The organism is Fluviicola sp. (assembly GCF_039596355.1).
GTDB lineage: Bacteria > Bacteroidota > Bacteroidia > Flavobacteriales_D > Crocinitomicaceae > Fluviicola.
In genome coordinates this window covers 346,029-576,714 of record NZ_JBCNJW010000002.1, presented here as the reverse complement: position 1 = coordinate 576,714, position 230,686 = coordinate 346,029, and the positions used below count along the sequence as shown (strand labels likewise).

195 protein-coding genes and 2 tRNA genes (2 of these 197 only partly in view) are annotated in these 230,686 nt (G+C 44.5%); 99 read left to right on the top strand and 98 right to left on the bottom strand.

The annotated features are described in order from the left end of the window. A protein-coding gene (locus ABDV94_RS07690; RefSeq protein ID WP_343606182.1) for a T9SS type A sorting domain-containing protein crosses the window boundary here: on the bottom strand, positions 1-1,616 show its 5' portion. 562 nt of this gene lie to the left of the window's left edge; only the first 1,616 of its 2,178 coding nucleotides appear in the window; the start codon lies at positions 1,614-1,616; its stop codon lies off the left edge, out of view. Between the two features lie 344 nt (positions 1,617-1,960). Here ABDV94_RS07690 and ABDV94_RS07685 point away from each other — a divergent pair, with 344 nt between their 5' ends. The 7 genes from ABDV94_RS07685 to ABDV94_RS07655 all read left to right on the top strand — a co-directional run bounded on the left by ABDV94_RS07685 (position 1,961) and on the right by ABDV94_RS07655 (position 7,218). Next, a complete protein-coding gene (locus ABDV94_RS07685) occupies positions 1,961-2,329 on the top strand; it encodes a hypothetical protein (protein WP_343606180.1) in 369 nt (122 codons plus the stop codon). 91 nt (positions 2,330-2,420) lie between these two features. Then, positions 2,421-2,705 (top strand): hypothetical protein, encoded by a 285-nt coding sequence (locus tag ABDV94_RS07680; protein WP_343606178.1) that lies wholly within the window; start codon positions 2,421-2,423, stop codon positions 2,703-2,705. A 742-nt stretch (positions 2,706-3,447) separates the two neighbouring features. Beyond that, positions 3,448-3,987: a hypothetical protein gene (locus ABDV94_RS07675; RefSeq protein WP_343606176.1), complete on the top strand. Its 540-nt coding sequence runs from the start codon at positions 3,448-3,450 to the stop codon at positions 3,985-3,987. 80 nt (positions 3,988-4,067) lie between these two features. Beyond that, positions 4,068-4,634, top strand: coding sequence for a hypothetical protein (locus tag ABDV94_RS07670; protein ID WP_343606175.1), 567 nt, complete (start codon positions 4,068-4,070; stop codon positions 4,632-4,634). After that, a complete protein-coding gene (locus tag ABDV94_RS07665; RefSeq protein WP_343606174.1) occupies positions 4,613-5,434 on the top strand; it encodes a histidine kinase in 822 nt (273 codons plus the stop codon). The genes ABDV94_RS07670 and ABDV94_RS07665 overlap by 22 nt, the downstream gene beginning before the upstream one ends. A gap of 2 nt (positions 5,435-5,436) precedes the next feature. Further along, a complete protein-coding gene (locus tag ABDV94_RS07660; protein WP_343606172.1) occupies positions 5,437-6,108 on the top strand; it encodes a response regulator transcription factor in 672 nt (223 codons plus the stop codon). Positions 6,109-6,810: 702 nt separating this feature from the next. Next, positions 6,811-7,218: a carboxypeptidase-like regulatory domain-containing protein gene (locus ABDV94_RS07655; RefSeq protein WP_343606171.1), complete on the top strand. Its 408-nt coding sequence runs from the start codon at positions 6,811-6,813 to the stop codon at positions 7,216-7,218. A 50-nt stretch (positions 7,219-7,268) separates the two neighbouring features. Here ABDV94_RS07655 and ABDV94_RS07650 read toward each other — a convergent pair whose 3' ends face one another. Next, positions 7,269-9,149 carry a tetratricopeptide repeat protein gene (locus ABDV94_RS07650; protein WP_343606169.1) on the bottom strand — a complete coding sequence of 627 codons (1,881 nt, stop codon included), beginning with the start codon at positions 9,147-9,149 and terminating at the stop codon, positions 7,269-7,271. Positions 9,150-9,201: 52 nt separating this feature from the next. Here ABDV94_RS07650 and ABDV94_RS07645 point away from each other — a divergent pair, with 52 nt between their 5' ends. The 6 genes from ABDV94_RS07645 to ABDV94_RS07620 all read left to right on the top strand — a co-directional run bounded on the left by ABDV94_RS07645 (position 9,202) and on the right by ABDV94_RS07620 (position 15,745). Then, a complete protein-coding gene (locus ABDV94_RS07645; protein ID WP_343606168.1) occupies positions 9,202-9,909 on the top strand; it encodes a response regulator transcription factor in 708 nt (235 codons plus the stop codon). Between the two features lie 114 nt (positions 9,910-10,023). Next, positions 10,024-10,989: a hypothetical protein gene (locus ABDV94_RS07640; RefSeq protein WP_343606166.1), complete on the top strand. Its 966-nt coding sequence runs from the start codon at positions 10,024-10,026 to the stop codon at positions 10,987-10,989. After that, positions 10,970-13,642 (top strand): hypothetical protein, encoded by a 2,673-nt coding sequence (locus ABDV94_RS07635; protein ID WP_343606164.1) that lies wholly within the window; start codon positions 10,970-10,972, stop codon positions 13,640-13,642. The genes ABDV94_RS07640 and ABDV94_RS07635 overlap by 20 nt, the downstream gene beginning before the upstream one ends. 117 nt (positions 13,643-13,759) lie before the next feature. Then, positions 13,760-14,047 carry a DUF3892 domain-containing protein gene (locus ABDV94_RS07630; protein WP_343606162.1) on the top strand — a complete coding sequence of 96 codons (288 nt, stop codon included), beginning with the start codon at positions 13,760-13,762 and terminating at the stop codon, positions 14,045-14,047. A gap of 58 nt (positions 14,048-14,105) precedes the next feature. Next, positions 14,106-14,717, top strand: a complete 612-nt coding sequence (locus tag ABDV94_RS07625; RefSeq protein WP_343606161.1) for a hypothetical protein — start codon at positions 14,106-14,108, stop codon at positions 14,715-14,717. Between the two features lie 5 nt (positions 14,718-14,722). Then, complete coding sequence (locus ABDV94_RS07620) at positions 14,723-15,745, top strand: Kiwa anti-phage protein KwaB-like domain-containing protein (protein WP_343606159.1); 1,023 nt, start codon at positions 14,723-14,725, stop codon at positions 15,743-15,745. Positions 15,746-15,821: 76 nt separating this feature from the next. On the opposite strand, the gene ABDV94_RS07615 is transcribed toward ABDV94_RS07620, so the two are convergent. From ABDV94_RS07615 to ABDV94_RS07600, 4 genes are read right to left on the bottom strand one after another with little or no spacing between them, the layout of a single operon-like run. After that, a complete protein-coding gene (locus tag ABDV94_RS07615; RefSeq protein WP_343606158.1) occupies positions 15,822-16,751 on the bottom strand; it encodes a DNA adenine methylase in 930 nt (309 codons plus the stop codon). A 4-nt stretch (positions 16,752-16,755) separates the two neighbouring features. Then, the gene (locus ABDV94_RS07610) at positions 16,756-18,693 is read right to left on the bottom strand and encodes a DEAD/DEAH box helicase (RefSeq protein WP_343606156.1); all 1,938 of its coding nucleotides are present in this window, start codon (positions 18,691-18,693) and stop codon (positions 16,756-16,758) included. Continuing rightward, complete coding sequence (locus tag ABDV94_RS07605; protein WP_343606154.1) at positions 18,650-20,146, bottom strand: hypothetical protein; 1,497 nt, start codon at positions 20,144-20,146, stop codon at positions 18,650-18,652. The genes ABDV94_RS07610 and ABDV94_RS07605 overlap by 44 nt, the downstream gene beginning before the upstream one ends. Before the next feature lie 26 nt (positions 20,147-20,172). Next, positions 20,173-21,078 (bottom strand): hypothetical protein, encoded by a 906-nt coding sequence (locus tag ABDV94_RS07600; RefSeq protein ID WP_343606152.1) that lies wholly within the window; start codon positions 21,076-21,078, stop codon positions 20,173-20,175. A 245-nt stretch (positions 21,079-21,323) separates the two neighbouring features. Here ABDV94_RS07600 and ABDV94_RS07595 point away from each other — a divergent pair, with 245 nt between their 5' ends. The 3 genes from ABDV94_RS07595 (at position 21,324) to ABDV94_RS07585 (ending at position 24,890) form a co-directional block, all read left to right on the top strand. Next, on the top strand, positions 21,324-22,031 hold the full coding sequence (locus ABDV94_RS07595; protein ID WP_343606150.1) for a hypothetical protein: 708 nt from the start codon (positions 21,324-21,326) through the stop codon (positions 22,029-22,031). A gap of 225 nt (positions 22,032-22,256) precedes the next feature. After that, positions 22,257-23,291, top strand: coding sequence for a DUF4852 domain-containing protein (locus tag ABDV94_RS07590; RefSeq protein WP_343606148.1), 1,035 nt, complete (start codon positions 22,257-22,259; stop codon positions 23,289-23,291). Between the two features lie 192 nt (positions 23,292-23,483). After that, a complete protein-coding gene (locus tag ABDV94_RS07585; RefSeq protein WP_343606146.1) occupies positions 23,484-24,890 on the top strand; it encodes an RtcB family protein in 1,407 nt (468 codons plus the stop codon). A 192-nt stretch (positions 24,891-25,082) separates the two neighbouring features. Here the strand turns inward: ABDV94_RS07585 and ABDV94_RS07580 are convergent, their stop codons facing one another. The 22 genes from ABDV94_RS07580 to ABDV94_RS07475 form a co-directional block, all read right to left on the bottom strand. Continuing rightward, on the bottom strand, positions 25,083-26,378 hold the full coding sequence (locus ABDV94_RS07580) for a hypothetical protein (RefSeq protein ID WP_343606145.1): 1,296 nt from the start codon (positions 26,376-26,378) through the stop codon (positions 25,083-25,085). 5 nt (positions 26,379-26,383) lie between these two features. Beyond that, positions 26,384-27,691, bottom strand: a complete 1,308-nt coding sequence (locus ABDV94_RS07575; protein ID WP_343606143.1) for an ATP-binding protein — start codon at positions 27,689-27,691, stop codon at positions 26,384-26,386. Further along, complete coding sequence (locus tag ABDV94_RS07570) at positions 27,688-28,344, bottom strand: hypothetical protein (RefSeq protein ID WP_343606141.1); 657 nt, start codon at positions 28,342-28,344, stop codon at positions 27,688-27,690. Before ABDV94_RS07570 ends, ABDV94_RS07575 begins: the two co-directional genes overlap by 4 nt. A 14-nt stretch (positions 28,345-28,358) precedes the next feature. Beyond that, complete coding sequence (locus ABDV94_RS07565; protein WP_343606139.1) at positions 28,359-29,450, bottom strand: DUF4157 domain-containing protein; 1,092 nt, start codon at positions 29,448-29,450, stop codon at positions 28,359-28,361. A gap of 11 nt (positions 29,451-29,461) precedes the next feature. Beyond that, positions 29,462-30,988 carry a DUF4157 domain-containing protein gene (locus tag ABDV94_RS07560; RefSeq protein ID WP_343606137.1) on the bottom strand — a complete coding sequence of 509 codons (1,527 nt, stop codon included), beginning with the start codon at positions 30,986-30,988 and terminating at the stop codon, positions 29,462-29,464. 18 nt (positions 30,989-31,006) lie between these two features. Then, positions 31,007-31,549 carry a hypothetical protein gene (locus ABDV94_RS07555; RefSeq protein WP_343606136.1) on the bottom strand — a complete coding sequence of 181 codons (543 nt, stop codon included), beginning with the start codon at positions 31,547-31,549 and terminating at the stop codon, positions 31,007-31,009. A gap of 119 nt (positions 31,550-31,668) precedes the next feature. After that, positions 31,669-34,593, bottom strand: a complete 2,925-nt coding sequence (locus tag ABDV94_RS07550) for a contractile injection system tape measure protein (protein ID WP_343606134.1) — start codon at positions 34,591-34,593, stop codon at positions 31,669-31,671. Continuing rightward, entirely contained in the window at positions 34,590-36,488 is a 1,899-nt protein-coding gene (locus ABDV94_RS07545) for a hypothetical protein (protein WP_343606132.1), read from the bottom strand. Before ABDV94_RS07545 ends, ABDV94_RS07550 begins: the two co-directional genes overlap by 4 nt. A 3-nt stretch (positions 36,489-36,491) precedes the next feature. Next, positions 36,492-37,220 carry a hypothetical protein gene (locus ABDV94_RS07540; protein ID WP_343606131.1) on the bottom strand — a complete coding sequence of 243 codons (729 nt, stop codon included), beginning with the start codon at positions 37,218-37,220 and terminating at the stop codon, positions 36,492-36,494. A gap of 13 nt (positions 37,221-37,233) precedes the next feature. Further along, positions 37,234-40,350 (bottom strand): hypothetical protein, encoded by a 3,117-nt coding sequence (locus ABDV94_RS07535; RefSeq protein ID WP_343606129.1) that lies wholly within the window; start codon positions 40,348-40,350, stop codon positions 37,234-37,236. Between the two features lie 118 nt (positions 40,351-40,468). Continuing rightward, a complete protein-coding gene (locus ABDV94_RS07530; RefSeq protein WP_343606127.1) occupies positions 40,469-40,876 on the bottom strand; it encodes a GPW/gp25 family protein in 408 nt (135 codons plus the stop codon). A gap of 1 nt (position 40,877) precedes the next feature. Then, positions 40,878-41,177, bottom strand: coding sequence for a PAAR domain-containing protein (locus tag ABDV94_RS07525; RefSeq protein ID WP_343606125.1), 300 nt, complete (start codon positions 41,175-41,177; stop codon positions 40,878-40,880). A gap of 8 nt (positions 41,178-41,185) precedes the next feature. Next, the gene (gene vgrG, locus ABDV94_RS07520) at positions 41,186-42,976 is read right to left on the bottom strand and encodes a type VI secretion system tip protein VgrG (protein WP_343606123.1); all 1,791 of its coding nucleotides are present in this window, start codon (positions 42,974-42,976) and stop codon (positions 41,186-41,188) included. Continuing rightward, entirely contained in the window at positions 42,973-43,629 is a 657-nt protein-coding gene (locus ABDV94_RS07515) for a hypothetical protein (RefSeq protein ID WP_343606121.1), read from the bottom strand. The genes vgrG (ABDV94_RS07520) and ABDV94_RS07515 overlap by 4 nt, the downstream gene beginning before the upstream one ends. Next, positions 43,629-43,790, bottom strand: coding sequence for a hypothetical protein (locus ABDV94_RS07510; protein ID WP_343606119.1), 162 nt, complete (start codon positions 43,788-43,790; stop codon positions 43,629-43,631). The genes ABDV94_RS07515 and ABDV94_RS07510 overlap by 1 nt, the downstream gene beginning before the upstream one ends. Before the next feature lie 11 nt (positions 43,791-43,801). After that, positions 43,802-44,245 carry a phage tail protein gene (locus ABDV94_RS07505; protein WP_343606117.1) on the bottom strand — a complete coding sequence of 148 codons (444 nt, stop codon included), beginning with the start codon at positions 44,243-44,245 and terminating at the stop codon, positions 43,802-43,804. 11 nt (positions 44,246-44,256) lie between these two features. Further along, positions 44,257-44,706 (bottom strand): phage tail protein, encoded by a 450-nt coding sequence (locus ABDV94_RS07500; protein WP_343606115.1) that lies wholly within the window; start codon positions 44,704-44,706, stop codon positions 44,257-44,259. A gap of 103 nt (positions 44,707-44,809) precedes the next feature. Next, the gene (locus ABDV94_RS07495) at positions 44,810-46,306 is read right to left on the bottom strand and encodes a phage tail sheath C-terminal domain-containing protein (protein ID WP_343606113.1); all 1,497 of its coding nucleotides are present in this window, start codon (positions 46,304-46,306) and stop codon (positions 44,810-44,812) included. A 17-nt stretch (positions 46,307-46,323) separates the two neighbouring features. Further along, positions 46,324-47,037, bottom strand: a complete 714-nt coding sequence (locus ABDV94_RS07490; protein ID WP_343606111.1) for a hypothetical protein — start codon at positions 47,035-47,037, stop codon at positions 46,324-46,326. Continuing rightward, positions 47,034-47,582 carry a DUF4255 domain-containing protein gene (locus tag ABDV94_RS07485; protein WP_343606109.1) on the bottom strand — a complete coding sequence of 183 codons (549 nt, stop codon included), beginning with the start codon at positions 47,580-47,582 and terminating at the stop codon, positions 47,034-47,036. Before ABDV94_RS07485 ends, ABDV94_RS07490 begins: the two co-directional genes overlap by 4 nt. Positions 47,583-47,645: 63 nt before the next feature. Continuing rightward, positions 47,646-48,035 carry a hypothetical protein gene (locus tag ABDV94_RS07480; RefSeq protein ID WP_343606107.1) on the bottom strand — a complete coding sequence of 130 codons (390 nt, stop codon included), beginning with the start codon at positions 48,033-48,035 and terminating at the stop codon, positions 47,646-47,648. 353 nt (positions 48,036-48,388) lie between these two features. Next, the gene (locus ABDV94_RS07475; RefSeq protein WP_343606105.1) at positions 48,389-49,297 is read right to left on the bottom strand and encodes a DUF72 domain-containing protein; all 909 of its coding nucleotides are present in this window, start codon (positions 49,295-49,297) and stop codon (positions 48,389-48,391) included. A gap of 164 nt (positions 49,298-49,461) precedes the next feature. Here ABDV94_RS07475 and ABDV94_RS07470 point away from each other — a divergent pair, with 164 nt between their 5' ends. From ABDV94_RS07470 to ABDV94_RS07420, 11 genes are all read left to right on the top strand, one after another. Then, complete coding sequence (locus ABDV94_RS07470; RefSeq protein WP_343606103.1) at positions 49,462-50,052, top strand: TetR/AcrR family transcriptional regulator; 591 nt, start codon at positions 49,462-49,464, stop codon at positions 50,050-50,052. Between the two features lie 231 nt (positions 50,053-50,283). Then, on the top strand, positions 50,284-51,465 hold the full coding sequence (locus ABDV94_RS07465; RefSeq protein WP_343606101.1) for an acetyl-CoA C-acyltransferase: 1,182 nt from the start codon (positions 50,284-50,286) through the stop codon (positions 51,463-51,465). A gap of 132 nt (positions 51,466-51,597) precedes the next feature. Next, on the top strand, positions 51,598-52,293 hold the full coding sequence (locus ABDV94_RS07460) for an SDR family NAD(P)-dependent oxidoreductase (RefSeq protein WP_343606100.1): 696 nt from the start codon (positions 51,598-51,600) through the stop codon (positions 52,291-52,293). 11 nt (positions 52,294-52,304) lie between these two features. After that, on the top strand, positions 52,305-52,793 hold the full coding sequence (locus tag ABDV94_RS07455) for a PaaI family thioesterase (RefSeq protein ID WP_343606099.1): 489 nt from the start codon (positions 52,305-52,307) through the stop codon (positions 52,791-52,793). A 132-nt stretch (positions 52,794-52,925) separates the two neighbouring features. Then, a complete protein-coding gene (gene fabF / locus ABDV94_RS07450) occupies positions 52,926-54,164 on the top strand; it encodes a beta-ketoacyl-ACP synthase II (RefSeq protein WP_343606097.1) in 1,239 nt (412 codons plus the stop codon). Positions 54,165-54,275: 111 nt separating this feature from the next. Further along, positions 54,276-55,190 (top strand): AraC family transcriptional regulator, encoded by a 915-nt coding sequence (locus ABDV94_RS07445; RefSeq protein WP_343606095.1) that lies wholly within the window; start codon positions 54,276-54,278, stop codon positions 55,188-55,190. Positions 55,191-55,364: 174 nt separating this feature from the next. Further along, positions 55,365-56,522 carry an efflux RND transporter periplasmic adaptor subunit gene (locus ABDV94_RS07440; protein ID WP_343606094.1) on the top strand — a complete coding sequence of 386 codons (1,158 nt, stop codon included), beginning with the start codon at positions 55,365-55,367 and terminating at the stop codon, positions 56,520-56,522. Between the two features lie 42 nt (positions 56,523-56,564). Further along, a complete protein-coding gene (locus tag ABDV94_RS07435; protein WP_343606093.1) occupies positions 56,565-59,714 on the top strand; it encodes an efflux RND transporter permease subunit in 3,150 nt (1,049 codons plus the stop codon). Positions 59,715-59,953: 239 nt separating this feature from the next. Next, positions 59,954-61,354: a TolC family protein gene (locus ABDV94_RS07430; protein WP_343606092.1), complete on the top strand. Its 1,401-nt coding sequence runs from the start codon at positions 59,954-59,956 to the stop codon at positions 61,352-61,354. Between the two features lie 249 nt (positions 61,355-61,603). Next, positions 61,604-61,978, top strand: a complete 375-nt coding sequence (locus ABDV94_RS07425) for a hypothetical protein (RefSeq protein WP_343606090.1) — start codon at positions 61,604-61,606, stop codon at positions 61,976-61,978. A 105-nt stretch (positions 61,979-62,083) separates the two neighbouring features. Beyond that, the gene (locus tag ABDV94_RS07420) at positions 62,084-62,461 is read left to right on the top strand and encodes a hypothetical protein (protein ID WP_343606089.1); all 378 of its coding nucleotides are present in this window, start codon (positions 62,084-62,086) and stop codon (positions 62,459-62,461) included. 160 nt (positions 62,462-62,621) lie between these two features. Here the strand turns inward: ABDV94_RS07420 and ABDV94_RS07415 are convergent, their stop codons facing one another. Continuing rightward, positions 62,622-63,440, bottom strand: a complete 819-nt coding sequence (locus ABDV94_RS07415; RefSeq protein ID WP_343606088.1) for an HAEPLYID family protein — start codon at positions 63,438-63,440, stop codon at positions 62,622-62,624. Positions 63,441-63,591: 151 nt separating this feature from the next. On the opposite strand from ABDV94_RS07415, the gene ABDV94_RS07410 reads away from it, so the two are divergent. The 5 genes from ABDV94_RS07410 to ABDV94_RS07390 all read left to right on the top strand — a co-directional run bounded on the left by ABDV94_RS07410 (position 63,592) and on the right by ABDV94_RS07390 (position 71,617). Further along, positions 63,592-64,545 carry a nitronate monooxygenase gene (locus ABDV94_RS07410; protein WP_343606086.1) on the top strand — a complete coding sequence of 318 codons (954 nt, stop codon included), beginning with the start codon at positions 63,592-63,594 and terminating at the stop codon, positions 64,543-64,545. Further along, the gene (locus tag ABDV94_RS07405) at positions 64,546-65,787 is read left to right on the top strand and encodes a pitrilysin family protein (protein ID WP_343606084.1); all 1,242 of its coding nucleotides are present in this window, start codon (positions 64,546-64,548) and stop codon (positions 65,785-65,787) included. It abuts the gene before it with no gap. Then, positions 65,784-67,043 (top strand): pitrilysin family protein, encoded by a 1,260-nt coding sequence (locus ABDV94_RS07400; protein WP_343606082.1) that lies wholly within the window; start codon positions 65,784-65,786, stop codon positions 67,041-67,043. Before ABDV94_RS07405 ends, ABDV94_RS07400 begins: the two co-directional genes overlap by 4 nt. Positions 67,044-67,276: 233 nt before the next feature. Next, the gene (locus ABDV94_RS07395) at positions 67,277-70,564 is read left to right on the top strand and encodes a gliding motility-associated C-terminal domain-containing protein (RefSeq protein WP_343606080.1); all 3,288 of its coding nucleotides are present in this window, start codon (positions 67,277-67,279) and stop codon (positions 70,562-70,564) included. Between the two features lie 120 nt (positions 70,565-70,684). Further along, a complete protein-coding gene (locus ABDV94_RS07390; protein WP_343606078.1) occupies positions 70,685-71,617 on the top strand; it encodes an AraC family transcriptional regulator in 933 nt (310 codons plus the stop codon). On the opposite strand, the gene ABDV94_RS07385 is transcribed toward ABDV94_RS07390, so the two are convergent. Together ABDV94_RS07385 and ABDV94_RS07380 are read right to left on the bottom strand one after the other, a co-directional pair. Continuing rightward, on the bottom strand, positions 71,606-71,980 hold the full coding sequence (locus tag ABDV94_RS07385) for a DUF779 domain-containing protein (protein WP_343606077.1): 375 nt from the start codon (positions 71,978-71,980) through the stop codon (positions 71,606-71,608). The genes ABDV94_RS07390 and ABDV94_RS07385 overlap by 12 nt on opposite strands. A gap of 332 nt (positions 71,981-72,312) precedes the next feature. Continuing rightward, a complete protein-coding gene (locus ABDV94_RS07380; protein WP_343606076.1) occupies positions 72,313-73,818 on the bottom strand; it encodes an aldehyde dehydrogenase family protein in 1,506 nt (501 codons plus the stop codon). A 260-nt stretch (positions 73,819-74,078) separates the two neighbouring features. Here ABDV94_RS07380 and ABDV94_RS07375 point away from each other — a divergent pair, with 260 nt between their 5' ends. The 3 genes from ABDV94_RS07375 (at position 74,079) to ABDV94_RS07365 (ending at position 77,884) form a co-directional block, all read left to right on the top strand. Next, the gene (locus ABDV94_RS07375) at positions 74,079-75,863 is read left to right on the top strand and encodes a chloride channel protein (RefSeq protein ID WP_343606075.1); all 1,785 of its coding nucleotides are present in this window, start codon (positions 74,079-74,081) and stop codon (positions 75,861-75,863) included. 41 nt (positions 75,864-75,904) lie between these two features. Continuing rightward, entirely contained in the window at positions 75,905-76,102 is a 198-nt protein-coding gene (locus ABDV94_RS07370) for an RNA-binding protein (protein WP_343606074.1), read from the top strand. 273 nt (positions 76,103-76,375) lie between these two features. After that, positions 76,376-77,884 carry a T9SS type A sorting domain-containing protein gene (locus ABDV94_RS07365; RefSeq protein ID WP_343606073.1) on the top strand — a complete coding sequence of 503 codons (1,509 nt, stop codon included), beginning with the start codon at positions 76,376-76,378 and terminating at the stop codon, positions 77,882-77,884. Between the two features lie 91 nt (positions 77,885-77,975). On the opposite strand, the gene ABDV94_RS07360 is transcribed toward ABDV94_RS07365, so the two are convergent. Continuing rightward, positions 77,976-80,978 (bottom strand): M1 family metallopeptidase, encoded by a 3,003-nt coding sequence (locus ABDV94_RS07360; protein ID WP_343606072.1) that lies wholly within the window; start codon positions 80,976-80,978, stop codon positions 77,976-77,978. 318 nt (positions 80,979-81,296) lie between these two features. Between ABDV94_RS07360 and ABDV94_RS07355 the strand changes: the two genes are divergently transcribed. Continuing rightward, on the top strand, positions 81,297-82,262 hold the full coding sequence (locus tag ABDV94_RS07355) for a glycosyltransferase family 9 protein (protein WP_343606071.1): 966 nt from the start codon (positions 81,297-81,299) through the stop codon (positions 82,260-82,262). A gap of 150 nt (positions 82,263-82,412) precedes the next feature. On the opposite strand, the gene ABDV94_RS07350 is transcribed toward ABDV94_RS07355, so the two are convergent. Beyond that, a complete protein-coding gene (locus ABDV94_RS07350) occupies positions 82,413-83,972 on the bottom strand; it encodes a HAMP domain-containing sensor histidine kinase (protein ID WP_343606070.1) in 1,560 nt (519 codons plus the stop codon). 76 nt (positions 83,973-84,048) lie between these two features. Between ABDV94_RS07350 and ABDV94_RS07345 the strand changes: the two genes are divergently transcribed. After that, the gene (locus tag ABDV94_RS07345) at positions 84,049-84,957 is read left to right on the top strand and encodes a hypothetical protein (RefSeq protein ID WP_343606069.1); all 909 of its coding nucleotides are present in this window, start codon (positions 84,049-84,051) and stop codon (positions 84,955-84,957) included. A 324-nt stretch (positions 84,958-85,281) separates the two neighbouring features. Further along, the gene (locus ABDV94_RS07340; RefSeq protein ID WP_343606067.1) at positions 85,282-86,886 is read left to right on the top strand and encodes a fumarate hydratase; all 1,605 of its coding nucleotides are present in this window, start codon (positions 85,282-85,284) and stop codon (positions 86,884-86,886) included. A gap of 138 nt (positions 86,887-87,024) precedes the next feature. Here the strand turns inward: ABDV94_RS07340 and ABDV94_RS07335 are convergent, their stop codons facing one another. Both ABDV94_RS07335 and ABDV94_RS07330 read right to left on the bottom strand, forming a co-directional pair. Beyond that, entirely contained in the window at positions 87,025-87,543 is a 519-nt protein-coding gene (locus ABDV94_RS07335) for a hypothetical protein (protein ID WP_343606066.1), read from the bottom strand. A 27-nt stretch (positions 87,544-87,570) separates the two neighbouring features. Next, entirely contained in the window at positions 87,571-88,329 is a 759-nt protein-coding gene (locus ABDV94_RS07330) for a tetratricopeptide repeat protein (protein ID WP_343606065.1), read from the bottom strand. A gap of 85 nt (positions 88,330-88,414) precedes the next feature. Between ABDV94_RS07330 and ABDV94_RS07325 the strand changes: the two genes are divergently transcribed. From ABDV94_RS07325 to ABDV94_RS07315, 3 genes are all read left to right on the top strand, one after another. Continuing rightward, the gene (locus tag ABDV94_RS07325) at positions 88,415-89,359 is read left to right on the top strand and encodes a hypothetical protein (RefSeq protein ID WP_343606063.1); all 945 of its coding nucleotides are present in this window, start codon (positions 88,415-88,417) and stop codon (positions 89,357-89,359) included. Positions 89,360-89,369: 10 nt separating this feature from the next. Beyond that, positions 89,370-90,104, top strand: a complete 735-nt coding sequence (locus ABDV94_RS07320; protein WP_343606061.1) for a phytanoyl-CoA dioxygenase family protein — start codon at positions 89,370-89,372, stop codon at positions 90,102-90,104. A gap of 209 nt (positions 90,105-90,313) precedes the next feature. Then, complete coding sequence (locus tag ABDV94_RS07315; RefSeq protein WP_343606059.1) at positions 90,314-90,607, top strand: GIY-YIG nuclease family protein; 294 nt, start codon at positions 90,314-90,316, stop codon at positions 90,605-90,607. Between the two features lie 143 nt (positions 90,608-90,750). On the opposite strand, the gene ABDV94_RS07310 is transcribed toward ABDV94_RS07315, so the two are convergent. The 6 genes from ABDV94_RS07310 to ABDV94_RS07285 all read right to left on the bottom strand — a co-directional run bounded on the left by ABDV94_RS07310 (position 90,751) and on the right by ABDV94_RS07285 (position 95,713). Next, complete coding sequence (locus ABDV94_RS07310; RefSeq protein WP_343606057.1) at positions 90,751-91,683, bottom strand: hypothetical protein; 933 nt, start codon at positions 91,681-91,683, stop codon at positions 90,751-90,753. A 157-nt stretch (positions 91,684-91,840) separates the two neighbouring features. Beyond that, positions 91,841-92,308: a TspO/MBR family protein gene (locus tag ABDV94_RS07305; protein WP_343606055.1), complete on the bottom strand. Its 468-nt coding sequence runs from the start codon at positions 92,306-92,308 to the stop codon at positions 91,841-91,843. Positions 92,309-92,392: 84 nt separating this feature from the next. Continuing rightward, a complete protein-coding gene (locus ABDV94_RS07300; protein WP_343606053.1) occupies positions 92,393-92,809 on the bottom strand; it encodes a hypothetical protein in 417 nt (138 codons plus the stop codon). Between the two features lie 18 nt (positions 92,810-92,827). After that, positions 92,828-93,727 carry an AarF/ABC1/UbiB kinase family protein gene (locus ABDV94_RS07295; protein ID WP_343606051.1) on the bottom strand — a complete coding sequence of 300 codons (900 nt, stop codon included), beginning with the start codon at positions 93,725-93,727 and terminating at the stop codon, positions 92,828-92,830. Beyond that, complete coding sequence (locus tag ABDV94_RS07290) at positions 93,727-94,359, bottom strand: hypothetical protein (RefSeq protein ID WP_343606049.1); 633 nt, start codon at positions 94,357-94,359, stop codon at positions 93,727-93,729. Before ABDV94_RS07290 ends, ABDV94_RS07295 begins: the two co-directional genes overlap by 1 nt. 94 nt (positions 94,360-94,453) lie before the next feature. After that, positions 94,454-95,713 carry a PD-(D/E)XK nuclease family protein gene (locus ABDV94_RS07285; protein WP_343606047.1) on the bottom strand — a complete coding sequence of 420 codons (1,260 nt, stop codon included), beginning with the start codon at positions 95,711-95,713 and terminating at the stop codon, positions 94,454-94,456. Positions 95,714-95,986: 273 nt separating this feature from the next. Between ABDV94_RS07285 and ABDV94_RS07280 the strand changes: the two genes are divergently transcribed. Together ABDV94_RS07280 and ABDV94_RS07275 are read left to right on the top strand one after the other, a co-directional pair. Then, a complete protein-coding gene (locus ABDV94_RS07280) occupies positions 95,987-98,863 on the top strand; it encodes an outer membrane beta-barrel protein (RefSeq protein WP_343606045.1) in 2,877 nt (958 codons plus the stop codon). A 29-nt stretch (positions 98,864-98,892) separates the two neighbouring features. Then, positions 98,893-99,192 (top strand): hypothetical protein, encoded by a 300-nt coding sequence (locus ABDV94_RS07275; protein ID WP_343606043.1) that lies wholly within the window; start codon positions 98,893-98,895, stop codon positions 99,190-99,192. A 62-nt stretch (positions 99,193-99,254) separates the two neighbouring features. Here the strand turns inward: ABDV94_RS07275 and ABDV94_RS07270 are convergent, their stop codons facing one another. From ABDV94_RS07270 to ABDV94_RS07230, 9 genes are all read right to left on the bottom strand, one after another. Continuing rightward, a complete protein-coding gene (locus ABDV94_RS07270) occupies positions 99,255-99,809 on the bottom strand; it encodes a hypothetical protein (RefSeq protein ID WP_343606042.1) in 555 nt (184 codons plus the stop codon). 269 nt (positions 99,810-100,078) lie between these two features. Beyond that, on the bottom strand, positions 100,079-101,467 hold the full coding sequence (fumC, locus tag ABDV94_RS07265; RefSeq protein WP_343606040.1) for a class II fumarate hydratase: 1,389 nt from the start codon (positions 101,465-101,467) through the stop codon (positions 100,079-100,081). Positions 101,468-101,777: 310 nt separating this feature from the next. After that, positions 101,778-103,109 carry a peptide-N-glycosidase F-related protein gene (locus ABDV94_RS07260; protein WP_343606038.1) on the bottom strand — a complete coding sequence of 444 codons (1,332 nt, stop codon included), beginning with the start codon at positions 103,107-103,109 and terminating at the stop codon, positions 101,778-101,780. 232 nt (positions 103,110-103,341) lie between these two features. Further along, entirely contained in the window at positions 103,342-104,703 is a 1,362-nt protein-coding gene (locus ABDV94_RS07255; protein WP_343606036.1) for an SUMF1/EgtB/PvdO family nonheme iron enzyme, read from the bottom strand. Next, complete coding sequence (locus tag ABDV94_RS07250; protein WP_343606034.1) at positions 104,696-105,217, bottom strand: sigma-70 family RNA polymerase sigma factor; 522 nt, start codon at positions 105,215-105,217, stop codon at positions 104,696-104,698. The genes ABDV94_RS07255 and ABDV94_RS07250 overlap by 8 nt, the downstream gene beginning before the upstream one ends. A gap of 160 nt (positions 105,218-105,377) precedes the next feature. Further along, on the bottom strand, positions 105,378-107,294 hold the full coding sequence (locus ABDV94_RS07245; protein WP_343606032.1) for a T9SS type A sorting domain-containing protein: 1,917 nt from the start codon (positions 107,292-107,294) through the stop codon (positions 105,378-105,380). Positions 107,295-107,474: 180 nt separating this feature from the next. Beyond that, positions 107,475-108,140: a MarC family protein gene (locus ABDV94_RS07240; RefSeq protein ID WP_343606030.1), complete on the bottom strand. Its 666-nt coding sequence runs from the start codon at positions 108,138-108,140 to the stop codon at positions 107,475-107,477. Positions 108,141-108,320: 180 nt separating this feature from the next. After that, positions 108,321-110,999, bottom strand: coding sequence for an AsmA-like C-terminal region-containing protein (locus ABDV94_RS07235; protein WP_343606028.1), 2,679 nt, complete (start codon positions 110,997-110,999; stop codon positions 108,321-108,323). 357 nt (positions 111,000-111,356) lie between these two features. Beyond that, entirely contained in the window at positions 111,357-113,219 is a 1,863-nt protein-coding gene (locus ABDV94_RS07230; protein WP_343606026.1) for a VWD domain-containing protein, read from the bottom strand. Between the two features lie 214 nt (positions 113,220-113,433). Between ABDV94_RS07230 and ABDV94_RS07225 the strand changes: the two genes are divergently transcribed. The 5 genes from ABDV94_RS07225 to ABDV94_RS07205 all read left to right on the top strand — a co-directional run bounded on the left by ABDV94_RS07225 (position 113,434) and on the right by ABDV94_RS07205 (position 118,140). Beyond that, positions 113,434-114,363 (top strand): PfkB family carbohydrate kinase, encoded by a 930-nt coding sequence (locus ABDV94_RS07225; protein ID WP_343606024.1) that lies wholly within the window; start codon positions 113,434-113,436, stop codon positions 114,361-114,363. 37 nt (positions 114,364-114,400) lie between these two features. Then, positions 114,401-116,098 carry a DUF349 domain-containing protein gene (locus ABDV94_RS07220; protein WP_343606022.1) on the top strand — a complete coding sequence of 566 codons (1,698 nt, stop codon included), beginning with the start codon at positions 114,401-114,403 and terminating at the stop codon, positions 116,096-116,098. A gap of 4 nt (positions 116,099-116,102) precedes the next feature. Further along, the gene (locus tag ABDV94_RS07215; protein WP_343606021.1) at positions 116,103-116,768 is read left to right on the top strand and encodes a hypothetical protein; all 666 of its coding nucleotides are present in this window, start codon (positions 116,103-116,105) and stop codon (positions 116,766-116,768) included. 114 nt (positions 116,769-116,882) lie between these two features. After that, positions 116,883-117,254, top strand: coding sequence for a hypothetical protein (locus ABDV94_RS07210; protein ID WP_343606020.1), 372 nt, complete (start codon positions 116,883-116,885; stop codon positions 117,252-117,254). Continuing rightward, the gene (locus tag ABDV94_RS07205) at positions 117,247-118,140 is read left to right on the top strand and encodes an EamA family transporter (protein ID WP_343606019.1); all 894 of its coding nucleotides are present in this window, start codon (positions 117,247-117,249) and stop codon (positions 118,138-118,140) included. The genes ABDV94_RS07210 and ABDV94_RS07205 overlap by 8 nt, the downstream gene beginning before the upstream one ends. 45 nt (positions 118,141-118,185) lie before the next feature. Here ABDV94_RS07205 and ABDV94_RS07200 read toward each other — a convergent pair whose 3' ends face one another. Beyond that, complete coding sequence (locus ABDV94_RS07200; RefSeq protein WP_343606017.1) at positions 118,186-120,642, bottom strand: DUF5916 domain-containing protein; 2,457 nt, start codon at positions 120,640-120,642, stop codon at positions 118,186-118,188. 41 nt (positions 120,643-120,683) lie between these two features. Here ABDV94_RS07200 and ABDV94_RS07195 point away from each other — a divergent pair, with 41 nt between their 5' ends. After that, complete coding sequence (locus ABDV94_RS07195; protein WP_343606015.1) at positions 120,684-121,568, top strand: hypothetical protein; 885 nt, start codon at positions 120,684-120,686, stop codon at positions 121,566-121,568. Here the strand turns inward: ABDV94_RS07195 and ABDV94_RS07190 are convergent. After that, the gene (locus tag ABDV94_RS07190) at positions 121,560-123,500 is read right to left on the bottom strand and encodes a ComEC/Rec2 family competence protein (RefSeq protein ID WP_343606013.1); all 1,941 of its coding nucleotides are present in this window, start codon (positions 123,498-123,500) and stop codon (positions 121,560-121,562) included. The two genes, ABDV94_RS07195 and ABDV94_RS07190, sit on opposite strands and share 9 nt — an antisense overlap. A 117-nt stretch (positions 123,501-123,617) precedes the next feature. On the opposite strand from ABDV94_RS07190, the gene ABDV94_RS07185 reads away from it, so the two are divergent. The 7 genes from ABDV94_RS07185 (at position 123,618) to ABDV94_RS07155 (ending at position 130,114) form a co-directional block, all read left to right on the top strand. Then, positions 123,618-124,472 (top strand): hypothetical protein, encoded by an 855-nt coding sequence (locus ABDV94_RS07185; RefSeq protein ID WP_343606011.1) that lies wholly within the window; start codon positions 123,618-123,620, stop codon positions 124,470-124,472. A gap of 5 nt (positions 124,473-124,477) precedes the next feature. After that, entirely contained in the window at positions 124,478-124,981 is a 504-nt protein-coding gene (locus tag ABDV94_RS07180; protein ID WP_343606010.1) for a hypothetical protein, read from the top strand. Positions 124,982-125,040: 59 nt separating this feature from the next. Further along, positions 125,041-126,984 carry a threonine--tRNA ligase gene (gene thrS, locus ABDV94_RS07175; protein WP_343606009.1) on the top strand — a complete coding sequence of 648 codons (1,944 nt, stop codon included), beginning with the start codon at positions 125,041-125,043 and terminating at the stop codon, positions 126,982-126,984. Positions 126,985-126,992: 8 nt separating this feature from the next. After that, positions 126,993-127,538, top strand: a complete 546-nt coding sequence (infC, locus tag ABDV94_RS07170; RefSeq protein WP_343606007.1) for a translation initiation factor IF-3 — start codon at positions 126,993-126,995, stop codon at positions 127,536-127,538. A gap of 149 nt (positions 127,539-127,687) precedes the next feature. Beyond that, positions 127,688-127,885 carry a 50S ribosomal protein L35 gene (rpmI, locus tag ABDV94_RS07165; protein WP_124744687.1) on the top strand — a complete coding sequence of 66 codons (198 nt, stop codon included), beginning with the start codon at positions 127,688-127,690 and terminating at the stop codon, positions 127,883-127,885. 123 nt (positions 127,886-128,008) lie between these two features. Beyond that, positions 128,009-128,356, top strand: a complete 348-nt coding sequence (gene rplT, locus ABDV94_RS07160) for a 50S ribosomal protein L20 (RefSeq protein WP_309280478.1) — start codon at positions 128,009-128,011, stop codon at positions 128,354-128,356. A gap of 111 nt (positions 128,357-128,467) precedes the next feature. Then, positions 128,468-130,114, top strand: coding sequence for a serine hydrolase (locus ABDV94_RS07155; protein WP_343606003.1), 1,647 nt, complete (start codon positions 128,468-128,470; stop codon positions 130,112-130,114). A 3-nt stretch (positions 130,115-130,117) separates the two neighbouring features. Here ABDV94_RS07155 and ABDV94_RS07150 read toward each other — a convergent pair whose 3' ends face one another. The 3 genes from ABDV94_RS07150 to ABDV94_RS07140 all read right to left on the bottom strand — a co-directional run bounded on the left by ABDV94_RS07150 (position 130,118) and on the right by ABDV94_RS07140 (position 131,773). After that, positions 130,118-130,411 carry a hypothetical protein gene (locus ABDV94_RS07150; RefSeq protein ID WP_343606002.1) on the bottom strand — a complete coding sequence of 98 codons (294 nt, stop codon included), beginning with the start codon at positions 130,409-130,411 and terminating at the stop codon, positions 130,118-130,120. A 132-nt stretch (positions 130,412-130,543) separates the two neighbouring features. Beyond that, the gene (locus ABDV94_RS07145; protein ID WP_343606000.1) at positions 130,544-131,344 is read right to left on the bottom strand and encodes an alpha/beta fold hydrolase; all 801 of its coding nucleotides are present in this window, start codon (positions 131,342-131,344) and stop codon (positions 130,544-130,546) included. Between the two features lie 21 nt (positions 131,345-131,365). Further along, entirely contained in the window at positions 131,366-131,773 is a 408-nt protein-coding gene (locus ABDV94_RS07140) for a hypothetical protein (RefSeq protein ID WP_343605998.1), read from the bottom strand. Between the two features lie 419 nt (positions 131,774-132,192). Here ABDV94_RS07140 and dinB point away from each other — a divergent pair, with 419 nt between their 5' ends. From dinB to ABDV94_RS07125, 3 genes are all read left to right on the top strand, one after another. Beyond that, positions 132,193-133,413: a DNA polymerase IV gene (gene dinB, locus ABDV94_RS07135; protein ID WP_343605996.1), complete on the top strand. Its 1,221-nt coding sequence runs from the start codon at positions 132,193-132,195 to the stop codon at positions 133,411-133,413. 473 nt (positions 133,414-133,886) lie between these two features. Further along, positions 133,887-136,832, top strand: coding sequence for a DNA polymerase III subunit alpha (gene dnaE / locus ABDV94_RS07130; RefSeq protein ID WP_343605995.1), 2,946 nt, complete (start codon positions 133,887-133,889; stop codon positions 136,830-136,832). Positions 136,833-136,966: 134 nt separating this feature from the next. After that, entirely contained in the window at positions 136,967-137,497 is a 531-nt protein-coding gene (locus tag ABDV94_RS07125; RefSeq protein WP_343605994.1) for a hypothetical protein, read from the top strand. A 2-nt stretch (positions 137,498-137,499) separates the two neighbouring features. Here the strand turns inward: ABDV94_RS07125 and ABDV94_RS07120 are convergent, their stop codons facing one another. Then, positions 137,500-138,735 (bottom strand): DEAD/DEAH box helicase, encoded by a 1,236-nt coding sequence (locus ABDV94_RS07120; RefSeq protein ID WP_343605993.1) that lies wholly within the window; start codon positions 138,733-138,735, stop codon positions 137,500-137,502. Positions 138,736-139,013: 278 nt separating this feature from the next. On the opposite strand from ABDV94_RS07120, the gene ABDV94_RS07115 reads away from it, so the two are divergent. Next, a complete protein-coding gene (locus ABDV94_RS07115; RefSeq protein ID WP_343605991.1) occupies positions 139,014-140,822 on the top strand; it encodes a gliding motility-associated C-terminal domain-containing protein in 1,809 nt (602 codons plus the stop codon). 36 nt (positions 140,823-140,858) lie between these two features. Here the strand turns inward: ABDV94_RS07115 and ABDV94_RS07110 are convergent, their stop codons facing one another. Then, positions 140,859-141,329 carry a hypothetical protein gene (locus ABDV94_RS07110; protein ID WP_343605989.1) on the bottom strand — a complete coding sequence of 157 codons (471 nt, stop codon included), beginning with the start codon at positions 141,327-141,329 and terminating at the stop codon, positions 140,859-140,861. A gap of 57 nt (positions 141,330-141,386) precedes the next feature. Between ABDV94_RS07110 and ABDV94_RS07105 the strand changes: the two genes are divergently transcribed. From ABDV94_RS07105 to ABDV94_RS07085, 5 genes are all read left to right on the top strand, one after another. Next, positions 141,387-141,989 carry a hypothetical protein gene (locus tag ABDV94_RS07105; RefSeq protein WP_343605987.1) on the top strand — a complete coding sequence of 201 codons (603 nt, stop codon included), beginning with the start codon at positions 141,387-141,389 and terminating at the stop codon, positions 141,987-141,989. 1 nt (position 141,990) lies between these two features. Next, positions 141,991-142,611: a hypothetical protein gene (locus tag ABDV94_RS07100; protein ID WP_343605986.1), complete on the top strand. Its 621-nt coding sequence runs from the start codon at positions 141,991-141,993 to the stop codon at positions 142,609-142,611. A 123-nt stretch (positions 142,612-142,734) separates the two neighbouring features. Beyond that, on the top strand, positions 142,735-143,910 hold the full coding sequence (locus ABDV94_RS07095) for a serine hydrolase domain-containing protein (RefSeq protein ID WP_343605984.1): 1,176 nt from the start codon (positions 142,735-142,737) through the stop codon (positions 143,908-143,910). Then, positions 143,903-144,274, top strand: a complete 372-nt coding sequence (locus ABDV94_RS07090; protein WP_343605983.1) for a YchJ family protein — start codon at positions 143,903-143,905, stop codon at positions 144,272-144,274. The genes ABDV94_RS07095 and ABDV94_RS07090 overlap by 8 nt, the downstream gene beginning before the upstream one ends. A 55-nt stretch (positions 144,275-144,329) precedes the next feature. Further along, the gene (locus tag ABDV94_RS07085; protein WP_343605982.1) at positions 144,330-147,305 is read left to right on the top strand and encodes a VIT domain-containing protein; all 2,976 of its coding nucleotides are present in this window, start codon (positions 144,330-144,332) and stop codon (positions 147,303-147,305) included. 175 nt (positions 147,306-147,480) lie between these two features. Here ABDV94_RS07085 and ABDV94_RS07080 read toward each other — a convergent pair whose 3' ends face one another. Next, positions 147,481-148,437 carry an alkaline phosphatase family protein gene (locus tag ABDV94_RS07080; protein WP_343605981.1) on the bottom strand — a complete coding sequence of 319 codons (957 nt, stop codon included), beginning with the start codon at positions 148,435-148,437 and terminating at the stop codon, positions 147,481-147,483. Between the two features lie 329 nt (positions 148,438-148,766). Between ABDV94_RS07080 and ABDV94_RS07075 the strand changes: the two genes are divergently transcribed. After that, positions 148,767-149,519: a LytTR family DNA-binding domain-containing protein gene (locus tag ABDV94_RS07075; protein WP_343605980.1), complete on the top strand. Its 753-nt coding sequence runs from the start codon at positions 148,767-148,769 to the stop codon at positions 149,517-149,519. Positions 149,520-149,633: 114 nt separating this feature from the next. Here the strand turns inward: ABDV94_RS07075 and ABDV94_RS07070 are convergent, their stop codons facing one another. Next, on the bottom strand, positions 149,634-150,224 hold the full coding sequence (locus ABDV94_RS07070) for a tRNA-(ms[2]io[6]A)-hydroxylase (protein ID WP_343605978.1): 591 nt from the start codon (positions 150,222-150,224) through the stop codon (positions 149,634-149,636). A gap of 72 nt (positions 150,225-150,296) precedes the next feature. Between ABDV94_RS07070 and ABDV94_RS07065 the strand changes: the two genes are divergently transcribed. From ABDV94_RS07065 to ABDV94_RS07040, 6 genes are all read left to right on the top strand, one after another. Next, positions 150,297-151,931 (top strand): alkaline phosphatase family protein, encoded by a 1,635-nt coding sequence (locus tag ABDV94_RS07065; RefSeq protein WP_343605976.1) that lies wholly within the window; start codon positions 150,297-150,299, stop codon positions 151,929-151,931. A 232-nt stretch (positions 151,932-152,163) separates the two neighbouring features. Beyond that, positions 152,164-152,245 (top strand) — tRNA-Leu (locus tag ABDV94_RS07060). Positions 152,246-152,319: 74 nt separating this feature from the next. Then, positions 152,320-153,672 carry a trigger factor gene (tig, locus tag ABDV94_RS07055; protein WP_343605974.1) on the top strand — a complete coding sequence of 451 codons (1,353 nt, stop codon included), beginning with the start codon at positions 152,320-152,322 and terminating at the stop codon, positions 153,670-153,672. 176 nt (positions 153,673-153,848) lie between these two features. Beyond that, entirely contained in the window at positions 153,849-155,384 is a 1,536-nt protein-coding gene (locus tag ABDV94_RS07050) for a sodium:solute symporter (RefSeq protein ID WP_343605972.1), read from the top strand. A gap of 113 nt (positions 155,385-155,497) precedes the next feature. Next, entirely contained in the window at positions 155,498-156,160 is a 663-nt protein-coding gene (locus ABDV94_RS07045; RefSeq protein ID WP_343605970.1) for an HAD family phosphatase, read from the top strand. A 138-nt stretch (positions 156,161-156,298) separates the two neighbouring features. Continuing rightward, a complete protein-coding gene (locus tag ABDV94_RS07040) occupies positions 156,299-157,441 on the top strand; it encodes a putative sugar nucleotidyl transferase (protein ID WP_343605969.1) in 1,143 nt (380 codons plus the stop codon). 106 nt (positions 157,442-157,547) lie between these two features. Here the strand turns inward: ABDV94_RS07040 and ABDV94_RS07035 are convergent, their stop codons facing one another. The 3 genes from ABDV94_RS07035 to ABDV94_RS07025 all read right to left on the bottom strand — a co-directional run bounded on the left by ABDV94_RS07035 (position 157,548) and on the right by ABDV94_RS07025 (position 160,439). Beyond that, positions 157,548-158,525: a DNA/RNA non-specific endonuclease gene (locus ABDV94_RS07035; RefSeq protein WP_343605967.1), complete on the bottom strand. Its 978-nt coding sequence runs from the start codon at positions 158,523-158,525 to the stop codon at positions 157,548-157,550. Between the two features lie 126 nt (positions 158,526-158,651). After that, positions 158,652-159,266, bottom strand: coding sequence for a hypothetical protein (locus ABDV94_RS07030; protein WP_343605966.1), 615 nt, complete (start codon positions 159,264-159,266; stop codon positions 158,652-158,654). Positions 159,267-159,329: 63 nt separating this feature from the next. Then, entirely contained in the window at positions 159,330-160,439 is a 1,110-nt protein-coding gene (locus ABDV94_RS07025) for an acyl-CoA desaturase (RefSeq protein ID WP_343605965.1), read from the bottom strand. Between the two features lie 381 nt (positions 160,440-160,820). Here ABDV94_RS07025 and lon point away from each other — a divergent pair, with 381 nt between their 5' ends. The 3 genes from lon (at position 160,821) to ABDV94_RS07010 (ending at position 165,877) form a co-directional block, all read left to right on the top strand. Next, positions 160,821-163,241 carry an endopeptidase La gene (lon, locus tag ABDV94_RS07020; protein ID WP_343605963.1) on the top strand — a complete coding sequence of 807 codons (2,421 nt, stop codon included), beginning with the start codon at positions 160,821-160,823 and terminating at the stop codon, positions 163,239-163,241. Between the two features lie 65 nt (positions 163,242-163,306). Beyond that, positions 163,307-164,728, top strand: a complete 1,422-nt coding sequence (locus ABDV94_RS07015; protein ID WP_343605962.1) for an MBOAT family O-acyltransferase — start codon at positions 163,307-163,309, stop codon at positions 164,726-164,728. A 30-nt stretch (positions 164,729-164,758) separates the two neighbouring features. Beyond that, the gene (locus tag ABDV94_RS07010) at positions 164,759-165,877 is read left to right on the top strand and encodes a hypothetical protein (RefSeq protein WP_343605961.1); all 1,119 of its coding nucleotides are present in this window, start codon (positions 164,759-164,761) and stop codon (positions 165,875-165,877) included. Positions 165,878-166,059: 182 nt separating this feature from the next. Here the strand turns inward: ABDV94_RS07010 and ABDV94_RS07005 are convergent, their stop codons facing one another. Continuing rightward, positions 166,060-166,845, bottom strand: coding sequence for a hypothetical protein (locus tag ABDV94_RS07005; protein ID WP_343605959.1), 786 nt, complete (start codon positions 166,843-166,845; stop codon positions 166,060-166,062). 260 nt (positions 166,846-167,105) lie between these two features. Between ABDV94_RS07005 and ABDV94_RS07000 the strand changes: the two genes are divergently transcribed. The 15 genes from ABDV94_RS07000 to ABDV94_RS06930 all read left to right on the top strand — a co-directional run bounded on the left by ABDV94_RS07000 (position 167,106) and on the right by ABDV94_RS06930 (position 179,592). Beyond that, entirely contained in the window at positions 167,106-167,531 is a 426-nt protein-coding gene (locus ABDV94_RS07000; RefSeq protein WP_343605957.1) for a hotdog fold thioesterase, read from the top strand. Then, a complete protein-coding gene (locus tag ABDV94_RS06995) occupies positions 167,528-168,499 on the top strand; it encodes a chorismate-binding protein (RefSeq protein WP_343605955.1) in 972 nt (323 codons plus the stop codon). The genes ABDV94_RS07000 and ABDV94_RS06995 overlap by 4 nt, the downstream gene beginning before the upstream one ends. A gap of 135 nt (positions 168,500-168,634) precedes the next feature. Then, a complete protein-coding gene (menD, locus tag ABDV94_RS06990) occupies positions 168,635-170,332 on the top strand; it encodes a 2-succinyl-5-enolpyruvyl-6-hydroxy-3-cyclohexene-1-carboxylic-acid synthase (RefSeq protein WP_343605953.1) in 1,698 nt (565 codons plus the stop codon). Between the two features lie 375 nt (positions 170,333-170,707). Further along, positions 170,708-171,460 carry a TerC family protein gene (locus ABDV94_RS06985; protein WP_343605951.1) on the top strand — a complete coding sequence of 251 codons (753 nt, stop codon included), beginning with the start codon at positions 170,708-170,710 and terminating at the stop codon, positions 171,458-171,460. Continuing rightward, positions 171,460-172,032 (top strand): hypothetical protein, encoded by a 573-nt coding sequence (locus ABDV94_RS06980; RefSeq protein ID WP_343605949.1) that lies wholly within the window; start codon positions 171,460-171,462, stop codon positions 172,030-172,032. The genes ABDV94_RS06985 and ABDV94_RS06980 overlap by 1 nt, the downstream gene beginning before the upstream one ends. A gap of 52 nt (positions 172,033-172,084) precedes the next feature. Next, positions 172,085-172,354 carry a DUF493 family protein gene (locus tag ABDV94_RS06975; RefSeq protein WP_343605948.1) on the top strand — a complete coding sequence of 90 codons (270 nt, stop codon included), beginning with the start codon at positions 172,085-172,087 and terminating at the stop codon, positions 172,352-172,354. 1 nt (position 172,355) lies between these two features. Beyond that, on the top strand, positions 172,356-172,841 hold the full coding sequence (locus ABDV94_RS06970; RefSeq protein ID WP_343605947.1) for a hypothetical protein: 486 nt from the start codon (positions 172,356-172,358) through the stop codon (positions 172,839-172,841). 83 nt (positions 172,842-172,924) lie between these two features. After that, the gene (gene trxA, locus ABDV94_RS06965) at positions 172,925-173,242 is read left to right on the top strand and encodes a thioredoxin (protein WP_343605945.1); all 318 of its coding nucleotides are present in this window, start codon (positions 172,925-172,927) and stop codon (positions 173,240-173,242) included. An 81-nt stretch (positions 173,243-173,323) separates the two neighbouring features. After that, on the top strand, positions 173,324-174,004 hold the full coding sequence (locus ABDV94_RS06960) for a hypothetical protein (RefSeq protein ID WP_343605943.1): 681 nt from the start codon (positions 173,324-173,326) through the stop codon (positions 174,002-174,004). A gap of 92 nt (positions 174,005-174,096) precedes the next feature. Further along, on the top strand, positions 174,097-175,143 hold the full coding sequence (gene lpxD / locus ABDV94_RS06955) for a UDP-3-O-(3-hydroxymyristoyl)glucosamine N-acyltransferase (protein ID WP_343605941.1): 1,047 nt from the start codon (positions 174,097-174,099) through the stop codon (positions 175,141-175,143). Between the two features lies 1 nt (position 175,144). Beyond that, positions 175,145-176,575, top strand: coding sequence for a bifunctional UDP-3-O-[3-hydroxymyristoyl] N-acetylglucosamine deacetylase/3-hydroxyacyl-ACP dehydratase (locus tag ABDV94_RS06950; RefSeq protein ID WP_343605940.1), 1,431 nt, complete (start codon positions 175,145-175,147; stop codon positions 176,573-176,575). After that, a complete protein-coding gene (gene lpxA / locus ABDV94_RS06945; RefSeq protein ID WP_343605938.1) occupies positions 176,572-177,348 on the top strand; it encodes an acyl-ACP--UDP-N-acetylglucosamine O-acyltransferase in 777 nt (258 codons plus the stop codon). The genes ABDV94_RS06950 and lpxA overlap by 4 nt, the downstream gene beginning before the upstream one ends. Before the next feature lie 48 nt (positions 177,349-177,396). Continuing rightward, complete coding sequence (locus tag ABDV94_RS06940) at positions 177,397-177,816, top strand: Rrf2 family transcriptional regulator (RefSeq protein WP_343605936.1); 420 nt, start codon at positions 177,397-177,399, stop codon at positions 177,814-177,816. A 36-nt stretch (positions 177,817-177,852) separates the two neighbouring features. Then, positions 177,853-179,286, top strand: coding sequence for a 23S rRNA (uracil(1939)-C(5))-methyltransferase RlmD (rlmD, locus tag ABDV94_RS06935; RefSeq protein WP_343605934.1), 1,434 nt, complete (start codon positions 177,853-177,855; stop codon positions 179,284-179,286). Further along, positions 179,287-179,592, top strand: a complete 306-nt coding sequence (locus tag ABDV94_RS06930) for a hypothetical protein (RefSeq protein ID WP_343605933.1) — start codon at positions 179,287-179,289, stop codon at positions 179,590-179,592. Positions 179,593-179,639: 47 nt separating this feature from the next. Here ABDV94_RS06930 and ABDV94_RS06925 read toward each other — a convergent pair whose 3' ends face one another. The 5 genes from ABDV94_RS06925 to ABDV94_RS06905 are packed head-to-tail and all read right to left on the bottom strand — an operon-like array spanning position 179,640 to position 184,720. Beyond that, the gene (locus ABDV94_RS06925; RefSeq protein ID WP_343605931.1) at positions 179,640-180,395 is read right to left on the bottom strand and encodes a DUF1295 domain-containing protein; all 756 of its coding nucleotides are present in this window, start codon (positions 180,393-180,395) and stop codon (positions 179,640-179,642) included. Positions 180,396-180,449: 54 nt separating this feature from the next. Then, on the bottom strand, positions 180,450-181,421 hold the full coding sequence (locus ABDV94_RS06920) for an NAD-dependent epimerase/dehydratase family protein (RefSeq protein ID WP_343605929.1): 972 nt from the start codon (positions 181,419-181,421) through the stop codon (positions 180,450-180,452). Continuing rightward, a complete protein-coding gene (locus ABDV94_RS06915; RefSeq protein ID WP_343605927.1) occupies positions 181,421-182,812 on the bottom strand; it encodes a sugar transferase in 1,392 nt (463 codons plus the stop codon). The genes ABDV94_RS06920 and ABDV94_RS06915 overlap by 1 nt, the downstream gene beginning before the upstream one ends. 14 nt (positions 182,813-182,826) lie before the next feature. After that, the gene (locus ABDV94_RS06910; RefSeq protein ID WP_343605926.1) at positions 182,827-183,687 is read right to left on the bottom strand and encodes a hypothetical protein; all 861 of its coding nucleotides are present in this window, start codon (positions 183,685-183,687) and stop codon (positions 182,827-182,829) included. A gap of 34 nt (positions 183,688-183,721) precedes the next feature. Next, positions 183,722-184,720: a Gfo/Idh/MocA family oxidoreductase gene (locus ABDV94_RS06905; RefSeq protein ID WP_343605925.1), complete on the bottom strand. Its 999-nt coding sequence runs from the start codon at positions 184,718-184,720 to the stop codon at positions 183,722-183,724. A 222-nt stretch (positions 184,721-184,942) separates the two neighbouring features. On the opposite strand from ABDV94_RS06905, the gene ABDV94_RS06900 reads away from it, so the two are divergent. Then, positions 184,943-185,018, top strand: a tRNA-His gene (locus ABDV94_RS06900). 64 nt (positions 185,019-185,082) lie between these two features. Here ABDV94_RS06900 and ABDV94_RS06895 read toward each other — a convergent pair. The 20 genes from ABDV94_RS06895 to ABDV94_RS06800 form a co-directional block, all read right to left on the bottom strand. After that, the gene (locus ABDV94_RS06895; RefSeq protein WP_343605924.1) at positions 185,083-185,424 is read right to left on the bottom strand and encodes a hypothetical protein; all 342 of its coding nucleotides are present in this window, start codon (positions 185,422-185,424) and stop codon (positions 185,083-185,085) included. Between the two features lie 26 nt (positions 185,425-185,450). Next, complete coding sequence (locus ABDV94_RS06890) at positions 185,451-185,876, bottom strand: hypothetical protein (protein WP_343605922.1); 426 nt, start codon at positions 185,874-185,876, stop codon at positions 185,451-185,453. A 75-nt stretch (positions 185,877-185,951) separates the two neighbouring features. Next, positions 185,952-186,563, bottom strand: coding sequence for a polymorphic toxin type 47 domain-containing protein (locus ABDV94_RS06885; protein WP_343605920.1), 612 nt, complete (start codon positions 186,561-186,563; stop codon positions 185,952-185,954). Then, positions 186,560-186,790: a hypothetical protein gene (locus ABDV94_RS06880; RefSeq protein WP_343605918.1), complete on the bottom strand. Its 231-nt coding sequence runs from the start codon at positions 186,788-186,790 to the stop codon at positions 186,560-186,562. Before ABDV94_RS06880 ends, ABDV94_RS06885 begins: the two co-directional genes overlap by 4 nt. Positions 186,791-187,036: 246 nt before the next feature. Further along, a complete protein-coding gene (locus ABDV94_RS06875) occupies positions 187,037-187,918 on the bottom strand; it encodes an immunity 49 family protein (protein WP_343605916.1) in 882 nt (293 codons plus the stop codon). 9 nt (positions 187,919-187,927) lie between these two features. Further along, positions 187,928-192,535, bottom strand: coding sequence for a DUF4157 domain-containing protein (locus tag ABDV94_RS06870; protein ID WP_343605914.1), 4,608 nt, complete (start codon positions 192,533-192,535; stop codon positions 187,928-187,930). A gap of 9 nt (positions 192,536-192,544) precedes the next feature. Then, positions 192,545-193,975 carry a contractile injection system tape measure protein gene (locus ABDV94_RS06865; RefSeq protein ID WP_343605912.1) on the bottom strand — a complete coding sequence of 477 codons (1,431 nt, stop codon included), beginning with the start codon at positions 193,973-193,975 and terminating at the stop codon, positions 192,545-192,547. Positions 193,976-193,998: 23 nt separating this feature from the next. Continuing rightward, on the bottom strand, positions 193,999-197,490 hold the full coding sequence (locus ABDV94_RS06860; RefSeq protein ID WP_343605911.1) for a PKD domain-containing protein: 3,492 nt from the start codon (positions 197,488-197,490) through the stop codon (positions 193,999-194,001). A 21-nt stretch (positions 197,491-197,511) separates the two neighbouring features. Then, positions 197,512-200,211: a hypothetical protein gene (locus tag ABDV94_RS06855; RefSeq protein ID WP_343605909.1), complete on the bottom strand. Its 2,700-nt coding sequence runs from the start codon at positions 200,209-200,211 to the stop codon at positions 197,512-197,514. Continuing rightward, positions 200,199-203,417: a baseplate J/gp47 family protein gene (locus tag ABDV94_RS06850; protein WP_343605907.1), complete on the bottom strand. Its 3,219-nt coding sequence runs from the start codon at positions 203,415-203,417 to the stop codon at positions 200,199-200,201. The genes ABDV94_RS06855 and ABDV94_RS06850 overlap by 13 nt, the downstream gene beginning before the upstream one ends. Next, entirely contained in the window at positions 203,414-203,848 is a 435-nt protein-coding gene (locus ABDV94_RS06845; RefSeq protein ID WP_343605905.1) for a GPW/gp25 family protein, read from the bottom strand. The genes ABDV94_RS06850 and ABDV94_RS06845 overlap by 4 nt, the downstream gene beginning before the upstream one ends. Positions 203,849-203,859: 11 nt before the next feature. Continuing rightward, on the bottom strand, positions 203,860-204,150 hold the full coding sequence (locus ABDV94_RS06840) for a PAAR domain-containing protein (protein WP_343605903.1): 291 nt from the start codon (positions 204,148-204,150) through the stop codon (positions 203,860-203,862). Between the two features lie 2 nt (positions 204,151-204,152). Continuing rightward, positions 204,153-205,898 carry a type VI secretion system tip protein VgrG gene (gene vgrG, locus ABDV94_RS06835; RefSeq protein WP_343605902.1) on the bottom strand — a complete coding sequence of 582 codons (1,746 nt, stop codon included), beginning with the start codon at positions 205,896-205,898 and terminating at the stop codon, positions 204,153-204,155. Continuing rightward, positions 205,899-206,636, bottom strand: coding sequence for a LysM peptidoglycan-binding domain-containing protein (locus tag ABDV94_RS06830; RefSeq protein WP_343605901.1), 738 nt, complete (start codon positions 206,634-206,636; stop codon positions 205,899-205,901). It lies immediately after the preceding gene. 5 nt (positions 206,637-206,641) lie between these two features. Then, a complete protein-coding gene (locus ABDV94_RS06825; protein ID WP_343605900.1) occupies positions 206,642-206,794 on the bottom strand; it encodes a DUF5908 family protein in 153 nt (50 codons plus the stop codon). Positions 206,795-206,800: 6 nt separating this feature from the next. Continuing rightward, on the bottom strand, positions 206,801-207,262 hold the full coding sequence (locus ABDV94_RS06820) for a phage tail protein (protein ID WP_343605899.1): 462 nt from the start codon (positions 207,260-207,262) through the stop codon (positions 206,801-206,803). Between the two features lie 2 nt (positions 207,263-207,264). Further along, positions 207,265-207,702, bottom strand: coding sequence for a phage tail protein (locus tag ABDV94_RS06815; RefSeq protein ID WP_343605897.1), 438 nt, complete (start codon positions 207,700-207,702; stop codon positions 207,265-207,267). A 38-nt stretch (positions 207,703-207,740) separates the two neighbouring features. Beyond that, entirely contained in the window at positions 207,741-209,612 is a 1,872-nt protein-coding gene (locus ABDV94_RS06810; RefSeq protein WP_343605895.1) for a phage tail sheath C-terminal domain-containing protein, read from the bottom strand. A gap of 11 nt (positions 209,613-209,623) precedes the next feature. After that, on the bottom strand, positions 209,624-210,556 hold the full coding sequence (locus tag ABDV94_RS06805; protein ID WP_343605893.1) for a hypothetical protein: 933 nt from the start codon (positions 210,554-210,556) through the stop codon (positions 209,624-209,626). 11 nt (positions 210,557-210,567) lie between these two features. Further along, the gene (locus ABDV94_RS06800; protein ID WP_343605891.1) at positions 210,568-211,164 is read right to left on the bottom strand and encodes a DUF4255 domain-containing protein; all 597 of its coding nucleotides are present in this window, start codon (positions 211,162-211,164) and stop codon (positions 210,568-210,570) included. A 1,094-nt stretch (positions 211,165-212,258) separates the two neighbouring features. Here ABDV94_RS06800 and ABDV94_RS06795 point away from each other — a divergent pair. Beyond that, the gene (locus ABDV94_RS06795; RefSeq protein ID WP_343605889.1) at positions 212,259-213,518 is read left to right on the top strand and encodes an ATP-binding protein; all 1,260 of its coding nucleotides are present in this window, start codon (positions 212,259-212,261) and stop codon (positions 213,516-213,518) included. A gap of 178 nt (positions 213,519-213,696) precedes the next feature. Here the strand turns inward: ABDV94_RS06795 and ABDV94_RS06790 are convergent, their stop codons facing one another. The 3 genes from ABDV94_RS06790 to ABDV94_RS06780 are packed head-to-tail and all read right to left on the bottom strand — an operon-like array spanning position 213,697 to position 217,036. Continuing rightward, complete coding sequence (locus ABDV94_RS06790) at positions 213,697-215,769, bottom strand: hypothetical protein (protein WP_343605887.1); 2,073 nt, start codon at positions 215,767-215,769, stop codon at positions 213,697-213,699. Next, positions 215,756-216,583, bottom strand: a complete 828-nt coding sequence (locus ABDV94_RS06785) for a type IX secretion system membrane protein PorP/SprF (RefSeq protein ID WP_343605885.1) — start codon at positions 216,581-216,583, stop codon at positions 215,756-215,758. The genes ABDV94_RS06790 and ABDV94_RS06785 overlap by 14 nt, the downstream gene beginning before the upstream one ends. Positions 216,584-216,586: 3 nt before the next feature. Next, on the bottom strand, positions 216,587-217,036 hold the full coding sequence (locus ABDV94_RS06780; protein ID WP_343605883.1) for a hypothetical protein: 450 nt from the start codon (positions 217,034-217,036) through the stop codon (positions 216,587-216,589). A 62-nt stretch (positions 217,037-217,098) separates the two neighbouring features. Here ABDV94_RS06780 and ABDV94_RS06775 point away from each other — a divergent pair, with 62 nt between their 5' ends. Further along, entirely contained in the window at positions 217,099-218,208 is a 1,110-nt protein-coding gene (locus ABDV94_RS06775) for a PHB depolymerase family esterase (RefSeq protein ID WP_343605882.1), read from the top strand. Positions 218,209-218,262: 54 nt separating this feature from the next. Here the strand turns inward: ABDV94_RS06775 and ABDV94_RS06770 are convergent, their stop codons facing one another. The 4 genes from ABDV94_RS06770 to ABDV94_RS06755 all read right to left on the bottom strand — a co-directional run bounded on the left by ABDV94_RS06770 (position 218,263) and on the right by ABDV94_RS06755 (position 221,643). Continuing rightward, positions 218,263-218,490 (bottom strand): hypothetical protein, encoded by a 228-nt coding sequence (locus ABDV94_RS06770; protein WP_343605880.1) that lies wholly within the window; start codon positions 218,488-218,490, stop codon positions 218,263-218,265. Between the two features lie 172 nt (positions 218,491-218,662). Then, positions 218,663-219,838 carry an OmpA family protein gene (locus tag ABDV94_RS06765; RefSeq protein ID WP_343605879.1) on the bottom strand — a complete coding sequence of 392 codons (1,176 nt, stop codon included), beginning with the start codon at positions 219,836-219,838 and terminating at the stop codon, positions 218,663-218,665. Position 219,839: 1 nt separating this feature from the next. Beyond that, on the bottom strand, positions 219,840-220,877 hold the full coding sequence (gene hemE, locus ABDV94_RS06760) for a uroporphyrinogen decarboxylase (protein WP_343605877.1): 1,038 nt from the start codon (positions 220,875-220,877) through the stop codon (positions 219,840-219,842). Positions 220,878-220,968: 91 nt separating this feature from the next. After that, positions 220,969-221,643 (bottom strand): uracil-DNA glycosylase, encoded by a 675-nt coding sequence (locus tag ABDV94_RS06755; protein WP_343605875.1) that lies wholly within the window; start codon positions 221,641-221,643, stop codon positions 220,969-220,971. A 55-nt stretch (positions 221,644-221,698) separates the two neighbouring features. Here ABDV94_RS06755 and ABDV94_RS06750 point away from each other — a divergent pair, with 55 nt between their 5' ends. Both ABDV94_RS06750 and ABDV94_RS06745 read left to right on the top strand, forming a co-directional pair. Beyond that, a complete protein-coding gene (locus ABDV94_RS06750; RefSeq protein ID WP_343605873.1) occupies positions 221,699-222,595 on the top strand; it encodes a PorP/SprF family type IX secretion system membrane protein in 897 nt (298 codons plus the stop codon). 112 nt (positions 222,596-222,707) lie between these two features. Continuing rightward, positions 222,708-224,312 (top strand): peptide chain release factor 3, encoded by a 1,605-nt coding sequence (locus ABDV94_RS06745; RefSeq protein ID WP_343605871.1) that lies wholly within the window; start codon positions 222,708-222,710, stop codon positions 224,310-224,312. 99 nt (positions 224,313-224,411) lie between these two features. On the opposite strand, the gene ABDV94_RS06740 is transcribed toward ABDV94_RS06745, so the two are convergent. Continuing rightward, positions 224,412-224,849, bottom strand: a complete 438-nt coding sequence (locus tag ABDV94_RS06740; RefSeq protein WP_343605869.1) for a type I restriction enzyme HsdR N-terminal domain-containing protein — start codon at positions 224,847-224,849, stop codon at positions 224,412-224,414. Between the two features lie 141 nt (positions 224,850-224,990). Here ABDV94_RS06740 and holA point away from each other — a divergent pair, with 141 nt between their 5' ends. The 4 genes from holA (at position 224,991) to ABDV94_RS06720 (ending at position 227,780) form a co-directional block, all read left to right on the top strand. Further along, complete coding sequence (gene holA / locus ABDV94_RS06735) at positions 224,991-225,989, top strand: DNA polymerase III subunit delta (RefSeq protein WP_343605867.1); 999 nt, start codon at positions 224,991-224,993, stop codon at positions 225,987-225,989. Next, positions 225,989-226,669, top strand: coding sequence for an RsmE family RNA methyltransferase (locus tag ABDV94_RS06730; RefSeq protein ID WP_343605866.1), 681 nt, complete (start codon positions 225,989-225,991; stop codon positions 226,667-226,669). Before holA ends, ABDV94_RS06730 begins: the two co-directional genes overlap by 1 nt. 4 nt (positions 226,670-226,673) lie before the next feature. Beyond that, complete coding sequence (locus ABDV94_RS06725) at positions 226,674-227,333, top strand: DUF4159 domain-containing protein (RefSeq protein ID WP_343605864.1); 660 nt, start codon at positions 226,674-226,676, stop codon at positions 227,331-227,333. Between the two features lie 198 nt (positions 227,334-227,531). Next, positions 227,532-227,780, top strand: coding sequence for a GlsB/YeaQ/YmgE family stress response membrane protein (locus tag ABDV94_RS06720; RefSeq protein ID WP_343605862.1), 249 nt, complete (start codon positions 227,532-227,534; stop codon positions 227,778-227,780). 55 nt (positions 227,781-227,835) lie between these two features. Here the strand turns inward: ABDV94_RS06720 and argS are convergent, their stop codons facing one another. Further along, complete coding sequence (argS, locus tag ABDV94_RS06715) at positions 227,836-229,731, bottom strand: arginine--tRNA ligase (RefSeq protein ID WP_343605860.1); 1,896 nt, start codon at positions 229,729-229,731, stop codon at positions 227,836-227,838. Between the two features lie 297 nt (positions 229,732-230,028). After that, positions 230,029-230,686 carry the 3' portion of an arginase gene (locus ABDV94_RS06710; protein ID WP_343605858.1) on the bottom strand. Its footprint extends 296 nt past the window's final position, so 658 of the gene's 954 nt are visible here — the last part of the coding sequence; its start codon lies beyond the right edge, outside the window — the gene reads right to left on this strand; its stop codon occupies positions 230,029-230,031.

Genomic DNA, 230,686 nt, shown 5'->3' with positions numbered 1-230,686 from the left:
TAAAATAAGTTTTCTTCGTCTCCACCGAAAGTGCTGGTGCTTCCTTCGTAGTGTCCGTAAAAACGGTTATTCACCGGGTGTGCGATAAAGCTGGACAAATCTGAGAAATCCGTAATCGTCATGATGCTTGTAGACGTGTTGGTCGTGAAATTGAAGTCAACAATGGAGTCGTTTCCGTCTCTGAAGTATGCATGGTAGTCTGTACCGTCAAATCCTGACATTCCCCAGTCAGCCCAGTTTTCAGAGCCGTATACATCCAGGTTGTGCTGCCCCAGCGGAGTCACTTGCCCGTTCAAAATAGAGATGTGGTAAAAGTCGTAGTTTCCGTATGCAGTTCCAACGATCAATTCATTGTATCCGGCAAGAATCACTCCCTGATCCTGGAATCCGAATGAAACCGGTTGAGTCAAAGGAATGATTTCGCTTCCGTATGTTAGATCCTCATTGAGTGCACGCAGGGCATTCATTGTGAACCCGCTTGAGTTGTCATTGTTTGGAGTTGTTGGAGCAACTGTATTGTAGAGTGTGTACAATTTCAATTGTGCCAGGTCGGTGAAAATTCCGTCGCGTTTCGGCAAATCAACCCCATTTTGTAAATCCAGGTCATAACGGGCAGTTGCATCGTCACCCACAATGTACACGTAGTTGGCAGATACGGCAATTCCTCCACGGTCATCACCGCTAACGGCTTCGTGATCGATCATTTGGAAGTTGGAAGTATCAATCGCGTTGATTTCATAAGCGTATTGACTGGATACCTTTGCAGAATAAATGTATGTCGGATTTGAAGTGATCGAAGGCAGCGTTACGTTTGTACCTGTTCCCACGACATTGGATAATCCCAGATCAATAGCATATACGGTTGCGATGTTCCCGCTGTTCATAACTGGAGAAGTATTCTCACAAGTTGTCAAAGAAACATCCGCCGGGTTTTCAAACACGATGTATTGAGTACTATCCTGCGTGTAACACCCGTTTGCTTCAGTAAACGTGTATGTCACGTTATATGTTCCGAAAGGTAAAGAGCTTACATTCAGTACGTTGTTTGATACTCCCGCACCCGAAAGCGTACCTCCTGCCGGAGAACCGGTGAGACTTACAACGCCTTCAGACTGACAGAAAGAATGATCAGCCATTGATATGCTTGCCTGTTGGGATGGCGTTCCTGTTGCGCAATAGTGATACTGGAGTTTTACACGCAGCCTGTTGTCATCACAATAAGGGTAGATTGTTCCCTGCTTCACCAGTTTGTAAACCGCGCTTCCTCCGTAAGCATTGACTGTTGCGAATGGAATTGTAACTGATGCCGAAAAGTATCCGCAGCTGTAAGGATTCGGCGAAGAGATCGATCCTACCAGGACGGCTCCCGGACCATAAATGTTGTAAACGCTACCCGAGTAGAAATAAGCAGAACCGTCAATCGTTAAGGTTGCATCATCATACGCTCCGCCAGGAAGCGAATTGAAGGTGTAGTACATCGTGTCATTGGAATAACTGATGTAATTGTAGTTGTCATTGGAAGGAGTACTTCCGTATCCCGAAAAGGTTTGGGAATAGCTGTTAGATGCAAATAGGAATCCTAAAAGCAAACTAAAAATCGCGTAATTTTTTTTCATTTGAGTCGCTGTAATTTTGGGCAAAACTAGCTCTTTGGCGATATTAAATTCATGGGGTTACAAAAGTCAGGGGGTAACCCTTATAGGTTCGTGTTTTCGGGGAGATAGACGGGTTTATATCTAAGCATCTGATTTTGAGTGTTTAAAGATGTGTTTTTTTTACCCCGTAGTTTTACCTGTTTTTTGAATGGAAGTATTTCTCCTCTGGGGTAAAATGGTGTTTTTCAGGATATTTGTGAATGTAATATTACACATCTACAAAAGGATCCGATAACCGCAACAATCGGGGCGAAAACCGAAAAGCCATACGAGTAGGATAAACCATTATTAAAAAACACTGAGTCATGGGATTTTATGGAAAAGAGCCGGTTAACCCGGCAAAAACAAAAGCAACGTATTTATGGACCGGATTAGATACTCCGGGAATCTTTATCATCGAAGTGGAAGGAGACGCTCCAAACTATTCGTATGGGTTCACCCTGGTGCGCGACACGCATTTCGTAGGAGGTTTGAAAATCGATTCAATGGGGTGGACAGGGCCGCTGGGACCTGGAACAACACCTTATTCTTCAAGAGGTTCATTCCCGGGACAATATGTTTCTAAAGTCGTTATCTCAGGATCAAACGGAGATTTCCTGATCCCTGTTGAAGAAATTCCGCACGATGCGGTAGACAGTTTTGTGAAAGCCAAAGCGGAAGAAGAACTGGCATAATCCAGGGTGTCAAAGCGGAGCCGGAACCGTAAAAAACACCGGGGCAAAAACCGAAAAGCCTGATGAGTAGGAAATCTAAAAAACAAGCATTATGTCAGATAATACATTATCACAAGAACAAGTTTTAGTAGGAGGATGGAGCCCGTATCATCCGCTTACGGCAGAAGAAAAAGCAATTTTCGATGAAGCAATGAAAGGATTGCTGGGAGTGGTTTACACGCCACAGCAGGTTTCAACACAGGTTGTAGCAGGAATGAATTACCGCTACAAATGTCTCGCTCAAATGCCTCCTGCAGAGGTGGTTTGGGAAGCGATTGTAGAGATTTACAAGCCGTTGAAAGGACAGCCGATCGTGACACATATTTCACGCATCTGATCCCCACAACTGATTAAAAGGCATGCTCTCCGAATGAATTTGGAGAGCATGTTTTGTTAGGGATACATTCGAATGGAACGGATTTTTTGGTTGCCGGGTTTTCGATTGGTTCGACCTGTGCGTAAAAGAAGAAAACCCGGTAATTATACCTGTTTTTTCAATTTGGGTATTTCTACCGTGAGATGCATGCCGGCTAACAGGCATCTTTGCATTATAAAAATCGCAGTAGTTTTCATGGGTATCGTTCCCCATATCAATAGAACGGAGGCGGATCCGAAAAGCCAGATGAGTAGGGAAGTCAGACGCATTTGTCTATTTTGACCATTATTTCCTGAAGAAGAAAGGTTGGCGCTTGTGGTAACACCACGATAACTGAAGATAGACAGAGTTGATGACGAAATAGATCAAGGGTTTCGTCGGAAAGAATGACACTCCTGAGTTCACTTCGCAGTGGATTTTCAAAGTTGAAAAGCGCTTCCCTCTAAGAAGCGGGGAGCGCTTTTTTCTTCAGGAATGCGGCAACCGCCGGTTTCTTTGATCAGCAGATAATGTATGAAGTACGGGAGAAGATAAGTGTAGTAAACGGTTAGTTTTATCTGTTTCGATCCCTTTTTATAGGTATTTATACCTGTTTTTCGGAAAAATCCGGTGACGGAAGTGGAAGTTTTGCCTAGATTTGATTGGGATTTCTAAGGTGGAAATTTGCACAACTTAATTTTATTCTGATAAACGCTTTGTAATTATGAAAAAAACAATTTTGATCGGCTCTCTGGTTTTGAATGTAGTATTGGCAATTTTTGTTGTAAGATCTCTTACTTCAAAGGAAGCTGCGCATTTGGAATCTGCTAGTACGGAAACAGGTAAAGGGAATGAAACCCGCCAGGAAATGGTAAAAGAAGGAGCTCGCAGTCTCTATGTAAGTGGAACGGCAAACGAAGTGAAGATTGATGTTGCAATCGACAATCTGAAGCGCTTTTATCTGAAGTATAAAGATTTGAGAGCGTACAAAATTTCTGCTGTTGACATGATGGAGGTGATGGGAATTGATTCCACAGCGGTGACTCCGAAATATAATTTTTGCCGTGCTTACCTCGGGTTGGAAACTTCCGGAAACTTCAAGCTGTATTTAACACCGGTTGTAGCTAATTACGACGTATTTTTCAATGACACGAACCCGGATGCTGGAAAAGCGCAAAAAAACAGTTATGTGTTGGATTTGATTGCTCCTTGCCCGAATACGTGTGATACTTCAAGTCCACTATACACTTTTAATAAACCTTGATTAATACAAAATTCATTTTAGTATTGTTTCACATCCCACTATTTGCCATTTCGTTTTACGTTTTGTGTATTTGGGGGAAATTGAGACAAGAATTAAAAACCCTCTCCTGGTATTTAATTCTGACGGGAGTTTTGCAGATAGCCTCTCTGGTGATGTGGTTTCTGCACGTGAACAACCTGCCGGTACTCCATGTGTTGGTACCGCTGCGTTTTGTTCTATTGGTTTTTATGTATAAAAGCATCCTGAGCGGCTATGTCCGCTCTTGGGTGCTTGATGCATTAATTGTTGGATTTTGTGTTTTTTCTGTGGTAAATACTATCTTTTTTGATCCCTGGAACACCTTTAATTCCAATGCGATGACGCTGGAAAGCATCATTTTGATCATTTTGTCGTTATCAACCTACGTTTTCCTGATGGACAAACGGATGACCGAACACCTGAAGAATTACCTGCGCTCCGTGGAGCTGATGAATTCGGGTGTTTTTATTTATTACACCTCGTCGCTTCTCTTGACGTATTTCGGAAAGTATACCATTCAGGTAATAAATCCTGAATTGAGTAGGTATACTTGGATAATACATGGAATTTTTTCCGTAATTATGTACTACTTCTTCTGGAGAGCGTTATGGAAACGGAACAGCACATAACATTCATTGAAACCCTGGTTCCCTTCGTGGGAGTTGTGTTCCTGATTGCGGCAGGCGTAGTCTTGCTGACCCAGCAGTTTCGTAAAAACCTCATCAGCGAGCAGTTGAAGCAGGAAGCCCTGAAAAATCAGCACCAAATGGAACTGTTACGCTCCGGAATCCTGGTACAGGAACAGGAACGTAAACGCATTGCGCAGGATATGCACGATGACCTTGGAGCCGTTTTGTCGATTGCCCGGATGCACTTGCTGCAGGCCGAACGCAAATACGGTGATTTGAATGAACAATTATTCAGCGATTTGCAGAATGTGCGTCAGCTGACCGAAAGTTCGATTGAAAACATGCGCCGCATCAGCCACGAATTGATGCCTCCCCAACTGGAACTTTTCGGAATCATTCAAACCATGGATGCCGTTTGCGGGCAATTAAACAATACCGGGAAAATCAAGAGTGCCTTTTTTGCGGAAGACGGTATCAACGCTTTTCTGAAAGACGAATTGATTGATCTGACTTTATACCGGGTGTGTATGGAACTGATCAACAATACGATCAAACACGCGGAGGCAACGGAACTGAAACTGACTATTACCGGTTCTGATAAAGAAGTAAAAGTACATTACAGCGATAATGGAAAGGGGCTCTCCGCCGAACACGAAGGAAAAGGAGCCGGTTTGAAGAATATCCGCAACCGACTGATGGTTTTGCGGGGAGATATTCTCCTGGATACGGAAAAAAAAGGATTTCACGCTACGGTGCATCTCCCGCTGCATTCGTCGTTAAGAGCTGAATTGGGAACATAAACATGGAAGAGCACATTACAATCGGATTAGTAGAAGATCAGTTATTGTTCAGAAATGGGATCAAAGCCATTTTGAACAGCTGGGATGAACTGGAAGTCATTTTTGAATCCGGTGAAGGATATTCCGTGATTGATCGTTTGCGAACGATGGATCGTATTCCGGATGTCATGCTGGTCGATTTGTCTCTTCCTCCGGATGGAAACAGGGCTTACTCCGGCGAACAGTTGACGGTTGATCTGGCAGAGCATTTCCCCGATATGAAAGTATTGATCCTTTCCGGTTACCAGGACGAGCACTTCATTGCCCGCCTGATTGAGATCGGTGCGCATGGCTACCTGGTGAAAGACAGCGATCCGCTGGAAGTGTACCAGGCCATCACCACGATTCATCAGAAAGGCGTGTACATCAATCAGCTGGCACTGAAAGCCATTCAGCGAAACTTTGGTAAGCGCACGAAAAGTGTGGTACAACCCAATTCCGACCTCACGCGCCGGGAAATCGAAATTCTCCAGCTCACCTGCGAGCAATACACGGCAGAAGAAATCGGTGAGAAACTCTATATCAGCGTGAAAACCGTTAACGGGCACCGGGCGAATCTGCTGCTGAAAACCGGTTCTCGGAATGCCGCCGGATTGGTGATGTATGCCGTGAAAAATGGTTTGGTAGAGATTTAACGTAGAAAATTACCCGGGTAAGTGGTGGATATCCTTGCACTTATCCCCAGTTCATTTTTTTGGGAATTTCCTTGATTCCGGAAACCTTTTGGTTGGTGGCTGTTTCTTCCTACAAAAAATAAAAGGTCTAAATACCAAATTCTCATTAAGGCATTATCTGCTGCCTGTTCGATCAAAAAATGACTCCTCTCAGATCTGAATCGGATCTTCAGACTATAGTTTTATTATTTCGGAATCGATCGTGAGTTATCGATCCATTGTTAAAAGGCGAAATACGACGTTGTTGTATTTCGCCTTTTTGCTTTAAAAGAATCAATCCTGAAGTGATTTTTGCTGACTTGTATAACCACTTGCTAAAATTTTTCAAAAAAAGTAAAAATTCAATCAAGAGTTAACATGTTGTAAATCAGATTTTTATATAAAAACCGATTTTCGGTTTTATACGCTTCTTTTTTGTCCTTTACCAAGTCTGAGTTTATGAAAATCTTTGCACTGTAGATGAGATGATAAGCTCACCAATTAGCTGATGGTAAGCAGTGCACGTTCAGAAACCGGATCTGAAATCAGCTCATCACAAGACCGACTTTCTCTTTGCTTGAAAGGGAGAAAAGTAAAAGAGTAAAGTCGGTTTTCTCCCTTTTGAAACGAGGTTGTGGCCTTTTTAGCCATAGCCTGAATATCAACTCAATTAAGTAAAAGAAAATGAAAAAGCATAATTTCATGCTTGCCTCTTTACTGATTTTGGTAGGGATGGGAGCAATCACAGTGTCTTGCAAAAAAGAGCAAGTAATAAAGAGCCGTAAAGCTCAGGTAGAAGTCGTAACGCTTAAAGAGGGGGGAGAAGATGACGATGACCCGATTATTCAGGGCAGGGTTAAGAAGAAACATAACTTTGCGCCGATTGATAACGCATATGTGGAAACAATCGCCTACTCGTCAGATAACACTATTAGAACTTCTTATACAGATAGCGATGGAGCTTTCGAACACCAGGTTCCGGCAAGTATTTATTACTTCAGAGTCACAGTTCCGGGAGAGTCCACTCCAATTATTACGGATACTGTTCATGTGAGTAGTAATTCTTCAGTAACTATTTTGATTGGTTTGTAGAATTCGGTTCCAGGAATAAAAAAATCAGGGATGGGAAACTATTCCTGATTTTATAGTTTTATGATGACACTCACTTTACAACCGTTTTCATTTGTGATATCAATTGTACCGTTTATCTTGTGAAGTAGCTTTCTGATCAGCTTTAACCCTTTTGCGTTCGATGAGTTCGGGAAGTCTTCCGGAAGTCCGCTTCCATTATCTTTTACTGTAAGGCGAATTGTTTGAGGATCACTTGTCATTGAAATATGTAGTTCAGGATTTGCATTATCCTCCAGCCCATGTTCAATGGCATTACATACTAATTCATTCAGAACAATGCCTAAACGGATGGCTATATCATAATCCAGGTATACCGTTGACAGATTTTTGAATAATTTGACAGCATGATTGTGAGGTAAGAGATTCAGTAATAGTAAATCCACCAGGTTATTAAAATATGCATCCAGCCGAACTTCTTTATTTTTCCTGGCACTGTCATCCAGGAGGTAATGTTGAATCAATGACATTGCTTCCAGTCTGCGGATGTTTTCTTCCAGGACCTGCAAGGTTTCAGGGTGGCGCACAGATGATTTGTCGGATTTAAGGATTCCGGACAACATCCCGAAATAGTTTTTAGTTCGATGGCTCAATTCTTTATGCAACGCACTGATTTCATCCTTTTGTTCTTTTAATTCTTCATTTTGGATTTCGATGAGTTTTTTTCGTTTCCGTAAGAGATACCAGGCCAAAATGACTGATAATGTTACGGCAATGGTTCCGACTAACCATGTGATCAGTTGTTGATTATATAATTGCTGATTTTCCAGCTGTACCTGGTTGATTTTTGCTTGTTTTCTTTGTATCCGGATTTCTTTTTCTTTCCGTTCTACGTCGTAACGAATCTCCAGTCGAGCAATCTCTTTTCTGTTTTCTTCCGAAACAAGCATCTCATTCACCAAGACCAGTTTTTTGTATTTGTCGATAAGGATCTGATCTTCTTTATGCTTTAAATGGAGCTGTTTGATTTCTGCAGATAATACGTCTTTCAATAACTGATAATCACCGGCCGCTTCCGAAAGCTTTTCAGCCTGTCTGAATGATTCGATTGCTTTTCCAATATCCTTGATGTTTGAATAGTAATTACCCAGATAGAAAAGGCTGGATGCTATTTTTGAATTGCTTCCTGCTTCTATACGCAGGTTGTAAGCGGCATTCAGATATTCAAAGGCCTGTTGGTGTTGATTCAATTCGGAACAGGATCTTCCCAATAATGTGAGTGTTGTCAAAGAATTCCATTCATTGCCCAATTGTTTTTTTAAGTGTAGCGCGTTGATGAGGTATTTCTGAGCTTTTTCCGGTTGATTCAGGTCCAGGTAAACAGCTCCAATATTGTTATACGAGTCCGCAATTCCTTTTGAATAATTGATTCGTTTCCTAAGCTTTAATGCTCGTTCATGGTATTCCAGAGCCTTTTCAATATTCCCGATTTTTCGTTGGATATTTCCGATGCTGTTCCATGCAGAAGACAACTCTTTGGTTCGTTGTTGCTTTTCAAAGATCGCAGCTGCATTTAGGATTGTTTTTGTTGCCCGGTCAAAAGCACCGATATCTTTATAGGCAATCCCGAGATTGAGTAATGATTCGGCAATCAGTGTATCATTTCCCAGTTTTTGATACAATTTGAGAGAAGTGGAGTAATGGTCAATTCCTTTTTTGAATTCTCCTAATTGGATATAACAAACCCCCAGATTGTTGAATAAGATTGCTTTTTCCTGTAAATCGAAATGACTTGAAATCAGCTTTTTTGCTTTTTCCAGATCCGATTTGGCGGCATTTAAATGACCGGACTCCAATTCGGAATATCCTTTTTCGAGCAATGGATCCAAATCAGATTGGGAGTAAACAAACAGATTTAGGAGGCAGACGATTGTGAATAGCGCGTACTGTCCCATAGTGTTTAAATTTCAATTAAATTAGGGCTTTCAAAAGTACGAAACTTTTAGTATGAAAATTCTGGTTGTAGAAGATGATCCTTTTGTTGCTGATGATTTGGTTGATAAGTTAACCGGACTGGAATACCGCGTGACCGCTGTTGCAGAAAGCTACGAGTTGGCCCTGGAAGCTGTTGAACGTGAAAAGCCCGATTTAGCTTTGCTGGATATTGAGCTTAAAGGAAACAAAACGGGAATCGATTTGGGAAAAGAACTTTCCAAAAAAGACATTCCATTTATTTACCTGACCAGTATCCAGGACATGTCTACTTACTTGAAGGCAAAAGATACAGCACCATTACGCAACCTTCCGAAACCGGTAGATACCTTGAATTTGAGAAATGCACTTTTGGAACTGAATTTCACAGAATCGAAGCCAGCAGAATCTCCGGTAGTTACTGATCCCATAATGTTGATCATGACCCGGGATGGAATTAAATTGCAGATTAATCCGGATTGCATTACATATCTCGCCGCCGCTGGTAGTTATTGTGAGATTTATTTTGAAGATGGAATCAAGCATGTTGTCGTTTCTTCCATGAAAGAGGTTTTTGAAAAACTGAACCATCCAAAAATGGTACGCATATCCCGTTCTAATTGTATCAATCTGAAGTACGTTGTTTCGGTTCGTGGAAACGAGGTGGAAATGCCAAATAAGATACAAATCCCAATTACCGAATCATATAAAGCTGATTTCAGCCGCTACCTGAAGCAACTCTGAATTTTTCGGAAAGCATAATCCTTCATTCGGAAATCATTCCGCTTGATTCGAAAAGAAAAAATGAGTGTTCTGTTTCTTTAAGCTCTTTTTGAACAAAATTAATATATGTTCGAAATGGCTGAATATGAAGCAGACAAAGTGATTGCTCTTTTACAGTTTTGTAGTTGGAAGCATCGCGCAGAAATGAACCATACAGGGCTGCAAAAGTTGAGAGGGAAATTGGTTAATTTTCTCGAAGAAGCAGATGAAGTTGGTGGAATCAAAAAAAAAGAAGAACGATTCAAACCACCTAATGATAAGTACCTGATTGATCTTTTAAGCGATTCAAATGTTGCTGTAAAAAAAGATAACCTGATTTATAAGAGTAAGTCTCATATGAATTTTCTGCTGGAATTTGGAGGTTTTGACAGTTGGGAAACATGGGAGGCTTTTTTTTACAATGCAAATGAGTTTATCTCCTCAGAAGGGTTGAACCTATCGTCCTTTTCCGCATTAGAGATCGGAATTTGTTTCCCGTCCCAATTGGAAAAGAAACTGCTTCCTGTACTTTCATTCACGCGGAAAAATAGCATTTACCCACTTCATCTGTTGCCGCTTAGTAATGAGGAGATCGCTGATCAGTTGGCTTATCCGCTCACATTACTCAAGGAGTACCCATTTGTAGTTTGGGCAATTCCTGTTCAATGGAGCAATAAACCGGAAATTTTTGACAATCCGCAATGGAAAGAGTTAATTCAATCAAAGCGGATTTTACCGGTTTGGATTGATGAATCGGATGAATGGGAGCTACAGGTTTCAAGCGTTCCATGGTTGATGAATCATCAAACAATTGGAGGTTTGAGAGGGGTACTCTGTGGTTTGCTCTATATCCACGAAACAATCAAACAGGTCCATTCTCATGGAAAACCTGTTACAGCTCAATCTTCTCCGCAAGAAGGAGGCGCTCCAACACAAATTCAAAATTTTCAGCATAGCCGCGGTGTATTCCTTTTGGGGCATATCCAAAGTACCAATACCGCAATGGGAGATATTACCATTCATAACCATAAAAACACAAAAGATGAACACACAAGTAATTGAAACAATGACTGATTCCGTTGTGGTTAACGGACAAATTCAAACGGAAAACCTTGCAATGGGGGATTTTCATCAGCATCATCATAATGATAAGGTGCGATTAATTCCTGTAAATTTCAGTGCGTCCGATGAAGAATACTTACCGCCAAATTATGTTGCTGCCATACTTGGGAAAATCCGGGAAAAGAAAATCGTTTTCATTGCCGGGAATCAGACGTTCGGGAAAAATGACCTTTCCAGGTATCTTTCTTTACAACTCAAACAGGAAGAAGGATACAAAAATCAAAAAGTTGTGGAACTGTTCCCGGAAAACGAGGATGAGCGAAGTTCTTTATTTGATGCGTTGCACAAAGAAGAATGCAAGCATAAGATTGTATTGATTTCAAATCTTCATCCTGAAAAAATTGATTACAATTTTGATGCTTTAATCGATTACTCCAGGGAAAAATCCTGCCTTTTTATTGTTTCGGTAAATTATAGCCTGGATATTTGGAAAAAGGCAGGAAAACTGGTCTCAGACTATTGGTATGAAATTCCGGAAGGGCGTCAATATTCTGAGATACAACTTCAGAATTACTTCCTGACCCGTTTTAGAAAACATGTACCTTCTTTCTGGGATTTACCGCAGGATGAAACCAGTGAAACCAGTTTTTTGAGTGATAGTTTGACTGTTGAACTGGTCATAAACCATTTTGAGACGATTGATCAGGTGAATCTGTTTTTGAATTATTATTCCGGATTGTCTGAATTCCCGGATGACCGAAAACTGGTGGAACTGATCGGAATTCTGAACCAGGGACCTTCCAAAATGCTTCGTTCGTGGTTTTATCAGTTGGATCATCGAAGTAAGATGATTGTTTTGGGAGCTGCAATGTTCAATGGTCTTTTGGTGGACCAGTTTTTTGAAGCGATGAATGATATCAATCATCAAACATTTTGGGATACAAGTGATCCGTCGTTAAAAGCATTGGATTACTTCCAGTTATCGTTTCTGGATCCTTTTTTTGTTATTCGCAGTCAACATGGGGAACAATACATGTTTTGTAAAACGCTTTTGATCAAGTTCGAATTGCTTGATTTGGGAAGAGTCGAATACCGGCGGCATTTTAAGGCGGCGCTTGATGTATTTTACCGTTTGATGAATAATTCTTATTCCAGAAAAGGAATTAATTGGGAATTATACGGAACCGCATTCAAAAGGGTATTGATTAGAAAATCATTCGGAGATATATTGCACGATGCCGGAGCACTGGAATTCAATCTTGTAGAAAACCATCTTTTAGAGCTGGCGGCCTCCGGGAATCTGTTTTTTCAAAACATCTGTGCCAAATCAATGGCACAATGGCGTCTGTCAGGTCGCGAAGCACAGTTTTTTAAAACCTTAAAAAACTGGCAGGAAGACGATGATATTCGTGACCGGATTAAAGAATTGTTCGAACGAAGTGTCAAGGAAACTTCTACCGACAACAGGGACGCTGTTAACCTCATCAAAACAACAGCTGTTTTGGCTTTAGGACATGCTGCCTATTATGACCAGCCCAACAAACTGCATGAAGAAATTGTTCAGGGAATGATTCATTTTGCAAAAGAATCAGCTCAAACAGCTAATCAGGGGAATAAGACGCAACAAGGTTTGAATAAAAGTATTCATCAGGCTTTACCTAAGCTGATCCATCATCATTCCCTGCAATTGCAGCATGATTTATTCCAGGAACTCATGCCTTTGAAAGCATTGCGGGAGCCAATTGTGGAGGGGTTATTACTGGCGATTGAGAATTATCCCAAGCAAGTTTCAGAAGCATTGAAAAACTGGTTTGATTGGTGTATGAAAGATGCATCCAAAGACAATCGCAGATATGCACCTACCCAAAGAGACAATGTGCTGATCATTATTCTGAAAGTATTGGAACAGGCAAATCTGTTGGACAATGAGCATTTTACAACGGAGAAACTATACACGAACTTCCTGATTCCCTTGATTCAGCAGGAAAAAAGAGAAGAAGTTGTTTTTAGTATATTGGATTTGTTAGTGAAAGTTCAGGTCAGTAATTCAAGACTTGCATTACGGTTTTCCAATCAAACAATTGGCCTTCTGAATAAGAGGTATCGTTTATATACTGTTATTGGATGGGGAAAGGAATATCGAAAACAGCGGTTTGAAACAGCTGGAACAGTTTACCGCCTTGATGAAAAAGACTTTGTTGTTTGGGATAAAAAAGACCAAACCAGACCGCTTACTCTGATAGAACAGATTTCATATGAATGGATGGAAGGAGATTCGGTACAAAGGCGCTTTGCAACTCTTGTTTTTCTTGAACTGACAAAAACATATGATCGTTTTGAAAAAGAATCGTTTGCGTGTCTGGAACGAGAACGGGAATTGATTAACGCGATACTACATGCACAGCCAGTTTCCCCAATACCAGCACTGCAATCGGAAATTGGGTTGCATTTATCGCTCAGGATCAAAATCTTTTTTTATTTCATCTTTTCATCCAGCACCAATAAATTTCTGTTGAAAGATACAATCATCTTGTTCTTTAATGTCAGCCGCTATTCTTCAGATGATATTATGGCTCTGATTCAACGCTGGAAAAACAGTTCTCAACACGGGGTTACAAGCAAACTAGCCAAATGGCTGGCACGTTTCTTTTAACCTTCGGAAACCAAAAAGCCGGATTCAGAAAACTAAACGACCGGTTCAGAGAATAGATTTTCAGGACCACCTAAATCATTTCATTTTTGGAAGAGTTAAATTTTAAAACAAATAAATATGGCAATCAGTCGTGAAATCTCGTGCATTAAAAAGACGAATCGGTCAAGTGCGCATGAACGAATTAGTGAAATCGGTGGAAAGTATTCTGATGGAACCCAATGGAAATTGACGCTGGGACAGGCAATCAGCGGAATTGAAAATGGAACATGGTCTTTTTATGTCAAAAAAAATGGTCATTTGGTTGATGTGATTATCAGTAAAAGTGCTCTTGGTCATAAATATCTCAAGACAAAAAATGACGGAGATCAGCCGGATAACTTACTTAGTCTACCGGAGTGTTTGTAATTCGTTAAACCATGAAAGGGGAGCTGTTGAGCTTCCCTTTTCAAATTGATATAGTCTTATGGAAAAGAAAAGTACCAATAGTCTACATAATGTTACACTCTTTTCATTATTTGTTTCATCTTATTTACCCTTGTTCGTTTTAATTGCGATCAAACAAATTTCAGATAACTATCATTTTATCTATTGGGGAGGTTTCAGTTTGGAGGCAATCCGAACTTTCTTGGAGAAATTCGGATTATCGGCCTTATTAGTAATTGTTTCAATAATTGGTTTTTTAGGATTCAAATTCACATTTAGAAATCTGGAGAGTGTCGCTGAAAATGGACAGCCTGTAGTTGTGAGTAATGTAAGGAACAAAAGTGGGGAAGCCATCGGCTATATTGCTACCTATATCATCCCGTTTCTTTTCAACGAGTATAAAGGATGGTATGAATGCTTTTCTGTACTATTTCTTTTAGCTATTATATGTCCCATATATATTCACTCATCTCTACTTCTTATCAATCCATTGCTAAGTATTTGGTTCTCTATTTATGAGCTTGAGTATTATGAACAAGGAAAGTCTAAATATGGATTTGTGGTTTCAAGGAATAGATCTCTTTATGATAATTCAGAAATCAAAATTTATGAAATAGGGTATAAATTATTTTTTGCTAAAAATATAAACTAACGAGTATGTTGAAAGAACTACAGGAAAAATTAAGCTTGATTGAAGAAAAAAACACCTATTTATATTTCATTACCAGAGTATTAAAGCCGGATGTAAAAAAATCAAGCAGAATGCTTGATAAGTTTTTGTTTAAAGTTTATCAGGTAGATATTAATGATGAAATTAGAGAGCATCTTTATAAATTAACACATAATCAATTAATCTCTTTGTCTAACAAAAAAACTGAGCTTCGTGATTATGATGTGATTACTGATGATACAGAGCAATTGTTTACCTATCAAATGAAAAATAAAATGATGTCTTTTGCAGATGTTGTTTATAATCAGTTGATTTCTCACCCTCCAAAGATTCAGAGTCTTGCGGAGATTATTTCTAATGAAGAGCTTTGGGCATATTGTGTTGGGTTTTATAATACCCCAGGTGACTGGCTTTATACTTTTAGAAAAATACTACCGGGAAAAGTAGCTATTGATGAAAATCAAAAGAATTCTAAAAAGTGGTTTCAAAAAATAATTAGAACCAGATTCAATACAAACAGCCAAAAATTAGAATTGATTTATGGTGATACAATCAACCTGGATAAACAGGTTGACTGCATATATTATAATGATGTGTTCTACATAGCAAAAAAGACTCAGTTTGAGCAAATCGTAGGACTGGAAGAAGAATTTAAAGTACTAGCAAGGGAAGTAGTTGATAAACTTGCAAATACCAAAATGATCATTGGAATTGATTTAATAATGTCCAAAATTGAAAAGCATTCTCCGATCCATAAAAAGTTAGTGAAATTATCCAAAATCGGTAATTATGAGTCCTTGGACGAGGTATCCATTATGAGAATGCAAGAGATCTGTAAACAATTTGGGGATAATCTTAAAGTCAAAAATGGCATGTTATTGATCGAAGATGATAAGGACATTGATCTGACGCTAAAAATGCTTTCAGACTATTATAAAAGAGGTGAAGTCTCGGGAAAAGCTTATGGAACCTTTGCCGGAAGGCAACTAATATCTAAAGAAGTCAATTGATCTGATAGTTTCTTAGACGAGTAAAAGCGACAAGAAAGCCCATTCTGAAATTTACAGAATGGGCTTTTATTGTGACTTATTTCTTTCTCTCAGGATTACATTTCCCTTCGCTTTTTTCCTTTTCGGTAAGCGGACTGGGAAGTTGGTTCTTAGTCAAAGCGTTCATATAATGTTTGTTCATCCAAACGACTTCTGTTCGTTCTTTGAATTTTCCATTTGATCCCTTGGTAGATGTTTGAATTTCTTTTTTACACCACCAGCCATCTTTAAGCATCTCTTCGTAAAGAGGGTGCTCATACGCACTGATAAAAATCATACAATTTGATTGATTGGCTAATGTCAAAAGCGCAGTATGAAATTCGACATCATTTGCATCGTTGTTATATCCGTTCGAGCGATTCCCGAGATATGGGGGGTCTAAGTAGATTAATGTGTTAGGTCTGTTAGCGTACCTTTTGAGAATTTTGAGAGCATCTTTGTTTTCAATCCGAACTTTTTTCAAGCGTTCTACAACTAAAGCCAGTCTTTCAGGTAAGTTGTTCCATCTGCTGACTCTTGCATCCTGACCATTTCTGGAAAAAGAGTCTGAGTAAGAAAAGCCCGAGGCGGCTTTTCCAAATATTCCGTTAATAGACATCATTGATTGTACCAGGAATCGTCGTGCTCTTTCCAATTCACTAAGTCCTTCTACTGGAATCCGGGCATTGATTAGTTCTTGTTCCGAATAAGGAGTTAGATTCGTTAATTGTATGAGTTCAGTAGGGTTTTTCCGTAACTGCTGAAAAAAATTATAAATTTCATTATCAATATCATTAATGATCTCTATTGCTGCAGGTTCTTTTCTTAATGTTAATGCCGCAGAACCGCAAAATGCTTCGACCCAGCAGTTATGTGGTGGTAATTCTCCGCAAAGCTGTAAAGCGATTTTGTTTTTAGAACCGAAATACCCGAAAGGAGTATTAATTTTTTTCGTCTTATTAGACGGAGTAATCAACGCTGTTTCCATTTTATCAGTGTTTAGTGAAAAGTCTTTTATAAGCTGTGATATCATCCTCTTCTTCTTCGTAAAGATTGAGATCATATATACTGTAATCTTGCTCTATGATGTCATACATCTTTTCAGCTTTATTCTCCAGATTATGTTTGATATCCTGATCTATTGAGTTGGCATATTGTAAAAAATAATAATTGGCTTCATTCAATTCGGAACCTCCAACACGATGAATCCGGTCTAATGATTGGAGGTATTGAGCACAGTTATAGGATAAGTCATAATAAATTGCATGAAAGCAGGTCTTGTGTAACGAAATAGACTCCGCACAGGCGGCTGGATTGGCAATTAGAATATCAAGACCACTATTCAGGTCTAGAAACTCATCCCGGATATCTTCTCTTGTTTTTTCCTCTTTGATGACAATACTATCATCTTTTCTAATGGGGGTTTTCCCGTAAATAAGCTCAGTACCATAACCAAGCTCTATCAAATGGGATTTGATTAGTTTAAGGGTGCCGACAAAATTGGACCAAATCAATATTTTTTTGTCTTTTTTTTGAATTGTAGCTACCAGGTCAATCAAAGCCTGAAGTTTTCCAGGGATTTCTATCTTGTTGTAATTGATTATTTTAGAGTTTAAATTGTCATTGTTGATAATCGATTCATCATAATCTTCGATAGAAGAAGAAAGTAATCCGGCATAGGACACAGCTTGTCTTAAACGAATCATTCGCCCTTTCCGAAGATTTGTCAAGGTGTTTTCGTTCTTGAAATAATCCTGTTGGTTTAGATCAATAATTTTTGTCTGAACGTAATCATAAATTATTCGTTCATTTTCGTTCATCTCAACAATTATGGGAGAATGAAATCTGGCCGGAATTAACCCAAGATCTTTTTTTCGTACTCTGTAAAACAGAGGACCTATTTTGTCTTCCAATACTTTTTTTACCTCGGTTACATTTCTTTGTTTTTCCCAGACTTCTATTCGAATTTTATCTTCTTGTGATAAAGAAGCACTTTCTTCCCACAAAAAATCAAATAGATTGAATAAATCCTTGTAGCTTTTTGGAATGGGGGTTCCGGTTAAAATTCCCTTATGTACAGCATGTTGTCCGATCTCGAGTAGCGAATTTGCCCAGGAACCACCTAATTGTTTCATGTAATGAGCTTCATCAATAATCATAAAGGCATTGATTCCATTTTGAGAAAGAAATTTGATGATATCTTTAGTATCATTTAATGCTGTGTGGAAAGTACAGAGGTACAATTCCGAAGCATTTTCTTTTGGTCGTTGATATTCATTTTTTCGAAAGTGTTTGTTCACTCCAGATAGAATTAATGAATCTGGAATTCGCCCAAGAGTTTCTTTAAACTCGTTTTTCCAGGGTTGGAAGCATGATGGTGGGCCAACAATAAATAGGATGTTGCATTTATCTTCTCTACGCAATTTCTCATATACCGATAATACCGTTGATGTTTTCCCACTGCCTGGGACAGAGAAGTTTGCTCCATTTTTTAAAGCGTAGAAATGATAAGCGGATTTTAATTGATGAGGTTTTAATTTTCTTGGTAGAGTTTCAGTAAACTGTTTGAATTCACTAAAGTCATCATCCAGTAATCCTTGCTCTTTTATTACCTTTACTTTGGTAAAAACCTCGTTTAATCTTTCTTTTTTTTTCTGAAAGAGTGAGACACTTGCTGCTACATGGTTGGAAAGTTCATAGTTGATTTTTTCTTCAACCAGGTAATCTGTTATTTTAATAATATCCCGAATTGGAGAATCGGAAGTTTTATAGAGACTGCTTTGGTCTTTTTTGTAGCCATAAAAGTCCAGTTGGGCAAGTTGGTACTTTTTTAATAAATCGATACTTGAAATAACAATGATAGACTCAAGCAAATCTATTTGAATGCTATTTGCTCTTTTTCTCAGATTGTTTGAAGGTATATCTTGCATGATCTATGGTTTTATAGATTTCTTCAGCCTTAATGCTGATCATTTGAGTAAGTTCCATCCCTCTTTCAAAATACTCTGAACCCATATTTTCAATCTTGAGATTATTATGGTTCAATTTTTTCAAAGAATCTTCAAGTAGTTCGAGGGGTTTATCTCTATTCTCTTGATTGTTCAGATGGCGTTGGGCTTGGAATAGATTCCCTAATACCTCTGTCTCATGTATAGCTCCCCATTTGCTATCAATTTCACGTTCAGAGGCTTTATTACCTTGTTTGTCACGTTTTAATGCATCAGGGATGTCATCTGCGATAGTGGCGATTTTTAGTATGTTGACAGTTGCTTCATCATTACTTAAATATTTCGGGAGTTTGCGAATAAATTCATGCAGTTTTCCGACGGGACTATCACCGGATCGACTATTAAGACTTCGTTTTCGAATGATTTTGAAAACGGCGGTTTCGAGTTTTCCGACCTCATTTTCTTTGATCTTTAGTTGGGAAAGTTTGGATTTGTTCGATAAGGTTCCATTATAAAAATTACTATAATCTACAAAGGCCTGCCATCTCCCTTCACGGTCATTGATATTTTCCGTGATAGTGTTATACATTCCTTTTCGATCGAGAGATTCTAAATACCTATCTATACAGGTTAAAGGATTAATAAAGTCCTTCTCAAATTTTTGCACAATTTTTTTTAGTTCAGCTTGTGATAATCGGTGATATTTGGGATCATCTTTTAATTGTGCTTCAAGTGAAAAACCATTTTCAATGTTGCGTTTGTACTTAATTGCGCGATTGAGTCCTTGATATTCTGATTTTCCTTCACTTTGCAATTGATACCGATTCTCAACTTGTTGTATTTCAAGTTCACTAACATCTTCAGGTAGAATAATAACCCGCATATTTTCATATTGGGTATCTTGAGCATTTTCATTATACAATTCCTCAAGGGCCATTTTCCTACGATTACCATTGATGAGAAAACCATCACATGTAATGATTGCCGGTTGTTGTTGCCCCTTTTGAATCAGTAACTCTTTTAACTCATCATTTTTTTCTCTGTCATTATTTGCTAAAAATGTTCTTAATAATTCTTGAGTATCATCGCTTTCTTCATCAAGGCAAATTTTGTTTTCTCGTTCATGACTTTCAACATCCGCTATAATACGTCCGTTGTTTTTTCGGAATTTTAAATACTTCGTGGGGACATATTGTATCTTTCTTGGATATCGATCTTTCAATTCATCCCGGAAATCAATAACATGTGTATTCGGTTCACTGGCCAATCTTTTGACCTTTTCTATGATGCCTTTCATTTTTGGATTGAAAGGTCTTGCACCCTTAATATCTACTTTCTCAGATGTCGTGCTATAGAAGTTATTGACAATTTTTTGAGTTGCCACATTACTGTTCTGGTTATACGAATGCGGCATATTGCTATTCTTTTGTTCCATAAATTCAAGGATTTAAAATTGGAGAACTAACTTGGAGACTCGTTTTTAGAATGATAATTGGTGATTGTTTGAATGGTATTGTTTTGATTTTGTATGTTTCCTTGTGTTATAAATCCACTGCTGTTATCATGAAAATGTTGAATATTTGAGGGGAGTCTCGGAGTATTTACTTCTGATTCATTTGTTTTTTGTAGATTTTGACACAGTTCGCTAATGAGAAGTAATGAGCAAAGTAAACCTGGTATTCCTCCAATTGTTTCTTGTTGTTTTATAAAATCAATAAACGGAGGGTCTGTCTCCCATGTGTTTGCTGCATCAATCCAAACCGGAATCAGATTAGTAGACTTAACAAATTCTTGCCAGTTTGGAGCAGTCATTTGTTTTGCTTTATCTAACCACGAAGTTGGAATAGCCCAGACGATGATGTCATAAGCTTCGAAAATTGTCAGTTCTTTCGGGAGAGCTATGGGTAATTCATCATTATAAACTATCTGATCAAGAGAATAAGACGAAAATTTCTGAATTTGATTCAATAAGGACCGGAGATGTCTCCCTAATGATTCGGGTATCCAAACGGCTATTTTTAATTGATTCAATGGGGATAATGCGGAGGATCTGTTTTGAACATATTCTTTTGAAGTGTATATATTATTTTTCCAATCTTTCCAACTACCATAACCAGCATAGTTCAAAAGTAAATCAACATATGATTTTCGTTTGCTAATAATATTATCGTGTTTTACTGCGGATTTGGCTTCACTCATCAAATCTACCAGGTACTTTTCATTTGGGTATTTTTCTTCGCTTCCAGGTAGTTTGCCAAGCTTGAGTGTTAATTCAGTCAAACCACTATAGTTCATCGTCGTATGTGCTTTCCATGAGCAAAATTGAAGTAGTTGAATGATTTTATCGGCTTCGTATTGTTGTCCCATAACAGTATAATTTTGATTTGGACCAAAGAGAGTTTAGGATTTAGATAAGAGGAAATTTTATTTCTGAATCGGTGAATAAAGTTTCCGAAATCATGAATTCTGTTTCTGAATTTTCTATTAGTTTAATCAGGTATCGATCATCTGTTTGATTTACCCCATTGACTCTTCATATAATGTTAAATATTAAGCCAATATTAAGTCCGAACGCTGCAAAACAATACCTTTAGACAAATTGAAACTGACTTATGCGGGTACTGCTGCTTCTTTTCTTCATTTTTCCATGGACAACCTTTTCACAGGACGTGGATTTGTCCGACTATCAGAATGTGTACCGATACCACAACCAGATTTGGTTGAGAGGGAAAGTCGTAGTGCCGTTGAATAAGAAAACAGAGTTTAGCGGACAGTATATTTCACGTATTTATTTCAACGGTTCTGCACCAGGAAGTTATTTTTACCTGTCCGGAAAACGCCAGTTAAAAAAATGGCTGGTAACCGATTTTACCGGTCGTTTGGTGATGGATCAGGGATATAATCTCTATCGTTTGGAAGTCGGATTGAAGGTTCGGAAAAAACTCTTCAAAGACTTCCAGGTCGCCTACCGCACGGCTGCTTTCCGGGAAGCTAAAACCTATGCATTCAGTCGCGAATTGTCTAAAGCACCTTATTTTTTCTGGCGTAACCGGATTGAGTTATCCTGGAATCCGAAGAAAAAATGGGAATTCGGAACGTCCTTTGAGGTCTGGAATTTATTCAATTACCGGCATACCGGCAAGCTGGATAAGGCGTGTGCCATCATTGATGCAGAGTATAAACTGACTAAACACCATTCTTTTACGGCGGCATATCAAAACCAATTCGATATTCAGCGGGTCAAAAAAGTGGACCTGAACATGTACTGCCTCGGGTACATTTATACTTTTAAAAAGCTGAAAAAGAAAGGACATTCCTGATACTTAAAATGGGGTACTGAATAACAGGAACGTTTTTAAGCTCGTTGAAAAGGTTTAAAGAATTCAATCCTGCTGATGGTTATTTTGAACTTTTTCACGCTTGTTACTTTCGAAGGTGCTTGCTGCTTGTAACAAGATACAAATGGTCTGGATTTCAGAAGAAAGCATAAATCCCTATCTTTGGCACAACTTTTAGTACAATTCCCGAAACGAAACCAATCGATAATGCGCAATTCTTTCCTGTTGATTTTTCTGTTTGTAAGTTCAGCGTATACCTTATCTGCCCAGGAAGCGGAAAAACTGAAGAAATACCAGTCTCCGGTTTCCAAACGTGTTTATACCAAAGGAGATACGATTTGGGTAGGAGAACCGGCTAAAAATGTATTTACAACGGCTAAAAAGTATGCAGACATTTTTGTGAAAGACAAAAAGAACGTGTGCGGATACCGGGAACTGGATTCGGTGATTGCCGGAACTCCCTGCGTCATTAAAACGATCTTATCCTTTAAGGAGCATTGTACGTTTGAGTTTAAAAATGTGGTGGTGCTTGAGCTGCAGGGGCCGAATAACCTGACTTTGTTTATGCCGCTGGACAAAGCTCTGCAGGTGAAAGAAGTGATTGTTTTCCCGAACCCGGTGAAATATGCCGGAACCGAAGCGCTGGATGAACGAACAGTATTTTTGCTGAATCTGGAACAGTCGAAAGGAACTACTGCCGATCATGCTTTGAAATATTGCAAACTGATTAATCCCGAAAAAGGAAAGGCATACGAGCAGAACCTGCCACTTTTTGAGAAAGAGAAAAAGGAATGGATCCAGAAACTGGATGCAGCACGAAAAATAACGCACCTGAAAGATACCTTCATCATTTCCCTTCCGGCTTACCTCGGCAAGTTTTCATTCGATAAGGGCGAGTTCCAGATGGTCGACAACCCGTTGATGTATGGCTCGAAAGCGCTGAAAGTGACTACAGACAGTAAGTTGTTGTTTGACAATTACAAGAGCTTCATCAGTATTCGTTCGGCGAAAGACAATGCGGATTTCTTTCAGAATGTCACCACTCCGGATTATAACGGAAACCGCAAAGCGTATGCACAGATCAAGGCAATTTGTACCTCAATCACCAAAGAACCTGTTTTGGGAGGTGCAACAGCGGAAAATCCCGGGAATAGCATCCTTCATTTTACCATCCTGGAAATCGTGATCCTGGATTCAGATAATGCTGACTACAATTTTGTAGGATCCCGGAAGTTGAAGTAAATTCCTTCGTAGATACGATTCGTTAAGTTTTATCCGAACGTCAGTCTTTCCTTTACAGGAGTGATTTCACCTGTTTTTACACAAAAAACAAAAATAAATTCAATTAAATTGTTACTACGCAAATTGATTGCGTAGCATGTGTGAATCTTTGCCTCAGAAAATCAGAAGAGCGCTCTGAAAACAAAAAAGAAAATGGAAAATTACACACATATTACAGGTGATACATTGATCAGATTGGGATTCCGTCCCGGAAAATGGTTTAAGGAAGCGATTGAATACATCAATGCCAATCAATTGAACGAAGAAGAAATGAGAATTTACCTGGCGCCTTACGAACCGAAACCAATCATTCCCTTGAATACAGAAGGAGTTCCTTTCGCGGTAAATATCCGTGCGGAAGACGAGGTTGAAACGTCGAATATGGAGAGCGTGATCGCGTCTATGAAAGAGATTGTTAAAACTCCGACAGTGGTTGGTGGGGCAATCATGCCGGATGCTTGTCCGACAGGGCCGATCGGAACCATTCCGGTAGGTGGGGTGGTTGTAACGAAAAACGCCATCCATCCCGGGATGCATAGCGCAGATATCTGTTGTTCAGTATTACTGACGGATTTTGGAAAAGCAGATCCGAAAGCTGTTCTGGATGCGGCACATGCGGTAACTCACTTCGGTCCGGGAGGAAGAGACCGGAATACCCAATTCCGTTTCCCGTCTGAATTGCTGGAGGCATTTGAACAAAACGAATACCTGAAAGATCCGCAGATGATTCAGACTGCACGTGCGCATTTGGGAACACAGGGAGATGGAAATCACTTCTTGTTTGTGGGAATTTCGAAACAAACCGGAAATACCATGATGATTACGCATCACGGATCACGCGGAGTAGGAGCCCGTTTGTTTGATAAAGGAATGAAGATCGCCGAAAGATTCAGAAAGGAAATTTCGCCGGATACCCTGAAGCAAAATGCCTGGATTCCATTTGATACAGAAGAAGGTGAAATCTACTGGGATGCCTTGCAGGTACTGCGTTCCTGGACAAAAGCCAATCATGAGGTAATTCATGATGCGGCGGCTGAAAAGTTGGGAATTGCAGTGGAAAATAGATTTTGGAACGAACATAATTTTGTATTCCGGAAAGGAGATTTGTTCTACCACGCAAAAGGAGCAACACCGCTGGATGAAGCATTTATGCCGGATATTACCGGGCCGCGTTTGATCCCGTTGAATATGTCGGAGCCGGTTTTGATTGTGGAAGGTGAAACGACTGCTTCAAACCTGGGATTTGCACCGCACGGAGCAGGAAGAAACCTGAGCAGAACACAGCACCGGAAATCAAAGGGAGAGCAAACCATCGAGTCTGTTTTTGAAGAAGAAACCGAAGGACTGGATGTCCGGTTTTTCTCCAATGAGATTGATATTACGGAACTACCTTCTGCCTACAAAAATGCATCTGCTGTCCGAAACCAGATGGAAGAATTCGGTTTGGGAACAGTCATTGACGAAGTGATGCCATACGGATGTATTATGGCCGGAGACTGGGAGAAAAATGCTCCCTGGAAGGTAAAACGCCGTCAGAAACAAGCCACAAAAATGAAATAACAAATACCTCGGGACAATCCGGTTCCGGGGTTTGGTGTTTTGTGAGAGTTCAGAAAAATGCTTCTGTATGCCCAATAAATACAGAGGGTTCGCTATATGGCGATATGGGAATATTGCGGTTGAAATTGAAGTATTCCCAGACTGGGAGCACAAAAAATGAAGAGCGATCAATTGCTGAAAACAATCCTCCAATTAGGGTAATTTCCGGTTCCGGGTCAATTGCCTGATCAGTGGAAGTACAACCACCATCAGAACCGGCATCAGGAAGAGCAGCGTCGGGTTTTGATCCAGTGAAGTACTTTCATCTTCCGTGCACATATTCTGGAAAACAACACCAGCCAGCATGAAGAATTCAATACTGAAAATAATGGCCGAAGCCAGCACAATTCCCATGTTTTCGTTCAGCAGGTATGAAAACGGAGGGTAGAGAAAATAAAGGGCAATAATGAGCAGGATCAAAACCACCAGTCCGATCAGAAACCAGAGATAAGATTCCCAGTCGTTATCCGGTAAATCACTGAGTGCAATTTTTTGAACCGTGTTCAGGGAGAATTGTTGGATAGTGCCGTCATAATAAGTGGTATCTCCGTTACTGAAACGAGCCAGGTAAAAATGACTGTTGATCCGGGTAAACAGCCCGATATCGTTGATGTCCTTCGGGGTGAACGGATCTGCTTCCACATAATAATCGTCTTCCACATTAGTCGGATTCAACAGAATCACATTGGATTTGATCGACAAACTGTAAAGGAAATCCTCCCCGATAATCGATTCATCCTGTTGTTTGTGTAGGAACACTTTGATTTTCAAACTGGAAATAGAATAGTCTGCTGAGGCATCCAGGACCAATCGGATCGACTTTACAAACTGAGCCATAGCCCGTTTTTTGGTGAAGTCAAAGTCAGGAAAGTATAGGTTGACCGCTTTGATTTTTCCACGCAATTTGGTAATTTCCTGAATCATGTAATAAATTGCTCTGACAACAGCATCCGAATCGGTCAAAAAGCGATTAGTCCGGTTGGTTCCCTTAAAACGGAAAAGTAAATCAGCACTCAAAACAGCGGAGTCTTCCGGGAGGTTGAAACTGTTTCTAGGTGTGAATTGCATGTTTTCCGATAAAGCATAATCCTTGATAAAAATATCCCGTGATAACGCCTTGGGAAAGCGGTGGTTGCCAAAGAAATTAAAGTAGAGTTCTTTTCCCGAAACAGCACTCAGCTGACGTAAAATACTGTCCAGGATTTGCTGGTTTTTCACCAGTTCATTCAGTGTGATTTTGCCCTTGTAATACCTTTTCAGGAATGCATCAGCATCAGAAACGTAGACCGTATCGTGAATATAGATTGTGTCAAAGTACGGTTCAAAAAAATACGGTTCCTCCAATGCCGGAACATCCCAGGGAGCAACATAGGTATTTCCGCGCTGACTTTGTCCGGAAGCGCGGACAGCTAAAATCAACAAAAGCGATAGGAATGTGAGCTGTTTCATCATACTTAATTGACTAATTTTCCTTCTTTTTCCAATTCTTTTTTAATCGTGTTTTTGAGCAGGTCGAGACTCAGTTTAGACGGAGTTTCCGGGTGAAATAATTGCAGGGCACAGGATTGCACCACATTCAGCATACTTCCCCCGGACAGTTTGATCATTGATGCTTCCCGGAGTACTTCTTCCGCCTGTTCATCCAGCCAGTCTTTCGGAACGAGTCGCTGCCACAGTTCGTAGCGCAATTGCTCGTTTGGAACCGGGAAATACAAAATCGATTGAAAGCGCCGGAAAAAAGCCTCGTCGAGGTTGTCCTTGATGTTGGTGGCAAGAATCACCATTCCAGGGAAATCCTCAATTCGCTGGAGCAGGTATGCCACTTCCTGGTTGGCGTGGCGGTCGTTGGAATCAGAGGTCTCCGTGCGTTTTCCGAACAAGGCATCCGCTTCATCGAAAAACAAAATCCAGTTTTGGTGTTCAGCACGGTCGAAAATCTTGGCCAGGTTTTTCTCTGTTTCACCGATGTATTTCGAAACCACCATCGACAGGTCAATGCGGTACACATCCAAACCATGTTGCTTGCCCAGAAGAGACGCAGTAAGCGTTTTTCCCGTTCCGGGAGGACCGTGAAACAGGCATCGGTAACCGCGTTTGAGAAATTTATCGAGGTTCCATTGCGCGCTGATACTCTGACCATGTTCCAGCCATTGCGTAATCTGCGCAATTTCTTCCTTCAGGTTGTAAGGGAGAACCAGGTCTTCCCAGTTCAGACGGGTTTCCATTCTCCGCGCCGGGAAATCACTGCTGTAATCCGGGCGGTATGTTCCGTCGTGGAAGATTTTCGCCAGGAACTCGTCCGAAATACACAGCTTTCCACTTAAAAAGGGCTCTCCGGTTCCCTGTCCGTCGAGTTTCAGAATGTTTTCCTTGTAGAACCAATGTTCCTGGTTGAAGAGATTCACGATTGCCTTTCGTTTTTCGGTCGAATGCAGTGCCAGCAGGAAAACCGCTGTTTCCCCCGTTGGGAGGAAACCGTTGTGCGACGTTCCTTTCCAGCCGCCGAATTCAGTATAGGGACGATCCAGGTTTTTATTCAGGATGAAAAACAAATCCAGGCTTTGCGGACTCACATGCGGCATCAACCCGAGGAGTAAAACGATCTGCTCTTCCCAAGACAATTCCTTTCCGGTTAAATTAGCGAGTTCATCGTCTGCCGGAAGCGGAATTTCCTCCAATGACCGGTAGTCGCTTTCCTGCCCGAAATAGAGCGCAAAAGCCGTGTGAAGGAGTGTTTGGAAGTATGAGATCGTGTTTTTCATTTGATTAAATCTTTGATACAGTCAGTGGTTGTTGCAAGCGATTTACTTCCTACCGTTGCACTAACGTCTACAGGAATCTCCTTGATGTTTGATTTATGGGCAGCATCATTTTTTACTGCGGTTGCCGCAGTACTCTTTGCCAGCAGTGAATTATAATAGGTGTCATCCATATCCGTTGTGTTAATTGCATAAGTCACAGTATCATTTTTCTTCTTGTTTTTGAATTCGCCATCAAAAACATCGTCAATGCTGTTTTTCCATGTAGTGGTCTCAAATTTGTCAGCCCAGGGTCTTGCATTCGTACTGTTTCCCATTCCCCCGGCTCTTCTGGGAATCATGTGTGCAGTCATCGGGCTATCTGTTCCGGCGATGCCCAGTGCGGTCAAAGACGTTTTTGCATTGGAGCCGGCTGCTCCAGCTGCACTTCCTTTTTTAGGAATTCCGAGTTTCTGCCTCATGGTGCCCCAGTCATGGAGATCGTTGTCGTTGATATCTTGTTGAACAGTAAATGTTTGAGAGTAAGCTCTTAATTGAGCTATCGGCTGATTACCGGATGTTTTATACGCCTGAAGAATCGACCCGGTCGGAGCCTGATTACTGCCCGGAGCTTTTTCCGGGGTAGAGTTATTTGGCTGTTTTGCGTGTGTCTTCATAATGCTTTAAATAATTAAGTGAGTTGAATCCACCAAACTCCTCCACCGTCTTGTTCAACTCCGTTATGAAAACTGTCTTCATGCGCTCTCCATATCGGATGAGTTTCTTCCGGGCTGTCGTCCATATTCCGGTGATTTCCCTGATTCAACGCCGGATTCTGAGGGAAAACCCAATCATTACGATCTCCGTAGCCGCCATTTTGTCGACCTAATTTGTGCCCGGCATCCCAAAGCCTTCCGGATTTATAAGCACGATCAGCCTTGGAATTCTTTGCTGCCCACGCCAATGGGTTTTTGACAACAACATTTTTTGCTGTTCCGGTATGTTTTGCAGATGCATAATCAAATTTGATGGTCTTGGGTTTGGGAGTTGAACCCTCATTTACGTAGGTTCGTGTCCCATCGGAGGTTACTGTTCCTTTCCCCAGGTCTGTATGTAGTACGGTATATAATTCACCGCCGCCCCATGACTCTACCGATGGAACTCTCTGAACTACTTGTCCTGATTCATTTACAAGTGGAGGTGTTATTTCTCCTTTCTTAAAGGAATCGGAAAGGTGTTTTCGCGCTTTATCTTCCGGTAGTTCGTTTAGAGATACTTCTTTTAATTGCTCGTTGGTTTCTTCCCGTTGAACGGTAGCCGTTTTGAATTGTATCGCTTTCGCGCCCATCACATCCGCTTCTTTTTCCAATCCAGCATCGTCATTCACAGGAGTTTTTCCCATCAATTGCTTGGTCGGTTTCACACGTCCCTGTTTTTGCTGTACCACGTGCCATGCTTCGTGCGGCAGGTGTTTTTCCTGTCCCGGAGCTACATGAATATCCGATCCCTGAGCGTAAGCATGCGCCTGCAATGCCACCGGTTTGGCAGAATTATAATGCACCTTCACGTCGTCCAGGCTGTGCCCGGAGAGATTTTCCACTCCTGATTTCAGGTTGTCGGGCAACCCGGTTTTATTCTCCTTTTTTTGAAGCGGTTCCTCCTGCGTCTGAAGCTGGGTCGTTCCAGTTTTGTATGCCTGAAGAATCGTTTCCGCCGAAGCTTGCCTGGTAGCTTCGGATTTGCCCGATGTTTGGGAATCGCTGTGTGATGCATGTGTTTTCATAGCCCGAGAGATTACAGATCAGCGTTAATGGTATGATTTTCCTGTTCAGAAGCGTATCGGTTGTTCGGATCGTAGGAAGCATAGTAGTAGGTCACATCGTTGTCGAATGTGGACGGAAATGCGTTAGGAGCAAAATTGTTTGTGAAGGTATTGATTTTACCCATCAACATGTTTTGCTGTTTTTGTTTTTTGGTTTGTGCAAAATTTGTTTCAACCAAAATATTGTTCTGTATGTGCCCCGGAACAGCGTTGTAGTTTGGTGTAACGCTGTATGTCAACCACAAATGTTTGAATCCGTTGTAATTGTTCGTTAAGATATATTTTCCCGTTGTATTTGCGATTTTCATTTTCTTCTTGGAATTTCCACCCGCACCGACCGGATCTGCAACATCTCCGTTAAGGTCAATATAAGCATCCCTTAGATGATTCGGGTTAACAGCAGTTGCATGAGGAAGTACATTGTTTGCCCAATATAAAACCGCTTGCCCGTTAGCATGCTGCAATGATTGTGCATTATTCATTGCTGTTTCGTACCGGTTATTGTTCCGGCTGGCATGATTCGTTACGGCATTAATAACAGGGGTCTCCACCTGGTTCAAATGCGTTGGATTGTTAGACTTTTGAGTTCCCAGGAAAATATTGGCAGCTGTTCGCTGGGTATTTCCGCTATTTTCAAGCCGGTGGTTGATCAGGTGCATTTTAGTTGATGCCTGGTTGAGATTTTTATCCCGTACCAATCCACCACCCCGTGAAAAACCTCCCCGGTAAAGATTCATACCTGTTGGAGTTCCCGGTTTGGAAGCTGCTCCCGGTGCGAGGCGTTCTCCGGCAGTGGTAATTGAATTGTTTGTTCCACATCCCGTTACGTTCATGACACCGCCAGTGTTGAAAGCATGCCCGCCATAATTTCCGTTGTGGTTTCCAGCCTGGTTAAACTGCGGACCATTGAACACCATCTGTTTGACCTCCTTTCCGGGAGTTTTGAATTGCAACTGCGTGTTTTCCGAAAGAGTCTGCATCGCCTTCGCACCCATTACATCCGCTTCCGTTTCCAGGCCCGAATCGTCATTCACAGGAGTTTTTCCCATCAATTGCTTGGTAGGTTTCACACGTCCCTGCTTTTGCTGCACCACATGCCAGGCCTCGTGCGGCAGGTGTTTTTCCTGTCCCGGAGCTACGTGAATATCTGTTCCCTGTGCATAGGCATGCGCCTGCAACGCCGCCGGTTTTGCAGAGTTGAAATGCACTTTTACATCGTCCAGGCTGTGCCCGGAAAGACTTTCAACCCCCGATTTCAGGTGATCGGGTAAACCGGTTTTATTTTCCTTCCGTTGGGCAGGTTCTTCTTCTTTTTCACCCAACTCTTCCAATTGAGCCGTTTCAAACTTTCCCTGCACCGGTTCTTCTTCTTTCATGGTCTGAAGCTGTGCAGTTCCTTTCTTGTATGCCTGAAGAATAGAACCCTGTGGTGCCTGATTCTTTGCTTTCGCTTGTGCTGAAGCGGCATTGTTTTGTTTTAGTTGTGCATGTGTTTTCATAACGAATCCATTTAATTATCAGCTCAATTTGATTTTCCATGTCCCTTTTCCGTAATCATTTACGGCATTGTGAAATACATTCTCGGGCTCCCGCCACTGTTTGTATGTTTTATTTCCATTAAACCTGTTTCCGCGATTAATCTGTGGATTCTGGGGGAAAACCCACTGACTATCATCTCCCAAACCTCCATTCTGACGACCAAGCGAATGCCCGGCATCGTAGCGTTGTCCTACTTTCTGAGGCGGGGGATTGCTGGTATACCCCTTATCTCCATCGATGTAATTATCCCCCACATCATAAATCGAATAACTCCAGTTAATTCCGGTTGGGAATTTTTTCCAGGAATTCACGCTGTCTCTCGTATGTTGCGTGGTATCCGTTCCATTTCCCAAATCACCCCTCGTTACTTCAAATTCATAGGGATCATCCACACTAACGGCATTTACCCGCTGGATCACCTGCTGCTGAACCGCCTGGTTTTTGTATGAATCCAACATCGTCCCGATCGAAGCCTGGTTTTCAGCCTTTGACTGAACAGTACCCGTCGGAGTCTTTTTCATAAGTTGCTGTTTCCCTGCTTCCATAGTCTGTTGCAATTATCAATTTTGCATTCTCCTTTTTAACTTTTCCCTTTTCAATTCTCTCTTCATGCTGAGCGGAGTCGAAGCATCAATTTGATTTACCTCCACTTCACCTGTATCGCCTTCTTCATCCAGCTGAATTTGATCGTCCGGAAATTCCACGGAACATAATCCAGAAGCATGTCAAAAGCCTTCGCTTCCACGGTTAATACATATTGGTTTTCCTGTTCTTCCAAACTGCCTTCCCGCCGGAGAAAACCTTCCTGTAAGCCCGAAACGGTTGTATTGGTCAAACGTCCCCAATTTTGCAATACTCCCTGCAGCATTCCGTCAACGATTTCCCGTTCTTCATCCGTCAGGTTGGGACGTTTCGGAATCGGGATTCCCGTTTTGAAATGGGTGAGCAGTTTATTGAGCTGCATCTCGTGTTCCGGAAATTCTCCGTTCCCGAACACGGCATACTGCATCAGGAAAATGGCTTTGATCTTTGCATCGCGGTTTTTGAAAACCCCGTTTTCCGTTAATTCCAGCATGGAAAACAAACGCGGTAGAAATGGCGAAACAAGTACCAATCCGGCATTGTTGACAAAACGATTTCCTATCTGGGTATCTTCCGGAATTTTCTCCTGCTCCGCTTCGTCTGCTTCCTCCTCCTTCGGAACCAGATTGTCCGGGTCAACGGCCTCCGGGTAGTTATCGGGATCTTTTTGCATCTCCTTTTGGAATTGCCGGAGCAGTGATTCCTGTTCACCCGCAAGTACAAATTGCTTGAAAAAAGCTACCTGTTGTTTGGAACTGAGTTGTTTGCGGATCAGTGTCCAGAGCTCCAGCAAGAGTTCTTTTTGACTCCGGTTTCCCGCTTTTTTGGAGAAACTGAAAACCAATTGGATTACGGCTTGTTCGGATATTTTTACACCCCATTTCCGGGAAATAAAATCCGTTATTTTTTGAACCAAATCCAGCACCGGAACAAGGAACTTCATCCATTCCAGATTCAGAGAAAGGGCATGGATAATGGGCATATTCTGTTCGTTTTCGGTGAAATACCGCAACAGGCGTTTTTTATTTTCAACCAGCGCTTTGGAATAGACAGCATCTTCTTCCACAGCTTGCGTTTTTTCCTCTTCTGTCCCGATTTTTTGCCGGATGGAAGCCAGGATTTTAAACAAATTAAAAGGCAGTGAAAAGTTCGAATTGCGGAAGTCGAGGTAGAAATAATCAATCAGCTGTTTGAGCGATAAATTATAGTGTGCTCCCGTTTTTTCCAATACCCGCTGAACAATCGTTTCCTGGTTAAACACCTGACTTTTGGTTTCTTCCAACACATCAAACAGGAAAGACCATTTCAAACGCTGAATGGAGCCGATCACTTTTCCTTCAATCCGCACGCCGTTTCCGGAATGGTGAAGCAATTGCATGAACGAAGAAAGTTCAATCGCTTTCGACGGAATAATAACCGCCAGGAGCCGGTAGCGGGTCGATTCGTTCAATTGATCCAGCAGCAATTCCCGGAAGAGGGAAGAGCTCAGTTTGGATTTGAGTTCGGCCACCTGTTCCTTGCTGAGTTTGGTTTGCTCGGTCAGCAGGCGGAACTGGAACTCCACGCTGTCATAAGTTTGGAGTTGTTCGGATTTGGTTTTTCCCTGAACCAGTTCGGCATACAAACGGCGGATCAATTCCCGCAGTGCACTTTGGATTTTCCATTTGCTGATTTCCACGTAGGCAAACGAAACAATCTTCCAGAGTTCCACATTGTAGCGTGCTGAAAGGCGTTTGAAAACCTGCCAGACGAGGTATTCCTTATTGACCGGCGAACTTTTCGAGAATGCCAGCAAGGGAAAAATGACCTGCCATTTGAAAAGCAGGAATTCCCCTCCGGCTTTTCCCTGAAGTGCACCACTTTGATTCTGTTTGTTGAGGTGCTGTGCATATTCGATCACGAAAGGCGCATCGGATGGAACAAGCAGGCGCACCAGGTCGAAAATCTCGGATTCGCGCAGCGGCTTGATCACCAGCAGAACCTGGTTTTCATTTTCAAGTAAACTGCGCAGTTGATCCAGATCCGTTTCACTGATGCGGATGCTGTGTCTCGGGTTCTTCAATTCCCGCAGAATATGTGGCCATTCTTCCGGTTTCCGCACCCTTACCGACATGGAAACGGTTTGTTCTTCGGCTTTTAATTCCTGCAGAATGACCTGCAGACCGGATGGAATGGCACTGCTGAATCCCTGCCGGAGGAAAAAAGTCAGTGTGTGCAGTAATTCGCCATAACTCAGGTTGATGTGCGATGCGAGACTTCCGATCGTTTCCTTCACGAACAATTTCCGGTTGAAGGCCGCACTTTGATTGTTCAGCAAATAGGCATAAACAACCCGCCAGATTGCGGTTCTGCGTTCTTCTTCCCGGATGCGCACGTGCTGGGTGGTTTCGGCGTATTTGACGCGCAGGAACACGATGTAGGAACGGATGAAAGAAAACTCTGCCGGTGCAAGTAACTGCACGACTTCGAACAGCTCGGGATCGTCGAATTGATAAATCATGCGGAGCTGTAAACTTGTATAATGTCCGTACGACTTCAGGAAAGAAGTGAATTCTTTCGCCTTGGTTTTCAAAACGGAACGGAGCAGTTCCTCCATATTTTTGAAACGTTGAGCCATGTTCCAGGAAAGTGTCCCATGCAGGAGGAATTGTTTCAATGCTTCGAGCTGGTAATCGGCTTCTTCGAGGCGTTTGTCCTCTTTCCGGGAAGGATAGAGGATTTCACGTAGGAGGCTTTCTTCCAGTTTTTCTTCCAGGATGCGTTCAAAATCTTGCTCGAAATCATCTTCTGAAATGTTTCCCAGGTCGAGGTCGAGTTTGGAAATTTCGATTTCAAAACCATATTGATCGCAACGCATTAGCACGCGGTTTGCCACTTCTTTGATCCGTTTGTCGGCAAAAAGCTCAAAATCGCGGTACCAGTTCCGGATGAATTCTTCATCGTGAGCCGTTACATGCAGCGCTATGGACGAAATGCTGTTCATTGAATCTGGCGTGAAAAGGAATGACTGACTCTGAAAAAGGCCCGGATGGATTCCGAAAAATGAACCAGGTCTTTGGTTTTCCGACTTGCCAGGGCTTCGCGCCACTGGTAGTAGATTTGTTCGAAATCGTAGATGTAGTCCGGTTGTACGCGGTACAAACGAATGCGCAGGTGTGCCGGAAGCCGCTCGCGGAGCAATTCTTCCAGTTGTTCGTTGATCACCTGGTTTTCAAAACGGCTGGAAGCCACAATTGACAAGGTATTCCCATCTGCGGCTTCTATTTCCTCCGGGTGCGCATAATGCAGTAAACGGTGTTCGACAAGATAAAACAGATGCCGTTCGGGGTTCAGGAAACGCACCAGCGACCAAAGCCGGTTTGCCGAGCGGGTGAGGTGTTCTCTGGTGCGATACGTTCCGAGAATCATCCATTCCTCTTTTCCCGGGTAACGGAAAACCAAAATCCAGCGCTTATTCTCGCTGAGGTGAATCATGCGGTAATGTCTCGGGTTGGCTCCAACCAGCAGGAAACTTTCAAAAATGGCATTGCGCCGAACCAGGCTGATTTCGTGATGCAATGAAGCAATATATTCTTCCTTCCAATCTATTTCGTGAACCGGAATGTTTTGAGGTGTTTCGTTGAAAATCGGGTTATAGAACACTCCGGAAATCGGTGCAATGTCGAGGTATACTTCGTACTGGTCGAAGAAAACGGCATCCGGAATTAAGTCCAGTCCCAGGTTTTTCAGTAAGTCTCGCACCGGGATTTCCGATCCTACTTTTTTTCCGTGAAGGAGCGAAAACAGTTCTTTGAATACGATCGTGCTCTCAGTTGGTTTCAGTTTGTTGAATGAACGGAAACGGTTCCGGTTCAGTTCGGGCAATTCTTCCGTCAGTGTTGACCGGTAGTTCAGTTTGGAAACCGGAGGCTGAAAATCCTGGAAGAATTTGTTTGTGTCTTCGCCGTATAGCGTATCGAGAATATCAATGAATCCGGACTTTTTATTTTGAATCACAGCCGGACTGAGTAATTGATTGCGCTGTGCAAATTTGGCGCGGTCGACCACTTTCGCAACATCCGGAATGGAAACCAAAGACAACCTGCCTTCAGGTGCTTCATCCCTGAAACTGATGAGTTGTGGTGTTTGCTGTACTTGCTCGGTTACGTGCGAGAGCATGAAATCCATCATCATCAGGTAGCCTTTCAATTGAAGCACGTGCGCCTTATTCCGTTCGGAAGCTTCGTATGGAAGTCCGCGCAGACCGATTCCGTATGCATCCGGGAAATCCAGCTGGAACGAGTTGTAATTCTGAATCCGGATCGGTTTTTCTTTCGTTTCCGTGTCGTAAACCTGCTCAATTTGCGGGGCATCTTCCTGTCTTTTCTGGCGTTTTCCGGAAGATTTTGTCAGCACGTGAATGTCTTCCCAGCGGAGATCTTCACACAAATTCCGGTTTTCATGAAACAGTACAAAGATTTCTTCTTTGATATTTTCGGAAGAAACCGCGGCATTATTCGGAGATGCAGATGCACGAATGATGTAGTAACCTTCATTGAATTCGACCAGGCAGCTTTCGAGGTTTTCAATGCTGTTCAGGAACAGTTGTTCGTAGTCTTCAGCCGTCACAATCGACGGAGAGAAAATGAAATCCGCATCAAAAATTCCTTTGGAAGCATAGTCGCGGCGGTCCGGTCCGATGAAAGCGTGAAAGGGCAGATCGAGTTTGTATTGGAGTTCAAACAAAGCGTAATTCATGTTGTCCGAAATCGTCACCCCGGGATCGTGGATGTTGAAATCAGTCCAGACGTCTCCACTCAGTTCCTGCAGGCGTTCGAGTGTCCGCTCCTGCAGTTCCTGGTAAAAATTATCCGATCGTTCACGCTTTTTGATAAACATAGGCTATAGATTTTCCATCAGCGGGTTATCCCACAGGGAGGTAATGGAACTTTGAATGTAAATATCGTCTCCCAGCTTGAAGCGGGTTCTGACCTGGAGCTGACAGGCTCTGTCTTTCGGAGATTTGTGCCAGCGCAGGATGAGTTTGTTCCCGAACATGCCGAAATGAGAACGCACATATTTGATACGCGGCTTCGCACCGAAACAATGGGTAGCATGTGCAACCAGTACGGCGTGTTTCCCCGTGTGTCGTTTTCCCATCACACAAACCACTTCCAAGGCACGGATTCCCGGCAGTAATTCCGTGAGGTTCTGCCATTTTCCGTTTGCCGGAACTTGTTTCAGGTTCTTCCCGGAACGTTGTTCTGTGTGCAGTGTGCCTTTTACGTGGATATCGCAGCCTTCTTCGCCCAGTTCGATTTCCCCGTTTTGCTTCAGCAGAATCAGCTGGTTTTTTTCCTTTTCGCTAACCCGGCTGATTTTCATATCGTTGTTCAGGATGTCAAATTCCCAGCGTCCGCCGGCATCATCCGTCATGTTTTGCAGAAACGTCATCACGGTTCCTTCCTGCTCGGAGATGGGAGCAAGTTTGATCCCGGATTGGGCATCTTTTGAAAAACCGTCATCCAGGATATTGACCGTTGAATCGATCAGATTCTTGAAATCATCGGCGGTCGGACGTTGTCCTTTGCTGAAGCCTTCAATCAATGTATTTCTGTTTCTAATCGCCATGCTGGTATTTTTTTCAGAGGATGAATGTTTTGCCTATTTCCATGTCGCCCAAACCATATGGAGTGGCATCTTCATCATGTTCCTCTACTTGTATAATATGTGTTTGAGCAGGTACAAACAGTTTGTACGGCTGATCAGGGGCCAGGATTGTTTCCCGGTCTTCGTGTTTGTATAACTGATAATCGCTGCGTCTTCCGGATTTATCCTGCGATACGCGGATTACCGCAAAATAGCTGATGCCGGCTACGAAATCTGCGTCCCGGATCGCTTCGTAAATCCGCGAAACATGGATTGCTTCACCGAATTTCGGCAGGGTGTTTTTTGCCTGCCAGGGAGCGATGAAATTGTCGCAAATCTCGTGGAGCGATTCCAGCGGCACTAACTGGTTCCGGTCTTTCAGGCGGATCACGCATTTCACCTGGATTTCTTCATAAACCGGGTTGACTACGTCGACCAACACATTTTTCGATGCACGTGCATTCAGGAAATCTTCGATGCGTGAAAGCAATCCTGACGGAACCATGGGTTTGGAATCGTGGAGTGTTTTGACCTTGTTTTGCGGAATCACAACTACTGTTACGACTCCTTGTCGTGCGTTTTTCAGGTTCGTATTGGGCAAGCACAAGGCCTTGCCGATATCGGAAAATTCCTGCAGGGTCAATAACTCGAAATCGCGTGCTGTGACAGCTCTTCCGCGGTGCGTGACGTATTCCGAAACACGTGCCTGCATGCTTTTCAAATCTTCCAGTTCCTGGCCCGAATAGTAGGACGTAATTTGCTCAATGGAAGTAATTCCCGGCAATTTTTTCTCCGGTTCGAGCAAGCCGTTCGCGTTTTTAAAGGATTGTAGTTTTTCCACAGAAGTATCGTCTGTTTCCAGGACTACCAATCCCGCATTGTTATAGATCGCGCGGATTTCAGGAACAAATTCGTGGTTTTTGACAAAACCGGCCCGGATCCACAGAATGCCATCCTTATCATACAGGTTCGGCGGAATGTAATCCGGGAAATGATACACCAGGTTTCCGCTTACGGTCATGCGCTTGGTTTCGTCTTTGGCAATGAACCCACGCGGAATTTCTTCCCAGTCGAAACCATCGCCCCAATACATCACGATTTGCGGCAGGTCGTCAACGGTCATTTCATTCAAGGTTGTTTCAAATACGATGAACGTAGAAAAGATTTCGCCGCCTTTCACGTTTTTGAATCCCAGGATCAGACTGGCATCTGTTTGTTGTGAAAAGACAAACGGAATGCCGGTGTTCGTACTCACTTCGCGCGATGAAACAACTCCAAAAGGATGCAGTTGATCGACAATCACGGAACTGTTTCGTGCATTTTTCCGCAGATCAATGATGTCTTCCGAGCGGTAGTCCAGGGTCATGTTTTCCACGTGCGGAGCGATCGGCGGAAGCAGCACCGGAAGTCGCTTTTTGCGCCATTTTTTCATCATCATGCGCTCGGTAAACAAATCGCGGTATTCCTGAGCGCCGAATCCCATATCGGGTTTTTCAAGCGTCAGACGCACGAAGCCGGTTCGCGTTTTGATCGTGTACTTGTATTCCTCTTCGCTGCCTTCGAACGGAACCATTTTTTTTACGGAAATTTTGTTGAAATTACTTTCTTCCGCAACAGCTTTATCGAGTTTTGCGGCGTTCGGATCTTCGATTATGGCATCTTCGAAAAGAGAGAAATAGTTGTTTCCGGGAGTTGGAAACCAGCTGTTGTCGCTCAGGTAGCGCACCCGGATTTTGAACGAATCGTTTTCAATAATACCCGGATAAGCGGCGTAATGCCCCTTCAAACCTTTCGGATGCAGCGGCAATTGGTTCCATTTGACCGAAACATTGATACTGCTTACATTTTTGATGGCCATTTCGTAATTCCCGATCGCCATCCAGGTTCCGGCAGAAGTGTTGATTCCGAAAGGAGGGAACGATTTGGTATTGTCGATTTTCCCGAGTTCGTTGTATACCTGCACATCGCTGATTCCTTCCACCTTGGTGCGGATGATGATGCGCTGGATATTCAGTTTGCGGATCCAGGAATACGGGTACAGCCAGGCATCGAAATTGAGCCGGATTTCCAAAGCCGGGAATTCGGACTCGAACTGATGCACCTCCTTCGTACAATCTACTGTGGAAGGGAAATCTTCCGGAAGCAGGAATTTGAGCACCAGCCGGTTTTTGAGCTTGTCTTTTTTGACCTCGTATACATTCACGTTCGTCCAGCCGGTTGGTGTACTGATTGTGATGTAAAACAGGTTGTTGAACAACTTGGTCTGAAGTGTTTGAGGATTATTGTCCGTTTGAAGTAGTGTTGCCTCTGCCTTTTCCAGGATTTTCATCCATTCCTTGTTTTCCGCTTCAAAATAGATTGTCACATTCCGTTTTCCTTCCCGCAAAAGCAGGGACGGAGCTGCAATACGCAGCCCGATTGCACGGCTTTCCCGTGATAGGTGTTCGTGGTCAAACAACAAGGTGCGGTCAACCGCCGGCTTGTCGTGAAGCAAATCACGGGTTTTGATGGCCGTTACGAAATTCAGGCTGGAAGCAGGGTAGTGGTACGGATTCCGGTCGAGGCAAATGGTATAAGCGCTCACTGCGGTGATATCCTGTACAATGACTTCGTCTGCCAAACGGTAAGTCAGCACGTTCTGATCGGCATTTTTCCGGTTGAACCCGGTATTTTTTTCAATCGTGACAGGCCCCGGAGTTGCTTTGTCGAAAGCAAGCCAAACTTTGTCTCCCTTCACCGAAAGCGGACTCACTTTCAGGTATTCGGTCAGGTACCAGTTTGCAAAATTGTTCCAGCGGTCGTTGTAATGTTCACTGATTTTTTGAAGGTTCTCGATGAAAGCCAGGAGCAGTGCCTGTGAAGGCTCCATTTTCCCGATTGCTTCGTGCGCATGTTTCATCTGGATGCTTTCATACAGCGCTTTCAATTCGCGTAGAAATGCTTCGAAATAACCTTCCGGGATTTCTTTTTCGTTGTAAAACCGGATCCACCCGGCGATGCGGATCAATTTTTGGAGCATAACACCCTTGTCGTTGTCCAGCATTTTAAAACTGCCAGGCACACGTAGGCGATCCAACCGATCCTTTCTGCTATGTCCGTCTCTTGATTCCATCAATTTTTTAAAGAATTACGAATTACGAATTACGAATTACGAATTACGAATTACGAATTACGAATTGGTTCTTCATGTCTCATTTTCAGTTATGTTTCTTTTCATTCGTAATTCGTAATTAAAGTTGTGTTCCCTCCAGGAAGTAGAACGGATAAACCATGCTGCTTCGGCTGTTGGTTTGCCGGATTGTAAAATCGACCTTGATCCACAGAATTCCTTCCATGGCATCGCGGATTTCTACGTCCACGGCGTCTGTAATGATGCGCGGTTCGCCTTCCCGGATGGCCTGTTCAATGATGTCGATCATCATCGTTTTTTCCGACAGATCGATTTTGGAGAATACCCATTTATCGATCGGACAGCCATAGCTGTAGCGGAATACGCGTTCACCCGGAATGGTCGAAAACAAGATACGCAGGCTTTCCCAGATGTCTTCCTCGTCCGATACCAGGTGTACCCCGTGCTGGTTCAGATTGAAGCGTACCGGGAATCCCCATCCTGTTCCTAAATAGGTTTTATCACTCATCTTATCCGCCGATTAATACAGTTGGACATCCTAATACAATCGTTCCGCCATGTGCACAGGTGTCACCCATCCGTGCTGCAGGTTTTCCGGCAATCATTACCGTTGCTGATCCTTTGACAATACTGTCTGGTGGACCAACACAGACACACATGTCGCCCATCACCGCCGCAGGTAGTCCGCCGATGAGAACGGTCGGTGCTCCCGGCCCGGAAATAGGGCCGCCCACGTGTGGAATAGGAGGAACTCCCGGTGTAACCATCGGGCAGGTATGCATATCTGTTAATCGGGCAGCTAAACTCATATTTTTTCTTAGTTGATCATGACTATTGCGCCTTTCACCGTGGTTTGTCCTGCGGCGGACAACTCGGCTGTGGCATTTCCTTTTGCTGTGAAACCAGCGTCTGCTGTAGCTTCTATGTTGGTGCTTTTCAGGGCCAATGATGTTGCAGCATTGAAACTTCCGCTTGTTCCGGCTTTGATGCCTGTTTCCGTTCCGGATTTGATCGTTACTGCTTTGGCTGCTTCAATGAGAATTCCGCTGCTTGAAAGTTCGATCTTGTTTCCGTTCTGGTCGGTAATGCTGATGGATTTGTCCTTGTCGCTCAGGACCATCTTATTCGATGCAGGTGTTTGAACAGTGATGATTTTGTTTTCATCGTCCATTTCAAACTTCAATCCCGATTTAGACTGCAGGAATTGTTTGGGATTTTTCTTGTCAATTTCCAGCGGTGCGGTGTTGGATGAACTGTATAAACTACCCAGGATCACCGGGTAAGTAGGATCGTTGTTCAGGAAACCCAGTACGACCTCATCTCCGATGTTGGGAATAAAGAAAGCACCGTAACTTTTACTGCTCCAGAAATTGCTCAAACGCGCCCAAACCAGGTTTTTGTCTGCGTTCAACAGTGGAATTTCGACCTGGATCCGGTATTCTTTTCCGGGATCTTCGTCTATTTTTTTGACAACTCCTACGTGTAATCCTTCGATTCCCGGAAGCAACCCTGAAGCCGGAGGCGTAACCACGTCTGTGTTTTGTGTCGCCAGTTCCGGATCAACGCCCATTCCTGCGGTTGTGAGCCATTCTCCGTCGCGGATTTCATGCTCCACCATCCCAATATAGGCGTCTCCGTTGAAGCGTTTTCCGAGCCCGGCAAGGGTGATTAAACAACCTGGAACAGCGAGCGAACTTCCCTGGAATTTGATTTCTCCGCGAATTCTGGCGAGTCCGGCTCTCAGTGCCTGCGCATCTGCCCAGGCCTGTAGCTGCGAAGTGTCTCCGTAACTTTCAGTTTGAACTTCCCAGCGGTCGCCTTTAATGGATTCTGCCAATGCTGACGATGTTTGATCCCCCTGGCTGTTCAATGTCGGTTTTGCCGATGCCGATTTGATCATGGCTTGTGTGGCGATGTCCCAGGCATAAGCATCCACACCAATTGTTTGATCGGTGGTCTGCAATTCTCCGCGGAAGGAAATCAGGTCACTTCCGTAAGTCACGCTTAATACTGCAGAAGCAGAAACGGCCGGTTTTGCAATTTTCACGGTTTTCCCGTCTGAAATCACCAGCAGTCCGTTGGCATCTGCCCGCGAACAAACGAAATCCCAGTCGGAGGAATAGTATTGAACGAGTTCGGGGTGTGTAAACGTAGTTGCATCTACCGTAACAGTCAGTCCCGAATAAGCGCCTAAAATTTCGTTGATGATGTCGCTGTCTTTTTGTTGTTCGAACAGCTTGTTTTTGCGGTTTAGCGTGGCGGGAAGCAGGTAGTCGGCACATTCGATTTGTAGGGTTGTAGGCCCATCTTCCGGGATATCCAGGTTGTGGGTCACGACCATGCCTTCGAAAATGCTTTTTTCATCACTTTGATACCCGACTTCAATCCGGATTTCTTTCCCCGGAGCAAAGGTGTCATCGTCACTTTCCGGAATTTCTTTCTGGGGCATGTTACCGGCTTCAAATACGAGTGTTGCGCGACCAATCCGGTTGATTTCTTTACGCACGAGAATAGAAACCAGCTCAAAAGAATCACTGATTTTACTGTTGCTGCTGTAAATGGAACAGGTTACAAGGCCTTCGCTATTTTTTTCCGGTGAAACGCTCATTTTGCTACTAATGGAGGAAAGAGGATTTTCGTTCCGGGTTCGATTTTCCGGAATTCACTTAAATTGTTATATGCTGCTATTTCGTGACAGAAGGAAGCATCGCCGTAGATTTCATCGCAGTAACGTGCAATGCTGTCTCCGGCGCGAAAGGTGATCACCCGGGAAAGATCCGGTGAATTCATCTGGGTTGTGTCCTTGTCGAAATAACCGTTGAAGGAAAAGGAAACTTTCACTCTCAGCGGGGTTCCGTTGGGAGCAAAGAGACTGTAGTCGTAATTGATTGTTTCGACCCTTCCCCGGAAGATGAAAGTTCCCCAGATCACTTTGACGTAGCTCGGTTCGTGGCTCTCGGAGTTGATCCGGTAAATGGCTTTTTCGAGCTGATTGATCCGGTCTTTGATCTTCCCGGTTTTACTTGGGATGATCCCGGTGTCGTCCATCAATACTTCAAAGGAAAGTGAGTCGAGTGCCTGGGAACGGAATTTCCGGAGGTTTGCAACACCCTGTGCTTCTCCGTTCGGCTGATAATTCAGTGTTTTCCCCAATTTCATAGAAGCCGGGTTCACCTGTGTGGTGAAATCCCCGCTCTTTTTCGATTCGGAATAACTTTGGGTTTCATACCCCAGAATTTTCAGCTTGACTAATTCTCCCATTAGCGGTCTCCTTTCTTGATTCGCTGTTTTCGCAAGGTGTCATGAACTTCCCGGAGGATGTCCTTTTTCAGTTTGGCCACCTTCAAATCCAATTCCCCGTTTGAGCCTGCTTTGCGCTCAATGGTTGTCCGAATACTGATTTCCTTGATGATGATTGACATGTGTACGGTTGTTAAGAACGTTTGAGAGTTGTGTAAGCAAAATCGATGGTTTCGATCAACACCGTGTTGGCTTGCGAATCAAGACTTGCGACATCCCATTTGACCGGGTAGGCCTGGGAACACGTCCAGGTATAGATCGGCGTACCGTCTGCGCCCAGCAAGTTCACAATGATGTCGCGCGGGACAATGGGTTGCGAAAAATCGCCTTCCAGGATCTTTTTGATCCAGACCACATCATTCCGGTTGATCGGGTTCAATGCTCTTTTGAGACTCAGATTGTTGTGCTTGATTTGCTTCGGAAGGAGGTATGTAAAATCATTCACACCTCCTTCTTTCACAGGTTCTGTTTCCATTTCAGCCGACAATCCGGTTACTTCTTTGAACGCGAATTCCTCATTCCCGATTTTCACCTGGAAATAAAACGCTACCGGAAGTTCCCATTTTTGCTTACTCATGCTTCAGATGTTTAACTATTTGCGATCGTCAATCCTTCGTGAGCTACCTCAATGGTCTCAACAGCTACTTCGTTTCCGTCGGATTTCATATCCGTTCCGGTAATTTTCGTAGGCCATGCATTGTTCAAGGTCCAAACCATCGTTGGTTTTCCGGCTTCGTCCAATAAGCTGATCACAACCGTTTGACGCTCGATGGTGTTCATTTTGATCTTGTTGAACCAGTCCCAGAATCCGTTGTCTTTTACGAAAACACCTTTCTTCAGGGTCACGTTTCCGGTTTTCTTGATTCCCGGCATTTTGATGGTCGAGAACTCTTTGCTGTTTCCGTGTCTGTATTCAACAATTTGAGCTTCGATATCCAATCCGGATACTTCCTGGAATGGAACTTCTTTATCGCCCAACTTTACCTGGAAGTAAAACTTCGGTAGTGGCCATACGTTGTCTTGTTTTTCTCCTGCCATGATTTCTTAATTTTTTATTTAATTGAAAATGGATAATGTACCATTGAAAAGTAAACTGAGCGGAGTCGAAGTAACTTTTCAATTCTCACTTTAAAATTTGTTTTTAGCTTTTCTGCATTTGCTGCTGGAACGTAATCTCGATGAACTCTGCAGGTCTGGAGATTGCTACCAGGATCGTGATGCGCATGATTCCTTCCAGGATGTCTTCCGGCGTCATGGTTTCACCCAATCCGAGGTGTACGCTGAATGCATCTTCCGGAGAAGCACCGGCTAATCCACCGCGTTTCCAGATTCCGTTCAGGAAGTTGGTGATCATACTTTTCACGCTCACCCAGGTATTGGCAACGTTTGGTTCGAATACGTAAGCTTTTGCGGCGTTCTTGATGGATTCTTCCAGCATGATCATCGTTCTGCGTACGTTGATGTATCTCCAGTCGAGGGAGTTTCCGTCCAGTGTGCGTGCTCCCCATACTTTCACTCCTTCACCAACGAAGTAGCGGATTGCATTGACAGCTTTTCCGTTCATCGGAACGTTTAATCCTTCCTGGTCTTTGTGGGAAATACTCACTGTAGGGCTGATCACAGCAGCTACACCGATATTCGCCGGGGCTTTCCAAACTTCTTTGGTGCTGTCAACCATGGTGTAAATTCCAGCCATTGCAGAAGCAGGAGGAAGCATGTTGATCGTCAGTAACATTTCACGCATCACCTCACTGTATGCTGAAGAGTGGCGTGCCAGTACCTTGTGAGTCGTTTCGCGATCCAGTTCGTTCAGTTCCGCGATTTTTGCCGAAGCAACGTTTGCGATAAAATCTGTCAGTTTTCCTTCGGTATCATTCGCTGTCAGGATCGCCATCAGGTCATCCGGAGCTTCCATGTTCAGGAAACTGATGTCCGAATCCGGAACGATCGTTGTGTTCAACCACGGATAGTAAGCCGCTGCATAGTTCAGGAATTCCGTACCGATTTTCTCGCGGAAATCCGTGATCACACTGTCGCTGTCTTTGAAACCATCGTAAATATCCAGTACGGCAACGCGGTTCTGCATGTCAAATCCACAATGTCTGATACTGTCTGCCTGCAGTTTGCAGCAGTCGTCTACCGAACCGAGGTATACAGCTTCCGGGATCAAGACCATTGTCGGTTCCTGTTCTTTCAGCAGTGCAGTGATTCCGCCGGTTAGTTTGTCGTAGGACAAATCTTCGGTGTACCCTTCACTTACTGAAACAATGTAGCAGGTTCCCCCTCCGTTTGCGAAGAAAAAGCGCATCTGGTAGTAGAAATTGTACTTGTCGCTTCGCTGAACAGTGTACTTTTTGTCGTTGATCGTCAGGTGGGAAGTTCCTACCTGAGCTTCGTCTCCTTCACCGTCTTTCGCTTCCGTAATAGAGAATTTCGGAACGGGAGGTCCGCCGAAGTATTGGATGAACTCAGCCATTGAGTTGATTTTCCACGGCTTGTTCAGCAGCGTTTTGTTGCCGTCTTTGGCAAACTTCGTATACCCGATAAATGCAGGTACGGCAGTAGCAGCTTCGACAACGGAATTCGGGAAAGCGTTCTTTTCAACGACATATACCCCTGGTGTTTTCATTGTACTCATTATATGGATTTATTGATTTATAAATAGATGTAACTCGTTAGCGTGTCTTTCGGACTAAAAGGCGAAAGCGACTGGATCAGCGGGAAATCGGGGAGGCGGCTCAGCAGGTTGTCGCCGCTTTTCCGCAGTTCCCATAAATGAAACTGATAGTCACTTTTCTTCTTCAGCGGAAGGGTTTCGGAAGAGACAAAGCGGAATAGCTTTTGATCCGTTCCCGGAAGCGTTGATTCTTCCAGCGGGTTGAACAGTACTTTTCCGCGCTGTTCTCTGATTTCGAGGGGATCGTTGAGGTAGGATTGTGAGGGGAGGATGAGAAATTCGATGCGTTTTTGCTGGTTTCCCAGCCGGATTGAAATCGTTTCCGTTTCGGTATTTTGCACGCGGTTTTCGGATAGCGGAAGACTCAGGATTTTCCAGATGCCTCCTTTTTGATAGTCGCTGATGAGGCAATCTTCCATATCGGAAACTGCTTCGTTGGTATAGTAATAAAAATCGGGGTGCGCGGCTTTCAGCTGAAAGGATAACTGCTCATCGGCTTCCAGGTGGATGTCGTTTTCAACAATGAGTACCCAGGAGCAGGGACTTTGCTGTTTGAACAGGATCCCGGCTTTCTGCAATTCGTTTCGTGTAAGCTGATCGGGTTCGAGAACCACACCGCATTGTTCCGCTTCAAAATAATCATGCGAGATGACGAATTTTAACCAAATGCGATATGTATGTTGAGTACTCATCGGAGATCAGTTGTTTGTTCCGGTTTGGAGATGAGGTAGGACAAATCAACAATTTCACCGGCATCTACTGTCAGCAGTCGGATTTTGCAGACTACGGACGGATAGTAATTCTCGCCGCAGATGCTCCAGAGATTGGAGAGCTCGTGGATGGTCATGTTCATCACTTCCAATGAGAAACTGATGTCTTCATTAGCCGAGCGCACCATGTTGTTTTTCTGGATAAAAGCAATTACTGCTGAGAATAACCGAAGCGATTCTTCGTATTGTTTTTCCTGGAAAATAACGGATATGAGTACATTCAGACTGATCTGCCATGCCGGAACGCTCTGTGCAGATGTGGATTCTGAAACCACCCGGCGCTGAAAACTCACTCCGGCTCCTGTTTCGCGCTCCACTCCAACAATGGTAATTCCGACACGGTTCGGGAAGCTTTTCGAAGGATCCTTGATCGGTGAAATGAACACAATATCTTCCGTCAATCTGAATCGGATTTTCAGATAATCATTGAGTTGCTGCGAGAGGAGTTGTATGGCTTCAAAAATCATCTTGTATCAGTGAATGGGAACAAAAACAATTAGCTTACAAGGATAAGTCCGGATGGCGAAGTTTTATTTCGCCATGTATTTTTTCTTGATTTTGAAAAGGACATCACCCAGGATGATGCGCTGATCCGGTTTCATGTGGCGGGAAGCAATACTGCAGGCATTTTCCAGCAGATTGACTTCGTTCAGGTTTAACTGCTGGTAAGCGAATTCGTAATCCGAATCGTGGTAATAATACGCCTTTCGCTTGCTACAGTATTCGATAGGCGCAAAAATCCCGAGAAAACTGTCGTTCTTCATGGAATTCATGTCCAACTGAATAGTCCGCTGTGAAACCTGATACCCCAGGTTTCTTTTGCAGGCTTCCGTAATGGTGGAGGTTTTGACGTAGTTGTTTTTCTTCAGTAGCTCGTCGATAATGGCATATCGTGCGAGGGCAAATTTGTTTTGAGGCATGTCGTCGTAATGAATAGTGTGGCGCTCTGAGAATCGGAAGCCATCCCGGGTACTTCGAAGGATTCTTTTCCAGGAATCATTTCGAATGAAAAAAGATCGGCTAAGGGTAACAATCATGGCGTCACAGTGAATAGAACAGAACCTAAATTAGGTAAACAAGTCGTTCACTTTCAACAACTATGCGAAAACAGGGGGAAAGCAAGGGGAAGGTTTTTGGATGGAAATAAGTTGGTTGAGAAAGAGTAAATACGGATAGATATGTATCTATTTGTCCAGTAGAATCAGGGGGTTCGCCATATAGCGATATGGGAATTTGGGAAAATTGCGAAATAGGGTTTTCAGCCGGATCAACCTCAGTCGAACAAACTTCCGGTGGTCTCAATCAACCTCGGAGCCTGCAGTTGCAGCCCGTCAATCTGGTTGAGTTGCTTTACCAAATAGGTCATTAATTCGGGGACATACGTGGCATCCGGCTGATGCAGGTAAAAATGAATGGCTTTCAAATCTTTTTGGAGCCAGGAATGAATGCGTTCCACCCAGTCGTCGATGCGCTGATAGTCGGTTGAATGCAGTGCATTGCCTACAAAGCGGATAAGAGTCACCGGAGCGGTGATTTCCATGTGGGCACAATCTCTTCTGCCGGAAACATCCGTAATGACCAGGCCGATAGATAGCTCATGCAGCAATGCAAACAATTCGGAACGATGCGGTTCGGAATACCAGTCCGGATGGCGGATTTCCAGCATGATGTCCAGGTCGCGCGGAAGTGTTTTCAGGTAGGAATACAAAGCATGTTTTTTTGCCGGGCCGTAGCGTTCACTCAATTGCAGGAATAAGGGGCCGAGGTGTTCTTCGAAATGAATGATCGATTGAAAGAAACGGTCAGTTTCAATCAGAGCTTTCTGACTAGCCAGATCACTGTAATGACTAATGGATTGCGGGAATTTCGGGCAAAAGCGAAAATCAGTTCCGGCAGCTTTTTCGGCCCATTTCCGGATAGTTGCCGGAGCATAAACCTGGTAGTGCGTCGTATTGAGCTCAATTCCGCTGAAGTTTTTAATGTACTGCTCCAGGAAATCACTTTCTTTCGTTTTGGCAGGATAAATAAGACCGACCCATTCCTTGCGTCCCCAGCGCTCACTACCTATGTACACTTTTGGTCGTTCCGGAGCAGGCTTCAATTGCCGGGCAAAGTAACCGTCTTCCGGCAGACGAAAATTGATTTTATCCAATAAACTGCGGTCGACCTTTCCGAATTCCATGTGTTTTGTTTGTGTTTTTGAAGCGAATATAATCAGGCAATAGTTCAATTAAAAAATCTTTTCAGTTTTTAAATGATCCATTCTCAATGAGAAAAAAAATATACCAATTGGTATTTTATTTCTGGAATTGATGTACATTTGCAGAACAGGCAAGTGGCAAATTCATGACAAAGGCAGAACGTACACGGCAATTCATCATAGAAACAACGGCTCCGATTTTCAACAAAAAGGGGTACGAAGGAACATCTATTTCGGATATTACGGCTGCTACCAGGTTGACAAAAGGAAGCATTTACGGCAATTTCAAAGACAAAGACGAATTAGCTGCAGCAGCTTTTGATTACAACCTGGGAAAGATCCGGAATGAAATCGTTGCGCGTTCGATCGGGTTGAAAGATCCGGTTGATCAATTGCTGGTGTATGTGGATTTCTACGGAGAAGTATTCGATCATGTCTACGTTTCGGGAGGTTGTCCCTTGCTGAACACGGCGGTGGATGCAGATGATTCGAACCCGGAATTGTTTTCGCGCGTTTGCAAGGCGATGCTGGAATGGCATTCTCATGTGCGCCGGGTAGTGGAATATGGGAAAAAGAGCGGTGTTTTTTTAGCTGAAACGGATGCGGAAGCTTTTGCCGACCAGTTTGTTTCGCTGATTGAAGGAGGGATGCTACTTTCCAAGACATTCCGGAATAAGCAGCATTTGAATTCGAACTTGTTGTTTATCCGGAAAATGATTGTGGAGATAACGGGTTGAAATTTTTTTTGCCCAGAAATATACCGGTTGGTATATTGCGGAATTACGGCAACGGAAAACAACATGAATGGGAAAATAGGAATTGATTTTAGTAGCGGTAATCAGCAGTCAAGATGCTTGAATCTGCTATTTGTCCGGTAAAGAATAAATAAAAGAAGAATATTAAATTTTTTCACCCAAAAATATACCGGTTGGTATATTGTGGAATTACGACCAATAAAAAACACAAAAATGGAAAAACAAGCCTATATCTTAGCAGCAACAAGAACCGGAACAGGAGGTTTCCTCGGATCTTTATCCTCATTCACAGCACCCCAGCTCGCAGCAGAAACCATCAAAGATGCCGTTTCCAAAGCCGGAATCCAACTCAGCGACATCGATGAAGTGATCCTGGGGAATGTACTGTCGGCAAACATCGGGCAGGCACCGGCGCGACAAGCAGCACGTCTGGCAGGAATCCCGGATGAAACAGACGCAACAACCATCAATAAAATTTGTGCATCCGGACTGAAATCCGTTTCATACGCGGTACAATCCATTTTGTCTGGAGACAGTGAGGTAGTACTCGCAGGAGGAATGGAGAGTATGTCGAATGCGCCGTACTACCTCGAAAATCACCGGAACGGGCACAAAACCGGGAATCACAACCTCATCGACGGAATGGTTAAAGACGGTTTGTGGGATCCCTACCACAACTTTCACATGGGAAGCGCGGCTGAATTAGCCAACAAGAAATACCAAATCACCCGCGAAGAACAGGACGAATACACGCTGAAAACCTTCTCCAAAGCACAACAAGCGCACGCTTCGGGAAGCTTTGCGAATGAAATCACACCGATCACGGTTCAAACCAAGAAAGGCGCGTTTGTCTACGCAACAGACGAAGATATCGAGAAGTTAAACCCGGAAAAATTGGGACAACTCAAACCGATCTTCGAAGCGGATGGTTCAATCACGGCGGCAAATGCATCAAATTTGAATGACGGAGCAGCGGCATTAATCATTGTTTCCGGAGCATTCCTCGAAAAACACAACCTGAAGCCGCTGGCAAGAATCGTTGCGTTTTCGGATGCAGCACAAGCTCCCGAGTGGTTTACGACTTCACCGGCGATTGCCATTGAAAAAACACTGCAAAAAGCAGGTGTTTCAGTGAACGAGATCGACTATTTCGAACTGAATGAAGCTTATGCAAACGTGCCGATCATCAATGCGCGCCTGGCCGGGATGGATCTGGAGAAAGTCAATATCCGCGGCGGAGCAGTTGCCATCGGTCACCCGCTGGGAGCTTCCGGCGCGCGAATCCTGGTGACACTGGCACACATCCTGAAAGACAAACAAGCCAAATACGGAATTGCGGCGATTTGTAACGGCGGCGGTGGCGCAACGGCCATGCTGATTGAAAATTTGAAATAGAAGACCAAGACTTTTAGAGGCAAGACTGTAAGACTAAAAGAGTCGGGATTATAGGAGTCATGACTCGTGAAGTCTTGCCTCTGTAAATCTTGCCTTCAAGCATAGCAAACAAAATAATTTAAAACAGAACAAATGAAAACAGACGGGAACACCATTTTAATTACAGGAGGTTCGGCAGGAATCGGGTTCGAACTGGCAAAACAACTTTCAGAACGTGGAAACAAAATCCTGATCACAGGCCGGAATGAAGAAAAGCTGAAACAGGCAGCGGCAACATTGAACAACGTATTCCCGATCGCAGGAGATGTGACGGATGGAGCAAGTGTAGACCACCTGGTTTCAGTCATCCGGGCAGAACATCCGGAGCTGAATATGCTTATCAACAACGCGGGCTATGCCGATGCATACCAATTGAGTTCCGATGCAGGTGCATACTCCAAAGCAAGCCGGGAAATCGAAACGAACTATTTGTCGATTGTCGCTCTAACGGAACAATTGCTGCCGGTTTTATTAAACAATCCCGATGCGGCGCTGGTCAACGTGACGTCCATCGTGGCCTATTTTCCGCAGAATTCCGTACCGACCTATTCAGCGAGCAAAGCGGCTTTGAAATCCTACACAGACGTATTGCGCAATACATTGGGCGATACACTCCGCGTCTTTGAATTGATTCCACCGTTGGTAAACACCGACTTTTCAAAAGCAATCGGAGGTGAATCCGGAATTCCTCCGCAGGAAGTGGCAAGCGAACTGATTCAGGCAATGGAAAAAGATCAACACCTGGTTCCTGTCGGAATGACCAAAGAATATGTGAAAGTAACAGCATAACGATGGAAGAAATGAAAAGAGAGCGAACTTACTCCTGGGGAAACCCGTTGGAAGGAGTGGAGTTGTCCAGAGAACTTTCCGGACTGGAATATTTACAAGGCATGATGCGGGGAGAAATCCCCGCATCGCCTTTGATCCACACCCTGGATTTCGAAATTGGAGAAATCGAAGAAGGAAAAGTGAGCTTTGTCTTCGAACCGCACGAATTTCACTACAATCCCAACGGAAGTGTACACGGCGGTGTGATCACTTCCATCCTGGATTCTGCGATGGGATGCACCCTGCATTCGCTGCTGCCGAAAGGAGTGGTCTATACAACTTTGGAACTGAAAGTCAATTTTTTGAAAATGGTTCATTCCAAAACGGGAAAACTCACTGCTGTGGGGAAAGTAATCCATCTGGGAGGCCGCACGGCACTGGTCGAAGCTTCGCTGACCGATGAATCCGGGAGAACGTATGCACATGCCGTTTCGACCTGTATGATTTTAAAGAATGAATAAATGTTCACATTGAACTCTTTTGAATCTTCGAGGCTACGAGCGAAGAAGATTTGAACCTTTCACTCAATGGAATAATTCGAAGAACAACAAAATACCGATAGTAGCAGGATCTGAATGATTAAGTAAAAAAATATGAAAAGAGTAGTTATAACGGGAATGGGGACCGTAAATCCATTGGGGAAAACGGTGGATGAATTCTGGAAAAACAGCCTGGAAGGGAAAAGCGGAGCGCGGATCATCACCCGTTTCGATGCGACAAATTTTAAAACGCAGATTGCATGTGAAATCCATGGATTTGATCCGGAAAAGTACCTGACACACGCCGAAATCAAGCGCAGCGATTTATTCACGCAATATGCCCTGTACGCTGCGGCGCAGGCTTTGGAAGATTCCGGGTTGGAGCTGGAGAAACTGGATCCGTTTGACATAGGAGTGATTTGGGGAACCGGGCAGGGCGGAATGGGAACATTCGAAGAAGAAGTCAAAAACTACGTACAAACGAACTTTATCCCGAAATTCAATCCCTTTTTCGTTCCGAAACTCATTGCAAATATGGCTTCCGGGATGATTTCGATCAAATTCGGGCTGCAAGGAATCAATTATACCACCGTTTCTGCCTGCGCCACTTCCAATACGGCATTGATGGATGCGTTCAATTACATCCGGCTGGGAAAAGCAAAAGTGTTTGTTTCAGGTGGATCGGAAGCGCCGGTAACAGAAGCGTCTATTGCCGGTTTCAATGCCATGAAAGCGATGTCGACCAACAATAGCAACCCGGCAGAAGCCAGCCGCCCGTTTGATGTAAACCGCGATGGATTTGTCATGGGAGAAGGAGCCGGTGCATTGATTTTGGAAGAATACGAACATGCCAGACAGCGCGGAGCAACCATCTATGCCGAATTGGTCGGTGCTTCCATGACTGCGGACGCATATCACATGACCGCCACGCATCCCGAAGGTTTGGGAGCGAAGAAAGCCATAGAATTGGCCATGGCGGAAGCGCAATTAAATCCAAACCAGGTCGATTACCTGAATGCGCACGCCACGTCCACTTCCGTCGGGGATTTAAGTGAAATTGCTGCGATCAGATCGGTGTTCGGAGAAAACAGTGCTTTAAGTATCAGTGCCACCAAATCCATGACCGGACATTTACTCGGAGCGGCAGGAGCAGTAGAAGCGATCCTTTCGATCAAATCGATCACTGAAAAACTGATCCCGCCAACCATCAATTTGCATCAGCTGGACCCGGTAATTCCGGATAACCTGCACATCGTGAGAAATCAGGCAGTCGAAAAGAACGTGAAAGTAGCCCTGAGCAATACTTTCGGTTTCGGGGGGCATAACGGAATTGTGGTTTTCAAAGAAGTCTAAACAGAGTCAGGACATGATTAATCATCAGGGATGAAAATCACTCTTGATAATTAAATCATTCGTCATGGATAATTTGTAAAGTCGTATATTTGAAAAACATAATTTTTGGAGATGACCGGATTGTTGACCTTGCAGGAATTTTATGCAAGCATATTGAATAAGGGAACGATGGAACAGTTCTCGCATTTGTCGCGGATGAGCCACTTTAACGTGTTCAAACGCGGTCAGATACAGTGCGCGCGCATCACAGAACTACATCGTACAGACTTCCATAAAATTTCCCTGATTATAGGCGATGGGATTGTGCATTTCGAAGATTCGAAAGTGCGCGTTTCAGGTAAAACACTGATTTTTTACCACCGAAATGTGCCACACGTCTGGGAACCGGTTTCGGAAGAACAGCAAGGCTATTTCTGCCTCTTCAACACCCAGTTTATCGACACGTATCTACTCGATAATTTGTTCCGAGACACTCCGTTGATGAATACAGCGATGAACCCCGTTTATCCGCTCACCGATGAGCAGGCAGCACAGATTGAATTCATTTTTAAGCAGATGCACGATGAAATGGACGGGAACTACATCAAGAAATATGAAATTATCGTGCATTACCTGCACATTTTGCTGCACCAAACCAATAAATTGCGTTTCCAGAATATCCACGAAGACAAGAAGCCTGCCGCATCGGTGGTGTTGACCACGTTGTTTATGGAAATGCTTGAAAGACAGTTTCCGATCGATTCTTCAGACCAGTCGCTGGCATTGAAAAAACCAAGCGAATTTGCAGAGAAATTAGCCATTCATGTGAATCATTTGAACCGTTCGATTAAAGAAGTAACGGGAAAAAGTACAACCGAAATTATTTCTTCCCGACTGGCCAACGAAGCCAAGGCTTTATTGCGGCATACCGATAATTCTGTGGCTGAAATCGCCTATACACTGGGATTTGAGCACCCTTCCAACTTCAACAGTTTTTTCAAAAAGCAGACTACATTGACCCCGAGATCGTTTCGCGAAGGCACTTAGTTAAAAAAATTAAAATGTTTGATTTGAATAATAAATTGCATGAATTGAATAAGTCTTTATTTTAGCTGATGCATGATCTTTGCGAAAAGTTAACCAAATAGTTAAACCAAAAGCAAGATATTTGACTCTCACAAGAACCCCAATGAATGTGGTGAGTTTAAAAAGACAGATTTTATGACAGTATTGAAACCAATTCATGCATTTGCGACTTTGTCGCTGATTCTTTTAGCTTCTTGTAGTTCCAAAGAAGAAGCTCCGGCAGCCAACGTGATTAAAACTTATCAGGTGCTGGAGGTTGAACCGCGATCAACAACGATTCAAATAGATTATCCCGCAACAATCGAAGGAATTGAAAACGTAGAAATCCGCCCGAAAGTGGATGGTTTCGTTGACAGAATCCTGGTTGATGAAGGACAATTCGTGAAAAAAGGACAATTGCTTTTCACGATTTCCGCTCCGCAATATGAACAGCAGGTTCGCACGGCAAACGCAGCGATTAAAAGCGCAGAAGCGGCAGTGAGCAACGCCAAATTGCAAGTTCAGAAAACCAAAAACCTGGTCGAAAAAAGCATCGTGAACAAATACGAGCTGGAAGAGGCGAACCTGACCCTGCAAACACGTTTGGCGGAATTGGCTCAGGCAGAAGCAAACCTGGTGAATGCCAATGTGAACTTCGGGTATACGAAAATCACCAGCCCGGTCGACGGAGTAATCGGAAGCATCACGTTCAAAACGGGAAGTTTGGTTTCCGGAACGACTGTGAAACCATTGACAACCGTTTCGAACATCGGGAAGATTTACGCTTACTTCTCACTGAACGAAAAACAATTGCTGGAATTTATCCGCAATACACAGGGAAGCAGCTTCGACCAGAAAGTAGCACATTTCCCGGAAGTTTCCCTCTTGCTTTCAGACGGAACCATTTATCCTGAAAAAGGAAAAATCGGGTCGGTTAACGGGTTGATCAATCCACAAACCGGAACGGCACGCATCCGCGCTACGTTTAACAATCAGTTGAACCTGCTTCGAAGCGGAGCAAGTGCACAGGTATTGATCCCGCAGGAAATCAACAACGGATTCCTGATCCCGCAACGTGCTATTTCAGACGTTCAGGGCAAAAAGTTTGCTTTCGTAGTAGGACAGGGCGGAATCGTTCGCAGCATCAATGTGGAAATGATGGAAGCAACCAGCGGACACTTCTTCATCATCAACAAAGGTCTCAAAAAAGGAGACCTGGTGATTCTAGAAGGCGTTCAATTCCTGAAAGACGGCATGAAAGTGAAAATGACGAAAGCAGACCCGAAAACGGTTTACGCAGAATTGAATCAGTAAGATTCCACCCGGTCATTTTAGTACAGATTTTAAATACATCTTATGTTTAAGAAATTCATAGAAAAACCCGTTTTATCTACGGTAATCTCGATATTGATCGTGATTCTCGGGGTTTTGGGCCTTGTGGCCATTCCGGTTTCCCAATACCCGGATATTGCACCGCCGACCGTTCAGGTATCTGCATCCTACCAGGGAGCCAACGCCGATGTGGTTTTGAACAACGTCGTGATCCCGCTCGAAGAACAGATTAACGGGGTGGAAGACATGACCTACATGACTTCAACAGCCGGAAACGACGGAACGGCAACCATTACGGTTTACTTCAAACTGGGAACAAACCCCGATCTGGCAGCCGTAAACGTACAAAACCGTGTTTCACGGGCAACGAGCTTATTACCGGCGGAGGTAACCCGCGCCGGGGTTGTAACAACCAAACGTCAGGCAAGTAACTTGCTCATCTTTAACTTGTACAGTGAGGATTCGACGTATAACCAGACCTTCCTTCAGAACTACGCCAACATCAACCTGATTCCTCAGATTAAGCGGATCAAAGGGGTTGGAGACGCAACTGCTTTCGGTTTGATGGATTATTCCATGCGAATCTGGCTGAAACCGGATGTGATGGCTAGCTACGGACTCGTTCCGGATGATGTGAACCGTGCATTGGCAGAACAAAACATTGAAGCGGCTCCCGGACAATTCGGTGAGCAGGCAGACCAGAGTTACCAATACACGATCAAGTACAAAGGAAGGCTGAAAGAAGACACTGAATTTGGCGATATCGTAGTACGTGTGGGAGAAAACGGAGAAGTACTTCGTTTGAAAGATATTGCACGAATCGAACTCGGAGCACAGAGTTATTCCAGTTCCGTTCGTGTAAACGGTAAATTTGGGTTGGGAGTTGCGGTGAACCAAACGGCTGGTTCCAATGCACAGGAAGTCATCGAAGGAACGCTGAAAGTATTGGACGAAGCACAGGCATCGTTCCCGAAAGGAGTGAAATACACGACCATTGTAAACGTGAACGACTTCCTTGATGCATCCATCGAAAAAGTATTCCACACCCTGATCGAAGCATTCATCCTGGTGTTCCTGGTGGTATTCCTGTTCTTACAGGACTTCCGCTCCACATTGATCCCGGCGATTTCCGTGCCGGTGGCGATTGTCGGAACCTTTTTCTTCCTGAACCTCTTCGGATTCAGTATCAACTTGCTGACCTTGTTTGCCCTGGTGCTGGCGATTGGTATCGTGGTGGATGATGCTATTGTGGTAGTAGAAGCGGTCCACGCCAAACTCGACGAAGGATATAAATCGGCTAAGAGAGCAACCATTGATGCGATGGACGAAATTACAGGAGCAATCATCTCCATTACACTCGTGATGGCTGCAGTATTCGTTCCGGTGAGTTTCATCCAGGGATCAACCGGGGTATTCTACAAACAGTTCGGTTTGACACTGGCTATTTCGATCATCCTGTCAGCAGTAAACGCTTTGACACTGAGCCCGGCGCTTTGTGCCATGTTGCTGAAGCCGCACAAAGATGCGCACGGGAACAAAAAATCCTTCATGCAGCGTTTTAACGTCGCTTTCAATGCTTCTTTTGATAAATTGACAAACCGTTACAAACGTTCTGTTTCGTTTATGAGCAGAAGAAAATGGGTGATGTTCGCAATCCTGGCAATATTCACTGGCTTATTGGTTTGGGGAATGAAAACCACTCCGAAAGGATTCGTTCCTGCGGAAGATATGGGAACCATTTTCTCTGATATTACACTTGCTCCGGGAACATCCCAGGAACGCACAGAACAAGTATTGACAGAAATTGACAGCATCGTGCGCTCCCTTCCGGAAACGAAATTCACCCTCCGCGTAGTCGGTCGTTCCATCATCAGTGGTACAGGTAGCTCCTACGGGATGGTATTAACGCGGCTAAAATTGTGGGACGAACGCGAACGCGATGTGAAAGCCATTATCCAGGATTTGTTTGCCCGGACAGGACACATCAAAGACGCACGGATTATCTTCTTTTCCCCTCCGACCATCCAGGGATTTGGTAACACCGCCGGGTTCGAATTCCAGTTGCAGGACAAATCAGGAGGTGATATCAATAAATTCAACGATGTTGCCACAGGCTTCCTGACTGCTTTGAGCCAGCGCCCGGAAATCCAGTATGCAACCACATCCTTTAACCCGAACTTCCCGCAGTACCAGTTTGATGTCAATGTGGCGAAGACGAAGCAGGCAGGACTTACGGTGAGTGATGTACTGAGCGTGCTCCAGGGATATTACGGTGGGGTGTATGCATCCAACTTCAACAAATTCGGAAAGCAATACCGGGTGATTTACCAGGCAGAGCCAGGAAATAGAAAAGACCTGCAAAGTTTGAACTCGATTTATGTCCGAAATGCAAACGGTGAAATGGCTCCGGTTTCTGAATTCATTTCTATGAAACAGGTATACGGTCCGCAGGTGATTTCCCGCTTCAACCTCTTCACATCCATTTCAATTAACGGAACGCCGAATGCAGGCTACAGTTCCGGAGATGCAATGAAAGCGATTGAAGAAGTGGCGAAAAGCCAGCTTCCGGCAGGTTACGATTATGAGTTCTCAGGTCTATCCCGTGAAGAAAGCACCGGAGGAAACCAGACCTTGTACATCTTCCTCTTGTGTGTGGTATTCGTATACTTCCTCTTATCGGCACAGTACGAAAGCTACATCCTGCCGCTGGCAGTATTGATTTCCCTCCCGATTGGTTTGTCAGGAGTATTCCTGTTCGATAAATTGTTTGAAGTAGATAACAACATTTATACACAGATTACACTGGTGATGCTCGTCGGGCTATTGGCGAAGAATGCCATTCTGATCGTAGAATACGCCGTGGAACGCAGAAGAAAAGGGATGAGTGTTGTGGAAGCTGCCATAAGTGGAGCAACGGCTCGATTGAGACCGATCCTGATGACCTCTTTTGCCTTCATCTTCGGATTATTGCCGCTGATGTTGTCGAAAGGAGTAGGAGCGGCAGGAAATACATCCATCGGAACCGGTGCGGTAGGAGGAATGTTGGTCGGAACGATCTTCGGAGTCCTCGTTATCCCGATCCTGTTTATCATCTTCCAGAATCTCCAGGAACGGGTGAGCAGTAAAAAGACCGATGAGGAAGAAGAGGAAGTTGGAGCAGAAGGAACAGCATAGGAAAGTGTGTTTAAAAACAATAGGCAGCGTACGAAAAAATAGGTGATAATGAATCGTGTTGATAGAGGAGGGAGAACAAGTTCAAAGGTTTAAAAGTTCTAATTGAACTCTTTCTAAACAAAAGCTCAAATCACCAGAATGCTCGTGCATGACAAAACAATAATAATTCGAGACCTTACACCGCTTGTTTTGCCGGTAAAACGCAAGGCAAAAGGTGCAGGGAATTAAAAACAGGATCAATGAAATTCAATAAGAGAACAACAATAGGATTCTTCGTTTTAATGCTGTTAGTAACGGGTTGTGTTACTACAAAGTACGAACGACCGGATAACATCGTAACAGAAAAACTGTACCGCGATGCTCCGGCAGATGACACGACATCCATCGCTGATTTGCAGTGGAAACAACTGTTTACTGATCCGAATCTGCAAGACCTGATTGAGAAGGGACTGGCGCAAAACCTGAACCTGAAACAAGCGATTTCCCGGATGGAATCGGCTCAGGCTTATTTGAAGCAAACCAAAATGGCATTCATTCCGTCGCTGACACTGGATGTAAACTCAACAGATGCGAAGCAGTCACAGCGTGCAATAAACGCTCCTGCAGGATTTATCAAACTGACCACGCATACCAACCGGATTCAGCTGGGAACAGCCTGGGAGCTGGATGTGTGGGGAAAACTGCGCAGTGCGAAAAGAGGTGCGATGGCGAGCGTATTGCAAAGCGAAGCCGGAATGCGTGCTGTTCAAACACAATTGATTGCGGATATCGCGAACGCATACTACAGCCTGATTGCTTTGGATAAACAGTTGAAAGTAACGGAAGAAACGGTTCAAATCCGCAAGACACAGGTCGAAACACTGATCGCATTGCAGGAATCCGGGAAGATTACCGGGGCAGATGTGGCTCAGGCACAGGCAAACCAATATGCAGCAGAAGTGCTGGTTCCAGGGTTGAAAAACAGTATCTGGCAGACCGAAAACCTGCTTAACTTCCTGCTGGCGCGTGAACCGCAAACGATTAAGCGCAGTGTATTGGATGAACAGACCATTTATGCCGATCTGAAAACCGGGATTTCGTCCCAGTTGCTGAAAAACCGTCCGGATGTGCAGCAGGCAGAATATGCATTTATTACTGCCTTTGAAAATACGAACGTGGCAAAAACGTATTTCTATCCGTCGTTTACATTGACGGCAAACGGTGGTTTTGCAAGTTTCAAAATCCAGGAATTATTCAGCCAGTCGATTTTTTATAACCTCATCGGTGGTTTGACCCAGCCTATTTTCAACCAGGGGAAAAACAAAATGCGCCTGCGCCAGGCTAAAGCAGACCAGCAGATTGCATTTTACGGTTTCCAAAGTTCCATCCTTCAGGGTGGACAGGAAGTGTCGAACGCTCTGTTTGCCTACCAGAATGCGGTTGAACGCGAGCAGTTGCGCAAACAACAGATCGAATACCTGGTGGTGGCAGTAGATGCAACACGGGAGTTATTGAGTAATCGTACAGGAACAACCTATACGGATGTATTAACTTCCGAGCAGAACCTGATCGCAGCTCAGTTGAGCGGAATCAACGACAAGTTGGATCAGTTGCAGGCGGTGGTGAATTTGTACCGCGCGCTTGGTGGTGGCTGGAAGTAAAAAGACGGATAGACATCCCGCAGTGGCGGGACAAGTTATGTCTATTTGCCCGGTAGGGACGCAGGATGCCGGATTTCGAATGAATGATTTCAAACTCGAAATCCGGCATTCTTTTTAAATCAGCTTTAACCTCGTTTGGTACTCCTGATTGACAATTAGGAGTACGATGGACTTTGGGAAGTCATTTGCAATTCGTCATTCGTAATTATTTGTATATTGTAAGTTCACACATCTATACTACAAGAACAAATGAAACATCTACACACAATTACATTCATTGGTTTGGGATTCATGACAATCCAATCCTGTTCTAAACAAAGTGAAATCTGTCAGTGCACAGATATTGCCGTTGAAGCAATGAAGGGAGAACGTGCACACAACTACGACGGAACATTCAGCAAGAAATTCGATGAAGAACACAAAGCCGAAAAAGCCATGTGCGAAAAACTGAATGACATTAAGGACAAAGCGGTCCAGGAAAAAATGAGCAAAGAGGTAAGGGAATGCAGTGGTTACGAAGCTTACAAAGAAGAGACGATCAAATCTATGGAACATTTAAAAAAGCAAATGCCCGAACTTTCCAAAGAAATTGATCAGTCAATCGAAGAATTGAAAGCAGAATAACCTTTTAGCCCGGTTCAGGAAAGTGGCTGATGTCAATATTCAATTTTAATTAGGCATTCAAAATTATTTTAATTGTACATTTACTACCAACTTAAATGATAACGAATGAAAAATTTTAAAGTAATTGCACTTATCGGATTGGGGTTCATGACTATCCAATCTTGTTCCAAGCAGAGCGAACTGTGTGAGTGTACAGACATGGCCACTGAACTGATGAAAGGAGATCGCGAGAAGAACTACGATGGAACATTCCAGAAAAAATATATGGAAGAGCACAAGGCTGAAGAAGAAAAGTGCAAGAAAATCTACGAAGGAAAAACAGATAAGGCAAGCCAGGATAAAATGCGCAAAGAAATGAAAGAGTGCAGTGGTTATGCTGAATTCAAAGACGAAACAATCAAATCCATGGAGCATTTGAAAAAACAAATGCCGGAGCTTTCCAAAGAAATCGATAAGTCTATCGAGCAAATGAAAGCAGAATAAGAAACTGATTTACACGTTGAAAAGCCATTCGTTTTTACGGATGGCTTTTTTGTTGAACGGAAAACCCTTTGCGTTTTTTTTCTCCCGCAAACGAGCGCGGAAGTCCGAAGAGAATTTCTCACTTTTAACTTTTCCCTTCATGCTGAGCGGAGTCGAAGCATCAATTCCTCTTTGGTTCATAAATCCATCTCAAAAAGAAACTATACGAATCATACTTTGTGTTTGTGGGGATGCCGGCTACAAGTCCTAATTTGGAAGTGCTGGAAACCGTAATCCGCATTTGCGGGCGAAGTACCACGGAAGTAAACGAAGCTGCAAACAAGGTATTCACCTCCAGCCCGACCACACTTTTCGTAGCCGGAACCGCATAATGAATGCTGCCGTTCAGGTGGAAATAAAACTCGGATTGGCTCGTGTGCATTTCTTTTTCCCACTCCGGCCCGGAAATGAGCATGGTGTGCAGGTTGTGTTTCCAGCTTTTTGCCACTACGAGGAACGGATGCATCAGGTTTGCCCGCACGATTTGCTCTTTTCCGTACCTGCTGAAAGAAGTCAGTTCAAATTCATTCATGTAACCAACTGCAGCCGATGTATTCAAACGCGGAGCTACCAGGAACGTATATTGCGTGGCGAGTTTCAGTCCGTCGAGACGGTTACCCGGAAGCGGTTCGCTTTGGTTTTCGGCTCCGAAAGAAAATGTAAACGGAATTTCGACCTCAAAGCCCAGTCGATTGACCGGCGCAAATTCATATTCGATCAGCGTGGTGAGTTCCACATGATTGTTCAGATGAGCACTTCCCACACCAATATTCCACTCTCGTTCACCCTTGCGTGCACCGAGGTCGCGGATCAAATCCACGTAGAGCGGTTCCATGTGTTTGATCTTTACCGGAAGAACCGTATCGGAAGTCTGGGCTGAAGCTCCGGACAGACATACAAAAGAAAGAATGGTGAGTGCTGTGATGAAAAAGTGTTTCATAATCTTCAATTGGATGGAGCAAAGTTCCGGTCGAAATCTGGAAAAAGTCGGGAACGTTTCCGGAGCCATTGAAAAAACGAAGAAAAGCGACCCTTACCCGGGGATTCTTTTGTATTTTCGTTATTGAAAACCCGAAAGAAGGAATCTTTTCATGAAAAATAAACTGACTGAACTTTTTCAGATTCAATATCCCCTTATCCAGGCGGGAATGATCTGGTGTTCCGGCTGGGAATTGGCAAGTGCCGTATCCAATGCCGGAGGGCTTGGAATCATTGGGTCCGGCTCCATGTACCCGGAAATCCTGGATGAACACATCCGCAAATGCAAAGCGGCGACAGATAAGCCCTTTGCGGTAAACCTCCCGATGCTCTACCCGAATATTGAAGAGCACATTCAAACGATCATCAAATACCAGGTTCCGGTTGTGTTTACATCTGCCGGAAACCCGAAAACGTATACGAGCCGTTTGAAAGAAGCCGGAATTACCGTGGTGCATGTGGTTTCATCTGCCAAATTTGCGCTGAAAGCACAGGAAGCAGGAGTCGATGCTATCGTTGCTGAAGGGTTTGAAGCCGGAGGACATAACGGTCGCGATGAAACAACCACCATGTGTCTCATCCCGATGGTGAAAGCTGCAGTTTCCATCCCGGTGATTGCCGCAGGAGGAATCGGAACGGGAAGAGGAATGCTGGCTGCAATGACACTCGGAGCAGACGGCGTTCAGATCGGATCGCGCTTCATCGCTTCGCCGGAATCATCCGCGCATCAGAATTTTAAAGATGAAATCCTGAAAGCGAAAGAAGGAGATACCATGCTGACATTGAAAGAGCTCACACCGGTTCGTTTGATGAAGAACAGCTTCTTCGAAAAAGTAGAACAAGCCTACGAACAATGCGCAAGCAATGAGCAACTGAACGACTTACTCGGAAGAGGAAGAGCTAAAAAAGGCATGTTTGAAGGAGATTTGATCGAAGGAGAACTGGAAGTGGGACAAATTTCAGGTCTGATTTCCGAAATGAAGCCTGCCGGAGAAATTGTCCGCGAAATAATAGCAGAATTTAAAAACGCTTTGGACGAACGAAGCGATTCAAAATACACATTCTAAATGATCGAATTTAACCGATTTAAACTGGATAACGGATTGACCGTTCTGCATCACTTTGATGCTGCCACACCCATGGCGGTAGTCAATACCTTATACGATGTAGGAGCACGCGATGAATCCGAAGAAAAAACGGGATTTGCACACCTTTTCGAGCATTTGATGTTTGGCGGTTCTGTGAATATTCCCGATTTCGATGCGCCTTTGCAGCGTGCCGGGGGAGAAAGCAATGCCTTTACCTCCAACGATATCACGAATTACTACGACATCCTTCCTTTGCAGAACCTCGAAACCGCTTTGTGGCTGGAAAGCGACCGGATGCTTTCGCTTGCGTTTACGCCGAAAAGCCTGGAAGTACAACGCAATGTCGTTATTGAAGAATTCAAACAGCGCTATCTGAACCAGCCTTACGGAGACGTATGGCTCGAACTGCGTCCGCTGGCATATAAAAAGCACCCGTACCAATGGGCGACGATCGGGAAAAAGATCGAACACATTGAAGAAGCAACGATGGAGGATGTGAAAGCATTTTTCAAGAAGCATTACCATCCCGCAAATGCTATTTTGTGCATTGCCGGAAATATCTCACTGGAAGAAACAAAACGCCTGGTTGAAAAGTGGTACGGAGACATTCCGGCATCGTTGAAACCACAGCGCATGTTACCGAAAGAACCGGCTCAAAATGAATTCCGCGAACTAACCATTGAACGGAAAGTTCCCAATGATGCGTTTTACTACAGTTTCAAAATGCCCGAAAGACGCAGTTTTGAATACTATGTAACCGATATTATTTCCGATGCACTCGGACGGGAGAAATCTTCACGTTTGTACTCCAAACTGAAGAAAGAACTCAAGCTGGTGACATCGATCAATGCATACATCACCGGTTCGCTGGATGAAGGTTTATTGATCATCGACGGGAAACTGAGTGATGGTGTTTCCTTTGAACAACTGGACGAAGCTTTGTGGAATGTACTGGAAGAGATCAAAACCGAATTGATGTCGGAAGCAGAGACCCAAAAGCTCCTGAACAAAATCCGTACAGTGAAAGAATTCCAGGAACAAGGTTTGCTCAATCGCGCCATGAACCTGTGTTTGTACGAATTGTTGGGAGATCCGAACGGGGTGAACGAAGAAAATGCCTTGTATCAGAGCATTACCGCCGAACAGATCAAAACCGTTTCCAATCAAATCCTGAAAAAAGAAAATTGCTCGCTGTTGCGTGTTAAATCGATCAAAGAATGAGTTTAAGAAGCCAGCAACCTGATACGAAACAGGTAGACCAAATTTCGTTTGTGAAGCCGCATATCTTTGATGTGACACCACACGTGAAACTGCTTTGGATGAAAGAAGTGCCGAATGAAACCGTGCGCCTGGATTTGTTCTTCGATGCGGGAATTACCCGTGGAAAAGAGAGCATTCCTGCCATTGTACACAGCTTGCTCCTGTCAGGAACCAGTGAGTTATCGTCGGTAGAAATTCATGAGCAGATCGATGCACTCGGAGGCTTTCTCGATACCGATATTTCCTTCGAAACGGCGGTTGTGAGCGTATATTGTTTGCGTGAACACCTGCGCAAAATCTCGGAAATCGTAGCAAATGCCATTCAGGGATTGACCTTTCGCGAAAATGAAGTGGAAGACGTACTACGTTCCATGAGACAGCAATTTGCCGTGAACCAGCAGAAAGTGAAATACGTGGCACAGCAGCAATTTCGCAAGCATTTGTTCGCATCAAATGAAGATTATTCGACCATTTCGGCGGAATCTGATTACAATCAGCCGCGTGTTTTGGAATACAAAAAATACTGGAAAGAACACTACCTGAACGGTCTGACCCGTATCACGCTGGTCGGAGATTTGGAACAGGATGAAGTGGATGCATTGATCGACTTATTCGGAAAATGGGCCATTGACGGAAATGCAGAGCACGCCGGGGATTTCAAATTCCAGCCGCAGCGCGTTGATTTTCCAAGAGAAGATGCAGTTCAGTGCGCCGTTCGGATGGGACGTTTTCTCTTCCCGAAAAACCACCCGGATTACATCGATTTCCAGGTGTTGAATACCATTTTGGGAGACTATTTCGGTTCCCGTTTGATGTCCAATATTCGTGAAGACAAAGGATATACCTACGGAATCGGTTCCGGGATGATGGATATGAACCAAACCGGGTATTTTGTCATCGTAACGGAAGTTGGTAAAGAAGTGCTTGAAAAGACCCTGCATGAAATCAAGTTTGAGCTGGAGCGCCTGCAGCAGGAATTGGTTCCGGACGAAGAACTGGATTTGGTGAAAAACTACATGCTGGGACAATTACTCAAGAGTGCCGACGGGCCATACGCGATGCTGGATATGTATAACAGTGTCGACATGCACGACCTCACGCTGGCGTTTTACGACGAAGCCATTCAGAAAGTGAAAACCATTACGCCGGAAAGAATTCAGCAATTGGCACAGCAATACCTGAATTTTGAAGATTTTTTAATCATTACAGCTGGCTAAAACACAACGCTGCACTATTTTTTTCGTTTTTAAAGAAATGAATTTACTTGCTTCCAAATGGAAAGGTGGTAAGAGAAACTGTTGAATTTCCCGAAGGCCTCCGGTAAGTGCCTTTAAAAATTGCACAACTTGTCCCGACGCGATGTTCGTCGGTACTTGAGCGGGAAATAAAATAGGATCTCTCATTTTTTTGGAGACAAACTAAAAAACAGGTTTTTACGTTAATAGATCATATGATTCGGATTCTTCTCATCGTTTTGTTAAGTGTCTTTTGCTTTCGGGCAAATGCAACACACGTGATGGGTGGTGAAATTACCTGGAGATGTACCGGGAACGGCTATGTTTTTCAGCTGGTTTTTTACCGCGATTGCAACGGAGTAGATGTGAACCCGATTTCGGAAACATTGAAAATCTGGAATCACCCGACCTTGTCGACCATTCCGGTGCAGTTTGTGAGCCGGACGGATATTTCTCCGACCTGTACCCCTGTGAACGGATCACCAGGTCCTTTGGCTTGCGGAACAGGTGCAAATGGTGGAAACGGGGTAGGAGCTATCGAGAAAATCATATACGAATCCAACCCGGTAACGATTTCCGGAGTTCCGCCTGCTCAGGGCTGGATCATTACCTACAGCAATTTTTCACGCAACGGAAGTATTACCAACCTGGTAAATCCGACGAATTACGGAGTCACAATCCGTGCAACCATGTATGCAATTCCCGGAGCCACAGCTGGAGTCTGTACGGACAATTCTCCGCGTTTTTTGCAGGATCCGTACCTGGTATTGTGTGCCGGAGAAAATTATGAATACAACATGCATCCGGCAGATGTAGACCTGGATTCCGTAGTGACAATCCTTGGTGCACCGATGGATCGTATTGAAGGAGCGACCTACAATCCGCCGGTTGATCCGGACTATGTGCCGTATGAACCTGGATTCAGCGCAACGAACCCTACTCCGGATGCGACATTCAATGCCGGAAACGTTCCGCTGGTGCTCGACCCGCAAAGCGGACATGTGAGTTTCCGTTCCTTCACCATCGGTGGATTTGTGGTCAAAGTAATTGCTCAGTCATACCGCAACGGCGTACTGATTGCCGAAGTGGAGCGTGAAATGCAGCTAATTGTTACAAATTGCAACGGAAACAACAATGCGCCGGTCATCAACGGGCCATTCGGCGGGTTGTTCGAAACAACTGTCATTGCGGGAGCAACGGTGAATTTCACCCTGCAGGCAACAGACGTAGAGTTTTTGCAGGACGGAACACCTCAAAGCAATTACCTCACGGCAAGCGGCACGGAATTCGGAACAAACTTTACGAGTACAAGCGGCTGCGACGTGGCTCCCTGTGCAACCTTGAATCAAACGCCGACCATTACGGGTGTTCAGGGCGTTTCGACCAATTTTTCCTGGCAAACCAGCTGTGCGCACCTCATCGATGCACACGGAAACATCGACGACGAGAAAGATTACACGTTTGTATTCCGGGTTCAGGACAACTACTGCCAGATTCCGAAAACAACGTTTAAAACAATTACCATTCATGTCAAAAACCCGGGATTGATTCCAGCTACATCAATCAATTGTATTTCGAGCCAGGCGAATGGAACTACGAATATTTCCTGGGATGCAGTGGCAAACCCGAATAACACATTTGTGGATTTCGAACTGTATTCCATTCAGAACGGATTGATTGGGAACTACCCGATCGGGACAACGACTGTAACGGTTCCGACACCAACAACCGACAACGATTTCTACGTATTGGTAAAATCGGGGTGTAACGTATCGCTGTCGAGTGATACCGTGAAAAATGTGCACCTGGATTTGTTTAATCCGGCGAACGGAACGGCTGTGCTGGACTGGAATGTTCCGGCTCCGAACCCGATTCCTGGAATGGACAATTTTTGTACGCTTTACCGCGAATACCCGGCCGGAACCTGGACTGCAAGAGCCGTTCTTCCGTATAATACCACGCATTTTGTCGATACGATTGACATCTGTTCGGCATTTTTGAACTACCAGGTCGTGTATTCCACACCAACTTGTCAGTGGTCCTCGAATATTATCGGAGACAACCTGCAGGATGATATTACGCCGAAAATCCCGGAAATTTACAGCGTTTCGATCGATACAACTACCGGGAATGTGATCATTACCTGGAATCAGAATCCGGCACCGGATACCTACGGGTACATTGTGTATCACAAAGACGCAAATGGATTCATCGTAGAAATCGACACCGTTTGGGGAATCACGAATACGACATATATTCATGCGACACCGATTACCGGGCCGGAAACGTATTCCATTGCGGCATTCGATTCCTGTTTCACACCGGCCATTCCGCCTACGTACCAAACTTCAGCAAAAGCAGAACCGCAAACAAGTATGTACCTGACTTTCACAACGAATAGTTGTACTGCTCAGGCTGCATTGAACTGGACGCCTTATGGCGGCTGGGGCACAGCACTCACGGATTACACGGTTTTTGTTAAGGAAAATAACGGCCCGTGGACGGCTGTGGGGAATGTTTCGGGCGGATCCTATGATTTGAGTCTGACCCCGCTGCAAAGCTATAAAGTCACGATCCGGGCCAACAATGCGAATGGTCATGAAGCCTTTTCGAATATACAGACCTTCACGATTACGGCTCCGAGTCCGCCAACGGTAAATTACCTGAGAGTGGCAACCGTTGATCAGAATACGGTGGTATTGCGTCACCAGATTTCTGTCGGTACAAACGTAAAAGCGGTGCGTTTTGAGAAATTCAATGCAGGAACCGGCCAGTTTGATATTTTGGGTGACGTTCCGGCAACAACTTCCACACTTTCCATCACGGACTCTGATGTGGATGTAGACAATTTCAGTTACACTTACCGCGCAGTTGTGATTGATAGTTGCGGAAACCTGGGGGCTGTTTCCAACCGCGCACGTACCATCCTGCTGAAAGTTTCGGCAGATCAAACACGTTTGACGACACAGTTAAATTGGTCGCCCTACGGAGATTACGATGGGGGAGTGCTCCAATACCTGATTTTCCGAGGAATAGATGGAATCTTCCCGTCTACGCCAACGGCAGTTGTTTCGCCGGATCAGCGTTATTTTGAAGATTTCGTCGATGAGTTGGGGTATAACCATAGCGGAAAAGTCTGTTATTATGTGGTTGCCGAAGAAGCGGTGAATCAATACGGAATCCAGGAATTGAGTTTGTCGAACGACGCTTGTGCGGTGATTGAACCGCTGGTTTACATTCCGAATGCATTCACTCCGGGAGGTGTCAACCCAATTTTCATTCCGGTGGTGTCATTCCAGGATGTTTCGAAATACGAATTCTCGATTGTAGATCGCTGGGGCCAATTGGTGTTCCAGACTCACGATCCGGCTGTGGGGTGGGATGGCTACCATCAGCAGAGCGGAAAACTCGTAGCTCCGAATGTGTATGTCTACGTACTGAAAGTGGTGGATGGTAATAACCAGGAGTATTATTTCCGTGGAAATGTGACGGTGATTCATTGATCATTTAACATTCAATTCAAAAAATCAGTCTGAGTTTAGAGGCGTCGTGTTTTTAAGTTTTTGAATTTTCTCTTTTGACTTTAGCTTGAAAATGATTACCTTAAAGAGCTAATTGGAACTATGAGAACTTCAGGACAAAAATTGTTTACCCCGCAGCTCACGCACGAGTCTTCCCTCAAAACGTTGGTTGAAAACAGAACCGTTCATACCTTGAATTATTGCGAACTGAATCTGTTTGAAACGTACCAGGAATCGCATTTGGTTCCCTTGAAGTTTAACGACCTGGTGGTAACGAGCATGCTTCGCGGGAAAAAGATCATGCACCTGTTCGACGATCCTGAATTCGATTATTTTCCGGGAGAAACAGTCATTGTTCCGTCCAATGTAGAAATGAAAATTGATTTTCCGGAAGCCAGCTTTGACAACCCGACACAGTGTCTTGCCCTGGCAATTGATCATCAAAAAATCGAAGACACACTGCAGTTTCTCAATGAGCGTTATCCGAAAGATGGAAGCAGTGACTTCTGGCGTTTGAACCACTCGGATTATTTCTTTTACAACAACCAGGAAATGGCGGCGACCATCAACAAATTGATCCAGGTGTGTATGGGAAATAACCTGACGAAAGACGTACTCGCGGACATCGCTTTGCAGGAACTATTGATTCACATGATCCAGCAGCAAACAGTAAATGCAATTCGCGAAAACAGTTTCAGCGACCATTCATCCTTATTGAATCACATCGTAAAATTTATCCGCGAACACATCAATGACCGTCTCACGATGAGTGATCTGACGAATGAGGCGTGCATGAGCAAAACGTCTTTTTACCGCTACTTCAAGCGCGAACTGGGAATGAGTCCGAATGAATTTGTGCTGAACGAACGCATCAAATTTGCAAAGTCACTCCTGAAAAATCCGGATATCCAGGTAAACCAGGTCTGTTTTGAATCCGGGTTCGACGATTGCAATTACTTTATCCGCGCCTTTAAAAAGATTGAAGGAATCACGCCGAAGCAATTCCAGCAGTGCCAGGGAAAATTAGTCCTCTAAAAATTTGAGCGGAGTTAAATCCGCAAGTTCTTCGTCCGTGAAAAGACGACTTTGAATGAGAAAGCGTACACCCATCGGGATTTCCAATGAGAAACTTGAACCTCTTCCTGCTGTTATATCGAGTGTAAGGTGCGTGAATTTCCAGTATTCGAACTGATCCTTACTCATCCAGAATTCACAGCCTTCCAGTTCACCTAAACAGACATCGCTGTTCCCGATCTTAAAATCCCCTTTTTCGAAACACATGGGTTGAGAGCCGTCACAGCATCCGCCGCTTTGATGAAACATCAATTCTCCGAAACGTTTTTTGAGCTGGTTGACAACGTCGATAGCTCCATCAGTTATTGCAATTCGTGGATACATCTTGTTTGGTTTTATTTGAATAAAGTAATAGGGGGGAAAAATAGTATTCTGGCAAATAACGAGTTCTGCCTGTCCCGGTTTATTTGGGATTAGGCGAGCTGAAAATGAGTGTATTCGTAGCTGAATACGTAAGTTATGATGTTGAATACTACTAAAAAATAAAAGGCACTTAATTCGTCAATCCAGGTCAGATACCTTATGGAGAGAAAAGTTCAAAAAGCCCGCGAAACACATGTTTCGCAGGCTTTTATCAAGGGACATTATGCCCCTCACCCCTGAACTTCTTTGAGGGCAGGCTGAGTGGAGTCGAAGCCTGCCTTCTGATTTTCTCTTTAGAAGAATCCTAATTTATTCTTGTCGTAAGAAATCAACATGTTTTTAGTTTGGCGGTAGTGATCCAGCATCATTTTGTGCGTTTCACGTCCGAAACCAGATTTTTTGTATCCTCCGAACGGAGCGTGAGCCGGATATGCGTGGTAGTTGTTCACCCAAACACGCCCTGCCTGGATAGCACGCGGAACCTGGTACAATTCGTGAGCATCACGTGTCCAGACACCTGCACCCAAACCATACAGCGTATCATTTGCCAGTTCGATTGCTTCTTCTGTTGTTTTGAAAGTTGTAACACAGACAACCGGTCCGAAGATTTCTTCCTGGAACACACGCATTTTGTTGTGTCCCTTCAAAATCGTAGGCTGAATGTAATATCCGCCATCCAAATCTCCCGGAAGCTTGTTCACAGCTCCACCGGTCAACACTTCAGCACCTTCTTCTTTTCCGATCTTGATGTAAGACTGGATTTTCTCGTATTGGTCGTTGGAAGCCTGAGCTCCTATCATTACGCTTGCATCCAGAGGATTTCCACTGACAATCGCTTCGGTACGTTTGATGACACGCTCGATGAATTTGTCGTAAATGGATTCATGCACCAAAATACGTGACGGACACGTACAAATTTCTCCCTGGTTCAATGCAAACATTACCGCTCCTTCGATTGCTTTATCGAAGAAAGCATCGTCATGATCCGCTACGGAAGGGAAGAAGATATTCGGAGATTTTCCACCCAATTCCATGGTAGAAGGAATGATGTTTTCAGATGCATATTGCAGAATCAAACGTCCGGTAGTGGTTTCTCCGGTGAAGGAAACTTTTGAAATGCGCGGAGATTGAGCCAGCGGTTTTCCTGCTTCCAGACCGAATCCGTTTACCACGTTGATGACTCCGGCAGGAACCACGTCTTTGATCAGTTCCATCAATACCATAATCGAAGTAGGTGTTTGCTCGGCAGCTTTCACAACCGTACAGTTTCCAGCAGCGATCGCCGGAGCAATTTTCCAGGTTGCCATCAATAGTGGGAAATTCCACGGAATGATTTGTCCGACTACTCCAAGTGGTTCGTGCAATGCAATACTTACGGTGTGTTGATCCAATTCTGAAATCGTGCTTTCTTCCCCGCGGATCACTCCTGCGAAATAACGGAAATGGTCAATACACAATGGTAAATCTGCGTTGATGGTTTCGCGGATTGGTTTTCCGTTGTCGATTGTTTCAACTGCTGCCAGATATTCCAGGTTTGCCTCCATGATATCTGCAATCTTGTTCAATACGCGGCTACGTTCCGTAACAGATGATTTTCCCCAGGTTTCAAATGCTTTATGTGCAGCGTCCAATGCCAGTTCGATGTCTTCCTTCGTGGATCGTGCAGCTTTGGTAAACACCTTTCCGTCGATCGGTGATACGTTGTCAAAATATTCTCCTGAAACAGGAGCAACAAACTTCCCTCCGATAAAATTATCGTAATGGGGTTTGAAAGTTGGTCTTTGTGCTAATGTGCTCATAGTTTTATCGATTTGCTGTTATGCAAATGAACTCGGAAGCTGAAAAGTTTTATAGCACAATTGATTCAATTTATAGCATTATTGTTCCGTTGTGAAAAGAGCATACAAAATGGACTCAGGGGGCAAGACTTAAAAAGAGTCCCGAATAGCTTTCTTTCGGGGCATTGAATCCGATATAATGGAGAATTTGTCGGGACTCTTGCCTCTAAAAGTCTTGTTATCCTCATGGAATTCGTAATAATATGTTGTAATTTTAAAGCATGTTATCTCGATTTTTGCGAAAACTGAACGGCGGGATTTTCTTTTTGAGAAACAGTTTAAGTCCGCGTCAGTTCCTCCTTCTTTCCAGTGTTCTTGTCGGTTTGTCATCTGCATTGGCAGTGATTATTCTGAAGTCCTTTGCGCACATGGTGTTACTCTTTGCCAAAGATTTGAACCACCGGCTGCACTTTAAATACCTGGACTTCATCCTTCCTGTTTTCGGGATTGTATTAACGATCTGGATCACGAAACGCCTGCTCAACGGCAAGCTGGAAAAAGGAACCTGGCGGATTATCTATGCCATTACCAAAAAATCGAGCATCATGCCACGCAAGCAGATGTATGCACAAGTCATTACTTCATCAGTGACGGTTGGTTTCGGAGGTTCTGCCGGACTGGAATCCCCGGTGACGATTACCGGAGCGGCTTTCGGGTCGAATTATGCGCGGGTTTACAAACTGACAACCAAAGAACGTACCCTGCTTTTGGCCTGCGGAGTTGCCGCCGGAATTGCTTCCGCTTTTAACGCCCCGATTGCTGGAGTGTTGTTTACACTGGAGGTATTACTGGCGGATGTCGGGATTACGGCGTTCATTCCGCTCATGCTGGCCGCAGCTTCCGGAGCGCTGCTCTCTGCTGCCATTTTGAATGAGAGCATTTTGCTGTCGTTTAAGAACATGGCAGCCTTTGAAATGAAGAATGTGCCCTTCTACCTTATTTTAGGTGTTCTCACGGGCTTTATTTCCGTTTACCATTCCCGCATCTTCAACAAGGTTGAAACCTGGATGGAGCATGTGAAATTAAAACCCTATCAAAAAGGAGTTTTCGGAGCTTTGCTCCTGTCGGCGATGATCTTTGTGTTTCCTTCGCTCTTCGGTGAAGGATATGACAGCATCCGGCTGCTTTCCACAGAAAAAGTATTCGACCTGCTGGAAGGAACCCTGTTTGAATCCGTTAAGGAATCCTGGCTTCCGCTGCTCTTTATCGGAGCGGTGATTTTCCTGAAAGCCATTGCAACCGGTCTCACACTGGGATCCGGCGGAAACGGCGGTAATTTCGCACCTTCGCTTTTTGTAGGAAGTTATACCGGTTTTGCGTTTGCTTACGGCATCAACCTGGCAGGTATGGGAATTGCGCTTCCGGTTACGAACTTTACGATGGTGGGAATGGCAGGATTGCTCAGTGGTTTGTTCCATGCGCCGTTGACAGCGATCTTCCTCATTGCGGAGATTACCGGGGGTTATGGATTGATGATTCCGCTGATGATTGTTTCTTCGATCAGTTTTGCCATTTCGAAGCGCTATTCCAATCATTCGATGGACATTGTGAAACTGGCGGAAGAAGGACACGTCGTTCGCGCTGACAAAGACCGCCATGTGCTTTCATCCATCGAAAGCGCAGACATCCTCGAAGAAACGCTCGTGGTGTTGAAACCAACCGATACGATCGCTACCTTTTTTGCAACAATCCAGCACGCGCACCAGGCTTTGATCCCGATTGTATCGGATAATGGTATTTTGCTCGGGATGATTTATCTCGACGATTTACCGACCATTCTCCCGGTTTATTCTGCCGAGCCGAATACGCCTTTGGAACAGCTCATGGAGCCGATTCGTTATTCCCTGAATCCGCGAAATACGGTAGAGCAGGTGATGGATATGTTCGAATATTCAAAACTGAATTACCTGCCTGTGATCGACAACGACCAGGTATTGGGCTACTACTCGAAACGCCGCCTGCTGGAAGCATACCGCAATAAAGTAATGGACGGAATGGTGGAGTAAAAGTTTCTACCCGATTTTAAGAATTATAAACCTTTGTGCTTATGAAACAAGACGTTCAAAATCCAGTATTACAAGACGGCGATTCCTGTGTGGTAATCCATGGAACCCACAAAGGTAAAAGCGGAACGGTCCGCGATCTGAATATTAGTAAAACCGGACATTTGACCATTACCGTGGTTCAGGAAAACGGAGACCGGTTTAAAACGCTTGGGAGAAACGTGAAAATTGAAAATCGTTGAGATCTCCTGGTTGTGACAGGATCCACCGGGAATGAATCACCTGAGTATCTTTTGGCGCTTCCTGTTTTAAGTCCATTGCCTTTACAATGGGTGTTCCGATGTCTATTGATCGTGTCAAAAGACACATCTTCTAAGTGTAAATTTTGTCAGTAAACACGGGGAACCTTAGTGTTCTTCAGATGCATCGCGCAACCTTTTTGAGACTTCTTAAGTCTTTAGTTTCAGAACAATCACCGGTGATTATTAGTTACAATAAATCCAAACTACACGTTTATGAAAACATGTCTCACGATATTTCTATCGCTGTTCTTTTGTTCTATGTCCCAAAGCCAATATCGCTATCTTAGAAACTATAACGACGATGTTCACGCCATAATCCCTTGCCAGGATTCAACTTATTACACCGTATCTGTTCATCCCGGATGCGGAATTAACAGTTTTTCTGTTCATTACATCGGCCGAAAAGGACAGCTGATCTGGTCGAAAGAATCTCAAACCTGGGTAAGTCACCTGAGTGACTTTAAAGGCTATACCGATGAAAACAATGTGCTGACGCTGGTATATGTTTCAAGCGGTTACAATGGCCTCACGCGGATCGATCAAACCGGAACAATCATTTTCAACCGGGTTTTCAATTCGAGTACCTATAAAATGAATTCGATCACGCCGGCAACAGACGGATTTTATTTGACCGGAGTTCAATACGAATACACTTCGGATCCCAGTATTCCTGTGCTCCTGAAAATGAACAACAGCGGACAAGTCGTTTGGGTCAAATCATACTCCCTTCCAGCCATTCCCCGTTTGCTCTTCAGGGACGTTCAACTCCTGGGTGATTCGCTCCTGATTGTTGGAAACTATACCCAGCAAACTTCTCCGGAGGTCACGTTTCCTTACCTGCTTAAAACCGACCTGAACGGGAATACCGGGAGCAGTTACTATTACCGGATAGAGACCCTGGATGTGGACCGGTACAAATTTGTGGATGTGGACAGTCATGACCCGGCTGCTATTTACCTGAAATTTTACGCTTCTTCCGGAATTGACGGTATTTTAAAACTCAACAACCAGCTGCAACCGGTTTGGTGTAAAAATGTAGTGGGGGAGTTGGGAACCATTTGTGCTTCATACGACGGAGGCGTTTTGTTTTCAACGTCGATGTCGTTTGACGGTGATATCACCAACCTGAATGCTCAGGGAACCATTACAGGTTCAACGGCAACCGGCAACTTAAATGCATCCAGCAACCCTTCCATTCTGTTACGCCACGATTGCGGTTATTTGGTGGCCCTTCCTTCCACCTGGCCGGGTGACCGGTATGCCCATATTTCGAAAGATCAATCGTATTGCGGTTCCATTGCCGGAGATCAGGGCAGTATCACACCGATCAACACCGTTACGCGGCATCCGATCAGTATTACTGCGCAAACACTTCCGTCGTCCACTTTCAGTCTGATTATTCTAACAGGAGCCTTTTCGGATATTTTGGTAACTGAAACGGTAGACTGTCTTGAGTCATACACTTGCGGCGAACCATTAGGACTTTCCGGGCAGTACCTGACGAACGATTTTCTTTATCCGAATCCAACTGGCGGAGCAGTCACCATTGAACATCCGGCGGGAACGAAGGAGATTTTGGTGTTTGATTTGGTCGGACAGTTAATTCGGCGCATCACGCCAACAGCAGGAACAACGACCCAAATTGATCTGTCGGATCAACCAACGGGAACTTACCTGATTCAAACGGATCGTGCTCAGGCCGTGAGATTAATCAAGCAGTAAAGATCTGTTCGATCTCTTCCAAGAGCCTGGATGCATGAATCCGGGCTGTTTTGTTTATCCGGGATCCGATAGGAGAGAAGAAGTGCGGTTTTTACTCCAATAACTTCACCAGATTAAACGGCTGATTCGTCAGGTTGAATTTCAAGGTAAAACGAATCCGTTCCGCGTAATTTTTAGAACTGTAGGCATTGGTGATATTCTCCGATTGGAGTACCGGGAAATAAATTCCGAATACCTTTCCTAAACGCATGGCAAGCCCCAGATCGTAAGCCTGAACTGTTTTGGGAGAATACGCCTGGTTGAATACGCCGAAATCCGCATACACGCCGAAAATTTTTGGACCGATCGGCGTTTCGAGATACAAATTCGCAGCGGCCATCCAGCCTGTACTCGTTCCGAAATAGCCCGAAGCACCGTTTCCTGCTGTAGATCTGAATCCGCCCATGTTTTCCATGCGTTGCTGCGACCAGGTACCGCTTTGCATCGAGCGACCGAAGAAATAATCCTCCGTGAACAAATCCTGTGTACCGCTCGCACCGCTCAGAGCAAACGAATACGCTGAAACGGCCCCGGAATTATACATGTCGAAATTCCAGTAATTCCCGCCGAAAAGACGGAGTTCTACCCAGCGCGAACGCTTGTTTTTGATGTAGCGGTATTGATACGTTGCCGCAACAGATGAACGAGTGAAGTTATCGCTGTTTACCGGGTTGGAAACATGATCCGTTCTCACTTCCAGCCCAAACTGGTGGTCTGCACGGGTGTAGTTGAAATTATACTGGAGGTAGCCGCCAACCAATTCGCGTTGTTTCGGGCGGAAAACATCCAGCCGGTACATGGATTGCACACGAATGTTTTGACTGATCGGCCCGCCTTTCCGGTTTCCGATTTTCGCAGTCCAGTAGGGAAGAATGGAAACGTAATACCCGTCGTTTCTTCCTAAAGTATCGTTCTTGAAAGAACGGAGTGAAATCCCGATGCGGGAAAGTTTGAGGTTTTTAGCCGGTAGAAATGTACGGCTCACCTCCGCAATTCCGGAAATCCGCTGGCTGCCGAATGCATACATCGGAGCGAGTAAAAACTGGAAGCGGGGATTGGGAATACTAAAGTTGTGGATTGCTAATCCCAGCATGAACTTGTCATAGGTATTTCCCCCCAGGATCGGGCTCCAGAAAAGATTGCTTTGTTGTGGGTTTTTCTTCCCGACCAGGAACTGTAGTTTCGGAGTTTCAATCTTGCCGAATAATCCCTTCCGGTGCCAGTAATTGTTGTTCTGGTTCAATTCCGGGATGCGTCCGCTGGCATTGATCTGAACGGCATCCACCTCAGAGTCGAAAGTTGTTTCAGATGTTTTATTTCCGTTTTCGACCCAGATCGTCTGCACTTTTTGTCCGTCTTTGAACCCGGTTACTTCAATCGGGCCGTCAACCTGTCCTACGTTTTTAACCTTGACCGTTGTTTTCCCATTGTATGAAGACACGTTTGCAATCTTGTAGTCGATGTGTTTGGTTGTTTGAATCAGATCCACAAAAAGCCAGGAAAGATCACGTCCGGAAACGCGTTCCAGGGTTGCGCGCAGATCTTCCGGTTGCGGGTGCTTGAAGCTCCATTCGTCGTAATAGGCATGCATACACTGATCAAAAAGCGTATCGCCCAGGTATTCCTTCAGGTAATTGAAAACCAACCCGGTCTTCATGTACATCACCACTCCGTAGTTTGTGCCGGTGAAATCTGCCGAATGCGTTTCAATGGGCTGATCTTCTCCCATTCCGGCTAAGATGCGGTATGAAAAATCGCCCGAATCGTAATGCCCCAGGCTCCCGAAATGAAAATGTCCGTTCAGGATCATATTCGACAAGTACGTGTTTTTCGGGTATTTGGTATACATGTAACGCATTTCGTTCAGGGTATTCAATCCTTCGTCCATCCAGCCATGCACGCGTTCGTTACTCCCGAGAATCCCGTAGAACCAGTTGTGTCCCACTTCATGTACAATCACGACTTCCAGTTCCTCTGGTTTGCTGGCATTCCCGATCACCGTGACATTGGGATATTCCATACCACCTCCGGCTGAAATGGTTCCATCAACGGCAGTTACCTGGCTGTAGGGATAATCGCCATTCCAGAGCGAATAATAGTGAACCGCATCATGAATGTATTCCGGTGCGCGTTCCCACAGAGCTGCGTTTTCGGGAGTAAACAAAGACCAGGTTGTGACCTTGCGCTTGGAATGAGGCAATTCGACTTCGCCTTTTAAAACAACATAGCGCTTATCGGCAAACCAGGCAAAATCGTGTACATCCTTTTGGGTATAACGAATCGTTTTCCACTCCGGGTCCGAATAAAGAAAATTGGATTTAGGATATTTTTTTCGGATCAATGAGGAATAATGCTCTTTCGTCGATGCCGCCAGTTCATCCATAAAATACTTTTCTGATTCCGTTTGAAGGTCTCCGGTAGCACCGACCACGTAGTTTGCCGGAAGAGTGATCGACACATCGAAGGTTCCATACTCGGAGTAAAACTCTCCCTGTGTGAGATAAGGCATGGGATTCCATCCGTTTTTGTCGTAGACTGCCGGTTTCGGGTACCACTGCGTGATTTGATAAGACTGTTCGATGTGTCCCAGGCGTGAAATCGCACCGGAAGGAATGCGAACGTGAAAAGGAGTGGTGACCGTAATGGATTCACCTGGTTTCAAAGGTGTATGGAGCAGTAATTTTCCAATATCCGGGTTCTTTGGATCAAATTCGAAGGAAACATCCTGTCCGTTTACCTGGAAATGTAAGGAATCAATACCTCCTTTCACAGAGTTGTTCCCGAAGGTCAGCAATTGCTCATCGCTTTCATACAGCTGTTTCCCCAAAGCTGTTTTTCCGTTCAGATACGCATTTGGCCACAAATGAATGTAGAGATAATCCAGTGTCTGCGGAGAATTGTTGTGATAAACAAACCGTTCGAAACCACTCAGTTCGTGTTTCACATCATCCAGTTTCACCGTGATGGTATAATCCACCTGCTGCTGCCAGTAGTTTTGACCGAACACATTCAAACACACAAAAAGAAGTGCAAAACCGAGTAATAGGGATTTCATAAAATACGCTTGTTTCAGGTTGTAAAAGTAATGTAAATGTGTTGGTTTTGTAACAATCGCATGAAATCTGACTTATTTCCTGAACTCAAACCAGTTATATGAAGACCCTGTTCATTATTTACTTTTATTATTCGTACGATTGGTTGTTTTTGGTACAGATTGTACAGTACCCAGGTTGGACTGAAGAATGATTTTACCAAAAAAGAGCGGGCGCAAATCAGTAAAAACCGCTTTGAAATCGGATTGGTGGATTTGGAATATTCCCTGCCTAAATTTTAGAAAGTAGTCCAAGTGTAGGTAAATACTTACTTTTGCCTCATGCAGCGCTTTTTAGTCATTCAAACAGCATTTTTGGGAGATGTGATCCTGGCAACTCCGGTGATCCGTGAATTGAAGCGCCTGTACCCGGAATCTGAGATTGATGTACTGGTTCGGAAGGGAAACGAGTCCATTCTGAAGAATCATCCTGCGATCCACACCGTTTTTTCGTTCAACAAAAAAGAAGGAAAATGGAAGGAAATGCGCCGTTTGATCAAGGTTTTCCGGTCTAACAAATACGATGAGGTGATTAACCTGCAGCGTTTCGGAAGTTCGGGAATCATCACGTTTCTTTCCGGTGGAAAACGAAAGGTGGGGTTTGACAAGAACCCGTTTTCTTTTTGCTACGACATCAAAGTCAAACACGAGATCGGAACCGGAAAGCATGAAGTGGAACGCAACCTGGAATGCATTGCGCATCACGGAGCGGAGAAACTGGTTCGTCCGGTTGTTTATCCTGCTTTGGAAGACCGGCAGAAAGTGGCGGCGTATACGCAGGAACCTTTTTACACGCTTGCTCCGGCATCGGTGTGGTTCACCAAGCAGCTTCCGGAAGCCAAATGGATTGAGTTGGCAAATAATCTCCAAAAGAAAGGAAAAGTATACCTGGTAGGCGGGCCGGCTGATGCCGGATTGTGTCAGCGGATCATTCAGGCTGCCGGTTTGCCGGAAGAAAACAACCTGGCCGGGAAACTGAATTTGTTGGAATCCTGTGCGTTGTTTGAAAAAGCAGTGCGTTGTTTTGTGAATGATTCGGGGCCGCTCCACATGGCGACTGCGGTCAATGCTCCGGTTACTGCTTTTTTCTGCGCTACGGTTCCGCGTTTTGGTTTCGGACCGCTTTCAGATGACAGTGAAATTCGCGAAACAACAGAAGATTTGAAGTGCCGCCCCTGTGGTTTGCACGGCGGAAAAGTCTGTCCGGAAGGGCATTTCAAGTGCGGAAATATGGATGTGAGTGTGTAAATAATCTGTCCTTCTCGATACTGCTCCATTGCATTTCGAAACTCGAAGTGACAGGAAATCATGTACGGTCGTTTCCGAATGTTGTGTCCCGTCGAGAGCGAAGCGTATCGAGACGCAGACACTACCTGCATCAGAAATTCTTCTGAAGAGTTACTTCAAAGGCAAACTAATTCGAATCGTTGTTCCTTTGCCCACTTCCGAATGAAGCACATAGACCTTTCCTTTGTGGTATTCCTTCACAATGCGTTTTACGAGTGATAATCCCAGACCCCAGCCGCGTTTTTTGGTTGTATAGCCGGGTTCAAAAATGGATTTGAATTGTTTGGGAAGCAATCCTTTTCCGGTGTCGGAAATGTCGATGTACACGCGTGCTGGAGCTGTTTTGATGGATACATCCAGTTTTCCTTTGGACTCCATTGCGTCCACGGCATTGCGGATGATATTTTCCATAACCCATTCCATCAGTTGTTTGTTGTGGTTCACCATTACGGCATCATTCCCGATTTGTGATTCCATTTCGACTTTTTGTGAAATCCGCGGACGAAGGTATTCCATTACGCCCTGAACGGTCAGTCGGATATCACTTTGCGTCAGGTGGGTTTCCGAACCAATCTTGGAAAAACGCTGAGAAACGGTATCAAGACGTTCCACATCTTTCTGCATTTCCGAAATGATTCCCGGGTCTACGTTTTGCGTTTCCAGTAGCTGCACCCAGGCCATGAGGGACGAAAGCGGTGTTCCCATCTGGTGTGCGGTTTCCTTTGCCATCCCTGCCCAAACCTGGTTTTGTTCTGCTTTGCGGAACGTACTGAAAAGCAAATAGCCGATGAAGATGAAAAGTCCGATGATCAAAAACTGGATGTAAGGGAAAGTCTGCAGCTGTTTCAATTCCCCCGAATTGTCAAAATAAAGCAGGTTTTCTTGTCCCGGACCGAACGAAATGACAATCGGGTCGTTGACTTTCTCCAAAGAACTTAAGGTTTTCTTCAGGTTTTTCGGACTGGTTTTGTCTTTCGGAAGATTACTGGAAATGAGTGAATCTTTTGCTCCGTTCATCAAGACAACCGGAACCAGTTTCGAGTCGTTAATCAACTCGTTGTTAAAGGCATTGATCAACGAATCACGCTCTTTTTCCAGCTGAATGGTGCGTTTGGTATCGGTGTAATACGAGGTCATGGTGAGTCCTTTGACCACTTCGATACTGAGCGGCGGGTGTTTCTTAGCCCAAACACCTGTCAAAACCAACAAGCTGTCTTCGAGTTTTTTGACCAGTTCTCTCTTGCTCAAATCAGGGTAAAGCGGGCGCAACTGGCTGGTGTCAAAATCAATATTGGTATAACCGGAAATTTCCCGGTCGCCATCGACGAGAATTACCGGAATGTCTTTGTTTTCACTGATAATTGTAATCGGGAAGTGGTAATCCGGGATAGCATCTCCGACAATGGGCTTCGAAATTTCCTTGGTTGCTTCCAGGTAAAGTTTGATCTTCCGGCGTTCATACCCGCGGAGCTGCTGGAAAGCACGATTGGTGAATTCGACCAATTCTGCTTTTTTCTTGATGGCATCTGCCCACTGCTTGGCACGCAGGCGCTCGCGATCCGATACTTTTTGAACGGTAGAATTGGACACCCAAAGCGATATCGCTACGGTAATGAGCGCAATGATCAGCAGGACGATCTTCCACTTCTGCTTATTGGAGTATAAATTCATCTGTTACGAATGTAATTAAAAACGCTATTCAGTGGGGGAAATTGTATTTATGCCAAATCTTTTTATCTTCGATTTTATGAAACAATCCACCTTCTTTCAAATCAAATGGATTGCCACATGGTGTTTTTTCATGCTGCTGGGATTTTCTTCCCCTGTATACGCATACCAAGTCGCAATACCGGTACCTTACGCCCGTTTAAATGCCCCAAAAACACATTACCTGGTTGCAATGCCGAATACCTCTTCCGCTAAGGGGTACACGGCAGTTTTTAACGCAAAAACGCGGAAGCTCAAGTATAAACTGAATCTCTTTTTTACAGACACTCAGGTTTTTCTTTCGGATGACGGTAAACGTCTGATTCATGTTTCGGAAAAAGATGGAGAAGACGAAGATTTGTGTTTTGCAACAGTCTATGACCGGAACGGGGAGGTCGGGAAAATGCTCGTTTTTACAAAGGGAAGCAGTGATCCGGAAGAAGAATCCTATTTCCCGCGTTTAATGGACTTTGAGCAGGAGAATGCAAGATTGTTGATTTATACGAATGATTCCATTTACCGGGTGGATTATCAGGAGATGAAAATGGATTTGCTTCCCGGAAATGCAGAAAAGAAAGGAAGCTTTGTCAAGTTTTATGCCGGATTTTATACCCGGGATTCGCTTTTTGATTGTTCGAAGTTGCTGGTCGGAAAACAAGATTTGAAAAGGCAATTGTGCCAGGATTTAAAACTGCATGCTATTCCGGATAAAAAAGAGGCACGTCATACAATCTACCTGAGAATGACATTGAATAGCAACGGAACGTTTGACGATTTACAAGTGTATGCTGCAAAGATGGATGATACTGAAAAAGGGAACTGGAATTTTGATGAAACGCTTAAAGAAAGAGTCCTTGAAGTCATCAAAAGTTATCAAAATCTCCAACGAAATATCCCTAAAGGCGTGGGTTTTTGGAAGTATACCGGTACGATCTACTTATCGGATTAGTTGTTGTTTCTTTGTTTCTCCCGCGAATTTTGCACATCCCGCAGATCATGTTTGAATAGAATGCAAAGATGCAAGAGCCGAAAAGAGGGTGATAAAAACTATGTGTTCTATGTACCTATGTGGTTAGTCCCTCGCATTGCGTTCGCTGTGACGAACTATGCCCGGTCTTCGCGTGCTTTGCACTGTCCTTCGTATTACACTTGTTGTGCAAGTGATGTCTGGTCTCCGGCGGATTTTTCTTTTCTAATTTAGCATCATTCTGAATTAGTCATTTCAACCTGCAAAAACGGTTTTTCATTAATTTTGTATGCGAAACGACAAATTATGGCTGACTTTTTTTACCAGGAACCGTATCCGATCCTGAAAGATACGACCGAATACCGCAAAATCTCTTCCGACTATGTAAGCGTGGAGAAGATTGGAAACCGTGAAATTTTGACGATTGATCCGAAAGGACTGGAACTGCTCGCACAAGAAGCGTTGAGCGATGTTTCATTCTATCTGCGTACTTCTCATTTGGAGAAACTGCGTGCAATTCTGGATGATCCGGAAGCAACGGATAACGATCGTTTTGTGGCTTACAACCTGTTGCAGAACGCAACGATTGCAGCTGAAGGTCAACTGCCTTCCTGCCAGGATACCGGAACTGCTATTGTGGTTGGTAAAAAAGGAGAAGATGTGTATACCGGTGTCAATGATGCTGAAGCGCTTTCAAAAGGAATTTACAATACGTACCAGGAAAAGAACTTGCGCTACTCCCAGATCGTGGCATTGGACATGTTCGAAGAGAAGAACTCCGGTTCGAACCTTCCTGCTCAAATCGATATCTATGCTTCTCAGGGAGCAAAATACGAATTCTTGTTTTTGGCAAAAGGTGGTGGTTCTGCCAATAAAACGTTCCTGTACCAAAAAACGAAATCTTTGTTGAACGACGCTTCGCTGGAAGAATTCATCAAGGAAAAAATCAAGGATTTGGGAACGTCGGCTTGTCCGCCGTATCACCTGGCATTTGTGATCGGAGGAACTTCCGCTGAAGCGAACCTGGCTGCAGTGAAAAAGGCATCTGCGGGGTATTACGATCATTTGCCGACAGAAGGAAATATGGGAGGTCAGGCTTTCCGTGACGTGGAATGGGAAAAACGCGTACAGCAGATTTGCCAGGAAAGTACGATCGGGGCACAGTTCGGAGGAAAATACTTCACGCACGATGTCCGTGTAATCCGTTTGCCGCGCCACGCCGCTTCTTGTCCGGTTGGATTGGGAGTTTCCTGTTCGGCAGACCGAAATATCAAGGCAAAAATTACCAAAGAAGGATTGTTTGTAGAGCAATTGGAGAAAAATCCGCGCCGTTTGTTGCCTGAGATTCCACCGCAATTGGAACCGCCGGTAACGATCGATCTGGACAGACCGATGAGCGAAGTATTGGCTGAATTGTCGAAATACCCGATCAAAACCCGTTTGAAACTGAACGGAACACTGATTGTGGCACGCGATGCGGCGCATGCACGTATCAAAGAGTTGCTGGATTCTGGACAACCGATGCCGGAATACTTCAAGAACCACCCGGTTTATTACGCCGGACCTGCGAAAACGCCGGAAGGAATGCCTTCGGGAAGTTTTGGACCAACGACAGCCGGACGTATGGATTCCTATGTGGATTTGTTCCAGAGCATGGGAGGAAGCATGATTATGCTGGCAAAAGGAAACCGCTCGAAAGATGTTACGAATGCGTGTCAGAAACACGGTGGGTTCTATCTGGGATCAATCGGTGGACCGGCAGCGATTTTGGCGAAAGAAAACATTCTTTCCGTAGAGCTGGTTGACTTTGAAGATATGGGAATGGAAGCGGTGCGTAAAATCACGATCAAAGATTTCCCGGCGTTCATCATCACGGATGATAAAGGAAACGATTTCTTCGCGAATTTGTAGGAAAAAAATAGCTAAAATAATGGAAAGGAATCGGTGAGAGCCGGTTCCTTTTTTGTGTGCCCTTGTCTCGATATCCCGGATGTCTGGGACTCGACAGGACAAGAATAGGAGTTTCCCTGTGTTGGTTTGGGTATGTTCTCAAAACACCCGCATCCGGTGTTTTTCCTTGAGCCTGTCATAACGATCTTCGTATCGTTTAAAACTGTGTCTTGTGTCCAGGATTCGGTCGGGGAATTTCTGTTGAATCCAGTATTCCAGGTCACCGTTTTGGCGCGTTTCCGCAGCAAAACACAAGCGGTCGTCTTTGAAAAAGAGATAGAAATTCTGATTATTATTATTTTCGACGTCCGTTAAAAAGATTTTAACCCATTTATCCCACTGTTCGTGGGGAATGACGAGTTCATTCAAATAGTATTTTTTGAGCGGATTCCAATGCTGGAATTCTCGTTTAAAACGAATGGATTCTTCATCTACGGTGATTTGCGTTTTGGGAAAGCCCCATTGCAATACAGCTATCGTCAGTAGTGTTGCCGACACCAGGGTATAGCCCACGATATGGGAGATTCCGGGGATAAATACAATTAAAAGGAATGCCCCGATGAGCACTGCCAGGAGGCGTTTGACAAAACGCACCGTAAGCATGGATTGAGGTTTCATGGTCTCTGGTCTTTCGGTGTTCTGTGCTTATTTACAAACAGCCGCTACTTTTGCGCGGTATTGTTCCAGTTGTTTATCCAATACTCCCGGATCAACCAAATCCAGCATGAATTCGGTATCGGAAACCGCTTGTTGAAAGTAAGGGCAGGCTTTTGCAGGTTCTCCCCAACTTTCATACAATTCTCCCAGGAAAAACTGATATTCTGCTTCAGGAGGGCCAGCTCCGTCAGTCGGATTATTTGATTTCAGGAATGTTTTTAATTCGGATGTTTTTCCCTGTTCATATAACGATTTGATGATAATCTGATTGGCGAAATAACAGTTTGCCGGATCGATCAATTTGGCTGTTTTACAGTCTTGAATAGCTAAATCATATTTCTTTTGATCGAAATAGACACTTGCCCGGGCAACATGATAATAACTTTCATCGGCTAACTCAATCGCTTTCGTATATAGTTTTTCAATGCGCGAATAATTCGAGCTATCCGATTCCAGGCAGGCAGCCAGATTGTAATAGCCCGGAGCAAATGATGAGTCAGCAGTGATTGCCTGTTCGAAATACACACAGGTGCTTTGATTTTGCCGATGACTCATGGATATTCCCATCAACCAATATGGCCAGGGGTCTTTGGGCTTGTTTTTGATGATTTTTTTCAACTCTTTTTGGGCATAAGAACCATCACCTTCGTTCAGATCATTCCAAATTTTTTGATACTTCTCAGGCGGGTCTTGCGCAAAACTGAGCGTTGTGAACAAAACAATGGTAGCTGTCAGGATTGTTTTCATGAGAACAAAAATAAGCGTTTCTTTTGGTTTTAGAAAGCTTCTTCTGTTTGTTAGAATACTTTAGGAGAAGCTTTAATGTGTATCTTTGAGAAAACCTAAACAAGTGATCAAGCAATACCTCGGAATCATTCTTTCGGTCATTTACGCGCTTCTGATACGCGTATTGGGAGAATGGAACGTCATCGAAATCAATTCGCTGTCTTATCTCATGATTGCACCGATGGCGATGGGATTCATTCCTTTTTATTTCGAAGGAGGCAAGTTCCGGAAAAACATCGCCGTTGCGATTCTATACCCGCTGTTTGCCGTACTGGTTTTCCTCGTGATTGCTGTCATTACACACCTGGAAGATTTACTCTGCTTCATCATTATTGGCGCACCCTATATTGCTTTTTCCATCGCGGTAAGTATCATCCTATTCTATTTGACCAAAGACAAGAAAGACGATGGGATCAGGAAAAGTTCGCTGTCTGTGCTGCTGCTGCCGTTTCTGTTGGGTCAGCTGGAGAAAGAACTTCCGAAGGTGAAAACGGATGTAACGGTGAGTAACAGCGTGGTGATCGACCTTCCCGATACCCTCATGTGGAATCAGTTGTTCGACGTTCCGGATTTAAGTGCTGCCAATACTCCGGGATGGATGAATTACCTGGGAGTTCCGCAACCTGTCAAATCGGTGTATGATTCGAAGCACAATATCCGACTGGGATATTTTGAAAACGGGGTTGTTCTCAAGGAATCGGTTACGGAGCAGATTCCCAACCGAAAGCTGGTGTTTGCTATTGACATCCGGGGATCGCAATTGGGAGCGAATCCAACGCTGAAGCACATCCTGAAGACAAAAAATATGGAATTTCATTCGATTCAATACGAATTGAAACCCATCGGAAATCACCAAACGCTACTGAAACTAAGTACAAACTACCGGATTCATTCCAATCTGCCGTTCTATGGAAAATTCTGGAGTACGCGCATTATAGCCGATTTTGAGCGAAAACTGTTGACGTCGTTGAAAGTGACGCTCGAATCGTAAAAAGAACATGATGAAAGATTTCAAACAAAAACGACAAATGCTTTCCGAAAGTGGATTCGCCATTCTGAATGATGTGTATACTGCAGATGAAGTACAGCAAATGCTATCCAGGATTGAAAACGCTGACTATAGCAAAGAGAATTTCCGGAAGTCAGAGGGACTTTTCGCAATCCGTCAATTCCTGAAGGAAATCCCGGAAACTGCAGCGTTGATTTTCAATGAAAATCTTCAAAATGTCATTCGTGAGCTATTTGGTTCAGACTATTTTGTGGTCAAAAGTATTTATTTCGACAAACCCGAAGGTTCCAACTGGTATGTGTCCTATCACCAGGATCTCACGATTTCGGTCGATCAAAAAACAGAGCTTGCCGGTTTTGGCCCCTGGACGAAAAAGCACGGACAGTTTGCTGTTCAGCCTCCGGTAGATGTATTGGAAAATGTGTTCACAATCCGGATTCACCTTGATGATACGGATGAGCATAACGGTGCGCTGAAAGTCGTTCCCGGCTCTCATCAAAAACAGATCTACCGCCCGGAAACAATCGATTGGTCGAAAGAAACAGAAGTCGTTTGTTCAGTAGCCAAAGGAGGAATTATGCTGATGAAGCCACTTTTACTTCACAGTTCATCCAGAACGGTGGATAATCGTAAACGACGCGTAATCCATATCGAGTTTTCAAACCGGGAGTTGCCATTGGAACTGCAATGGTCTGAACGGATGGATATAATGCTGGAGTATCGGTAAGTTTTACCACATCTGTCTCGATACGCTCCGCTACTCGACAGGACATGAATAAAATGACTCCTTCCGAAGTTCCCTATTTCTATGCCAGTTCGTTTCTCTCAAAGGATCTAAACCAGGATAGATTCGGTGGGACTGTGTCTGTTCGAGGAGCGTATCGAGAACGGCACAGGAACTTGTTTCAAATCAACTTTTTCCCTAACTTAATTAGTATGAAGCTACTCTATGTATATATCCTGGAATGTTCCGACGGATCCTATTATACCGGGATCACCAATAATCTGACAAGACGTTTGGAAGAACACCAATCCGGAAGAAATCCGGATAGTTATACCTGTTCGCGTCGGCCGGTTGAACTGGCATTCTATGCAGAATTCACTGATTTTTACTTTGCAATCGATAAAGAAAAACAAATTAAACGATGGAGTAGTGCTAAAAAGAAAGCGCTTATTGAAGGGCGTTTTGACGATTTGGTGAACCTGGCGAAGAAGCGGTTTACAACGTGAATTCGGATGATGTCCTCATCTCGATATCCCGGATGTCCTGGACTCGATGGGACAGCTTGAGTACCGTACCGGGCAAACCCCAAACAAAAAAGAGACCGCTGTTTTCACAACGATCTCTTCTATTTGAAGCATTTGAGTACTTCTTACAGTTTTACTGCGTAATCTTTTCCGTCAGTGTTTTCTCCAATGAAGCCAAGCACTTTCTCACCTGTGTATACACGGTAGTATAATGTGAGGCTCGTTTTTCCAGGTTTAACTGTAGATGGGGTTTCTCCGAATTCGAAATCCGGGTTTTCCAGACCGTATTCTGAAACCAACCATGGCATAGAAACCCATGCTTCTTTAGATGCAGAAGAGTTTTCGATATCCAATTCTACTTTCACGAAGCTATAGCCTTCAGATCCCGGATTTTTAGAACGGTATGCTTTCACTTTGTCATCGTTTGCATCTGTTGTGATGCTTTTGATGGTGTATGTTTTTGTCAATTCGAAAATGATGTCCTCTACGGCATTTTTAGCGTTCAAAGCAGTTGTTTTTTCTTTCGGAGCATCTGCCTTTTTCAATGAAAGCAAGTTTTCTGCTTTCTCCTTGCTCAGATCAATATCCAGTGCGTTTTTGCTGCTGCTTGCAATGTACAGGTTCTCTAATTTCGCGTCAGCAGGAATGCTGTATACTGCGTAACCTGATTCGTAAGTAGACATCAACCCTTTGAAAGATGGTCCGGATAACGACACAGTTGGAGAATATGTTTTTTTCGTAGATGCATCGTAAAGCGCGATATTTGTTTCCAACATCCCGATGTCAGTCTTGGAATCCGTTGATTGCACTGAAAATTCTACTTTTACCAGTTTGTCACCGTCGTTTTTAGTGCTGTAATCATCTTTTCCGTCCCAGTCGTCAGTTACAGATTTCAAGGTCATTACGTTGTAAACCGGGTATCCGTCCTCATTGTTTTTCCCGTTTAGGAAACCTTTTACATTGGAAGAATACTCCGTTACTTTATTTTCAGGAGTTCTGGAACAAGAAGCTGCCAACAGAGATCCTCCGATGATCAGGCATAAAAGTTGTTTTTTCATTAGAATAGGAATTTGTTATGAACGGGCAAATATAGTCATTCCTCAGTGCTGGGGCCGGAATCCATTGAAAAGTTAAAAACAAATTCATATCCGCTTCATGTTGGTTGATAAGCGTTATGACTTTAGCATGAGTTACTTACTTGTTCTGCATACATTTTCAGTGATTCATCCACCACAGGGTTCCGTTGAGTACTGAAGCAAAACTCACCCATAAGAGGTACGGAATCTGAATGTAAGCCGCGGTTTTATCTACCCGATGGGTTGAAATAATCATCCAAATGATGGCAAGCCAGATCAGCAGAATTTCAGCAAACGCCCAGCCAAGCTGGTGCGCATTGAAGAAAATAAAACTCCATGCTCCGTTGAGGATCAATTGAACCCAAAATACCGTGATAGCCTGGGAACGCTCCCTGCTCTTCGGCTTGGATAATAAACGGTAGATCGTAACACCCATCAGCAGATACAAAAGTGACCATACCGGACCAAATACCCAGTTCGGCGGATTGAATATCGGTTTTTCGAGGTAAATATACCAACTGTTAATGCCGGTTGCAGTGGCAAATCCGGCTAAACCTCCAACTCCCAGTGGAATCAGTGCTGCAATGATGCGAGTGAGTGTGTTCATGATTTCCTGGCTTATTTTGTATCTGTTTTGAGTCAAATCTACCTGCGGAAGTTCTTCCGGAGAAATTACGCAGGTATCTTTCGTTTACTTAACCAATTTGAGAGTCAGCGGATAATTCAACACAACCGGCTGACCGATTTTTGCGAGGATCATATACAGCCCGTAAAAGGTGCGAAGCAGGTAGATGGCTTCTTTCGGCCCGCGGGCACTGTTGATTTTTCGCTTCCGCATTTCTTTTGCCAAATCTTCTCCCTGGTTGTAGATTCCTTTCATGTAATCCCAGGCACCGAAGTTGAAGGATTCGGAATGGAACGGCTCAGCCAGGAGCTTCAGCGAATATTGAAGGGATTCAAACAGGTAGCGCTGGTCTTCCTCCGAATCGCTGGCATTGAAAAACGAAAGATCTTCGAGTGCATTGCGTAATTGAGCCGGATCGCTCAATACTTCCGGAAGCAGCAACCTGAAAAAGCGTTGATAAAAATCGGGTTCAATGTGTTTCACACACCCGAAATCGATCAGTCAAAGCGTACCGTCTTCCCGGACAATGAAATTTCCCGGATGCGGATCGGCATGAACCAGTCCCAGTTCCTGGATTTGAAACAGGAATGTATCCCAGATGGCTTGAGCGATCTGCTTTTTCTGCGCCTCGTCCGGGTGAGATTCCAGCCATTCGGTGAGTAAGGTTCCGTCTACCCAGTCCATCGTCAGCACGCGTTCGGAAGATAATTCCCGGTGGTACGACGGAATGTGCAGATTCGGAATCTCCAGGCAGGCCTTTTTCAGGGTTTCAGCCATTTCCAGTTCGTGCAGGTAATCCGTTTCTTCGATCAGGGTTGATTGCACTTCGCTGATGTAAAAGTCGAGTTCATTTTGCGGCACGTTCAGGACTTTTTGTGCAATCGGACGCATCAGTCGAATGTCACTGGCGATGCTGTCTGCCACTCCCGGATATTGTACCTTGACGGCATAGCGATGCGCGTTTTTGGTTGCCAGGTGCACCTGACCGATACTTGCCGCATGAATGGCTTCGCGTGAAAAGGTGTCGAACAGTTCCGGAATATCTTTCTTCAACTGCGACCGGAAGGTCTTTTGAATCAACGGAAAGGAAAGCGGAGGAGCATTGTGCTGTGCCTGCTGAAAGACCTTTTGATAACTTTCGGGCAGCGTGAACTCATCCATGGAAAGCATTTGCGCCATTTTTAGTGCCGATCCCTTCATTTCACCGAGGGCTTCGAAGACCGTTTCGGCATTTTTTTCGTGCAGCGCTTCTTTGGATTGTTCCCTGAACAGGTTTTTGGAGTAATGTGCTACGTAATTCCCGCCAATTTTAACGCCGGTTCCCATGACCTTCATGGCGCGCTGCACTTTCGAGGTGGGAATAGAGTCGTAGCTTTTCTCTTTGTCGTTTTCATTTTCCATTACAAACGCACTTTAGTGGTGGCAATAAATTTCCCGAAGTCGAGCACTTTTTCGAATTGTTTGTTTTCGGAAAGGTCGAAATAGAGGTGAACCGTCTTCTCGATAGCGGCATCGGTAGTGGCTTGTTCTTCCGATTCATCGGCCAACCAGACACGGAACACGTAGTTCCAGCCCATCAACAGTGAGCTGACCTCATCGGTAAGTTTTCCGGGCAATTTATCCCGTAGCCAGTTGACGCGTTCGTTTTGTTGAAAGTGCTGCGTTTTGGCCACGAACAATTTGTTAAACGGCCGCCAGTCTTCGACCAAAGCGCCCAATTCTTTCAGCGGGTAGCGCGTTTTCAGGTAGTCCCGGTACGCGCCGAATGCCTCTGCCAGCGTAAAGAACAACGCCAGGCATTTTTCGCGGAGCGAATAATCGTTTTCTGCTGCCGCTTGTTCAACCCGTTCCCACACTTCGTCGAAAACAGTGGTGAGTAATTGCTGCCGGATGTTCTTAAACTGACCGAATGTTGTTTTGAACGCTACGGGATCAATGTTTGCATAGGTGCAAAATTCAGCGATGGAATGCGGCTCCCGGTTGTTGAGCCAGACGAATTCCGTATACGCCTTAAAGACAGGTGATTTTTCCATGATTTGAACGATTTGATTGTTCGTACTCTGTATAACGTAAATTTCGGAATAAGATTTTGGAAAAGCCAGCGGATGGGGAGAAAAGTGCTATAATTTAATTGTAAGGGGAGTGATGATTATTCTCAATTTGTGTACTGAGTTTATATCCTTCAACACTCAAAAAAGTATTGATAATTAGTACCAGATCTTTATATATTTGGTTAATTAATACAGGTCTAAGTTCATTATCGAGTAATTGCTCAAAGCAATTGTTAAATATGGAATAGTGCATGACCCATTCACCCTGCCAGTAATTTTCTACGTTTAAAATTTTATAGTTGGTTTTGGGAAAATAAGGGTTCAATAATTCAACGTAACGAAGTCTTTTTTCATGATTTTTATCGATTTCCCTCCCATCAATCAAGCCGGGATGAATTTCGATATAACAATCAGATGCATCACTAAGAAATGAAAAGCGAATATGTGAAGGATGTTGATTATTCTCTTGTTCTTTATGATGAATTTCCATTCCTTCATACCGATAACCGAAACGCTCTGAAATATAGAAGCCTAAATTGGGGTAGGTTGATTTCAATTGAGTCTCAATTTCTTTAATAGCTTGCTTTAATAGGTCGCATTTAGCTGGAAGTAAGGCATTCGTGATTTTTTCTGCAGCTACGAAATGCTCTTTTGATTGTATAATTTCTGAAACGGTTAATTGTAGGTCGATGTTATTTTCCATGCCTGTTAAGTTTTTTAAAAGTTGTGTATAGTGAGTTAGAATAACTTCTGTTTGGTTATTCCCTGCAAGTTGTTGAATGCAATCTTCCAGCCAATGAGTGATATGATGTTTATAGGAGAGACGTTCATAATCCTCGTGTTTCATCATCTTTCCTAATGACAACTCACTGGCATAATTTCCTTGAAGTGTTAAATAAACAATATGGAATCTCCCATCACGATTTTCCAGTTGTTTTCCAAAATTGCTATAACGCAGTAGTTGGTTTTCTTGATCACCGGCATAAATCTTGTTTTCAATGATAAGCGCATTATTAAGGTTGTCGATGAGTAGAATATCTATTTGCCCACCTGTTGTTGAGGTGACAGGACCTATATATTTTTCTACATGAACCTCTACACGATTCAAATCCGGAAAAATCGTACTTTCTTTTACCAGGTCTAAGAAACTTCGAAGAAAAAAGCTTTTTAATCCATGATTTCCTTGTGGATTTAATAAGTCTGCTAAAAAACGCGAGTGCAAACGAACTTCTTCACTTTCCAATTGAAGTACTTGGAAGATGTTGTATTTGTTGGATGAAGTAAACTGTGAGTTTGGGTGAACTTCTATGATTCGGTTTAGTAATTTTAAGATCATGAATAGTGTATCTTTTTTGATAAAGATAACTAATCAAAACGTTTTCATTTAATTATTGACGTTCTTATAGATAGAAATAGTCCTTCTACTTAAGACTCGAAAGCAATCCGTGAAAAAACACCCATACATTCATCCCGTTTTGTGAAAATCTGTCTTTTTATTCTGAAATTTGACCCGGAGGCATCATTTTTGCTGCTTCGCACCGATTTTTCTCTGCTTGCATTAAACGTTTTGGGGCGGAAAGAATCTAAGGAACGTAAACAACCCCATTTTATGCAAATTCGAATCATACTTGCCCTTTTCGTTAGTACTTTTTATTGCTCCTTCGCGGGATTTTCACAGACACAGCTTTCAGGGAAAATTACGGATAAACAAAGCGGGGAACTGCTTATGGATGTGCGCGTTGCGTTACTGGCAATCCCCGATTCATCGGTGGTGAAGGTAGCCATGTCGAACGAAGAAGGAATTTACACGCTGACGGAGCTGACTCCGGGAAGTTACCTGATCAAGGTGACTTCGCTCGAATATTCGGATCAGGTGAAACGTATGGAGTTGCCGGCCGGAAATACGGTGATGGATTTTGCGATGAAAACCGATACCAAACTCATCGAAGAAGTAACGGTGGAAGCGAAAGCGGTTCGGGTGGAGCAGAAAGGTGATACCACGCAGTATAATGCGGAAGCATATAAAACCAACCCGGATGCAACGGTACAGGATCTGATCACCAAAATGCCTGGAATTACGCTCGAAAACGGAGTGGTGAAAGCACAGGGAGAGCAGATTACCAAAGTCATGATTGACGGGCAGGAATTCTTCGGGGACGATGCCAATGCAGCGCTCAAGAACCTGCCGGCAGAAATCGTGTCGAAAATCCAGGTGTATGACCAGGCGAGCGACCAGGCTAAATTTACCGGAATTTCAGATGGAAATGAGGCAAAAGCATTGAATATCGTGACGAAACCCGGAAAAAACCAGGGGCAGTTCGGAAAAATTTATGCCGGATATGGCTACCCGAATAACTTGTACATGGCTGGTGCAAATGTCAATTTCTTCAAAGGAACACGCCGTATTTCCCTGGTGGGGATGTCGAATAATGTGAACCAGCAGAATTTCTCCACGGATGACATCCTGGGAGTAACCGGTTCTTCAGGAAGCCAGAACAGAGGTGGTGGAGGTCCCGGCGGACGGGGCGGAGGCCCTGGCGGACCCGACAATGAAAACTACCTGGTTTCCCAACAAAGCGGAGTGAGCACCACGCATGCTATCGGATTGAATTATACCGACAAATGGGGAAAGAATCAGAATACGAAAGTAACGGGAAGTTATTTCTTCAACGGGTCGAGAACCGATAATTCGCAGGTCACCAGCCGGAATTATGTGCTTTCAACTACTGCGGGTCAGCATTACGGCGAAGACTTTTCCGCGATTATGAAGAATGCCAATCACCGCCTGAACTTCAAGTTCGACATAGCGTTAGACTCGATGAATTCATTGGTGATTACACCGAAAATCAGCTACCAGGGAAATGACCGCACGCAGGGAACCAACGGAACAACGGTGGATGGTTCTCAGGCGCTGATCAATACGATTGACAACAGTACTTTCAGCAACAATAAAGGAATCAATGCCAGTAACAGCATCTTGTGGCGACACCGCTTTGCGAAACCTAAACGCACGTTCTCCGCAAATTTAACCGGAACATATACCAACCGGAACGGAAACAGCGGACAGGAATCGTATTCACATTACTACGATGAATTGGGAAATGATTCACTGGCGGCAATCAATCAGCAGGCAGATAACAAAACGAACGGCTACGGTGTCAACGGGCGTTTCTCCTATACGGAACCTTTGGGGAAAAACTGGTCGGGAGAAGTTCTCTATGCGCCTTCCTACAACGTGAGTGCTGCGGACAAACGCACCTATGCACTGGATTCGCTGACAGGAGCTTATTCCATGATGGATACGACATTATCCAACGTGTTTGACAACCAAACCATCGTTCAGGAAGGTGGAGTGAATGCGCGTTACCAGAAAAACAAAACAAGTTTCCAGGTCGGAGTGAGCTACCAGAATTCGCTGTTACTGAACAAACAGGATTTTCCGGTTGACCGCGATGTGCGCCTGGGATTCAATTCCATCCTGCCGAATGCCCGTTTTCGCTACGAGTTCACCAAGTCTACCAGTTTGATGCTGGCTTACCGTGCGGGAACCCGTAACCCGACGATTGATCAGTTGCAGAATGTTATCGACAACTCGAACCCGCTTTCCCTTTCGTCCGGTAATCCGGATTTGAAACAGCAGTATAACCACCGTCTTTTCGGGCGTTTCAATAGTACGAACATGAAAAAAGCGACGAACTTCAATGTGTTCTTAGGAGGTGAAATGAACAGCAATTACATCACAACAAGTTCCATTATCGCTACTGTTGATACCGTGATCGACGGAGGAATTACTTTGCAGCGCGGAGCACAATACCGCAAACCGGTCAACCTGAACGGAAGCTGGAATGCACGTACAACGGTATCTTACGGCGTTCCGCTTACCAAGCTGAAATTGAACCTGAATTTCTATTTAGGTGGTGCTTACACCGTGCTTCCGGGGTTAATCAATAACGTCGTGAACGAATCCAAAACCAGCAATGCCAACGGAGGTTTGACCATTTCAAGTAATATCAGTGAAAACATGGATTTCACGGTTGGGTATACCTTGAATTATAATAACGTGTTGAATACACGCCAGAATTCGAAAAGCGATTACTTCATCCACAATATCAATGCACGATTCAACTGGATTATCAAAGGACGTCTGGTAATCAATTCGAACTACTCGATGAATGCCTACGCAGGTTTGGGATCCGGATATAACCAGACGATTATGTTGTGGAACGGAGGAATCGGTTACAAATTATTGAAGAACAAACAATTGGAATTGCGTGTGTCGGTGTTCGATATCCTGAATAACAACAACAGCATTACCCGGAATGTAACGGAATCGTATATCGAGGATGTGAAGTCGAATGTATTGAACAGATACTACATGTTTACCGTAACATACAATATCCGCAATTTCGGGAAGGCTCCGGTTACGAACAGAACGCAGCCGGAACCAACTGACAGACCGCCGTTTGACGGGCCTCCGCCACGTTGATTTTGGTGAAGTTTTTGAACTGAGACACCATGCTGGATTTCTATTTTATGAATGATTCCGATATAAAGCCGCATTCTCCGGGAGAGCAAAACCTGGAGTTTGCAGGTTCATTGGATGACAAAACGTTTCAGAATCTGAAAACGAAAGGAATCATTGAGAGCCGGTATGATTATTACTCGGATTTCAGGTGGGGTGAGGCCCTGGTAAAACACATACATTCGATGATACATCAAAAAGGGGGGATGACAGATCATGATGTCAAAATACTGAAGGCATTTTTGGATCAGGCGATGGAAAGACAATGTGGATTGATTGCATTTGGTGATTAAGCCCCGGTTTCCAAACAAATTTATAATCCCGACAACTATCAGGATGTGTAGAAGGTCTGTTTTTATTGAGATACAGCGTTTTTTTCAGCGGCATCCACCAGCTCTTTCAAAAACACATACACGTTCTTCACCTCCGGTAAATTCTCCAGCATCATTTCGGAATCTTTCATATTCACGCCGGTATTTTGACCGAATACCCCGCCACGAGCCATAACCGGTTCTTCTTTCCCGATCACAATATAACCGAAGTTATTCAGATTTTCGTGAAAGGTGAATGCCGGAAACTGGTCATAGAATAATTCATGGAGTACTTGATCTTTCACCTTGTTGTAAATCACCAGGCGATCCGTGTAGAACAAGTATTGAAGCTGCGCGAGTTGTCGTTTTTTGGAAACAAAAATCCGGAAAAGCATGATGGAAGACAGTAAGAAAAAAAGGATTCCCATAATCAGCGAAGAAAGCTCAAATCGATTTCCCTTCTGAACCCCCAGGTAACCGGCAATGATCATGAAAATCGACATGCCGAAGACCGGGATGAGGACAAGTAATCTGACGGCAACTGCCAGCGTGAACGGCATGCGTTTTTGAGGTTCTAATAGTTTGATTGGTTCTTGCATAAGAGAATCTGTGTTTAATGGTTGTTAGCGATTATGAAATTCCATACAATGTTACAAATTTATAATCCCGATAGACTTCGGCGTGAGCTCAGTCGAACGCTATTGGGATGCGTAGAAGGCCTGCTTTACTGGTGGGATGGTTCTCTGTAACCTTTCCGCAGCTAAAAATGCTCCTTGCTTCATCGAACAAAAAGCGCCCGGATAACCTCATCAAACCCGGACGCTCCATAATCTAATTCGTAATTTGGAATTACTTCATTCGAAATTCTTTAAACCATTTTCTCCGGAATTACCCATGCGTCGAATTCTTCCGCAGTGAGGTAACCCAGCTGAACAGCCATTTCTTTCAGCGTAGTACCTTCTTTATGGGCTTTCTGAGCAATTTCAGCGGCTTTGTAATAACCAATCTTCGTATTCAGTGCTGTTACAAGCATCAGGCTGTTGTCGAGGTGCTTTTTAATATTGGCTGTCAGCGGTTCGATTCCAATAGCACATTTGTCGTTAAATGAAACACACCCTTCGCCGATCAGGCGCGCAGAATGCAGGAAATTGTAGATCATCACCGGTTTGAAGACATTCAGTTCGAAATGCCCGTTTGAACCCCCGATATTGATGGCTACGTCATTTCCCATGACTTGTGCCGCAATCATCGTCAGCGCTTCACATTGCGTCGGGTTTACCTTTCCGGGCATGATCGAAGAACCCGGTTCGTTGTCAGGGATGAAGATTTCCCCGATTCCGCTGCGTGGACCGGAAGAAAGCATCCGTACATCGTTGGCAATTTTCATCAGGCTCACTGCAACGGTTTTCAAGGCTCCGTGTGCTTCCACGATTGCGTCGTGAGCTGCCAGTGCTTCAAACTTGTTTTCTGCCGTGATGAAAGGAAGTCCGGTTAAATGGGCGATGTGTTTTGCCACATGTTCCGAATATCCGGGAGGCGTATTGATTCCCGTTCCGACTGCCGTACCGCCCAGCGCCAGCTCGCTCAAATGCGCCAAGGTGTTTTTGATCGCTTTCAATCCGTGGTTCAACTGGCTCACATATCCGCTGATTTCCTGACCCAGAGTGAGCGGAGTAGCATCCATGAAGTGAGTGCGTCCGATCTTCACCACATGCATGTAGTCTTTGCTTTTTTGAGCCAGTGTGTCGCGCAGTTTTTCAATTCCCGGAATCGTTACTTCGACCAGGATTTTATATGCAGCAATGTGCATGGCGGTAGGGAAGGTGTCGTTGGAAGATTGGGACTTGTTCACATCATCATTTGGATGGAGCGCCTTTTCTTTATCCGTCAGCGAACCACCGTTGATCACATGTGCACGGTAAGCAATCACCTCGTTCACATTCATATTGCTTTGCGTACCGCTTCCGGTTTGCCAGACAACCAAAGGAAATTGATCATCGAGTTTTCCTTCCAGGATTTCGTCAGCGACTTGTCCGATCAGATCCGATTTCTCCTGAGACAGGACTCCGGCATCCAGATTCGTTAGCGCCGCGGCTTTTTTCAAATAAGCAAATGCCCGGATGATTTCCTTCGGCATTTTATTAATGTCTTGTGCAATTTTGAAATTCTCGATACTGCGTTCGGTTTGAGCGCCCCAGTAAGCATTAGCAGGCACTTTCACCTCGCCCATGGTATCTTTTTCAATTCTGTATTCCATGATATTGGTTTTGAGAATAAAATTATAAAGCACAAGTTAGTTATTTCTCGCCTTTTTGGGTGAATTTAAAGCGAGATATCACCTGGATGCAGTATTAAAAAATGTGAATTTTTGCCGGTGGCGCTTGGGAAGGGAAGGGAGGTGTTTCGTGATTTCCAATTCCCGGAAAAAAGACGCATAGACATCTGTCTATTTGCCCAGTGGTGGCGAGACTTTCAGCGATTTTAAACGGCTACTCAAAGCCTCCCGGTAAGCACAAACGAAAACGGGAAGCTCTCCAACTTCCCGTTTACTGATGAACATAAATTGATTATTGCTTGATGAAGCGCTGTCTACTAATCATCCCATCCGCAAAGCGAACCTGGATGAAGTAAATGCCTGTATCGATTCCGGAAAGGTTGACCGGGGTTGTTAGTTCTCTTTTAACCGCTTTCCCGGAAGCATCCAGTAATTCAAACTCCTGGATTTCCTTGTCGGTTTGTACATTCAGCACGGTGTTTGCTGGATTTGGAAACAAGTGAAGTGCTGTTTTATTCAATTCTTCGAGTGCCAAAACCTCCGAGTTGCTTCCCTGTAAGTAAAGCGAAAGCGGGAAGTTTCCGTTTTGACCTGAAAATTGTGCTGCAGGAACCGAAATTTTGAAGGAGTGGCTTCCGGCTGCCAATGTTCCCAAACTGATTTCACGGATTGGAATCACATCTCCCGGACACCAGTTGTTCCAGCTTGTCCACCAGGAAGTCGATTGTACTGAAGAACCATAAATACCATTCCCCTGGGTGTTGTACTGGCGGTAAGGCTCACAGGATTTTCCACCCGGAGTATATGTCAATACCGCTGCTCCGTCGAATTCCACATTGTGGACGCGTCTCACGTATTCTTCTCCTCCCGAGTTTGCTCCGTGGTTCGAAGTAATCAGGTAAAATTTCGCGTCATAGATCGTTTGAGTCGTCGTGAAATTGATGGTTTTCACTGTGGTTCCGACAGCATCCGTTGCATTTGCCTGGTAATTGTTGAAATCAGCCTTGAATGAAAGGGCTTGCAGGTATGTTTCAGGATTGAAACCTGCGTCCGGGCCGTTGGAAACGAAATCCACCTTTCCTTCAAACACATCGTTTCTTCCGGAACATCCGGAAACTTGTGTATTTGCAGCGTAAGGCACACCAAATACCTCCAGTTCCAGCCAGAAATCGAAGTTGGAAGCAATATCCGCAGATTTCAGAATTTTCGCAATGTTGTTTACTTCGAAAGAATAGGGAACAGAAGTCGGCTGCACGTTTTTGTTCATGAAAGGAGTGATGAAACGCCCGATCTCAATGCGGGAAACCGTTGCAGGATCGTAAGTAGTACTTCCCGTAGGAACCAATGCCAGGCTCACATTCCCGATGCGGTCGTAATTGTCGCACAAAGCGGAAATGGTGATGTTGATCGTCAGTTCATTCCCGATAGCCGCTAAATCTTGTGCTGTCAGTTGTTTTGTCACCAAGTCATTTCGGAAACGGATCACCCCGGTTGGGGTCGGATCACTCACAACGCTGGCATATCCATCGAAAAACACCACACCACTCATGATATTGGTTGTAGTTTGAGCGATTCCTCCTAAAGAAAGGGTCAGTGCCAGTAGGGAGCTAAAAATTTTTTTCATACTTGTTCAGTTTAGCAGTTTCCAAAATTAGAATCTTCCCTTGTTTAAAACGGGCTTTTTCCGGGAGTGAAAACTTCTACCTTATTTCGGGACAAAAAACTTTTGAATGCATCATTGATAATTAAGTAGTTGACAATTAGTGTATTGAGTGTGAAAAAGCTATCTTTCAGACTCTTGATATGTTAATGACTTGTCTTGCTTTTGTCGCTTGTTTGTCCCACCGGACGAAGAGTCAATTACCTGTCTTTGGAGTCGAATCAATCAAAAAAGTACTCACTACCCGGAACCCGATGAACGGTTTTGGATCAATAATCCCGGTGTAGGGATCCGGCGCATAAATCTTCAGTTCTTCTCCGCTGTTTCGCCAGCTTCCACCAGCAGTTCCCGGCCCCTTCTTGTCCATGCTTTCGTAGACCATTTCAGCGACATTTCCGCTTAGGTTGTAGATCCCGTATGGATTCTGAAAATAGGATTTGGAAGGAGCTGTGACATCCTGGCTGGGTTTGAGGTTGAATCGCTGTACTTCTGCACTGTCAATCGTATAATTTGCCAATAACAGTCCGCGTGAGTTTCTCAGGAAAGGCCCACCCCACGGATACGGTCCTGATTTACCTTCGTTACTGGCTGCTTTCGCCCATTCGGCGCGGAGCGGCAAACGCACATCGTTGTAGTTGTTTTCCTTTTTCTCCCCCACAAATTTCCGGAGTTCGTCTGAAAGCCACTTGCAATACAATTCCGCACCTTCCCGCGACACATTGACCACCGGATATTCATTGAAGGTTTTGTGGGAAAAGTAATTCTCGGTGAATGCGCTTAGTTTTCCGTTGCTTGCCAGGCTCCATTGCGATTGATCCGGTTTGGCTTTCATGAATTCGGCTTTCCGATTCTGGATCAGCAGGTCGAAGAGAAACGTCCGGTACTCGAAATTGGTAACCTCCAGCGTCCCGATATAGAAAGCTTGTGCGGAAACCGTTTTTCCATTGTAGTCGAAACTCCCACTTGGGATATACGCATAGTAATCTTTGTCGTGTTTTTGAAGTGCCTTCAGCATGGCGCGTTTCTTTTTCTTCGTAATCGCAATTTCTTCCTCTGTCAGTTTCGGAAATGGATAGGTGTCCTCCAAAACGGGGGTGCGGGAGATTCCTTTTTCTGATGGAACCGGTTGGTGATCCGCTTCTATTTCTTCGTTGATCGGAGTTGCGGTTTGGACAGATTCCATCACTTCAGTATTTAAAGACGGTTCAAGAGGAAAGCCTAAATGAGGTTTGTTTGCAGCTGTCCTGGCAAAAATAAGTTGTTTATCTGCCGTTTTCCTGGTGGAATGCGTACGTTCCGGGTTGGGTTTTGTGTGGCTTTGAGTTGTTTTTTTTGCTTGCGAAGGCATTAAAACCAGGAGTAGGGAAAGCGTCAAAATTCCGATAGTTGTCAACATAATCATCCATTTTTGAGTGAAAAAGTGCTTTTTAGGAGAATGATTCACCACCGTGGAATGAAGCGATTCAACGAAACGCTCCCGGGTTTGCTCAAACGATTGGATCGTTTGGTCGCCTTTGGCCCGTTGGAAAAGTTGTTCCAATTGTTGTTGCTTATCCATGATTGACTGCTGTTTTAAACGAAGATTCGTAGGTGAGAATATCCATTAGCTTCTCACGTCCGCGCTTCAACCGTTGTTTGACGGCTGATTCGGAGGCATTTTGAATAACGGTAATCTCCCGGATGCTGAAACCCGAAATGTCGAAAAGAATGACGCACTCGCGCTGTTCCGCAGGAAGTTGCCCCAATGCTTCATAGAGATAATGAATATCTGCATGCGTTTGCGGGTCGGTTTGCCTGTCGCGGATTTGAAGGTGAGTACTTCCTTCCGGAATGCGGTTTTCACGTTTCTTCTGGTGATAATTTCCTAAAACGCGTACACAGATGCTGAACAAAAATGAAAGGAAAGCTTCTTTTGACCGCAGGGAATCGAACTTTTCATAGGCCACTAAAAGACTGTCGTTCATCAAATCCCTGAAATCCATTTCGCCGTAAACCCTCGCCCTGCAGAAGCGCTCAAACCGTTCATGAACCGGTTCGTAAAGCCTGAGAAATGCTTCTTGTTTTTCCTCCATTTTGGTTAATCACATCAACGTTACAACTGTATGTTTGACAAAAATGGAAAAAGTTACATTTTAAATGGAGAATTGAAAATGGAAAAGGTAAAAACAAGAAGTGAGAAGTTCCTTTGACTCTGCTCAGTAAACTTCTCACTTTTGACTTTTCAATTCTCAATTAACTCGTTCTTTGTAAGACCACTTTTCCGCTTAGCCAATGGTTGTCTTCATCAAGGTAGCGGATGAGATAGATTCCGGTTGCGTAGTTCGACAGGTCGACCTGGATGCGTTCATGCTTCTTCAGTTTGGGAAGTACTTGCAGGAGTTTTCCGCTCAAATCCGTAATGTACAATTCCCTGATGTCCGTATTCGGAAGAATGTGCACGATTCCGTTAGTCGGATTCGGGTAATAACTCCAGGTGATTTCCAGGTTTTTCGGTTTCACCGAGTCAGAAGAATCTGCAGGTTGGGTCGAAACAATGGAATCCGGGATATTCAATGCCAGATCCGGGATGTTTTGCTGGCAATCCGGCATGTAGGTATAGCTTTTCAGAATGCGAACCATGATCGCATTCAGCGTTTCCACTTCGTAAGAATCTGTTGATGGTTTGATGTGGCTGTTCCCGATTCCGCTGTGGTCGGTCAGGAAAACATACGTTCCATTCGTTCCCAGTGCAAGTGCACGCATGAGGTATTCCGTGCTTTTATTGATTCCGCTGGCTCCGATTGGCACTATGCGGATGCCTTTTTCAGCTGCTTGCAGGATCAGGCGCTGTAAACGTTCATTAACGGCACTCCCTTCGTGTGGTGGAGCATCCAGGATCAGGAATAAAATCCGTGCCCGTGCATTCTCACTCCAACCCAGGTTGTTGATAGCAGAATCCAGCGCAATATCCGCCGCTTCCGGGTAATCACCACCACCACCGGCATATTGCTCACCGATGAAAGCCGAAGATTCGGTCAAAATGCGGTTGAAATTCATGGTTTTGGTGACGTATTCGTCCCCGGCATCGCGGTAATATACGTTCGCAAAACGGAAATTTAGCTTGTTGCTGATTTGTTTTGACTGGAAAATAATGTCGTTCATTTCCGCCTGTAAAAAACTGATTTCGTCGCCCATCGAACCGGTTGCGTCCACGACGAACGCCACGTCGACATTTTCCACTTCCTGGCAGGTAATATTGAGTTTCTGGTGATTGATCCCGTTTTCAAATGCGCTTACGCGGTTGATTGTGGATGTTTTTCCGTTGTAGGAAATTTGAACCGACAGCTTTCCGTTCACAACCGGCGTTTCATTTTTTACGGTCAGCCAGCATTCCGCTTTCCCGGTGTTATCGGTTCGGGTCGTGAAAACCACATCGCGGTTCAGTAAGAGTTGCACGATGGCGTCCACGATCGGAATTCCGCTTTCTGATTGCAGCATCACGGTGTATCTTCCGGAAGGAGCAAGCTGCCAGATTTTCTGGTAATCGGACAATTCTCCTTTCGATAAATCCTGCCAGAGTTTCCACTTGGAAAAGTCGTTGATTTCCCCTGCGGTGAGCATACTGGAACCCGCTCCGCCGGATCGGGTATCTCCTGAAGAAATGTATCCGCTGGAATAAACACCCGGAGTAGTAGCCATTACAGCTCCTACAGGAGCGGAAGGCGCCCGTGAAATGTCTTTTTTGGAGACACTTGTAACAGATGAGGTCAGTTTCGCACTGGAGGTTCGCGGGGAAGTAACGGTGACTTCTTCCAGTCCTCCCTCAAATTTATAGGAAACCGCTTCTTTTCTCTTTGCGGCTGCAGCCGGATCTTCTTTCATTTTAAAGTCCGAAACCTCATCTCCGGTCACTTTGATTTCTTTTTTAACGGGAGTGAAGCCCGCGTAGTTCATTACGCAAACATAGGTTCCGGTATCCAGGGCAATGGAAAAGTTTCCGAGTTTATCGGTCAATACGGAAGCAACAAGCTTATCACCCTTGTAAATATCAACGTTTCCGTAGCGAAGAGCCGAACCGCTTGCCGCCGTATTCATATTTCCGGAAATGGATTGTGCAACAGATGCTCCGGTTCCAAGCAGCAGGATAAAAAGTAACGTAGCGAATCTCATAACATTCAGTTTAGAATTAACAAGCTTTACAGCTGAGATGCGCAGAGGTTCAAAATTCCATAGAATGATTGTGGTTTTCTCCCCTTGAGGGGAGATTCAGAGGAGTGGAAAAATGAAAAGCAATACTATGCCACCCACCTTGATCCTCCCCTCAAGGGAGGAAAAGGGGGAGGAAATTTGTTACATCAGTGATTTAATCCCCGTAACCGCAATCTGCAGTCCAACACAGAAAATCAGGAATGCAATGATGCGGTTGAGTATTTTCTCTCCGTCGGGGCCGATTACCCGGATGATCTTTTTGGTGTTCAGGAAGAAGAAATAAATGAGTATGCACATCAGGATGATCGCTAAAAGAATGGCTGCGGTATTGATGAGGTACAGATTGAATTGTTTGTCGGCGCTGTGGGCACTTAAGGTAAACAGGACAGACAAGGAGCCGGCTCCGGTTGTAATGGGAAAGGTAATGGGATAAAACAAATTGTCTTTGACATCGGCGTAGGTTGATTTTTCATTCAATTCTGTTTCATCGGCGATCTTTTTTTCTTCTTTTTTATCCGGAGAAAGGAGTTCCCAGCCGATTTTGCAAATCATGATTCCCCCGGCAAGCTGCACGATGGGAATGGTAATTCCGAATAATTCGAGAATCCAGTGACCGGCAAAAAAGGAAATCGTGCATAAACTGAAGGCGTAAAGCGTGATTTTGGTAACGGCTTTCCGCTTTTCATGTTGTGATAAGTTGGATAAAAACGGGTTCACGATAAAAGCCGAACCGATTGGATTTACGACAGGAAATAGTGCAATAACACCAATAAAAAGCATGTCGACAAAAGACTGAATTCCGTTCATACGATCTTAGTTTGGATCACTAATAATACGGACTAATTACGAATTACGAGTTCCGAATTCCGAATTACGAGTTCCGAATGTTGAAATGCGCTATTTCAAGTCAGTCCGTTCCGGTAGCACCCCGGATGGCGGGACCCGAATAGATAAAAGAATGATGAATGCGTCATTCGGCATTGGGATTTACTCTACTGTGAATTCCTCCTTTTCCGTCGGTTTTGATTTCTCCTTGAGTTTTTCCCCGAATTTCTTCAAGCCTTTTTTCTCCTTTTCGATTTTCTTCTTTTCCTCGAACGGATTGACTTCTTCTTCCTTCCCGAACTGAATTTCCAGTACTTCGTGATCCTTTTTCGGAGGCTGGTATTTTTTCACGGTCGTATCTTTCTTAAAGAGGCCCAATTCGGTTTTCAGGATCGAAATTGCTTCTTTTTTCGCTTCTTCCCGGTTTTGTTTGGCTTCTTCCTTGCGCGACGTTTTATCCCATTCGATAATCGGGTTGTCGAGGTTTCCGTACATACGCACGAAGATTTTGAGTCCTGTTCCGTCATCTTCCACGATCCCGAATTCAGATTCGTCTTTCCGCTGTTTCAACTCGCGGAACCGGAATGCAAACTTGTAGTCGATGTTGTTATTGAACTGGTGCTTGCCATCCAGCGAAATATTGATCGCGCTGGATTTGATCTCCATTTTCGGGATCACGATCGTACTTTTCTTAATGAAAATGGTGTTTTCCAGCGTTTCAAACTGGATATTGCTGAGTTTCCCCTGGAGCGCATCAATTTCTTTTTCCTTCAGAATCATCTTCGTTTTGGTCGATTTGAGATCCTGGGTCAGTGCCGTAAATGTCTTGACATTTTTCAGCTGTCCTCCGAATACTTTCAGTTGAATCTGCGCTTCGATTTCGTCTTTCAGGATTCCGTAGTGCAGATCAAAAGGAGCTTTCATATCGAGAATGGCTTCCGCACGTCCGCTGATATTGTCTTCCCGGATGACTTCCTGGTCGAAATTATTCCATTCGCGGAAAATCGGTTTGAAATAAATGTCTTTCGAACTCAGGTTCGTTGCCAGTTCAAAATATTCCGGTGACGATTCCACGATTGCCAGAGTACCACGAACGGTTGCATTAGCGGTAATTCCGTGCAGTTTCTGAATGACAATGCTCCGGTTTCCGACCGTCATTTCACCGTTGATCTGGGAAAACGTGTGGTTGTCCATGTGAATGGCATCCGCATTCATTTTGACGTTTCCGTTGATCAGGGTCGGGAGCATCCACTCGCGCACGTTCAGATTCGTTTTCGGATCACCCGCAATGGTGTTGGTGAAATCCTTGAGATTGATTTTCCTGCTTTCGGCAATCACGGCCACATCCAGTGTGTGCCTGTCCTGTAAAAACTGGTCGATGTAGTCAAAACTTCCGTTGAGTTCCAGGTCGGATTCGCCAAGGTGTACCTTCAGCTCTTCCAAAACGGCTTCGCTCCGGTTCAGGATGAGGTTTCCGTAAATGTCATAAAACTTCCGGGAATCGTTCTGCAGGCGGAAATCCACGTTTTCCATCAACGCATTCCCGCTTCCGTCTACAATCTCCACCGACGGCTGATTGTTCTCAAAGACCGTTTCCAGGTGGAAGCTGGTATTTACTTTCACCTTTCCGGTGAGTTCTTCGATTTTTGGAATGCGGAACAAGCCATGAATGACTTCCAAATCGACAGAACCTTTTGCGGCTCCGCGGTAAGAAGGTTTGGAAAACTGCCGCACCGACAAATTGCCTGAAAAAGGTCCGCTGATGGTTTGAAAAGCCACGTTCTGAATCACGAGTTCTTCCTTGTCCTTGCCTTTGAGTGTCGAATAATAGCCTTTCAGATCGATGTTGCGAAGCGTGAGTCCCTTGGTTGGTTCTGTCAGCCGTCCGTTGTCGATGGAAAATTTACAGTCGACTTTCGGGTACGAATCGCGGCGGGTTTCATTCTGAAGCGCCAGGTGGAACGAACCAGTACCCGAACCTTTCAGTTTCGAAACAGTTTTCACTTCTTTAATTGCCAGTTTGTTTGCCAGATCCTCCAGTGGAATTTTATCCGCGTCGATATTCAGATTGACCTGAGTGGTATCGATGTTCAGGCTGAAATCAAACGGAATGCCGGAAAGCAGGAGTTCCCCGTTTTCAATCGCGAAAGTTTCCTTTACCTGGTCAATGTGAATATCGACCTCCGTAGATGCCTGCTGACTGATAATGAACGGAACAAGTCCGTGCTGAATCCGCTGGACATAGAATTTGGCTTCTGTAGCGATGTCGAACTGATCTTGTGTGAAATTCCCGGCCAGGTGGATGTCCTGAATTTTCGCCTTGTAGCTGCTTTCATTGAGTTTGTTCCGGTACGAAAAACGCAGTCCGCTGGCACGGATTGATTCCAGTTTCAGTTTGAAACTGGCTGTTTCGGAAGATTCGGATTTTTTGAAAATATCGTAGTTGACTTCGCCCTTTTCGTTGACTTTTAATTGGAGCGTTCCGGGTTTGATCACAATCTTTTTTACATTGTAATTCTCGTTCCAGATATCAATCGGGTTGAACTTGAGCCGAATTTGATCGGTATACAGCAGGGTGTCTTTCACCGTAGCATGCGGAAGCGCGTCCTGGATAAAGACTTTGTTGAAGTCGAGACTCAGGTTGGGGAACGTACTCCAGAACGTTAAATCGATCTCATCTACCGTCACCTTTGTTTTCAACGTTTTGTTGATCTCGGAAATGGCGTAGTCGATGATGTCGTCTTTGAAGATGTAGAGCAGGACGGAAATGAGCAAAACCAGCGTGAAAATAGTTGCAAAGAACCATTTCAACGATTTTACCACCCGCTTTTTCCACTTCATAACATCAAATTTACACTAAAACCTACCCGGTAAAGAGCAGGCTTTTAAATAGTAATTAACGTTCGATTTTTAATTTGTTTCAGCTTTTGGAAGAATTCAGGTGTTTTTTTTCAACTGTTCCCGATACTTCCCAATATTTCAGTCGTGAAGTATCGGGAACAGCATGTGGGGGACAATTCTTTAGACTTGTAAAGTGAAATCATAAGAACTTTATACGTTACATCATCTTGATTGAGAAAAGGAGAAGTGAACCATTGGCACTCTTAGCTAACGGCTACTAGTTTTAACTGGCCTTGCATAAAAAATCAACTGCAAAACTCCTTAAAAAAAGAAAGGAGCCCGAAGACTCCTTTTGCTTTAACCACCTCTTCTAATCGGGGTTGAAATCGTTTTGGAAGGTGTAGAGCTGGGTGTCGAAACCGGTGTGCTGATAGTTCGCTGCACTGGTGTCGATACAGGTTTGCTTGGTGGCGGTGTATATGTCGGTTCTGTTTTTACAGGTGTTGTAGAAACAGGTCTTGTCGTAATGATCGGTCTGGTTTCCGGCTGTTTCACAATGGTACTTTCTACTTTAACCGGTTTTACTGTCTCTGTAGGTGTACTGATAGTCGTTGTTGAAGAACCGGAGTTTGGCTGGCTGACCGGATTTTTGACTTCTACCGGTTTGCTGGTTTCTCCCCTGAACACCGGTCTGGTTGTTGTCGTTTCACCACTTGCCGGCGTCACGGTAGATGAGCTTTCAGAAGCTGGTTTCACGGTTTCTCTCACAACTGGGCGATCCGTAGCGGTTCCTTTTTCTTCTTTGACCAATGTTCCGGTATTTCCGCCGGTTGTCGGGTTGATTTCTCCTCTGGGAAGCGCAGGTGAATCACCTGTTGTTTCCACTTTTGAATCAGCCTGGCTAACTGCCGGATAACGCTCTCTGAATGGTTTTTGACCTGGGTTTACGTTTGGAGAAGGAGTTCTTACCGGATCCAGTTGTCTTCCGGCTGTTCTGTCCGGGATGTTTGGTTTTGGAGTCGGCTCGATGCGCAGGAAACCATTGTCGTAGATACATGCGCTCAGTTCCGGTCCCGTAAATCCTCTACGCTCGCATTCTCTCTGAGCTCTTCTGCGGTCATTTTCGTTCAGGTCTCCCAGTGTGCGGTGAACGCGTGGGAAAGACATGTCCGTAAAAGCGTAAGTGCTTTGGTTGAATCCATAATCGAACAGGGATTCCTGCGGTGTGATGCGGTACTGCATGGCGAAATCCTTTGCCAGGAAAGCCAGGTATTCTTTTTCCAGTACCTGATCCTGGCGATTGGAAGAACCGAATACGCCCATGTTCCAGCGTGTAGAAGCAATTCCTCCGTTCATATTACGCACATCAAAATCATCTGAACTTCTTCCGTTTGCATTTCCGAGAATTCCGTCATAGGAATCGGAACAAGGGTAGATTTCCATCGCAATGTTGTAGAATCCCATCCCGCCTGATCTGGAAGCATCCAGTTTCACACGTTCTCCGGTAGGCCAGGTAATCACGTAATCGTTGTTTCCCGACTTAGAGATTGTTCCCCCGTGCTCCAGGTAATAATTTCCTCCATCGAGATAAATGGGTTCGCCTTCAATGCGCAGTGGAGTGGTTGTATTTCCGTCCGGTTTTTCGTTTGCATAGAAGCAAACCCGGTCTCCGCCCACATTCATGGCTACTGCGGTATTGAGGGAAAAATCGTCCGACTGGGCGCGCTGACGTACCTGTACATTCACGTTTCCGTTTCCGGATTTTGCGAGTGTAAATTCTCCCACAGTCTGGAAGGAATAAGTTGCTCCGTCGAAGGATTTCAAATGGGGATCGCCATACGTTCGTCCCATAACCGGTTTACAGTCGGGAGTTCTGCTTGTGAAACTGTTCAGTCTGTTCCACTGGCTTCTTGAAAGGCTGTCGGTGTTGGTACTCGACCGCTGAATTTGCGACCGGACTTTGTTTTGTGTAGCTTCCGGCATGGCGCTAAACATTTCTGCAGGGGTGTATTCTTCCGGAAAATTACGATCCGGTGTCGGTGTTTTATTCGCCATAGCTTCCATAGAAGATGCAAGCCATTCTCCCCGAACTGCATCCCAGGCAACCAGATCCTTCCGGATCGATTGAAAATCTGTGCTGAAGTTCGATTTCTCCTGGGCCTGAACAGTTCCAAGGGAAACAAGTGCGAATAATCCAAAGAATGTAAGATGTTTTTTCATAACCGTTGGTTTAATTCGAAAAGCAATCACACAATAAATGTACCGAAAAATCAACAGATTAAAAAATGTTAAAATAAAAACAAAATAATTGATTTGAAGATTGAAATTTAAAACAAGAGGCATCCGGGGACTGTTTTTTTCCGGAAATACTTCATGGATAACGAGCAACTTAAACTTAAATTATTCCGTACATTTGCCCAAATAAATTGATAAAATGAGTCTATTGACAGTTGGTAGTGTGGCTTTCGATGCCATTGAAACACCATTCGGAAAAACGGATAAGATTGTAGGAGGTGCAGGTACGTTTATTGCCCTTTCCGCATCAAACTTTATAAAAGACCAGCGAATTGTTTCGGTGGTAGGAGAAGATTTCCCACAGGAAACATTGGATTTGCTGGCTTCAAAAGGAGTCGCTTTGGAAGGATTGCAGATCAAGCAAGGCGAGAAAACATTCTTCTGGTCTGGTCGTTACCACAACGATATGAACTCCAGAGATACGCTGGTAACCGAGTTGAATGTACTGGAGCATTTTGATCCGATCATCCCGGAATCATACCAGGGAGCTGAATACCTGATGCTGGGGAACTTGAGCCCGCAGGTACAGCGACAAGTTATTGAGCGTTTGGAGAAAAAACCGAAACTGATCGCGATGGATACCATGAATTTCTGGATGGATATCGCATTGGATGATTTGAAACAAACATTGAAACTGGTAGACGTACTGATCATCAATGATGAGGAAGCACGCCAGTTGTCAGGAGAATATTCATTGGTGAAAGCGAGCCGCGTGATCCGTAGTATGGGACCGAAAACGCTGATCATTAAAAAAGGAGAGCACGGAGCGTTGTTGTTCCAGGATGAGAAAGTATTCTTTGCTCCGGCATTGCCGTTGGAAGATGTATTTGATCCGACAGGAGCAGGAGATACGTTTGCAGGAGGGTTTATCGGGTATATTGCTTCAACGGACGATACGTCATTTGAAAATATGAAGCGCGCGATTATTGCAGGATCTGCATTGGCATCTTTCTGCGTGGAAAAATTCGGAACACAGCGTTTGCTTGAAATTACAAAGGAGGAAATCGATGCGAGAATTGAGCGTTTTGTTTCCCTGACAAATTTCGAAATGTCAACTGTAGTTGGTTAATTATTTGTAAATTGAGAAACCACTAAAAAGCTTTATCATGGAAAAGGCAGGTTTATTAGAGTCGTTAAAAAATCTCGTACAGCAGGAAGATGTGCTGGCGGTAGCGCGCGAAGTAAGTGAATTACGCAATCAGTTTGAAGACGTAGTTTTGGAAGAAGATCGTCAGTTTCAGGTGAAACAACTGGAAGCCCAGGAAAAAGGTGAACCTGTTGAAGAACGTGTGTCTGATCCTGTGCGTGAAGAGTTTTATCAGCTTTATAATGAATTCCGTGAGCGCAAAAACAATCAGCAGCGTGTAAAAAAAGACGCTGAAGAAGCAAATTTGCGTCGTAAGAAAGCTTTGTTGGAAAGACTGAAAGAGGTCGTTGAAAAGGAGGAGAATATCGGTGCTGCCATGACGGCGTACAAAGAAATTCATGACGAATGGAAAGAAGTTGGAGACATCCCGCGCGAAAAACGCCAGGATATCCAGTCCGAGTATTCCCGCCTGTTGGAAACGTTCTTCTACCATATTAAAATTTACCGCGAATTACGCGAGCATGATTTGCACCGTAACCACCAGCTCAAGCTGGATGTCATTCGCCGTATTCAGGAATTATCGACTGTTCCGCAGGTAAAAGATGTGGAACAGGCGATTAAAACGCTTCAAAACGAATGGGACGAAACCGGACCTGTTTCCAATGATGCGTGGGAAAGCCTGAAAAATTCCTACTGGGACGCAGTGAGAGCTGTTTATGCCCGCATCCAGGTTTTCTATGATGAGAAAAGAAGCGAGCTGGCTTCGAACCTGGAACAGAAAAAAGAAATTGCACAACGTGCCGCTGATTTGGTGAAAGAGTTTGCTTCTTCCAGTACCAAGGATTGGGATACTGCAACGGCAACATTGCTGGCACTGCAGGAAGAATGGAAGAAAATCGGTTTCGGACCGCGCAAGGAAAACGAAGAAGTATGGAAAGAATTCCGTGCTTCCTGCGATGAATTCTTTGCAAAGAAAAAAACGTTTTTTGATAGCCTGAGAGGGAAGTTTGATGATGTGGCTGCGAAAAAACAGCAGTTGATCGACAAGCTGGAAGAAATCAAGCATTCGACCGAATGGAAGAAAACGACAGATCAGATCCTGGCAATTCAAAAGGAATGGAAAAACCTTGGAAGTGCCGGACAGCGTTTTGAGCAGAAACTGTGGAAGGAATTCCGTGCTGCCTGTGATCATTTCTTCGATGCAAAACAAACACATTTCAGTTCGAAAGACAAGGAGTTCGAAGAGAACCTGACGAAGAAACTCGAATTGATTGAGCGCATCAAAGCAACGGCAATTCCGGAAGATAAAAAAGAAGCCTTGTCCCTGTTGAAAGGATTTGCGACGGAATTCAATGAAATCGGACACGTGCCGATGAAAGAGAAAGACCGGGTATTCAATGCATACAAAGAAGCATTGGATTCGCATTACCAGAAATTGAAACTGGAAGGCGAGGAGCAGGAAAAAATGCTCTTCCAGGCGCGTTTGGATAACTTAAAAGCAGACCCGAATTCGGATCGTGCAATGGCAAGAGAGCGTTACGACCTGAATGAGAAGATCAACCGTTTGCGTGCAGATATTCTCCAGTTTGAGAATAACCTCGGGTTCTTTGCGAAATCGAAAGGTGCAGACCTGCTGAAGAAAGAAGTTGAATCCAAGATCGCAGCCGCACAGCGCAAAATCGAGGAGTTGAGAACAAAGATTAAAATGATCCAGTAAGGCGATGAATCGTTCCATAAATATTTTACTCTTATTCTTTTCGTTTCCGGCTTTCGCATTCATCATCTTTGTTGCGTTCGACATTCATTTCTTCAATATTCCATTGGCGGAATCATCTTATAAATTCCCCATTTTTGTTGGATTTGCAATGATTTTATTGCTGTTGATGATTCGTCGTTCAACAAGCCGCTGGGTAGGGGTATTCATGACCCGGAAACCCGAACGTTTTATCTGGAGTACGCCGGTCTCCGGAGAACGAAAGAAGCAGGTTCGCTTGTTCCTGCTGTTGGAAGCAGTGATTGCTTTTTTTGCAATGGTAACGGCTTTGTTACTTACAACCGAATCCTGGCCAATTGCAGCAGTTTATGGAATCATGGTACTGGATCAGCTTGTTTTCCTGGTGGTGACACAATCCTGGTTCCGTGTTGGAATTACGCATAAAGCAGTGGTGGTTGCCGACCGGGAAGTACGTTTGTTATTTTTCTCCGGTTTGAGAAGAGTTGAAACACATCAACAGACACTGTATTTTGAGTATATCGAAGATTTGCAGTTGTTTTTTCCGTTGAATTGCATCCCGGACGGGAAGTACGGAGAATTCCGCGCAGCAATGGAGGAACGCGTCAACCGTGACCGTGTTTTCTTTTCCGAAGGATTTAAAGCATTGAAATAGATTTAGGGGAGTCAAGAAGGAAAGAGACAAGGCTAAAAGAATTTTATTGTCTGGTCTCTTGCCTCCAAAGATCTGGACTCTATAAAATAACAGTAACCCATCAAAAGAACATTCATGAAAAAACTGACAGAAAAACCCATGTTGTTAGGCCTTTTAGTCGGTTTGTTTTTGCTGATTTTGTGCGCATTGGTTCCCATTCCGATGTATGATGGGATGATTTATTACGACCAGGGATTGGTGCATTTGCAGCTGGAATCCAAAATTGCGCTGAGTTATTACTTTGGTTCCGGTCTGAAAGGGGCTGCGGTGAATGGAATTCTTCCTTCGCATGTTGAATTGAAGCCTTTGGGGTATGTGCTGTTTGCACTGATTCATATTGGTTTACCGGCCTTAATCACGATCCGCTTCAAAATGAGTAATGCCCGCAACGCTTACGCCAAAGCTTCAGCGGAGGAGCAAAAAACCGACTCTTCTTCCAATGAGTAAAGAGCTCCGAAGCTGGCTTTTCCTGGTTATTCTCGCGCTCATTTGGGGAAGTTCCTTTATTCTGATGAAGAAAGGAATGTATGATGAATCAGGAGGCCAGGTCTTTTCCGATTCCCAGGTTGGCGCGTTGAGAATGGCGATTGCCGGTTTAGTAATGCTTCCTTTCGGGTTCATGAACCTGAAGAAAATTTCCAATTGGAAACAGGTGGCGTATCTAACAGTGGTTGGAACTTGCGGAAATTTCTTCCCGGCTTTCCTGTTTACCTTTGCAGAAACCAAATTGTCTTCCGGACTGGCGGGAATGCTGAACAGTTTTACCCCGTTTTTCACCCTGATACTCGGATTTTTATTCTTTCAACAACGCATCCGCCTGAAACAGGTGATCGGTTTGATGATTGCATTTGTGGGAATCTGTATTTTGGTCGGGATTCTGAATGACGCTCCGGTCGAAATTTCATTGTTGCATGTCAGCGCAATTCTGCTGGCAACGCTGATGTATGGAACCAGCCTGAATACGATCAAATACAAACTGGGTGAGTTCAAATCACTGGAAATTGCTTCGCTGTCGTTTACTTTTTTGGCCATTCCGGCGTGGGTTGTAACCTTTTGCCTGAATACCGGAAGTGTACTTCGTACCCACGAACATGCATCTGAATCCTTGTTCTTTATCAGTGTTCTGAGTGTTTTCGGAACGTGTATCGCTTTGTTGTTATTTAACCAGATCATCAAGCTGAAATCCCCGATGTTTGCAAGCTCGGTTACGTATATGATTCCGATTGTTGCCGTGATTTTGGGTGTTTTTCTGAACCACGAAGCATTTCATGTGTCTCAGTTTTTGGGAATGCTGGTGATTGTTGGCGGAGTGTATTTGGTGAATTCGAAGTGAAAGTGAATGATCATTAAGTCATTGGATCATTGAAGAATTATCCCATCAAACTGCTTTCTTCCGAAACCACTTTCCTGCATCGATATAAAACAAACCTTTCACGGAGAATGAATTCAGGTACGGATTGTCGAACAAATTCCGGAATGTATTGAAATACCCGTAATCCAACCCGTTTTTAGAAGCATAGATATTGTACTTCCATACAAAACGGACTTCGCTTCCGGGGTAAACCACCCAGCGTAGGTCGAAATCTACGGTAAACGCATTGAAACTGGTATTGTGGTAACTTTGACCTAAGGCATTCATCCCGGTGTAGCCCGAGCTGCGGTAGCTTCCGTCTTCCAATAATTCCATGAACGATTTATAAGCAACTTCCTGCCAGTAATGATTGAAACGCAGTTTGAGACTGAATGTTTTAGTGAAGGTATAATCCAATGCAACGGAATTCGTCACAATCCAGCGTTCCCTGTTCCCCAGTGTGATCTGTGAATTGGAATAAGCAGTGTCTGTAACGCGTACATACCCAAAATTGTTGAAATACCTTGAGACGGTTGAACTGAAAACGGTGAAGAGTTTGGGGGTGATGCGAATGCGCGGGCTGATGTTCATATCGAGGTTTGACATGCCTTTGCGGTCAAATACGCGGTGATACGCATAAAAGTCGAGCGCAAATCGCTTGGAATAATCGCTGGAATAGAATCCGCCGTATTGAAAGGAAGCCGGGAAATGAACCGGAATCCCAAATGTGCGCGATTCGAAGAAGTCGTATTCGCCCAAAGGATAGTAGTTGAGCGAAAGCCCTGCGGTGAGAAATTTTTTCGTGGTGATGATATACTCGGAATTCAGCGACAGGTAAGCGAATTTGGAAGGTTTGTACAGGTATTCCAGGTTGGAAGATGCTTCCAGTTTTCGTCTCAGAAGTCGTTTGGTGGGCTGATATCCGGTCCATTTGTAATTTCCGAAGAACCCGAAATAGTTGTTACGAGCCAGGTACCCCAGTTCGTTCGAATTGAAATTGTTGTCACAGTCGTAATACTCGATACTGAACTGGTTGATTCCTTTTACCTTGCGGAAACTGAGGTACGACGTGCGGCCTGTGCTGACCTCATCTTTGCCGGAATTGACTGAGATTTTCGTGTTCCCGGTCAGGCTGTAGATACGACTCTTATTGAAGACCAATCCTTCCAGCATACTGACATTGGAAATGACACCGATTTCGGGCCGGATTACATTCGTGTTCAGGAAGGAGATATTGGCGTTGTTTTTCAGGTTTTGGGAAAGAACAAATACATTGTAGTTCGAAAGCGGATGCGCCAATATTTGGTGTTCTGATCCCGTAGAATCGGTGTAGCGCAGGAATGAACGATTCTCAATGGCATTGAAAACACCGATTCCCAGTCCGTTTTTGGTTCTTCCGGATACTTTTAAAGCATTGATCAGCTGCGCACGGTCGGGAAGAGACGTGATTGTGTTGTTGGGATCTTGTGATGCGGAATCCACGGCTTCGTACTTGAGGTAGCTTTCCGCACCGATCCGCCGGGAATAGAACAAGTCACCGATCCCGAATAAATCCATTCCTTCGAGGAAAAAAGGTCGGTTTTCCGGGTAGCGTACCTCGAAAGGAGACAAATTCAAAACCAACCGGTCTGAAACGGTTTGTCCGAAATCCGGGATCAATGTCGCATCCAGGGTGAATGATTCACTCAATCCGACCTTCATGTCCATTCCGAAACGCGGCCGGAATCCCCAGTTCTGACTTTGTGTGTTTTCGGCATAGCTGTCTTCGAGGTACGTGGTAGAGTAGGGAGAAAACGACAAGCGGAGCGGGCTTCCCAGGTTTTCAATGCCTTTCAGGTAGCCGCTTTGGGCAATTTCCCCGTATTGGAGCGGATCAACGGCTGACCAGTGCGAGGTTTCCCGGTTCCGCCGGATGTTTCTCACATAGTTAATACGCCAGTTCTGAACAGCTTCTTTCGGGAAGCGCAATTGTGTTAAAGGGATCCGGATTTCCAGGCTCCAGCCGTCTTCCGTGCGCCTTACTTTGCTCCGCCAAACAGCATTCCAGGAATAATCTTCGTTGACTTGATTGATAATAGCATCGAGTTCCGTTCCTGCTGCGGTAACATAAAACCCGAATGCATTCTGACCGGCTCCATAAGGATCAATCAGGACTCCGAACCAGTCTGCATTTCCGAAATCGTCTCGTTCCGATAAAAAAGCGATGATGGAATCCGGCCGGTTATCTGTCAGCTTCGCACCGATGTAAATGTATTGGTCGTCGTACAGGAATTTAACTTCCGTTTTGTATTTGCTTGGAATTCCGGGTTGCGGATAGTTGGTGATGAAATCGGTAGCTGTTTCCGCGTCTTTCCAGGTGGTTTCCGTGACCAATCCGTCGAGTAGAATAGCCTGATCAATTCGCTTTCCGGAAACTGTTTTTTGTCCGAGAAGCGAAAAAGAAAGCAGAATAAATGTCAGAAGTATGGAGCAGCAACATTTCACCCGGCAAAATTCGTTATTTTTGGTAATATAAAGTCATGCTTATGTCAGGAATACATTTTCTAGGTCGATTTGTCTCTGTTTTTATATTGGTCGGATCAATTGCTTCGTGTGGATTGAAATACGTGCCCGGCCCAAGTCTGGATGATTTGGAGAAAACCCGAAAGGAAAAACTGGAAGAGCAACTGGCACATGATTTTGCTGCGGTCAATAAAACCTATGTTTCGCTTACCTATGGTGAAACAGTGGTGGTGAAGCCGCTTTCGTACCAGCGTTTGGATTCCCTGTTTGAAGTAAAATACCGTATGAGCAAAAGCGGTTTGTCTACCAAAGAACTGGATCCGCTGATTGAAAACCAAAAAATGGTCTTGCTTTCCGACACAACGGAAGTGTTGTACATGGAGACGCACTGGTTTGAACTTTTCCAGGACAGCACCTACGAATTCGTGATCGCACAATGCTTTTTGAACAACAAAAATGTGCTCCGGAAAATGGATGTTGTGGATGAATTCCAAACCGGGAAATCCAATCGCGAGTGGGCTGAAATTTATATGAAAGAAGACTGGCTGACGCGTGATATGGGGTATACTTCGAATGAAGACCTGGCGTTTTATTCTAAAATGAAAAACAAGGAATTCAGTTTGCAGGGCGCTGAAAAAAATGCGTTCCTGGAAAATGTGTTCCAGGTGATGCGCATTGCGCGGGAAAATAAAAATACGGCAGCTCAGGGAATTGTCCTGAAACTGGCGGCAATCCAGATGAAAAAGGAAATTCCGAATTTTAAAGAAACGGATTATACCTATTCCTTCAAAAAGGAAAACAATCCGGCAACCAAACAGGATGAATACATCGTTGAGGCTGCTTCGATCTCGGACAAAAGGGTCTTGGTTACCCGGAAGTTTGATGAGTTTTTCATGCCGTTATATTGATATTCTGAAAGGCTGAATCTGTTCGTCTTTGTAGAGCTGTGTTTGCAAACGCTGAGATAAAAGTTGTTTGTTTTCCCCTTTTTCCGGAATTCCCCTGTTGCGGTAATGGAATGTTTTTCCGTTTACGTGAATTTTCCATCCGTTCCGGTGTTTGATGAATTCAATGGTTTTCTTCCCGATCGTTAAGCGGTTTTGGGATTTTAAAACAATCGTCTGATGAAGATTCAACCCGGAATCACGTACCGCATTTTTCAGTGTTTGTTTGACCTGTTTGTTCTTCTGTGAATCTTCGTAAAAGCTGATCAGTCTTCCTGCGTATTGGATGGTTCCGCAAAATTGTTTCCCGGAGAAAATCTGGAGTTCGTTGCGGTTGAGTTTCACTTCCCGTTTCCAGGAAATAAACAGGAAACAACCAGCAAATGCAATAAACGGAAGTTTGGAAATTCGCTCCCGGATTAATGTCTGGTAGGTACAGTAACCAATCACGGCAATGAGTACCAGAAACTGGAAGAAATTGAGTTCAAATCCGCCGGATAAACCACCGGGAATGCGGTCTACAAATTGAATTCCGATAACAAGCAGCTGCAATGAAAGGGCCGTAAGAAATACAATCAGCGTTTTCAGGTAAGGAACCCATGCCGTAAATACGAGTACAATCGGGAAGAGCAGCACAACGAATCCCAGTAACATCACCACGATATTGGAAAGCAGGAAATAATTCGGGAATTGGTGAAACCAGTAGAGCATGAACGGGGTAGTGGCAATGGTTGCGGCAATTCCCACGGCGCTTCCTTTCCAAATCCAGTCAAGCCATTTTTGCCGGATATGGATCAGTTGGTAAATCGGGTTCTGGAACAGGAAAATGCCGAGCAGTGCAACATATGAAAGTTGGAAACCGATATCGAACAGGTAATACGGATCGTACATCAACAGAATCACTGCCGACAAAAGCAGGTTGTTCATGCCGCTGTTTTTCCGGCTTAAAAGCTGGCCTAAAGTCAGGATACTGAACATAACCACCGCCCGGATTACGGAAGGAGAAGCGCCACTCAGCAGACCGAAACCCCAGATGAGGACAACGGAGAAGAGGATGGATTGCTTTTTGGTGATCCACCGGCTGAAAAATTGAAGGATGTACTGGAAAATAATCAGGATGATTCCGACATGCAGCCCCGAAACAGCAAGCACGTGCATGGCGCCGGTATTGGAAAACGAATCGAGTACCTCCGGATCAATGCCGGCTTTGTTTCCAAGGAGTAATGCCGTCCCAATTCCGGACACTGATTCCGGGAGCCAGTGTTTCAGTTTTTCAGCGATCTGATCCTGCCGTTTGGAAAAGAAGATGGCCAAACTGTTGCGGGTTCCCATCTTTACGATGCAGTTGGAAGGAATAAAAGCCCGTCCGATGTAATGATGTGTTCCGTAGTAATAGGCAGCATCGAAACTTCCCGGGTTGGTTTCAGTCCGGAAGGATTCGAGCGGTGTTTTGAAGGCGACATAATCTCCGGTTCGGTAGTTCATTTCCAGGGTGTCGAGTGTCAGGATGATGTTCCCGGAACTGCTGACTTGTTTGTTTCCGGAAGTTGTTTTGTCCAGGAGGATGTGAATGGTCTGATATCCGGATTGTGAGACTGCGCTTATAAAAACGGTTCCGTAGTTTACCTTGCCCGAAACCTGTTCGATGGAAGAAGTATGCGCCTTGACCAATTCTGTTTTGACAAAGCCAATGAGGGTAAAACAGCAGGCAGACGCGGTAATCGTTACCAGAGTTGACCCGAATGATTTCCGGAAAAGATCGGTGAAGAGCAGGTAGAGCAAGAGCAGGATCAGAAACAGGAATATTCCGAACCCGGTAAGTTCTGCGTTTCCGTTGGAAGCAAATGAAAGCAGAATTCCGAGGATCAAACCCAGTGAGAGTGGTAGCAGCGGCATAGTTCTGAATGCTTTTGAGTGAAATACGATACTAATCTAATAAATTGTAAGTTTAGTTACATCCCGGATTAAATTTTCTTTGTTTCTTTACAATCAAAACTTTACGGACTAAAATATATGTTGAAACTGAAACATTTTGTGCCTGCACTAACCATTGGCCTGGCCCTGACATCATGCGGAGATAGCGAGTCTGAAAAAAAAGAAAAAACAGTCGTTGAGACCGGTTCCGATTCCAAAGAATCGGCTGCGAATGAATACGTGCTTCCACAGCCGATCACCCTGGCAAATGCCTTCAAAGCCGCAGGATTGAAATACCAGGCAGGAAAGACAAACCCCGCTGCACGTGAAGGAAATTACGTTATCAAGATCGATCAGCTGATGAATTTGGGAGTGTATTCCACCGATCTGGCATACTGTGCCATCAATTCCAAATCCCAGGAAGCCCGCGAGTACCTGGCGGTGATTCAGAAACTGGGAGCGAAGGTCGGATTGGAAAGTGTGTTTTCCGATAAAGGATTAATCGCAGAATTCGATAAAGAATTGGGGAATCCGGAAGCATTGGAAGAGTTGATCTACGAAATCCAGGAGAAAACCGATGTGTACATGGAGGACAATGATCTGAAATATTTGGGTGACATCCAGTTTGCCGGAGCGTGGATTGAAGGAATGTATCTGGGAATCGACAATACGAAAGAGAAATCAGAAATCGGGAAAGCTTTGGTGGAGCAGATGAGCCTGCTGAAGAATATTATTAAGGGGTTCAAAAGCCATCCGGCACAGGAAGATGCACGTTTGAAAGAAGTGATTGCGCTGTATGAGGGAGTTCTGAACACCTATGAAAGCCAGCCTTCCGTTCAGAAAGTGTCTAAAAATATCAATCTTGAAACGCCTGAATTGACAGATGCGGAGTACCAGGCTTTGGCGAAAGAAGTGAAAAAAGTTCGTGATAACATTATTAAACCGGGAAAATGATTTTTATGAAAAAACTGACTGCATTTTGCCTTCCGCTTGTTGTTTGTTTTTGCTGGATTGCATTGGTTTCAGGAGGAAATGACAGTGCCCTGGAAGCTCAAATGAATACCCTCAAGCAGGAATGCAAGGAATTGATTAACGGAACCCGCTACGAAGGATCGAAAATTACCTATTTCAATGTCGGAGCGTCCAAACAAACCAAGAACATCGAAGTATTCATGTTTCTTTCGAACGAGTACCAGTTTGCGATCAGCGCAAAAAAATGTTCTGTTCCGGTATCGGTCAAAGTATATGATTCGTCAAACGATATGAAAGAGCGCACGCTCATCAAGGAGTTCAAAAAAGTTCAGGGAAAGAGCTGGAAATTCTCTTCCAATGAACTGAATGAATTGTACTTAAAGAAAAAACCGAACTCGGAACGTTTGAAAAATATTCACCTCGAATACAGCATCAGCTCCGGAAAGGAATCGAAAGAAGGAATTGTTTTGGTTTACGGTAACAAATCTTAATAGATTATATGAGGCTTTTTGATAGATAAAGCCTATTTTTGCACTAAATTTTGTAAGTGATGATTAATGTAACTCTTCCTGACGGATCAGTTAGACAATACGAAGCGGGAGCAACAGCATTGGATGTTGCTCTTAGCATTTCTGAAGGACTGGCTCGTAACGTATTGGCAGCCAAAGTGGATAACGTGGTAATTGACGCAACGCGTCCGTTGACCAGTGACTGTGCTTTGCAGCTGCTGACCTGGAACGATGAGGAAGGGAAATCGACCATGTGGCACTCTTCAGCTCACTTAATGGCAGAAGCTTTGGAGTTTTACTATCCGGGAATCAAGTTGGCGATCGGTCCTCCGATTGCGAACGGGTATTACTACGATGTCGACTTTATGGATTACACCATCAAGGAGGAAGACCTGGAGAAAATCGAGCAGAAAATGAAAGAGCTGGCAAAGCTCAAGAATCCGTATGTTCGAAAAGAAGTTTCCAAAGCAGAAGCACTGGCGTATTTTACCGAAAAGCAGGATCCGTATAAAATCGAATTGATCCAGGATCTGCCTGACGGATCGATTACGTTCTACACCCAGGGAAATTTCACGGATTTATGCCGTGGACCACATATTCCGGATACCGGTTTTATCAAAGCAGTGAAATTGATGTCGATTGCCGGTGCTTACTGGCGTGGTGACGAAAAAAATAAGCAGTTGACGCGTATTTACGGGATTACCTTCCCGAAACAGGCGGAACTGACTGAATACATGGAGAAAGTGGAAGAGGCGAAGCGCCGTGACCACCGCAAACTGGGGAAAGAACTGGAATTGTTTACCTTCTCACAAAAAGTGGGACAAGGATTGCCGTTGTGGTTACCGAAAGGAGCTGCATTGCGTGAGCGTTTGGAGAATTTCCTCAAAAGAGCACAGCGCAAAGCGGGTTACGAGCAGGTAATTACTCCGCATATCGGGAACAAGGATTTGTATGTGACTTCCGGTCACTACGAAAAATACGGAGCCGATTCATTCCAACCGATTAAAACTCCGGATCCGAATGAGGAATTCCTGTTGAAGCCGATGAACTGTCCGCACCACTGTGAGATTTTCAAAAGCAAGCCGCGATCGTACAAAGATCTTCCGGCTCGCTTTGCTGAGTTCGGAACCGTTTACCGCTACGAGCAAAGTGGTGAGTTGCATGGTTTGACACGTGTTCGTGGATTTACGCAGGATGATGCGCACATTTTCTGTACGCAGGATCAGGTGAAGGAAGAGTTTAAGAAAGTCATCGACCTGGTGTTGTACATTTTCAAAACGCTGGATTTCCAGAACTTCAAAGCACAGATTTCCCTCAGAGACCCTGAGAACCCGACTAAATACATCGGAACGGATGAAAACTGGGCGAAAGCAGAAAGTGCGATCATTGAAGCGGCGGCAGAGAAAAACCTTCCGACCGTTGTTGAATTGGGGGAAGCAGCATTCTACGGACCAAAACTGGACTTCATGGTTCAGGATGCATTGGGAAGGGAATGGCAGCTGGGAACAATCCAGGTAGATTACAACCTGCCGGAGCGTTTCGAACTGGAATATACGGGAGCTGATAACCAAAAACACCGTCCGGTGATGATTCACCGTGCACCGTTTGGTTCGATGGAGCGCTTTGTTGCAGTATTGCTGGAACACTGTGCGGGAGACTTCCCGTTGTGGTTAACAACCGAACAAGTTGCTATCTTACCGATCAGTGATAAATACAACGAATATGCGAAAGATGTTTTAGAATTGCTAAATAATTCCGATATTCGCGGCTTCGTTGATGACCGTAACGAAAAGATAGGCAAGAAAATACGTGAGGCAGAGCTGAAAAAAATCCCGTTTATGCTCGTTGTCGGAGAAAAAGAAGCAGAAGAAAAACAAGTATCTGTAAGACAACGTGGTGAAGGAGATAAGGGTTCTTTGGGAGTAGATGCATTTACTGCTTTAGTTCGCCAGGCGATAGAACAAGAATTGTCGACAAATGTTTAATTAACTGAATGAGAAAAGACAACAGAAGACCTGTAAGAAAAGAAGACAACGATCAGCACCGCATAAACGGAAAAATCACTGCGCGTGAAATCCGTTTGGTAGTCGAAGGTGAAGAGCCTCAGGTGATGACTACTTCGGCGGCTTTGCAGCTGGCAGAAGAGCAAGAGTTGGATTTGGTGGAGATTTCTCCTAACGCTGTTCCACCGGTGTGTAAGATTATGGATTACCGTAAATTCTTATATAACCAGAAGCGGAAACAGAAAGAATTGAAAGCAAAGCAAAGTAAAGTTGTTTTGAAAGAGATTCGTTTCGGGCCGAATACAGATGATCACGATTTTCAATTTAAATTATCTCACGCCCGCAAGTTTTTGGAGGAGGGTTCCAAGGTGAAAGCATACGTGTTTTTCCGTGGTAGAACCATCGTCTTCAAAGATCGTGGAGAAATCCTGTTGCTGAAGTTTGTACAGGAGCTGGCAGACTTGGGAACACTCGAGCAAATGCCAAAATTGGAAGGGAAGAGAATGATTGTGATGATCAACCCGAAGAAGAAATAGCGATAGCTATTGAATAAAGGCAAGCGTTAGTGCGGCCTGAATGAAAGAAATTCAAAATTCAAAATGTAAAAAGAAACCTGGTTTTATAATTTTGCATTTTGAATTAGAAATAAAGTTGATAAAGTGTTCATTTTTTAAAGAAAAGAGAAATGCCAAAAATGAAAACAAATTCCAGTGCTAAGAAGCGTTTCACAGTAACTGGGTCTGGTAAAATCAAAAGAAAACACGCTTTCAAAAGCCACATTCTTACGAAAAAAACCAAGAAGCAAAAACGTAATTTGACGCACGCAGGTTTAGTACACGATGCTGACTTGTCAAACGTTAAATTGATGTTGAATATGAAGTAATCCCTCGCTTCTTTTAACGAAGGGAATGTTTGTTCCGAATGTCGGAACGGTAATGTTTAACCAAATAATGAGTACCTAAGATCAGTCAATTGACTGGCACTCCTTATTAAAAAACTAAAAGTTATGCCAAGATCGGTAAATCACGTTGCTTCAAGAGCTCGCAGAAAGAACTTTATGAAGTTGGCCAAAGGTTACTACGGCCGTAGAAAAAATGTATGGACAGTAGCGAAAAACGCTATTGAAAAAGGATTGAACTATGCTTACGAAGGTCGTAAGCAGAAGAAAAGAAACTTCCGCGCTTTGTGGATTCAGCGTATCAACGCAGGAGCACGTTTGCACGGAATGAGCTATTCTCAATTCATGGGTGCTATCAATAAAAGCGGTATCGAATTGAACCGTAAAGTGTTAGCAGACTTAGCAATGAACCACCCTGAGGCGTTCAAAGCTGTAGTTGATTCCGTGAAAAAATAAAAATCGAAAATACGCTTTATCAATACGGAAGGCGCTTGTCATTTGACAGGCGCCTTTTTTTGTGTTTATCCCTGAATAGTCTTATTTTCGGTGGAATTTGAACACTGACAGATGATAAAAAAGGGATTTCTCCTGGTGTTCGGACTTGTGATTTCAAACCACTTGCCGGCCCAGACTTCCGATCTGGTAACTCCTGATCCTATTACACTTCCGATTCACCGGGAACATACCGGTACGATTGCTTTTATGAAAACCATTATTCCGATCGAGCAATTCAAACCGACTGATTTTTTGCAGGACTTTGAGCTGAAAGAGAAAACAGATTTGAATATCCGGGTTTTCATGGCAAATTCACTTACGAATTACCTGCATCAACTGGCTCCGGAACTTCCGGCTGAAGAATTGGTCAAAAACGGAAACTACCAATTCACTTTCCTGGTCGACGGAACCGAAATCTACCGTGAAAACCTGCATACGGGAGCGGGAAGCGCTGACAGTAAAAATCAAAAAACGGTCTTTCGCATTCCGCTGATCAGTTCTTCCGGTGAAGATTCCTGGGGAGTGTTTCTCTGGAACCGGTTCATGATGAGTGGCGGACAGGAAGCTTTGGCGAATGGCGAACACCTTTTGAAAATACAGATCCGGCCTTATTTGAAAAGAACTGAATTAGTGACCGGCGATATCATTGCGGCAGGAGAATTGAAAGTGCACACCCCGGTGATTGTCATCGCTGAGAACAAACTCCGCATCCAGCCGATTAAAACATTGGATGATTGGCAGCTTTCCACAGACCCCATCAATACTGCTAAAATCGAAGAGCTCAACCGGAATATTCTCACGAATACCTACAAGGATATTACCAGCATAGTGCTGATTAAGGACGGAAAACTTCTGTTGGAAGAATATTTCAACGGAGCTAAACGGAATTCACTGCACGACACGCGCTCTGTGGGGAAATCGTTTACTTCGACACTGCTCGGAATGGCTGTCCGCGACGGGTATATCCGGAATGAAGAACAGTGTTTGAGTGCCTTTTATCGGTTGAGAAATTACCAAAATGACTCACCGGCAAAAGACAGTATTTCGTTGAAAGATTTACTCACCATGAGTTCTGTTTTTACCGGTTTCGATATGGATGAATCTTCCCCGGGAAATGAAGAGAAGATGTATCCGACGTCCAATTGGGTAGATTTCACCTTGAACTTACCGGTCGACGAAACAAAAGTCAGGGAGAAACGATGGGAGTACTTTACTGCCGGCGTGGTTCTTTTGGGAGATGTGCTTCAGCAGTCTGTTCCGAAAGGCCTGAAATCGTATGCAGATCAAAACTTGTTTAAACCGCTTGGGATTACCAAGTACCAGTGGCAGTATACACCGCAGAAAGTGGTGAACACAGCGGGAGGTTTGAAGCTACGTTCACTGGATTTGGCAAAATACGGACAATTGTACCAAAATAAAGGGCTCTGGAACGGCAAGCAATTGCTTCCGGCGGATTGGGTGGAAAAGAGTTTTTCACACCAACTACAGGTTTCAGAAGGAGAGTATTACGGTTATTTGTTCTGGAATAAAACGTATCATGTAGCAGGAAAAGACTACGAAGTGTATTACTGCAGTGGCAACGGGGGAAACAAGGTTTTGGTATTCAAAGATCATCCGCTGGTGATTGTCATTACGGCAACGGCATACAACAAACCCTACGGACATTCCCAGGTCGATAAGATCGTGGAGAATTACCTGATTCCGGCGGTGTTTGGGTGATCCTTAATTCCGATCCAGGTCAGTTTGCCAGGTAATTTCATTGTTTTCATGGAAGATGGGGCAGAGGATCGGTTGTTTTTCACCGGTTTCAGTAAGCAAATACCAATCGGGAGAATCGACGAAATCCATAAAATGTGTTTCTTCTTCCTGGCATAACCGATTGTATTCTTCTTCTGTTCCGTTCTCCAGGCAAATGCTTTGATTGATAGAAAGCCTGATAAAGGCAGCCAACCGGTCGGAGGGAATCTCGGGTTCAAGGTAATTGAAATGATATACGATATCGCCGGAACTTCTCATGTCCCAATTCGTTTCTGTGAGAGAACCGATATACTTGTCTTCTAAAAAAACTGATAGTTTTTCATGAGGTATATTAATTACCCTGGTAAGTGGTGGATAAGTGTACACTTATCCACTAGTCGAAAAAAATGCTCATCGACGAAGCAATTGGGGAATCAACCGCTGGTACTCTTCGCTTTTAATGATCCCGTTGTGATTCACTCCTTTCAAGATCACCAATGTGTCCTGCGCTTTAAATTCCTTTTTCAATTTTAGTGACGAACCAACGTAAATTCCCTTATCCTGATCTCCGTGAAAAAGAATGACAGGCATGGTGCAGTGCTTCAGGTACTCATTCGTTTTCAGTTGGTATCGCAGAATGAAATCCGGGATAATGGGATACTTGTGATGTACCAGGTCAGACATATTGTAATAAGGCGCATGAAGAATCAGTAGTTTCGGATTGTTTTGTGATGCCAGTTTTGACGCAAATCCCGTCCCGATTGAATAGCCCAGTACCAGAATCTGATTCTCCGGGTAACTTTTCTTCATTTCATCGTAAGCGGATTGAACATCCCGGTGTGTTTGTTCTTCTTCCGTGATAGATCCTTCACTTTTTCCATATCCTCTGTAATCGAGCATGAAGACATCGTAGTTGAGTTTGGTAAACGTTTCTGCAACGATGCCGCATGAATGAATGGAGCCGGAATTTCCATGGAGGTAGAAAATGAGTCCCCGGGAATTTGGAACCTGGAACAGGATTCCGCTTAGTTTTTTGCCATCCGTTGCCAGAATGTTTTTTTCTTCGAATGGTTGGTCGAAAGAAAATGGTGTTGTTTTGGCTAGTTTTTCGGGGTGAAACAACAGGCGTTCCTGCATAAAATAGAGGAGTATGCAGGCAGAAACGTAGAGGATAACGGTAATCAGCAGAGTTCTGAACAGTAATTTTTTCATGGTTGATTAATCGGTTTTCATTTAGTCTGTCTTCGTTTTAAGAATCGCCCGCGCAAACTTCCAGGTTCGGTTTACCCGTGGACTGAAGTTAAATACCATCAATAACTCGCTGCCCACCAGGTCGGGGCGGATGATGTGCTGAAAACGGGCATTTGCCTCATTGTTTTGGATTCGATTCAGCCGCACCAGCTGTTCACTGCTTCCGTGGTCAAAAATCCCGATGGTCGATTCTTCCATGCCGCCCCAATCCGTCGAAACAACAAATTTCAGGGTATCTCCAATGGAAACAGGTAATTCGAGCGTTTGAGAGCCGCCTTCATAAACTGTTGCGACCAGTTGACTGTTGACATAGATTTTTAATTCATCAAGTCCGTCGGCATAGGAAAGTTTGCTGAACAAGATCAGGGCAAACAAAAGGAATGGTTTCATGTGGTAACTTTTCTTCCCGGGAAAGATAAGAAATAATTTTGCCGGAGGTGAGGTCGTACTGTTTTTTATCAAAATGGCAATCCTGACGTTTTCAATACAGTTAAAGCATTGGCGTATTCCCGATTGGATGAATGCTGAAAGTCAATCCCTGATTGGGGTATAGGCCAAAATAAAAAAATCACACATCCAAAGTTGTTCGTAAATCCTTTACGTGGTTGATATCTAATTTTGCATTGTTGATTAATAATTAATCTTTTTTAGATTTAAAAATAATCAAATGTGTAATTTTGAAACGGGAATTAAAAGTACGAAAATGATTTGGGATGCGATTTGACAGGACTCATTTCGTCATGATCAACAGCTTTCACGTTCCCTTGTTCGGAAACGTTATGCAGCCGTAATTGTTAAAACTACGAGACATGAACGAACAACAACGAAGCATCGTGCACATGGATCTGGATACATTCTTTGTTTCCTGTGAACGTTTGGAAGATAGCCGCCTGAATGGAAAGCCGATCCTGATCGGAGGATCATCTGATCGCGGAGTAGTGGCTAGTTGCAGTTACGAAGCCCGCCGGTTTGGTATTCACTCTGCCATGCCGATGAAAATGGCCAAAGAGCGTTGCCCGGAAGCCATTGTAATCAGTGGGAACTCGGCGGGATATACGAAGTATTCGCGGATGGTCACAGATATTATCCAGGATGCCGTGCCGCTACTGGAAAAGTCGTCGATCGATGAGTTCTACATGGACTTGTCGGGAATGGATCGCTTTTTCGGATGCTACAAATATGCCGGGGAACTGCGCCAGAAGATCATGAAAGAAACGGGCTTGCCGATTTCTTTCGGGATGTCGGTCAATAAAACCGTCTCGAAGATTGCAACAGGAGAAGCCAAGCCGAACAACCAGATGAATGTGGTCGACGGAGCCGAAAAAAACTTTTTGAACCCGCTCTCCGTGCAGAAAATCCCGATGGTCGGACTCAAAACCTACCAGACCCTTTGCAGTCTGGGAGTGAAGCGGATCGGAACCATCCAGCAAATGCCGGTTGAGATGCTCGAAAGTGTTTTGGGGCAAAACGGAATCGCAATCTGGAAAAAAGCACAGGGAATCGACAACAGCCCGGTGGTGCAGTACAACGAACGGAAATCGATCTCCAGCGAACGGACTTTCGAGCGGGATACGATCGACGTGGTGCGTCTGCGCTCCATCATCTTTGCGATGGCAGAAAACCTGGCTTTTCAATTGCGTAAGGGAAGCAAAGTATGTGCGTGTGTGACGGTGAAAATCCGCTATTCCGACTTTCAGACCAAGACCCTGCAGCAACGGATTCCATATTCTGCTGCCGACCACGAAATCATCCCGGTCGTGATGAATCTCTTCGAAAAACTGCACAACCGGCGTTTATTGGTTCGCCTGGTAGGAGTACGGATGAGCGAATTGGTACATGGAAATTACCAGATGCGCTTGTTTGATGAAGGTTCGCGCCTGGCAACGTTGTACCGGTCAATGGATGAAATCCGGGATCGTTTCGGGGAAAGGGCCATCCTGAGAGCTGTGGGAATGCGGGTGAAGAATTTCGGACATTTTAATCCGTTTCGTGGAGAAACTCCGGTTCTTGTTGCCAACCGGATTGTATGACGTTTCCTGCGAAAGCAGTTAGACGGGGAAAGAATTATCGAATATCTGAATGACCTCCAGTTGCAGCAATGAGAATCGAATTTTTTAAGTGAAAAGCGGATGTTTAAACAGATTGAATAACGTAAAAACCGGACCACCACCTAAAACCACACCTGTTGTTGCCCTCTGTTCACTAACAACTACCCAACCACCACCCAAACCCAGCGCCTAACCGCGAATGAACAGGGGGAAACGATTGGAACCAGATTCCTGGATGTCACGCATACTACCGGACCCGCCGCTGCGTGGAAAAGATATAAGTATCGTGGCATCAGGAATTTGGTTTTTTAGGGATCACATCCAGTCAGTTTGCGTTCCGGATATCCGGAATGGCTTAGATGAGAAAAGAACTTAAAATGCCTCGTTATGAATGGGGATTCTCCGGACAACCATCTCGTAATTCGGCTTCGTAATTCATAATTAGAGAGAGAAAAATGCTGAATAGTCATTCGTGCTACAGTTTAAAATACGGGATGGTGGATCCGGAAGAACTCGTTCATTGGGGAGCGGCTTCCGGCTATGAATACCTGGCGCTGACGGATATTAACAACACTTCCGCAGTGCTCAACTTTGTGCGCTATAGCAAGGAAAATAACCGCATTCCGGTTGTGGGAGTCGACTTTCGAAACGGCATTTCGTGCTGCTATGTCGTCCTGGCAAGAAACAACGAAGGGTTTCAGGAAATCAACACCATATTGAGTAAACACACGCACGAAGAAACGCCTTTTCCCGCCAAAGCCCCCTTATTCGACCAGTGCTGGGTGATTTATCCCTGGGGGAAAGAACCGGAGAACCTTGCAGCAAATGAGTTTATCGGAGTGGCGGCGCACCAGTTGAATCGTTTCCGGATGAACCCTTCACGGGAATCTGCTAAATACGTAGCACTTGCACCGATGACCTTCCGTTCCAAACGGGATTTCAATACACACCGCCTTTTAAGAGCGATCGACCAAAACGTATTGCTTTCCAAACTGCCTGTAGAAGAACAGAGCAGGGCAGATGAGTTGTTTCTGACCAAAGCAGAACTGCTGGCTTCCTACGAAGAATTCGAATTACTGGTGCACCGCTCGGAAGCGCTGTTGAAACGCTGTGCCATCGATTTTGAATTTGCACCGAAAGCCACCTCGCAGAACCTGGCTTTTTATGACGGTTCGAAAGAAAGAGATCTGGAACTGATCCGCAGGTTGTGCGAAGACGGCTTAAAAAAACGCTATGACGAAGTAACGCTGGAAATCCGGAAGCGAATTGAAAAGGAAATCACGGTGATTGCCGAAAAGAACTACATCACCTATTTCCTCATAGCCTGGGATGTGATTTCCTACGCCCGCTCCAAAGGTTACTACTACGTCGGGAGGGGAAGCGGAGCCAACAGTTTGGTGGCATACCTGCTGGGAATAACCGATGTGGATCCGCTGGAACTGGATTTGTATTTCGAACGCTTCATCAACCTCTACCGGCAAAATCCGCCGGATTTCGACATGGATTTCTCCTGGAGAGACCGCGATGACGTGTTCCGCTACATGTTTGAAAAGTTTGAAAATGCGGCGTTGATTTGTACCTACAACACCTTTCAATACAAGGCAACACTCCGGGAATTGGGAAAAGTATTCGGTCTGCCCAAAACAGATATCGACGCCATTTCAGATGAAAAACACCGGCCCGAGAAACGCGATCCGATCCAGGAATTGGTCATCAAATACAGCCATTTAATCGCCGGGCTTCCGTCTCATCTTAGTGTACATGCAGGCGGAATCATCATCAGTGAAAAACCAATCCACCACTTCACAGCCACGTTTCTGACCTCGAAAGGGTATCCGACAACCCAGTTTTCGATGATTGAAGCAGAAGATGTCGGGCTTTATAAATTTGATATCCTGTCGCAGCGGGGATTGGGGAAAATCCGTGACACACTGGATGTGATTGCCTACAATCAGCCGGAAAATCCACCCCGCGATATTCACGATGTACGCCGATTCATTACAGACGACCGGATCAACCAACTCCTGCGTGAAGCCAAAGCCATCGGTTGTTTTTACGTGGAATCTCCCGGAATGCGGATGCTGCTGATTAAACTGCGAACGAACAGCTACCTGGAATTGGTGGCAGCAAGCTCCATCATCCGCCCCGGAGTAGCTTCTTCCGGAATGATGCGGGAATACATTCTCCGCCACCGCAATCCCGAGAGGGTGAAAGAAGCACACCCGGTTTTACTCGACATCATGCCGGAAACCTACGGCGTGATGGTGTACCAGGAAGATGTGATCAAAGTGGCTAACCAGTTCGGAGGGCTGGATTTGGCCGAATCCGATGTTTTGCGCCGTGGAATGTCGGGGAAGTTCCGCTCCCGGGACGAATTTATGCTCGTGCAATCCAAATTCTTTGAAAATTCCCGCAAGCGGGGGCATACGGAAAAAGACATCCGGGAAATCTGGCGCCAGATCGAAAGCTTTGCGGGCTACGCCTTTTCCAAAGGGCATTCGGCATCCTACGCGGTGGAAAGCTACCAGTGTTTGTATCTCAAAGCCTATTATCCCCTGGAATACATGGTTGCAACAATCAATAATTTCGGTGGTTTTTACCGGACGGAAGTATATGTGCTGGAAGCCAGAAAACTGGGCGCCCAGGTCGAGGCACCTTGTATTAACAGAAGCCGCAGTGAAACGATTATCAGGGGAAAGGAAATTTACCTGGGATTTCAGCACATTGCCGGAATAGAACTCAAACAATTGGAGGCATTACTCCGGGAGCGGGATCAGGACGGATCTTTCACCGATTTCACCGACCTCATGCAGCGCGTTTCCCTTCCGCTGGAACAATTGTTATTGCTGATCCGGGTGGGAGCACTCCGCTGTTTTGGAATCCCGAAAAAAGAACTGATGTGGAATGCACACCTCAACGTACATAAGATTCCGCTGAAATCCGAGCGTCAGCCGCAGTTGTTCCGGGAAGAATGCAGGGATTTTGTATTCCCGGAACTGAAAGAAGCCGATTCGGAAGAAGCATTTGAGCACCAGGAGCTATTGGAATTTCCTTTGTGCAGTCCCTTCGACCTGCTGGATGAGGAACCACTTCTGCACGTGCTGGCAAAAGACCTCGTTCAATACGTAAACCGGAAGGTGCGTGTTTACGGCTACCTGATCAACGTAAAAAAGATCGTGAGTGCCAAAAATCAGATCGTGCATTTCGGAACGCTTTTCGACCAGGAAGGAGAGCAACTGGACACGGTACATTTCCAGGAACTGGCACTCCAATATCCCTTCCGGGGGAAAGGAATTTATGCTATTTGCGGCAAGGTGGCAGAAGAATTCGGACATTACACCATTGAAGTCGAAACGCTGGAAAAAATGCCCTACAAAAAAGATACACGCTACTCCGATTAAAGGAACTTTCCTACCGCTTATCAGAATTCGAAAGAAAAAACTACACAAATTTGTACAATCATTTCGTGGGAATTAAAAAATACTTACTTTCGCCAAACTGAAACTACTCTATACCATCTAATCGGGGTACAAAGATGAAATTATTTCAATTTTTCAAGTCCAAAAATACTCAGGTTGAGGAGAAGACCACGCCACCAATTGAACTGAATTTGGGAAGTGATATCTTTGATAAAATTCAACAAGAGTTCATCAGCAAAGCCACCAATCATGCTGAAAGAATCGTGCGTGCATTTAACCCAAAATACGATGGCGCATTCGATTATTCCATCAGAAGTTTAAACGTACTGGATAGCCTCATAGAAGATTATGCTGATTTTTCCGATCCTTCGGATGACGAAATGATTTATGATTTTTGCGTTCAGGCGGGATCTTACATCCTGGAAGTGGCGCGAAGAAATTTCGGAGGAGTCTACTTTTGGGAAGACGACTTGAAGCAGCCGATGCTGAAAACCGGATTCCCGGATTTTGAAATTACACTACTCACATTCAATAAAGTCAGAAACCGCATTCTGAACGGGGAAGAAGACAACATTCCATACTTTTTCAAGCGCTATTCCGACAAAGTACGGAAATCTCAAAAAGGAGAACAGATTACATTCGGATAAACTCAGGCCGTTTTAAGCTTCTTTTTTCCAAAGTGACGTTTCTTGTTGCGTCGTTTGTTTTTTCCATTGCCGGAACCTCCACCGGAAACAGTCCATTCAGGAGCCGGCCCGAATTCTTCCGGCATAGCTACCCGCTGAATTTCCATTTCAATGAGTCGTTCGATCCGTGCCAGTTTCGGCATATCCTTCGGGTTGATCAGCGTATAAGCTTCTCCTTTGGTATTTGCTCTGGCAGTCCTTCCGATCCGGTGCACGTAATCTTCGGCGTCTCTTGGTGCATCGTAATTGATCACCAGGTTGATTTCCTTGATGTCTATTCCGCGGCTCATCACATCCGTTGCAACCAAAATACGTGTCCGTTTGGAGCGGAATCCGCGTAATACCTCTTCGCGTTCTTCCTGCTCCAGGTTGGATGAAACTCCCTGCGTATTCTTATATCCGGCTTTGCGAAGCGCATAAACGATCTCGTGAACCTTGCTTTTCGAAGACGTAAAAATGATGATACTGTCATAATTCGTACGTTCTTTCAGAATGAAATCCAACACCCGGTTTTTCTGTTCGTCAAAACAGCCGATCACATGCTGTGCAACACCTGCTGCCGGTTTGGAAATAGATAGTGCAATTTCTTTCGGATGATTCAGGATTTTGGATGCCAGATTTTTGATCTTGGTCGGCATGGTAGCACTGAACAACAAGGTTTGACGCTTCTTCGGCAGGTAAGAAATAATCCGTTCGATATCATCTGCAAACCCCATGTCGAGCATTTTGTCCGCTTCATCCAAAACAAGGTGTTCCAGCTGTGAAAAATCCACGTATCCCTGCATCATGTGCGAAAGCAGTTTTCCCGGAGTGGCAACGATGATATCCGTTCCTTCAACCAGGGCACTTTTTTGTTCTTCCCATTTAGCTCCGTCGCCACCTCCGTAAATGGTGGTTGAACCAACGGAAACAAAATACGATAAGCCCTGGATTTCCTGCTCGATCTGAACGGCAAGCTCCCTGGTAGGAACCAGGATCAGGGTATTGATGGATGAATCTTCCTTTCCGGTTAACTTATGCAGAATCGGTAAAATGAACGCTGCGGTCTTTCCTGTCCCGGTTTGGGCACAAGCCAGCAAATCGTGATTTGCGATTACTTCCGGAATGGCAAATTCCTGGATAGGGGTTGCGTTTTCGAAGCCCATATGATCAATGGCTTCCAGGACCAGGTCGTTTAACCCTAATTCGTTGAATTTCATGGAAGCAAAGTTAATGAAATTGGCGGAAAAAGCATTTTAAAAATCAATTGGCTTCAGGGGCGGGGTTTTCGGAATGAAACAACCGCACAGTTGGGAAAAGAATCCGCTGATTTTCATTTCTTTTTGGGGACTTGCATTAAAATCCGGAGAAGAAATCGTCAACGGATTTTGTTGATAGTTTGTAGCAATTCCTAATTTTTTGTTAAAAAAGAGAAAAAACAAAAAAATCACGCAACTAAATTTGTACTATATCCGTTTAGTCTTCATAGATTAGCGTTATGAAGAAAAAGTTATTAGGTATTCTACTCGCTGTATTAACCTGGAGTACAGCAGAATCGCAGTGTGAACAGTACCCGGTTTTGAACCTGGGGAACGACACAATTCTGTGTCAAGGGACGTCTATTACATACACTGTTCCCAGCGGATATGATTCTTACAGCTGGAATGTTTCCCCGGGAAATCAGCCGAGCGTAACAATCACATCTCCAACAACATTGATCCTTAATGTGGCGAATTACACGCAAAACCTCGTAGTAAACGGGGACTTTGAAGCAGGGAACACCGGATTTACAACCGGTTACGGGCCGGGAACAGGAGGTTCTTTCGGTTTATTGACGAATCCTTCCACATATGCCATTACGACCAACCCAAACAGCGTACACAATAATTTCGGTGTCTGCAGCGATGTAGGAACAACAGGTCCGGGAAACATGATGGTTGTGAACGGTTCCAATGTGCCGAATACGACCGTTTGGGAACAATCGATTGTTGTTGATCCGAATACCACTTACTCTTTTTCTGCATGGGCAACCAGTGTGGAAAACATCACGCAATCAAACGTGGCGATCTTGCAGTTCTTCATTAACGGTGTTCAAATCGGGCCGGTATTCAGCCCGACACTTCTTTCCTGTAACTGGCAGCAATTCTCCCAAACCTGGAACTCTGGAACCAATACCACTGCAGATATCAGTATCATCGCACAGGTTTCCAGCGGGAACAACGATTTTGCCCTCGATAACATTACATTTAATACAGTATGTCCGCAGTCTGATACGGTAGTAATCAGCTTCGATCCTTCACAGATCAATGCAGGGCCAAACCTGACATTCTGTGCAAACGAATCCGATACGATTCACGCAACAGCAAATTTCCCGAACCCGAATTTTACCTGGAATACCGGACAAACAGGACCAACGGTAATCCCGACAACATCCGGAACATATGTCGTAAACGCTGTAAGCCCTACAGGGTGTAACCTCACAGACACTGTTTTGGTAAATATCAAAGCCATGCCATGGGATTTTGATACGGTTGCGGCCGTTCCTACGAGCTGTGGAACCAATAACGGAGCTGTTTATACATTGGTAACCGGAACATTTATCGGTCAGCCTCAGTATACCTGGAGTGGGCCGGGGCCAAACAGCCCGAACCAGATCAATGCTTCCGTATGGCAGAATTTGGGTGCAGGATGGTACTACATCGAATTGACAAACAATGGTTGTACACGAAGAGACTCTGTTCTGGTAACACCTTTGAATCCGCCGGTCGCAGGAGTGACGGCAAATCCGGATACAGGCTACGGGCCATTGAGCGTGAATCTGACCAACACCAGCAGCAACGGAGTTACGTATGATTGGTATTTCGGAAACGGAAACACCACTACTACGACCGATTTATCGTCTCAGAACCAGGTGTATGATTCCGTTGGAACTTACCTCGTAACGTTAGTAGCAATCAGTGGAAACTGTACCGATACGGCAACTGTTTTGATTACAGTGATTCCGCCTCCAATTCCTCCGGTAGTAGTTCCGGTAGATTTGAAAGTGCCGAATATCTTCACTCCGAACGGAGACCATGTGAACGACTTCTTCACATTCGAATTGCTCAACATCAAAGAATTGGATGTAACGATTGTAAACCGTTGGGGAAATCCGGTGTATACGTCGAGCAGTATTCCGTTCAGCTGGGATGGAAAAGATGCTTCGGGTAATTTATTGGCAGATGGAGTGTACTTCTATAAATACACCGCAAAAGGACAGCAGGACGAACCGTTCGAAGGACAAGGGTTTGTGCAACTGATCAAGTAAGAAATAGCAACGGATTTTAGTAGTGGCGGGTTCGGATTATTTTTTCTGAGCCCGCCATTCTTTTAGCGTCAATTCTTTATCCTGCACCACGTCGTAGTAATAAACCTGTCCGTCCGGGTAAATGCGGAAATCGAAATACGTTGCCAGAGCCTGTCCGTTGTCTTCCGATACGGAAACCCCGTAATATTCCTGGTCGTCTGAAGGCTCGGAAGAAATACGCCCCACCAGGTGTCGTTTTCCTTTGGATTCTTTCTCAATCTTTTTAGACAACTCCTGAACTTCCGGAAGATTCCAAACCTGGTCAATCAACTGATCTTCCTGTGACGTGATTTTGACATGCGTTTCTTTCTTCGGTTGTTTTACATCCGGTTTGGTTTCCGATTCCGTTTTTTCAGGCGAAACAGCAATCGCTTCTTTTTCCGGAGTTTGTTCGTCCGTTTGTTCACTTCCGCAGGAAACCAATGTTCCGAGCAGGAATCCGATGGTGATAATTCTGGAATGCTTCATGTAACCCAAGATAGTTAAATTGGCTTATATTTAAACCTGTTTTGATTTTTTTAGCGAATGAAACTGCTCCTGACCTTCCTGATAATGCTTGCCGGAATGTATGGTTCCGCACAGATTACCTTGTCATTACCGGAATACAATATCCTTTACCGCGGATACACCAACCGGGTCGAAGTGGCTACCCAAACGCGGGTAAAAGCCAGGTCTATTTCTCTTTCATCTGCAGATGCACAATTCGTACATCAGGAAGATCATCAATGGAATATCATTACCACAACTCCAAAAGACACCATCGAAATCATGCTGCTTCACACGAAAACCCGTAAAATAATCGACCGGATGGTTTTCAGGGTGAAGGACCTGCCGAATCCGCAATTGTTTGTAGGAGCGACCCAGGTAGAGGGAAAGATTTCGAAACAGGAGAACCGGCTATTTGCCCGTTACACGGATAGTCCTTTACGTGCCGAATTCAGTGTGTTGGGCGGGGCTTTGGCGATGGACAATGATCCGCGAATCTTTCAGTTTGAAGGAAATAGATTGGGAGCAGATTACCTGGGGTATGTCAAAAACATGCCCGCAGGAACCATCGTAACAATTAAAGCTTTGGTGATCGGGGTGGACAAAAAAGAACGAATCATTTGGGGAAAATATGTTTTGTAAGATGCAGCAATTACTGTTCATCCTGTTTTTGCTGATCACGCCGTTGATTTCAGTAGCTCAGGGAGTTATTTCCCTCCCGGAATACAATGTCTTGTACCGCGCTTATCCCAACAGGGTAGTGCTGGGAGCGGGGAGTAAAACTTCTGAATTTACCCTCGAAAGTACCGATGCAGCGATTGTTCGGGAAGGAGATTCGGTATTTATCGTTCGGATAACGGGAACAAACAGAACTGTTGATCTGAACATCCGGAATACCAAAAGCAACGAAATTGTCCAGGTTTGGCGATACCGCGTGATGAATCTGCCGGTTCCGGTTCTTTATTGGGGACAATACCCGGAAGGATCGAAAGTGACTCCCGATCAGGGTGAATGGAACCTGGCATACGAAGAGAACGTTATTTTCGGGGAAGCGGATTTTGAAATTGTCAGTTATGAGCTGTGGATCGACGGAACTTCCTATGTGTGGAAATGCAAAGGAAACCTCATCGTTCCCGATTTTGTGGAATCACTCAAAGCAACGAAAGTCTTGAACAACGGACAGGAAATTCATTTCTCGGTTGCGGTGCAATATCGTTCCAATGACGGAGTACAACGCCTCAAGCGGGCAACTTTCAGCTATTGAGATGAATTTCAACTAAGAATCGTTTTTTTGAAGATTTTCTATCTTTGCGCCATGATTCAGAGAATGCACGTAAACTGGTTCTTCTTGAGTTGCCTTTTTGTTCTTTTCGGTTGTGAAACAAAAATGAAGGTTGCCCAGAAGAACAATTCCCAGGCAAAAGAAGTCAAACAGTCACCTTTTCCGGTGTTCCATAAACTTCCCGAATCATTTGTTCCACGCTATTACGACAGTATCAGTAAATTTTACCGCGATCGCATCGCTCCGGATTTTAATGGGATGTTCCTCGTGGCAAAAAACGGAGAAATCGTGTATGAGCGCTACAAAGGAACTGCGAATAAGCAATACGATAAACGCATTGATAAACACACGCCGCTCCATGTGGCATCCATTTCAAAAGTGGTTACTGCTATGGTGATCTGCAAACTGGCAGATTCCGGAGAATTGGTTCTCGACAAGGATATCCGTTCCTATCTGCCCGAAATCATGTATGAGGGGATTACGGTCAGAATGTTGTTGAATCACCGGAGCGGGATTCCTTACTACGGATATTTCCCGTATTCGATCTGGCCGGCCGATAAAGCGCTGACCAACCAGAAAATTGTGCAGTTGCTCAACCAGTACAAAATGCCTTTGTATTTCCCGCCAAATTCACAGTTCTCCTATTGCAATACCAATTATGCCCTGCTGGCACTGATTGCAGAACGGATTTCGCATAAGAAATTCCCCATCCTGGCACGCGAACTGATCTTTGAACCACTGGGAATGACTGATTCGTTTATCAACGACGGATCACAGAATTCAGACAGTTTATCGCGGTCATACGATTCCCGGAACCGGCTCGAACCGTTCACCAACCTGGACGGAATCTACGGAGACAAAAACCTGTATACTACCGCCCGGGATTTACTCAAACTGGACAAAGCAACTTATTCCCCGGTTTTCCTCAGTGATTCGATTAAAAAAGAAATGTTCCGCGGCTACAGCTACGAGCGTAAAGGAAAGAGCAATTACGGCCTCGGCTACCGCTTGCGGGAAGACCAGGGGAAATCAACCTTGTTTTTCCACACGGGCTGGTGGCATGGAAACACCGGATGTTATGCATCGCTCCGGCAAGATACGATCTGCATGGTCATCATTTCGAATCATTATACGCGGAAAGTGTTTGCAATCAACCGCTTGTCGACGCTTTTCGGAAACTATCCGTACGAACCGCTGATCGATACAAAGGAAAACTTCGTGCAGCCGGAGGCCGCAAAAACACATGTCGACCAGGCAGTAAACCGGAAGAAACGTGGCTGAGTTGTGTCATTGTTGCAGCGGAAAAGCCTTTTCGGAGTGCTGTGAACCGTTTTTGTCGGGAGAGCAACTTCCAGAAACAGCAGAACAGCTGATGCGTTCCCGTTATTCGGCTTATGTAACGGTGAATGTGGCCTACATCATCGAAACAACTTCCCCGAATTTTCGGAAATATTATTCTCCGAAATCCATCCTGGAATGGGCTTCCAACAGTACCTGGATCAGTCTCGAAATTCTGTCGTCGTCTGAAAAACGCGTGAAATTCACTGCCGTTTACCTGGATGAAAAGCAGCAGTTGACCCGCCATACGGAAGATTCCCGTTTTGAAAAAATAAACGGTCGCTGGTATTTCAGAGACGGGAAATAACCGGATTGAACCTTTCCTGGGATCGGGTGTACCTGTAGGACGAAATCTATTCTCTATGAAAAAATACCTGGCTCCTGCCCTGGCAGTCCTGTTTGGCGGTTCTTTTATTCTTTATGGAATCCTGACTGATTATCCGTCCGTAGAACGGGAAACGAAATCCTACAAGAAGGCTTCGTGGTCGAATGAAAAACCGGTGGTAGACACTACCCGGATGAGTCCGGCATTGTTGGTGAAGAATAAAAAAGAGGTGAGTATTCCGCTGAGAACAAAGCGCCTGCATATTCAAACTGCCATTCACGGTACGTATGCGGAAACCACGCTGGAGATTGAATTTCAAAACGACAATGACCGTGTTCTGGAAGGAGAATTTTATTTCCCGCTCTCAGAAAAACAATTAATCAGTGAATTTCGCCTGGAAGTCAATGGTGAAATGCGCGAAGGAGTTGTTGTCGATAAAGACCTCGGAAGAGTTGCTTTCGAATCAACGGTGCGCAGGAAAGTGGATCCGGGATTGCTGGAATGGTCGAAAGGAAATACCTTCAAAGCACGTGTATACCCGATTCCGGCCAAAGGAACCAAGAAAGTAATGATTTCGTACGTGGAAGAACTCACCACAAACGGCGGAGCGAATGCATACTATCTTCCCTTGAATTACAAAGGAATCATTGACCAGTTTACTTACGAAATCGCAATCGACGACCAGGGACAGAAAATTGAAGACAAACGCAATGAGTACCGCCTGATAGGAAATCGGTTCGTGACCGCTTCCGAATGGAATAAAAAGAGTGTAAAAGATGGTATTCAGATTGTTCAGAGAAACCTCGATGCATCGGAATCTGTGTTGGCAGCTTCAGCAGATGGCGGTTATATCCTGCAAACATCCCTGCAGCCGGCGCTTGAAAAGAAACTGAAACCGGCCTTGAAATCCGTTTCCATCCTGCTGGATGTTTCGGCATCTTCCGGAAAGCGGGATTTCGAAAAGGAAAAATCACTGATTTACGACTATTTGTCGGCACACAAAAAGACCGATGTGCAGCTGATCGCATTCAGCAACGAAGTGCATTTTACCAGCAGAAGAACCATTTTGAGTACCTCGGATTTGAATGCGTTGCTGAATGAAATGGATGGGCAAAAGCTCGATGGAGGAACACAGTTGGGGTGTGTTGACGGCGATCAGATTTCAGGAGAAGAGGTCTTGTTATTGTCGGATTGTTTGTCGAATTTGGGAGAAGAAGCTTTTCCGAAACTGGATAAAAAGCGCGTGTATGTGATCAGTTCTGCGCCGGAATTTGATTCGCGTGCTGCGAAACTGACCGTGCAGAATGGTGGTGAATTCATCAATCTGGCGGAATTGGGGTTGAAGGAAAGTTTGGAAAAACTGAAATACGAACAACTGCATTTCCTGGGACTTGAAGGCGATAAAGGCATCACTACCGGAATCGGTGCAGCAGCCGGCTCGGATTTTATCAGTTATTCGAAATTCAAAACACTTCCGGAAGAATTGACCTTGCTGTTTGGAACAGGAGGGAAGACCAAAAAACGCCTCACTCTGAAGAGTGCCTCACTGAGAAAAACGGCTTCACCTCAAACTCTTGCCAAGTTCTGGTCGGACGACTACCTGAAAGAACTGGACCTGGAAGGAGCGAAAAACAAAGCAAAAATGCTCCGCCTGGCAAAAGAAAACAAGCTGATTTCTCCGTATACTTCCCTCATCGTACTCGACGAATTGGAAGATTACGTGCAATACCGGATTGTACCTCCGGCGAAATTGCGCAAAGCGTATTACAAACGCCTGGCAGAATTGCCGAAAGCGGAGAAAAAATCAGCCAGGGTAGAGACAAAAGAACACCGCGAAGCCGTGCTTTCCCGTTTCGGTGAGTTAATTAAGTGGTGGGAAACGGACTTTGAGCAGATGAAGGCCAAAGCTGAGAAAAAACTGGAAGAAGAGCAGGAACTTGCGGTAAGGTTTGTTGAACCTGTAACGGTGGCAGAAGGAACGTATATGGTTCTGGCAGACGAAACTTCAGGTAGTACAACCTATGCGTTTAGCGGAAGTGTGAGTGCCAATTCGGTTTCTTATACAACGAATGCCACAACCGCAGTTTACAAGCAGGAACAGGAAGGAAGTGAAGGAAAGATCGAACTGTCAAACTGGGATCCGAAAACGCCTTACCTCAGCAAATTGAAGGCAAGCCGTGCGCCGGATGCGTATAACACCTACCTGGAGTTGAAAAAAGAGTATCAAAACCAGCCATCTTTTTACGTCGATGTATCGGATTATTTCCTGAAAATAGGGAAAAAGAAAGAAGCCATCCGTGTGTTATCGAATATCGCAGAACTGGAAATGGAAAACCCGCAAATGCTGCGCATCCTGGCGCACCGTTATGCACAGATCGAAGCATTTGATTTGGCTGTTTCAGTCTTTGAAGGAGTCAAAAAAATGCGTCCGGAAGAACCGCAATCGTACCGCGACCTGGCCTTGGTATACGAACTGAACAAGCAGTATTACAAAGCGTTCCGGGAGTTGAAATACGTGATTACGCACAATTGGGACGAGCGCTTCCGCGACATTGAGAACATTTGTTTGGTCGAATTGAATCACCTGGTTGCGAAACACAAGCTCCACTCCGGGAAACTGAATCAAAAACTCATCCGCGAACTACCTGTTGATGTGCGTGTGGTGATCGACTGGGATTCGGATAACTGTGACATTGATTTGTGGGTGACGGATCCGACCGGCGAAAAGTGTTTTTACTCGAACCAGCAGACGAAGATCGGTGGACGTATTTCTTTTGATTGTACCGGCGGATACGGTCCGGAAGAATTCATGATCAAAAAAGCCTTGAAAGGACGATACAAAGTGCAGGCAAACTATTACGGAAGCAGTGCTCAAACCTTGTCCGGACTCACGACCATCCAGGTGAAATTGATTACCAACTACGGAAGGCCAAATGAGAAAATGCGAAGCATTACCCGTCGTTTGGAAGAACAGAAAGCTGTGATTGATCTGGCAGAATTTGACTTTAACTGATCCGGATGTCACGTCGAGTCCGCCCGCATCAGCAGTCGGGTATCGAGACGGACATCTTGAGATGTTTTAGAGAATTGAAAAGTGATAATTGAGAATTGAAAATTGAAAAGAAAACTGCACTAACGCTTGTTTCTTATCGAAAACAATGCTTTCTCTCCTTTTCAAATCTCCATGTTCAATTAAACATCTCTGTCAGCACGCGCCCTTTGCCGGTAGGCATGGAGAAATGCAGGATTTCCGAAATGGTTTTGCTGATGTCAAGTTGTTCTGCACAGGTTTTGATTTCGACGTTTTTCTTGAAATCAGGCCCCATCGCAAGCAAGCTGATGTGTCTGCATCCTTCGCAACCATCGCCGTGGCTAATATAACCGTCTTTGTGTCCGTCGAGATGTCTTCCGTGGTCGTTGGTGATGAGCAGCGTCGTTTTGTCTTTCAGCTTGCTGTTTGATTGAATCAGGTTCCAGAGCTGGAACGCATAATTATCGCAATTCTGAATCGATTCGAGGTACATTTTCCAGTTTTTGGAATGGGCGTATGCGTCGGCGGCGAGTAAGTTGATCAGCATCAGGTGCGGTGGTTTTTCCCCGGAAAGAACCGTTTTTACCTGGTCGAAAGTCTCCGGATCGCCGGCATAATCGGAGCTGTTTCCGTTCGGACCGCAATACGTGCTGGGCTTGTACACATTCCACCACTTTTTGTGACGGGTATTTCCCAGAACTTCCAGTTTTCCTTTGCTGGAAATCACCCAGGCATCGAATTTGGAAGCGTTCTTTTCTTTCAGGTAATACTGGAACATGGAAGGATATTTCGGGAGTTGCTTTCCGCTGTTGGAAATGTGCTGGTATCTTCCCGTAATGATGGCTGTGTGTCCCGAAATGGTGAAAGTGGGCCCGTTGTTTCTGAAGTTACTGAACAAAACGCCTTCCTTCTTCAGGTCATTGCCCAGGTGCGGAATGTATTGGTAGGTCGAATCACCGAACGTTTCCGTGTAACGCGGCCCGTCAATAATGAGTACGATTACGTATTCCGTTTTGTATGTTTTCACCGGTGTATCGGGTGCTTTTTGAAAGTCAAAGGAACAAGTCACCAAAACACCGGTAGCAATAATTGCTGAAAGTAACAATTTAGTCATGCGTCAATTTGAGGACATAAAGTTACTTTTTTTAATGGAACGGCGGGAAACAGGATAAAATAGGTGAAATAAAATAAGTCTGTTTTTGTAACGTTTCGTAACTTTATCATTCTATAATTCAGACATCTGCTTATGATAATTCTTCGTTTTCCGTATCATCAAACCCTATTTGCGTGCAAGTTTCTGGTAAAGAGCTTTCTAGGTTTTGGTGAGGCTTCAGGAAAACGGATTCTCATGAATAGAGCAAATACATATTACAACTCTGACAAACTCCTGAAGGATAAATTTCATGAATTCCATTTCATGAGTGAACTATTTCTTGCACATTTATGAAGACGAAAAAAGTATTGATTATCGATGACGAGATTGACGCCAGGCGCGTAATTTCGAAATACCTGGAACGATATTTCCCGAATTTTCAAGTGATCGGAGAAGCCGATTCGTATAAAACGGCAGTGCAGTTGATTAATGAGACGGAAGCTGACCTGATTTTTATTGATATCAATCTCGGAGACGGAACAGGGTTTGATGTATTGGATGAAAGCGATGCCTTTGCTGCACAGATTATCTTTACAACGGCTTTCGATCAGTACGCTGTGAAAGCATTCCGTTACCAGGCGTTGGATTACCTGATGAAACCGATCGATTCGGAATTATTTGTAGAAGCAGTCAACCAGGCGCTGGATAAAGTGCGGGAACGCCGTTCCATGAGTGCCGACCAGATCATGATTTCCTATGGAAACGGTGAGCGCAAGATTTCGATTCCAACAACAGACGGCATGTGTTTTGTGCGCCTCGACTCCATCATCTGCTTCGAAGCAGATAGCTCCTATTGCAAGGTTTTCCTGGATGAGCCACGAGAAATCCTGGTTTCCAAACCATTGAAATTCTTCGACGATAAACTACGCTCGAATGTGAATTTTATTCGTCCGCATAAATCGTTCATCATTAACATGAAATACGTAGATGAATACCTGAAAGAAGAAGGTGGGTACATCAAACTGAAAAACGGGCTGAAAATTCCGATTTCCCGCCAGAAAAAAGACGATGTGATCCGCGATTTACAAACGCATTTTTTATAAAAAATAAACCGTATCCCGAAGTGCGTGATACATCGCGTACTTCGGGTGCTTTATGGAGGCTCTTGTGATCTCCGGTAAATAATGCAGCTCCTACTTTATGCTGCCGGTAACGTTTCAGCCGTGCATTGTCTCCGACTTCCCGTATTTGTCCATCAAAGAAGCCTCGAATTCCAGGAATTTCTTCCAGCGTGCATCCACATCGATTCCGGTGCCGTATTTGCGGGCAAAGTTCAGAAAGGTGATATAGTGTCTGGCTTCGCTTTCCATCAGGCTGCGGTAGAATACGCGTAAATCTTCATCATGGATTTCTTCGGATAGGATTTTGAACCGTTCACAGCTTCGGGCTTCGATCATTGCGGCGAAGAGCAACTGGTTGACCATGTGCGAGAGTTTCGGATTTCCGGAGTGTGTTATTTTCAGAAAGCCCAGCAGGTCGTGTACATACGGATCTTTGCGTTCAAAACCGAGTTGGTAGCCGCGCTCCAGGATTTTGTCGTGAACCATCCCGAAATGTTCCATTTCTTCCTTACAAATTTCAACCATGGATTTAACCATGTCCGGGTATTGCGGATATTGAACAATGATCGAAATCGCATTACTTGCGGCCTTTTGCTCACAGAAAGCATGGTCGGTCAGGATTTCCTCGATGTTCTTCTCTACAATGTTTACCCAGCGCGGGTCAGTTGGCAGTTTTAAACCTAACATAATTGAAATTTTACGGCAAATTTCGCTATTTCTGGAATTCAAACCCTAGTTTTGTTAGAATAAGTTTGAATTATGAGACGCATTACATTTCTTCTTTTATTCGGTTCCGGATTGTTTTCGAATTGCTTGTTTGCCCAGAAAGATGCCCCGAAGGTGGTGGTTGGAATCGTGGTGGATCAGATGTGCTACGATTATTTGTACCGCTTCTATCCGCAGTTTGGTAAAGATGGATTCAAACGCCTGATGGATAAAGGAACCCATTTCAGAAATGTGACGTATAATTACGTTCCGACCTTTACCGGGCCGGGTCATGCGTCGATTTATACCGGAAGTATGCCGAGCAACCACGGAATTGTTGCCAACGAGTGGTTTTACCGTCCTTTCGGAAGAGAAGTGAACTGTGTGGAAGATACAACGGTTTCTTCCGTGGGATCGGTTAGCAAGTATGGAAAATGTTCTCCGTATTTCCTGCGTTCGAATACGATTACAGATCAGTTGAAACTGACCTATCCGTCTTCCAAAGTCATCGGGGTTTCGATCAAAGACCGGAGTGCTATTCTGCCGGCGGGCCACATGTCGGATGGTTCGTACTGGTATGATTATGCAACGGGAAATTTCATTACGTCGACTTTCTACAGACCGGAACTACCTGCCTGGGTCAACCAGTTCAACAGCCGGAACCTGGTTTCGAAATACGTGAATCAGCCGTGGAACCTGTTGAAGGATTCTGTTTGCTATACGTATATCAAACAAGATGATTCGCCTTACGAGGGATTGGTTGGAGGGAAGACAAGTCCTGTTTTTCCGTATGATTTCAGTAAAGCGACTCCGGCAGAACAGTTGAGTCTGTTCACGATTATGCCAGCTGCGAATACATTCCTGACTGATTTTGCGATCAATGCACTTGCCGGAGAACAACTCGGAAAGCACCAAACAACCGATTTCCTGACGATCAGTTATTCCACACCGGATATCGCCGGACATACATTCGGGCCGTATTCCCTGGAAATGGAAGACATGTACTTTCGGTTGGATCGCGAGCTGGAGCGTTTGTTCCAGGCTTTGGACAAGCAGATCGGGAAGGGGCAATATGTGGTTTTCCTGACGGCGGATCATGCAGTTGTTCCCGTGCCTCAGTTTTTGATGGATCATAAATTACCGGGAGGGTATTTGTTCCTAAAGGAAAAAACCGACAGTTTGAAAGCCTTGTGTCTGGCTAAATTCGGTAAAAACTGCCTGAATACAATTGAAAATGACAATGTGTATCTATCAGATGAGGTACTCGGAACCGACCTGGAACCGAAAGTCATTGCCCTGCTGAAAGACGAGATTTCGAAGTGGAAAGAAGTAAAAAAGGTCTATACAAAAGAAGATTTGCAGGTTAAAACGGCCGAAAATTGGCAGCAGATGGTTGCTTCGGGGTATGATAGGGAGCGAAGCGGGGAGTTGATTTTCATTCTCCAGCCGGGATATCTGCCCAAGTCTTCTGACACGCCGGCATCTCACAGAGGAACAAGTCACGGATCGGCGTTTAACTACGATACGCACGTTCCGGTTCTGTTTTATGGAAAGGAAATCCTGCCGCAGGAAGTGTTTACACCATATGAAATAGTCGACATTACAGCCACATTGGTTCACATCCTGGACGTGCAGCGCCCGAATACGGCAGTCGGAAAACCGATGTTGGAGTTGTTCCGCAAAAAGTAGGCTTCGACTCCGCTCAGCCTACCGGATTCATTTATCACCATGTTGTCTTCGACTCCGCTCAGTCAACATGGTGACATGGTATTTTGCAATTTTTAATGAAAAAAATCGCCCGATACTTGTGTGAATTGAAATTATGACTAATTTTGTGCACCCAAATGGGGAGGATTGAACGAAATCCTTGAAATTGAAATAGATTTTATAAAAACACTTTTCAGTGTGATTATATAAATATGCGGATGTGGTGAAATTGGTAGACACGCTAGACTTAGGATCTAGTGCCGAGAGGTGTGCGGGTTCGAGTCCCTCCATCCGCACTTCAGATGGTCTCGTTGTTAATCAATGAAGGCCATTTTTTGTTTATACAAATTAAGAATTAAAAGAAAACGGAATGAACGTAACACGTCAAGAAGTTAATGCAGAAACAGCGCTGTTGACAGTGCAGGTTTCACCGGCAGATTACCAGGGAAAAGTGACTGCTTCTTTGGATAAATATCGCAAACAAGCGAAAATTCCGGGATTCCGTCCGGGAAAAGTTCCGATGGCTTTGGTACAAAAGCAGTACGGAAAAGCAGTATTGGCTGAAGAAATGAACAAATTGGTTTCAGATGCTTTGTACGCTTATGTTCAGGAAAATAAATTAGAAATTTTGGGGAATCCGATTCCGAAAGAAGGAACGGATGTGAAAGGTGATTTTGACAACCCGGGAGACTTCGAATTCATTTACGAAATCGGTTATTCTCCGGCAATTGAATTGAAATTGTCTGCTAAAAGCAAATACGATTACGTTCAGGTAAAAATCGACGATAAACTGATTGATCAGCAGATTGATGATTTGCGCCGCCGTTACGGAAAAATGTCTTCCGCTGAAGAAGTAAACGATACGGATATGATTTTGGCTCAGTTTGTTGAGTTGAACGAAGACGGATCCATCAAAGAAGGGGGAATTATGCATTCATCAACAACTTCTATGGAGTTTGTTGAAGACAAAAAAGTGAAAAAATCATTGGTAGGTAAGAAAGTTGGAGATAAAGTAACTGTTTCTGCAACGGCAATTACCCGCGGTGATAGTGATAAAGCTGCAATGCTTGGAATCAAGCCGGAAGAATTGGCAAATCACTCTGATTCTTACCAAATGACCATCAACGATATCAAGCGCATGGAGTTGGCTGAGTTGAACCAAGATTTGTTCGATAAATTGTTCGGTCCGGGTACAATCTCTTCTGAAAAAGAATTGCGTGAGCGTATCGCTGGTGACCTGACTCAAATGTTCTCCAATGACTCTGACCGTTTATTGACACGCGAAGTTTACCGTGATTTGGTTGAAAACACGCCGGTAAACCTTCCAAACGACTTCCTGAAGCGTTGGATCCAGTTGTCGAACGAGAAGCCGATCACTATTGAGCAGATCGATGCGGATTACGACAGCTACGCGAAAGATTTGAAATGGCAGTTGATCCAGGGGCATATCTTCAAAGCAAATGATATCAAATTGGAAAATGCGGAAGTGATCGAGTTCACAAAAGGATTGATCGCAAACCAGTATGCACAATACGGAATTCCGGCTCCTGAAGATGCTGAGTTGGCAAAACAAGCAGCAGGTGCTTTGCAGAACCGTGAAGAGGCAAACCGCATCTACGACATGTTGGCAGAAGCAAAATTGACAGAATACTTCAAGAATACTGTGAAATTGAACTCGAAAGAAGTTTCTTACGATGAGTTCGTTGAAATGGCATCGAAGTAAAAAATATCGTTACCGGTTAATAAGCAGAAGGGAGGCATTGGTCTCCCTTTTTTTGTGTTCCTCCGTCCGGGATTTCGGGTTCGCAAGTTCGCAATATTGCGAACTTGCGAATTCGCGAATTCACGCCCTGAATAACTGGCGGAATTCATTAACTTAGCCGGCTCGAATTTGATTCAATGAACAATACGCTAGCTCCGTGGCTTGTTGCCACCGTTCTGATCGGATATTTCGGATTGCTGATCCTCATGGCATACTTAACTTCAAGAAAGGCCGATACCGACTCGTTTTTTACCGGAAACAGGCAGAGTCCCTGGTACTTGGTGGCTTTCGGAATGATTGGAACCTCCTTGTCCGGTGTGACCTTTATTTCCGTTCCCGGAAAGGTTTTTTCGGAAGGAATGGCGTATTTTCAAATCGTTTTGGGATATGTGCTGGGCTATGTCGTCATTGCACAAATCCTGATGCCACTGTATTACCGGCTGAATGTGACTTCCATTTACGAATACCTGAACAAACGCTTCGGGATTGTGAGTTACAAAACCGGTGCGGCGTTCTTCATTCTTTCCCGCACACTGGGATCGGCTACGCGGCTTTACCTGGCTACGGAAGTATTGCAGATGTTCCTGTTTGAAGATTTGGGCGTTCCGTATTGGGTCACAACCGTTACAACAATTGTATTGATCTGGGTGTATACCTTCAAAGGCGGCGTCCGCACGATTGTATACACGGATGCTTTTCAAACGATTTTCCTGGTTTCTTCCGTGATCATCTGTACGATTATCATTGCACAGACACTGGGAGTGGATTTCTCCGGCTTGTATGATAAGATTACATCATCTTCTACAAAAGGCGGGTATTCCATGTCACGCATTTTCTTCTTTGACGATCCGAATTCACCGCTTTATTTCTACAAACAATTCTTCGGCGGAATGTTCCTGGCAATTGCCATGACGGGATTAGACCAGGATTTGATGCAGAAAAACCTGACTTGTAAATCGATCGGGGACGCACAGAAAAACATGTATTCTTTCACAACAATTTTGGTCATCACCAACTTTTTGTTCCTCCTGCTCGGGGGAGCGTTGTATGTATACATTCAATCAACCGGACTTCAGGTTCCTGCCAATACAGATCATACATTCCCAACGCTGGCCTTGAATAATTTCGGGTCGATAGCCGGGATTTTCTTCCTGCTTGGAATTACAGCATCCTCTTATGCTTCGGCAGATAGTGCGTTAACGGCACTCACTACCGGATTTTGCATCGACTTCCTGAATTTCAACAGGCGGGAAGAAGCGGAGAAAAAACGCATCAAACTATTGGTGCACATCGGATTCTCGCTCTTGTTCCTGCTGATCATCCTGCTCACAAACTGGTACGTGGATGCAACTCCGGGAACAGACCTCATCGGGTTGATCCTGAAACTGGCAGGTTATACCTACGGGCCGCTTTTAGGCTTGTTTACGATCGGAATTTTTACCAAACGAATCCTGAATGAGCGATTGGTTCCCGTTGTGTGTGTACTCATTCCTGCTTTGTGCTTTTTCATCAGTAAATATTCCCAGGCAATGACCGGTGGAATTTTACAAGCCGACGGAACATATCATGGTGGATATATTTTCGGGAATGAGCTGCTGATCCTGAATGGTTTATTGACCTTCCTGGGGCTTTGGCTGATTTCCAAACCCGGAAAATCCGTTGTGACGGCATAATATCATTGCTCCCTAAGCGTTTTAAAGGCTGAAGATTAAAAAAGAACGAGACTGCCTTTGATGCTGAAAACAGCTAAAAACAAGATCGTTTATAGACAAACTTAAAATGTCATATGAGCAACAAACCAAAAGCCTTTTTATTCGACCTCAACGGTACGATGGTTGATGATATGGGGTATCACCTGGAAGTATGGGATCGAATCTTGAACGATGATCTGAAAGCAGGATTGAGCAGGGAAGAAGTGAAACAGCAGATGTACGGAAAAAACGGCGAATTGCTAGATCGCGTTTTCGGGAAAGGCGTTTTTGGCGAAGAGCAGGTCAAAGAAGTTTCCAAAAAGAAAGAAGAGTTATACCAGATGCTGTTTCGTCCGCACCTGAAACTGATCGATGGATTGGAAGTGCTATTGGAGAAGGCATACCGGCATAAAGTGTCTATGGCAATCGGTTCGGCGGCCATGCCTTTCAACATCGGTTTCGTCATCGATAATCTCTTTATCCGTCATTACTTCAGTACCATCGTGAGCGCGGATGATGTGGTTGAAAGCAAACCGGATCCGGAGGTGTTTCTGAAAGCTGCCATGCAATTGGGCGTTCTGCCGGAAGACTGCGTGGTGTTTGAAGATGTTCCCAAGGGTGCCGAAGCAGCGCTAAACGCCGGAATGAAGGTGGTGATTGTAACAACGACCCATGCTCCGGAAGAATTCGAAAACTACCCGAATGTCTTGTTTTTCATTTCAGACTATACCGACCCGAGATTGAACGAACTCTTTTAAATTGAGAATTGAAAAGTGAAAAGGTTGTTGAGTGGCTTGTGGTGAGTTTGCGGAATGAAGTCGAAACACCTTTTTCACTGTTCAATGCTCTCTTCATATTGTGAATTTCCGTACCTTCACAGTACCAATATCAATGAAATGAACATCATTCTTCACGACAACGGTTTACACCTTCGTTTTGCGCCGCTCACTCTGACAAGACCGGTCGGAGATTTGCGGGTAGGGATTTTAACCAACAAAGAACGTTGGGAAAAGTGGATTCCGGAAGCGGTGGTATCGTTTCAAACGGAAAAATACATTTCGAAGAAATTTCCCCGGGAGTCGGGTGGGCTTGAAATAGAAGTCAATGCGGCGATGATCCCGAGTGAAGCTCTTGCGGCGGCTATTTTGCACCTGGAAGACAACCAGGTATTGGTTTCCGGAGATACCTGGATTGCCCGCAGAGGAACCGGTGCGGAAAAAATCACATGGACTGAACAGCATCCGCTGGAACTCAAACAGCGTTGGGATTTATTCCATTTGAATGATGAAGTCCTGGTGGCAGATTATTTCCTTCTGACCGGAGGCCGTGAATCGCAGCATATTTCTGCTTCCAACACGATTATAGGAGACCCTTCCTTGATTTTCATCGAAGCCGGAGCATCGGTTGAAGGTTCTTTCCTGAATACGACTTCCGGCCCGATTTACATCGGGAAAGAAGCTGAAGTGATGGAAGGTTCCATGATCCGCGGGCCGTTTTCGCTCGGAGAACATGCGGTGGTCAAAATGGGATCCAAAATCTACGGAGCAACAACTGTAGGGCCATACTGTAAAGTGGGTGGCGAAGTTTCCAATTGTATCTTCCAGGCTTATTCCAACAAAGGACATGACGGTTTCCTGGGGAATTCACTGGTGGGGGAATGGTGTAATTTCGGTGCGGATTCCAATACCTCCAACCTGAAAAACAATTACTCTATGATCCGCTCCTGGTCTTACGAAGAAGGTCGTGAAGTAGAAACCGGCTTGCAGTTCATGGGCGTTTGCATGGGAGATCACAGTAAATGTGCTATCAATACGATGTTCAATACCGCAACGGTTGTAGGGGTTTCCTGTAACGTATTCGGTGGAGAATTCCCGAAGAAATTTATCCCGTCCTTTTCCTGGGGAGCTGTAAACGGAACCGAGTTATTCGATCTGAAAAAAGCCAAGGAAGCAGCCAACGCGATGATGAACAGACGCGGGCTGGAACTCACGGAAGGCGATTTATACATCTTCGATTACCTCGCGAAACACGGAGGATAGAATCCCTCATTTGCACCATTTCAGAAAGTACAATCCGGATTACGGGATCAGATATTCAAAAAGCGCAGGATGTTCGTCCCGCGCTTTTTATTGTTGGTTATTGTATTTAATTTCCGCCATGTTGCGAGCAAAGCCCATTTTGGCTTTTTGTCATGCGCTTGCACCGGCTTCCTGCCTGCGTTGTTGCAGAACATTGCACCGACGTAGCCTCTTTTGGTTCTGAAAGTGTTTCGCTGGATTTTCCCCACGACCAGCAATCCAGGCACGCTGTTTTTTCAAGGGCATTTTCTACGGCATCAGGAAGCAAAGGAAAGAAATCGATACCGGTAAGTTGCTCCACACTGTCGATCGAAACGGCAAATGTTTTCAGCTCTTTCTGCGAAGCTGCATTCGGAATAATGAAACCGATTCCCTTGATTTCCGGTTCGGAATAATCCAGGATCACTTTGTAATAATATTCCGGAACGGAAACGGCATTCGGCCCGATTGTTTTCAATCCGGGAGTGAGTACGGGGCCGGTTACGATGTAAATCTGTTTATTCTCTATGGCCCAGTTGCGAACCAATTCTTCGGCTTTCTTCCAGATTCCGCGGTTGAAACTTGGTTCCTGGGGACTCATATTGCTGTAATAGAAACTTTCGGCAATCGTTGTTTCCGACCAGCCCATATCTGCAGCAGGAGCCAGGTGTCCGCGGTCATACCCGGATTTTTCGTAATCCTTATCAGTAGCAGATCCGGTCGTGACCATCGGGTCGACCATGAATTTATCCGTACGGTCGTATTCGTTTCCGGTTTTCGCCTCGGTGAGTTCATAAGCCACCCATTTGGCCTGCTCGTGTTCTTCGTTGTAAACCAGCGAATAAGCGGTGTGTTTCACAATGAATTCTTCGGGTGCGGTTGTTGGGATTTCCAGTCCGGCAGTAATGTTAGAAGCCGGAAGCAATGTACCCGAAGGAACACTGTCCGGGGAAATGGAAAGCATTTCAGTACGAGCCAAAATGAGTTTTCCATCGTGATCTCTGCTCTGTTGAGCCCAGGAAAATTGAAAACAACAGGTGATAAAAAGGGGTAGAAATGCTTTCATAGGCACATAAGTGATAAAGATACAAACCTACCAATCAAAACGATTCAAATCAAGCGTATTTACCACAATTTTGGCTTTTCGGAAAACCGTTGAGTGCCTTTCAGGATGAGAGAAAATAATCAGGAATCAGGTTTCCTGCAGGTATAGTTCTTTCGAAACACGCACCCGGATTTCTTTTGCAACCTGGTTGATTAGCCAATTGGGGCCGCGGAGCAATTTGGAAACTTTGGGTTTGTTGCAGTCATCTATTTCCGTTTTCACATGTTCGGATGACTTCCCTTCTTCGATCCACTGCTTGATAAAAACACCGTTTTTGTACAAAGATGCACTCACGGAAAAACGCAAAGAGGAAGCATAAACGTAAGCAAGCGGATAATTGAAACCACAGCTGTCAATATAACTCTGGCGTTCGATGGTTTCACCCAGGTGTATGGAGCCAATCTTCAGGACATATCCTGCAGTGTCCGTTTGGAGCGTCACGTTGTTTTTATTCAGGTGATAAATCAAATCCTTATTGAAACGCTCCGCAATTTGAGACGTAGAATAATCGTGGGCGTATTTCGGGGAGACAACCGCTTCTGAAAAATCGTACGGATTAAACGGTGGAAAATGGTCTTCCGGGTAAACAGAAGCATTGCTCAGTGTAATGAACTGAACGGGAACTTCGTGCGGAAGTTTTTTTCCTTTCTTACAGGAGGCAAGAAGAGTGCACAGGATGAGCAGGTAGGAAAGCCGTTTCATGAATGAAAATTTGGTTTTCCTGCCGGAACAAATTTAATGCCAGTTGTTAAAAATTAGTTAACACTAAGCCCGTTGCTGCACAGAAACCGGTTTTCCCAATTGATACAGAAAGGAGAAATGCGAGTTGACCGCACCCAGAAAAGTTCTGTTTTCAAGATAGGGAATGCCAAATTCTTCGGCTGTTTCTTTTACAATCGCTGCAATTTCGGGATAGTGAACATGTGAAATGTATGGAAACAAATGATGTTCTACCTGAAAGTTCAATCCGCCGACATACCAGGAAATCCATCTGCTTTTGCGTGAAAAGTTCGAGGTGGTCTGGAGCTGATGAATTGCCCAGTCGTTTTCAATGACTCCTTCGCTGTTTGGCAGCGGATGACTGGTTCCTTCAACGGTATGCGCCAATTGAAAAACCAATGCGAGGATAAAGCCTGCAATTCCGTGCATCAGTAAAAATCCGTAAATGGTACAATTCAAAGGCAGCCCTGCCAGGGCAACAGGGACATACAAAATGGTAAAGAAATAGAGTGCTTTCATCGAAACGATCTGGAGCAGTTTGCGGGCATGACTTTTCTTTTCTTCGCAAAGTGAAAGGTGTCTCCGGTATTGAATGAACTGGACGAAATCTTTGAAAGTGACCCAGTACAACGTGAGAATCGAATAAAAGAAGACCACGTAAATAAATTGAAAACGGTGGTACGCCTTACGCTCCGAATGCGGGCAAAAGCGCATCAACAATTTATCATCGATGTCCTCATCCATATCCTTGACGTTTGTGTAGGTGTGGTGGAGTACATTGTGCTGCATTTTCCAGTTACAGACAGAACCGCCCAACAGATTGAGAGTGTGCCCCATGAAATAATTCAATGTCTTGTTTTTGGAAAACGCCCCGTGGTTCGCATCATGCATCACACTCATCCCGATTCCTGCAAGAGCAAATCCCATAAAGGACCAAAGAAGCAACTGTGTCGAATGAGCCAGTGACATGGTTAGTAACGCGACAAAAGGTGCAAGATAACATACTAAAAGTGTTATTGCCTTGATGTAGAGTTTGCGATTTCCCTGTTTTTTGATTTGCCCTCCGCTAAAGTGGCTGTCAACGCGTTTTTTGAGTGTCGGAAAGAAGTGAGCCATCTCTTGCTTCTTCCATTTCACTGAGCCTATTTCACTCATTTAAAGATGTAGTTTAGGTCACAAGGTAGGTATAATAAACCGGGATATGGTCATGAAATAAGAACCGGGGCAATCCTGGCTTCTGAAAGTAGTTCTCCCGGAATGGTTTATGCATTTGGAGACTAGTTGTTTAAAGCGAAGTAAAGCAACATGTTGCGCTGAAAACTTTATTTAAAGTTCACAAGAAGCAGGTATATTGATCGTATTTTGCACAGGCATTGAAGTGGTTTTGTATGAAATTGTGTGATCATGATGCTGTCATTTCGTCAGGGTTTTTATCTTGGCATACGGCTTGACAATCCACAGTATCGGAATTATTTTGAGTAGATTTTCCAAATCAACCCAAACTCAATGACATTTTGACGTTAAAAATACACATACATGAAAGATTCATTCGACAATACCATTATAGTTACTTCCGGAGAAGAAGATGCAGAATTTTTGCCCTTGTTGTCACAAGACGACGAAGACAATATGAATAAGGAAGTTTTTCCGGAAGACTTACCGATTTTACCGCTTCGCAACAACGTACTTTTTCCGGGGGTGATGATTCCCATTACCATCGGTCGTGATAAGTCTCTGAGATTATTGCAGGACGCAAACAGTGGAAAGAAAATCATCGGGGTGGTTGCCCAGATTGACCAGGAGGAGGAAAACCCGGAGTTCAATGATTTATATAAGGTTGGAACGGTGGCGCAGATTGTGCGCCTGCTGAAAATGCCGGACGGTTCTTCTACGGTCATTATCCAGGGGAAAAGACGCTTTGAAATCACGGAACCATACCAAACAGAACCTTACATGCGTGCGAAAGTACGCTTCCTGACAGAAGTTCTCCCGGAGAAAGATGACCAGGAAATGGAGTTGTTGTTCCGGAATGTGAAGGAACTGGCACTTCAAATCATCAAAGACAGCCCGAACATTCCTTCCGAAGCTGCTTTTGCAATCGGGAATATCGAATCGCCGACCTTTATGGTGAACTTCATTTCTTCCAACATGAATGCAGATGTAACCAAGAAGCAGGAATTACTGGAGGAACTGGATTTCCGCAAGCGTGCACGTTTGGTGGTAGAACACCTGACACTGGAGTCGCAGCTGCTTGAAATGCGCAACGAGATTCAGACCAAAGTGCGTTTGGATATGGACCGCCAGCAGCGCGAATACTTCCTGCACCAGCAGATTCGTACCATCCAGGATGAATTGGGGGATAACCCGCAGGAACAGGATGTGAAGGACATGGAAGACCGTGCTGCCAAAAAGAAATGGAGCAAGGAGGTTTCCAAACTCTTCTACAAGGAATTGTCCAAATTGCAGCGCATGAATCCGCAGGGAGCGGAATACACCGTTCAATTGAATTACCTCGATACCTTGCTGGATTTGCCGTGGAACGAATATTCCGAAGACAACCTCGATCTGAAGCACGCAACGAAAATTTTGGAGCGCGACCACTTCGGATTGGAGAAAGTGAAAGAACGTATTTTGGAATACCTGGCCGTGTTGAAACTGAAAGGAGACATGAAATCGCCGATCTTGTGTTTCTACGGACCTCCGGGAGTAGGGAAAACATCTTTGGGGAAATCAGTGGCAGAAGCTTTGGGCCGAAAATACGTCCGCATGTCTCTGGGAGGTGTGCATGACGAAGCGGAAATCCGTGGACACCGCAAAACATACATCGGGGCAATGCCTGGTCGTGTGATGCAGCATTTGAAAAAAGCAGGTTCTGCCAATCCTGTTTTTGTACTGGATGAAATTGATAAATTAGGCAAAAGCAATCACGGAGATCCGTCTTCAGCCTTGCTGGAGGTATTGGATCCGGAACAAAACAGTGCTTTCTACGACAACTACGTGGAAACGGAATTTGATTTGTCGAAAGTGATGTTCATTGCTACGGCAAACAGCCTGGCAACGATCCAGGGGCCTTTGCTCGACCGGATGGAAATCATCGAAGTGAACGGTTATACGATCGAAGAAAAGATTGAAATTGCGAAGAAACACTTGCTTCCGAAACAATTGGAAGCGCACGGGATTACGAAAAAAGACCTCGTTGTAGATCGTAAAACACTGGAGAAAATTGTTGAGAACTACACGAATGAATCCGGGGTGCGTGGTTTGGATAAAAAGCTGGCAAAATTGGCACGTCACCGTGCAAAACAAGTGGCTTTGGAAGAATCATTCACCGAGAAGATTAGTATCGACGAACTGACCGAAATCCTGGGAGCAGGACGTGAGAAGACCAAATACGACAATAACGACGTTCCGGGAGTAGTAACCGGTTTGGCGTGGACAAGTGTAGGAGGCGACATCCTGTTTATCGAATCTTCCCTCACGAAAGGAACCGGGAAACTCACTTTGACCGGAAACCTGGGAGATGTGATGAAAGAATCCGCAGTGATTGCACTGGAGTTTTTGAAAGCACACAGCGATTGGCTGAACCTGGAGCAGGAAGTGTTTGATACGAAAAACGTACACATCCACGTTCCGGAAGGAGCCACTCCGAAAGATGGGCCAAGCGCCGGAATTACGATGCTGACTTCCCTGGCGAGTTCCTTCTCCGGAAGAAAGGTAAAGAAAAACCTGGCGATGACCGGAGAAATTACCCTGCGTGGAGAAGTACTTCCGGTGGGCGGGATCAAAGAAAAAATCCTGGCCGCAAAACGCGCCAACATCAAAGAAATCATTCTGTGTGAACGAAACCGGAAAGATGTAGAGGAAATCACGGCAGACTATGTGAAAGGACTCAAATTCCATTACGTGAAAAAGATGAAAGAAGTGCTGGATCTGGCACTGGAAAAGAAAAATAAATAAGTGAAAGCTTCCGTCGACTGGCGGAAGCTTTTTTGTATCTTCGGACTCCTAATAAATTCTGAAGAGTGGTCTTTAGCAGTGCAATATTTCTTTTTTACTTTCTGCCTTTTTTCCTGCTGGTTTACCACGCCGTGCCGAAAGTGATGAAGAACTGGGTGATTTTCACCTTCAGCATCCTGTTCTATACCTGGGGAGCGCCGGTTTTTGTTTTCATGCTCCTGGGAACCTCTCTCTTGGATTTTTTACTGGTGCGAACCATTCACCGCTCGGAAACGGTCCGGAAAAAGCGAATCCTTCTGATTCTCTCGCTCTCAGTGAATCTAGGTCTTTTGGCCTATTTTAAATATTCCAATTTTTTTGTCGAAAACACGAATGCGTTCCTCAATGCCTTGGGCTTCAGTCAGATTTCCTGGACGAAGGTCGTGATGCCGATCGGGATCTCGTTCTTCACTTTTGAATCGATTACCTACACGGTCGATGTGTATCGCGGAAAGCACGCCCCGCTGAAGAGTCTGAAAGATTATTTGCTCTACCTGCTGGCTTTCCCGAAGCTGATTGCTGGACCGATTGTGCGTTTTCAGGAAATTGCCGATGAGGTGATCGAACGGAAAGAAAACATCGATGAGAAATTGATCGGATTCTACCGTTTTTGCATCGGTTTAGGAAAGAAAGTACTGATTGCAAATGTCATGGCGGAGCAGGTGCGGGAAATCTTCCAGGGTGATCTGGCTCACATGAGTACAACAACTGCCTGGATTGGTATTTTGGCCTACACCATGCAGATTTACTTTGACTTTTCCGGTTATTCGGACATGGCGATCGGTTTGGGAAAAATCATGGGATTTCACTTCCCGGAGAACTTCAATGCGCCTTACAGTTCAAAAAGCATTACCGAATTCTGGCGCCGCTGGCACATGACTCTTGGAAACTTCATGCGTGATTACCTCTACATTCCGTTGGGAGGAAACCGTGTTTCGAGCAAATACCGTTTGTATTTCAACCTGGCATTAGTCTTCATTTTGTCGGGCTTCTGGCACGGTGCTTCCTGGAATTTTATTATCTGGGGTGCTTTTCATGGTACGTTCCTGATCCTGGATCGCATTTTCCTGCTCAAAGTATTGGGGAAACTGGGAGCGTTTGTCGCTATTCCGTTTACGTTTGTAGTCGTCATGATCGGCTGGGTGATTTTCAGTATCGAAGATCTGGGCAAAATGAGTACCTACCTGTCCAAATTGGTTGAATTTTCTTCCGGAACAGATGTGATAGTACTTCCGGGCTTTTGGCGGATTCTTTGGGTTGCGGTGTTCTTTGCGTTTATTCCGGCTTTGCGTTCCGGTCAGCGTGTGCAGGATTTTGTATTCAACCGGAATACCTATTCGATGCGGATTCACGGGATTTTCCTGTTTCTGGCTGCGGTCTTGTTTCTTTTAAGTGCCAGTTCGGTTGTTTCTTCCGGATTCAATCCGTTTATTTATTTCCGTTTTTAAATGAAGAAGGAGCAACGAACATATCGACGATTGAAACAATTCCTTTTCGGAGCGGTGGTGGGGTTGCTTTTTCTCCCGATGATTCAGCACAAGTTCCGTTTTTTTGAGGAAAAGCCGCTTTTTGGATCATATACACTTTCTGAAAAGCCCCCGTTGAATAAGGAGAGCTGGTTTCTGGGGAAATACCAGGAAAAACAGGAAGTATATATCAATGAGCATACAGGCTTTCGCACAGGCTGGGTGCGTCTCTACAACCAGTGGAATTTTTCGCTGTTGCGCAGGGTCAGTACTTCCGGAGTAATTGTAGGGAAAGAAGACTACCTCTACGAAGAAAACTACATCCGGGCCTATTACGGAATGGATTACGTGGGACAGAAGCAAATTGTTGAAATGACCCGGAAACTAAAGGCACTTCAGGATACACTGGACCGGAAGGGAATCACACTGTCGGTGATTTTTGCTCCGGGAAAGGCTAGTTATCATCCCGAATTCATCCCGGATCGGTACCATCAAACGCGGAAAGTGACCAATTACGAAGGATATCGAAGCCAATTTAAAAAACAGGCGATCCGTTACATCGATATGCATCAGTGGTTCGAATCGATGAAGAAAACGACACCTCATCCCTTGTTCTCAAAAACTGGAATTCATTGGTCTGCTTATGGGCAATACCTCGTTGTTGATTCCCTGACAAAGTATGTTTCGGATGTTTGCAACTACGAAGTCCCGCATTTTGTGTTGGAAAAGATGACTGTTTCTAAAATCCCCGAGCGTGACGATGACGACATTGTGCGGGCGATGAACTTGTTTTTCAAGGTGTCTGACCTGGAGCTGGCTTACCCGTGGTTTCACCCGAACCGGGACGTAAAGAAAACAGATCCGAAGGTCTTGTTCATTTCCGATAGTTTTTACTGGGGACTTTTCAATTCGAATGTGTCTCATTTCCTGTTCAACGACGGGGAGTTCTGGTATTACAACGAGCAGATTTACCCGGCTACTTATACCAAAGAAACTTTGGTGAAGGATCAAAACCTGGATCAGAAACTGAAAGAAAACAAAGTGGTGTTTATCCTGATTACCGATGCGAACCTGTATCATTTCGGTTTTGGATTTGTGGAGATGGCTGCGAAAGCATATGGGGTAAAGTAGGAGTGATTTTACCAACAATTTTACAAATAATAAAATGGTGTAAAAAGTCTATTCTCACTGAGATACAGCCGTTCTTTGTCCCGCGAAACCGATTCCTGTTCAACCTCCCCAAACAAAAAACAAGAGATCCGTTTTTCACAGACCCCTTGTTTGATTTAGGTAGCAGGTAGAAATTCATGCATTTATTCGGTGGATGGTTTTTGCGTGTTTTCAATAACAGGAACACCCGGAGTCGGTGGTTCTTCCTGAATGACCTGTGGAGCAACTTCTCCTTCGATCAGGACGTCTCCCGTAATCTGGTGTATCGGAACTTCGCCGGTTTTTAGCTGGCATTTTACGGCTTCTGCCTTCAGGGTAAGCACCAGTTTATTTCCTTTTTGGAAGGATTTCAATCGTTGCTCTGAAAGCGTGTCCGGTACGTGTTTTTTAGCCTGGTAAATCAAATCGAATGTTTCGTTTTTCAGGTCTTTTTCCTGTACGACGAGTTCAAAGTTTCCGTGTTCGTCCGTGAGGCCCTTCAAAATGGTTTTTCCGCTCTGTTGGATTTCAACAGGCGATTTTGCCAGTGGTTTTCCCGTTTTTTCATCCTTCAGCTGTCCGCTGATGGTCATCGGGAACTTTAATTGATTGAATGCTTTTTGTTTCACAACAGTTGCATCGCCGGGAGCAGACTCACAGGAAGTGACTACCGGACCCAAAAATCCAAGTATACCCAATAACGATAATCCGACACGGTAAGAAGCACCTGACAATGCAACATGTGAAATTTTAGAACTGATTTGATGACTTTGGAATATGCCGCAAACCTTTCCGGGACTTGTTGTGATCGTTTGATGAATTTCCTCGTTGGTTTTCTGACGAAAATCGTGGAGTACTTTTTCACAACTCTCGCAGTAGTAGCCCCCGTCACGCTGCTTCATCCGCTCGTGGGATTGCTTACAGGGTAGTGACATGATCGGTTTGTTCATAATCGCGTAGTTTGATGAAGTGAATGTAGTGCGTTAACGCATTCGTTTTCAATAAAACATGTGAACGGTAGTTTTGTTTTATTGGTATGTTTTAATCCGGAATTTAAGAGAACATGTTTTTTCAGATGGAAGCTTTTCCATCGGTCAATTGGAAGATTTCTTTCTTTAAACGAAAAAAAGTAAAATCTGTTGTTCGACTCGCCCGATAAGTAGTAATTTTAAAGGTTCAAATTAATGGCCGGATTCGGATTTATTCAGGTATGAAAAAGTTAAATCAAATTTCGTTAGAACAAATCAATAAGTATTCGAATAACACCCTGCTGGGGCATTTGGATATCAGATGTGTGGAAGTTGGTGAAGATTACATTGTGGCAACCATGCCGGTTGATCACCGTACGCATCAGCCGATGGGACTGCTTCATGGCGGAGCAAGTGCAGCGCTGATCGAATCAATCGGTTCAATCGGTTCAACCTTGCTGATTGATTTGAGTAAAGAAGCTCCTGTTGGAATTGAAATCAATGCAAACCACATCGGCAGTGTGAAAGAAGGAAGCGTGAAAGCAATCGGTAAGATTGTGCATGCAGGTTCGCGAACACACGTGTGGCAGGTCGATATTTTTGATGAAGCTACCGGCAAATTGGTTTGTACCGGACGTCTAACCGTAATGATCGTACCAAGAGCGTGAAAGATTTAGTAATTTACCGCCTGCCGCAGGAACAATTTCCCCAAATCAAAAGAGGAGAATTTGCGGTATTGCATGAAGCCGAAAAACCGTTGGGATTTGTGGTGTCTGATTTTCTGCACGACCGCATTTTTCATTTTCGGGAATCGAAAGAACAGGAAGCGGAGTTTGACTTTCATTACCGGGAAGAAGTTCCGGTTGTGATCTCCCGCCGGGATTACCAGATCGAAGCACAGGCCTTTTTGAACTCATTTCCCTTGTTGGGTGTTGAAAAAGGTGTGTTCTCACGCGTGAAGGCCGTTCCGTTTGAAGGAGAGAAAGCCTTCGACCTGTTCCGTGCACTGGAAAAAGCCTATCCCAATGCATTCTGTTACCTGATCTCATCCGCAGAATTCGGAACCTGGATCGGTGCAACCCCTGAATTGCTGATGAATCAACAGGGAATGGTCTGCAAAACGGTCGCGCTTGCCGGAACACATGGTGAAAACGAAGAGCACGACTGGACTCCGAAAGAACTGGAAGAGCACGCGTTTGTGGTCGATGCAATCAAAGAAACGCTGGAACGGAACGAATGTGTGGAAATCGAAGCAAACGGGCCGTATGTGGTGAATGCCGGACCGGTACAACATTTGAAAACAGATTTCAGAGCATTGCTCACCCGTCCGAATGCCTGGTCGATTGCTTTGGATTTACATCCGACGCCAGCCGTGTGCGGAACTCCGCGTAGAAATGCGATGGAAGCCATTGCTACCCGCGAAATGCATGACCGCGGACTTTACACTGGTTTCATCGGATATTTTGAAGAAGGAAATACCAACCTGTTTGTCAACCTGCGTTGTGCGCAATTGACGAAGGATAAGGCTTTTTTATATGTTGGAGGAGGTTTTACGGTAGATTCGATTCCCGATTTGGAATGGGATGAAACGGAACATAAAGCGGAGACGCTGATCCGGGTGATGAAGCAGATATAGCTGTGCTGATAACATGTTCAAACGTTCAATGGTTCAAAGGAGTAATCGTTGATTCGCCTGCAATCCTGAACCTTTGAATCATATAATTGAACCTTTTGAAGGCTTTTAACCCTGAAAATACACTAAATTTACGGCATGATTTCGAGTGCAAAGTTGGAAGTTCAACTGCTTGTTGACGGATGTAAAAAAGTAGGAGTAACGCATGTGGTGATTTCCCCGGGATCGCGGAATGCCCCGCTGAGTATTGCTTTTGATGAAGATCCGCACTTCACAGTTCTGGTTGTTCCGGATGAACGTGTTGCTGCGTTTTATGCATTGGGAATAGCACAGAAACTGGGAAAACCGGTGGTAATTACCTGTACTTCGGGATCGGCTCCGCTGAATTACTATCCGGCTGTTGCAGAAGCGTTCTACCAGGGAATTCCCTTGGTTGTGATCTCCGCTGACCGTCCTTTGGAATGGGTGGATCAGGGAGACGGGCAAACCATTCGCCAGGAACGCGTTTTTGACCGCATGGTGCTGAAAAGTGCCCAGTTGAACGAAATTCATTCCGACAGTCAGCGCTGGTACTTCGAACGAAATCTTTCGGAAGTGCTTCAAAGCTGTAACGGAGCTGCGAAAGGCCCTGTGCATTTGAATGTTCCTTTTTCCGAACCGCTTTACGAAACGACCGACCAAATTGAAACCATCAACAATTGGATAGAATTGGGCGATGTGGAAACAATCCTTTCCGGGAAAAGCAAAACCCGTCTGAAAGAAATCTGGTCGGTATCCAATAAGCGTTTGATTATCGTGGGGCAGCATCAGAAGGATGCCGCGTTGCAGCAAATGCTGGAAAAACTGGCTCTGGATGGTTCAACCGCAGTGTTGGTTGAGCACACGTCAAACATGTACAGCCCGTACTTTGTTTCCACGATAGATCGGACATTGAATATCCTGCCGGAATCAGAAATCGGTAACTTCCACCCGGATTGCATTGTCACGATCGGTGGAGCAGTCGTATCGAAGAAAATAAAAGCCTTTCTGCGCCAGTCGCAGGCACCTGTGATCCGTTTCGGAATGGACTTTCCGTTTATGGATACCTATAAACACTTGTCTTTTTCAGCGTTGGTTTCTCCATTGGAAGGACTTTCATACCTGGCGGAACTGACTGCCGAAACGCCTCATCAATCCCGTTTTGGATTTGGTTGGAAGAAAATAGATCAATACGGCTCCGATCAGCAGCGTCCCATTTGTGCGAGTCAGCCGTGGAGCGATTTACGTGCAATGGAGTTTGTCATGGATGTGATTCCGGATCACTGCAACCTGCATATTTCAAACAGTTCGCTGATCCGCTATGCTTTGTTGTTCGATCCGATCCAAACGGTAACTTATTGGTGCAACCGCGGAACCAGCGGAATTGACGGAAGTAGTTCAACGGCAGTCGGGGCAGCAGTCGCTTCACCGAACGAATCGCATTTGCTGGTAACCGGTGATTTATCCTTTTTCTACGATTCCAACGCGTGGTGGAGCAAGCATTTGCCCGAGAACCTGCGGATCGTTTTGATCAACAACGGGGGAGGAGATATCTTCAACATCATTCCCGGCCCGAAATCCACAAATCAGTGGAAAAAGATCTTTGTTGCGGAGCAGGAATTAGCTGCCGAAGCTGTTTCGAAATTGTACGGAATGGAGTATTTCAGCGCATCTTCATCAGAAGAACTGGATGCGTGTTTGGATGCATTCTTCGGTAACAGTGAAAACGGGAAGCCGAAATTGCTCGAGATAAACACGATGAGCCAGAATAACAGTGCGGTGCTGGAAACGTATTTCAAGTCATTCATTAAAAATTGATACTTCGACTTCGCTCAGTATTATAGTTTGAGAATTGACAATTGAACAAGGAAAATTCACTAACGTTTGTTTCTTATCGAAAACTACGTTTTCTCTCCTTTTCAATTATCCATTTTACATTTTTAATTGAAATTATTGGGTCTGTGTCAGTAAAAAAGAGAGTCCAAGCTGCTAAAAACTACTACGAAAAAGACAGTTGGACTCCCTGATTGGTTTGAATGCCACTCTATGAGGCAAGGTTCAATAGTGCTAATGTAAGAAAATCAGGATATTAAAACCAAATTTAAAACGGGCAAAAACTGTTAAAAACGAAAAAAATCACAAATACACTTTTTATAGGGGTTTTGACATTAAATTTGTCCAAAAAAATAAGAAGTGGACTTTAATATTTTAACTACCGGAATTGGAATTTTTTACCTAGTCGTTCTAACCTTGCTGGAGATCGTTTTAGGAATTGACAACATCATTTTTATCTCGATCATCACAGACTCCCTGGTAAAACAGGATCAGCGCAAAGCCCGTATCCTGGGATTGAGCCTGGCCCTCATTATCCGTATTCTGATGTTGAGCATCGTTTCGTACATCATGACATTGGACAAAACGCCGTTGTTTACGGTATACGATGTGAAATTCACGGCCCACTCACTTGTTTTGTTGCTCGGAGGACTCTTCCTGATCTACAAATCAGTTGGAGAAATGCACTCAAGCGTGAAAGGAACGCACGAGAATGCAAAGAGCAAAAAGAAAAACCGTTTGAGCGCGGTGGTTTTCCAGATCGTAATGGTAGACTTTATCTTCAGCTTCGATTCTGTGATTTCCGCAATTGGTATGACCAATGATATTCGTCACGAGACGCATGGCAATCCGTTTATTATCATTGTTTTGGCGGTGATTATTTCCATGATTATCATGTTGATCTTCGCGAAGCCGATCGCAGACTTTATCAATGCACGACCAACAATCAAGATGATTGCACTAGGCTTCCTGGTTACGATCGGGGTACTCCTGATCGCAGAATCATTCGGTCAGCACGTTCCGAAAGGATATGTCTATTTCGCATTGGTTTACGCCCTGTTGGTGGAATTCCTCAATATCCGGATGCGTAAAAATCAAAACGAACACGAATAGTGACTCCGGAGGACCTCTGCTCCCTGCTTCGTATTGAAGATTTATCTGAGGCGGAAGACGCGCTGGAAATGGAATTGTTTGAACTGAAGAAATCCATTTTGCTGAAACCGCTTTTGAGGCAGACGCTCCGTTCGAAGATTCTTCGTTTGGAGAAATTGTCTGAAGCAGCTTTATTCATCGGTTTACCCGGTGAAACTTCCTCCGCTATCTATGAATTTGAGCTGCTGAAAACCGATGAGGTGTTGCCGCTTTGGGAAGCGTACATGAAAGCGAAAAGCAGCTGGAAACGGCTCTTTTCACAGGTTTCTTCTCCGCGGCAGACCATTGAGCTATTGGAGCAGGGATTGCAGATGGAGCTGGCCTTTGCTACGCAGTTTGAAAACCGTGAATGGCTGGAAGAAGATCCGGTGTTTGGAACAGAGCCCGACCCGATGCCGGTTCAAAACGGACTCAAACAAGCTGCCGACCAGGGGTTCAAAACCTTTTCGGAGCTTGAAAAGAATAAAAGCACTCTGTCAAAAGAGTTGTTGCTAGCATTAAAGCGCTTATCTTTGTTGCCGAAATATTTATAGCAGCCAGTCGAACTGCCTGCATCATTGCATAATTGTACAAATAATTAATACCATGAGTGAAGGAACATTTGATAAACTGAAAGAACAGTTGTTGCAGGAAGAGTGGCCAAATGTCTATTTCTTCAAGTTCATCGTTCCCAATACACCTCATCTGCTGGCACAGACAACGGCGCTTTTTGATGAAACGGCTCAAATCCAGTTTCACGAATCCAGCAACGGGAAGTTTGTGAGTGTCAGTGTGAAAGAAATGATGCTGAATGTGGATTCAATTATTGCTGTATACGAAAAAGCTCAGGTAATCCCGGGAATTATTTCCTTATAATATGAAAAAGAAAACGTTAATAGCCCTGATAAGTCTCAGCCTTGGGATGACATTGTTGATCCTGTTCCGGGTAAATTTCGTCAAAGGAGTGCGCTCATGGGAAAGCAAGGTGCTGGGAACACTGATCGTACTGATCGCAATCCGGATGTTGTATATTATGTACAAAGCGATTATCAGACGTTTTTCCAAAGGAAGCCTGAAAAAGGAAGAATATGCCTTGCTTTTTGACCTTGAAAATAAGGAGCAGAGTGGGGAGTTGGAGTTCTACTTCACGATGGAGCAACCGAAGAACGTTGTGTTTTCAATTTTGAATGCGAAAATGGAAACCGTCGAAGTACTTCAGGATAAGGAGTTTGTTTCTGGTGGGCACATTATTCGATTCGATACCAGTGTGTTACAGGATGGCGTGTATTTCTACTGTTTGCAGACAGATAATCAGAAAACCATGAAGAAAATGCATGTTCAGCATGACAAGATGACAGTCTAAATTGTGTTGGCAAGGCTTTTGACAAATAAAAACAAATAGTAACTTTAGACCAAACTAAAGGGTCACATTTAATAGAAACAATTATGGCATTAGAAATCACAGATGCAAACTTTGAAGAAGTTGTATTGAAATCAGACAAACCGGTAATGGTAGACTTTTGGGCAGAATGGTGTGGTCCATGTAGATTGATTGGTCCGATCGTGGAAGAAATGGCTTCAGAATACGATGGTAAAGCTGTTATCGGAAAAGTAAACGTAGATTTGAATCCGGGAGTTTCGGCTCAGTTCGGAATCCGCAATATTCCTACCGTGATCTTCGTGAAAGGTGGCGAAATCGCAGATAAATCAGTTGGTGCTGTTCCGAAAGGACAGTTGACAGCGAAGTTGGATGCATTGATTTAATTTGAATGTAATACTTGAAAAGTCCGTCCTGACTGTAAACGTCCGGGTCGGACTTTTTTTTGAACGATACAATCTGGATAGATGAAGAATTTTTGGAGACGCTTGCGTTACTACGGGTTAGGTTTTGGGATCGGTTTGATTTTCGTTTTTTTCTTTTTCAGAAACCGCGGATGCAGCTGGCTTCCTGAAAATCGTGTGAAAAACACGTTTATGGGGAGAGTGCTGGTGATTTCGGATGAAAACCAGCGGATTTTTGATGAGCACCACTTAACGGATTCTTTGATTGTTTCTTTTTTGAATGACGGATCCGTTTCCTTTGGTTCAAGCAAGAAGCAAGGCAATCCGAAAGTGTATAAAGTCACAAAAGAACTCAACGGAAAAGAGGTGGAATTGTGGTTTTCCATGCCGGAAGGCGCTTTCGTATCGGAAGTTGCCTGGCCGAAAGGATCGATCCAGAAATTTAAAAACACCAGTACCGGTTTGGGGCGTATGATTCATTTCCCGAACGTGGAGAATTTCGTGTTCCTGAAAGACAATTCCGTATTGGATGAGCAGTTGGTGAAACTGAGGGTAAAGAACTGGGAACAGGTGCAGTACCTGATGAAAAAGGGTGGTTTAATCGACTTCTCCAAATCGGATTTGAAGGCCGAACCGTCACCGGAACAATACGTGCTTTTGCCAAGACAGGGCGGCGATACGCTCAAGGCACGTACTGTTTGGTTTAAAGAGCACATCGAATTTTACCGCTTCGAGGAAAAATAGAGGGTGGAAAAGGCGATATACATCACAATAATGTGTTAATAAATCCTAACTTAACAGACACGTAACCTAAAGGTTTTTACTAATTTTGTTCAATGGAATTTTCTGCGCTGCAAATAGCTACTATCTTGAACGGTGAAGTCGTTGGAAATACGGATGTTACTGTTGCGGGATTGGCTAAAATTGAAGAGGGTACAGCGGGCACGCTTTCGTTCTTGTCGAATCCCAAGTATGAAGAATATATTTACACAACAGGTTCAAGTATCTGTATCGTGAATAAAACCTTCGTTCCCTCCAAGCCGCTCCCGGAAACGCTTACCCTGGTGAAAGTGGATGATGCATATGCCTGCTTTGCAAAGTTGCTGGATGTGTACAACCAAATGCGCCAGAAGCAGCCGAAAATCGAAACTCCTTCGTTTATTTCAGAATCTGCAAGCCACGGTGAAGGACTTTACCTGGGAGCTTTTGCATATATCGGTGAAAATGTAACAATCGGGAAGAATGTGAAAATCTATCCGCAGGCGTATATCGGTGACGGTGTAACCATCGGAGACGATTGTACCATTCACGCAGGAGTAAAAATCTACGCAGATACCAAAATCGGAAACCGCTGTGTGCTGCATGCAGGAGTTGTGATCGGAAGCGACGGATTCGGGTTTGCACCGGACGAAAAAGGAGTGTTTTCCAAAGTTCCTCAAATCGGAAACGTAGTACTGGAAGACGATGTGGAAATCGGTTCCAACACAACCATCGATTGTGCTACGATGGGATCAACGATCATTCGCCAGGGAGTGAAGATCGATAACCTGGTTCATTTGGCGCACAACGTGGAGGTCGGACATCATTCGGCGTTGGCGGCACAGGTTGGTGTGGCAGGTTCTGCGAAAATCGGAAAACATGTCATGGTAGGCGGACAAGCTGGAATCAGCGGGCATTTGCATGTAGCTGACGGAACGAAAATCGTTGCTCAGTCCGGAATTCCGAATACCATCAAAAAAGCGGAAGTACTCATGGGGTCACCGGCCATCCCGATGGACGACTACAAGAAATCCTTCGTTGGATTCAGAAGACTTCCAATCATTATCAAGAAATTATCGGAAATAGAAGAAAAAATTAAAACCCTTTCAAAATCTGCAGAATAATATGTCGGAAAAACAATTTACCCTTCAAGAAAAAATCGTATTCAACGGTGTTGGATTGCATACCGGAGAACCAGTTGTGATGGAAATCCATCCGGCGGCTGAGAACCACGGATACAAATTTCAGCGTTTGGATATCGATGGCCAGCCGGTAATTAAAGCAGATGCGGATTTGGTAGTTTCTACAGACCGCGGAACGACATTGGAAGCAAACGGAGCAAAAGTATACACTACGGAGCACGTGTTGGCTGCGTTGTACGGAATGGAAATCGATAATGCATTGATTACATTGACCGGACCTGAAATTCCAATCATGGACGGATCCTCTTTGCCATTTGTGAAAGAGATTCATCGTGTGGGGCGTGTGGAGCAAAACGCAGACCGTTTGTTCCTGGAACTGACTGAAAACATCAAGTGGGAAGACGAAGAGCGCGGAATTGAATTCCTGGCTGTTCCGGATAAAAATTACCGCCTGACAGTAATGGTAGATTACAATTCTCCGGCTTTGGGTACACAGCACGCGCACATGTACCACCTGGGAGAATTTGAGAAAGATATTGCGCCTTGCAGAACGTTCTGTTTCCTGAAAGAATTGGAATTCCTGGCTAAAAATAACCTCATCAAAGGAGGAAGCCTTGACAATGCGATTGTATTGGTGGAACGCAACGATGTAACTGAAGAAGAGTTGGATCGTTTGGCAAAAATGCTCGGAAAAGATAAATTGAAAGTGAACTACGACGGAATCGGAGTATTGAACAGCTTGAAACTGCAGTTCGAGAACGAGCCGGCGCGTCACAAATTGCTGGATATCGTAGGAGATTTGGCATTGGTAGGACGTTTCATCAAAGGACACATTCTGGCGGCGCGCCCGGGGCATTCCGGAAACACGCGTTTTGCGAAAGTGTTGAAAGATGAAATCAAAAAACAAGACAAGAAAGGCCGTGTATTCGATTTGACGAAAGAGCCGGTATACACGATCAACGACATCGAGCGCATGCTGCCTCACAGATATCCGTTCCTGTTGGTGGATAAAGTGATGGCATTGACTGAAAGCACGATCATCGGAGTGAAAAACGTCACAATGAACGAACCGATGTTCCAGGGACACTTTCCGGGTAATCCGGTGTTTCCGGGAGTTTTGCAGATCGAAGCATGTGCACAGTGCGGTGGAATTTTCGCGTTGAGCCAGGTAGAAGACCCGCATTTATATTCTACTTACTTCATGAAAATTGATGGAGTGAAGTTTAAGCAAAAAGTAGTGCCGGGAGATACCCTTGTTTTCGAACTGGAATTGATTTCCCCGATTCGCAGAGGATTGGTACACATGCTGGGAAAAGCATATGTGAACGGTACTCAGGTGTTCGAAGCGGAAATGCTTGCACAGGTGATCAAAGACAGAGTTGAAGCGAAAGATAAAGAGAGAGTAGAAGCATGATTAGTCCGCTAGCACAAATTTCTCCGAGTGCAACACTTGGAGAGGGGGTAGTTATTGATGCATTCAGCACCATTCATGATGATGTGGTGATTGGAGCAGGAACCCGGATTCATTCCAACGTAAATATTTATCCCGGAACGAGAATCGGAGAAAATTGTGAGGTCTATCCGGGAGCAGTGATCGGAGTTGTTCCGCAGGATTTGAAATTCGACGGAGAATACACCACTGTTGAAATCGGTGACAGGACAGTGATCCGCGAGTGTGTAACGATTCACCGCGGCACAAAAGACAAATGGAAAACAACAGTCGGAAGCGATTGCCTGCTGATGACTTACGTACATATTGCGCACGACTGCCAGATTGGAAATCACGTCATCATGGCGAGCTATTCCGGGTTGTCCGGGCATTGCATTGTGGGGGATTACGCAATCCTGGAAGGGCGATGCGGTTCTCAGCAGTTCATCCATATCGGAGCACATTCATTTATCGCGGGAGGATCGCTGATCCGTAAAAATGTACCGCCATACGTGAAGTGTGCCCGCGAGCCACTGACGTATGCAGGAATCAACTCCGTTGGTTTGCGCAGACGCGGTTACACGGATGAACAGGTGCGCGAAATTGAAGACATTTACCGCATTATTTTCGTTCAGAACAACCACGTGACCAAGTCGCTGGATATTGTGAGAGAATCTATTGCGGATTCGGATATCCGAAGAGAAATTTTATCGTTCATCGAAGCTTCCGACAAGGGAGTCATCAAGGGACTGATTTAATGATTTTGATTCGAATTTAATCGTAAATTAGCTTAACAACTATTTTTCATGTTATCAAAGAAGACCAAATACGCATTACACGCTTTGACCTACCTGGCAAAGAAAGATGCCAATGAGCCGACTTTGATTCTTGAAATCGCAGAGAAAAGCCAGATTCCCCGGAAATTCCTGGAGTCCATTTTGCTGGATTTGAAAAAACAGGGAATCCTGAATTCCAAAATGGGAAAGGGCGGAGGTTATTTCCTGCGTCAGAAACCAGCACAGATTCAAATTTCGACAATCATCCGGCTTTTTAATGGCCCGATTGCCTTGCTTCCGTGCGTGAGTCTGAATTATTATCAGCGTTGTGAGGAATGCATCGACGAAAAAGCTTGTGGTTTGAACAAAGTATTCATAGACGTCCGAAACGAAACGCTGCGCATTTTAGAAAATAAATCAATTCAGGATATCGTAGATCAGGAATTGTAACACCGGTTGCGGCAGGTGTAGAATAAATACTCAGAAGTGGTACACAGAAATCAGATTATTGAGGTAAAAATCGACGATTTTGCGTTTGGAGGTCAGGGAATCGCCCGCATGAAATCGGAAGAAGGAGATTTTATTTTGTTTGTTGAAAACACGTTTCCCGGACAGTTTGTAAGAGCTCGTGTCGACAAGAAACGCAAACGTCATGCTGAGTGCAAACTTCTGGAAGTATTGGAGCGTTCTCCGCTTGAGAAATCACTGCCTTTTCAGGAAATTTCCGGTGCGCCATACCTGTTTGTACCAATCGAAATCCAACAGGATTATAAGAAAAAATCTACGCTGGATGTGTACCGCAAAATCGGACGCATTCCGGATCCAACAGCTCTTTTTGACGAGTTTATTTCTTCCCCGGATGCCTTTTTCTACCGGAATAAGATGGAATACAGTTTTTCCTGTATCGAACACGTACCGGAAACGGGAGAAGAAATCGATGATGCTTTTGCCTTAGGATTTAAGCGCAGAGGAACCTGGTGGAAAGTGGAAAACCTGAATAAACCAAGCGGTTTGTTTGACGAACAATGGGAAACCATTCTCCCGGAATTCCGCGATTTATTGAAATCATTCGGACTTCCGGCATGGCATCCACCGAGAAAAGAAGGTTTTTTCAGACACATTGTGGTTCGGAAATCATTCGACCAGGATCAGTTGTTACTGCACATTGTAACAAGTTCAGCAGGAATCAAACAATTTGACAAGGCACAGGTTGTTGCTTTCCTGAAAGAAAAACTGGGGAATCGTTTGGCTGGTGTCTGGCATACGATTAACGACAATATTGCCGACCGCGCTAAAATCGAAAACGGAACGAGTGAATTACTTTTCGGAGATTCCGTAGTGGTTGAAAAAATGCTCGGATTGTCTTTTGAAATCAGTATGGAAAGCTTTTTCCAGACCAACCCGAAAAGTGCGGAGCGTTTGTATACCAAAGCAATCGATTACGTGTGTGATTATGCGAAAGACGGCGGTGTGATCATGGACTTGTTCTGCGGAACGGGAACAATCGGTCAGCTGGTGGCGCAACGTGTTAATGCCGGAGAAATTATCGGTGTGGATATCGTGGAAGAAGCGATTGCCGATGCGAAACGCAATGCCAAGCGCAATCAACTGGAACACCTGCATTTCTTTGCTGCAGACGTGGGTAAATTCCTGTCGCTGCACCCGGAATACCTGAACCGCATCGATACGATTGTACTGGATCCGCCAAGAGCCGGAATTGCGCCGAAAACATTACAGAAAGTGATGGCTTTAGGAGCTTCTCATTTGGTATACATTTCCTGTAATCCTTCCACTCAGGCGCGCGATACTGAAACGCTGGAGCAAGGAGGTTACAAACTTATGAAATTGTCTTTGGTAGACCAATTCCCGCATACCAGCCACATTGAGGCGATTGCGGTGTATGAGAAAGTAGCAGAGTAAATGACTACAGAACAGGAATTATATACCGAAATCGGACAAAAACTAAACGATGCCGAACAAAGTCAAATGTTCGGAAAACCGTGTTTCAAGATCCACGGAAAAGCGTTCATGTGCTTTTATGAAAAAGCGGTAGTGTTTAAGCTGAGCGGGGAGATTCATCAGGAAGCACTCAGTTTGGATGGTACACAACTGTTCGACCCGTCTGGCAAAAGGCCGATGAAGGAATGGGTTCAGGTTCCGTTTGAATACAGTTCTCAATGGGAATTGTTTGCGCGGGAAGCCATGAATTATGTTGCCGGAAAATAGATCTTCCCGGTTTCCTCCTCCCAAGGGGAAGACTTAAATCCTCATTATCAACAAACAAACGGAATCACCGCTTTTCGGTCTTCCGGGTAATCTTCAAACGTTTGCTTGTACCATTTGTGGTTTGCCAATGCGCGCGGGAAGAGGTTACAGAAAGTAAAGAAAGCGAAGCAGAAAGCAGGCAGATTCCAGCATAGAATTGCAAATCCGATCCATTCTACCAGTTCTCCGCCCAGGTTCGGAGCGGAAATGTATTTAAAAGGCCCACCGTAAGGGATTTTGTAGCCGTCTCCCGGGTGCTTTCTCAGGTTAATCAAAACGGTATCTGAATAGATGTTGGTACACATTCCGAAGACGAACAAGGTGGTTCCGGTAATGAACTGCCAGGAAGTGAACCAATCGTTGCTGTAATTGGAGAAATGCGACAGGTAGTACCCGATCAGGAAACCGTTTGCCAGGTTGTGTAACAGCGCCATCCCAACAATGCTCACCGGGATTTGTTTTCCTTTGGTACGCGTTCTGAAAGGATAAATGAAACTGCGGTTGATGTAATGGGCAGTAAATAAACCGACGATTGTCCAGTCTACAGCAGAAAGTTTCTTTGATCCCGTGAACAAAAAGTAATATAAAACACACAATACAAACCCTTCCATGATCATCCATCCGAGTCGGTTGGACATCAGCGGCCCCCACTTGGAATTCGTGAATTTTCCATATGGAGCATCTTTGAACTGAAGTCCTAAAAAAGCAATGATTCCCACACCTATCCAGGCGTAGCAGAAGTAATAGAATGTTTCTTGTGTCATGTGTGTCGTATTAATCGTGGATAATACCGGCAGCCTGCAAAGACACTATCGGTATTATGGGTTATCTCGGTGCCAAGTTAGCAAATCTTTCATAGTTTCGGTTATCGGACGGGCACGATGTCCCAAATGTATCCGAGCTTTCTCCGAACTGATGTGTTTGTTACCGAATTCGAGGATTTCGATGCTTTCTTTGGTGACGGAAGGATCTTGTTTCCGGATTTTGTAATACATTCCGATGACCGGTAGGAATGATTTGACCAGTCCGATCGGGATTTCGAAACAGGGAATGCGTTTACCGGAGACTTTTGCCACCACACGCGATAAGTCTTTCAGTGTGTAATATTTGCCGCCGAGAATGTAGGATTCTCCCAATTCTCCCTGTGTTAATGCATTGCAAACGGTGTTCGCGATATCGCGAACATCGACCCAGTTGTAACCGCCTTTAAAGACAAAAGGAATGCGCCGGCGTGACATGGAAACAAATGCGCTGTTTTGTTTGCATTGGGCAAAATTCGGCGGACCGAAAACAGCCGTCGGGTTCACTACGATGATCGGGAGTCCCTGTTCGAAGTATTTCCGGGCGATGAGTTGTCCGTCGCGCTTGCTTTTATCGTAAGCATAAGCCTCATCGGAAACAAAATTCCGCGTTTCGTTCATCGGCTGATCCATCGGGATATGATCGTATGCGTGAACGGAAGATAAGTGAATGACGCGTTTCAGGTTGCTTTTTGAAGCCACTTTGAGTACGTTTTCGAGTCCGTGAATGTTGATTTGCTGAACAAGCTGATTCTTGTCGCCATTGATGGAAATAATGGCCGCGCAATGAATCAAATAGTCACAGCCTTCCATCAGTTTTACCAGGGAATCTTCGTCCTGTAGTGATCCTTTGATTGTTTCAATCTGTTTGCTTTCCAGGAAATTGCTCTTGGAGTGAACGAGTGCTCTGATGGTATAATTCCGGCTGAGTAATTCTTCGATGATGGCATTTCCGATATGCCCGTTTCCCCCGGTAATGGCAACTTTCATTATTTTCCTTTGGCTTTTACAATGATCAGAACGGTGTGCATGAGGATTTTGATATCCAACGCGATCGAACGGTTTCTCAGGTAAAGCAGGTCAAATTTCATGCGCTGAATCATCTGGTCGACATTTTCGGCATACCCATATTTCACTTGTCCCCAGGAAGTAATTCCCGGTCTTACTTTGGTGAGCTCCAAAAATTGAGGTTCCCTGACTTTGATCTGATCAATGAAGAATTGTCTTTCCGGGCGCGGGCCAACCAGGGACATGTCGCCTTTCAATACGTTGAAGAATTGTAAAAACTCGTCCAGGCGGGCTTTACGCATGAATTTTCCAATCGGGGTGATGCGTGGATCGTTGGTACTGGAAAGTTGCGGCCCTGCTTTTTCAGCCCCCACATACATGGTTCTGAATTTGATGATCTTAAATGGTTTCCCGTTCAAACCGATGCGTTCCTGGAAAAAGAGGATCGGTCCCGGTGAGGAAAGTCTGACTCCGATTGCAAGGAAAATATAAACTGGTATGAGTAATATGATCGCCACGATGGAGAAACAAATATCGAAGGCTCTTTTGGCAACGCGTTGCCAGTAGGGCATCACCTCGGCGTTAACTTCCATGAGAAGTACCCCGAAGATGTTGCTCAGTTTTACAGATCCTGCCAGGATATCATACATATCCGGAAGCACTTTGATGACGATATTTTCCCCGTTGATGCGGGAAATAATGTTCTTCAAACGTTCGTGTTCCGTACTTTCCAATGCAATAATGACTTCTTCGATGCCGTATTTGGAAATGATTTCTTCTAATTGATCCACATGGCCCAAATAGGGAATGTTGTTCTCCAATAGTTTGTCGATACCGTTCAGGTTGACGAATCCCACAAACTGGTTTCCGCCTCCTTTTTCTGCTCCTTCGATTTCCTTGAAGATGGCTACTGCTTTTTCAGAACCACCGATGAGCAGGGTTTTAAACCCGTCTTTCCGGGAGTGAACCCGCGCAACGAGAATACTGGTAATGATTAATCGCGAGAAAAATGTGAATCCGAAGTGAAGGAGTGCAAGCGTTAGCAGCGAACGGTAGTAATTCGTGTAGGTATTGACATCGTCATCAATCAGTAGTACGAAAAACAGGACAATGGAGCCGAAAATAGTAGCAAAGCTGGTCAGTGAGAGAATTTTCAGACGGTAGAGTCTTCTGACATCCTGGTACGTTCCCTGGAAAGTGTAAAACAGCAGCCAGAGCAGGGGGATGGCAAAGATTCCGTAGTAAAATGTTTCGTTGAATGAGAAGAGTTCGTGCTCAATGCTTGTTTTCCGGTAATAGTAAAAGATACCCCAGGAAAGCGAAGCCGTTAAGAAGTCGCTTGCAATAAATAACCATCTAAACAATTTTTGCATTACAACTGATTCTTCTAAAAGTGTACAACTTTGATGTTATCAATGTAAACGTCACTCGAACTCAGTCCTGAATCCAAAAGAACCCGGAAATACGGTCTGAAATAAGTTGCACTTGGAGAATTGGAAACAATGTCTTTGAGGTCGATGTAGATTTTTTTCCATACAGGAGGACTGCTTTGTGCATTCATGGAAATGTTGGGGTTATCCGTTCCGCTTCCGCTGATATAAGCGATAATTCCAGTCAAAATGGAATTGGTATTCTTGTAATTCACTTCCAGGTACACTTCTGCACCACTTTTCGGCAGGTAGAGTACATCTGTAGATAAACCAACCCAAAGCGAGTCGGAGGAATTCGTAGCAATGTGTCCGTAATATCCCCACGGGCCAACAGCACTGTTATTTTCCACGCTCAGATCTGCATTGGAAACAGTTTGATCGGTATTGATTTTTACCGTCGAATTTTCAAAATCTTCTACCCAAAACTCCGTAGCTGCTTCGTACATGGTTGTCGGGTTGATCGTATATGTTTCTCCCGGAACCAATTCCATCTTTTTCTCATAAGCCGTTACGAACGGATAGATCTTTTTGGTTGCGGAAATCCCGTTGTTCCGGATAGTCGGGTAAAGCGTGACTTTGCATGACCCCGATACCAAAACCGGTACTTTACAAGGCAATTCGAATACCCCGATTACGTTTCCGTCGATATACACCCAAACGTCGGTGAAATTGTGGGTTAAAACACCCGGATTAGTACTTGGAGTTGGATTGGCATTTAAGGTCCAGTTGTTGATTTCAAGCCAGATCGGAGCCGGATTGTTTTTTACGCAACCAGATAATCCCAAGGTAAGAAGAACAAAAAAGTATAAATATTTCATAGAAGAGTCTATCCCTGCATAACGCAAATTTACGTTAATTATTGTCGAAAACCGAGAGATGAGCAGATTTCAGTTTATCAATGATCTGATATGCGACATCCAGTGCCCGGTATGCGTCGTCGATAGAAACCACCACCGGTTGATTATGCACGATGGAATTGTAGAAAGAACGGAGTTCTTCCTGGATCGCATTCGATTTGGTAATATCGGGTTTCAGAGCCGAAAGGTTTACCTCATCGTTTAATTCAAAACTAAAGAACCCCGGAGCTTCCTGACCTTTCGGAGTGATCATGATCTGGTCTACCGATTGGTTTAAATAATCGATCGTGAGATAACCCGTCTTTTGGAAAATCCGTGTTTTTCGCATGTTGTTGAGAGACATGCGTGATGCAGTGAGGTTGGCGACACATCCGTTGTCGAACTCAATGCGTACGGAAGTAATATCGGGGGTTTTGCTGACTACGCTCACACCGCTTGCTGAAATTCTCCGGATGGTAGAATTGACACAGCTGAGTACGATGTCGAGATCGTGAATCATCAAGTCGAGAATTACGGAAACATCTGTTCCGCGGGGATTGTATTGCGCCAGGCGGTGAATTTCGAAGAACATAGGTTTCACGATCAGCGGTTCAGCTGCCCTGAAAGCGGGGTTGAAGCGCTCCACATGGCCTACCTGGACAATCACTCCGGCTTCGCGGGATAAATCCAGCAGCGCTTTGGCCTGTTCGGTTGTTTCCGCCAGTGGTTTTTCGATAAACACGTGTTTGCTCGAGCGAATCGCTTTTGCGGCGATATCGAAGTGATAGAGCGTCGGAGCAACGACATCCGCACAGTCACAGGCATCGATGAGTGCCTGCATATCATCCCAGCGGGTGACATTAAATTCCGAAATCGCTTTTTCTGCAGATTCGTCCGACGGATCATAAAACCCTACAAATTCGTAGATGTCGGATAGTTCGAGGATGAGTCGGATGTGAATGCGTCCGAGATGCCCGGCTCCGAATACCCCGATTTTTAGTTTGTGTTCGCTCATACTACAAATGTATTGAATCGGTCAAACAGAAAAGACCGCACAAAAAATGTGTTTTCAACAACAGATGTTTAGTACTCCTGTCTCGCATCGAATCCGCTCATTTTCTAGGATATACAGGGGGATGAAAGTTCTGTTTGAAACAAAAATGAAGTGGTGATGAAAAAAAAGTGATGAAAAGTGTCGGAATATTGGAAAGAATGTCTAATTTTGCGCCCACTTAACGGAGGTTGTAGCTCAGCTGGTTAGAGCGCTGGATTGTGGTTCCAGAGGTCGCGGGTTCGAACCCCGTCTCCCTCCCTGAAAAGAAAAGCCCGGACGATATCGTCCGGGCTTTTTTGATTTTAATCGAATCAAATTAATGTCTATTGATCTATATCATTTTCAATGTTGACAATTTCACATCCGGAGTATTTAATTATTTCCAGTAGTTTGGGGTCATCAAATCCTTTATAATCTTCGGCTAGTTCAATCGCATGATATAATGGAAGAGACATGCCTGAGCCCATTAAATTCGGATTGGCACCATTGTTCAATAATAATTCAACTATTTCAGGACTTACGGTATCAATGGCGCAGATCAACGGACTTATATTGAGCTCTTGATCGATGAAATTCAAATCAAGAGCTTTATTGTTTTTTATAGCATCCCGAACTTTGTCGATACTTTCATCGAAAATGTCATCTAAAAATGTTTGTTTGTTCATAATTTAATAGATTCCATTTCTACTACTTAATTTTTTTCAACTTCGAAATTTTTATTGTCAACTATTTCAATAGTATACCAGTTCACAGCGATAAGGTAATCCACGGTGTTGTTTGTTAAGAAATATTCCAAGGTACTGCATTCCTCAAGAATCTTGCTGAAATTTCTACCATTAAACAATTTGAAAACAACATCTAATTTCTCACGAGTCTGTTCAAAAAAGATAAGTAATGGTTCATCATCTAATTTTTCTGAGAACGTGTATTCATGATCGCTTAGTTTGAGTTTAATGGATCTTTCATTAAGAATAGCTAAATGCCCTTGTCTCCTGGATGGCTCAAATTTTTGAAAACTAGTCTCTATGATGTTAGAGGCTTCCTCACCAGTTAAAATTTCGTACTGTAAACCGAGCATTTCGGCTGCATCTTTTAATTCTTCAAAGTTACTATGCATTTTTATTTCGTTTTATTGCTTTTTTCTCGTCTAATCTTCCTCGCGTTGAAGGTACATCATCTACAAATATATGTCCTACCTTTTTTTATCTTTTCCTTTCAATGAATTTTTATAACCGATATGTGGTTGATGAGGACCGGAACCATACTCAAGAGTTATTTTTTTACCATCTCTAATTTTCTCCGTATTATTCCATTCTGGAATATCCATATTGACATTTTCTCCATTAGGACCTTCCCATTCGACAGGAATTGTTTTACCATGTTTATTTTTGGCCCATTGAGTTTCTTTGAATTTTTCTTTTGGAACTCCGGTTCGTTCAAATGCTTCGTCCAAAGCGTCAAGGTGAGTCGCTCCCTTTCCTCTCCAATCTAAATCTTTGGAAGCATCAAATTCCCAATCATCTTCATTTGCAGTTAATCCTTCCCCTGTTCCTTGTTCATACTTTTTAACCTTATATTCGCTTCCAAACATGATAATTTGAAAAATGCCAGGTCCGACACGGTCAGCATCAAATCCCTTAACTCCTTTGATGGCTTTTAACGGAGCTAATTCGGCTAATAAAGCAGGAATCGGGGTGTCTACTTTATCATTTGCTTCAGTAATCACCCGTGCCATCATCAATGCCTTCGCCTTGCTATCGTGGTTTTTACCTTTGTCTACATCGGCATCAGCATCTTCCTTCATTTTTTGTTTTTTGGAAGCATCCACGTCGTCCTCATACTTCTTGAGATTATCCAGATCTTTGTCTTTGATATGCGGATCGTCTTCCAGGATTTCGGAGGTTTTTCGCCATCGGCAACCTGTTTGTCTTTCGGCGGATCTGCTTTATCGACATTGGTTTTGTGAGGCTCGATGTCCTGCTCCAGTTTTTTGATGTTGGCATCCGAAAGTTCGGGATCTGCCTTTTTCACATCCGGAGTATTTTTGGTTGGATGAAGCTCTGCTTCCGGAGTTTTTGCCGGCGCTTTGGAATCGATATGAGCCGGTTTTTGCTTCTCAGGAAGGTTTTTCGTTGGAGCTTTCGTTTTGTCGCATGTTTGGATATTTGTATCCGTGAGATGTTCTGTGGTTTTATTCCTTTTTACTCAAAAATCGAATAGAATAAAAAAGACTGTCCTTTTGAGACAGTCTTGGTATTGTTATGTTAGTTCAATTTGTTATAAATCTTCAGGAAAAGTGACTTTGGCATCTACTGTTAATTCGCCTTTGATTAGGAATTCCAATAGATAATCTGATTGATATGTTATAGGAAATCCTTTATCATACGCGTAAGCACTTATTCCACATAACCTCATAGCTATTAAGGATTCCATAGCGTTGTATCGGTAACTTCCTTCCATCAGATCAGCTTTAGATTGTTTCCAATAATTATTAAATTGATTTACCGCAAATTCTAATTTTTCATTAAAAGAATCTTTTCTATCATGTAAAATAGTTTCCCACAATAAAAGTTCTGGTAGTATTGTATTTTCAATGAATTCTTTTGATGCTATTTTGGCAGTATTACAATCTTTCAAAACTTTATCCAATAATACTATTGCATTAGGTTCTTCAAAATTCTTTAAAAACTCAATGTAACTATAGAAAAAAGTATCCGCCGCAAAATTCCCCTTTCGGATCTCACTTTCAGGGCAAGAACGTAATAATTTCAATACATTTTTTTCCCTTCCGGCTAATGCATAGATGTATCCATCCAACCAGGAATTAATTCCTACGTAGGATTCATAATCCTCCTTATCTATGTGAACAGAGAGATCGTCAACACTGATTACAACTCTTTCTTTACTTGTTTGAGCCATAAGAAAGAAATTAGCAGTGGCTTGTAAATAAAGATACAAACAACGATAAATTTCTTCGCGATTATCTATTGTCTGAGCTTGCGTGCCTAGTAAATAGATGAGATTTTGGGACTCAGTAGCGATTCTGTTGAGAGAATCAACATCAGATTCTGTTTCAAATTCCTCAATAAACTTCTCGATGACTTCCCTTTCGAATTCGATTTCATCAGGAATATCAATGTCATGGTTATGTCTTTTCATGTATGCAAGTTACTTAAATTCTTTTAAAATGGTATCTGAAATTTTGCCTTTCTTGATAGGGGTATTTGAGTGGAAGTACTTTATTTTTTTCGGACTCGTTTTGAGAAGTTCTTGTGCAATTTTTTTAGTTGCAGGATCTTTACTACTTCTCATCGTTTTTATTAATGCATCCCTATATTGCTTGGTACCTTGCTGTTCTAGAATCCCTTTTACATTTTTAAAGCCTAATTTAGAGGCTCCACCTTTAGCTTCTAAAATTATAAATTCATCTCCATTTTTTAAGACAAGATCAAAGGTTCCTGAACCCTTCCCTGTATAAAGGACTTCTGCATCCGGGAAATGTTTACGAATAGCTCCTATTGCACCCTTTTCTCCGATTAACTCAGAAGCATCACGCATTTGTTTCTGTCCCTTTTTGAAATCAGCCTCGGCTTGAGTACCTTCTTTTGCTTTACTTTTACCGGCTGATAGCTTTTCTCCTTTGTTTCGTTCTCCCATTTGAAAGTCCATATGATCCTGGAGGTCTTGATCCATTGCACTTTTTGGGGTGTTTTCAAACTTGGTATCTTTATATTTTGCATAATTTTTGGGTCTGTCATCCAAATCGGTTATAAAGTCTCCTCGATCTGTTAAAGTTCGTTTGTCTTCATATTGTTTGATTGTATTATCAACTGTTCTCTTTCCTGATGGATTCTTTTTATTGTATTCCCGGAGTTTTTTCGCCATATCCTCATCAATCTCGCCTTTTTCGAGACGTTTCTGAACTTCTTTGTCAAAATCGCGTTGGCGTTTGGTGGTATAACTCGGATCAACAATGTATTCACTTCCATACATCACAATCCGGAACTCTCCCGGAGCATTTCCTTTTTTATAGTCAAAACCTTTCACTCCTTTCATAGCCTTTAATGGAGCCAATTCGGCTAATAGGGCAGGAATTGGTGTGTCCAGTTCATCATTTGCTTCCGCAATTACCCGTGCCATCATCAATGCTTTTGATTTACTGTCGTGGTCTTTTCCTTTTTTTACTTCGGCATCGGCATCATCTTTCATTTTTTGCTTCTGGGATGCATCCACATCGTCTTCGTACTTTTTGAAATTGTCCAGGTCTTTGTCCTTGATGTTCGGGTCGTCTTCCATGATTTTGGACTTCGGTTCTTTTTTACCATTTGCTACCTGCTGGTCTTTTGGTAGTTTGACCTCATCAATTTCCGTCACTTCCGGATCGAGACCCTTTTTCATCTCCTTGATGTTGGCATCCGAAAGTTCGGTATCTGCCTTTTTCACATCCGGAGTATTCTTGGTCGGATGAATTTCTGCTTCCGGAGTTTTTGCAGGCGCTTTGGAATCGATATGAGCCGTTTTTTGCTTCTCAGGAAGGTTTTTCGTTGGAGCTTTCGGGTTATCTGCGTTTTTGAGGACTTTCTTCGGTGCAGCGTCGCTGATTTGATCTGTTTTTCCGGTAATTTTCTTTTTGTCTCCGCCAAATAGGTTGTCTGATTTTTTCTTGGCAAATTTCTTAAATCCGGCATACAAATCCGTCCAGGTTTGTTTTTTGAAGGCCGCACTTACCAGTTTCGGGATTTTTCGGACACCTCCTTTTACAAAGCTTTTTCCGGCTTTAAAGGTTCGGACAGCCACATTCTTCCATTTCCCGATCTTTTCCATATTGATTGGAGCAGGAGGGGATTTGGCACCCACCATGGCCATGACACCGGTAGCAGTGTTGGCAGCATCCTGTTTGAGCTTGTGGTTGCCCTGGAAGATTTGTTCTGCCGTTTTAGCCGTATGTACGTTGTAAATGTTCTTGATTCCGGACATGACACTCAAGGCGGTGGTGATCAAACCGATCCAGAAGGTGACACTGAACATGGTTCCTGTTGCACTGATCAGCCAGGCAGCAACCGGTATCAGCGGCGGGAAGAAGAACGCTGCGACACTTGTCAGCACGGACAGTACTCCCAATAATCCGGTGATGACTCCGGCAATGGTAAGCAGTTTGACTCCCACGCTGGATCCTTTTTGTAAAATCATCCCGACAGGATCTTCGCTAAACCCTTTCCAATCGCTTAAATCCGTCCAGATTCCACCCACAGCATCCGCAATGGTGTTGTAGGTTTCGAGCGGATTGATCATGGCCCATCCGATCTTGGAAACATCGGCCCAGGTAATGTTTTTGAGCCCTTCCCACATGGATTCCAGCGTTTTGGTCATACTGGTCCACAAGAGGCCGGTTTTGGAGATTTTGTCGATATTTTTGGTTGCCTTGTTCAACGGAGACTCCAGTCCCTTGTTGCGCTTGGCATTGTATGTATTAATTTCTTTGGCACGGCGTTGTTCGACCCGTTCGCCGAACTCCAGCTTTTTGGTTTCCACCCAGGCTTCAAAGTTCATATTAAAGGCCTGAAGCTGCATCCCCAAAGCCATCCTGTCCGATTCGCTCAAGGAAGCAACAAAGGCTTCCCGTTCCGCTTCTCCCTTGAGATTGGAATACTTGAACAGCAATGCTTCCGGTCCGTTGGACATTTCTGACTGTGCCTTGAGTTCTTCCTGCATGATCATTTCATCGGCTCCCTCAATGCTCTTCATATCCTTGTAATAGAAATACTGTGCACGGTGCGTTTCGTTTTCCATTTCAAAGGAGGTCTTCATCAGGGACATTCCTTCGGTAGTAAGCTGTTCTTCCTGTTGTTTACTCTTTTGAAATTTGGGTTTCTGGGCTTTGCTTTTGGCCTTGGCATCGTTGTTCCGGCCTTTTTCGGAAGAGATCTTTTGTTTCGACTTTTGAATGTTGGCTTTCGATTCCTTGAGTTCTTTTTCCGTCTTGGCATTCTTGTTTTTGGAAGTGACCGCGTCTGCTTTCAGTTTGGCAGCAGTATCTCCTGTTCCGGAGATTCCTTCTGCCATCGTAGCCGTCCCTGATTCCATTTCTTCGTAATTGGAGCTCAGTTCTCCTGATTCCTTCTCATCGGGATTGGAATTTTCCTTCGACCCTTTGTTGAGGTCGGAGCTTTCTTTTTTCAAATCATTGGCAGTCCCTTTGTTTTTGTTGTATTCGGAAGAATAGGTTCCGACTTCACTGCTTACTTTTTCCTGGCGCTGTTTGGACGTAGCAAGTGCTTTGTCCATAATCTTCGGAATCTGCTTTTCACGGGTAAGGGTGTTTTTCTCTGCAGTTTGAAGTGTTTTGTCCGAACCTGCGATTTTTTGATCGATCTCGCGCATTTTCTTCTCCGCTCTTTCCCGTTCTTCTGCCTGCGTTTTTGCACGTTTAACAGACTCTTTCCCCTGATCACGGAACTGCTGGGCAGTCATGATCAATCCTTCTACATTCACATTGGCTTCTTCGTCAACACCCACGCCTTCTCCTGCTTTATCGGTTGCTTCTTCGACTTTGGCATCTTTTACCGGTGGCGGGTTGTCGTAATCTTCTTTGACGCCTTCAGGTCCGGGATCTTCCCCTTTTTTGTCTTCTTCTCCGGGTTCTTTTTTCTCTTCCTTTTCCTTTTCGTCTTTTTGTTTCGGAGCAGGTGCTTTTTGTTTCTCTTTCTCCTTATCAGGAGCTTCTTCTTTTGTTTTTTCAGAAATCTCTTTTTCAACAGCTTCGTCAAGCGCTTCCGGCTTTTTCTGTCCTTCCGCGTTCTCCGCAGCGTTCTCTTTTCCTTCTCCTGTAACTGTTTTGGAGTCTGCTGCTTTTTTCGCATCGATTTCCTGTTCAGTTTCCTGTTGAACAGGCGCTTTTTCCGCATTTGGATCGGATGCTGTCGTTTTTGCTACTGGTTGCGTTTTGGCCTCGCTGATCGCTTCACCAGCCAGTTTTTCTGCTTTTTGAGTGATTCCCGGAGACTCCTTGGCTTTGTTTTTTGCCGCTGCAACTTCCGAGGAGTTGATTTCTTTTTTCTCTCCGGTTTCCGTGTTTTTCTCTCCTTTGGGTTTGGATGCTCCCTGTTGAATAGTATGGGTAAGCTCATGGGCCAGCAGGTGTTTTCCTTCTTTGGAATTCGGATCGAATTTTCCTTCGTTGAAATAAATATCTCCCTGGTTGGTGAAGGCTTTTGCTCCCAACGATTGGTTCATGTCTGCGGCTTTCGTTCCCGTATGGGTGCGCACGTTATTGAAATCAGCTCCGAAACCGCCTTCCATTTCTGACTTGACATCCATTGGAAGCGGAGCTCCCTGTCCTTTGGACTCGGTGAGTTGGTCGTTGAATGCTGTTTTATTGGCGTTGTCTTCTTCCGATGTCAATGCTTGCGTAGCATTGATTAAATCATCTTCTTTTCGCTGGATTTCAGGTCCTTTGTAGTTGATAGCCCCCATTTGATCTTCGGTGCTCTCAATATCTAGCTGTCCCATCTGATCCGCGCTTTCTTTCCGCTGGATGTATGGTGTGACATTCTGGGCAATGGGTTTTAATTGCACGGCGGAAGGATCTCCGTTTGCGTTAGTTCCGGCAGGAGTGGAGCCGTTTACCACGCGATCGGCAGCCTGGTCAGCTTCCACTTCGTGTTTGTCGCCGGGTTTGTTGACGAATTTTTTCGTCTGTACTCCAAGCGGGTTGCTTCCCCTGCTTCGGAATGGAGTACCGGAGGTTTTATCTGGAGGTTGTACGTTCGTCTTCATGTGTGTTTTTTACCATTCAATAAATAACAGGTCTTTTCGCCAGTCTACTTTTACGATCCCGAGGTTCCAGGGAAGATTGTCGAGTAGGATATCTTGTGCTTTTCTGGCGAAGACCAGACGGGTAGTCTGGAATTCTTCTTCTATAATTTTTGCTTCACGTTGTAAAAACTCGAAGCGGAGCAAATCCGGGGAATCGCTTTTTAGAGCCGCCCAGTGTTCCAGCACAGCAGCGAGTAAATTTTCGCTTTCTTTCTTGATTTCGTCAGAAATAAACCGTTCTTGCTGAATCGGTTCTTCTGATGGAATTCCACAAAGGAATTTTTCGAACTGAAGCTCGTATTCCCAGGCATTTTCGTTTCCTGTAGCTAAAAAGTGCAGCACATGTGCAGCTAATTCCGGATCTGTCAGTTGATTCCCTTCCATTAAACCGATTTCAGTGAAAAATGGTCGTAAGAATGGATGAAGCAGGATCAAACCGGCGTTTTCAACCGGAGTATATTCCTTCACTTCCAATGGCTCACCGTATTTTTCGGGAGTTTCTGCTGTCTTTTCTGTTTCTGCAGGTTTTGTCCTGTTGGTTTGTTTCAACACCGCTTGCAGTTTTTCTTTGACAGCCGATGGAATTGCTTGTCCGGTAATGGCAGTCACAAAGGATGTAATTGTTTCCGGTTCCGGTGTGTTGTTGTGAACCGGTAAAAGAACCAGTTGTTCCATCTTTTCAGCCGGAATTGCTTTGCTTTGATACTGTCGGAAAATCTCCGATAACAGGTTCCACCACTTCTCCCGAATCTCCCTGGATTGGATAAAAGGGATTGTTTGTGGCAGAACGCCTGGCTCTTTTGGAAAATGAAAGGCACGTGCAAACCATTCAATCAATACGAACTCCGGAACTTGAAATACCATGCGCTTCAGAAAGTTTTGTGAAGGGGTAGAAGCAAGCTCGCGTATGAGTGTTTCGGTGTCTGTTTTGGCCAGCTCCAGTAAGTTTGAAGTTTCAGTTAATTGGCTTAAGGTTGCATTATCCGGAATCCACCAGGGCCTGCTGCCGGTTTTCAGGAAATGAAAAATGGATTGCAGCTGCCGTTTTGTGACAGGAATTAGTTGATCTTGTTCTGGTTGATGTGCTGCACTTTCATGCAGTTCAGTAGACAAAAAACCGTTGTCGATTTCTTTTTGAACAGCCTGACAGATCAACCGCTCGATATCGCCATGCGTCAAATCGGTTGTTGAAGCAGTAATTTCGACGGAAAGATGATCAAGCGTGAGCACTTTTCCGTTGAGCTTTTTCTCCAGTTCAGCGAACAAGGTTTCCAATGCCGGAGACAGGCTGCCGGACACAAATCCGGCAGCTTCATCTCTGAGTGCATAACCTTTTGCTTTGGAGTTGGTTTCCACCTCCACGATCAGTTTATGAACAATATGCAGTGATTCTGTACTCATTAGTGGCTTTTTTCAATAAATGATTATTTCGAAGTGATCACATTGAATAGTTCATAGATGTAATTCCATGAAGCTGATCCCTTCTCACGTGATCTCATCAGGATATCAAAGAAGTCACGGTTCTCCAGCGTATCGGAAACAACTCCCAGGTTCTTTAGAGATGGATTTTGATCCGGGCTGATTTGATCCGTCATTTTCTGAATCATGGTGATGATTTCCGGATGCAGGAATGTTGCTTCCTCCTGGCAACGTACGACTGTGAGTCCTGTACGCATCAGGTTGTGGTAGATGTTTATCAACGCATCTGCATAGCCTGCCGGTTTATCAATGGCTGTAGGATCAGAAAGTGCTTCAACAATGTAGTTAAATGTAGAAGTAGTGAAACTTTGGATTCTTGAACCGACATATTCATTGTACGTTCCTGAAAGGAAGCTGGCAGTGTCTCCCGATACATCGGTGTAGAATTTCTCAATATCACTGATAAGTGCAGGATCTATTTCCTTGCCCGGATAAACTTCTGCAAAGGCAGCTCTTTGTTCCGCGATGTAGGTCGTAGCTTCAGTTTCACAAAGTGAAACCGGAGGGATATCGAATTCCAGTTTATGCTCCAGGGTTATCGGGCACATATCTCCTTTTCCGGTCGAAACAGTCACCCTTGCGGTGGTGGTGTTTCCGTCTTTCAGCGGCAAGGTATACGTATGTGTTGTAGACTGTCCGTTTGAACTATATCCGTCTCCGAAATCCCAGAAGTAAGAAAACTGGCTCGGATCAGAACCCGATGGAAGCGTAACGCTAAAGTTGACGGTAGTATTTGTGAGCGGATTAGCCGGAACAACCATTTCTGCTTCTGTTGCTTTATACAGCGTCAGCTGAGCATTTGTTTCGACACCGTTAACCTTGAAGTGAAGCACTTGTCCGAAAGCATCTACCGGCAGTTTGGTCGAATCAACCAGGATTTGGTCTCCTTCTACATAAACTCCTGAAATAGCCGGAACAATCTCAATTGTTCCATCTGCCGGATATTTATAGAAATCAACGGATCCGATTGAATTGGACTTCACACAAAGCATATCGCTCGACAAGCGGAGATCCGCTGCTACAGCAGGCATGATAAACCCGACTGGTCTGCAGTCTGAGCAGCACAGGTAAGGCAGTGTAAAATCAGCTACAACGGTATTTGCAGCAATTCCGTTTACGGCGTTTCGAACATACACCAGGATAAACGTATCTCCCTGGTGTGCCCCTGCAAGGTGCTCCATTCCCGGGTGTTGTTCCTGGAATTTTGCCAGGCTCAATCCAAGAAGGATTTCTTGCTTGCGTCGTTCGATTTCATCGTAGATTACCTTTAGTTTTTCTGCACTGCAGCACACGGCAGTCGTGTCTTGTGCCAGGTTAACGAGCATGGTGGTTACTTCTTTCGAAAGTTTCACAGCTGTTGCCTTTGCAAACGTGTTTCTGGCTGCACCGCACAAATCTGTTGCGGTTGTGTTAATGGATTCAACAACACTTGGAAGAACTCCAGCCAGCGTCAGCGGACGTTTATTCATCAGGACAAATGCGTGCGCAAGAACAGCATTCGGAGCTTTCAATGTGGCATCTACCAGGTCTTTGAAGTCGATACCAAAGTTTAGAGCGTCGATCTTACGGTCTACCTGTACCATGATATCGTTTCCGGAACATCCTCTGAACTGGTCAAAAACCGGTAATACGAGTGCTCCGAGAGAATCATCACCAACGTAAAGATTGTCTTTTACAACGTTTGAAGAGCTTGCTGATGAGCCCTGAACGGTTGTTTTGATCACGTTGGAAGAAACAGGATAGATGTAACTCTGGATATTGTAGTTATTCCCCAGGGTAATGGTACTGAATGCGGAATAATTTTTAGAGACCTTTTCCAGCAAACATTCGTGTTCCTGTGTCCAGGCATCCAGCATCACCTGTAAGTCTTCGAATTGACACTCATAATCTTCGATGTTGATCGTATCACCGGGATTGATCGTAATACCAAGCGCTTTTACATCGAATGCCAAACCATATTGATTTTTCAGGTTATTGATTTGTTGCATCGCATTTTGATAGAGTGCTCCATGAGGTCCTTCGATTCTCAGGAAGTTACGCTTCTCAAGATCATATCTCAACGGAAACTGGATGGGGCCGGAAGGGTCGAGCAGGGAAGTGTGGTAGCTGAGGTTTCGGTTTTGTTTGTTGACCTTGTATTTGTCAAAATTCCACGTATCGATCAGGCGGGAAAAGCTTCCGGCTCCGTAATAGAACGGAATGGCTTTATCCTCCACCAGTGAACGGTAATTCGAAGGTGTGATGCGGATTTCTCCTGCGGTCAGGTTGGTATCGAAAGATTCCAGCATTGAAATGGTGCGGTTAACATACCATTTGAAGCGCTCACACCAGTTTTTCTCATCTTTCAGGATCGGGGATTTGTAGAACCCATGACGGTATTTTTTCAGGTATCGATCCTCCTGGAGCGGAATGAGTCTTCCCAGCATCAGGTGTTTCGGAAATGATTTGATATCCGGATTACATCCGCAAATGCTGTCCAGGAACATTTCTTTGAGCTCGTTGTAACCGTTTACCAGATCCTGTAATAAATCGTAACGGTACTGGAAAAACAGCTGCGGGTAGGTAGCACCGGTTCCGAATAACTGCGTGATTTTATCCGCAATATAAGATGCCTCGGTGTTCATTCCCAATTTGGCCAACATGTTTTTATACCCATTGATGAGTTTCGAAATGTTGTTTTCAGATTGCATTGCGCTCAGGTAGTAGGAACGCAACGTTGCAAAACTTGCTGAGTTGGTAGCATTTACCGTTACACGCGGAAGTGCAACTTCATCCAGGTTCAGGTAAGTGGAAATAAGGTAATTGGCATTAAAAACCGAATCGTTGGACAGAATATACTCAGCATCCGATTGAGAAACCAGCAAGACGCGCAATTTGCGAATGTTTTTAATCCCCTGGTTTTCACAATCAATACCGGTACATGCCGTTGGATCTTCTTCGTAATTCTCCAGGTAGAGCAATACAACCAGGTTTTGAAGATCCGTCCTGGAGTTGATTTTCTGGTCGGTCGGAATAGCGTTGTCAGCCGAAATAGCTTCCCAGAGCGTGATTTGTGTGTCTGATCCGTTGATATTCTTCCAGAAGAACGGTTTGTATTTTGCATTGGTATCATCATAAGCCCGGGTGTGTGTAAACCGAAGTTCTGAGATATCGATATTTTCCAGTGCAGGATCTAAACTGTCTGCTTTGGACAGCTTGATTAAATCGCCGTCGGTGGTGATTCCCGCTCCTTGCGAAATGACTAATTCACCATTTGAATTTTGATTGTAGTTGATATTGAATCCGCAGACGATACCAACTCCGCTTAGAAAAATGCGGGATAGCCGGTCCTGGTCGTCAAAGTAATTCAGGAATTCATTCAACTGGCCCGCTGTTAACACCTGATCCGGTACAAATGTGCGGTAAGTGGGGGTGATTGTGGTCAACTTTGTTTCCATATTTTTGCCTTATTTCTTTAATTATAATGTTCCTAGTTTTGTTCTTCCGAGAATGATGTCGTCATCCTGGTCTTCTTCCTCCGCGTCACAATTGTGTAATTTCCCGGTAGGGAAAATGGTGTGCAGATTGGTGAGAATGTCTATCAGATCTTCCAATTCGTCTTCCGGATGGAAAGAATCAAGCGGTGATTTTGCAATGAGGTACTCTTTGTACGCTTTTTCGAATACCATCATTTGATTTTCGGCATTCGGAACTTCTCCTTTTCGGGAACCGATCCAGCAGATTTTAGCCAGTACATGCGCAGGTAATTCTTCCCGGATGAGTTCTTCCATGAAGTTTCTGAAATGAATATTTGAAAAGCGCTGGGTATACCCCGGAAGAACAACACTCACTCTGAAAGAGTACGGATCAATGCCGCAGCAAGATTCCTTGCAGTCATCCGCACAGATCGGTAAGAAGTATTTCGAAGGAGTTTCCGGATAATTGCTGTCAGGACGCAGTAAAATGTGTTCAACAGTAAATCCTCCTTCCTCTGTGAAATCATACTTCATGAATCGGATGGTATCCAGGATCGACGTTTCCAGGTCTGCCTCCAGCGGGAAATAGATTGGCTGTTTGGCTGCCTTGTAGTTCGGATCTGTACTTGGAAGTTCCGGATCGATCACAATAAAATAGAAATTACCGCTTCCTGAAACCTTCACCTGTACGTTGTCAATAATCTGATTCGGAGTGATTCCGGCTTCAAATGCCTCTTCGATTTTTTCCTCGCTGGTTTCAATCAATTGGAGCACTGAGAAATACAAATTGTTGATCGCTTTCTTATAACTCGTATAACTGTTTTCAGCACAAAGGATCGCTGTTCCCGCAGCATTGCGGATGCGCCATTTGAAAGCACCCGGACTCTGTTCGTAAACCTCGATGAAGGATTCCGAAAGATTGCGGCGGAAATAATTTTTCATACCTGAAAGGCGGGCAACGCGTTTTTCCACTCCGGATACATTATCGGTATCCCACAGGTCAGCAGGCTGCTGATGGTAGTAATTAAAGCCAAGTCCGCGCTCACTGCTCAAGGTGACATATTCCCGCAGGAACACTTCTTTGGATTTCAGAACCATTTCACTGCTGAATGTGCCGTAAAGCTCCTTCATGAGGAAAGCATACGTGCTGAAATTTTCTGCAAAACGTGCAATCAAATGATCCAGTAACTCGTTTCGGCGTGCCACATCATCAGTCAGACCGTGGAATAGCTGTTCTGAAAGCAGATGATCATCATTCTGAGGATAGTTGTTCACCAGTTCGCTGAAGCCTTTAATATCTGCAACGGCCTGGGTAAAGTACGTATTGGTTAACTGCGGATCAATAGACAACAAGTCTTTGGCATTTTCCAAATGAGCAAAATAGGACGCAAGAACCTGGTCAAAAAACAACAGGTACGCCTTGAGCTGTTTGGCTTGCGAACGTCGTGCAGTAGTCGCCGTAGAAGATAATCCTTCCTGCCCGATTCCGTATGTGTCCGGAAAATCATTCTGGATCGTTGTGTACCAGCCTGCATCCGAAAACTGTCCGGAAGGAATTGCAGGAAAACGATCGATGGCAGCTTGATCATTGTATGCTTCTTCTGCGGCTTTCAGTTCCTTGTAGATTGCTTCCGAGCGTTTTTCGTTGACGCTTACCGGAAGATTGTCTTTGCGGTAGCCGAAAACACTGTTGGTGCAAAGTTTTGGTCGTTTTAACGAATCAACACAGATCAGCCAGGTATTCGGATCATTCGTCCCGGAGCAGTTCCCGATTGAAATGTCGGTGATTTTTTCCACTCCCGGGATGTCCATGATGATATTGATGATATCGGACAACCGAATTTCTTTTCGAAGCGAAGCTTGTTTTAATTCATTGGTATCAATGAATCCGCCGTCGAGTAGCGGACCTTCGAAAATTTCATCCATCCGGTAGCCTTTGGCAAGCATCTGCTTCAGAGAGTAGAAGTGAACGCCTGGAGAAAAGTAGCCGTCAAGGGCAAATCGGATCAGTGCATTGACCTCTTCTTCATCTGCTTCATTGGTCAGTCCGATTTGTGCACAAACAGAGACTCCCTGTTCTTCGATTTTATCGATCTGCACCAGGTCTTCACACAAGTTGCGGTTGGCATGATACTTATCACGGATCAGCTGTTTGATGTGATCAATTTTCTGCTGGTACTGCGGATCATTTTCATCCACATCGAAGTCTACCAGGATGCGGTTCAGTCCCTTGAGGTTAAATTCCGTACGATCTTCTGGCAGGATGTTATTGAAAGCATCCGGATCGTAAGACAAAAGGCCGTCTTTGCAATTGGCGTAAACAGTTACTTCGTATGGTGAAATCCAGCAATTACGGACGCCGTCGATATCGATGAACAATTTGCGGTAATCCAGGGCTGTAAGTGCACGGTTCGGCAGAATTTGCTCCGCGGTGTAGAACTGCTGGGAAATGGATTCACTTCCGTCCGGCCCGGTCAATAAATCCGGCATGGATAGATTGATTCGGTTGCCCAGATCCGTAATGGCATAACTGAGCATTTCGAGGGTTGTGATTCCGGGATCGTGTTCGTTGTAATCCGTCCAGAGCCCGCCTCCCATTGATGCAATGTGTTGTATCCCAATGCGTCGCAGGTAGTCAAAGTCGAGATCGTTTTCCGTAGATACGTCCCGGGCAATTGTGATGCTGTTTTTTAGAGTTGGCATTGTTCAGTTGCTGTGTTAGGAGTTAAACATGATTTTATATCGGTTGAAATGTCGTGGCGTTTAGCTGATGCCAGGATAGCCCGTGGTGAAGATGGTTCTGCCGTAGTGGTAGCAACATCGTTCTGGAACAGTTTTACATCCTGCAGGTAATCCACATAGGGCAATTCTTCTACATAATCAATCAATACGCTGAGGTAGAGTTTCCCGCCGAAATTGATTCTTTCCCGTTCGGAAAATGCCCATGGAGAAAGAAAACGTGTAATATCCTCGTTGAGTTTGTCAATGTACAAGGCCTCATCGAATTGGGGATAAAACTTGACTTTCAGGGATACTCTGACTTCTTCGTAATCCGGATTGACCACCGTTGTTTCAACATGCAGTGAATTGAGTTCCGAAATGAATGTTTCCACGCGGTTTAACGTTGCTTTGCTCACTCTCGGTTGATAAGGATCAAAAACATTTCGTTGAAGCGTATCAGGAATCACAACGAGCGTTACATGGCCCGGAGACTGGAATGAACAGTCACAGGTATGCGTCAGACACTTTACTTTATAGATTTCATTGAAATTCTGTAAAACAAGGTGCTCGTAATCCCACAGGTTGATTGCCCGGTTTTTATGTCTCAGGCGCTCACTGACGCGTTTGTAGTATTGCGGATCTGTTTCTTCCGGTCTTCCTCCGAATGAATTGTATGGTTGTGTGATGGATTTAACGGAAGCCATTCGTGAAATCAGCTTGGTAATTGTTCCTGCAGGAAGGCCTTTTACCAGATGTGAAAGCTCGTTGTCTCTGTTGTCAAAAACAGCGGTTCCTGCCTGGGAAAAGATTCCGAGCATACGACATACGGCGTCATACGTTTTGTACATCTTTGCCCGGATCCAGAACATTCCCGGTGGAAGTAGCGTGTTGTCGGAGCTTGCCTCGGCCGGAATTTTGAACTTCACCAAACCGGATTGCAGGAAATTATCCGTTTCATTCACGAGCATCAGGGTTGAATCCAGTTTTTTCCAATTGTTGTTGCAGAGAATAGACCAGTGTACTTTCTGAGTACCACTGAATGATTCTGCCAATGGATTTTCAGACCCTTCCATGACCTGGATGAGCAGTGAAACCTGTTGCAGTGCTGCTGCATTTTCCAATCCGATGAACAATTCACCTCCCTTGCAATAGATTGGAGCCATTGTACATACCGGAGTCTTTCCGTCAAAGGATGCCTGCAGGAATGCATTTTCTTCTGATTCACCGAAAGGGTGAACATGGAATAACTGAACTGTGCGCCCCTTAAATGTTGGTTCATCCGTTGCAAGCAAGTTCAATTCATCCGTAGCGGTGTAGCTCAATGAGATCGCATCTGCAAACGGAATATACGGCTGGTTTGGAATCGGAACATTCGGGTTTGTACTCATCATTGCCAGGGAATAAATCCGCGGATAAATTTCCTGGAGGAATGATTGATTCAGAGTCAGACGTACCGGTCCGGCTGCGTTTGCAGCAAAACTGTTATTGGAGACCCCGAAATTCGTTTCAAATTCGATCGGATCGGTTCCGTCCGGAACAAACAGCTGGATGTTGTTTTGGAGCGGATTATTCCAGCTTCCGTTGGAATAGATCCAGGAACTTGCCTGGAAGTAATAATTTCCACCTACGATATTGGTATAATAATCCTGGAACTTGACAAATTTGATTGCCGCAGCTTGCTGTGTTACCGCTGTAGTACTGGTGGAAGTCGACTTTGCCGAAGCAGTAGTCGTTTCTTTGATAATCGGAACGATGTTGTTAAACCATTCCTGAGTTACAGTTCCTAAAAAGGATTTGTCGTATCCTTCGTAATAATTTTTGAAATCATCCGGTGTGTTTTTCCAGTGGATGTTCACATCGATATGTTTCCATTTTTTACTGAATACTTCCTGGTGGAATACTGAAAATGCAGATCCTTTTACGGGGTTTGTCGTGAACGCGTAGAATGGTTTTTTGACATTCAACGTTCCGGTGTCGCTTTCGATGACCAGTGCCCGCATACCGGATACTTTTACCTTTAAGCGAACAGTTGAAACAGGTTGGGATAACAAACGATAAATCTCATACCCCCCAACATCTTCTGTAGCCACTTCGAAGCGGAAAAGTGGATTTTCCGTTGTGTAGTTTCCACCGTGAATAGCTTGGTTGTAGTTTACGACCGCTGCCATTTCAGGTTGCAGTTCGAGACAAACTGTAAGCCACTGCCCGTTGATTCCGGTTTTATAATTTTGAGCGGCTCCATTGTTTTCGTTGATCGAAAATGTCTCAGGCGAAATAGGAACAGGACCTTCCCAGCCTTTGGGGCCTGTATAGTATACCGAAACAGCTGAAGCTCCGGTATCACTGGTCAATGGAGTTAAGGTTCCTGAGAATTGTGCCTGGACAACTACCTGGCGTTTTCCTTCCGATAATTCAAGAACGTGCGATGAAACTGCAAATCCGACGCGTGCATCCGCCTGTTCCGGGCGTGAACCGGGTGTTCCGGCATAACCGAACGGATACCAGCTGGTATCACTGCCCGGGAATTTTGTTCCTGCGCCGTCGTAACTTGCAGCATCACTTGCGGCCTTCAGGGCATAACTGCCATTTGTTGGTGCATTTGGAGAATTATAGACGGTTTTGACAGCGCCGATTTTTGCCTGATTGAGAGCCAGTTCGTCCTTCAGTTCGTATACACGGGTAATTCCCGTAAGATCTTTATCTCCGTCCAGTTCTGTTCCGGCAGGAATCAATTCTTGTGTGAAAGCACGTGCCAGTTCAAAAATCACATTCACGCTGTCTGGCTCTGCACCCAGGTGCTCCAATTGCAGCACTTCCGAATAGTAAAAATCGAGGTGTCGTTTGGTGAAGCCGTTCAGACGTGTTGTTGATTGGTCGACTAATAAAAGAAAACAGATGAATAGGGTTAGGTGAGGAGTCAATTTATTATCGTCTTCCAGGTTGTCCAGGAGGGATTTAATCGTATTGAAGTCCGGGAAGAAGTCCTGCCAGTTTCCATCGGCATTCGTATCGTCCGATTCGTTGAAATAGTTGACGTCCTTTGCAAAATTGTATGCAAATTTCATCCAGTCTTCCAAACCGAATCCCATCAGTTTCAGGTTGTCGGGATCGAGCGAACGATCGTAGCGCATCGATTGATCCAGTCCGTTTCTTTTCAGGACTTCTGCTATGTCGTTACAATTGCTCATATAGATCCGGTTTTAATGTAAGAAATGTCATTTCCTTCGATTCGATAGAATGGATACACCATGTTCTGTCTGGTATTGGTGGTACGAATGAGGTAATCGAGTGTGATGTCGATGCGTCCGTCGAAACCATCCGGTTGTTCCAGCGTTACAGTGAGCAGATCAATTCGTGGCTCGTAGTAATTAATTGCAGTACGGATAGTTTCCGTAATCTGTGTAGTTAGTGTCAGATTGATTGATTCGAAAAGGAGGGCTTCCAAAGAGCAGCCGTAATCCGGCAGCATAATGCGCTCGCCCGGCCTGGTCGATAGCAATACCCGCAAGCTTTCCGCAATGTCTTTTTCATCCGAACTCATCCGGACAAAACGCGCTGCTTTGTCAAAACTCGGAGGAAAACTCCAGCCTGTTCCTAAGAATGATTCGTTTATTTCCATGTTGTTAATTATTATCCGATTAATACTGTTGCCAGGCCGGCAACGATTGTTCCGCCATGTGAAGTGGTATCTGTCATCCTGGCGGCTGGTTTCCCACCGATCAGCACTGTTGCCGATCCGCTGGTGATGGTATCGGGAGGACCGGAACAAGTTGCCATGTCTCCCATACGTGCTGCAGGCATTCCGCCTATCAGTACCGTTGGTTCGCCTGCCGGAAGAATGGGTCCTCCGACATGCGGCACGTTTCCTGTCACCATCGGACAAACGTGCATATCAGTTACGCGTGCTGCTGCTAATCCCATAATCAGTTGATTTGAACAATGGAACCTTTGATAGTCGTTGTTGCACTCGAACTGACTTCTGTACCTGCGTTTCCGGAAGCTTTGACTTCTGCCTGGCCGGTGATTTCGATGTTCATTCCTTCGATCGTTACATCACCGGTGGCTTTAAGTACCAGATCTTTCCCGCTTTCCACAGAGATTCCATCTTTGTTCATCTTCAGTGTATTGGAATTTTCATCCTGTAGTGTGATTTCTCCGGCGTCTTCATCAATGATGACTTTTTTGCCGGCAGGTGTTTCAATGGTTACGGATTTCTTCTTGTCGTCGAACAGGAATTTCATTTCGCTTCGGGTCACAAAACCCTTGATATCGTTGTCATCTGATGCAGTTAGTGGTGCAGGTTTGGCGCTGCTGTTCAGCATTCCGACAACTACAGCGTTATTCGGATCTTCGTTGATGAATGCAACCAGTACTTCGTCACCGATTTCCGGGAGGAAGAATGATCCACGGTTTTCACCGGCATCCAATGTGGCTACACGACACCAGATTCCTTGCTCAGAGCTGTCAACCACCGGTAGTTTTACCATGATGCGGTATTCGCCCTGGGGATCGTCCTGTAATTGCGACACAACACCGTATTGCAATCCTTTTACTGCGGGAACCAATCCGGCAGCAGGAGTTTCGTTGATGTCATAGGTTTCGGAAAACCACACCGGATCCAGACCGAATTGCGCATCAACTGTCCAAAGCCCGCTGTTAATCGTGTGCTGAACCCCTGAAACGAATACGCTTCCGTTGAAGCGTGCTCCTACGCCTTCCAGTTTCAGGATATTTCCCGGCTTAATTTTGTCGATTCCCTGGAAACGGACACGTCCGCGAATCTTTGCCATTTGCTGGAAGAGCATTTTGGAGTCAGCCCAGTCCTGAGCTTCTGTTTCGTTTAGGTTTCCACCGTATCTTAGCTCCAGATCCTGCAACCCGATTACATCGGAAAGCTGTTGGGAGTCCAGATTCCCACTGGTTTTTACAGAAGGTTTTTTCGCTTCAATCCGGCTGATTTCCTGGTCTGCGGCGTTCCAGCTCAATGCTGTAATCTTTGAAAACTGGGTGCGGGCATCTATCTCGGCGTCGAAATCAATCAGGGAGAACCCGTTTGCAACTGTTTCCAGTGGATCCTGAGAGGTGTCCGGTTTCTGAATAATCAGTTTGCCATTATCCGTGAAACAAAGTTTTCCGTTGGCCTGAGCTCGTGAAACCAGGAAATCCCAGTCAGAAGCATTGTATTGAACCAGTTTTTCGTGTTTGTACGAAGTTGATTCAACCGATTTCTCCAGCTTGTACTCTCCGGCCAGTTGCTCAAAAATATCGCTGTCGGTGCTGTCGTAAAAGTAGCGCGACTTTCTTCCTACGGTCATTTTTACCGCTTCGTCCTTACATTCTACTGTGAGTGACAGGCTTCCGCCTCTTACTTTTACGGAATGGCGGATAATTACCCCTTTGAAAATCATTTTGTTGTCTGAGTGGTATCCCGCATTAATTTGGATTTTTTTACCAGGCACGAAAAATGCACTGTCACTGATTTCAAAACTTCGGTCGGAAGCGGTTCCGTCATAGAATACGATGCGTGCCAATGAGATTCGGTTGAATTCTTTACGCACGCTGATCGCTGATACCGGATACGTTCCCGGAATTTCCTGATTGTCCACCAAAATTTGGTAGGTAGCCATATCAGGGCTTTTGCCTGTTTGTATGGTTCCGGTATTATTCATTTAGTCAGGTTTTTGAATGGGTGGAAAAAATAGTCGTTGTCCGGCTTTCAGTTTCCGGAAAGTGGTTAGCTTGTTTACGCGGGCAACTTCGAGGTAATATTTTGAATCACCGTAAATGCGTTTGGTCATCAACGGAAGCGTGTCGCCTTCTTCTACAATGCGGATGTGAGTCAGATCGGGAGAACTGGGTTTTACGGCATTTTCGGTTTCTTCCGGACTTGCAAAATTCTTGAATTTGGCTTTGGCTACGGCCCGGAGTGGTTTCGCATCGGGTGAGAAAAGCTTGTACTCAATGTTTAGTTCTGCAAGTACACAGCGAAATTCCAATGTCCCCCAGTTGATCTTCAGGTAGTTGGGGCGGTGAATGTTTCCATTCACGGCATAAGCCATATCTACAAATTTTTTGATGGCTTCATCAACTCCATTTGATTCCCGGGCTTCTGATACGCTGAATTTGTGCTCGTCATCGAAAACCCCCGTATCATCAAACAAAAACTCCAGATCCAGATCGGAAGGGGGAGTATAAGCATAATAAGGAACCTTATGTCCATTTGTGTTGGATGCATCCGGAACAATATAATCTACTTTATAGTTTTTCGAGTATTTTTCCGGGTTTACCAAAGTCACAAATTCACTGTTCTCTGTTATGGGAGTTTTGAATTGAGGGTCAGAGAAGGCGGTAATTTTCAGCTTCTTCAGTTCACCTGAACTTACCCCCTTAAGGATAGATTTTGTCATTGCCATTACCGTTCTTTTTTGTCGTTTATAATTGTGAATACTTCATCCATGCACTGATCCAGCAGATCATCTGTTGCCTGTGCAGGAGTCTGGTTGCTTTTGGGCTGATCCTCATTTACCTGGATTTTCACATGCAGTTCTTTGATTTCTATTGGCATAACAGTTTAAATTGCTCCCAGGTCGAGACTCGGGATGGTGAAATACTTGTAAGACAACTCAATCGTTTCAATCACAATGTTGCTGGTTTCTGCGTTGAATTCGGACACTTCACATTTCACGGGCAGCGCCCCTTTGATGTTCCATGTTTTGAGCGGAAGCATCTGTTCGTTCATCAAAACAACGATCAGATCCACGCGTGAGAATTCGAAGTTTTCCATCGCACTGTTACACCAACGGATCAGAGCAGAGTCGGAAACCATTCCCCGTTTGAGCACCAGGTTTGGAAACCTGATGCCCTGAGGGAGTTTGTGTTTGAAGCGGTTTTCGCCGCCTTCAGCTACTTCCGACATTTCAACGCTGGCAGAAAGGCCTGAAACGGATTGAAACATCGAATCAATGACTGCGAACTGCTGGTTGAGAAATTGCACCTGAAAGTGAAATCCACGAGGCGGATAGTAGTTAATCATGATTAATCGTTTTGAATGCTTAAACCTTCGTGTACGATCTCCATCGATTCAATTGCTACCTCGTTTCCGTCTGCCTTCAAGTCAGTTGATTGAACTTTCGTCGGGAATGCATTGCGCACTTTCCAAACAACGATCGGTTCGTGATCCTGATTCAGCAAAGAGATGGTGATATCGCGGCGCTCGATGGTGTTCAGTTGAACGGAATTCAACCATTCGTAGTACTCATTATCGCCCTGGAACATCCCGCGTTTCATCGTGATGTTGGAAAACTTACGCATTCCGGGCATTTTGATTTTACTGTACTCAGGACTGGCTCCCTGGCGGTATTCGATTACCTCCAATTCGGAATCCAATCCGGAGATTTCTGTAAAGCCGATCTTTGTTCCTCCCCATTCTACCTGGAAGTGAAACTTACTTAACGGATATTGTGTCGTTGCCATAATGATTTGTTTATTTAATTGTCATTAGTGATTATGAATTATGCTTGCTGCATCATGTGTGAGAAGCGCAGCACGATGAATTCAGCAGGTCTTACCACTGCCATTCCGATCTCTACGATCATACGACCGTTTAATACGTCATCGGCTGTCATTGTAGAACCAAGGCCGACTTTGACATAAAACGCTTGTTCCGGTTTTGCTCCGGCAAGAGCTCCTGCTTTCCATTGAAGAATCAGGAAGTTCCCGATCATTGCATTAACCTTCACCCACGTGTTGGCGTCATTCGCCTGGAATACAAAACTTTCGGTTGCTTTTTTTACGGATTCTTCCACCATGTTATAGAAACGACGAACAGAAATGTATTTCCACTCGGCACTGTTACCATTTAAGGTGCGTGCTCCCCAAACAAGTGTTCCTTTTCCTGTGAATGAACGGATCGCATTGATTGATTTTCCTGCAAGGGTATCAATGTTCATTCCGTCCTGCGTATCATTGGAAATGTTGTAGTTTGGTCCGATCACGTAGTTCAGACTTGCATTGGCAGGTGCTTTCCAAACTCCGTTTGCAGCATCTGTGCGTACATAAACTCCTGCAACGGATGAACTTGGAGGCAATAACACCGGAACTTGGCCGATAGCTGTTTTAGCGCTGTTGTACAGAGCGTTGTTGCTGATTTTCAGTGCTGCCAGGTTTGTGGAAGTTGTAGAGGATGAAAAAGGAGTCAATGCTATGATCAACTCATCAATTTCTCCGCCAGTGGCCTGAAGGTCAGAGATTCCGTTTACAATGTCGGCAGTTGTTAATGAACCTGCAATAGCCAGTTTTGCTGCTGCAACATCCCCGTCAGTATCAGCCGCATTCAGCGTATCCAGATTCTGGCTCAGGTCGAAATTCAATTGTTCTGCGGTGTTTGTAATCCAGGTATCAAGTGCATTGGTTGCATCAATTAAAGGCTGAAGGTTTCCTGCCGGCGCACTTGCAATAACTCCGCGGCCGATGTTTACCATATCGGTAAGGGAACTAATTAACGATGTGTTTGCATTCGAAATTTCAAATACCTTGTTGCGAATATCAGCAACACTTGCCAGGGTACCCGGAATTGTTGCAAAATCCGTGATGTAACCGTTCAAAAGTCCTTGAACTGTTGTTACAGGGCCATCGGAAATAGCTTCAGCATCTGCGCTGAAATCTCCGCTTGAAGTAATGTTCACTACTACTTGTGCTTCATTGTACTGATAATCCAGGATGGATTTCACATACGGGTAGTAAGATGCACCGTATTTTAGATAATCAGCATCATTGGAAATGTTGTTACGCAGATTCAGGAAATCAGTAGTTGTGTTTACATTGGTCAGGTTGCTCATTGCAACATCGATGATTGTAAAACGATCTTGCAGTTTGTTACACTGTGCCAGGGCTTCATTGTATAAGCCATATGCATCTGCCGGAGAAAGAGCTGTTACGTCAGTGAACAGGATCAAAGTCGGTTCGTCTTCTTTTTCAAGTGCGGTCAATCCTGCTTTGATAGTCTGAAAATCCGGAGGATTTACATATCCCTGATCCACAGATACGATGTAGCAAGGGCCTCCACCATTTGCAAAGTACATTTGTACGGAGTAGTACATCAGGAATTTGCTTCTGCTTGCCGGTGGCAAATCTGCATTGATCCCGCTGTCTGAAATGGATACGGTAATACCGGTTTGATCCTGCGCTGTTCCGAATAGGGTTTCATACTCGAGCATGGAAGTGATTCTTGTAGGTACAAGATCCAACGAGGAACCATCCGATGCTTTTGCAATTTTCGTGTACCCGATAAAGGCAGGAATTGCTGTTGCTACTTGAGCAACTGACGGTGGAAACGAGTTGACCTCTTCCACGTAAACGCCTGGCGTGCTTAATGTTAACGTCATTGTTATTGTGTTTAGATATAAATTACTGAGTAAAATTGTCCCGCTTTGATTTCTGCTTTTTGGACATCTGGCGCGGGGTAGTAGTATGAATCCAGATTGAATTGATAATCGTCTTCGTTGATATCCGGATCTTTGTTTTTGAGCACCAACTGAGGTGAATCAATCACGATGTAGCCGTTGCGGGTGAGTGGTTTCGGAGTTGCTGTTTCCGCGTAGTAATCTGAATTTTGAAAATAATATTTCCAGATTGTGCTGCGGTTGGCGAATTCCATCACGAAAGTGATCGGATCTGCCGGAACTTTCCCATCTGCATCAGTAATATCGTGAGGAATTTGTTCCTCGTCGAGTACTTTTCCGTGCATTCTGAGTACAACTACACCAAGTAGTCCGATCTGGTCTTCCCGTGAAATGTTCATTCCTTTGAGTACGTTCTTCGAAAACACATCATCCAGGCGGTAAGCGTCGGAAATGTATTCCGGGCTACTTTCCTGTTCCGAAGCTACGGGTAGATCGGGGAATTCGTCAGGAGGTACCATGCCCGGTGGCGGAACATTCGCGAAATAAAAGATCTCGTTTTTGACCAGTGTCAAATCGGTGTAGATTTCAAAAGCCGGATCGTTGATTTTCACCAGAAAATGCAGCTCCAGATCATCCGCAAGCGGGATAAAAGGTTTTGCATCTACTCCGGCTGCTGTCGGTTCGACCTGGGCAACCACTTGCAGTCCACGTTGATTTGAACGCAGGAGCAATTTTTGATTGTCCATGACCTTACGCGTTTGAGCAGTTGGAATAACCTGTAGAAAACCATTGTAAGCGTAATTTTTGAACATCAGCTTTTGCTGTTTCGGATCCATTCCCCGGAAGGGATCGGGCCCACTGTTCAGATAATACTCATGCAGTACCTGAAGCTCAAAAAGGGTTCGGTATATTTGTGAATAGCTCATAAATGGTGAATTCAAACGGGGTTGACACTAATATTTCCAATGTTTTCCGTAATCTGCGGTGATTCGTTCAATGTGTTATCACGTTCGATTACGACTAAACTCATTTTGTAGAGTGCACAAGGCAGCTGCTTTCCTCCAAGCGTTCCCCAGATATAATTGAGGTTTTCAAAGGTGGGCGTATACAGCTCCAGTGTGTAGCGGAAATCACCCATGGCTCCCAAAATCGGATCGGAATGATCAAAGTTGGTATTGGCCTGGGTAAAAACACTCTTTCCCTGAAAAAACTCCAGCACGCGTGAAAGATACTTCAAGGCGATATCGTAACCGGTTTTGTTTGAACTGAACAGGATGTACAGGTTCAGGTTGATTTTGTTGTTACGGTAGGCTACCTTGTTGTTTTCTATCCGATTGTTAGGAAGATTCCTCATGGTCACTTCTTCATTTAGATTGAGCAGGGTTAAGACAACTTTATCTGCCATTGGCTGAGTGGAATCCGGTTCGCTCTCTACAAATGCGATATTGTCGAGAATCACGTCTTCTTCAAGACCCTGGCTGGACAAGTAGCTGTTCAACTCTCCAATCAAAACGTGCAATGCTTCGTAAATCATGATAGTGTTTTTCGTGGTTATTAATACTATTCATACAATTGTTGATTCGGGCGTTATTTAAGTGGCCGCTTACAGTGATTACTCAAACGAGAGAAAACAGGACTTTCGAAAAACCTTTTAATTGACGGGAAACTTTCTGCGAAAAGAGACTTAGGTTATTGAGGTTAAAACTCAAAGACCTGGAGTCAAATATTTTTTCGTGACTAGTGACCTTTTTTTGCGGTTAGTCTCTTGCCAAAAATGGCGTGGATCGATAATCGGCAACACTTCCAGGTTATCGCCAGTGAATCAATCATTTGCCGGAATCAGGTGTTGTTCCGTGTTTGTCAACAGCTTCCAGTACTGTTTAAAACGCGTCACGACACACGTCCGAAAGTCCTAATTTTCTCGTTTGTTGTTACCGGCCCGTTCTGCAGAAACAGGCAATGAAAGATGAAAGTGGAAACAGACCTGCAGGTGATTTATGCGGTGCGCAAGCGCAAGTTTCAAATCGATTATGTTTTACTTTTTTTCCATCAATGCGATAACTATTTGGCAAAGAAATTTACGTGTACGGTCTGTTGAAGACCAAACATGTAACGTTCGATACCGATCTATTTCTGCTACAACTGGGGAACCCCATTTTCACACAAATAATCTGTTTTCTCTATTAAAGCTCCTGGAAAAGCCTGGTTAAAATCTCGACTATTTAAAACTGGAAAGGTTTTTGACTTTTTCGTCGAGTGAAAGATACAAATCTATTTTGATTATATCTAAAACTTTAACTTTTTTTTTGAGTAATTTTTTTATGTATCTTTATCAGCCTGTTGCTGACATATATAACGCAGTGGTTTATACTATTATTGTTTGTCGATAGCAAAGATATAGCGAGAAGAACGTAAACTATTTATGTTCTTGAAAAAGAAAAAACTTTTTTCTTCATAGCACAGAATCCCTTCTTTTATTGGATAATTTGGACTATATTTAAACTTGAATTCAAAACAGGAATTCATTATATCCGTAACTTAATTCACATGCTAAATAAACATGCAATCACCTCCGTTGCTCTATGGGAGCAGCTATTTCTGTTTCTGGACGAAATTGTCCATTATAGAATGAAAACCACTCAAACCGGCGAAGAAGCGGAACTACCCGATATTACTTCTTTTATTTCGCAAGAGGCACTGGGAGAGATTCCTGCACATGGAGTTCTTACTGAAATTGACCTCGTTGCCCTAACATTGGCACTTTCTCCTCATATGCAGCCCGAAATGTTAACCGAATTGGTGTCTGCCTACCTGCCTCAGGGAAAAGAATTTCCTGAAATGGGACTTGTAAAAGGGAAGGGGCGCGAGTTGTTTTTTCCGACAGGAGATACCTTATTATTCTTGCTGGCAGGAAAAGACCTGGAAACGCGTATGAATCTGCTGCGTTATTTTCAAACACAGTCCCAACTTTTCCAGTCCGGAATCCTTTCATTTGAAGATGTAGCTTCTTTTGAGCCACGCATGAGCGGGAAGTTGGTCGTAGATGAAGAGTATGTAGACATTATTACGACAGGATCCGTTCAAAGACCACGTATGGGAAGCGGATTCCCCGCACAGCTCATCGAAACAAGCCTCGAATGGGAAAACCTCGTGCTGCAGAAAAAAACAGTCGACCAGATCCTGGAAATTCAATCCTGGCTGGAACATCAGGACAAATTACTCAACAATTGGGGACTTGCCGGGAAAATCAAACCGGGCTACCGCGTATTGTTCTACGGAGCGCCGGGAACCGGAAAAACGCTTACGGCAACCTTATTGGGAAAATACACCGGAAGAGATGTTTACCGGATCGATTTGTCATTGGTAGTTTCCAAATACATCGGGGAAACGGAAAAAAACTTGTCCCGATTATTTGATAAAGCGGCGAATAAGGACTGGATTCTTTTCTTCGACGAAGCAGATGCAGTATTCGGAAAGCGTACAAGTGTGCGCGATTCGCACGATAAATATGCAAACCAGGAGGTGTCGTATTTGCTGCAACGCATTGAGAGCCACCCGGGATTAGTGATCCTGGCTTCCAACCTGAAAAGCAATCTGGATGCAGCCTTTACGCGTCGTTTCCAGTCAATCATCGAATTTGAAATGCCGGGAGCAACCGAGCGTTTGCTGATCTGGAACGATATCCTGCCTAAAAACCTGGCTTTGCAGAAAGAAGTATCTATCGATCAGCTTGCCAAAACCTACAACCTCAGCGGAGCGAATATTGTAAACGTCGTTCAGTTTGCCTGCTTGAAAACAGCAGAAGAAGGAAGTGAAGAAATCAGCCGTCAGCATTTGATTGAAGGAATCAAGAAAGAATACGTGAAGGAAGGAAAAATGTTTGCTTAAGAGCTGTCAATTTGCCCGCTAACCGCCACAGATTTCGCTGATTCACGCAGATGAAGAGTAATAATTTAGTTACATGTTACATGTGTGCTATATGTGGTTTATTTTCCCGTGGAAGTTCGCAGAAGAATGATATAAACTTTATGCCTTCGCACCTTTGTGGTTCATTTCGTGCATTGGATTAAAAATTAACTCTTAGCTGAACGGTAATGTCTGACTTTTTAGATCCTTTGATTTCTTCCGCTCCGGAACTCAACACATTTTTGTTCGAATAAAGGTAAACGCCGTATCGTACCCAGAGATTGAAATGTTTCAGGAAATTGTACCGGATGAGCGCATAAGCGCGCGATCCCTGGTAGTAATACGCCGGAATGGAAAAAACGTATTGTGCATTGTTTTCAAAGGTGTAAATACGCGAATCATAGCTATCGGTGTCAAAAAGAGCGTAGCGAAGCGTCAGGTCGAAGGGAAGCTTAGGAGGTTTGAAGAGGAAATCCTGCGTAAAAATCCATCCGTCTTCGGGAGTATTGCTTTTCCGGTTGATTGTGACGTATTCGAGTCTGCTTTTGATGGTGAAACTTTCCAGTACTTTATAGGATAAGTTGAGACGGTAATTATTCTGAACCACGTTTTCGATTTCAGTAATGGTTCCGTCCGAATCGCGGGAATTCTTTTGTCTGACCTGTTGCCGGAAGCGTGCATAGAGTTCGAAGACCTTGTTTGGCTTGTAGGTCGGTTGAACTAAAAATTCATACCCTTTGGAAGGAGCGTCAACCTGGTATTTCAACCACGGAAAACGGAATAAGTCGATATAAGAACTAAGTGACCAGGCCGGAGCAAGTTTCAGCTTGATACCTGTGAACAATCCTTTTTCGTTCTGCGTGCTGCTTCCTTCCGAAAAACCGTTGTTATAGAAGGTGTAATATCCCTTGGCATAATTGCGGTAAATCACGGAAATCGAAACGCTCGGATCCAGCATGGCCATCAAACCGTAGAGCTGCGCAAAGGATTTGGAATGAGTACTGTAGGAAACCTCACCGAAAAAGTTGAAGTTCCTGACCACGAAATTGTAATCACCGCTAATGGCTGTCGTACTTTTCCCCCGGAATGCATACAAATTGTAGGGAATGGTATCGCGTTGCAGAGGTTGGTTGTATTGCTGGTTAACCACGGCAAGTCCGGCATTGAAGCGTGTCGAGTTGTAGCTCAGGTAATTCCCGATGACTTGTTCCGTCAGGCGGTTTTTCTTAGCGATTTCACTATTCGTACGGTGTAATCCGGAAAGATCAATGGTTGTGACAAATTCCAGGTCGTCAGTCAGTGAATCTGCTATTCCCGAACCATCTGCTTTTTTGTGGCTGTAGAAGGCGAGCAGATTCCACTTTTTGTACCCCAGAATGGCCGCCCCGCCCCGGAAGAACCGGTTTTCATCTACTGAAGTGTATGGTCGAAGCAGGTTCGCCGCTTTTTTGGCAGAGAAAATATCCGCACTTTTTCCGAAGGCATAGCCGCTCCAGGTATTGAGTCCCTGACCGATTTGAATTTGATAATCTCCGGCTGCAACTGCGCGCAGGTATTTTCCGCCTTTGTAAAAGGCGTGAAAAGAGTAAAAATCGAACCCGTTTTTCTGGGAACCCTTGAAAAATTCCTCCCCGGGATCTTTTTCTGCCGTTATTCCCAGGCTGATATTCGTCCGGTAGGTGTAGCGGATGCGGGTGTAGTACCTGTCCGCATTTCCGTGGTAATACCCGTTCGAATTGTTGAGAATCGAATCAGAAACCTGGTCGTAGCCTTTTTTGCGTTCCGGAATGCGCTGGTATCTCAGGAACCATTCTATTTTCCCGTTTTTAATGGCATCTTTGAAGGTAATGTGGACATGATCCAGTCTGTCATCTACCCGTACGAAAGGCAAAACGAGGTAAATGGTGTTCAAATCCCAGTATTTCAACGATTGAAGCTCGTAAATACTGATAAATTTCCCAAAACGTTCCACATGCAGCAGCACATCGGTAATTTGTACTTCCGTCAAAAGCCCCAGTGAACGCAATTCGTCCGGATTGGTATTGTTCAGGTTGATCGGATTGTCGAAAAAGTAGTTCAGTTGATCAAAGATATTTGTCAGATCCAATTCTTCCGATTCGGCCTGTTCCGCGATGAATTCCACCCGCTGCTGGATAATCTCGTTTCGTTCCTGGCTAAAAGACCATCCTGCAAAAGCAGTAGAAAAAATAAGGAAGAGTTTAATCTTTCTCATGCTTCTTAAATTGATAATTCAACCCGAAGTTCGGAGTCCACCCGAGTGTTTGGTGATATTTCGAACCGAGATCAATAGAGAATCCCGCCACCTGGTAACCGAATCCCAGAGCAAATTCTACCGGTGCGCTTTGTGCTCCCAAACGAATGAAAAACGGTTTTGTCGGCTGGTATTCCAATGCTCCGCGGAACGAGATTTTGGTCATGACTTGTTTTTCAACTTCTGCGTAAATGGATACTTTTTTGGAGGGTTTGTAACTGCATCCCGCGCGGAGAACAGTTGCAAAACGATCTGTGAGCGGATTGATCTGTTGTCTTCCGATGTTCATGACGGAAAACCCGATACTCCATTTTTCCGAAACTTTGGCGAGTAATCCTGCTTCAATGGTTCCGCTGGTGGTCGAACCGTAATTTCCACCCAGCCTCAGGGTTTGAATGTTTCCCTGAACCCCGACCTGGAGAAAATCTGTGAATTTCAGGCTGTACCCGGCTCCTGCACGGGTGTTCCGGAACTGTTCGTAACCGAAAAATTGTGCTCCGACAGTTATGACGCCTACTTTCAACGGAATTGCAGCTGCTAAAGCCTGCGTTTGAAGTTCCCTGGTTAGAAACCGCGATTCGTAATAAGCACCTATTGAAAGATTTTTAATGGAAGCCGCCGCTCCGGGATTGTGGTGATAAGCCCAGACGTCATCCAAACAGACACTCGTATTGGCTAATGAAGCAGACCGCGCTCCGACGGGATTCCATCCCTGGGAAAAAGCGTGAAAAGCGGAATGAGTGAATAATAGTAGAAGTAGTAAGAGTTGTTTCATGCGCTATTTTGAAAAAAGCCGCCTTTTCAGCGGAATCTTTTGTTGAAAATAATCATCCTCAGTCAGGAAAAACCAGTTGTTGCCTCCGTCCGAAGAAACAGCATACAATTCGTAGTTTTTGTTCCGTTCTTCGTAAGATTCTTTATTTACCGTATACTTTCGTTCGATCCATTTGCCTTCGCTTTTCATATCGCGAAACAAGGGATCGTTAAAAGACACTTCGTTTTCTCCTGATTGATTGCTAAAATGAGTAATAAAGCTGGAATCTCCAAGTGAAGTGTAATATTTTACCACCAGCGGATGTGTGAGCCCCGCATATTCCAATGTGTTGTTGTCGTTATGCGCTTTGATGAATTTTGAAAGTTGCTTGTTCAGGCGGTTTTCCTGTTCTGCCGAAATGGTACAGGAGCAGATAAGAACAACGGCAACCAGGAAAGATGAAAATTTTAACACCGCTTGTACAATTTTTGATTGAGACTAAATTAAATAATTTATTTTTGGATAAATAATCTACTATGAACAAAATCTTTACACTACTATCCCTGTGGGCCCTGGGAACTGTTCCGGTTTTCAGCCAGCTTACGAATGAAACTATTTCGATCAACGGAGTCAGCAGATCGTATAAATTGTATGTTCCTGCCGGGTTTAATGCCCAAACGGAGAGTCCGGATATGATTATTATCATGCATGGTTTGGGGGGAACGAACGCCGACATGGTTGCTGCCGGATTCAACAACATTGCAGATACGGCACGTGTGATCACTGTTTATCCGCAGGCGTTGAATAACAGTTTCGGAATGGCGGCATGGAACAACGGAACCTTGCTGGGAAGCACGGCAGATGACATTGGTTTTATGCACGCCTTGATCAACCGCGGACTGACTGATTTTAATGTGAATCCGGCACGCGTCTATGCTTCCGGGTTTTCAATGGGATCGATCATGTCTCATCACATGGCTTGTTCGATGAACAATCGGATTGCGGCAATCGGAGCGATGTCTGGAACAATGGCAACATCGGATATCAGCTCCTGTGTACCGGCATACAAAACACCGGTGATTCACCTGCATGGTACTGCCGACGGAACAGTTCCTTATAGCGGAACGGCATTGCCTTCGCTGAGTTTGGTTTCGCAGACAATGGATTTCTGGAAAGGAGTTCATGGTTGTGCGGCAACTGCTGATTCTACGCGGCTTCCTGATACCGGAACAGATACCATCACGGTAGACCGTTTTGTATATGATAACTGTAATCCGGTGGGATCCTTGGAATTGTGGAGATTCAACGGAGCGGGACACGTTTATTTGTATAAGCCGGTTAACGATATCGAAGAAATGATCGAAGTATGGTGGTTTTTGAGCCGATGGAGTCACCCGAATCCTTCTACGTTGGATGTGGCAGAAGCTTCTGAAAACTTATTTCAAATCAGCCCGAATCCGTCAAATGGAATTTTGAAGATCACCAGTAATTTTGCCGGAGAAGTGCAATTGGTTGATTTGAACGGTTCACTTGTTTCCGAACAGCGCATTTCGCAGGGAGTGACGGAATTGGATTTCAGTTCGGTTAAAAAAGGAATTTACCTGATCCGGGTCGGAACGAAAACGACGAAAATGGTGTTAAACTAATTTCAGATAATCCCATGACAAGGAAATCCATTCGTCTCAGGCGGATGGATTTTTTTATTGGAAGTAAGCCGTGATTTCGTCCGGACTCATTTCCGTGAATGAAAACTCACAGGCAATCATGTCCCGGATGCGTAGTTTTTCAGGATATTGAACCGCCTGAATGGATTGATATTGCGGTTTTCCGTTCAGGAGAGATACTTCGATGAACAAATCCGGACTTTCGATTTTGTAGTACCTGCCGAAGCCTTCTAGTTTCCGGTAGATGGGGTATGTTTTTTCCATTGATTTTGTATGTTTGGTTGCATGTTCGCGATATTGCATACAGCCCGGTGCTGGCAAACTTTTCGGAGGAGGTGATCGTCAGTATTGATTGGAAAAGCGACACGCCTCAAAAAGAAAACCACCCGCGATTGACGGATGGTTTTCAGATATGTTTATGAACTTGTAACGGTTCTTAGTTCACTTTGAAGACAACTCTTCGTCCTTTTGCCAGTTTCAGATCATCGTCATCTGACTCCTTGATTTCAGGACTTGGAACGTCGCTTCCTTTGCTTTCTGATTTCAATCGGGAAGCGTTGATTCCTTTCGAGATGAGGTATTCTTTTACCACCTGGTTACGTTTCGTATCCATATCGGCGTAGAAATCTTTCTTTTCAGCCAGTTTGTCTTCCTCCGCATTGTTGTGACCGCTCACAGTGATAGTCATGGAAGGATTTTCCGTCATCACTTTCGCTACGATATCCAATGCCGCTTTTGCCTGGTTTGTCAGGAATGTTTTCCCGAACCCGAAGTAAATCTCTTGTTTTTCGATACGGTCTTTGGAAGACATTTTATCGTTATCCGCAACCTGCTTCATGTATACGGTTGTAGACAATTCGTTTTTGTCTTTGTCGTCCGAGTAACAGTTGCAGTCGTCGTCTTTATCCAACATGGTCACGACCACGTCATCGATGTAATAGTAAGCAACTACAATCTGGTTGATTTTAGAATCTTTCGGCTTCTTGTTTGTTTCGTATTTCGTGTCCTGGTCGGAAGTAAAGTTCCCGATTGTCAGGAATTTTTCACCACCTTCCGCTTTGTAGGTAGCACATACTTTTTCCCAGTTGTAAGATGCATTGAACACTTTATTGTCCGGGTGCAGAATTTGCGTTTTATCAATCAACGGAACTTTCTGATCCGTACCGAATTCTTTTTTAGAAATATTTGCTCCAATCTGGTTACATGCATATTTGGATGCTTCAGACATGGAAACGTAGAATGAAATACAGTATGTAACATCTTTTTTCAAAGGCGTTTTCAACTTGGTCATCAGGTACGTTCTCGGTAGTTTATTTCCGTAGGAGAACGCAACGATACCTGCATAGTTTTCACCTTCTTTCGGGGATTCTTTCCCCATGGCATTTTCAGGGGCACCAATTTCAGGTACTTTTGAATCGCTTAAGAAATAGTCTGCTCTGGCACCTGTAGGAGATTTCCATCCTGTGGCTAAATCAATCTGACCCAATTTTTTCGGTTTTCCCGAATTGGATTCAAATCCTCCGTTGTCTACCAGGTTTTCTTCTTTCTGCGCTCCTGCAATAAAAGGAAGCCCGATTAAAGCGCTCAGTGCAACAAGTTGTTTGAGTTTCATACTATTTGGTTTCATAAGATTTTACAGTTTTAATGAATGTTTTAACCTTTTCAGGATCGACATCCGGATAAACTCCGTGGCCTAAGTTAACAATATGTCTTTGATTTCCACCGAACGAATTTAACATTTTTATTGTTTCTGTTTCAATACTTTGGTGAGAACCGTAGAGCGCACACGGATCCAAATTCCCCTGGATCGTTCGTGCATTGCCAATCAAAGAGCGCATGGCAGGAATATCCATGTTCCAGTCGAGCCCGATCGTGTTACAATCCAATTTTGCCAGCGCAGGGATCGAAGTAATGGCACCTTTTGAGAACAAAGTCACAGGAACTTCCTCAATCGCAGAAGCGATCTGAGCCAGGTAAGGAGTGGAAAACGCTGCATACTGCTCGGTTCCCAAAATGCCTGCCCACGAATCGAAAATCTGTATCATACTTGCTCCGGCTTTGATCTGCGCTTTTAAATAAGCGATCGTAACATCTGTGATGTGCTGTAACAATCTGTGTGCCAAATCGGGATTGGTATACAAAAGCTTGCGTGCTTCACTGAAGGTTTTTGAGCCGTGTCCTTCCACCATATAGCAGAGAATGGTCCACGGAGCACCTGCAAAACCGATCACCGGAACGCGCCCGTTTAGTTGTTTCACCGTCAGTTTGATTGCTTCGAGCACATATCCCAAACGGTCTTCTACGTCGAAATCAAATTCCAGTCGTTTGGCCTCTTCTTCCGAGCGGATGGTATGCTCAAACCACGGACCTCTTTTTTCGATCATCTGGTATGGAATATTCATCGCTTCCGGAACGACCAGGATATCTGAAAAGATGATCGCTGCGTCTACGTCCAGGATATCAACCGGCTGAATAGTTACTTCCGCTGCCAGCGTAGGGTTTTCAACCAATTCCTTAAATCCGCTCACACTTTCGCGTACCGCTCGGTATTCCGGTAAAATTCGTCCGGCCTGACGCATCAACCAAACGGGGTATCTTTCAATATCTTCGCCTTTTGCAGCGCGTAAGATCAAATCATTTTGCAAATTCATCGATGCAAAAATACAGTTTTATGAGAAGTTAAAAGGGAGAAGTTAAAAGTGAAAACGTAAAAAAATTTTCAATTCTCCATTATAAATTATTCTATGTCCACTGAATAGGCGTTTCTCCCCGTTGCGTTAAAATCTCATTGATTTTGGAAAACGGCTTGCTTCCGAAAAAGCCCCGGTAGGCAGACAATGGAGACGGATGGGGAGCTTTCAGGATAAAATGCCTTTTCGGATTCACCCGTGCTGCTTTTGCCTGAGCGGGAGAACCCCACAAAACGAAAATAATACCTTCCAGTTCACTATTGATTGTTTCAATCACTTCATCGGTGAATTTTTCCCAGCCTTTGTTAGCGTGAGACATCGGTTGTCCTTCGCGCACCGTTAGCAAGGAATTCAACAACAGAATGCCCTGGTTTGCCCAATGATTCAAATCGCCGTTCGGAGGAGCCGGAATTCCCAAATCGTCTTCCAGTTCCTTGAAAATATTCTGCAAACTTTTCGGTAAAGGACGCACGTGTGCATCGCAGCTGAAACACAATCCGTGTGCGTGACCTCTTGTCGGATAAGGGTCTTGTCCCAGGATCACCACCTTTAATTTGTCAAACGGACAACTGTCGAACGCCCGGAAAATGTATTTTCCTTCCGGGAAGACATGACCTGGGAACTGCGTGTATTCCTGTTTCACAAACTGAACCAGGTTTTCAAAATAGGGAGCATCAAATGACTTCTGAAGTGCTTTTTCCCACGACGGATCAATAGAAACTTTCATTTGACGAATATAATTAATCTATTTTTCTTACGTTCGCATGCAAAATTGAAATGCAATGAAACTGAAACAAACCTGGATCGTCATCACTATTTCCATTGGATTTTCCATCTTGTCCAATGCGCAGCAAGAACCGCGAAGTGCTTTTTTCTGGAACAACTACATGCACACCAACCCGGCAATGACGGGAGCAATCTATCAGCATCAGGCCAATGTACAGTGGAGAAATCAATGGGTGAATACAAACGGTGCTCCGACTACTTTGTGGGCCAATTATGCGATGAAACTCGATTCAATCAACAGCGGAGTTGGTGTGAGTTATGAGTACGATGTGATTGGGTTGAACAGATCCCATACAGCTTTGCTGTCTTATGCGTATCATCTGCCGATCAAAAAAATGTGCTTGTCTGTTGGAGCTTCTGCCGGGCTTAAAACCATGCGTTTAGATGCATCTGAACTTGTTTTTTCGACACCGGTGCCGGCTTATGAAACCCGGAATTATAACCCGGTTTTTCAATGCGACCTTGGAGTGGCACTGCATGCGGAAAGATGGAATGTCGGGATCAGCGTGACCCAATTGAACGGAGCAAAATTCAAAGATCCGTATCTTCCGTATAAGAATGCGGCGCATTTGTGGGTCTTTGCAGATTATACCTTTTTGCTGGGAGAAAAATGGAAATTAACGCCAAGACTTCAATCATACAGCGATGGTAAAACACTGTGTTCAACCTTAGCTGCAGTGGCAACCTGGAAGGAGCGTTTGTGGTTCGGAGGAACAGCAAGTGTTCCGGTGAATCAGGGGAGTTATAACATCGGGCCGATGATCGGTTATGACATTGCCGGAAAATTCAGACTGGGATATGCCTACGAATTCAGAATCGTAAAATATACTCCGAGTAGTCCGATTGGTAATGATGGTTCGCATGAGCTGATCCTGTCTTATCAGTTAAGATGAGGTTGATTTCAGTCAGTTAAGCGTGATTATGGCAGAAAAAATGCCCTTGCTTTATTCTATTTTTCCCATTCGTGATTTTTGAGCTATTTTTGCACCCGTAAACAAGCAATTTATGAGCAACGAAGTAGAAATTGAAAAACGCAGAACCTTTGGAATTATCTCTCACCCCGATGCCGGTAAAACGACATTGACAGAAAAGCTGTTGCTTTTTGGGGGAGCAATCCAGTCTGCGGGAGCCGTGAAAAACAGCAAGATCAAGAAAACTGCTACTTCGGATTTCATGGAAATTGAAAAACAACGTGGAATCTCCGTTGCGACTTCCGTGATGGCTTTCCAGTATTCCGGGAAACAGATCAATATCCTGGATACTCCTGGTCACAAGGACTTTGCGGAAGATACCTATAGAACCTTGACCGCGGTCGACAGTGTAATCCTGGTGATCGACTGTGCGAACGGGGTGGAGGAACAAACCAAACGCCTGATGGAGGTGTGCCGCATGCGTAAAACGCCGGTAATCATCTTCATCAATAAAATGGACCGCGACGGAAAAGATCCGTTCGAATTGCTGGATGAGCTGGAGTCTTCGCTGGATATCCAGGTACGTCCGCTGGCATGGCCAATCGGGATGGGAGACCGCTTCCAGGGTGTTTACAACATTTACGACAAGAATATCAACTTATTTGCGGCAAATAAAACCAAGATTTCAACCGATGTTGTTTCCATTTCGGACATTAACAGTGCTGAATTGGACGAATTGGTTGGAGAAAAACCAGCATCCGAATTGCGGGAAGAATTGGAAACGGTTGAAGGAGTGTATGATCCTTTTGACCGCGAAACATACCTTTCAGGAGATGTAGCGCCAGTATTCTTCGGTTCTGCTGTAAATAACTTCGGGGTGAAGGAATTGCTGGATGCCTTTGTGCGCATTTCACCTTCACCGAGAGGACGTGAAGCCGATACGAAACGCATTGAGCCTTCAGATAAGAAATTTTCGGGGTTTGTATTTAAAATCCATGCGAACCTGGATCCGAAGCACCGCGACCGTATTGCGTTCCTGCGCATCGTTTCCGGGAAATTCGAACGCAACACGTTCTACAATCACGTGCGTTTGGACAAGAAATTCAAATTCCCGAACCCGACTTCCTTCATGGCACAGGATAAGAGTGTGATCGATGAAGCATATCCGGGAGACGTAATCGGTTTGTACGATACCGGGAACTTCAAAATCGGAGATACACTGAATGAAGGTGAAAACTTCATGTTTAAAGGAATTCCAAGCTTTTCTCCGGAATTGTTCCAGGAATTGGAAAACCTCGACCCGATGAAATCCAAACAATTGGAAAAAGGGGTTTCCCAGTTGATGGACGAAGGAGTTGCCCAATTGTTTATTCAGCAGCCGGGGAACCGAAAAATCATCGGGACGGTCGGACAGCTTCAGTTTGAGGTAATTGCATACCGTTTGGAGCACGAATACGGCGCGAAATGTCGTTTTGTACCACGCAACTTCCACAAAGCGTGTTGGATCACAACCGAGAACGAAGAGCAATTGCGCGATTTCATGCGAGCAAAAACGCAGTATTTGGCAAAAGATAAAGATGATAACCTGGTTTTCCTGGCGGAAACGTCATTCCTGCTTCAAATGGCAGAAAAAGATTACCCGGATCTGACATTCCATACAACGAGTGAGTTTAAGCTGGATGCGAAATACGCCAACTAATTGAGAATTATTAAAGACATTAAGAGTCAGGAGTCATGACCTAATCCTGGCTCTGAGAGTCTGGTCTCTATTTTTCAATTTTAACTTTTCAATTCTCAATTATAACTCCGGAAGTTCTTCCAGGTACACATCGGGTTTACTGCATTCCACGATCACGTGGTTCATTCCGTTGGTCATCCAAAAGAAGGAAGCTTTGCTTTTCTGAATGTAATTGCTGGTCTGAAGAAATACTTTTTCGTCCAGGTTGATTTCCGGCGCTTTGCACTCAATGATCAGTTTGGCATTGCCGAACGAATCTGTAACAACGACATCGCAGCGGCGATTTTGTCCGTTGATTTTCAGTAAATGTTCGCTGTTGACCCGTTCGATGGGCGTGTTTTTGTAGTGGATGAGGTAGTGGATAACGTGTTGTCTGACCCATTCTTCAGGAGTGAGCAGTAGTTTTTTCCGGCGTACGATACACCAAACGAAAAACTGCTCGTTCTCTTTCGATAATTTTAACTGTGCCGGAGGTAAGTTTAATGCGGGATAAGACATCAGATAAAATTACGAATTATGAGAATGCCGAATTACGAATTTATTCGACCTGAGCGATGAATTTTTTCGTTAATGGTATTATCGGCGAAGAAAATCCCCGTGTAATTCATCATTCGTAATTCGTAATTCGTAATTTTGAGTATGGATTACAAAGCGCTTCTGAAAGACATCAAGGCCGGCTCATTTCAGCCGATTTATGTGCTGCACGGTGAAGAACCGTATTTCATTGATGTGCTTTCGGATGCGATCATTGAAAACGCAGTCGACGAATCCGAAAAGGATTTCAACCTGGCGGTTTACTACGGAAGGGATATCGACATCACGGCTTTGATGAGCGAAGCACGCAGCTTTCCGTTTATGGGAACGCGAAAAGTAGTCGTAGTACGTGAAGCACAGGATTTGAAAGACCTGTACGAACTCGAAAAACTGCTTCCGAATCTCGTGGAAACGAACATCCTGGTACTTTGCCACAAATACAAAGCACTCGACGGAAAACGGAAATTTGCCAAAGAGCTGGCGAAGTACGGAGTAAACTTCAAATCGGAGAAAGTCAAGGATTACAACCTCACCGAATGGATTGCGACGTATGTACGTTCCGAAGGATTTGAGATTACCTCGAAAGCTGCTGCATTGCTGGGCGAATTTTTAGGAAATGACCTGTCACGGATTGTAAACGAACTCGAAAAACTGGCCATTGTACTGGAAAAAGGAACCCGGATTTCAGATGTTCACATCGAAGAAAACATTGGGATTTCGAAAGATTACAACGTGTTTGAGCTGGTAAACGCTATCGCCGTACGTGATTCATTGAAAGTTTTCCAGATTGCAGATTACTTCGAGAAAAACCCGAAAGACCATTCGATTATTGTAGTGATTCCGTCTGTTTTCAGGTTGTTTACGAATATGATGCGTGTTCATTTTGCTCCGAATAAAAGCCCGGAAGCCATTGCGTCATCCGTTGGTCTGCATCCGTTTGTGGCAAAAGAACTGATTCGCAACAGCCCGAATTACCCGCCGAAAATCCTGGCGCGCAATGTCGAAATTCTGCATCATTACGACCTCAAAGCCAAAGGAGTAGGGAATAGTTCTACTTCTGACGGACAATTACTCAAAGAAATGCTGGTTCAAATCCTCAACTGATGAGACGTTTTTTTCTCTTACATATCCCAGATTCGGAAACATTCCACCTTCCGGAAGAAGAATCCAAGCACGTAATCCGCGTTTTGCGTTACGAGCAAGGCGATCAATTCCTGTTGCTGGATGGCAAGGGACTCATCGTAACAGCAGAGGTTGTCGATGCGCATCCCAAAAAATGTTTGGTGAAAGTGGTTTCGAAAGAACTGAAAAAACGCGACGGAAATGGATTTCACCTGGCCATTGCGCCGACGAAAAACCTCGACCGGATGGAATGGATGGTGGAAAAAATCGTGGAGGTCGGAGCAACGAAAATTTCGTTCCTGAACTGTGAACGTTCCGAACGCATACAGTTGAAGCTGGATCGCTTGCAGCGTGTAGCGATTTCGGCTATGAAACAGGCACAGCATGATTTTTTACTCGAGATAGAAGAACTGCAAAATTTTGCTGATTTTGTGGCAAACAATCCAAACGGAGGCATTGCACACTGCATGGATGGTGATAAGAAGGCAGTTCAGCAGTTGAGTCATCATTCCCGCATCCTGATCGGTCCGGAAGGAGACTTCAGCGAAAAGGAAGTAGCTCTGGCTTTGAAACATGGCTACGAAGCCGTACATTTGGGAGAATCACGTCTCAGAACCGAAACCGCCGGAATGGTAGCTTGCGTTTTGGCAATTAACAGCTAATGAAATGAAATCGATTGTTTTTGTTTTTACACTTTTAGTCAGTCTGACTTCGATGGCACAGGGTAGTTATCAGATTGCCTTTTTGAAATACAGCGGAGGAGGGGATTACTATGCAAACCCTACGGCACTTCCGAACCTGGCGCAATTTTGCAACGTGAATCTGGGAACGACTATTTCGAAAGAAACACCGTATGTAGATGTCGGAAGCCCGGAACTGAGCCTGTATCCGTTTATCCATATGACCGGTCACGGGAATGTGGTTTTTTCCCTCACAGAAGCTGAAAACTTGCGAAATTACCTGTTGGGAGGCGGTTTTCTGCATATCGATGACAACTACGGAATGGATAAATTCATCCGCGATGAACTGAAAAAAGTATTTCCCAATAATTCACTGGTCGAACTGCCGTTTTCGCACCCGGTTTTTCATCAGAAGTACGATTTCAACGGCGGCTTGCCAAAGATCCACGAGCACGATGGAAAACGTCCGCAGGCTTTCGGAATCATCATTGACGGAAGACTTGTCTGCCTGTATACCGTAGAAACCGATTTGAGTGACGGTTGGGAAGATCAGGCTGTGCACAACGACCCGGAAGAAAAACGCAAACAAGCTCTTCAGATGGGAGCGAATATCCTGATGTACGCCTTTTTGGGAGGAACGAACTAAATCTGTGTTCCATTTTTCAGTGTCCTGTCCTGCGCGAAGCGTATCGGGACAAGGACATTCATTGAAAAAAACGCCTGCTTCTCGATACGCTTCGCGCTCGAAGTGACGGTTTTTTCACCCTGTTAACGAAAGCTAAAATCCTTTTAATCCTGATTCATTTTGGTTAAATTACCCTTATTCACATTAAAAACGAATCTTATGAGTTGGGTATTGGCATTGATAATAGGAGGTGTGGCCGGTTGGCTCGCCGGAGCAATTATGGATAGTTCCAGAGGTGGTGTACTTTTCAATATCGTACTTGGAATTTTAGGTGGTGTAGTCGGAACCTGGTTGTTCGGATTACTCAACATTTTTGCTTCAGGAAGCATTTTAGGAGTCTTATTGACCGCAACTGTCGGTGCGATCGTAATTATAGTCATCGCCAGGTTGTTTACCGGTAAAGTATAAAAGAGGATATAAAAAGAGGGTACGCAATGCATCGCGTACCCTCTTTTTTATTCAGTTACATTCTGTTCGGAACCTCAATTCCTAACAATAGCATCGAACTTTTGATCACTTTTGCTACATTTTTGCTTAAAGCCAGACGAAGTGCTTTCTGCTTTTCATCCGTTTCACTCAAAATGGTGATGTTCTGGTAGAATTGATTGTACAATTTGACCAATTCATACGTGTAATTCGCAATTACGGACGGAGCATATTCTTTCGCTGCTTGTTCGATCGCTGCAGGATACAATACCAATTGCTTGATAATTTCCTTTTCAGCATCACCCATTGCGGTTTCCGTATCGAGTTCAAACGCCGCTGCTTTCGCAAGCAATGATTGAATACGGGCATGAGCATACTGGATAAACGGTCCGGTGTGACCATTTAATTCAATTGATTCTGCCGGGTTGAACAGCATGCGTTTCTTCGGGTCGACTTTCAGTAGGTAATATTTCAAACCACCCATCCCGATCAGTTTGTACAAATGCTCGCGATCAGTATCCGTCATTCCGTCCAGGTGACCCCGCTCCGAAGTCATTTCCTTCGCGCTTTCGATCACTTCGTCCATCAGGTCGTCGGCATCTACAACGGTTCCTTCACGGGATTTCATTTTCCCGGTCGGAAGATCAACCATTCCATAGGATAAGTGGAAGCAGGATTTTGCCCAGGAATACCCCAGTTTATCCAGGATCAGGAACAACACTTTGAAGTGGTAATCCTGTTCGTTTCCTACGGTATAAATAATTCCGGTCAATCCCGGGTAATCATTGAAACGGTCAACGGCAGTTCCCAAATCCTGTGTCATATACACGGATGTTCCGTCGGAACGTAGCAATAGCTTGTGATCGAGCCCTTCTCCCGTCAGATCGATCCAAACCGAACCGTCTTCTTTTTGGTAGAAAACACCTTTTTGCAATCCTTCGTTTACGAGGTCTTTCCCCAGGATAAAGGTGTCGGATTCGTAGTACAAACGATCAAATTGAACTCCCATTTTCTGGTAAGTTTCCTCAAATCCGCTGTAAACCCAGCCGTTCATAGTTGTCCAGAGCAGGTACACTTCCGGATCTCTTCCTTCCCAGCGAACCAGCAAGTCTTTTGCTTCTTTCAGGATGGAAGTTTCGTTTTTCGCCAGTTCCTTGATCTTATCGTCGAGTGCTGCAACGGCTTTTTCGTCTTTCCCTGCTTTGGCTTCGGTAAACTCGTGGAATTTCGCAACGGTTGTTCCCGGGAAACCTTCAAATTGCCCGGCATTCCACTGCGCAATGATTTCCTTTACTTCCGCATTGAAGTGCTTGTCGAATTCCACGTAGTATTTTCCAACCAGCTTGTCGCCTTTCATTCCGGTATTTTCCGGGTTTTCGCGTTCTCCTTTTTCATTCAGCGGAGAGAATTTCTGCCAGGCAAGCATGCTTTTGCAAATGTGGATTCCACGGTCGTTAATGATCTGTGTTTTAATCACTGGATGCCCGTAAGCTTCCAGGATTTTAGCAACGGAATACCCGAGGAAGTTGTTGCGCAAATGTCCCAAATGCAGTGGTTTGTTGGTATTCGGTGAAGAATATTCCACCATGATCTCCGGCTTCGAATTTTTAGCAGCCAATCCGAAATCTGCATCGGAGTTGATTTCATGCAATTGCTGTGTCCAGTAACTGTTCGGGAAGCTCACGTTGAGGAAACCTCCGATAATCGAATAATCGCGGATACAGCGTACATCGTCCCTTAAAAAATCACCCAACACTTTTCCAATTTCTTGCGGAGATTTTCCGGCAAGTTTCATCAAAGGGAACAACACCAGTGTAGTGTCTCCTTCGAATTCTTTTTTCGTTTTTTGAAACTGAATAAGCGAGTCGGAGCAATCGAACCCAAACAATTCGTTGGATTTTTCAATGATCGCCGACTTGATTAATTTTTCCATCAGGACTGTATTATTTAATTGAAAATTTAAAATGGAAAATTGAAAAGTTAAGAATCTGTGTAATCAGGGAAAGTCCGTCATTCTTGGTATTAAGTCCAACTCTCCCTTTTCCATTCTCAATGATCAATTCTCAATTATTCATGTGACAAACACGGGTTCTAACTAAAGAAAAACCGTTTCCGTCGTGTTGTTTAAATCATTGTCTTATAGTTGAAAAGTCTGAACAGATGTGCTTCGAAGAAGTCCCGGCTCTTGTCTCCGATAGTCTTCTTCTTGTCAATTCTCCATTCTCACTTTTCACTTCTCTAAAGCGGCAGTCACGGATTCCAGTAACGAAAAGGCCGTTTCTGCCATCGTATTTAATTTGTTGTCCAAACACGGATTGACTTCTACGAACTCAATACACGTTGTTTTGGGGTCTTGAGCCAGCAAAGTTAATATTTCTTGTGCTTCATCGGGAAAAATCCCGTTTCCAACCGGAGTTCCTGTTCCGAAAGACGTCACTTCCGGGTCCATTGAATCTACGTCGAATGATACATAAATGGCATCACAGGCTTCCAGTTGTTTCAGAACCTGGTTTACGATTTCCTGCGAACCTTCTCTGCGAAGTGCTTCAACCGTATGGTTGGTAATGTTATTTTCAGCAATCAACTGGTCTTCTTCGTGTTCAGTATCCCGCACCCCGATAAAGATGAGGTCTTCCGGGTTGATTTTCGCGCTTCCGGTGTATTTGAATTTCAATTCATCCCAGATACGGGTTACTTCATCGGAAGGAGTATTTCTCCGGTAAGCGAGGTTGTCGTTCCCTAATGAAAGGCTCAAGGGCATTCCGTGCATGTTCCCGGAAGGTGTGGTGTAGGGCGAGTGCAAATCTCCGTGTGCATCAATCCAGACTACACCCAATCGTTTTTCAGGGAAAGCGGCTTTGATCCCCGCAATGGTTCCGGCAGCCGAA

What these genes read in the sequence shown, in the direction of transcription:
- ABDV94_RS07685 (WP_343606180.1), top strand. Translation starts at nt 1,961, where the DNA reads ATGGGATTTTATGGAAAAGAGCCGGTTAACCCGGCAAAAACAAAAGCA.
- ABDV94_RS07680 (WP_343606178.1), top strand. Translation starts at nt 2,421, where the DNA reads ATGTCAGATAATACATTATCACAAGAACAAGTTTTAGTAGGAGGATGG.
- ABDV94_RS07675 (WP_343606176.1), top strand. Translation starts at nt 3,448, where the DNA reads ATGAAAAAAACAATTTTGATCGGCTCTCTGGTTTTGAATGTAGTATTG.
- ABDV94_RS07665 (WP_343606174.1), top strand. Translation starts at nt 4,613, where the DNA reads ATGGAAACGGAACAGCACATAACATTCATTGAAACCCTGGTTCCCTTC.
- ABDV94_RS07660 (WP_343606172.1), top strand. Translation starts at nt 5,437, where the DNA reads ATGGAAGAGCACATTACAATCGGATTAGTAGAAGATCAGTTATTGTTC.
- ABDV94_RS07655 (WP_343606171.1), top strand. Translation starts at nt 6,811, where the DNA reads ATGAAAAAGCATAATTTCATGCTTGCCTCTTTACTGATTTTGGTAGGG.
- ABDV94_RS07650 (WP_343606169.1), bottom strand. Translation starts at nt 9,149, where the DNA reads ATGGGACAGTACGCGCTATTCACAATCGTCTGCCTCCTAAATCTGTTT.
- ABDV94_RS07645 (WP_343606168.1), top strand. Translation starts at nt 9,202, where the DNA reads ATGAAAATTCTGGTTGTAGAAGATGATCCTTTTGTTGCTGATGATTTG.
- ABDV94_RS07640 (WP_343606166.1), top strand. Translation starts at nt 10,024, where the DNA reads ATGGCTGAATATGAAGCAGACAAAGTGATTGCTCTTTTACAGTTTTGT.
- ABDV94_RS07635 (WP_343606164.1), top strand. Translation starts at nt 10,970, where the DNA reads ATGAACACACAAGTAATTGAAACAATGACTGATTCCGTTGTGGTTAAC.
- ABDV94_RS07630 (WP_343606162.1), top strand. Translation starts at nt 13,760, where the DNA reads ATGGCAATCAGTCGTGAAATCTCGTGCATTAAAAAGACGAATCGGTCA.
- ABDV94_RS07625 (WP_343606161.1), top strand. Translation starts at nt 14,106, where the DNA reads ATGGAAAAGAAAAGTACCAATAGTCTACATAATGTTACACTCTTTTCA.
- ABDV94_RS07620 (WP_343606159.1), top strand. Translation starts at nt 14,723, where the DNA reads ATGTTGAAAGAACTACAGGAAAAATTAAGCTTGATTGAAGAAAAAAAC.
- ABDV94_RS07615 (WP_343606158.1), bottom strand. Translation starts at nt 16,751, where the DNA reads ATGGAAACAGCGTTGATTACTCCGTCTAATAAGACGAAAAAAATTAAT.
- ABDV94_RS07610 (WP_343606156.1), bottom strand. Translation starts at nt 18,693, where the DNA reads ATGCAAGATATACCTTCAAACAATCTGAGAAAAAGAGCAAATAGCATT.
- ABDV94_RS07605 (WP_343606154.1), bottom strand. Translation starts at nt 20,146, where the DNA reads ATGGAACAAAAGAATAGCAATATGCCGCATTCGTATAACCAGAACAGT.
- ABDV94_RS07600 (WP_343606152.1), bottom strand. Translation starts at nt 21,078, where the DNA reads ATGGGACAACAATACGAAGCCGATAAAATCATTCAACTACTTCAATTT.
- ABDV94_RS07595 (WP_343606150.1), top strand. Translation starts at nt 21,324, where the DNA reads ATGCGGGTACTGCTGCTTCTTTTCTTCATTTTTCCATGGACAACCTTT.
- ABDV94_RS07590 (WP_343606148.1), top strand. Translation starts at nt 22,257, where the DNA reads ATGCGCAATTCTTTCCTGTTGATTTTTCTGTTTGTAAGTTCAGCGTAT.
- ABDV94_RS07585 (WP_343606146.1), top strand. Translation starts at nt 23,484, where the DNA reads ATGGAAAATTACACACATATTACAGGTGATACATTGATCAGATTGGGA.
- ABDV94_RS07580 (WP_343606145.1), bottom strand. Translation starts at nt 26,378, where the DNA reads ATGAAACAGCTCACATTCCTATCGCTTTTGTTGATTTTAGCTGTCCGC.
- ABDV94_RS07575 (WP_343606143.1), bottom strand. Translation starts at nt 27,691, where the DNA reads ATGAAAAACACGATCTCATACTTCCAAACACTCCTTCACACGGCTTTT.
- ABDV94_RS07570 (WP_343606141.1), bottom strand. Translation starts at nt 28,344, where the DNA reads ATGAAGACACACGCAAAACAGCCAAATAACTCTACCCCGGAAAAAGCT.
- ABDV94_RS07565 (WP_343606139.1), bottom strand. Translation starts at nt 29,450, where the DNA reads ATGAAAACACATGCATCACACAGCGATTCCCAAACATCGGGCAAATCC.
- ABDV94_RS07560 (WP_343606137.1), bottom strand. Translation starts at nt 30,988, where the DNA reads ATGAAAACACATGCACAACTAAAACAAAACAATGCCGCTTCAGCACAA.
- ABDV94_RS07555 (WP_343606136.1), bottom strand. Translation starts at nt 31,549, where the DNA reads ATGAAAAAGACTCCGACGGGTACTGTTCAGTCAAAGGCTGAAAACCAG.
- ABDV94_RS07550 (WP_343606134.1), bottom strand. Translation starts at nt 34,593, where the DNA reads ATGAACAGCATTTCGTCCATAGCGCTGCATGTAACGGCTCACGATGAA.
- ABDV94_RS07545 (WP_343606132.1), bottom strand. Translation starts at nt 36,488, where the DNA reads ATGTTTATCAAAAAGCGTGAACGATCGGATAATTTTTACCAGGAACTG.
- ABDV94_RS07540 (WP_343606131.1), bottom strand. Translation starts at nt 37,220, where the DNA reads ATGGCGATTAGAAACAGAAATACATTGATTGAAGGCTTCAGCAAAGGA.
- ABDV94_RS07535 (WP_343606129.1), bottom strand. Translation starts at nt 40,350, where the DNA reads ATGGAATCAAGAGACGGACATAGCAGAAAGGATCGGTTGGATCGCCTA.
- ABDV94_RS07530 (WP_343606127.1), bottom strand. Translation starts at nt 40,876, where the DNA reads ATGAGTGATAAAACCTATTTAGGAACAGGATGGGGATTCCCGGTACGC.
- ABDV94_RS07525 (WP_343606125.1), bottom strand. Translation starts at nt 41,177, where the DNA reads ATGAGTTTAGCTGCCCGATTAACAGATATGCATACCTGCCCGATGGTT.
- vgrG (WP_343606123.1), bottom strand. Translation starts at nt 42,976, where the DNA reads ATGAGCGTTTCACCGGAAAAAAATAGCGAAGGCCTTGTAACCTGTTCC.
- ABDV94_RS07515 (WP_343606121.1), bottom strand. Translation starts at nt 43,629, where the DNA reads ATGGGAGAATTAGTCAAGCTGAAAATTCTGGGGTATGAAACCCAAAGT.
- ABDV94_RS07510 (WP_343606119.1), bottom strand. Translation starts at nt 43,790, where the DNA reads ATGTCAATCATCATCAAGGAAATCAGTATTCGGACAACCATTGAGCGC.
- ABDV94_RS07505 (WP_343606117.1), bottom strand. Translation starts at nt 44,245, where the DNA reads ATGAGTAAGCAAAAATGGGAACTTCCGGTAGCGTTTTATTTCCAGGTG.
- ABDV94_RS07500 (WP_343606115.1), bottom strand. Translation starts at nt 44,706, where the DNA reads ATGGCAGGAGAAAAACAAGACAACGTATGGCCACTACCGAAGTTTTAC.
- ABDV94_RS07495 (WP_343606113.1), bottom strand. Translation starts at nt 46,306, where the DNA reads ATGAGTACAATGAAAACACCAGGGGTATATGTCGTTGAAAAGAACGCT.
- ABDV94_RS07490 (WP_343606111.1), bottom strand. Translation starts at nt 47,037, where the DNA reads ATGAGTACTCAACATACATATCGCATTTGGTTAAAATTCGTCATCTCG.
- ABDV94_RS07485 (WP_343606109.1), bottom strand. Translation starts at nt 47,582, where the DNA reads ATGATTTTTGAAGCCATACAACTCCTCTCGCAGCAACTCAATGATTAT.
- ABDV94_RS07480 (WP_343606107.1), bottom strand. Translation starts at nt 48,035, where the DNA reads ATGCCTCAAAACAAATTTGCCCTCGCACGATATGCCATTATCGACGAG.
- ABDV94_RS07475 (WP_343606105.1), bottom strand. Translation starts at nt 49,297, where the DNA reads ATGGAATTCGGAAAGGTCGACCGCAGTTTATTGGATAAAATCAATTTT.
- ABDV94_RS07470 (WP_343606103.1), top strand. Translation starts at nt 49,462, where the DNA reads ATGACAAAGGCAGAACGTACACGGCAATTCATCATAGAAACAACGGCT.
- ABDV94_RS07465 (WP_343606101.1), top strand. Translation starts at nt 50,284, where the DNA reads ATGGAAAAACAAGCCTATATCTTAGCAGCAACAAGAACCGGAACAGGA.
- ABDV94_RS07460 (WP_343606100.1), top strand. Translation starts at nt 51,598, where the DNA reads ATGAAAACAGACGGGAACACCATTTTAATTACAGGAGGTTCGGCAGGA.
- ABDV94_RS07455 (WP_343606099.1), top strand. Translation starts at nt 52,305, where the DNA reads ATGAAAAGAGAGCGAACTTACTCCTGGGGAAACCCGTTGGAAGGAGTG.
- fabF (WP_343606097.1), top strand. Translation starts at nt 52,926, where the DNA reads ATGAAAAGAGTAGTTATAACGGGAATGGGGACCGTAAATCCATTGGGG.
- ABDV94_RS07445 (WP_343606095.1), top strand. Translation starts at nt 54,276, where the DNA reads ATGACCGGATTGTTGACCTTGCAGGAATTTTATGCAAGCATATTGAAT.
- ABDV94_RS07440 (WP_343606094.1), top strand. Translation starts at nt 55,365, where the DNA reads ATGACAGTATTGAAACCAATTCATGCATTTGCGACTTTGTCGCTGATT.
- ABDV94_RS07435 (WP_343606093.1), top strand. Translation starts at nt 56,565, where the DNA reads ATGTTTAAGAAATTCATAGAAAAACCCGTTTTATCTACGGTAATCTCG.
- ABDV94_RS07430 (WP_343606092.1), top strand. Translation starts at nt 59,954, where the DNA reads ATGAAATTCAATAAGAGAACAACAATAGGATTCTTCGTTTTAATGCTG.
- ABDV94_RS07425 (WP_343606090.1), top strand. Translation starts at nt 61,604, where the DNA reads ATGAAACATCTACACACAATTACATTCATTGGTTTGGGATTCATGACA.
- ABDV94_RS07420 (WP_343606089.1), top strand. Translation starts at nt 62,084, where the DNA reads ATGAAAAATTTTAAAGTAATTGCACTTATCGGATTGGGGTTCATGACT.
- ABDV94_RS07415 (WP_343606088.1), bottom strand. Translation starts at nt 63,440, where the DNA reads ATGAAACACTTTTTCATCACAGCACTCACCATTCTTTCTTTTGTATGT.
- ABDV94_RS07410 (WP_343606086.1), top strand. Translation starts at nt 63,592, where the DNA reads ATGAAAAATAAACTGACTGAACTTTTTCAGATTCAATATCCCCTTATC.
- ABDV94_RS07405 (WP_343606084.1), top strand. Translation starts at nt 64,546, where the DNA reads ATGATCGAATTTAACCGATTTAAACTGGATAACGGATTGACCGTTCTG.
- ABDV94_RS07400 (WP_343606082.1), top strand. Translation starts at nt 65,784, where the DNA reads ATGAGTTTAAGAAGCCAGCAACCTGATACGAAACAGGTAGACCAAATT.
- ABDV94_RS07395 (WP_343606080.1), top strand. Translation starts at nt 67,277, where the DNA reads ATGATTCGGATTCTTCTCATCGTTTTGTTAAGTGTCTTTTGCTTTCGG.
- ABDV94_RS07390 (WP_343606078.1), top strand. Translation starts at nt 70,685, where the DNA reads ATGAGAACTTCAGGACAAAAATTGTTTACCCCGCAGCTCACGCACGAG.
- ABDV94_RS07385 (WP_343606077.1), bottom strand. Translation starts at nt 71,980, where the DNA reads ATGTATCCACGAATTGCAATAACTGATGGAGCTATCGACGTTGTCAAC.
- ABDV94_RS07380 (WP_343606076.1), bottom strand. Translation starts at nt 73,818, where the DNA reads ATGAGCACATTAGCACAAAGACCAACTTTCAAACCCCATTACGATAAT.
- ABDV94_RS07375 (WP_343606075.1), top strand. Translation starts at nt 74,079, where the DNA reads ATGTTATCTCGATTTTTGCGAAAACTGAACGGCGGGATTTTCTTTTTG.
- ABDV94_RS07370 (WP_343606074.1), top strand. Translation starts at nt 75,905, where the DNA reads ATGAAACAAGACGTTCAAAATCCAGTATTACAAGACGGCGATTCCTGT.
- ABDV94_RS07365 (WP_343606073.1), top strand. Translation starts at nt 76,376, where the DNA reads ATGAAAACATGTCTCACGATATTTCTATCGCTGTTCTTTTGTTCTATG.
- ABDV94_RS07360 (WP_343606072.1), bottom strand. Translation starts at nt 80,978, where the DNA reads ATGAAATCCCTATTACTCGGTTTTGCACTTCTTTTTGTGTGTTTGAAT.
- ABDV94_RS07355 (WP_343606071.1), top strand. Translation starts at nt 81,297, where the DNA reads ATGCAGCGCTTTTTAGTCATTCAAACAGCATTTTTGGGAGATGTGATC.
- ABDV94_RS07350 (WP_343606070.1), bottom strand. Translation starts at nt 83,972, where the DNA reads ATGAATTTATACTCCAATAAGCAGAAGTGGAAGATCGTCCTGCTGATC.
- ABDV94_RS07345 (WP_343606069.1), top strand. Translation starts at nt 84,049, where the DNA reads ATGAAACAATCCACCTTCTTTCAAATCAAATGGATTGCCACATGGTGT.
- ABDV94_RS07340 (WP_343606067.1), top strand. Translation starts at nt 85,282, where the DNA reads ATGGCTGACTTTTTTTACCAGGAACCGTATCCGATCCTGAAAGATACG.
- ABDV94_RS07335 (WP_343606066.1), bottom strand. Translation starts at nt 87,543, where the DNA reads ATGAAACCTCAATCCATGCTTACGGTGCGTTTTGTCAAACGCCTCCTG.
- ABDV94_RS07330 (WP_343606065.1), bottom strand. Translation starts at nt 88,329, where the DNA reads ATGAAAACAATCCTGACAGCTACCATTGTTTTGTTCACAACGCTCAGT.
- ABDV94_RS07320 (WP_343606061.1), top strand. Translation starts at nt 89,370, where the DNA reads ATGAAAGATTTCAAACAAAAACGACAAATGCTTTCCGAAAGTGGATTC.
- ABDV94_RS07315 (WP_343606059.1), top strand. Translation starts at nt 90,314, where the DNA reads ATGAAGCTACTCTATGTATATATCCTGGAATGTTCCGACGGATCCTAT.
- ABDV94_RS07310 (WP_343606057.1), bottom strand. Translation starts at nt 91,683, where the DNA reads ATGAAAAAACAACTTTTATGCCTGATCATCGGAGGATCTCTGTTGGCA.
- ABDV94_RS07305 (WP_343606055.1), bottom strand. Translation starts at nt 92,308, where the DNA reads ATGAACACACTCACTCGCATCATTGCAGCACTGATTCCACTGGGAGTT.
- ABDV94_RS07295 (WP_343606051.1), bottom strand. Translation starts at nt 93,727, where the DNA reads ATGGAAAATGAAAACGACAAAGAGAAAAGCTACGACTCTATTCCCACC.
- ABDV94_RS07290 (WP_343606049.1), bottom strand. Translation starts at nt 94,359, where the DNA reads ATGGAAAAATCACCTGTCTTTAAGGCGTATACGGAATTCGTCTGGCTC.
- ABDV94_RS07285 (WP_343606047.1), bottom strand. Translation starts at nt 95,713, where the DNA reads ATGATCTTAAAATTACTAAACCGAATCATAGAAGTTCACCCAAACTCA.
- ABDV94_RS07280 (WP_343606045.1), top strand. Translation starts at nt 95,987, where the DNA reads ATGCAAATTCGAATCATACTTGCCCTTTTCGTTAGTACTTTTTATTGC.
- ABDV94_RS07275 (WP_343606043.1), top strand. Translation starts at nt 98,893, where the DNA reads ATGCTGGATTTCTATTTTATGAATGATTCCGATATAAAGCCGCATTCT.
- ABDV94_RS07270 (WP_343606042.1), bottom strand. Translation starts at nt 99,809, where the DNA reads ATGCAAGAACCAATCAAACTATTAGAACCTCAAAAACGCATGCCGTTC.
- fumC (WP_343606040.1), bottom strand. Translation starts at nt 101,467, where the DNA reads ATGGAATACAGAATTGAAAAAGATACCATGGGCGAGGTGAAAGTGCCT.
- ABDV94_RS07260 (WP_343606038.1), bottom strand. Translation starts at nt 103,109, where the DNA reads ATGAAAAAAATTTTTAGCTCCCTACTGGCACTGACCCTTTCTTTAGGA.
- ABDV94_RS07255 (WP_343606036.1), bottom strand. Translation starts at nt 104,703, where the DNA reads ATGGATAAGCAACAACAATTGGAACAACTTTTCCAACGGGCCAAAGGC.
- ABDV94_RS07250 (WP_343606034.1), bottom strand. Translation starts at nt 105,217, where the DNA reads ATGGAGGAAAAACAAGAAGCATTTCTCAGGCTTTACGAACCGGTTCAT.
- ABDV94_RS07245 (WP_343606032.1), bottom strand. Translation starts at nt 107,294, where the DNA reads ATGAGATTCGCTACGTTACTTTTTATCCTGCTGCTTGGAACCGGAGCA.
- ABDV94_RS07240 (WP_343606030.1), bottom strand. Translation starts at nt 108,140, where the DNA reads ATGAACGGAATTCAGTCTTTTGTCGACATGCTTTTTATTGGTGTTATT.
- ABDV94_RS07235 (WP_343606028.1), bottom strand. Translation starts at nt 110,999, where the DNA reads ATGAAGTGGAAAAAGCGGGTGGTAAAATCGTTGAAATGGTTCTTTGCA.
- ABDV94_RS07230 (WP_343606026.1), bottom strand. Translation starts at nt 113,219, where the DNA reads ATGAAAAAACATCTTACATTCTTTGGATTATTCGCACTTGTTTCCCTT.
- ABDV94_RS07225 (WP_343606024.1), top strand. Translation starts at nt 113,434, where the DNA reads ATGAGTCTATTGACAGTTGGTAGTGTGGCTTTCGATGCCATTGAAACA.
- ABDV94_RS07220 (WP_343606022.1), top strand. Translation starts at nt 114,401, where the DNA reads ATGGAAAAGGCAGGTTTATTAGAGTCGTTAAAAAATCTCGTACAGCAG.
- ABDV94_RS07215 (WP_343606021.1), top strand. Translation starts at nt 116,103, where the DNA reads ATGAATCGTTCCATAAATATTTTACTCTTATTCTTTTCGTTTCCGGCT.
- ABDV94_RS07210 (WP_343606020.1), top strand. Translation starts at nt 116,883, where the DNA reads ATGAAAAAACTGACAGAAAAACCCATGTTGTTAGGCCTTTTAGTCGGT.
- ABDV94_RS07205 (WP_343606019.1), top strand. Translation starts at nt 117,247, where the DNA reads ATGAGTAAAGAGCTCCGAAGCTGGCTTTTCCTGGTTATTCTCGCGCTC.
- ABDV94_RS07195 (WP_343606015.1), top strand. Translation starts at nt 120,684, where the DNA reads ATGTCAGGAATACATTTTCTAGGTCGATTTGTCTCTGTTTTTATATTG.
- ABDV94_RS07190 (WP_343606013.1), bottom strand. Translation starts at nt 123,500, where the DNA reads ATGCCGCTGCTACCACTCTCACTGGGTTTGATCCTCGGAATTCTGCTT.
- ABDV94_RS07185 (WP_343606011.1), top strand. Translation starts at nt 123,618, where the DNA reads ATGTTGAAACTGAAACATTTTGTGCCTGCACTAACCATTGGCCTGGCC.
- ABDV94_RS07180 (WP_343606010.1), top strand. Translation starts at nt 124,478, where the DNA reads ATGAAAAAACTGACTGCATTTTGCCTTCCGCTTGTTGTTTGTTTTTGC.
- thrS (WP_343606009.1), top strand. Translation starts at nt 125,041, where the DNA reads ATGATTAATGTAACTCTTCCTGACGGATCAGTTAGACAATACGAAGCG.
- infC (WP_343606007.1), top strand. Translation starts at nt 126,993, where the DNA reads ATGAGAAAAGACAACAGAAGACCTGTAAGAAAAGAAGACAACGATCAG.
- rpmI (WP_124744687.1), top strand. Translation starts at nt 127,688, where the DNA reads ATGCCAAAAATGAAAACAAATTCCAGTGCTAAGAAGCGTTTCACAGTA.
- rplT (WP_309280478.1), top strand. Translation starts at nt 128,009, where the DNA reads ATGCCAAGATCGGTAAATCACGTTGCTTCAAGAGCTCGCAGAAAGAAC.
- ABDV94_RS07155 (WP_343606003.1), top strand. Translation starts at nt 128,468, where the DNA reads ATGATAAAAAAGGGATTTCTCCTGGTGTTCGGACTTGTGATTTCAAAC.
- ABDV94_RS07150 (WP_343606002.1), bottom strand. Translation starts at nt 130,411, where the DNA reads ATGAGAAGTTCCGGCGATATCGTATATCATTTCAATTACCTTGAACCC.
- ABDV94_RS07145 (WP_343606000.1), bottom strand. Translation starts at nt 131,344, where the DNA reads ATGAAAAAATTACTGTTCAGAACTCTGCTGATTACCGTTATCCTCTAC.
- ABDV94_RS07140 (WP_343605998.1), bottom strand. Translation starts at nt 131,773, where the DNA reads ATGAAACCATTCCTTTTGTTTGCCCTGATCTTGTTCAGCAAACTTTCC.
- dinB (WP_343605996.1), top strand. Translation starts at nt 132,193, where the DNA reads ATGAACGAACAACAACGAAGCATCGTGCACATGGATCTGGATACATTC.
- dnaE (WP_343605995.1), top strand. Translation starts at nt 133,887, where the DNA reads ATGCTGAATAGTCATTCGTGCTACAGTTTAAAATACGGGATGGTGGAT.
- ABDV94_RS07125 (WP_343605994.1), top strand. Translation starts at nt 136,967, where the DNA reads ATGAAATTATTTCAATTTTTCAAGTCCAAAAATACTCAGGTTGAGGAG.
- ABDV94_RS07120 (WP_343605993.1), bottom strand. Translation starts at nt 138,735, where the DNA reads ATGAAATTCAACGAATTAGGGTTAAACGACCTGGTCCTGGAAGCCATT.
- ABDV94_RS07115 (WP_343605991.1), top strand. Translation starts at nt 139,014, where the DNA reads ATGAAGAAAAAGTTATTAGGTATTCTACTCGCTGTATTAACCTGGAGT.
- ABDV94_RS07110 (WP_343605989.1), bottom strand. Translation starts at nt 141,329, where the DNA reads ATGAAGCATTCCAGAATTATCACCATCGGATTCCTGCTCGGAACATTG.
- ABDV94_RS07105 (WP_343605987.1), top strand. Translation starts at nt 141,387, where the DNA reads ATGAAACTGCTCCTGACCTTCCTGATAATGCTTGCCGGAATGTATGGT.
- ABDV94_RS07100 (WP_343605986.1), top strand. Translation starts at nt 141,991, where the DNA reads ATGCAGCAATTACTGTTCATCCTGTTTTTGCTGATCACGCCGTTGATT.
- ABDV94_RS07095 (WP_343605984.1), top strand. Translation starts at nt 142,735, where the DNA reads ATGAAGGTTGCCCAGAAGAACAATTCCCAGGCAAAAGAAGTCAAACAG.
- ABDV94_RS07085 (WP_343605982.1), top strand. Translation starts at nt 144,330, where the DNA reads ATGAAAAAATACCTGGCTCCTGCCCTGGCAGTCCTGTTTGGCGGTTCT.
- ABDV94_RS07080 (WP_343605981.1), bottom strand. Translation starts at nt 148,437, where the DNA reads ATGACTAAATTGTTACTTTCAGCAATTATTGCTACCGGTGTTTTGGTG.
- ABDV94_RS07075 (WP_343605980.1), top strand. Translation starts at nt 148,767, where the DNA reads ATGAAGACGAAAAAAGTATTGATTATCGATGACGAGATTGACGCCAGG.
- ABDV94_RS07070 (WP_343605978.1), bottom strand. Translation starts at nt 150,224, where the DNA reads ATGTTAGGTTTAAAACTGCCAACTGACCCGCGCTGGGTAAACATTGTA.
- ABDV94_RS07065 (WP_343605976.1), top strand. Translation starts at nt 150,297, where the DNA reads ATGAGACGCATTACATTTCTTCTTTTATTCGGTTCCGGATTGTTTTCG.
- tig (WP_343605974.1), top strand. Translation starts at nt 152,320, where the DNA reads ATGAACGTAACACGTCAAGAAGTTAATGCAGAAACAGCGCTGTTGACA.
- ABDV94_RS07050 (WP_343605972.1), top strand. Translation starts at nt 153,849, where the DNA reads ATGAACAATACGCTAGCTCCGTGGCTTGTTGCCACCGTTCTGATCGGA.
- ABDV94_RS07045 (WP_343605970.1), top strand. Translation starts at nt 155,498, where the DNA reads ATGAGCAACAAACCAAAAGCCTTTTTATTCGACCTCAACGGTACGATG.
- ABDV94_RS07040 (WP_343605969.1), top strand. Translation starts at nt 156,299, where the DNA reads ATGAACATCATTCTTCACGACAACGGTTTACACCTTCGTTTTGCGCCG.
- ABDV94_RS07035 (WP_343605967.1), bottom strand. Translation starts at nt 158,525, where the DNA reads ATGAAAGCATTTCTACCCCTTTTTATCACCTGTTGTTTTCAATTTTCC.
- ABDV94_RS07030 (WP_343605966.1), bottom strand. Translation starts at nt 159,266, where the DNA reads ATGAAACGGCTTTCCTACCTGCTCATCCTGTGCACTCTTCTTGCCTCC.
- ABDV94_RS07025 (WP_343605965.1), bottom strand. Translation starts at nt 160,439, where the DNA reads ATGAGTGAAATAGGCTCAGTGAAATGGAAGAAGCAAGAGATGGCTCAC.
- lon (WP_343605963.1), top strand. Translation starts at nt 160,821, where the DNA reads ATGAAAGATTCATTCGACAATACCATTATAGTTACTTCCGGAGAAGAA.
- ABDV94_RS07005 (WP_343605959.1), bottom strand. Translation starts at nt 166,845, where the DNA reads ATGAACAAACCGATCATGTCACTACCCTGTAAGCAATCCCACGAGCGG.
- ABDV94_RS07000 (WP_343605957.1), top strand. Translation starts at nt 167,106, where the DNA reads ATGAAAAAGTTAAATCAAATTTCGTTAGAACAAATCAATAAGTATTCG.
- menD (WP_343605953.1), top strand. Translation starts at nt 168,635, where the DNA reads ATGATTTCGAGTGCAAAGTTGGAAGTTCAACTGCTTGTTGACGGATGT.
- ABDV94_RS06975 (WP_343605948.1), top strand. Translation starts at nt 172,085, where the DNA reads ATGAGTGAAGGAACATTTGATAAACTGAAAGAACAGTTGTTGCAGGAA.
- ABDV94_RS06970 (WP_343605947.1), top strand. Translation starts at nt 172,356, where the DNA reads ATGAAAAAGAAAACGTTAATAGCCCTGATAAGTCTCAGCCTTGGGATG.
- trxA (WP_343605945.1), top strand. Translation starts at nt 172,925, where the DNA reads ATGGCATTAGAAATCACAGATGCAAACTTTGAAGAAGTTGTATTGAAA.
- ABDV94_RS06960 (WP_343605943.1), top strand. Translation starts at nt 173,324, where the DNA reads ATGAAGAATTTTTGGAGACGCTTGCGTTACTACGGGTTAGGTTTTGGG.
- lpxD (WP_343605941.1), top strand. Translation starts at nt 174,097, where the DNA reads ATGGAATTTTCTGCGCTGCAAATAGCTACTATCTTGAACGGTGAAGTC.
- ABDV94_RS06950 (WP_343605940.1), top strand. Translation starts at nt 175,145, where the DNA reads ATGTCGGAAAAACAATTTACCCTTCAAGAAAAAATCGTATTCAACGGT.
- lpxA (WP_343605938.1), top strand. Translation starts at nt 176,572, where the DNA reads ATGATTAGTCCGCTAGCACAAATTTCTCCGAGTGCAACACTTGGAGAG.
- ABDV94_RS06940 (WP_343605936.1), top strand. Translation starts at nt 177,397, where the DNA reads ATGTTATCAAAGAAGACCAAATACGCATTACACGCTTTGACCTACCTG.
- ABDV94_RS06930 (WP_343605933.1), top strand. Translation starts at nt 179,287, where the DNA reads ATGACTACAGAACAGGAATTATATACCGAAATCGGACAAAAACTAAAC.
- ABDV94_RS06925 (WP_343605931.1), bottom strand. Translation starts at nt 180,395, where the DNA reads ATGACACAAGAAACATTCTATTACTTCTGCTACGCCTGGATAGGTGTG.
- ABDV94_RS06920 (WP_343605929.1), bottom strand. Translation starts at nt 181,421, where the DNA reads ATGAAAGTTGCCATTACCGGGGGAAACGGGCATATCGGAAATGCCATC.
- ABDV94_RS06915 (WP_343605927.1), bottom strand. Translation starts at nt 182,812, where the DNA reads ATGCAAAAATTGTTTAGATGGTTATTTATTGCAAGCGACTTCTTAACG.
- ABDV94_RS06910 (WP_343605926.1), bottom strand. Translation starts at nt 183,687, where the DNA reads ATGAAATATTTATACTTTTTTGTTCTTCTTACCTTGGGATTATCTGGT.
- ABDV94_RS06905 (WP_343605925.1), bottom strand. Translation starts at nt 184,720, where the DNA reads ATGAGCGAACACAAACTAAAAATCGGGGTATTCGGAGCCGGGCATCTC.
- ABDV94_RS06895 (WP_343605924.1), bottom strand. Translation starts at nt 185,424, where the DNA reads ATGAACAAACAAACATTTTTAGATGACATTTTCGATGAAAGTATCGAC.
- ABDV94_RS06890 (WP_343605922.1), bottom strand. Translation starts at nt 185,876, where the DNA reads ATGCATAGTAACTTTGAAGAATTAAAAGATGCAGCCGAAATGCTCGGT.
- ABDV94_RS06885 (WP_343605920.1), bottom strand. Translation starts at nt 186,563, where the DNA reads ATGAAGGAAGATGCTGATGCCGATGTAGACAAAGGTAAAAACCACGAT.
- ABDV94_RS06875 (WP_343605916.1), bottom strand. Translation starts at nt 187,918, where the DNA reads ATGAAAAGACATAACCATGACATTGATATTCCTGATGAAATCGAATTC.
- ABDV94_RS06870 (WP_343605914.1), bottom strand. Translation starts at nt 192,535, where the DNA reads ATGAAGACGAACGTACAACCTCCAGATAAAACCTCCGGTACTCCATTC.
- ABDV94_RS06865 (WP_343605912.1), bottom strand. Translation starts at nt 193,975, where the DNA reads ATGAGTACAGAATCACTGCATATTGTTCATAAACTGATCGTGGAGGTG.
- ABDV94_RS06860 (WP_343605911.1), bottom strand. Translation starts at nt 197,490, where the DNA reads ATGGAAACAAAGTTGACCACAATCACCCCCACTTACCGCACATTTGTA.
- ABDV94_RS06855 (WP_343605909.1), bottom strand. Translation starts at nt 200,211, where the DNA reads ATGCCAACTCTAAAAAACAGCATCACAATTGCCCGGGACGTATCTACG.
- ABDV94_RS06850 (WP_343605907.1), bottom strand. Translation starts at nt 203,417, where the DNA reads ATGAGCAATTGTAACGACATAGCAGAAGTCCTGAAAAGAAACGGACTG.
- ABDV94_RS06845 (WP_343605905.1), bottom strand. Translation starts at nt 203,848, where the DNA reads ATGGAAATAAACGAATCATTCTTAGGAACAGGCTGGAGTTTTCCTCCG.
- ABDV94_RS06840 (WP_343605903.1), bottom strand. Translation starts at nt 204,150, where the DNA reads ATGGGATTAGCAGCAGCACGCGTAACTGATATGCACGTTTGTCCGATG.
- vgrG (WP_343605902.1), bottom strand. Translation starts at nt 205,898, where the DNA reads ATGAATAATACCGGAACCATACAAACAGGCAAAAGCCCTGATATGGCT.
- ABDV94_RS06830 (WP_343605901.1), bottom strand. Translation starts at nt 206,636, where the DNA reads ATGACAAAATCTATCCTTAAGGGGGTAAGTTCAGGTGAACTGAAGAAG.
- ABDV94_RS06825 (WP_343605900.1), bottom strand. Translation starts at nt 206,794, where the DNA reads ATGCCAATAGAAATCAAAGAACTGCATGTGAAAATCCAGGTAAATGAG.
- ABDV94_RS06820 (WP_343605899.1), bottom strand. Translation starts at nt 207,262, where the DNA reads ATGATTAACTACTATCCGCCTCGTGGATTTCACTTTCAGGTGCAATTT.
- ABDV94_RS06815 (WP_343605897.1), bottom strand. Translation starts at nt 207,702, where the DNA reads ATGGCAACGACACAATATCCGTTAAGTAAGTTTCACTTCCAGGTAGAA.
- ABDV94_RS06810 (WP_343605895.1), bottom strand. Translation starts at nt 209,612, where the DNA reads ATGACGTTAACATTAAGCACGCCAGGCGTTTACGTGGAAGAGGTCAAC.
- ABDV94_RS06805 (WP_343605893.1), bottom strand. Translation starts at nt 210,556, where the DNA reads ATGAGCTATTCACAAATATACCGAACCCTTTTTGAGCTTCAGGTACTG.
- ABDV94_RS06800 (WP_343605891.1), bottom strand. Translation starts at nt 211,164, where the DNA reads ATGATTTACGAAGCATTGCACGTTTTGATTGGAGAGTTGAACAGCTAC.
- ABDV94_RS06795 (WP_343605889.1), top strand. Translation starts at nt 212,259, where the DNA reads ATGAAAACCACTCAAACCGGCGAAGAAGCGGAACTACCCGATATTACT.
- ABDV94_RS06790 (WP_343605887.1), bottom strand. Translation starts at nt 215,769, where the DNA reads ATGAGAAAGATTAAACTCTTCCTTATTTTTTCTACTGCTTTTGCAGGA.
- ABDV94_RS06785 (WP_343605885.1), bottom strand. Translation starts at nt 216,583, where the DNA reads ATGAAACAACTCTTACTACTTCTACTATTATTCACTCATTCCGCTTTT.
- ABDV94_RS06775 (WP_343605882.1), top strand. Translation starts at nt 217,099, where the DNA reads ATGAACAAAATCTTTACACTACTATCCCTGTGGGCCCTGGGAACTGTT.
- ABDV94_RS06770 (WP_343605880.1), bottom strand. Translation starts at nt 218,490, where the DNA reads ATGGAAAAAACATACCCCATCTACCGGAAACTAGAAGGCTTCGGCAGG.
- ABDV94_RS06765 (WP_343605879.1), bottom strand. Translation starts at nt 219,838, where the DNA reads ATGAAACTCAAACAACTTGTTGCACTGAGCGCTTTAATCGGGCTTCCT.
- hemE (WP_343605877.1), bottom strand. Translation starts at nt 220,877, where the DNA reads ATGAATTTGCAAAATGATTTGATCTTACGCGCTGCAAAAGGCGAAGAT.
- ABDV94_RS06755 (WP_343605875.1), bottom strand. Translation starts at nt 221,643, where the DNA reads ATGAAAGTTTCTATTGATCCGTCGTGGGAAAAAGCACTTCAGAAGTCA.
- ABDV94_RS06750 (WP_343605873.1), top strand. Translation starts at nt 221,699, where the DNA reads ATGAAACTGAAACAAACCTGGATCGTCATCACTATTTCCATTGGATTT.
- ABDV94_RS06745 (WP_343605871.1), top strand. Translation starts at nt 222,708, where the DNA reads ATGAGCAACGAAGTAGAAATTGAAAAACGCAGAACCTTTGGAATTATC.
- ABDV94_RS06740 (WP_343605869.1), bottom strand. Translation starts at nt 224,849, where the DNA reads ATGTCTTATCCCGCATTAAACTTACCTCCGGCACAGTTAAAATTATCG.
- holA (WP_343605867.1), top strand. Translation starts at nt 224,991, where the DNA reads ATGGATTACAAAGCGCTTCTGAAAGACATCAAGGCCGGCTCATTTCAG.
- ABDV94_RS06730 (WP_343605866.1), top strand. Translation starts at nt 225,989, where the DNA reads ATGAGACGTTTTTTTCTCTTACATATCCCAGATTCGGAAACATTCCAC.
- ABDV94_RS06725 (WP_343605864.1), top strand. Translation starts at nt 226,674, where the DNA reads ATGAAATCGATTGTTTTTGTTTTTACACTTTTAGTCAGTCTGACTTCG.
- ABDV94_RS06720 (WP_343605862.1), top strand. Translation starts at nt 227,532, where the DNA reads ATGAGTTGGGTATTGGCATTGATAATAGGAGGTGTGGCCGGTTGGCTC.
- argS (WP_343605860.1), bottom strand. Translation starts at nt 229,731, where the DNA reads ATGGAAAAATTAATCAAGTCGGCGATCATTGAAAAATCCAACGAATTG.